At 47.6% G+C, this 230686-nt stretch carries 215 protein-coding genes and 1 other RNA gene (2 of these 216 cut by a window edge); 113 read left to right on the top strand and 103 right to left on the bottom strand.

The window, feature by feature from the left end:
• Positions 1 to 143, bottom strand: the 5' portion of a protein-coding gene (locus tag ACJJIQ_RS02660) for an IS630 family transposase (protein WP_445362554.1). Its footprint begins 883 nt before the window's first position; only the first 143 of its 1026 coding nucleotides appear in the window; it begins with the start codon at positions 141 to 143; its stop codon lies beyond the left edge, outside the window.
• Positions 144 to 307: 164 nt separating this feature from the next.
• The gene (locus tag ACJJIQ_RS02655) at positions 308 to 1333 is read right to left on the bottom strand and encodes an IS630 family transposase (protein WP_445362554.1); all 1026 of its coding nucleotides are present in this window, start codon (positions 1331 to 1333) and stop codon (positions 308 to 310) included.
• 227 nt (positions 1334 to 1560) lie between these two features.
• On the opposite strand from ACJJIQ_RS02655, the gene ACJJIQ_RS02650 reads away from it, so the two are divergent.
• Complete coding sequence (locus ACJJIQ_RS02650; protein ID WP_445362153.1) at positions 1561 to 2502, top strand: IS1595 family transposase; 942 nt, start codon at positions 1561 to 1563, stop codon at positions 2500 to 2502.
• 774 nt (positions 2503 to 3276) lie between these two features.
• Here the strand turns inward: ACJJIQ_RS02650 and csrA (ACJJIQ_RS02645) are convergent.
• Positions 3277 to 3465, bottom strand: a complete 189-nt coding sequence (gene csrA, locus ACJJIQ_RS02645) for a carbon storage regulator CsrA (RefSeq protein WP_445363621.1) — start codon at positions 3463 to 3465, stop codon at positions 3277 to 3279.
• Between the two features lie 1430 nt (positions 3466 to 4895).
• Here csrA (ACJJIQ_RS02645) and ACJJIQ_RS02640 point away from each other — a divergent pair.
• Entirely contained in the window at positions 4896 to 5201 is a 306-nt protein-coding gene (locus ACJJIQ_RS02640) for a hypothetical protein (RefSeq protein WP_445363620.1), read from the top strand.
• A 38-nt stretch (positions 5202 to 5239) separates the two neighbouring features.
• Positions 5240 to 5650, top strand: a complete 411-nt coding sequence (locus ACJJIQ_RS02635; RefSeq protein WP_445363619.1) for a DUF4288 domain-containing protein — start codon at positions 5240 to 5242, stop codon at positions 5648 to 5650.
• Between the two features lie 169 nt (positions 5651 to 5819).
• Here ACJJIQ_RS02635 and ACJJIQ_RS02630 read toward each other — a convergent pair whose 3' ends face one another.
• Entirely contained in the window at positions 5820 to 6863 is a 1044-nt protein-coding gene (locus ACJJIQ_RS02630) for an AraC family transcriptional regulator (RefSeq protein ID WP_445363618.1), read from the bottom strand.
• 178 nt (positions 6864 to 7041) lie between these two features.
• On the opposite strand from ACJJIQ_RS02630, the gene ACJJIQ_RS02625 reads away from it, so the two are divergent.
• The 5 genes from ACJJIQ_RS02625 (at position 7042) to ACJJIQ_RS02605 (ending at position 15618) form a co-directional block, all read left to right on the top strand.
• Entirely contained in the window at positions 7042 to 8958 is a 1917-nt protein-coding gene (locus tag ACJJIQ_RS02625; RefSeq protein WP_445363617.1) for a DUF3604 domain-containing protein, read from the top strand.
• Positions 8959 to 9063: 105 nt separating this feature from the next.
• The gene (locus ACJJIQ_RS02620) at positions 9064 to 9978 is read left to right on the top strand and encodes a peptidylprolyl isomerase (protein ID WP_445363616.1); all 915 of its coding nucleotides are present in this window, start codon (positions 9064 to 9066) and stop codon (positions 9976 to 9978) included.
• Complete coding sequence (locus ACJJIQ_RS02615; protein ID WP_444935308.1) at positions 9968 to 11029, top strand: HupE/UreJ family protein; 1062 nt, start codon at positions 9968 to 9970, stop codon at positions 11027 to 11029. Before ACJJIQ_RS02620 ends, ACJJIQ_RS02615 begins: the two co-directional genes overlap by 11 nt.
• 356 nt (positions 11030 to 11385) lie before the next feature.
• The gene (locus tag ACJJIQ_RS02610) at positions 11386 to 11844 is read left to right on the top strand and encodes a GNAT family N-acetyltransferase (RefSeq protein WP_445363615.1); all 459 of its coding nucleotides are present in this window, start codon (positions 11386 to 11388) and stop codon (positions 11842 to 11844) included.
• 729 nt (positions 11845 to 12573) lie between these two features.
• Positions 12574 to 15618, top strand: coding sequence for a thrombospondin type 3 repeat-containing protein (locus ACJJIQ_RS02605; protein WP_445363614.1), 3045 nt, complete (start codon positions 12574 to 12576; stop codon positions 15616 to 15618).
• A gap of 457 nt (positions 15619 to 16075) precedes the next feature.
• On the opposite strand, the gene ACJJIQ_RS02600 is transcribed toward ACJJIQ_RS02605, so the two are convergent.
• Positions 16076 to 17593 (bottom strand): MFS transporter, encoded by a 1518-nt coding sequence (locus ACJJIQ_RS02600; RefSeq protein WP_445363613.1) that lies wholly within the window; start codon positions 17591 to 17593, stop codon positions 16076 to 16078.
• Between the two features lie 357 nt (positions 17594 to 17950).
• On the opposite strand from ACJJIQ_RS02600, the gene ACJJIQ_RS02595 reads away from it, so the two are divergent.
• Positions 17951 to 18976, top strand: a complete 1026-nt coding sequence (locus ACJJIQ_RS02595; RefSeq protein ID WP_445362554.1) for an IS630 family transposase — start codon at positions 17951 to 17953, stop codon at positions 18974 to 18976.
• 312 nt (positions 18977 to 19288) lie between these two features.
• Here ACJJIQ_RS02595 and ACJJIQ_RS02590 read toward each other — a convergent pair whose 3' ends face one another.
• The 7 genes from ACJJIQ_RS02590 to ACJJIQ_RS02560 all read right to left on the bottom strand — a co-directional run bounded on the left by ACJJIQ_RS02590 (position 19289) and on the right by ACJJIQ_RS02560 (position 27593).
• Positions 19289 to 20101, bottom strand: coding sequence for a NosD domain-containing protein (locus ACJJIQ_RS02590; protein WP_445363612.1), 813 nt, complete (start codon positions 20099 to 20101; stop codon positions 19289 to 19291).
• 340 nt (positions 20102 to 20441) lie between these two features.
• Complete coding sequence (locus ACJJIQ_RS02585) at positions 20442 to 21473, bottom strand: hypothetical protein (RefSeq protein WP_445363611.1); 1032 nt, start codon at positions 21471 to 21473, stop codon at positions 20442 to 20444.
• A gap of 33 nt (positions 21474 to 21506) precedes the next feature.
• The gene (locus ACJJIQ_RS02580; RefSeq protein ID WP_445363610.1) at positions 21507 to 22532 is read right to left on the bottom strand and encodes a hypothetical protein; all 1026 of its coding nucleotides are present in this window, start codon (positions 22530 to 22532) and stop codon (positions 21507 to 21509) included.
• 105 nt (positions 22533 to 22637) lie between these two features.
• Positions 22638 to 23663, bottom strand: coding sequence for a hypothetical protein (locus ACJJIQ_RS02575; protein ID WP_445363609.1), 1026 nt, complete (start codon positions 23661 to 23663; stop codon positions 22638 to 22640).
• Between the two features lie 110 nt (positions 23664 to 23773).
• Positions 23774 to 24862, bottom strand: coding sequence for a hypothetical protein (locus ACJJIQ_RS02570; protein ID WP_445363608.1), 1089 nt, complete (start codon positions 24860 to 24862; stop codon positions 23774 to 23776).
• A gap of 687 nt (positions 24863 to 25549) precedes the next feature.
• On the bottom strand, positions 25550 to 27184 hold the full coding sequence (locus ACJJIQ_RS02565) for a PepSY-associated TM helix domain-containing protein (protein ID WP_445363607.1): 1635 nt from the start codon (positions 27182 to 27184) through the stop codon (positions 25550 to 25552).
• 4 nt (positions 27185 to 27188) lie between these two features.
• Positions 27189 to 27593 (bottom strand): hypothetical protein, encoded by a 405-nt coding sequence (locus tag ACJJIQ_RS02560; RefSeq protein WP_445363606.1) that lies wholly within the window; start codon positions 27591 to 27593, stop codon positions 27189 to 27191.
• Between the two features lie 404 nt (positions 27594 to 27997).
• On the opposite strand from ACJJIQ_RS02560, the gene ACJJIQ_RS02555 reads away from it, so the two are divergent.
• Complete coding sequence (locus ACJJIQ_RS02555; protein WP_445363605.1) at positions 27998 to 30085, top strand: TonB-dependent receptor; 2088 nt, start codon at positions 27998 to 28000, stop codon at positions 30083 to 30085.
• Positions 30086 to 30176: 91 nt separating this feature from the next.
• Here ACJJIQ_RS02555 and ACJJIQ_RS02550 read toward each other — a convergent pair whose 3' ends face one another.
• The 4 genes from ACJJIQ_RS02550 to ACJJIQ_RS02535 all read right to left on the bottom strand — a co-directional run bounded on the left by ACJJIQ_RS02550 (position 30177) and on the right by ACJJIQ_RS02535 (position 33713).
• On the bottom strand, positions 30177 to 31043 hold the full coding sequence (locus ACJJIQ_RS02550) for a hypothetical protein (protein ID WP_445363604.1): 867 nt from the start codon (positions 31041 to 31043) through the stop codon (positions 30177 to 30179).
• 726 nt (positions 31044 to 31769) lie between these two features.
• Positions 31770 to 32897 (bottom strand): ISAs1 family transposase, encoded by a 1128-nt coding sequence (locus ACJJIQ_RS02545; RefSeq protein ID WP_445362101.1) that lies wholly within the window; start codon positions 32895 to 32897, stop codon positions 31770 to 31772.
• A gap of 17 nt (positions 32898 to 32914) precedes the next feature.
• Positions 32915 to 33181, bottom strand: coding sequence for a hypothetical protein (locus tag ACJJIQ_RS02540; protein ID WP_445363603.1), 267 nt, complete (start codon positions 33179 to 33181; stop codon positions 32915 to 32917).
• Positions 33147 to 33713: a right-handed parallel beta-helix repeat-containing protein gene (locus ACJJIQ_RS02535; protein ID WP_445363602.1), complete on the bottom strand. Its 567-nt coding sequence runs from the start codon at positions 33711 to 33713 to the stop codon at positions 33147 to 33149. Before ACJJIQ_RS02535 ends, ACJJIQ_RS02540 begins: the two co-directional genes overlap by 35 nt.
• A gap of 343 nt (positions 33714 to 34056) precedes the next feature.
• Between ACJJIQ_RS02535 and ACJJIQ_RS02530 the strand changes: the two genes are divergently transcribed.
• Positions 34057 to 34872, top strand: coding sequence for a right-handed parallel beta-helix repeat-containing protein (locus ACJJIQ_RS02530; RefSeq protein ID WP_445363601.1), 816 nt, complete (start codon positions 34057 to 34059; stop codon positions 34870 to 34872).
• A 716-nt stretch (positions 34873 to 35588) separates the two neighbouring features.
• Here ACJJIQ_RS02530 and ACJJIQ_RS02525 read toward each other — a convergent pair.
• The 9 genes from ACJJIQ_RS02525 to ACJJIQ_RS02485 form a co-directional block, all read right to left on the bottom strand.
• The gene (locus tag ACJJIQ_RS02525; RefSeq protein WP_445363600.1) at positions 35589 to 36212 is read right to left on the bottom strand and encodes a NosD domain-containing protein; all 624 of its coding nucleotides are present in this window, start codon (positions 36210 to 36212) and stop codon (positions 35589 to 35591) included.
• Between the two features lie 482 nt (positions 36213 to 36694).
• Positions 36695 to 37537, bottom strand: coding sequence for a right-handed parallel beta-helix repeat-containing protein (locus ACJJIQ_RS02520; RefSeq protein WP_445363599.1), 843 nt, complete (start codon positions 37535 to 37537; stop codon positions 36695 to 36697).
• A 22-nt stretch (positions 37538 to 37559) separates the two neighbouring features.
• Entirely contained in the window at positions 37560 to 38585 is a 1026-nt protein-coding gene (locus ACJJIQ_RS02515) for an IS630 family transposase (protein WP_445362554.1), read from the bottom strand.
• 252 nt (positions 38586 to 38837) lie between these two features.
• Positions 38838 to 39659 carry a right-handed parallel beta-helix repeat-containing protein gene (locus ACJJIQ_RS02510; RefSeq protein WP_445363598.1) on the bottom strand — a complete coding sequence of 274 codons (822 nt, stop codon included), beginning with the start codon at positions 39657 to 39659 and terminating at the stop codon, positions 38838 to 38840.
• 250 nt (positions 39660 to 39909) lie between these two features.
• The gene (locus ACJJIQ_RS02505; RefSeq protein ID WP_444912397.1) at positions 39910 to 41133 is read right to left on the bottom strand and encodes a VWA domain-containing protein; all 1224 of its coding nucleotides are present in this window, start codon (positions 41131 to 41133) and stop codon (positions 39910 to 39912) included.
• A complete protein-coding gene (locus tag ACJJIQ_RS02500) occupies positions 41121 to 43424 on the bottom strand; it encodes a DUF5682 family protein (RefSeq protein WP_445363597.1) in 2304 nt (767 codons plus the stop codon). Before ACJJIQ_RS02500 ends, ACJJIQ_RS02505 begins: the two co-directional genes overlap by 13 nt.
• Before the next feature lie 10 nt (positions 43425 to 43434).
• Positions 43435 to 44514: an ATP-binding protein gene (locus tag ACJJIQ_RS02495; RefSeq protein WP_445363596.1), complete on the bottom strand. Its 1080-nt coding sequence runs from the start codon at positions 44512 to 44514 to the stop codon at positions 43435 to 43437.
• 105 nt (positions 44515 to 44619) lie between these two features.
• Positions 44620 to 46119 carry a DUF5691 domain-containing protein gene (locus ACJJIQ_RS02490; RefSeq protein ID WP_445363595.1) on the bottom strand — a complete coding sequence of 500 codons (1500 nt, stop codon included), beginning with the start codon at positions 46117 to 46119 and terminating at the stop codon, positions 44620 to 44622.
• The gene (locus tag ACJJIQ_RS02485) at positions 46113 to 47501 is read right to left on the bottom strand and encodes an SWIM zinc finger family protein (RefSeq protein WP_445363594.1); all 1389 of its coding nucleotides are present in this window, start codon (positions 47499 to 47501) and stop codon (positions 46113 to 46115) included. The genes ACJJIQ_RS02490 and ACJJIQ_RS02485 overlap by 7 nt, the downstream gene beginning before the upstream one ends.
• Before the next feature lie 1299 nt (positions 47502 to 48800).
• On the opposite strand from ACJJIQ_RS02485, the gene ACJJIQ_RS02480 reads away from it, so the two are divergent.
• From ACJJIQ_RS02480 to ACJJIQ_RS02465, 4 genes are all read left to right on the top strand, one after another.
• Positions 48801 to 50219 (top strand): MFS transporter, encoded by a 1419-nt coding sequence (locus ACJJIQ_RS02480; protein ID WP_445363593.1) that lies wholly within the window; start codon positions 48801 to 48803, stop codon positions 50217 to 50219.
• Positions 50220 to 50839: 620 nt separating this feature from the next.
• Complete coding sequence (locus ACJJIQ_RS02475; RefSeq protein ID WP_445363592.1) at positions 50840 to 52261, top strand: MFS transporter; 1422 nt, start codon at positions 50840 to 50842, stop codon at positions 52259 to 52261.
• Between the two features lie 471 nt (positions 52262 to 52732).
• A complete protein-coding gene (locus ACJJIQ_RS02470; protein ID WP_445363591.1) occupies positions 52733 to 54157 on the top strand; it encodes an MFS transporter in 1425 nt (474 codons plus the stop codon).
• 499 nt (positions 54158 to 54656) lie between these two features.
• Positions 54657 to 55523 carry an alpha/beta hydrolase gene (locus ACJJIQ_RS02465; RefSeq protein ID WP_445363590.1) on the top strand — a complete coding sequence of 289 codons (867 nt, stop codon included), beginning with the start codon at positions 54657 to 54659 and terminating at the stop codon, positions 55521 to 55523.
• An 83-nt stretch (positions 55524 to 55606) separates the two neighbouring features.
• On the opposite strand, the gene ACJJIQ_RS02460 is transcribed toward ACJJIQ_RS02465, so the two are convergent.
• The 8 genes from ACJJIQ_RS02460 to ACJJIQ_RS02425 form a co-directional block, all read right to left on the bottom strand.
• Positions 55607 to 55951, bottom strand: a complete 345-nt coding sequence (locus ACJJIQ_RS02460) for a YnfA family protein (RefSeq protein WP_445363589.1) — start codon at positions 55949 to 55951, stop codon at positions 55607 to 55609.
• Positions 55952 to 55965: 14 nt separating this feature from the next.
• On the bottom strand, positions 55966 to 56520 hold the full coding sequence (locus ACJJIQ_RS02455) for a hypothetical protein (RefSeq protein ID WP_444916413.1): 555 nt from the start codon (positions 56518 to 56520) through the stop codon (positions 55966 to 55968).
• A gap of 264 nt (positions 56521 to 56784) precedes the next feature.
• Positions 56785 to 57441: a glutathione S-transferase family protein gene (locus ACJJIQ_RS02450; RefSeq protein WP_445363588.1), complete on the bottom strand. Its 657-nt coding sequence runs from the start codon at positions 57439 to 57441 to the stop codon at positions 56785 to 56787.
• Positions 57442 to 57847: 406 nt separating this feature from the next.
• On the bottom strand, positions 57848 to 58672 hold the full coding sequence (locus ACJJIQ_RS02445) for a right-handed parallel beta-helix repeat-containing protein (protein ID WP_445363587.1): 825 nt from the start codon (positions 58670 to 58672) through the stop codon (positions 57848 to 57850).
• Positions 58673 to 58892: 220 nt separating this feature from the next.
• Positions 58893 to 60614: a DUF8614 domain-containing protein gene (locus tag ACJJIQ_RS02440; RefSeq protein WP_282931726.1), complete on the bottom strand. Its 1722-nt coding sequence runs from the start codon at positions 60612 to 60614 to the stop codon at positions 58893 to 58895.
• Positions 60615 to 60680: 66 nt separating this feature from the next.
• A complete protein-coding gene (locus ACJJIQ_RS02435) occupies positions 60681 to 62498 on the bottom strand; it encodes an ABCB family ABC transporter ATP-binding protein/permease (protein WP_445363586.1) in 1818 nt (605 codons plus the stop codon).
• A 225-nt stretch (positions 62499 to 62723) separates the two neighbouring features.
• Positions 62724 to 63635 carry an alpha/beta hydrolase gene (locus ACJJIQ_RS02430; RefSeq protein WP_445363585.1) on the bottom strand — a complete coding sequence of 304 codons (912 nt, stop codon included), beginning with the start codon at positions 63633 to 63635 and terminating at the stop codon, positions 62724 to 62726.
• An 11-nt stretch (positions 63636 to 63646) separates the two neighbouring features.
• On the bottom strand, positions 63647 to 64024 hold the full coding sequence (locus ACJJIQ_RS02425) for a Cif family virulence factor (RefSeq protein WP_444915837.1): 378 nt from the start codon (positions 64022 to 64024) through the stop codon (positions 63647 to 63649).
• 111 nt (positions 64025 to 64135) lie between these two features.
• Between ACJJIQ_RS02425 and ACJJIQ_RS02420 the strand changes: the two genes are divergently transcribed.
• Complete coding sequence (locus ACJJIQ_RS02420; RefSeq protein ID WP_445363584.1) at positions 64136 to 65014, top strand: LysR family transcriptional regulator; 879 nt, start codon at positions 64136 to 64138, stop codon at positions 65012 to 65014.
• A gap of 302 nt (positions 65015 to 65316) precedes the next feature.
• On the opposite strand, the gene ACJJIQ_RS02415 is transcribed toward ACJJIQ_RS02420, so the two are convergent.
• Positions 65317 to 65670, bottom strand: coding sequence for a hypothetical protein (locus ACJJIQ_RS02415; RefSeq protein WP_445354842.1), 354 nt, complete (start codon positions 65668 to 65670; stop codon positions 65317 to 65319).
• 336 nt (positions 65671 to 66006) lie between these two features.
• On the opposite strand from ACJJIQ_RS02415, the gene ACJJIQ_RS02410 reads away from it, so the two are divergent.
• A complete protein-coding gene (locus ACJJIQ_RS02410; protein ID WP_445363583.1) occupies positions 66007 to 66522 on the top strand; it encodes a nuclear transport factor 2 family protein in 516 nt (171 codons plus the stop codon).
• Between the two features lie 26 nt (positions 66523 to 66548).
• On the opposite strand, the gene ACJJIQ_RS02405 is transcribed toward ACJJIQ_RS02410, so the two are convergent.
• The 3 genes from ACJJIQ_RS02405 to ACJJIQ_RS02395 form a co-directional block, all read right to left on the bottom strand.
• The gene (locus tag ACJJIQ_RS02405) at positions 66549 to 67160 is read right to left on the bottom strand and encodes a CoA pyrophosphatase (protein ID WP_444906063.1); all 612 of its coding nucleotides are present in this window, start codon (positions 67158 to 67160) and stop codon (positions 66549 to 66551) included.
• A gap of 134 nt (positions 67161 to 67294) precedes the next feature.
• Entirely contained in the window at positions 67295 to 70468 is a 3174-nt protein-coding gene (locus ACJJIQ_RS02400) for an efflux RND transporter permease subunit (RefSeq protein ID WP_444912383.1), read from the bottom strand.
• A 12-nt stretch (positions 70469 to 70480) separates the two neighbouring features.
• The gene (locus ACJJIQ_RS02395) at positions 70481 to 71803 is read right to left on the bottom strand and encodes an efflux RND transporter periplasmic adaptor subunit (RefSeq protein ID WP_445363582.1); all 1323 of its coding nucleotides are present in this window, start codon (positions 71801 to 71803) and stop codon (positions 70481 to 70483) included.
• Positions 71804 to 71872: 69 nt separating this feature from the next.
• Between ACJJIQ_RS02395 and ACJJIQ_RS02390 the strand changes: the two genes are divergently transcribed.
• Positions 71873 to 72412: an NUDIX hydrolase gene (locus tag ACJJIQ_RS02390; protein WP_413664813.1), complete on the top strand. Its 540-nt coding sequence runs from the start codon at positions 71873 to 71875 to the stop codon at positions 72410 to 72412.
• A 48-nt stretch (positions 72413 to 72460) separates the two neighbouring features.
• Positions 72461 to 73000 carry a DUF4124 domain-containing protein gene (locus ACJJIQ_RS02385; protein ID WP_445363581.1) on the top strand — a complete coding sequence of 180 codons (540 nt, stop codon included), beginning with the start codon at positions 72461 to 72463 and terminating at the stop codon, positions 72998 to 73000.
• On the opposite strand, the gene ACJJIQ_RS02380 is transcribed toward ACJJIQ_RS02385, so the two are convergent.
• The 5 genes from ACJJIQ_RS02380 to nhaA all read right to left on the bottom strand — a co-directional run bounded on the left by ACJJIQ_RS02380 (position 72997) and on the right by nhaA (position 77655).
• Positions 72997 to 73344, bottom strand: a complete 348-nt coding sequence (locus tag ACJJIQ_RS02380) for a YqfO family protein (protein ID WP_445363580.1) — start codon at positions 73342 to 73344, stop codon at positions 72997 to 72999. The genes ACJJIQ_RS02385 and ACJJIQ_RS02380 overlap by 4 nt on opposite strands.
• Positions 73345 to 73416: 72 nt before the next feature.
• A complete protein-coding gene (trxA, locus tag ACJJIQ_RS02375) occupies positions 73417 to 74271 on the bottom strand; it encodes a thioredoxin (RefSeq protein WP_445363579.1) in 855 nt (284 codons plus the stop codon).
• 45 nt (positions 74272 to 74316) lie between these two features.
• The gene (locus ACJJIQ_RS02370) at positions 74317 to 74697 is read right to left on the bottom strand and encodes an MmcQ/YjbR family DNA-binding protein (protein WP_282931699.1); all 381 of its coding nucleotides are present in this window, start codon (positions 74695 to 74697) and stop codon (positions 74317 to 74319) included.
• Between the two features lie 2 nt (positions 74698 to 74699).
• Positions 74700 to 76076, bottom strand: a complete 1377-nt coding sequence (locus ACJJIQ_RS02365; RefSeq protein WP_445363578.1) for a hypothetical protein — start codon at positions 76074 to 76076, stop codon at positions 74700 to 74702.
• Positions 76077 to 76179: 103 nt separating this feature from the next.
• Positions 76180 to 77655 (bottom strand): Na+/H+ antiporter NhaA, encoded by a 1476-nt coding sequence (gene nhaA, locus ACJJIQ_RS02360; RefSeq protein WP_444906066.1) that lies wholly within the window; start codon positions 77653 to 77655, stop codon positions 76180 to 76182.
• Positions 77656 to 77781: 126 nt separating this feature from the next.
• Between nhaA and ACJJIQ_RS02355 the strand changes: the two genes are divergently transcribed.
• Complete coding sequence (locus tag ACJJIQ_RS02355) at positions 77782 to 78543, top strand: TlyA family RNA methyltransferase (RefSeq protein ID WP_445363577.1); 762 nt, start codon at positions 77782 to 77784, stop codon at positions 78541 to 78543.
• A gap of 149 nt (positions 78544 to 78692) precedes the next feature.
• Here ACJJIQ_RS02355 and ACJJIQ_RS02350 read toward each other — a convergent pair whose 3' ends face one another.
• Positions 78693 to 79595 carry a LysR family transcriptional regulator gene (locus ACJJIQ_RS02350; protein ID WP_445363576.1) on the bottom strand — a complete coding sequence of 301 codons (903 nt, stop codon included), beginning with the start codon at positions 79593 to 79595 and terminating at the stop codon, positions 78693 to 78695.
• Between the two features lie 136 nt (positions 79596 to 79731).
• On the opposite strand from ACJJIQ_RS02350, the gene ACJJIQ_RS02345 reads away from it, so the two are divergent.
• Together ACJJIQ_RS02345 and ACJJIQ_RS02340 are read left to right on the top strand one after the other, a co-directional pair.
• Positions 79732 to 80421 (top strand): pirin family protein, encoded by a 690-nt coding sequence (locus tag ACJJIQ_RS02345; RefSeq protein WP_444916392.1) that lies wholly within the window; start codon positions 79732 to 79734, stop codon positions 80419 to 80421.
• A 469-nt stretch (positions 80422 to 80890) separates the two neighbouring features.
• The gene (locus tag ACJJIQ_RS02340) at positions 80891 to 81394 is read left to right on the top strand and encodes a thermonuclease family protein (protein WP_444916391.1); all 504 of its coding nucleotides are present in this window, start codon (positions 80891 to 80893) and stop codon (positions 81392 to 81394) included.
• 113 nt (positions 81395 to 81507) lie between these two features.
• Here ACJJIQ_RS02340 and ACJJIQ_RS02335 read toward each other — a convergent pair whose 3' ends face one another.
• The 5 genes from ACJJIQ_RS02335 to ACJJIQ_RS02315 all read right to left on the bottom strand — a co-directional run bounded on the left by ACJJIQ_RS02335 (position 81508) and on the right by ACJJIQ_RS02315 (position 85205).
• Positions 81508 to 82695 carry an alpha/beta hydrolase-fold protein gene (locus ACJJIQ_RS02335; protein ID WP_444916390.1) on the bottom strand — a complete coding sequence of 396 codons (1188 nt, stop codon included), beginning with the start codon at positions 82693 to 82695 and terminating at the stop codon, positions 81508 to 81510.
• 204 nt (positions 82696 to 82899) lie between these two features.
• A complete protein-coding gene (locus tag ACJJIQ_RS02330) occupies positions 82900 to 83640 on the bottom strand; it encodes an NUDIX domain-containing protein (RefSeq protein WP_444916389.1) in 741 nt (246 codons plus the stop codon).
• Positions 83641 to 83760: 120 nt separating this feature from the next.
• Positions 83761 to 84156, bottom strand: coding sequence for a GNAT family N-acetyltransferase (locus tag ACJJIQ_RS02325; protein WP_444916388.1), 396 nt, complete (start codon positions 84154 to 84156; stop codon positions 83761 to 83763).
• A gap of 75 nt (positions 84157 to 84231) precedes the next feature.
• Positions 84232 to 84705: an OsmC family protein gene (locus ACJJIQ_RS02320; RefSeq protein ID WP_444894651.1), complete on the bottom strand. Its 474-nt coding sequence runs from the start codon at positions 84703 to 84705 to the stop codon at positions 84232 to 84234.
• 155 nt (positions 84706 to 84860) lie between these two features.
• Positions 84861 to 85205, bottom strand: a complete 345-nt coding sequence (locus ACJJIQ_RS02315; RefSeq protein WP_108732232.1) for a 4a-hydroxytetrahydrobiopterin dehydratase — start codon at positions 85203 to 85205, stop codon at positions 84861 to 84863.
• Between the two features lie 208 nt (positions 85206 to 85413).
• Between ACJJIQ_RS02315 and ACJJIQ_RS02310 the strand changes: the two genes are divergently transcribed.
• Positions 85414 to 87237, top strand: a complete 1824-nt coding sequence (locus tag ACJJIQ_RS02310; RefSeq protein ID WP_444916387.1) for a DUF885 domain-containing protein — start codon at positions 85414 to 85416, stop codon at positions 87235 to 87237.
• 42 nt (positions 87238 to 87279) lie between these two features.
• On the opposite strand, the gene ACJJIQ_RS02305 is transcribed toward ACJJIQ_RS02310, so the two are convergent.
• Positions 87280 to 88788, bottom strand: coding sequence for a fumarate hydratase (locus ACJJIQ_RS02305; protein WP_282931690.1), 1509 nt, complete (start codon positions 88786 to 88788; stop codon positions 87280 to 87282).
• Positions 88789 to 88939: 151 nt separating this feature from the next.
• On the bottom strand, positions 88940 to 89698 hold the full coding sequence (locus ACJJIQ_RS02300; protein ID WP_413664797.1) for a hypothetical protein: 759 nt from the start codon (positions 89696 to 89698) through the stop codon (positions 88940 to 88942).
• A gap of 332 nt (positions 89699 to 90030) precedes the next feature.
• Here ACJJIQ_RS02300 and sodB point away from each other — a divergent pair, with 332 nt between their 5' ends.
• The 3 genes from sodB to ACJJIQ_RS02285 all read left to right on the top strand — a co-directional run bounded on the left by sodB (position 90031) and on the right by ACJJIQ_RS02285 (position 95036).
• Positions 90031 to 90612: a superoxide dismutase [Fe] gene (gene sodB / locus ACJJIQ_RS02295; RefSeq protein WP_108732228.1), complete on the top strand. Its 582-nt coding sequence runs from the start codon at positions 90031 to 90033 to the stop codon at positions 90610 to 90612.
• Positions 90613 to 90846: 234 nt separating this feature from the next.
• Entirely contained in the window at positions 90847 to 92721 is a 1875-nt protein-coding gene (locus ACJJIQ_RS02290; protein WP_445363575.1) for a DUF885 domain-containing protein, read from the top strand.
• Between the two features lie 428 nt (positions 92722 to 93149).
• Positions 93150 to 95036, top strand: coding sequence for a DUF885 domain-containing protein (locus ACJJIQ_RS02285; RefSeq protein WP_445363574.1), 1887 nt, complete (start codon positions 93150 to 93152; stop codon positions 95034 to 95036).
• Positions 95037 to 95260: 224 nt separating this feature from the next.
• Here ACJJIQ_RS02285 and ACJJIQ_RS02280 read toward each other — a convergent pair whose 3' ends face one another.
• The 5 genes from ACJJIQ_RS02280 to ACJJIQ_RS02260 all read right to left on the bottom strand — a co-directional run bounded on the left by ACJJIQ_RS02280 (position 95261) and on the right by ACJJIQ_RS02260 (position 100894).
• On the bottom strand, positions 95261 to 95656 hold the full coding sequence (locus tag ACJJIQ_RS02280; RefSeq protein WP_445363573.1) for a cupin domain-containing protein: 396 nt from the start codon (positions 95654 to 95656) through the stop codon (positions 95261 to 95263).
• Between the two features lie 272 nt (positions 95657 to 95928).
• Entirely contained in the window at positions 95929 to 97746 is a 1818-nt protein-coding gene (locus tag ACJJIQ_RS02275) for a DUF885 domain-containing protein (RefSeq protein ID WP_445363572.1), read from the bottom strand.
• Between the two features lie 127 nt (positions 97747 to 97873).
• Positions 97874 to 98806 carry a universal stress protein gene (locus ACJJIQ_RS02270; protein WP_445363571.1) on the bottom strand — a complete coding sequence of 311 codons (933 nt, stop codon included), beginning with the start codon at positions 98804 to 98806 and terminating at the stop codon, positions 97874 to 97876.
• A gap of 275 nt (positions 98807 to 99081) precedes the next feature.
• Positions 99082 to 99795: a DnaA regulatory inactivator Hda gene (hda, locus tag ACJJIQ_RS02265; RefSeq protein WP_282931683.1), complete on the bottom strand. Its 714-nt coding sequence runs from the start codon at positions 99793 to 99795 to the stop codon at positions 99082 to 99084.
• Position 99796: 1 nt separating this feature from the next.
• The gene (locus ACJJIQ_RS02260) at positions 99797 to 100894 is read right to left on the bottom strand and encodes a DUF2066 domain-containing protein (protein WP_282931682.1); all 1098 of its coding nucleotides are present in this window, start codon (positions 100892 to 100894) and stop codon (positions 99797 to 99799) included.
• A 277-nt stretch (positions 100895 to 101171) separates the two neighbouring features.
• On the opposite strand from ACJJIQ_RS02260, the gene purM reads away from it, so the two are divergent.
• The 6 genes from purM to ACJJIQ_RS02230 all read left to right on the top strand — a co-directional run bounded on the left by purM (position 101172) and on the right by ACJJIQ_RS02230 (position 107930).
• Positions 101172 to 102233, top strand: a complete 1062-nt coding sequence (gene purM / locus ACJJIQ_RS02255; protein WP_282931681.1) for a phosphoribosylformylglycinamidine cyclo-ligase — start codon at positions 101172 to 101174, stop codon at positions 102231 to 102233.
• Entirely contained in the window at positions 102233 to 102877 is a 645-nt protein-coding gene (gene purN / locus ACJJIQ_RS02250; RefSeq protein ID WP_445363570.1) for a phosphoribosylglycinamide formyltransferase, read from the top strand. Before purM ends, purN begins: the two co-directional genes overlap by 1 nt.
• A gap of 101 nt (positions 102878 to 102978) precedes the next feature.
• Complete coding sequence (locus tag ACJJIQ_RS02245) at positions 102979 to 103683, top strand: DUF3108 domain-containing protein (protein WP_282931679.1); 705 nt, start codon at positions 102979 to 102981, stop codon at positions 103681 to 103683.
• Positions 103684 to 103927: 244 nt separating this feature from the next.
• Positions 103928 to 105331: an OmpP1/FadL family transporter gene (locus ACJJIQ_RS02240; RefSeq protein WP_445363569.1), complete on the top strand. Its 1404-nt coding sequence runs from the start codon at positions 103928 to 103930 to the stop codon at positions 105329 to 105331.
• Positions 105332 to 105837: 506 nt separating this feature from the next.
• On the top strand, positions 105838 to 106611 hold the full coding sequence (locus tag ACJJIQ_RS02235; protein WP_444942451.1) for a type IV pili methyl-accepting chemotaxis transducer N-terminal domain-containing protein: 774 nt from the start codon (positions 105838 to 105840) through the stop codon (positions 106609 to 106611).
• A 2-nt stretch (positions 106612 to 106613) separates the two neighbouring features.
• Positions 106614 to 107930 carry a YlbE family protein gene (locus ACJJIQ_RS02230; protein WP_444894813.1) on the top strand — a complete coding sequence of 439 codons (1317 nt, stop codon included), beginning with the start codon at positions 106614 to 106616 and terminating at the stop codon, positions 107928 to 107930.
• 107 nt (positions 107931 to 108037) lie between these two features.
• On the opposite strand, the gene ACJJIQ_RS02225 is transcribed toward ACJJIQ_RS02230, so the two are convergent.
• Both ACJJIQ_RS02225 and ffs read right to left on the bottom strand, forming a co-directional pair.
• Complete coding sequence (locus ACJJIQ_RS02225; RefSeq protein ID WP_444916377.1) at positions 108038 to 109897, bottom strand: M2 family metallopeptidase; 1860 nt, start codon at positions 109895 to 109897, stop codon at positions 108038 to 108040.
• Between the two features lie 251 nt (positions 109898 to 110148).
• Positions 110149 to 110246: signal recognition particle sRNA small type (ffs, locus tag ACJJIQ_RS02220), an RNA gene on the bottom strand.
• A 134-nt stretch (positions 110247 to 110380) separates the two neighbouring features.
• Here ffs and ACJJIQ_RS02215 point away from each other — a divergent pair.
• From ACJJIQ_RS02215 to ACJJIQ_RS02205, 3 genes are all read left to right on the top strand, one after another.
• Entirely contained in the window at positions 110381 to 111241 is an 861-nt protein-coding gene (locus tag ACJJIQ_RS02215) for a 6-carboxytetrahydropterin synthase (RefSeq protein ID WP_445363568.1), read from the top strand.
• A 54-nt stretch (positions 111242 to 111295) separates the two neighbouring features.
• On the top strand, positions 111296 to 112012 hold the full coding sequence (locus ACJJIQ_RS02210; protein ID WP_445363567.1) for a 16S rRNA (uracil(1498)-N(3))-methyltransferase: 717 nt from the start codon (positions 111296 to 111298) through the stop codon (positions 112010 to 112012).
• Between the two features lie 312 nt (positions 112013 to 112324).
• Positions 112325 to 113626: a substrate-binding domain-containing protein gene (locus tag ACJJIQ_RS02205; RefSeq protein ID WP_445364856.1), complete on the top strand. Its 1302-nt coding sequence runs from the start codon at positions 112325 to 112327 to the stop codon at positions 113624 to 113626.
• 291 nt (positions 113627 to 113917) lie between these two features.
• On the opposite strand, the gene ald is transcribed toward ACJJIQ_RS02205, so the two are convergent.
• Complete coding sequence (ald, locus tag ACJJIQ_RS02200) at positions 113918 to 115063, bottom strand: alanine dehydrogenase (RefSeq protein ID WP_444935261.1); 1146 nt, start codon at positions 115061 to 115063, stop codon at positions 113918 to 113920.
• 195 nt (positions 115064 to 115258) lie between these two features.
• On the opposite strand from ald, the gene ACJJIQ_RS02195 reads away from it, so the two are divergent.
• Positions 115259 to 115744 (top strand): Lrp/AsnC ligand binding domain-containing protein, encoded by a 486-nt coding sequence (locus tag ACJJIQ_RS02195; RefSeq protein WP_108732211.1) that lies wholly within the window; start codon positions 115259 to 115261, stop codon positions 115742 to 115744.
• A gap of 50 nt (positions 115745 to 115794) precedes the next feature.
• On the opposite strand, the gene ACJJIQ_RS02190 is transcribed toward ACJJIQ_RS02195, so the two are convergent.
• The 3 genes from ACJJIQ_RS02190 to putP all read right to left on the bottom strand — a co-directional run bounded on the left by ACJJIQ_RS02190 (position 115795) and on the right by putP (position 118498).
• On the bottom strand, positions 115795 to 116259 hold the full coding sequence (locus tag ACJJIQ_RS02190; protein ID WP_108732210.1) for an Mpo1 family 2-hydroxy fatty acid dioxygenase: 465 nt from the start codon (positions 116257 to 116259) through the stop codon (positions 115795 to 115797).
• A 107-nt stretch (positions 116260 to 116366) separates the two neighbouring features.
• A complete protein-coding gene (locus tag ACJJIQ_RS02185) occupies positions 116367 to 116879 on the bottom strand; it encodes an O-acetyl-ADP-ribose deacetylase (protein ID WP_445363566.1) in 513 nt (170 codons plus the stop codon).
• Between the two features lie 152 nt (positions 116880 to 117031).
• A complete protein-coding gene (gene putP / locus ACJJIQ_RS02180) occupies positions 117032 to 118498 on the bottom strand; it encodes a sodium/proline symporter PutP (RefSeq protein WP_445363565.1) in 1467 nt (488 codons plus the stop codon).
• A 114-nt stretch (positions 118499 to 118612) separates the two neighbouring features.
• Here putP and ACJJIQ_RS02175 point away from each other — a divergent pair, with 114 nt between their 5' ends.
• A complete protein-coding gene (locus tag ACJJIQ_RS02175) occupies positions 118613 to 119314 on the top strand; it encodes a hypothetical protein (protein ID WP_444935259.1) in 702 nt (233 codons plus the stop codon).
• Here the strand turns inward: ACJJIQ_RS02175 and ttcA are convergent.
• Positions 119199 to 120116, bottom strand: a complete 918-nt coding sequence (gene ttcA / locus ACJJIQ_RS02170) for a tRNA 2-thiocytidine(32) synthetase TtcA (RefSeq protein WP_444912358.1) — start codon at positions 120114 to 120116, stop codon at positions 119199 to 119201. The two genes, ACJJIQ_RS02175 and ttcA, sit on opposite strands and share 116 nt — an antisense overlap.
• A gap of 120 nt (positions 120117 to 120236) precedes the next feature.
• The gene (locus ACJJIQ_RS02165) at positions 120237 to 120905 is read right to left on the bottom strand and encodes an arylesterase (RefSeq protein ID WP_445363564.1); all 669 of its coding nucleotides are present in this window, start codon (positions 120903 to 120905) and stop codon (positions 120237 to 120239) included.
• A gap of 45 nt (positions 120906 to 120950) precedes the next feature.
• Here ACJJIQ_RS02165 and ACJJIQ_RS02160 point away from each other — a divergent pair, with 45 nt between their 5' ends.
• From ACJJIQ_RS02160 to ACJJIQ_RS02145, 4 genes are all read left to right on the top strand, one after another.
• Complete coding sequence (locus ACJJIQ_RS02160; protein ID WP_444894675.1) at positions 120951 to 121673, top strand: ABC transporter ATP-binding protein; 723 nt, start codon at positions 120951 to 120953, stop codon at positions 121671 to 121673.
• Positions 121673 to 124123, top strand: coding sequence for an ABC transporter permease (locus ACJJIQ_RS02155; RefSeq protein ID WP_445363563.1), 2451 nt, complete (start codon positions 121673 to 121675; stop codon positions 124121 to 124123). The genes ACJJIQ_RS02160 and ACJJIQ_RS02155 overlap by 1 nt, the downstream gene beginning before the upstream one ends.
• A 40-nt stretch (positions 124124 to 124163) precedes the next feature.
• Complete coding sequence (gene bioA, locus ACJJIQ_RS02150; RefSeq protein WP_445363562.1) at positions 124164 to 125435, top strand: adenosylmethionine--8-amino-7-oxononanoate transaminase; 1272 nt, start codon at positions 124164 to 124166, stop codon at positions 125433 to 125435.
• 405 nt (positions 125436 to 125840) lie between these two features.
• Positions 125841 to 126257 (top strand): DUF6746 family protein, encoded by a 417-nt coding sequence (locus ACJJIQ_RS02145; RefSeq protein WP_445363561.1) that lies wholly within the window; start codon positions 125841 to 125843, stop codon positions 126255 to 126257.
• 137 nt (positions 126258 to 126394) lie between these two features.
• Here the strand turns inward: ACJJIQ_RS02145 and csrA (ACJJIQ_RS02140) are convergent, their stop codons facing one another.
• Entirely contained in the window at positions 126395 to 126583 is a 189-nt protein-coding gene (csrA, locus tag ACJJIQ_RS02140) for a carbon storage regulator CsrA (protein ID WP_445363560.1), read from the bottom strand.
• A 939-nt stretch (positions 126584 to 127522) separates the two neighbouring features.
• Between csrA (ACJJIQ_RS02140) and ACJJIQ_RS02135 the strand changes: the two genes are divergently transcribed.
• The 3 genes from ACJJIQ_RS02135 (at position 127523) to ACJJIQ_RS02125 (ending at position 128807) form a co-directional block, all read left to right on the top strand.
• On the top strand, positions 127523 to 127897 hold the full coding sequence (locus tag ACJJIQ_RS02135; protein ID WP_445363559.1) for a hypothetical protein: 375 nt from the start codon (positions 127523 to 127525) through the stop codon (positions 127895 to 127897).
• A gap of 71 nt (positions 127898 to 127968) precedes the next feature.
• Positions 127969 to 128382: a hypothetical protein gene (locus tag ACJJIQ_RS02130; protein ID WP_445363558.1), complete on the top strand. Its 414-nt coding sequence runs from the start codon at positions 127969 to 127971 to the stop codon at positions 128380 to 128382.
• Between the two features lie 137 nt (positions 128383 to 128519).
• Positions 128520 to 128807, top strand: coding sequence for a hypothetical protein (locus tag ACJJIQ_RS02125; protein ID WP_445363557.1), 288 nt, complete (start codon positions 128520 to 128522; stop codon positions 128805 to 128807).
• 72 nt (positions 128808 to 128879) lie between these two features.
• Here ACJJIQ_RS02125 and ltrA (ACJJIQ_RS02120) read toward each other — a convergent pair whose 3' ends face one another.
• Positions 128880 to 130151 (bottom strand): group II intron reverse transcriptase/maturase, encoded by a 1272-nt coding sequence (gene ltrA, locus ACJJIQ_RS02120; RefSeq protein ID WP_445362592.1) that lies wholly within the window; start codon positions 130149 to 130151, stop codon positions 128880 to 128882.
• Between the two features lie 668 nt (positions 130152 to 130819).
• Between ltrA (ACJJIQ_RS02120) and ACJJIQ_RS02115 the strand changes: the two genes are divergently transcribed.
• A complete protein-coding gene (locus ACJJIQ_RS02115) occupies positions 130820 to 131167 on the top strand; it encodes a hypothetical protein (RefSeq protein WP_445363556.1) in 348 nt (115 codons plus the stop codon).
• 80 nt (positions 131168 to 131247) lie between these two features.
• On the opposite strand, the gene ltrA (ACJJIQ_RS02110) is transcribed toward ACJJIQ_RS02115, so the two are convergent.
• Both ltrA (ACJJIQ_RS02110) and ltrA (ACJJIQ_RS02105) read right to left on the bottom strand, forming a co-directional pair.
• Positions 131248 to 132519 (bottom strand): group II intron reverse transcriptase/maturase, encoded by a 1272-nt coding sequence (gene ltrA / locus ACJJIQ_RS02110; RefSeq protein ID WP_445363555.1) that lies wholly within the window; start codon positions 132517 to 132519, stop codon positions 131248 to 131250.
• Between the two features lie 646 nt (positions 132520 to 133165).
• On the bottom strand, positions 133166 to 134437 hold the full coding sequence (gene ltrA, locus ACJJIQ_RS02105; RefSeq protein ID WP_445362209.1) for a group II intron reverse transcriptase/maturase: 1272 nt from the start codon (positions 134435 to 134437) through the stop codon (positions 133166 to 133168).
• A gap of 727 nt (positions 134438 to 135164) precedes the next feature.
• Between ltrA (ACJJIQ_RS02105) and ACJJIQ_RS02100 the strand changes: the two genes are divergently transcribed.
• From ACJJIQ_RS02100 to ACJJIQ_RS02040, 13 genes are all read left to right on the top strand, one after another.
• Positions 135165 to 135473 carry a transposase gene (locus tag ACJJIQ_RS02100; RefSeq protein ID WP_444926030.1) on the top strand — a complete coding sequence of 103 codons (309 nt, stop codon included), beginning with the start codon at positions 135165 to 135167 and terminating at the stop codon, positions 135471 to 135473.
• 8 nt (positions 135474 to 135481) lie between these two features.
• Positions 135482 to 136327 (top strand): IS3 family transposase, encoded by an 846-nt coding sequence (locus tag ACJJIQ_RS02095; RefSeq protein ID WP_445364855.1) that lies wholly within the window; start codon positions 135482 to 135484, stop codon positions 136325 to 136327.
• A 49-nt stretch (positions 136328 to 136376) separates the two neighbouring features.
• Complete coding sequence (locus tag ACJJIQ_RS02090; RefSeq protein ID WP_445363554.1) at positions 136377 to 136568, top strand: hypothetical protein; 192 nt, start codon at positions 136377 to 136379, stop codon at positions 136566 to 136568.
• A 75-nt stretch (positions 136569 to 136643) separates the two neighbouring features.
• Positions 136644 to 137021 carry a DUF7674 family protein gene (locus ACJJIQ_RS02085; protein WP_445363553.1) on the top strand — a complete coding sequence of 126 codons (378 nt, stop codon included), beginning with the start codon at positions 136644 to 136646 and terminating at the stop codon, positions 137019 to 137021.
• 161 nt (positions 137022 to 137182) lie between these two features.
• Positions 137183 to 138208, top strand: coding sequence for an IS630 family transposase (locus tag ACJJIQ_RS02080; RefSeq protein ID WP_445362554.1), 1026 nt, complete (start codon positions 137183 to 137185; stop codon positions 138206 to 138208).
• 87 nt (positions 138209 to 138295) lie between these two features.
• Positions 138296 to 138805: a hypothetical protein gene (locus tag ACJJIQ_RS02075; protein WP_445363552.1), complete on the top strand. Its 510-nt coding sequence runs from the start codon at positions 138296 to 138298 to the stop codon at positions 138803 to 138805.
• Positions 138806 to 138916: 111 nt separating this feature from the next.
• Positions 138917 to 139387, top strand: a complete 471-nt coding sequence (locus ACJJIQ_RS02070; protein WP_445363551.1) for an SMI1/KNR4 family protein — start codon at positions 138917 to 138919, stop codon at positions 139385 to 139387.
• 206 nt (positions 139388 to 139593) lie between these two features.
• The gene (locus ACJJIQ_RS02065) at positions 139594 to 140202 is read left to right on the top strand and encodes a hypothetical protein (RefSeq protein ID WP_445363550.1); all 609 of its coding nucleotides are present in this window, start codon (positions 139594 to 139596) and stop codon (positions 140200 to 140202) included.
• A gap of 100 nt (positions 140203 to 140302) precedes the next feature.
• Positions 140303 to 140458 (top strand): hypothetical protein, encoded by a 156-nt coding sequence (locus tag ACJJIQ_RS02060; RefSeq protein ID WP_445363549.1) that lies wholly within the window; start codon positions 140303 to 140305, stop codon positions 140456 to 140458.
• Positions 140459 to 140524: 66 nt separating this feature from the next.
• Complete coding sequence (locus ACJJIQ_RS02055; RefSeq protein WP_445363548.1) at positions 140525 to 140722, top strand: hypothetical protein; 198 nt, start codon at positions 140525 to 140527, stop codon at positions 140720 to 140722.
• Positions 140719 to 140910, top strand: coding sequence for a hypothetical protein (locus ACJJIQ_RS02050; RefSeq protein ID WP_445363547.1), 192 nt, complete (start codon positions 140719 to 140721; stop codon positions 140908 to 140910). Before ACJJIQ_RS02055 ends, ACJJIQ_RS02050 begins: the two co-directional genes overlap by 4 nt.
• An 84-nt stretch (positions 140911 to 140994) precedes the next feature.
• Positions 140995 to 141411: a hypothetical protein gene (locus ACJJIQ_RS02045; protein ID WP_445363546.1), complete on the top strand. Its 417-nt coding sequence runs from the start codon at positions 140995 to 140997 to the stop codon at positions 141409 to 141411.
• Positions 141412 to 141507: 96 nt separating this feature from the next.
• Complete coding sequence (locus ACJJIQ_RS02040) at positions 141508 to 141840, top strand: hypothetical protein (protein ID WP_445363545.1); 333 nt, start codon at positions 141508 to 141510, stop codon at positions 141838 to 141840.
• A 54-nt stretch (positions 141841 to 141894) separates the two neighbouring features.
• On the opposite strand, the gene ACJJIQ_RS02035 is transcribed toward ACJJIQ_RS02040, so the two are convergent.
• The gene (locus ACJJIQ_RS02035; RefSeq protein ID WP_413662913.1) at positions 141895 to 142836 is read right to left on the bottom strand and encodes an IS110 family RNA-guided transposase; all 942 of its coding nucleotides are present in this window, start codon (positions 142834 to 142836) and stop codon (positions 141895 to 141897) included.
• Between the two features lie 335 nt (positions 142837 to 143171).
• Between ACJJIQ_RS02035 and ACJJIQ_RS02030 the strand changes: the two genes are divergently transcribed.
• The 4 genes from ACJJIQ_RS02030 to ACJJIQ_RS02015 all read left to right on the top strand — a co-directional run bounded on the left by ACJJIQ_RS02030 (position 143172) and on the right by ACJJIQ_RS02015 (position 146336).
• The gene (locus ACJJIQ_RS02030) at positions 143172 to 143495 is read left to right on the top strand and encodes a hypothetical protein (protein ID WP_445363544.1); all 324 of its coding nucleotides are present in this window, start codon (positions 143172 to 143174) and stop codon (positions 143493 to 143495) included.
• 118 nt (positions 143496 to 143613) lie between these two features.
• Complete coding sequence (locus ACJJIQ_RS02025; protein WP_445363543.1) at positions 143614 to 143922, top strand: transposase; 309 nt, start codon at positions 143614 to 143616, stop codon at positions 143920 to 143922.
• A gap of 8 nt (positions 143923 to 143930) precedes the next feature.
• On the top strand, positions 143931 to 144776 hold the full coding sequence (locus ACJJIQ_RS02020) for an IS3 family transposase (protein ID WP_445364809.1): 846 nt from the start codon (positions 143931 to 143933) through the stop codon (positions 144774 to 144776).
• A gap of 18 nt (positions 144777 to 144794) precedes the next feature.
• Entirely contained in the window at positions 144795 to 146336 is a 1542-nt protein-coding gene (locus ACJJIQ_RS02015; protein WP_445363542.1) for a DUF6892 domain-containing protein, read from the top strand.
• A gap of 109 nt (positions 146337 to 146445) precedes the next feature.
• On the opposite strand, the gene ltrA (ACJJIQ_RS02010) is transcribed toward ACJJIQ_RS02015, so the two are convergent.
• Positions 146446 to 147717 (bottom strand): group II intron reverse transcriptase/maturase, encoded by a 1272-nt coding sequence (ltrA, locus tag ACJJIQ_RS02010; RefSeq protein ID WP_445362209.1) that lies wholly within the window; start codon positions 147715 to 147717, stop codon positions 146446 to 146448.
• 648 nt (positions 147718 to 148365) lie between these two features.
• On the opposite strand from ltrA (ACJJIQ_RS02010), the gene ACJJIQ_RS02005 reads away from it, so the two are divergent.
• From ACJJIQ_RS02005 to ACJJIQ_RS01995, 3 genes are all read left to right on the top strand, one after another.
• The gene (locus tag ACJJIQ_RS02005) at positions 148366 to 148647 is read left to right on the top strand and encodes a hypothetical protein (RefSeq protein ID WP_445363541.1); all 282 of its coding nucleotides are present in this window, start codon (positions 148366 to 148368) and stop codon (positions 148645 to 148647) included.
• 613 nt (positions 148648 to 149260) lie between these two features.
• Positions 149261 to 150553, top strand: a complete 1293-nt coding sequence (gene ltrA / locus ACJJIQ_RS02000; RefSeq protein WP_445362204.1) for a group II intron reverse transcriptase/maturase — start codon at positions 149261 to 149263, stop codon at positions 150551 to 150553.
• 28 nt (positions 150554 to 150581) lie between these two features.
• Positions 150582 to 150896, top strand: a complete 315-nt coding sequence (locus ACJJIQ_RS01995) for a hypothetical protein (RefSeq protein WP_445363540.1) — start codon at positions 150582 to 150584, stop codon at positions 150894 to 150896.
• 189 nt (positions 150897 to 151085) lie between these two features.
• On the opposite strand, the gene ACJJIQ_RS01990 is transcribed toward ACJJIQ_RS01995, so the two are convergent.
• The gene (locus ACJJIQ_RS01990) at positions 151086 to 151661 is read right to left on the bottom strand and encodes a hypothetical protein (RefSeq protein WP_445363539.1); all 576 of its coding nucleotides are present in this window, start codon (positions 151659 to 151661) and stop codon (positions 151086 to 151088) included.
• A 150-nt stretch (positions 151662 to 151811) separates the two neighbouring features.
• Here ACJJIQ_RS01990 and ACJJIQ_RS01985 point away from each other — a divergent pair, with 150 nt between their 5' ends.
• The 20 genes from ACJJIQ_RS01985 to ACJJIQ_RS01890 all read left to right on the top strand — a co-directional run bounded on the left by ACJJIQ_RS01985 (position 151812) and on the right by ACJJIQ_RS01890 (position 169245).
• Positions 151812 to 151982, top strand: a complete 171-nt coding sequence (locus ACJJIQ_RS01985) for a hypothetical protein (RefSeq protein ID WP_445363538.1) — start codon at positions 151812 to 151814, stop codon at positions 151980 to 151982.
• A 500-nt stretch (positions 151983 to 152482) separates the two neighbouring features.
• The gene (locus tag ACJJIQ_RS01980) at positions 152483 to 152815 is read left to right on the top strand and encodes a Tse2 family ADP-ribosyltransferase toxin (protein ID WP_445363537.1); all 333 of its coding nucleotides are present in this window, start codon (positions 152483 to 152485) and stop codon (positions 152813 to 152815) included.
• Positions 152816 to 152817: 2 nt separating this feature from the next.
• A complete protein-coding gene (locus tag ACJJIQ_RS01975) occupies positions 152818 to 153063 on the top strand; it encodes a hypothetical protein (RefSeq protein ID WP_445363536.1) in 246 nt (81 codons plus the stop codon).
• A gap of 786 nt (positions 153064 to 153849) precedes the next feature.
• Positions 153850 to 154254 carry an ester cyclase gene (locus tag ACJJIQ_RS01970; RefSeq protein WP_445363535.1) on the top strand — a complete coding sequence of 135 codons (405 nt, stop codon included), beginning with the start codon at positions 153850 to 153852 and terminating at the stop codon, positions 154252 to 154254.
• A gap of 518 nt (positions 154255 to 154772) precedes the next feature.
• A complete protein-coding gene (locus ACJJIQ_RS01965) occupies positions 154773 to 155288 on the top strand; it encodes a hypothetical protein (protein ID WP_445363534.1) in 516 nt (171 codons plus the stop codon).
• A 108-nt stretch (positions 155289 to 155396) separates the two neighbouring features.
• The gene (locus ACJJIQ_RS01960) at positions 155397 to 155732 is read left to right on the top strand and encodes a hypothetical protein (RefSeq protein WP_413664758.1); all 336 of its coding nucleotides are present in this window, start codon (positions 155397 to 155399) and stop codon (positions 155730 to 155732) included.
• An 80-nt stretch (positions 155733 to 155812) separates the two neighbouring features.
• Positions 155813 to 156169 carry a DUF6508 domain-containing protein gene (locus ACJJIQ_RS01955; RefSeq protein WP_445363533.1) on the top strand — a complete coding sequence of 119 codons (357 nt, stop codon included), beginning with the start codon at positions 155813 to 155815 and terminating at the stop codon, positions 156167 to 156169.
• Positions 156170 to 157498: 1329 nt separating this feature from the next.
• The gene (locus tag ACJJIQ_RS01950) at positions 157499 to 157819 is read left to right on the top strand and encodes a hypothetical protein (protein ID WP_444894831.1); all 321 of its coding nucleotides are present in this window, start codon (positions 157499 to 157501) and stop codon (positions 157817 to 157819) included.
• Between the two features lie 751 nt (positions 157820 to 158570).
• Positions 158571 to 158975, top strand: a complete 405-nt coding sequence (locus tag ACJJIQ_RS01945) for an ester cyclase (RefSeq protein WP_445363532.1) — start codon at positions 158571 to 158573, stop codon at positions 158973 to 158975.
• A 64-nt stretch (positions 158976 to 159039) separates the two neighbouring features.
• Positions 159040 to 159372, top strand: coding sequence for a hypothetical protein (locus tag ACJJIQ_RS01940; protein WP_445363531.1), 333 nt, complete (start codon positions 159040 to 159042; stop codon positions 159370 to 159372).
• A 104-nt stretch (positions 159373 to 159476) separates the two neighbouring features.
• Positions 159477 to 159854 carry a hypothetical protein gene (locus ACJJIQ_RS01935; protein WP_445363530.1) on the top strand — a complete coding sequence of 126 codons (378 nt, stop codon included), beginning with the start codon at positions 159477 to 159479 and terminating at the stop codon, positions 159852 to 159854.
• 81 nt (positions 159855 to 159935) lie between these two features.
• Positions 159936 to 160421 (top strand): hypothetical protein, encoded by a 486-nt coding sequence (locus ACJJIQ_RS01930; protein WP_445363529.1) that lies wholly within the window; start codon positions 159936 to 159938, stop codon positions 160419 to 160421.
• Between the two features lie 69 nt (positions 160422 to 160490).
• Positions 160491 to 160886, top strand: a complete 396-nt coding sequence (locus ACJJIQ_RS01925; RefSeq protein ID WP_445363528.1) for a hypothetical protein — start codon at positions 160491 to 160493, stop codon at positions 160884 to 160886.
• Positions 160887 to 161697: 811 nt separating this feature from the next.
• A complete protein-coding gene (locus tag ACJJIQ_RS01920; protein ID WP_445363527.1) occupies positions 161698 to 162312 on the top strand; it encodes a hypothetical protein in 615 nt (204 codons plus the stop codon).
• A gap of 816 nt (positions 162313 to 163128) precedes the next feature.
• On the top strand, positions 163129 to 163698 hold the full coding sequence (locus tag ACJJIQ_RS01915) for a hypothetical protein (protein ID WP_445363526.1): 570 nt from the start codon (positions 163129 to 163131) through the stop codon (positions 163696 to 163698).
• 618 nt (positions 163699 to 164316) lie between these two features.
• Positions 164317 to 164748 (top strand): hypothetical protein, encoded by a 432-nt coding sequence (locus ACJJIQ_RS01910; RefSeq protein ID WP_445363525.1) that lies wholly within the window; start codon positions 164317 to 164319, stop codon positions 164746 to 164748.
• Positions 164749 to 165364: 616 nt separating this feature from the next.
• Complete coding sequence (locus ACJJIQ_RS01905; protein ID WP_445362554.1) at positions 165365 to 166390, top strand: IS630 family transposase; 1026 nt, start codon at positions 165365 to 165367, stop codon at positions 166388 to 166390.
• Between the two features lie 31 nt (positions 166391 to 166421).
• Complete coding sequence (locus ACJJIQ_RS01900; protein ID WP_445363524.1) at positions 166422 to 166892, top strand: DUF4259 domain-containing protein; 471 nt, start codon at positions 166422 to 166424, stop codon at positions 166890 to 166892.
• A gap of 508 nt (positions 166893 to 167400) precedes the next feature.
• Positions 167401 to 168258: a PA4780 family RIO1-like protein kinase gene (locus ACJJIQ_RS01895; protein WP_445363523.1), complete on the top strand. Its 858-nt coding sequence runs from the start codon at positions 167401 to 167403 to the stop codon at positions 168256 to 168258.
• An 816-nt stretch (positions 168259 to 169074) separates the two neighbouring features.
• Positions 169075 to 169245 carry a hypothetical protein gene (locus tag ACJJIQ_RS01890; protein WP_445363522.1) on the top strand — a complete coding sequence of 57 codons (171 nt, stop codon included), beginning with the start codon at positions 169075 to 169077 and terminating at the stop codon, positions 169243 to 169245.
• On the opposite strand, the gene rho is transcribed toward ACJJIQ_RS01890, so the two are convergent.
• The gene (gene rho, locus ACJJIQ_RS01885; protein ID WP_445363521.1) at positions 169242 to 170180 is read right to left on the bottom strand and encodes a transcription termination factor Rho; all 939 of its coding nucleotides are present in this window, start codon (positions 170178 to 170180) and stop codon (positions 169242 to 169244) included. The genes ACJJIQ_RS01890 and rho overlap by 4 nt on opposite strands.
• A 664-nt stretch (positions 170181 to 170844) precedes the next feature.
• Complete coding sequence (locus ACJJIQ_RS01880) at positions 170845 to 171090, bottom strand: hypothetical protein (protein ID WP_445363520.1); 246 nt, start codon at positions 171088 to 171090, stop codon at positions 170845 to 170847.
• 291 nt (positions 171091 to 171381) lie between these two features.
• Between ACJJIQ_RS01880 and ACJJIQ_RS01875 the strand changes: the two genes are divergently transcribed.
• From ACJJIQ_RS01875 to ACJJIQ_RS01860, 4 genes are all read left to right on the top strand, one after another.
• Positions 171382 to 171717 (top strand): hypothetical protein, encoded by a 336-nt coding sequence (locus ACJJIQ_RS01875; protein ID WP_445363519.1) that lies wholly within the window; start codon positions 171382 to 171384, stop codon positions 171715 to 171717.
• 336 nt (positions 171718 to 172053) lie between these two features.
• The gene (locus ACJJIQ_RS01870; protein WP_445354888.1) at positions 172054 to 172599 is read left to right on the top strand and encodes a PIN domain-containing protein; all 546 of its coding nucleotides are present in this window, start codon (positions 172054 to 172056) and stop codon (positions 172597 to 172599) included.
• 659 nt (positions 172600 to 173258) lie between these two features.
• On the top strand, positions 173259 to 173885 hold the full coding sequence (locus ACJJIQ_RS01865) for a LysE family translocator (RefSeq protein WP_445363518.1): 627 nt from the start codon (positions 173259 to 173261) through the stop codon (positions 173883 to 173885).
• A 588-nt stretch (positions 173886 to 174473) separates the two neighbouring features.
• Positions 174474 to 174896, top strand: coding sequence for a GNAT family N-acetyltransferase (locus tag ACJJIQ_RS01860; RefSeq protein ID WP_445363517.1), 423 nt, complete (start codon positions 174474 to 174476; stop codon positions 174894 to 174896).
• 408 nt (positions 174897 to 175304) lie between these two features.
• Here ACJJIQ_RS01860 and ACJJIQ_RS01855 read toward each other — a convergent pair.
• Positions 175305 to 176443, bottom strand: a protein-coding gene (locus ACJJIQ_RS01855) for an IS3 family transposase (protein WP_445354143.1) whose coding sequence is annotated in 2 segments (ribosomal slippage) — positions 175305 to 176194 and positions 176194 to 176443 — 1140 coding nt in all. Because the reading frame shifts where the segments join, the coding sequence is not laid out codon by codon here.
• Between the two features lie 344 nt (positions 176444 to 176787).
• On the opposite strand from ACJJIQ_RS01855, the gene ACJJIQ_RS01850 reads away from it, so the two are divergent.
• The 8 genes from ACJJIQ_RS01850 (at position 176788) to ACJJIQ_RS01815 (ending at position 185521) form a co-directional block, all read left to right on the top strand.
• Positions 176788 to 177555: a hypothetical protein gene (locus ACJJIQ_RS01850; RefSeq protein ID WP_445363516.1), complete on the top strand. Its 768-nt coding sequence runs from the start codon at positions 176788 to 176790 to the stop codon at positions 177553 to 177555.
• A gap of 465 nt (positions 177556 to 178020) precedes the next feature.
• Positions 178021 to 178335 carry a hypothetical protein gene (locus ACJJIQ_RS01845; RefSeq protein ID WP_445363515.1) on the top strand — a complete coding sequence of 105 codons (315 nt, stop codon included), beginning with the start codon at positions 178021 to 178023 and terminating at the stop codon, positions 178333 to 178335.
• 39 nt (positions 178336 to 178374) lie between these two features.
• Positions 178375 to 178563 (top strand): hypothetical protein, encoded by a 189-nt coding sequence (locus ACJJIQ_RS01840; protein WP_445363514.1) that lies wholly within the window; start codon positions 178375 to 178377, stop codon positions 178561 to 178563.
• 10 nt (positions 178564 to 178573) lie between these two features.
• Positions 178574 to 179599 carry an IS630 family transposase gene (locus ACJJIQ_RS01835; RefSeq protein WP_445362554.1) on the top strand — a complete coding sequence of 342 codons (1026 nt, stop codon included), beginning with the start codon at positions 178574 to 178576 and terminating at the stop codon, positions 179597 to 179599.
• A 599-nt stretch (positions 179600 to 180198) separates the two neighbouring features.
• Positions 180199 to 180612: a DUF2314 domain-containing protein gene (locus ACJJIQ_RS01830; protein WP_445363513.1), complete on the top strand. Its 414-nt coding sequence runs from the start codon at positions 180199 to 180201 to the stop codon at positions 180610 to 180612.
• A gap of 637 nt (positions 180613 to 181249) precedes the next feature.
• Positions 181250 to 182134, top strand: coding sequence for a TolB-like translocation protein (locus tag ACJJIQ_RS01825; RefSeq protein WP_445363512.1), 885 nt, complete (start codon positions 181250 to 181252; stop codon positions 182132 to 182134).
• A gap of 1399 nt (positions 182135 to 183533) precedes the next feature.
• Positions 183534 to 183938 carry a putative signal transducing protein gene (locus tag ACJJIQ_RS01820; RefSeq protein ID WP_445363511.1) on the top strand — a complete coding sequence of 135 codons (405 nt, stop codon included), beginning with the start codon at positions 183534 to 183536 and terminating at the stop codon, positions 183936 to 183938.
• Positions 183939 to 184840: 902 nt separating this feature from the next.
• A complete protein-coding gene (locus tag ACJJIQ_RS01815) occupies positions 184841 to 185521 on the top strand; it encodes a DUF6629 family protein (protein ID WP_445363510.1) in 681 nt (226 codons plus the stop codon).
• Positions 185522 to 185899: 378 nt separating this feature from the next.
• Here ACJJIQ_RS01815 and ACJJIQ_RS01810 read toward each other — a convergent pair whose 3' ends face one another.
• Positions 185900 to 186841, bottom strand: coding sequence for an IS1595 family transposase (locus ACJJIQ_RS01810; RefSeq protein WP_445362153.1), 942 nt, complete (start codon positions 186839 to 186841; stop codon positions 185900 to 185902).
• A gap of 671 nt (positions 186842 to 187512) precedes the next feature.
• Between ACJJIQ_RS01810 and ACJJIQ_RS01805 the strand changes: the two genes are divergently transcribed.
• From ACJJIQ_RS01805 to ACJJIQ_RS01780, 6 genes are all read left to right on the top strand, one after another.
• A complete protein-coding gene (locus ACJJIQ_RS01805; protein WP_445363509.1) occupies positions 187513 to 187929 on the top strand; it encodes a hypothetical protein in 417 nt (138 codons plus the stop codon).
• A 94-nt stretch (positions 187930 to 188023) separates the two neighbouring features.
• The gene (locus tag ACJJIQ_RS01800) at positions 188024 to 188422 is read left to right on the top strand and encodes a hypothetical protein (RefSeq protein WP_445363508.1); all 399 of its coding nucleotides are present in this window, start codon (positions 188024 to 188026) and stop codon (positions 188420 to 188422) included.
• A 145-nt stretch (positions 188423 to 188567) separates the two neighbouring features.
• Positions 188568 to 188894: a hypothetical protein gene (locus ACJJIQ_RS01795; protein WP_413664736.1), complete on the top strand. Its 327-nt coding sequence runs from the start codon at positions 188568 to 188570 to the stop codon at positions 188892 to 188894.
• Positions 188895 to 189057: 163 nt separating this feature from the next.
• Positions 189058 to 189369: an outer membrane protein assembly factor BamD gene (locus ACJJIQ_RS01790; protein ID WP_444912313.1), complete on the top strand. Its 312-nt coding sequence runs from the start codon at positions 189058 to 189060 to the stop codon at positions 189367 to 189369.
• A gap of 48 nt (positions 189370 to 189417) precedes the next feature.
• Positions 189418 to 189879: a hypothetical protein gene (locus tag ACJJIQ_RS01785; RefSeq protein WP_444912312.1), complete on the top strand. Its 462-nt coding sequence runs from the start codon at positions 189418 to 189420 to the stop codon at positions 189877 to 189879.
• Positions 189880 to 190006: 127 nt separating this feature from the next.
• Complete coding sequence (locus tag ACJJIQ_RS01780) at positions 190007 to 191050, top strand: ABC transporter ATP-binding protein (protein WP_445363507.1); 1044 nt, start codon at positions 190007 to 190009, stop codon at positions 191048 to 191050.
• 6 nt (positions 191051 to 191056) lie between these two features.
• Here the strand turns inward: ACJJIQ_RS01780 and ACJJIQ_RS01775 are convergent, their stop codons facing one another.
• Complete coding sequence (locus tag ACJJIQ_RS01775) at positions 191057 to 192742, bottom strand: ABC transporter permease (protein ID WP_444894865.1); 1686 nt, start codon at positions 192740 to 192742, stop codon at positions 191057 to 191059.
• Between the two features lie 122 nt (positions 192743 to 192864).
• Positions 192865 to 193896, bottom strand: a complete 1032-nt coding sequence (locus ACJJIQ_RS01770) for a Fe(3+) ABC transporter substrate-binding protein (RefSeq protein WP_445363506.1) — start codon at positions 193894 to 193896, stop codon at positions 192865 to 192867.
• Positions 193897 to 194045: 149 nt separating this feature from the next.
• On the opposite strand from ACJJIQ_RS01770, the gene ACJJIQ_RS01765 reads away from it, so the two are divergent.
• From ACJJIQ_RS01765 to ACJJIQ_RS01750, 4 genes are all read left to right on the top strand, one after another.
• Positions 194046 to 194453, top strand: a complete 408-nt coding sequence (locus ACJJIQ_RS01765) for a hypothetical protein (protein WP_444894867.1) — start codon at positions 194046 to 194048, stop codon at positions 194451 to 194453.
• 130 nt (positions 194454 to 194583) lie between these two features.
• Positions 194584 to 194850: a PepSY domain-containing protein gene (locus tag ACJJIQ_RS01760; protein ID WP_444894868.1), complete on the top strand. Its 267-nt coding sequence runs from the start codon at positions 194584 to 194586 to the stop codon at positions 194848 to 194850.
• Between the two features lie 237 nt (positions 194851 to 195087).
• On the top strand, positions 195088 to 196533 hold the full coding sequence (locus tag ACJJIQ_RS01755) for a coniferyl aldehyde dehydrogenase (RefSeq protein WP_444894869.1): 1446 nt from the start codon (positions 195088 to 195090) through the stop codon (positions 196531 to 196533).
• A gap of 149 nt (positions 196534 to 196682) precedes the next feature.
• Positions 196683 to 196988 (top strand): hypothetical protein, encoded by a 306-nt coding sequence (locus ACJJIQ_RS01750; protein WP_413664728.1) that lies wholly within the window; start codon positions 196683 to 196685, stop codon positions 196986 to 196988.
• 99 nt (positions 196989 to 197087) lie between these two features.
• Here the strand turns inward: ACJJIQ_RS01750 and ACJJIQ_RS01745 are convergent, their stop codons facing one another.
• The 3 genes from ACJJIQ_RS01745 to ACJJIQ_RS01735 form a co-directional block, all read right to left on the bottom strand.
• The gene (locus ACJJIQ_RS01745; protein ID WP_445363505.1) at positions 197088 to 198086 is read right to left on the bottom strand and encodes an AraC family transcriptional regulator; all 999 of its coding nucleotides are present in this window, start codon (positions 198084 to 198086) and stop codon (positions 197088 to 197090) included.
• Positions 198087 to 198104: 18 nt separating this feature from the next.
• The gene (locus ACJJIQ_RS01740) at positions 198105 to 198878 is read right to left on the bottom strand and encodes an SDR family NAD(P)-dependent oxidoreductase (RefSeq protein ID WP_445363504.1); all 774 of its coding nucleotides are present in this window, start codon (positions 198876 to 198878) and stop codon (positions 198105 to 198107) included.
• Positions 198879 to 199010: 132 nt separating this feature from the next.
• Complete coding sequence (locus tag ACJJIQ_RS01735; protein WP_445363503.1) at positions 199011 to 199394, bottom strand: zinc ribbon domain-containing protein; 384 nt, start codon at positions 199392 to 199394, stop codon at positions 199011 to 199013.
• A gap of 34 nt (positions 199395 to 199428) precedes the next feature.
• On the opposite strand from ACJJIQ_RS01735, the gene ACJJIQ_RS01730 reads away from it, so the two are divergent.
• The gene (locus ACJJIQ_RS01730) at positions 199429 to 199710 is read left to right on the top strand and encodes a hypothetical protein (protein ID WP_445363502.1); all 282 of its coding nucleotides are present in this window, start codon (positions 199429 to 199431) and stop codon (positions 199708 to 199710) included.
• 201 nt (positions 199711 to 199911) lie between these two features.
• On the opposite strand, the gene ACJJIQ_RS01725 is transcribed toward ACJJIQ_RS01730, so the two are convergent.
• From ACJJIQ_RS01725 to ACJJIQ_RS01710, 4 genes are all read right to left on the bottom strand, one after another.
• Complete coding sequence (locus ACJJIQ_RS01725) at positions 199912 to 200328, bottom strand: PaaI family thioesterase (protein WP_445359574.1); 417 nt, start codon at positions 200326 to 200328, stop codon at positions 199912 to 199914.
• 241 nt (positions 200329 to 200569) lie between these two features.
• Positions 200570 to 202210, bottom strand: coding sequence for a chaperonin GroEL (groL, locus tag ACJJIQ_RS01720; RefSeq protein ID WP_108732154.1), 1641 nt, complete (start codon positions 202208 to 202210; stop codon positions 200570 to 200572).
• A gap of 48 nt (positions 202211 to 202258) precedes the next feature.
• Positions 202259 to 202552, bottom strand: coding sequence for a co-chaperone GroES (locus ACJJIQ_RS01715; protein WP_020412315.1), 294 nt, complete (start codon positions 202550 to 202552; stop codon positions 202259 to 202261).
• 215 nt (positions 202553 to 202767) lie between these two features.
• Positions 202768 to 203253: an FxsA family protein gene (locus ACJJIQ_RS01710; RefSeq protein ID WP_444894877.1), complete on the bottom strand. Its 486-nt coding sequence runs from the start codon at positions 203251 to 203253 to the stop codon at positions 202768 to 202770.
• Positions 203254 to 203397: 144 nt separating this feature from the next.
• Between ACJJIQ_RS01710 and cfa the strand changes: the two genes are divergently transcribed.
• On the top strand, positions 203398 to 204546 hold the full coding sequence (cfa, locus tag ACJJIQ_RS01705; protein WP_445363501.1) for a cyclopropane fatty acyl phospholipid synthase: 1149 nt from the start codon (positions 203398 to 203400) through the stop codon (positions 204544 to 204546).
• A gap of 90 nt (positions 204547 to 204636) precedes the next feature.
• Here cfa and ACJJIQ_RS01700 read toward each other — a convergent pair whose 3' ends face one another.
• Together ACJJIQ_RS01700 and ACJJIQ_RS01695 are read right to left on the bottom strand one after the other, a co-directional pair.
• Positions 204637 to 205398 (bottom strand): SDR family oxidoreductase, encoded by a 762-nt coding sequence (locus ACJJIQ_RS01700; protein WP_413664719.1) that lies wholly within the window; start codon positions 205396 to 205398, stop codon positions 204637 to 204639.
• Positions 205399 to 205482: 84 nt separating this feature from the next.
• On the bottom strand, positions 205483 to 206514 hold the full coding sequence (locus ACJJIQ_RS01695; RefSeq protein WP_444914470.1) for a DUF481 domain-containing protein: 1032 nt from the start codon (positions 206512 to 206514) through the stop codon (positions 205483 to 205485).
• Positions 206515 to 206755: 241 nt separating this feature from the next.
• On the opposite strand from ACJJIQ_RS01695, the gene ACJJIQ_RS01690 reads away from it, so the two are divergent.
• On the top strand, positions 206756 to 207061 hold the full coding sequence (locus tag ACJJIQ_RS01690; RefSeq protein ID WP_413664717.1) for an MGMT family protein: 306 nt from the start codon (positions 206756 to 206758) through the stop codon (positions 207059 to 207061).
• Between the two features lie 20 nt (positions 207062 to 207081).
• On the opposite strand, the gene ACJJIQ_RS01685 is transcribed toward ACJJIQ_RS01690, so the two are convergent.
• The 8 genes from ACJJIQ_RS01685 to ACJJIQ_RS01650 form a co-directional block, all read right to left on the bottom strand.
• Positions 207082 to 208353, bottom strand: a complete 1272-nt coding sequence (locus tag ACJJIQ_RS01685; RefSeq protein ID WP_444956951.1) for an AmpG family muropeptide MFS transporter — start codon at positions 208351 to 208353, stop codon at positions 207082 to 207084.
• A gap of 236 nt (positions 208354 to 208589) precedes the next feature.
• Positions 208590 to 209963 carry an AmpG family muropeptide MFS transporter gene (locus ACJJIQ_RS01680; protein ID WP_445363500.1) on the bottom strand — a complete coding sequence of 458 codons (1374 nt, stop codon included), beginning with the start codon at positions 209961 to 209963 and terminating at the stop codon, positions 208590 to 208592.
• 71 nt (positions 209964 to 210034) lie between these two features.
• Positions 210035 to 210607: a YbhB/YbcL family Raf kinase inhibitor-like protein gene (locus tag ACJJIQ_RS01675; RefSeq protein WP_413664714.1), complete on the bottom strand. Its 573-nt coding sequence runs from the start codon at positions 210605 to 210607 to the stop codon at positions 210035 to 210037.
• A 15-nt stretch (positions 210608 to 210622) separates the two neighbouring features.
• Complete coding sequence (locus ACJJIQ_RS01670; RefSeq protein WP_445360239.1) at positions 210623 to 211609, bottom strand: threonine ammonia-lyase; 987 nt, start codon at positions 211607 to 211609, stop codon at positions 210623 to 210625.
• Positions 211610 to 211722: 113 nt separating this feature from the next.
• Complete coding sequence (locus ACJJIQ_RS01665; protein WP_445363499.1) at positions 211723 to 213150, bottom strand: aldehyde dehydrogenase family protein; 1428 nt, start codon at positions 213148 to 213150, stop codon at positions 211723 to 211725.
• 238 nt (positions 213151 to 213388) lie between these two features.
• Positions 213389 to 214264, bottom strand: coding sequence for a regulatory signaling modulator protein AmpE (gene ampE, locus ACJJIQ_RS01660; RefSeq protein ID WP_445363498.1), 876 nt, complete (start codon positions 214262 to 214264; stop codon positions 213389 to 213391).
• 89 nt (positions 214265 to 214353) lie between these two features.
• The gene (gene ampD, locus ACJJIQ_RS01655; RefSeq protein WP_413664710.1) at positions 214354 to 214911 is read right to left on the bottom strand and encodes a 1,6-anhydro-N-acetylmuramyl-L-alanine amidase AmpD; all 558 of its coding nucleotides are present in this window, start codon (positions 214909 to 214911) and stop codon (positions 214354 to 214356) included.
• Positions 214912 to 215101: 190 nt separating this feature from the next.
• Complete coding sequence (locus ACJJIQ_RS01650) at positions 215102 to 217588, bottom strand: DUF1631 domain-containing protein (RefSeq protein WP_445363497.1); 2487 nt, start codon at positions 217586 to 217588, stop codon at positions 215102 to 215104.
• A gap of 429 nt (positions 217589 to 218017) precedes the next feature.
• Between ACJJIQ_RS01650 and nadC the strand changes: the two genes are divergently transcribed.
• Entirely contained in the window at positions 218018 to 218872 is an 855-nt protein-coding gene (nadC, locus tag ACJJIQ_RS01645; protein WP_445363496.1) for a carboxylating nicotinate-nucleotide diphosphorylase, read from the top strand.
• Between the two features lie 27 nt (positions 218873 to 218899).
• Here nadC and ACJJIQ_RS01640 read toward each other — a convergent pair whose 3' ends face one another.
• The 10 genes from ACJJIQ_RS01640 to ACJJIQ_RS01595 form a co-directional block, all read right to left on the bottom strand.
• Positions 218900 to 219649 carry a sulfite exporter TauE/SafE family protein gene (locus tag ACJJIQ_RS01640; protein WP_444942515.1) on the bottom strand — a complete coding sequence of 250 codons (750 nt, stop codon included), beginning with the start codon at positions 219647 to 219649 and terminating at the stop codon, positions 218900 to 218902.
• On the bottom strand, positions 219650 to 219835 hold the full coding sequence (ccoS, locus tag ACJJIQ_RS01635; protein ID WP_108732140.1) for a cbb3-type cytochrome oxidase assembly protein CcoS: 186 nt from the start codon (positions 219833 to 219835) through the stop codon (positions 219650 to 219652).
• A 34-nt stretch (positions 219836 to 219869) separates the two neighbouring features.
• Positions 219870 to 222302, bottom strand: a complete 2433-nt coding sequence (locus ACJJIQ_RS01630) for a heavy metal translocating P-type ATPase (RefSeq protein ID WP_445363495.1) — start codon at positions 222300 to 222302, stop codon at positions 219870 to 219872.
• On the bottom strand, positions 222299 to 222823 hold the full coding sequence (locus ACJJIQ_RS01625) for a FixH family protein (RefSeq protein ID WP_444891804.1): 525 nt from the start codon (positions 222821 to 222823) through the stop codon (positions 222299 to 222301). Before ACJJIQ_RS01625 ends, ACJJIQ_RS01630 begins: the two co-directional genes overlap by 4 nt.
• Before the next feature lie 85 nt (positions 222824 to 222908).
• On the bottom strand, positions 222909 to 224327 hold the full coding sequence (gene ccoG / locus ACJJIQ_RS01620) for a cytochrome c oxidase accessory protein CcoG (protein ID WP_444912290.1): 1419 nt from the start codon (positions 224325 to 224327) through the stop codon (positions 222909 to 222911).
• A 139-nt stretch (positions 224328 to 224466) separates the two neighbouring features.
• Positions 224467 to 225375 carry a cytochrome-c oxidase, cbb3-type subunit III gene (gene ccoP, locus ACJJIQ_RS01615; RefSeq protein WP_445363494.1) on the bottom strand — a complete coding sequence of 303 codons (909 nt, stop codon included), beginning with the start codon at positions 225373 to 225375 and terminating at the stop codon, positions 224467 to 224469.
• Positions 225375 to 225608, bottom strand: coding sequence for a cbb3-type cytochrome oxidase subunit 3 (locus tag ACJJIQ_RS01610; protein ID WP_413664702.1), 234 nt, complete (start codon positions 225606 to 225608; stop codon positions 225375 to 225377). The genes ccoP and ACJJIQ_RS01610 overlap by 1 nt, the downstream gene beginning before the upstream one ends.
• 18 nt (positions 225609 to 225626) lie before the next feature.
• Positions 225627 to 226244: a cytochrome-c oxidase, cbb3-type subunit II gene (ccoO, locus tag ACJJIQ_RS01605; RefSeq protein WP_445363493.1), complete on the bottom strand. Its 618-nt coding sequence runs from the start codon at positions 226242 to 226244 to the stop codon at positions 225627 to 225629.
• A gap of 11 nt (positions 226245 to 226255) precedes the next feature.
• On the bottom strand, positions 226256 to 227710 hold the full coding sequence (gene ccoN, locus ACJJIQ_RS01600) for a cytochrome-c oxidase, cbb3-type subunit I (RefSeq protein WP_413664700.1): 1455 nt from the start codon (positions 227708 to 227710) through the stop codon (positions 226256 to 226258).
• Positions 227711 to 227865: 155 nt separating this feature from the next.
• Positions 227866 to 229086 (bottom strand): argininosuccinate synthase, encoded by a 1221-nt coding sequence (locus tag ACJJIQ_RS01595; RefSeq protein ID WP_445363492.1) that lies wholly within the window; start codon positions 229084 to 229086, stop codon positions 227866 to 227868.
• A gap of 319 nt (positions 229087 to 229405) precedes the next feature.
• Between ACJJIQ_RS01595 and pyrC the strand changes: the two genes are divergently transcribed.
• Together pyrC and rnt are read left to right on the top strand one after the other, a co-directional pair.
• Positions 229406 to 230437, top strand: a complete 1032-nt coding sequence (gene pyrC, locus ACJJIQ_RS01590) for a dihydroorotase (protein ID WP_444894895.1) — start codon at positions 229406 to 229408, stop codon at positions 230435 to 230437.
• 130 nt (positions 230438 to 230567) lie between these two features.
• Positions 230568 to 230686: the start of a ribonuclease T gene (gene rnt / locus ACJJIQ_RS01585; protein WP_282931564.1), read on the top strand. Its footprint extends 553 nt past the window's final position; the window shows 119 of its 672 coding nt (coding positions 1-119); its start codon is at positions 230568 to 230570; the stop codon falls past the right edge of the window.

The raw sequence follows: 230686 nt of genomic DNA, 5'->3' as shown, positions 1-230686 counted from the left end.
AACCATGGGAAAATAGTTCTGCTCCCCAGCCCTAAGCTACGACTAACCTCCGCCGCAGATTCTCCATCAAATACTCGCTGAACAGCAATTTTACGTATGAGGTGCTGCTCCTCAGTACTAAGTTTTCTGGCATCGTATTTCATGCAGTTTATATTACCAGGGTGTACTGATTATTTCTGCCCCGCTAGTATCTTCAATGATAATGATAACTTTCGCTTAGGTACAATAACAGTTATGGGAGCCGGATATTCATTATTTGAACAGCAACTATTTGGTTTCGGAATCAAAGAAATATCAAGGTTACTACCTAGGCAGCAGCAAAGAATACAGTCGACTCTTGAAAAAATGATTTCACAAGTTTTCTATTTTTCTTGATGCTCTGCAAATCTGCATTTGCACGACTCAGTAGTGTCTCACCTTTTTTCAGCGGCCTCTTTGAAGTCCCTATATTTCTCATATGATTCCAGACCAACTCATCTGGATTTAGGTTTGGTGCATATGGCGGTAAGAACACCATTTCAAGCTTTCCATCCTGTGAATCGACATACTCCAATACCTTTTTCGATTTGTGTACTGGGTGCCCATCAACAATGAGAATCACTGGTCTTTTCTGACTTCTCTGGAAATTTTTGAAGCATTCTACGCACTTTTCTGCCGTGAACTTTCCACTATAAATATGATACCAGAAGCCACCTCTATTCGATAAAGCTGAGATCGCATTGATTGACTGTCTTTGACCACTCGTTTTTACCACTGGAGTTTTTCCTTTTTCTCCCCATGTCCTTTGGAGTGGATCGTCTGATCTGATACTAGCCTCGTCCAGCCAAAATATTTCTGCACCAGTTTTTTTCGCATAAGATTTAATCTTTGGATAGACTTCCTTTACCCATTTATTCACCGCCTTCTCATCTCTCTCGTAAGCTCTTCGTAGAGGCTTTTGTGGCGTCAGGCCCAGTCGATGTAGAAGTGTGCCGACACTAGAAACGCTAAGTTCAATTTTGAATCTCTCAAAAATCAAATCCGATACGATCTGACGTGTCCACAATCCGAAATCAAAGCCATATTGCCTTGGATCGCCACCAATAATCCATCGTTTGACTTCCTCTTCTTCAATAGCTGACAGTTTTCTACCGCGTCCAGGTCTAATTTTTGGAGATAGCGCTTCAATACCTTTCTCCCGAGCAGTCCTTAACCATGGGAAAATAGTTCTGCTCCCCAGCCCTAAGCTACGACTAACCTCCGCCGCAGATTCTCCATCAAATACTCGCTGAACAGCAATTTTACGTATGAGGTGCTGCTCCTCAGTACTAAGTTTTCTGGCATCGTATTTCATGCAGTTTATATTACCAGGGTGTACTGATTATTTCTGCCCCGCTAGTAATAGCTAAACATACTGGAGAGATAGCAAAACTAGAAGACTGGTCTTCCGAAGGGCTTCCAGATCATAAATGCTTAATTCATGATGGTTTAGGTATAATGTTTCCTAATTACCACTCTTGCTAAGTTATGCGTAACTGTATATAAATACAGCTATCTCGTTGATCTGCAAGGGAATACGCCATGGCTCGCAACAAGGTACAGTTTCAGAAGGGTATTAGTTTGACCCAATTCCTCAAAATGTACGGCAGCGAGGAACAGTGCTTCGATGCACTGTCGCAGTGGCGTTGGCCCAATGGCTTTAGTTGTCCTCACTGCGGGCATGACAAGCATTGCGACCTCGCTTATCGCAAGCTTAAGCAATGTAACCATTGTCGGCGTCAGACATCGATTACCTCTCGTACAATTTTTGACTCCACGAAGCTCCCCCTCACCACCTGGTTTCTCGGTATTTTCCTGATTACTCAGGATAAGAAGGGCATTTCCTCTATGGAGCTATCTCGACATCTAGGTATCTCTTACAACGCAGCATGGCGTATGAAGCAGAAACTCATGCAAGTGATGATGGAGCGAGACCAACGATACAAACTGTCCGGTTTTATTGAACTAGATGATGCCTATCTCGGTGGTGAGCGTACTGGATGCAAGCCCGGGCGCGGAGCCAAGGGTAAAACTCCCTTTGTGGCGGCCGTTGAAACAACCAAGGAGGGACGCCCAACCCGTATTAAGCTCTCAATTATCAAGGGCTTCAAAAGCAGTGAAATTTCAACCTGGAGTAAAAAGTACCTTTGCAGTGGCAGCACAGTCATCTCAGATGGTCTTCCATGCTTCAATGCCATTAAGGAGGCCGGTTGTGTACATGACAAAATTGTTTGTGGTGGTGGCCGAGCTTCTGTTGAAGAGCCTGAGTTCTATTGGGTAAATACAGTACTTGGTAATTTAAAGAGTGCGCTACGTAGCACTTACCATGCTATTAGGCCGAAATATGCACAGCGCTATTTGGCAGAATTTCAATATCGCTTTAATCGGAGGTTTGATTTGTCGGCACTCATTCCAAGATTGATTTACGTCTCTCTTCGGACACCACCGATGCCAGAAAGGTTGCTAAAAATTGGCTTAGCATAAGTGGTAATTAGGTAATGTTTTGGTTTGATTACAATTACCTTGCAGAAATGCAGTGTAGCTATCTATTTGAGCCGGACAACGAGACTGTTATATGGCCAGTAAAGTCATAACAAATTTAGCCAGCATCGGTAAGCCAAAAAAGTAACTGGGCTGGACCTTACTTCGTTCGGCCTATGCTAAAGGCGTTAAGCACCGACAATATACGGATCAATAATGAAGCCTGATGAAAGATGGAAAAAGATTCGATCTAAAGGTTCGTTTCATTTTACTTTAACTAGAGGTCTATTTGGGGGCGGTTGTTTACTATTTATTAATGGGTTTCTATCAAGGCAGATGATCTATAACCAACCCATTCTCACTATGGATACATTTTGGTCAGTAATAGGTATTTTGGCTGTTGGGTTTCTCTTGGCAGGTGTAATCTGGTCTATTAATGAGTCAAGATACAATGGGCCCAGAACCTAGATCACATAGCCGGTAGCTTCTAGCTACCGGCCCCCACACCACCCATCGTGCGGGTTAGAGATGGGCAGCTCCCAATCAGCAATAAAACTCTATTCAAAAATATTGTCGAGCAGCTCTTCATTTGAATTGGAACAATCTTGGGCGCCCATAAATTGGGCACCTATGGCATATTGGTAGGTGAGTTCAACACTAACTCATTGATTACATCCAGCAAATAGGAGGTGCTAGCAAAGGCACCCTATATCAAAACCTCTGCCGCCATGGTTTTGATATGGATGCTTTGGGAAATCTGTAGCCACAGCGGGGCTATCAACGATCGCCTCTTCCAAGTGCCCGCTCCTTTTGTACACGTATATATATTTCTTCACGGTGAACAGGCAGGGATTTGGGAGCAAGTATGCCTATCTTCACTTGATTACCTTTAACTTCCAGTACGGTAATTGAGACATTTGCTCCAATCCTTAAGTTTAGGCCCGTGCGGCGCTTTAAGATCAACATATTTGTTTCCTCTGAGACTCAAACTATTTGTAGCCCTCTTAATGGAAGGCTTTGTAAGTAACTTTTGAGGAAATATGAGGGGGTGCACGAGAACGGTAGGCATAGAAGAAGAAAAGGCGGGCACTACGCTCCCAGAGCTTGGACAACCTCTCCAAACTGCTCAATATGCTCCAGTTTATTGAAGACGAGCGGGTTTCTAGCGTATGATCCATATAGCCATTTTGATAGTTCGGTTATCAATTTGGTTAGCTGGCCCCTGGTGTTCGAGCACCTTGGGTCAGCGCCTTTTACTTGCTTTTACGTCACAATACCGCTCTCCTTTGACGGGCTGATTCTTAGAAAATTATTGACTTGGTTAAACTTCTTTGGTAGCTAGATTTTTAAAAGGCAGCTCAACGCCGACCAATATACCAATAAGTATCCATTGATTTTACGCAGCTTTGACACTAAAACAAACTTAATAAAATCCAATAAGATTATCTTTGTGCCTATATTTTTTAACTTAATGCTTTGAATAATCTGAGTTATGCATAAAATTAATCATTTATGCTAGTGCTTCCATTAAGCTCATTCGAAAGAACTCAGAAGAATAGATCTTCAATACTGCTGCTTACCACAAGTTCCCTTCTGCCTACAGCCAAAATTGTTTAGATATTTTTAATATATTGCAGAAGATTTTAGGTAACCATCCTATTAGGATTAGTGATGGCGTTATTTTATAACCCTTTAGGGATTGGACTTTTTGATGCGACAACCCCTAAGAATTCACTTCACTCAAAGGGTGAAGCTATAAATTCTAAATGTTCGTAGTGTATCTCAGAAAGTGAAACCCAATCGAAATATACGTGTATCGAACCCGTTAGTCGTGCCTTAATAGCCAACATAAAAAACAGGGAAAGGTAATCCGTACTTTCACCTCGGTGCTTGATGCTAAGAAATTAATATCACCACTACAGCGCCTACTGAAGAACCCTCTCCACACCACGATTGGACTCGCTAGGGATGAGATTGTGGAGTAATTGAGGTGTAGCACAACAGTTAGCGAATAGCGTTTTTATCACTTGAGCGCACCAACTCTGGTGCCGCTCATCCAGATGCAGCGAGCCGATATAAATTCCTATGGAATCCCTGGCTTGTCTGTGTAGGGTACGCCTGTCCACGGCTAGCTTCCATTACTACCTCCAAGTGTGTTGTTTAGTGTGGGAATTAGGCTGCAATTGACCCTTTGTTTGGTCTAGAATTGACTCCAAAGATGGGGCCCTACCTATCCCCTCGCGGTGGAGACGTTAAGATCAAGTTCGGATGAGAGCAACCATACAAGCTTGCGAGGACATGCACTACTTTAACAAACCGGTATGCCCCCAAAGAAAAGCCCATCACTGGCAAGTTGCCTTAGTTGTTAGCCCGCACTAATTGGAACATCGTATTTTATGAGCAAGAAGGCATTTGGAATTAATGAATTTATTATCCTAACCACCCTACTGGCAATGCTTGGTTTGCTGGCCATCCGGTTTTTGAATCCTGAGATGCTAAATCTGTACATTTTCAATACTCGGGCAGGCTCCTTTTTACTTGGCTGCGCATTTTGTTACTTCACTCTAAATGAGTTCAAGACGGCCATAGCTAAAGATGAGTGGGGCCCAAACAGAATTGCAGGTATTATTCGTGTACCCCTAAATCTCGCCGCTGCTTTGTTCCTGTTTTACATGAGCGCAAGCGGAGGAATTAATTCATAATAAGCTTCCCCATCACTGGTGAGTACAAGGCAGTTAAAATGAGTAACCAGAGAATTCCTGACAGAAATAAGAGCCCCTACGGCTGGTGGGTCGCAACAATTATAGAGAGGTTTCAATTTGATGATGAGGAACTCGACAATATGCTGCGGCGCTGCCGGGCATTCTCAAATGTTGTGATACTAAAAGCTGATGACAGAGAGCAAGCTTACCAGAAGGCCATTCAGTACGGGAAGTCCGGCATCGAGGACAAAAGTGACTGGACAAATGGTAAAGGGCGTAGTGGTCGCTGGATTTTTGAGGGGTTAAGCAGTCTTATTCCCATCTATGATGAACTTGATCCTGAAGGCACTGAAATCCTATTTGACGATGATAATGGGATTACAGTTGGCAGAGTTAAGTCTTGGGTTCGAAGCAAGGAAGAGCTTGAGGCATTTGATGATGCCGAATGAGAAATTCAAGTACTTTATCAACCCCTTTAAAGATTAGGCTTCCCCTCTTTTCTCTCGATAACTATAGAATAGTCCAACCAAACCTAACTGGTCGGTATGTAATATCCAATAGCCCTAGGAGTAATTAATGCAAACAAGTCGAATCCTCTATTTATAGATAAAGCCGCTCTTAATCCATACAAATTTCTGACGAAATATCTCTACTATGCTTAGTTCGAAACTCTCGTGGTGATTGTCCAGTCCATTTTTTAAAACTTCTCGAAAAACTACTGGTATCACTGAATCCCAGTTTGTAGGCGATTGACGTAATAGGGGTATCGTTTTGCTTAAGGTACTGCACGGCCTGATACTGGCGTATTTCATCTAGCACAGTCTGATAACTGGAACCTCTTTCTTTTAGTTTTCTATGTAAACCACGGCTACTAATACCAAGCTCCTTGGCCACTACCTCTTGTGAAAAATTACCTGAAGACACCAGATCAACAAGCACTCTACTGGTCATGCTAACTATGTCATTCTTCTGCAAACGCTCCAAGTAACCAATTAGGGCTTGCTCGTTGACCCTGACCAGCTCATCGTTTCCCGAAGAGAGCTTTCGATCAACAAACTCTTGTTTAAATCTAATCTCACAAATGTCTGCCGAAAAGTTAATTGGGCACTTATACATCAATTGATGCCGCTCAAGGGTGGCAGGTCTGTGCCTCTCCAGATTAATTGAAATCAAATGATGATACACATCGGGGCATATCTTTCTGATGGACTTTATTAGCAAAGCCATAAAGGCATCTATAGCATGAATACTTGGATCATATGAAAAATTATCAACTTTTTCCCAGGATACTACTACTTGTTTCTGTTCATCATGAACATTGATTCGCATAGCGGTGGTAACCACTTCTGAGAATCGAGCAGACCTCAGTAAGCTCTCCCTGATGGAGCTACTGGCCAAGTGGGCATAGCTTAGAGCGTGAAGATTTGTATGATTAACATACTTAGTGACTTGCAGGCCGATACAATCATCACCTGATATGGATTCAGCGAGCCCCCATAGTTTTTTCATATTCTCTAAAGGAATTCTCTGGTTTGCATCCACTATGCATTTAGGGTCAATTTCTGCACGCTGCAAAATTTCTTGGGTGGAACAGAATGGTTTTAGGGCCTCAATAATAGGTAATACCCAGGTTGCAATGGTCGTGTGTCCATACTCAGCCATCTACAAATGTGTCCTAATTGGTCAAGAGATTGGCTTTATTTGCAAAGAAACCTAAAAGCCAAATGATTAGCATCTAATCAATCACATCCTTATTTACCAAGATTATCCTAACGATCCTGACATGTTAAGAGGATCTAATCGCCTAAAAGATAGCCAGCCGACGCTGGTAATTGGAAATATGAAAAATCCCATAAAAAGAATAGCACGTCTGGTAGGGGTTACATTATCCATCACTCACCTAAGTGTTACTGCTAGTGAGCCCACTCAGGTTTTCTGGGGAGATATGCACCTTCATACCTCCTACTCATTCGATGCCTTCTTAAGCCAAAATTATTCGGCAACTCCGGACACCGCTTATCGGTGGGCCAAGGGGCAGCCGGTTATTCACCCCTACACTCATGCAAAAGTACGTATAGACACCCCGTTGGATTTTCTCGTGGTTTCAGATCACGCTGAAGGGCTGGGAGTTATGAGGGCAGTGGTGAATGAAACAGATGAGCTCGACAGCGATATGTCCTTATACCAGTCGATGATGCGCTGGTTTGCCAAGCAGCATATTAGATATAAAGTCTCAATAAATGAAGGTATGGATATTTTCAATGAGTTACTGCCCAAAAAGGCGCTAGACACAGTAGCTCCCGCTGACCCTGTCCAGGACCCAGCTAACACTCCCCCTGAGCCCGTTCTTGGAGACCTGGATAAGACCCGGACAAGCGCATGGAGTGCAATAGTCGATGCCGCAGAGCGCCATAATAACCCGGGCACTTTTACCAGTTTTATTGGCTGGGAGTGGAGCTCAACACCAACTGGGGCCAACTTACATCGGGTGGTTGTCTCTCCTGATGGGGCGGAAAAAGCTAAGCAGTATCTTCCTTTTGGGTCTGATCAGAGCCAGTACCCAGAAGATTTGTGGCAGTGGTTAGATGAGACATCTAAACGAACTGGCAGTGAATTCATTGCGATCCCCCACAATTCCAATGTGTCCAAAGGTTATATGTTTGCAGAAACCACTCTGCGTGGTGAGCCAATTGATACACAGTATGCGCGTACACGCATGCGCTGGGAGCCCCTGGTTGAAATAACACAAATTAAGGGGGATTCAGAAACCCATTCAACGCTTTCCCCGGACGATCCTTTCGCAGACTTTGAGAATTATCCATTCTACTTGCAAGCTGACCCGGAGTCGTACCGTGTCGCTAAAGGTGATTTCGTCCGATCCGCCTTACGTTCAGGGCTGGAAATACATGAGAAAATTGGTGTAAACCCTTATAAGCTGGGGTTTGTAGGGTCCACAGATTCACATACGGGTATGTCAACTGCTGAGGAGAACAACTTTTGGGGTAAGTTTGCCCATGACTCAGTACCAAGCAGCAAGCGAACTAACACTGTCATTGGCGGAACCAAGGCTACAGGTTGGAACATGTCCGCTTCTGGACTCGCCGCCGCTTGGGCAGAAGAAAATACCAGAGAAAGCCTTTTCGCTGCATTTAAACGCCGTGAAGTATATGCCACTACAGGCCCTCGAATTCAGGTGCGCGTCTTTGCAGGCTGGAATTTTCCTAAGCACGCTATAGATGCTGAAAATATTGCTGAACTGGGTTACTCCCATGGAGTACCTATGGGGGGTGATTTAGTGAAACCACAAGGAACTGACCAACCAATTCAACTACTTATACGCGCGACAAAAGATCCTAAAGGAGCAAATCTGGATCGAGTTCAGGTGGTAAAATCTTGGTTAGACGCAACGGGAAAAAGTCATGAGAAAGTAATTAATGTTGCTTGGTCTGGGGAGCGCACTCTTAATAACCAAGGTCAGTTAAAGCCAGTGGGTGATACCGTTAGTCGAGAAACGGGGCAATACACTAACAATATTGGTTCTATTGAGTTATCGACCTTGTGGCAGGATCCAAGCTTTAATGTGAACGAAAGAGCATTTTACTATGTTCGGGTATTACAAATCCCTACTCCTCGCCATTCACTTTACGATGCAGTGGCCGTAAAAGAAATTAACAACGGAAATATTCAGATACCCTCTGAAGGACCCGCTGTTATCCAGGAGCGCGCTTATACATCCCCAATTTGGTATACCCCCTGATACCGATAGGATACCTCGACGCTACAGCATGCAAATAGCATATCTAAAAAAGTAGCTTGCATACTGACATCAATACTCTCTGCAGGTTTCAATGGAGGAAGCTTCATGCAGCGGAAATTAGAGATTCTGAAAAGGGAGCCTTTGGTACACTTTTCTATTATCGCTTTATTGCTGTTCGTTTTCGCAGAGTTATTAATAGAGGAAAATGGAACCAACTATGAAGATACCTTGCTTATCAGCGAGGACATTCTAATTGAGCACCTACAATTCCAGAAAAAAATATTTAACCAGAGTTTTGCACGACGTTATTGGGAGGGGTTGACTCAGCCAGAGAAGTCCAACCTGATTAATGATTACATTAAAGAAGAAGTACTTTACCGTGAAGCCCTTAATCTAGGCCTGCAGAAGCATGATCAGATTATACGACGACGCCTTATTCAAAAGCTGGACTATGTAAATGGTGGCTTTTCCAGTAACACTGATATTAGTGAAGAAGGTCTGGAAAACTACTTCCAGCTTCATCGCGAAAAATATCGAATTGAAGCATCTATTACCTTTACTCATGTTTTCTTTGATTTTAGGCGGCACTCTACAGAAAAGTTAGAGGAGACTGTCAAAAAGAACTTGAACCACTTAATAAAGCAGTCAGTTCCATTCGAGGATTCCGCCCTCTACGGAGATAGATTTATCTTTCATCGGAATTATGTAGATCGCACTCCCAGTCTAGTAGCCAGCCACTTCGGAGATAATTTGGCAGAAAGTATCTTTCAACTACCATTGAATACCTGGTCCGGTCCATTTGAATCTCCGTATGGTCTACATCTAATTTTGATTAGTGAAAACAAAACAAGCCGTCTACCCAGCTTTAGAGAAGCCTCCCCCTTAGTACTTGAGGATTATCGACGAAATAAAATGGAGGAAAATAAACAACTTAGGATACAAGAGCTGTTGGCAGGCTACAGAATAGAGAGGGATGCCTCGATACCATATGTTCCTGTGGATATCACCTATGCCAACTAAAAATCCCTACAAGATCATCAAAGCCATTCTATTCTTATTGTTACTTACAACAATTAGTAATGTTAGTTTCGCTCATGACGGAAGACCGATATACATTGAGTTAAAAGAAGTCACGGAAAGCAGATATATCCTTCGATGGAAAATTCCGCCTATCATGCAGCCAGGGACTGAACCTGAGATACACTTAATGGGCGAATTCTGCCAAATACAACCAGAGATAACAGGGCCTACCAGACCCAACGTGAAGAGTTACCTATGCAGGAATCTCCACCCAAACAATTTTACAAGGCTATATAACCCCCTAACAATAAGAATCACATACCCCATTGCCAATCCAGCCTTATCGAGTTTAATTCATTTTGAAAAATCAGACGGCGACACTATTAATCTCTTTAATAGCCCCAAGGTCTTAGAGATAAATCTACCTTCCCGCCTAACTATTTGGGATAGTGTCACACAATATATTGAAGCAGGTTTCTTACATATATTAGAGGGCTATGATCACTTACTATTCGTATTATGTTTAGTCTTTATCGCCAGAAAATTTAGAGGCATTTTAATAGCGATTAGCGGATTTACAGTAGGCCACTCTCTCACTCTAGGGCTCGCAAGTTTAGACTTATTCACCATAAGAGTAGATGTTGTTGAAGTGTTGATCCCATTGAGTATTATGCTATTAGCCGCAGAAATTGTATATGCGCATAATAGACAGCGTAAAACGAGTTTAACCCGACGCTATCCTGCGATTGTTGCCACTGGCTTTGGATTACTTCACGGGTTTGGGTTTGCCAGTGCGCTTGCGGAATTAGGCCTTCCTCACAGCCATAAAATCACCGCATTATTTAGCTTTAATATAGGTGTAGAATTGGGGCAAATATTATTTGTCTTGGTTTTGACTTTCTTATCATCTACAGTTCAGCGGATATTCTCGAAGTGGAAAATTACAACTTTATATAACCAGCTTCTGACACATTCAAAATACGCAATTTATCCAGTTGGAATAGCCAGCGGGTATTGGGCAATTGACAGGACTCTGGGGCTAATTTCCTAAACAAGAAAAGTTTGAATCACAAAAGCAACTTCAATACTTACTACTGGGGTAATAGGAAATAATACACCGCACTCGAGACACGCTGAGAATATATCCCTGTAAGCTCCTAATCGGCATCCATGCCTCATAGGGTCCCGAGCGTAGTGTATTATTTTCTTCTCCCTTTTTAGTATAATCTGTTATTCTCACGCAATCACACAGATAATGGCTCACAGTAGTGGGCAGATATATGTATGAGTTGACCATCAAACAATAGGAATTCATCGAGCCTTTTTAGCCCACATCAATGTCATATACAGGCCCTTGTAGAGCTAAAGCAGTTTTCACTACCAAACCTAACACCACTGAAAATTAAGATGTTGAATTTTAGAAAAGCACTTATAGAAGACCTTCCTGATTTACTTAAATTTGAACAATGCCTTATCGAAGCCGAAAGGCCATACAATTCATCCATTAAAGCTGAATCAGCATTCTATTATGATATGGAGAAGTTGATACTATCTGATGACTCCTATCTTCTGGTAGTTGAAAGCGAAGATGAGATCATTGGAAGTGGATATGCCCAAATACGAAACTCAAAGATATCTCTTGATCATGAGCGGCATGCTTATCTGGGTTTTATGTATGTATCACCAGCACACCGAGGAAAGGGCATTAACTCAAAGCTAATAGAGAAATTAATTGCATGGGGAAAACAAAGTGGGGTTCAGGATTTCTACCTTGACGTTTACTCTCAAAATAGCTCAGCAATAAAAGCCTATGAAAAAGTAGGCTTCAAACCATCACTGATGGAAATGAAGTTAAACCTTAAATAGAAAGATCAAAATCTATAAACCCAGGTGATGTCTTTGACTCACCTGGTTTACACCATATGACTTCAAAGAATACTCTTCAAGAAAAGCTTAACCGATATATCTCGATTTAAATACGTAGCTGCAAATTTCATGATCAATCAGAAAAATTATCTTCCACAAAAAACCATCCTGCCACGCTTCTGGCGAGTATGCTTGAGACTAACTCAACGCTTACCTTTATAAAAACTGCGTGAATACTGGGGAAAACTTCCTGCGTTCTCTAGTCCGCATCAGACTTACCACAAGATGAACTTCCCTTATCGCCTTCAGCTATTTGACCACTTGCCCAATTAATAGTGTCGATATAACTCCCGATCCTTACAGCGGTTAAATCAGGCTCAGAATCATTTTCCACTTAACAAATAGTCAAGTCCAATAGCAAAACAAACTGTCAAATTATCTATTCCGATATTTTTAATGGCGTGAATTTATCTTTACTAATTACATGCTTTATCACCCATAAATTATCCCGCCAAAATTTCGCCATTCATCACACTTTTAGTGAGAAAGAACGCATAGTTACCACACTCATAAACGGTTGTGCGCCATAACTTTAGTATTAGAAATACGCACAACCAAAATAATGACATCTATCTAAAAATAAGCCGGAGTCCAAGTGCGCCAGCATAAATGATTTATTGCAGGCGTATTTTTTATAGGTCTACTGCGCTTGTCCGACAGATAACAAAAATGGATTTTGTTCGGGAGATTATGACCATGCGTCTACCTTCGCTTATTGCGATACTATTTTCATTGGTGCTTTTAAGTGCCTGCGGTTCTGATGGAGGCCGGGGCGATGCCGCCGATGACTTGCTCCCGCCCCCTGGCGTCACAGACTCAGATGGTGACGGTATCGATGATGATAATGACAATTGTCCGAGTGTTAGTAATTCAGACCAGGATGATTTAGATGGCGACGGCAGCGGTGATGCCTGTGATACTGATGACGATGGCGACTCCCACCCAGACACTTCAGACAACTGCCCACAAACCCCAAATTCGGACCAAGCCGACAGTGATAGCGACGGCATAGGCAATGCCTGTGACAGTGATCTGGATGGCGACAACGTCCCCAACGATTCTGACAACTGCCCTGCTGATTCAAATAGTGAGCAGGGTGATATCGATGGCGACGGCGTCGGGGATGTGTGCGACAACGACCGCGACGGGGACAACTACACCGACAGCTTGGATAACTGTCCGGACGTAGCCAACCCAGACCAATCAGATCAGGACAATGACGGCATCGGCGACGCCTGTGACGAAGATAGCGATACTGACAATGACGGCCACGACGACGGCCAGGATAACTGCCCAGCCATATCCAACCCAGACCAAGCCGACCTTGACGGAGACGGCATTGGCGATGCTTGTGACAGCGATGACGACGGTGATGGCGTAGACGATCAGGACGACAACTGCCCAACCGCAGCCAACTCCTCACAAACCGACCAGGATGGCGATGGTATAGGTGATGCCTGTGATGACGATGCAGACAGTGACGGCATCGATAACGAAGATGACAACTGCCCATCTACCCACAACCCGAGCCAAGACGATAACGACGGAGATGGCATTGGCGACGCCTGTGACAGCGACGACGACAATGACTCTGTCGAAGATGAGAACGACAACTGCCCCAGCCATAGCAATAGCGACCAAAGTGATATCGACGAAGACGGTGTCGGTGATGCCTGTGATAGCGACCAGGATGGTGACGGTATTGATAACGACGATGACAACTGCCCTGCTACTGCCAATTCAGACCAGAGCGATATCGATGGTGATGGGCAAGGCGATAGCTGTGACAGCGACGATGACGGCGATGGTATAGACGATAGTAATGACAACTGTCCGGCCGTTGCCAACGATGATCAAACCGATACCGACGGCGACGGCACTGGCGATGCCTGCGACAGCGATCGCGATGATGACGGCGTTGAAAATGAAAATGACAACTGCCCGCTGGTACCCAACGCAGATCAAACAGATACAGATGGTGACGGTTACGGAGATGCCTGCGATGACAACACCGATGTCGACGGCGATCAGGTACCTGACAGTGTCGACAACTGCGTATTCGTCCCCAACACGGATCAAATTGACCAGGATGGTGATGGTGAAGGGGACGCCTGCGACAGCGACTTGGATGGAGACGGCACCGATAACGATGCCGACAATTGCCCATCAATACCCAACTCAGACCAACTCGATACTGACGGGGATGGCAGCGGCGATATCTGTGATAGCGACGACGACAACGACGGCGTCGATGACATAGCCGATAACTGCCCCACAGCATCCAATAGTGAGCAAACAGATACCGACGGGGATTCAGTCGGTGATGCCTGCGATCCAGACCTCGATGGAGACGGCATCTTTAATGACGACGATAACTGCCCCTACGTCAGCAATACACTACAGGAAGACAGTGATAACGACGGAATTGGCGATGCCTGTGACGGCGACAACGATAACGACGGAGTAGACAACGCCTACGATAACTGCCCGGATACTGCCAACAGCGATCAGTCCGATATCGATCAGGACGGCATTGGTGATGTCTGTGACAGTGATAAAGATGACGACAATGTGCCCAATACTTCCGATAACTGCCCGTCTATTCCAAATAGCGACCAAGCCGATCAGGATGGCGACGGCATCGGCGATGTCTGTGATGACGATAGTGATACCGACAACGATGGCCACGACGATGGTGAAGATAATTGCCCGACGACCCCTAACCCAGCTCAATCAGACACGGATGGCGATGGTACCGGCGATGAATGTGATAGCGATGCCGATGGAGATGGCATAGACAACACCGATGACAACTGTCCACTAACACCCAACGACCAAACCGATACTGACGGTGACGGTCTTGGGGATGCCTGTGACGAAGACCTGGATGGTGACGGCGCTAATGATGACGTCGACAACTGCCCAATGATTCCGAATCCAGGGCAAGAAGACGGCGATAACGACGGTGCCGGAGATCTCTGCGATAACGACCGCGACGATGACGGTCTTGATGATACCGTCGACAATTGCCCAGCCATTCCAAATCCAAACCAAACCGATACTGATGGTGATGGAGTGGGAGATGTTTGCGATGCAGACCTGGATGGGGACGAGGTAGAAAACGATCTCGATAATTGTCCCCAGACTCACAATCCCAACCAGGAGGATTCTGATAACGATGGTATCGGCGATGCCTGCGACCTCGAATCAGGACTATCCTGTGCAGCGTTTGAAGACCTGGAGATCGTTAACGGTGTAGATGCAGACCTGACTTACGGAATTGAGCAGCCCTGCGATGGATGTTCTATTACTGCAGTAGAAAGGGTATTTAACGGCGTCCTATCGGATGCAGCCAGAATGGAAGTTGTCAGCGGTGCGGGCGGCTCTACCCATATTCAAATCAACCACCACTCGGTTAAAGAGGGACGCCATGTGGTCGGTTTCCTGGTAGAGCACACCACACCACTGCTGGATATCATCTACCTCAACACCATCACAATCAGTACATACTTGGATGGAGTAGCTACTGGAGAGTCCACTAGCGGGTATCGTCTGGCCCCATTTAAAGTCAATGGTGCACGCAATCACCGCCTGCTATTAGTCACCACCAATAGTGACTTTAATCAGGTGAGATTAACGCTGGAAGGATTGAGCTTTACCAATAATCAACTGGATGTTTACTTGGCCTGCTCAAAAGCTGTGGGCCAGCCATAACTAAAAGAAGAAATAAAAAGCCCCGGTACGCCGGGGCTTTTTATTTACAATCAAATTGAAAGGAATAAAGCATATAAGGAAAATTAATTCCAACCTTTAAAAAATAAAGAACGCAAGACAAAGAACTTTTTTACCCCCACCTATCCCCACACACCAAAAATTACAAAATCAAAAACCCTAAAAAATAAAACTTTTTAAAACATTCAAAATAGGGCTGAAAAAATTGACAGCGGCGCGCCTTATAGTTACTAACCAGTAAGTTAACTATATATTATCCGGATTATTTTTAGCCATAATTGACAGTTAAACTTACAGTTACTCGAACGCCTCTCAGAAACCATTCCAGCTGTAATTAGACTTTATAAAATATGGACTTGCCATCATTAATAACATGCAGATTTATCTGTATATTCGGAGGTGAAGTACTTGACGTGGAACTCCATGGCTTTTTTAATGATTAGCCAACGTCATCAAGTGACTTCCCCGTCATTTCTATCCGGTACTTCCAGGTTATCATTGCGCCAATCAAGGAGGTCACCGCTAGTGCACTAAGCAACATACTTGCGCCAATGTCGCTAAGTAAAATTGGAAAAAAAAATGCGATAGCGACACCCCCGAACTTTGAGACGGATGCGGCCAATCCCGCACCAGCACCACGATAGCGGGTCGGGAATACCTCCCCAGCGATTAGATAAGTCTGAGAATTTGGCCCCAGATTATTCATCAAGTTGAACAACATAAACCCCCCGAAAATGAATGGTAACTGTTGGCTAGTATTTAAAGATTCTCCATAGGCGGCAATAAGAAGGCCGAGTGCACAACCAAGGAAGCCAAGAACTTGCAATCGGATACGCCCCACCCTATCCACAAATATAATTGCTAGAATAACGCCAACTACCAGCATTACATCGATTAATGCTGCCCCTTTCGCCGCCTCGACTTTGTTATGGATTAATTCCGAAATGGAGCGTGCATGGGGTGACGCATATCCCAACACATTCGCTAAAATTACTGGCGTGAAGATACCAACGCCATAGGTTCCCAAATCCTGCAAAAACCAGGGAATAGAAGAGAGTTTGATTGCTTTTCGAGAATTCTTATCCTGAAGTAAATGCTTAATACTCGATAGTTCACCTATCTTTTTTTCATTCGTCTCCGCTGTGGCAACATTCTTCAATAAGAATCTGGACGGGTATGGTGGATCTCTTTTCAACAGTTGGCTGATAGATTTCTCCGCCTCAGGCATGCGACCTTTAGCCAGAAGCCACATCGCACTCTCTGGAATATAGAAACGTCCAACCGTGATCAAAATCGCTGGAACAATCGCCGCAGCATACATATACCGCCAAGCTTCCAGGGAGGGATACCAAGAGAGGACCAAAAATGCGAGACCTGTACCCACCAAAATTCCAACAGCCTGAAAACTAAAGGCTCCGAGCACCAGCCTACCCCGCAAGCGCGATGCCATACTTTCAGAGATCATCATGTGAGCAGTGGGATAATCACATCCAAGCGCCAATCCCAGGCCAAATAATGAAATAACAATCACGAGATAAGAATCTGCGAAGGTCAATATCACCAGGAAAAAGATAAACATGATCATCTCAGCGATGAACATTTTCCGCCGGCCATAATGATCGCTGAGCCCTCCTAGGGTTATCGCTCCAACCAGAATTCCAAACAATGTCGCCGATGTCACAAAGCCCATACTAAAGACGGTCAAACCAAATTCTTTAGCAATTAAAATGTGAGATACCCCAGTCATGAAGACGATCATTCCCTCGAAAAATTTACCAGCTGTCGCAAGCCACCAAATTCGCCACTGCATTGGCGTAAAAATATTCTGCGGAATCGAGGTTCCATCACACCAAACGGGAGTTTCGTCAATGTAATAGTCAGCCGAATGGTGTTCGCTGAACCGGGCATTTTCAGTCAATGACGGATTTGGAGTGCCATCGGGCTCATTTCTCTCCATAACTACTTCTTTAAATACCCCAGTGAATTATGGCGAACACTAGCATAAAGTGATGACAACTAAGTGATCGAAATATCAGTATTAAGAAAGATTCGAAAGCATGGTCTGTTACTACATTAGACTAAGGCGGTCGGTGATGCTTTTGTAGGTAAAGACATACCATAAGGCAGCTACTATTATCAGCCCTTGAAGTGTAGTAGTTCAGACTTGACCTGACAGTTACCGATTTTTCAGAAGGTGTTCTGTCAGGTCAAGTCTGAACTACTACAACTAATTATATAGTGGGCATACTATTATTCAGGTAATTAGTTACTAGCGGGGCAGAAATAATCAGTACACCCTGGTAATATAAACTGCATGAAATACGATGCCAGAAAACTTAGTACTGAGGAGCAGCACCTCATACGTAAAATTGCTGTTCAGCGAGTATTTGATGGAGAATCTGCGGCGGAGGTTAGTCGTAGCTTAGGGCTGGGGAGCAGAACTATTTTCCCATGGTTAAGGACTGCTCGGGAGAAAGGTATTGAAGCGCTATCTCCAAAAATTAGACCTGGACGCGGTAGAAAACTGTCAGCTATTGAAGAAGAGGAAGTCAAACGATGGATTATTGGTGGCGATCCAAGGCAATATGGCTTTGATTTCGGATTGTGGACACGTCAGATCGTATCGGATTTGATTTTTGAGAGATTCAAAATTGAACTTAGCGTTTCTAGTGTCGGCACACTTCTACATCGACTGGGCCTGACGCCACAAAAGCCTCTACGAAGAGCTTACGAGAGAGATGAGAAGGCGGTGAATAAATGGGTAAAGGAAGTCTATCCAAAGATTAAATCTTATGCGAAAAAAACTGGTGCAGAAATATTTTGGCTGGACGAGGCTAGTATCAGATCAGACGATCCACTCCAAAGGACATGGGGAGAAAAAGGAAAAACTCCAGTGGTAAAAACGAGTGGTCAAAGACAGTCAATCAATGCGATCTCAGCTTTATCGAATAGAGGTGGCTTCTGGTATCATATTTATAGTGGAAAGTTCACGGCAGAAAAGTGCGTAGAATGCTTCAAAAATTTCCAGAGAAGTCAGAAAAGACCAGTGATTCTCATTGTTGATGGGCACCCAGTACACAAATCGAAAAAGGTATTGGAGTATGTCGATTCACAGGATGGAAAGCTTGAAATGGTGTTCTTACCGCCATATGCACCAAACCTAAATCCAGATGAGTTGGTCTGGAATCATATGAGAAATATAGGGACTTCAAAGAGGCCGCTGAAAAAAGGTGAGACACTACTGAGTCGTGCAAATGCAGATTTGCAGAGCATCAAGAAAAATAGAAAACTTGTGAAATCATTTTTTCAAGAGTCGACTGTATTCTTTGCTGCTGCCTAGGTAGTAACTACGACAAACTACCAACATTAAGGGTTTTAAAACTTTACTAAAATTAGAGGTGGGCACGGTATGGCATCCGCACTGCTCAACTTTTCTTTTGCCTTCACTTCCGCAATTTACAGTTTCACAAGGATACATGGAAATACCTTCAGTGAAATTCGTCCCCATATCAATGACAGTCTCATTTTGTCTTCTCCTGATATTAGCCATGGCGCTAAGACAAAAGAGGTTCTAATCGGAGCTATATAGCTTTGGATGGCATACTTATTGAGCAAGCAACACGCTATTCTCCCACCAATAACAAGAATTCAATTATTCCAAGCAACTTGGGCTAGCTGTATCGAATATGTTACCAAACCAAGTATTACTGGAGAGGCAAGCATCAGGAGTCTCATCTACCAAATCACCTTCACCATTACTACCAGTCACCTGATTTCCAGAAATAATGTAGTTCATTGAAGGTGGATCCACTATATCAAAATCCATCATGATACCGCTATCTGAAGAATTCGATATCACATTCTGTATCACTAACCCATTAACACTTGGAGGCTCTATAATAATTCCAAAAATAGATCCATCAATGGTATTCTGAATAACCTGACTGAAACTACCCGCAATTACAATCCCTGCTATAGCATCACTATTACCACTTAGAGAGTTCCCTGAAATACGACTGAAATCCCCATTGAGTTGAAAACCAATGCTACCAGGACCACCTGAAAGAAACATTGAGCCATTAATAGAATTGTTGTCACTCTCCACTATAAAACCCACCCCTGGACTATCAGAAATCAAACCTTGAACTGAATGAAATCCATCGCCTTCTAAAAAGACAGAAATTCCACAAGTGTCTATGGTACCTCCTACTAATACAGCTCCTAAACCTTCAAGAGAGATCCCTGCGCTATCACTATCTTCACAAGTAAGTACATAACCGTTCATGTCCAGGCTTCCGGAAGGCCCTTCTATTGTGACCTGTGTTTCAAGGTCACAGGAAATATCCTGACTGAGAACTTCTGCAGTCGTTATCGTATCTCCACACTGAACATCTGCCAGAGAGAAAATTGGCTTTGATATAAAGATTGTTAATAATGCCAATGATGCACATACCTTCAGATTCATCTTTTCCTCTAGAATAAATATTTGTCAAAGAGCTTTGATATACGAACAAGAATAGTAGCCTACAAGAAATACTTTAAATGGCTCCGAAGACCAACAATGGAGGATTTTAGTGAAGTGTTAAAGGCCTTCACTTCCTAACAAAATCCTTAAATTGCCAATGTGTACGCTAAAAATTCCTAGCCAAAAGAGTTCTCCGAAAAATTAAGCCAGGTGATGCGCCACTGAGAATCCCCTGGAAGAAAAAAGGCGCATCAGCTGACTAGTTTGATATAGAGCACGCTATTAAACAAAGTTTTTCACAAGCAGAAACCTACCCACCTCTACACATTGAGAGTAAAACTTATTGCAAGCCGAGCACGGTATTATTATCCCCAAACTGGACGGCGGTGGCCAGATTACTAACCGTTGTCTGACTTAATCTCAACTGATTGGTATCACCATCCTGAATGGCTACTGCGGTATTAAAACTCTGTAGCTGTACTATCAAGGAATCATTAAGCAAACCACTTAACTGTAACGTTTCTCCAAAATTAAACTCATTGCTTTGCACAGTTTCCGCAGTATTAATCCCACCGCGCTGTTCAGTTAGCGCAGTATTAAAAGCACCAATCTGCTCATGTATCACCTCAAGGCTGGTACCCCTCTGCAGGATATAGCTGTCATGACCAAGATTCTCCTGAGTAGAATCAATAGAATTAGTATTCCCACTTTGAAGGGCAAACGAACTAGATGCCGAAGCAGAGTCTTGTGTAATCTCCAAACTCATAGAGTTACCTAACTGAATCCCTACAGCAGAATTATCTATTGCCGATCTTTGATTCATCTGGAAAGTTAAGCTTTCTCCAATTTGAAGCACGAACACCTCATTCTCGGAACTATTTTGAACACCGCCCTGATTGACGGCGCCTTGGTTAGCAACACCTAGCTGAGTAACCGTCGCTGAATTCCCAACTCCATTATTCTGCCCTATTGTAATATCGTTACTTATCCCACCCTGGAAAACAAAAGTAGAGCTATCGTCGATATCACCCTGAACTGAAGACGCCGTATTCCCCTCTCCAAACTGATACTGTACAGCTATTGAGTCAATTGCTGCCTCCAGCTGTTCCGCACTAGCGGATTGATTACTGCCCACCTGTCGCTGGATAATAGTGCTGGATTCGGCAAAAGGACCTTGAGATGCGGAGGCCTCATTATTAACACCAATTTGTAGTTGAATAATGGTACTTCCATTTACATCAGGACCACTCTGATCGCCCTGTGCCGTATTACCTTGCCCGATTTGAATGAGCTGGTAGGTATTGTCAGAAGCTATCCCTACTGCACTGGAAATCGAAAACAGAACGCAGGCCATTAGAGAACTGTATTTCATTAGCTGTTACTCCCTTTCATCTGATAATATTGATTACTGAAGTCCTAAAACTGTGTTGTTGTCACCATACTGGGCGGAAGCAGTTAAGTTTCCAGCCGTAGTTTGGCTAAGCCGAGTAGAATTACTAGCCCCGGTTTGTACGGCAGCCGCTGTATTAAATGCCTCCAACTGTACGATTAACGATTCATTTAGCAAGCCACTAAACTGAAGTGTTTCAGCAGAGTTAAACCCTACACCTTGCACAGTTTCAGCGGTATTTATTCCACCAAATTGCTCTGTATATGCAGTATTAAAAGCACCAACCTGTTCATGTACAGTCTCAAGACTGGTTCCATTCTGTAGTATAAAGCTATCATGCCCTAAATCCCCTTGGGTAGATTGAGCAAAGTTGTTATTTCCTCCCGCCTGTATAATGACAGCATTAGATAGTGAAGCTGAATTTTGCTCGATAACCAATTCCAGCAAGTTGCCCGCCTGGAAACCTGTTGCAGTATTCGCTGAGCCCATAAATTGATTAATAAGGTAAGAGAGATTCCCCCCTACCTGAATCATAGCCCCCTGATTGCCAGCACCATCTCTTTGCGCAGTAGAACCATTATTATTAACCCCGATCTGAGTTACACTAGAAGAATCATCAATACTGTTTTGGTGATCCACCATTACTCGGTTAGAAGAACCCACTTGTACAATTGAGCTTGAGCTACCTATAGACTCAAACTGCAACGAAGAGCCAAAATTATTATCCCCAATCAAATTAATTGTCGAAGATGTAAAAATAGTATTCCCTTGAAGAGAAGCTGCTGAGTTTGAATCTCCAATTTCGACTTGAACGATACTACTTGACACTACCAGTCCGCTCCGGATCACCTCTCCATCATTATTATTACCAATTTGCACTTGAATTATCGTACTGTCCACTACGACTGCATCACTATGATCAGCCGAGGCCATATTGTCATCACCGATTTGAATAAGTTCGTAGGTATTATCAGCAGCTACGGAAAACGTGCTTACTATCGTAACAAGTACACCTACCGAGAAAGACTTATATTTAGTCATCACTATATCCCTGTGAGATTAAATTTGGCCAAAATTATTGTTTCTAGACAGCCTCCCCAAATAATAAGGAAGGCTGGATCTATTCACGAACTTAAAATCAACAAGCTACTGAAGGCCCAATACCGTATTGTTATCACCGTACTGAGCAGAACCTGCAAGGTTTCCGGCTGTTGTTTGGCTAAGCCTTGTAGAATTGCTGGCTCCTGTTTGAACAGCAGCCGCTGTATTAAATCCGCCAAACTGCAATATCAAAGATTCATTAAGTAAACCACTAAACTGGAGTGTTTCTGCAGTGTTAAACCCAACGGTCTGTATCGTTATAGCCGTGTTTATTCCACCAAACTGCTCCGTATACGCTGTACTAAATAGCCCCGTTTGCTCAGTTTCGGCTCCAAGGTTGGTTCCATTTTGAAAAATAAAACTATCATGTCCTAAACCTACCTGACTCGAAATCGCAATATTATTATTCCCACCTGCTTGAATCCCTACAGAATTAGATGCTGAGGCAAAATTCTGGCTAAGAGACATTGAGAGTAAGTTACCAGCCTGAAAACCTGTTGCAGTATTCATCGCACCAGCGTTCTGACTCATAAAAAAGCTGAGGTTTTCACCCGTCTGAACCATCACTCCCACATTACCAGATGCATCCGCCTGAGAGCCAAACCCATTATTATTAACCCCTACCTGGTTAATACTAATGGAATTATTAAGACTACTGGCTTGCTCAACGAACATGGTATTACTGGAACCCGCCTGGAAAATATCACTTACATCTCCCTCCGTATCAAACTGCTGGGAATTACCAGTATTACTTTCTCCATATTGAGCAACTGTAGAGGTCGTAGATATCGCACCTTCCTGCAGCACATCTGACATGTTGTCGGTACCAACTTGTCGCTGGATAACTGTACTAGATATAGTCAAGCCTTCCTGTGTTACCTGAGCATTATTAGAATTGCCAATTTGTACCTGAATGACGGTACTGCCAACTACCGTTATCTCACTCTGATCCGCCGACGCGGTATTACCATTACCAATTTGGATAAGCTCATAAGTGTTATCAGCAGCCACTGAAAAAGCGCTAACCATCGCAGCTAAAATACCCACCGAAATAGGCTTAAACGAATTCATCACTAACTCCTTAAAGCAGCAGGCAATTAGGCTTGCCGCCCCTAATTTTTTGCAGAGCCAAAGAATGTGACAGATATGCCCCTTATCACTTCAGCACTCGAACCTATAATTTACTGAGTTAACATACCCACATTACCGTCTCCTACTTGAGTAGTAGACACACTATTATTAGCGTTGGCTTGTGTAAGAGTGATCTGATTTGAGTTTCCTAGCTGGGAAGTGGAGCTGGCATTAAAGCTAGCCAGCTGAGTGACCATTACAGAGTTTCCTGATCCCCCTAGTTGCATAATATCTACACTATTAAAGGCACCTGCCTGATCGATTTCAGCAGTATTGGTACTGCCATGCTGTTCCGTAGAAACAACACTAAATTCTCCACTTTGAGTAATGTCTACGCTATTTGATTCACCAAATTGCTGAGTGTATGCCTCGTTGTAGACACCGGACTGAGAGTGCCAGGCTTCCAGGCCTTCGCCTTCCTGGCGAATTTCACTGTAGTGCCCGATAGATTGCTGCAGAGTATTTGCGCTATTACCTGTGCCATCCTGAACCACAATTGCAGTAGAATCAAAGGCAAGAATATGACTTATATTTAACGTATTGGAACTTCCATATTGCTCAGTGGTAATACTATTCCCTACGCTTGCAGTTTGTGTCACTGCCGCATTCTGCGCACTACCTTCTTGATGCATAGAGATAGAGTTTGCTGCCGAGCCAGTCTGCGATACACTCAGAGCGTTGGTATCTCCCACCTGAACAATACTAATAAATTCATTCACTGTATTTGTTTGAGTAAATGAGGCTTCATGATTATCCCCAATCTGCACTATCAAAATAGTGCTTAACTCGGCAAACTCCTGCGCAGGTGTCGCTGAGTTATTATCCCCAATTTGCTCCACCAAAATGCTTGATAATACAGAGCCGACCTGAGTTGCCTCAATATAGTTACTATCACCCACCTGTGATTGCTGAATCAAACTGAAGGAAGTAAATAGGTTCTGGGTGGCATATACCTCATTATCATCGCCCACCTGAACTTGGATTACTGTATCACCAATAGCAGAAGGGTCACTTTGGTCTGAGTTAGCGGTGTTACCCGATCCTACCTGAAGGACATCATAGGTGTGGTCTGCGGCAAGAGCGGCAGTTCCAATCATTGAAAATAAAACAGTTGCTGCAACAGGTCTGTACATGCTCATCTAATACTCCTTAAAGATGACAGGTCCAGCTCGAAAGCTTTTACGACGATTTTTTCAAGAACGCAGCATCATTGAGTAGAACAAATATTGAGGCTGTGGCGCATAGCATGGGCCACTTAGGGGCGGGTGGTGACAGTTGAATGACTGGCTTCATAAGTCAAACTCATACTACTTCGCATACAAACAACAATATTGCGATACTTCTTGAGTAATAAAACGATGCTGAAGTCAGTATTAATGAAAAAAGATACTTTCTCTATGAGAGATTAGTTGTGAGCGACTGGGAAGAAAGTGCCTGTCTAGTCGCAATTTACGCCTCACTAAATAATGGAAAATAACTAGTTGTCAGGCAGGAGTATTTGCAGAGAGGAAAAGTGTCTCGGTTTTGAGAGCACCAGTAAATGTATTTAACTCCCAAAATGAAGCATACGATAACCATGGAAAACCACCAGGCATTGAGACAGGAGGAATCGCACTGTCAAAGCAACTCGCTCTACAGATAAGTAGGAGTATTATCAGAAATATTCTATCAAATCATTTCACCGCAGATCTTATTGACCACGACAATAATACTTGCTCATCTACCAGCGTACTTTTTAACATAACCATTGATACCACCACTCCCTTTTACCGACAGTAAACCAATAAAAAAGGGCTCTAAATAGAGCCCTTTTTTAGCCAAAATTGTTAACCCGATGCCTGTGGATGGGTATCAGGTAAAGGATCTTGAATACTACTCTCTATCACGGGCTTCTCTACAAACTCAGACCAGACACTGTCTGCTTCGATTTTTGTCTGCCGCTTGCGAAGATGAACCAAAAGTAAAACAAATGATGTACCTATCAGTAACGCAACAAAGTCAACCGCCCATACCTGAGTGGCAGCTCCCAACAAATCACCTTTGATAAGTGAGCTAATTGGTATCAGGAAAATAGTGGCAATACAGAAGGCAAGAAGCTGTCGAGCAGCAGCCATGGGACGACGTATAAATGCCCAGATCAGCGCAAATAAGAACCCTGTGTAATAAGCAGCTCTCTGCCAAAACTCAATATCCACCTGCGCATGAGGCAACCACTTAACTGCCAGCATACTGGCGGCTATGCCCAGAATAGTACCCAGACCAACGCCCACTGTTAGCCTTGCCATTACCATTGATGAGGTTGTTTGTACCGGTAGAGTCCCCTGCCCTCTGCGTTTCTTACGGCGGCTTTCAATCCACAGTATATTGCCGGTGAGGAATATCAGCGCTCCCATAATGCCGAGAATAAAGTACACCCAGCGCACGGCATTTCCACCAAAACTGCCAAAATGCAGCGAGAAAAAACTCATTACTGCGCCACTGTACCCATTCAAGTTGCTGGGTAGAAAGCTGCTATAGGGAATCTCCCTTTGATAGGGATTACCGAGCACATAGCCGTACTCAGCACCGCGCACCACCTCGCCATGCATGATTCCACCTACTCGCATTCGCGGAGCCCGGGTATCCAGATTTAAATAGAGGATTTCTGCCATCTGGAATTTGGGTTCCCCCTTCTGAATCGCAGCTTCCAACTCTGTGACAGGCACCAACTCAGAGAAGCTCTTCACCTCTGCTGGCGCCGGGCGAGTGAACATGGGGGAATCACCGTAGACCGCCACGCGCAGGGCACCATAAAGCGGATCATGGAAGGCAAATACAAAGGCGGTAAAAGCAATAATCAGGTGAAACGGCAGCGAGGTGATGCCCAGTACATTGTGAAAATCCAGCCAGTAGCGCTTGCGGTTCTTACCCTTTCGGAGTACCAATAAATCCTTAAACCAAGTGGGCAGGAAAACAATCAGGCCCGAAATCAGCGCCACAAAATACAGTGCCGCCACAACACCCAATACATAAGTACCAAAAGCATCGTGGCCCTCACCACCGGGAATACCGGCAGTGCGATGTAAATGGTCGACAAATTCGCCAATGGCGGAAACCGTAAAGCTTTGAGTGATTAGCTCCCCTTTCTCATTGAAACTTGCATACCAGAGAGTATGGTCATGGGTTTCTTCATCCTCGATTTCCCAACTCACCGGTGCCGTCTGCAGACCCGCCAGTGGCAATTGGACGGTCATCTGTTTTGCTGCTTCCGGGTGCGCCTGCAGAACCTCGGAAATAAGGCTGTCATACTGATCGATAGAAATACTCGGCAGGGTGGTCCCAGGCTGCAGAGCCCATTGATTGAGGGGCCCTTTAAACATGGTCAGGGCGCCAGCGACAAAAGCGATATACAGAAACAAGCCCGCAAGAATACCGGTCCAGGTATGCACGCTTTTATAAGTTTTAATCAATTCAACGCGCATATTCTTAGACTCCGAATCTCGCTACCCACAACAGGGTAAACAGCACCAAATTTAGCCCCAGGTAGAGAGACAACATACGCCTGACACTAATAAACAGGTAAACCAGACTTACCAAAGTGAGCCAGACAGGTGTGATCAACCACATCACGAATTGACTTTTATCATCGACCACTACATCACCGGGGCCCCACAGAGCAATCAAACCAGCAACGGCAACTGCAATGGGTAATCCCAAGAAAATTGCACATAGGCTTTTTCCCCACCAGTGGGGTTTATAGCCTTCTAACCCTTTTTCAATTCTCTTCTTTTTCTTTACCAAGACTTTGCCTGGCTTATCCAGCACTCCGCTAAAAGGCAGCAGTCCCAGCGCTAACATAAAAGTGCTAAGAAGCGTAAAGGAAGCTGACATTGCCGAAAAATTTTGGTGGAAAAGCCCCCAGGAAATGACAAGGAGCGCGAAGCTGATGAGAAGAGCGGGGTAAAACTGGAGTGGTCTCTGCTCACGCCACTGCTGATTGGGACACCCTAAATAAAAGACAGAAGACGCAAGGAGACAACTCAATAGGCCGAGTCCCGTTAAAACTGAGGAATACATTTCTAGTTTCACTTAAGGGTTAGAAGCACTACCACTAAAGTGGTAGAAAATTGTTTGCCAGGCACTGATTAATCGGTGCAGCTAAGCCGTTGCCAGACCAAATAATAGTGAGAGTTTATTGCGGCAATTCCCTATTTGCAAATAAGAATGATTAGCATTATATTCGCTGCCGATCTTCCTTGTCGTCCTGACTTCTTTACCTTGCTAGGGATTACGCTATGTATAAACGCCACCTGCTCAGCAAAGCCGTTTCACTCACTATTCTCACTTCGATTGGTGCGACTGCGATCGCTGCAGATGAGAAGAAAGAAGAGTATGCGCCGCAGGCAATGGAAAATGTCATTGTTATTGGCGAGAAAACAGAGCGCTCCCTCAAGGAAACCACGTCTTCGGTATCCGTGATTACCGAAGAAACCTTAAATAGCATGCAACACCTGAGCATTACCGATGCGGTGTCTAATATCTCTAACGTGGTGGTACTTTCCGGCGCTACTCCGGATATTCGCGGTGTGTCCGGTAACGGTTCAGCCACCGGCTTTAACTCCTTTACCGGTGGTGCCAAAGCCCGTGTCTCCACGTTAATTGATGGTGTCGCCGAGCCATTTGTCGCAGACCTCACGGGTGATTCCGGTATTTGGGATGTAGAACAAATTGAAGTATTTCGTGGACCCCAGTCCACCAGCAATGGCCGTAACAGCATTGCCGGCTCTGTATTTATCAAAACCAAAGATCCCAGCTTCGACTGGGAAGGTGCAGCTCGCGTAGGTTACCGCGACCAGGATGGCTACATCGATACTTCTGGCATGATTTCCGGCCCGATTGTTGATGATACCCTCGCCTTCCGCCTGACGGCCCAGCAACTCACCGGCGACACTATCAGTAATGCCCAAGAGTATGAGGGCAACCCCGCTGACTTCGACCTGAACACTCTGGAAACCGAGCGACTGAAAGGCAAGCTTCTGTGGACCCCCACTGAAAAGTTAAAGACATTATTTACTGTGTCCACTAACAGTGAAGAGGGAAATACCGGGCGTATGTACTACACACTAACCGGTGTTGATGACTACGAAACTTATTTCTATCGCGACATGGACACTGAATCCACAACTACCAGCGTTAAAGTGGATTATCAAATCAGCGACGATATATCTATTGAAGTCCTGGCAGCTTATATGGATTACCAGTGGGGCTTTGATTCCTATGAAGAAGAAGCCAGCAGTCAACAGTATGTTCGTATGGACGAACAGAACACCACCATCGATGCCAAGCTAAACTTTGGGCTCAACAATGAAACACTGAATGGTTTCATTGGCTTTGCCCACTTCGAAAGAGATCAAGACTTTAACAGCTACAACAGTGTTACTTATTTTGGTGACGACGAAAGTACCTCTACAGCACTTTATGGTGAAGTGACTTACTCACTGACAGACCGTCTGAATCTGATCAGCGGCCTACGTGTGGAAAAAGAAGAACAAGACCGCTACTTTCATTTTACTTCCTACGGCGAACCCACCAGTGACCCTCTAAATACCGATGAAACCATCATTCTCCCTAAAATTGCGCTGCAATACGATCTAACCGAGGAGACTATTGTTTCTGCCAGTGCGCGCAAAGGTTACAATTCTGCTGGCGGCGCCCTTAAGTTGGACCGCGATACAGATAATAACACCATTTATTATTACTACTACTACGATGAAGAAACCGTTAATACCTATGAGTTGGCTTTACGCAGTTCCTTGGCAAACGGCACCGTCAGCCTAAACGGTAGCTTGTTTTTCAATGAATACTCCGGCTATCAGGCACTCAGCTCTACTCGCAAAATTGTTAATATGGATGCAGTAGAGACCTATGGTGTTGAACTCGAAGCTATCGCAATGCTGACTCCGCAATGGGAATTACGTGCCGGAGTTGGACTGCTGGAGACTGAAATCACCGATGCCGGTGCTGATTATGCAGATGCTGACGGCAACGAACTTAATTCCGCGCCGAACGTCACTGCAAACCTAGGCACCAAGTACTGGATTAGTGATGCGCTTAGCGTAAGGCTCTCGGCCAACTATGTAGGAGAGTACTACGGTGATTTCACTAATACTGAAGAGCGGGTTGCCGGCGATTACACTCTCGCCCGCCTGAATGTTAACTATGAAGGTGAAGATTGGAGCATCGCAGCCTATGTTAACAATGCCTTTAATGAAGAAGGATTCCTCACTATTGAACCGGCAGTAGAAGGTGGCCGCTACCCAGATGGCTACGCAGCCATTGTTGAACCCCGCAATATTGGTGTTTCTGCCACCTACCGCTTCTAATTAGCTCCTTTACCAACAGCTAAAAATCCGGCCCCTAGTTGAGTTTATCTCACACAGGGACCGGAATTCCGATATCGTCCTAAACCTCACCCTACTGCACAATTATTACCATATTGCTGTTTCCAATCTGGGAAACATTAGCATTTTGAAAATCGTTAACCTGGCTAACGGTAAACATATTTAAGTTACCCTGCTGTAATGCCGTGGCAACACCATTCGCTCCGCTTTGGATAGTCGAACCCATATTAGTCAAACCGATCTGAGTGGTACTTGCCAAATTAAAGCTGCCAGATTGAGCGTGGATAATAGTGTTAAATTCATTTTGCTGACTAATGGCACTGGTATTATTATTATCTGTTTGATTCACAGTAGCAGTATTACTATTCCCCAGCTGGCTTAATGTGGAAGTGTTAGTGTCGGATACAAATTGCGACACGGTAGCCACATTCAAGTTCCCCTGTTGAGCAGTTACAGCCGAGCTCGTCGTGCTATTGGTTTGAACAACCGTACCGGTGTTGTTGTCACCCACTTGATTAATAACTGCTGTATCAGTAGTACTACTCGACTGTGTAACCGTGGCAAAGTTAACCAGATTGAACTGATTTATAGTTGCAACACTGGTTGTAGATGCCACCTGATTAATTACGCCAATATTAGTATTCCCATTTTGAGTAATAACGGCAGCCACAGTATCAGATGAATTTTGAGCAACAGTGGAAGTATTTAAATTCCCTGTTTGTATCTGATTAACTGTGCTTCCGGTATTTCCGTTTACCTGAGTGGCAGTGGCTGTATTATTGTCTCCAGTCTGGGTTTGGCTGATAAAGTTAAATGTAACGGTTGGATCACTTTGATCCGCTGTCGCGTTATTACCTACTCCATTTTGGTTCTGAACCGCAACATTGTCGGAGGCAAAAACACCCTGGCTTGCAACAGCAAGCAGGACCGCAGCCGCCAACGGGGCACACCTTTTCATATTTATCTCCTTAGAATATGAAATGTCGCTAAATTAAGATTCTTATACTGCATCAACACACAAAATTAATTAGCACCATATGCAACAACATTAAGAGAAAGCAATTTACGATCAGCTGCGCTTAATTTTGCTAAAACAAATACCGGAACTTCAGCATTTATGCTTATAAACTCTTGCTTCTCAAGGACTCAATCCCCAGCTTCCTTCAGGAATCTATGCTTGATGCTGTGTTGAGTCTTATCCCCGATGGCACTTTCAGCAATAGGAGAATAGTGCGGAAAAAATAGGAAGAAAGTTTTCCAAGTAGGTAGAAATACAGGAAATCGAGCACGCTAAAGCAGTAAACGCCGCTTAGGCAGCGTTTACTAAAGAAAAGATAGCTTTTAAGTAAGACATCAATTTAGTCAAGACAAGAAGGGAATGCAGACGTAAAGTCATTTCCTAACCAGGTATTGCTAGGGAGCCTCTGAGTAACTCTGTGATGCCTCTGGCATGCAGAGCGGTTCACAATCAAGGCGCGGCTTCGCAGGAATGACTAGACCTTTCAAGAAGTCGCAACGCGAAGTGTGAATCGCTGACCTTGAAGGCCGCATCTGCTGCGTTGCAGCTCTTGCAAAGGGCTAGGGCCATTCGCAGCGAGCTGCGCCTAACATCTGCAACCTTCAAGACCCCCAGAGGTATTACCAGGGCTGTCCCATATAAATCAGTCTAAATGGTGGCTGTAATTATCTTGTCCAAGGTTTCATTATCCCAGCCAGCCTTTTTCCGAAGCCTTTTAATGCTCATGTCTTTTTTAAAGCTGGGCTTTGCCGCTTGCAACTGATTGAGTGCCGAATGCCTCAAGATCGCCATGTTTTCTGGTGCATTTCCTGATCTGAAGCGACTATCATCCTCACGAAAAACCACATCTAAAATCCAGTGTAACGAGTTTTCAACACCCCAGTGAGAGCGAATAATATGATTGAGTTCTGCTGAGCACGGCTCTAAACTACTGATATAGTAGCGCGTTTCGCAACTAGTTCGCCCATCTACAGTTCGTTTCGCCTGGACTGCGATAACACTTCTTAGACCGTGCCATTGCTCTTTACCTTCGAGCCAATCAATACTGTTAGTAGAGAGACATTTTCTGGATTCTATTCGGCCTCGGCTCACCTCTTCCACACAATCAGTATCGACATGCTTGTGGTGCTGCATATCGAACAAATTATTAAAATGCGTGGTAATTTGCTGGTGCAGTTTGTCCTGGTTGCCCTTCACAGCAATCACATAATCGCCGCCTCGTTCGATAATTTTCTGAGTGATCGTTTTCTGGCAGCCCATGGCGTCAAGCGTAATAATCGCACCATTAAGATCAAGAATCTCCAGTAACTTCGGTATGGCCGTAATCTCATTCGACTTTTCTTCTACCTTTTGCTGAGCAAGGACAAGTCGCGCCTCGGACGCAAAAGCACTCACCATATGTATAGGAGATCGTTTACTGGCCTGATCGAAGCTGCGCCTTAGCGTCTTGCCATCGATCGCAATCACGTTACCGAGTTCTTGCTGAATACCTTGGACCCACTGCAGAAAGCAGCGCTTAAATTGTTCGGGGTCTAAGCTTGAAATAACACGGCTAAAAGTGTTTTTTGAGGGTATTCCGCTATTTAGCGGGGTGAATCGTTTTAGGTAATCTATCTTAGATTCTGCGAAATCGACAAAATCTCTACAGCTTTCAGCACCACAAATAACACCGCAAAACATGATAAGTAAAATATCGGGCAGGGCGTGCAGCTTGTGCCGATCAACTCGAGGATCTTCCATGTCGTCAAAGTGATGTAAAAGGCTAACGCTATCCATTTTGTCTGAAAAACACTCTATTTATCAAAAAAGATAGCTATTCTAGGTCTATTTTGTTCGTTTTTACACCGATTTATATGGGACAGCCCTGGAGGTATTACGTAGTTACTCAGAGGCTCCCTAGATTCACATGCATCCTTATTCTCATCAAGCAAATCCATATCACCGCTATTTGAAACTTGATTGCTGATGATGACATTATTCTCCTGTTCTAGTCCACGAAGAACGATTCCAACGCCTCCCACTTCTTCACCAAAGGTATCTGCCACAATATTTTGTGCCACTCCCCCCCCCTGACGCGCGGCCTATTTCAATGCCCGATAGGAAACTGTGAGAGACGGTATTTTTAATGACTTGAAAACCATCCCCATCAACCTGTATCCCAGAACCTCCACTTTCTGTAATCACACAAGAGCCTACTTTATTGTTGTCACCAATTATCGACACTCCTGTAGCAGAGCTATCCTCCACTTCACAATCAGCAACATTATTGTTACCGCTCAAGACCTGAATACCAATATTACTGGCATCACCAACTTCTATGTCGAAGATGCTATGAAAACCTTTACCGCCAACCAATATTCCAATACTACAATCGTCTATTTGTTCACCCGTGACGAAAGCACCTGTTCCCTCAATAACAATACCAACATTGTTATTGGAGCATTCTATCCCCCCACTTATCATGGTAAGACTGCCAGAGGGGCCGATAACTGTCAGGGCTGGATCTTCAGCGCAAAATAACTCTTTTTCCAGTACTTCTGCTGAGGTAATAACATCACCGCATTCAGGTACCGCATACACTGGTAATGCCATCCCCCCCCTAGAGAGCCAGCCATAAAGACGAATGACTTTAAAATCCTACTTATTGTTCTCTTTCTCATAATCAATTACACCTTAAGCCTTGCAGACAATAAATTTGGTATTGCGGCACTCTATCTACATAAGAATTAAAGCTACTGAAAAACTACAAATTAAAACAAAATCTTTATCTAAAAGAGTGCCACAACTCTGTTACAACCAGAAATCTTGAGTCAAACACAGATTTTATCAATAAGAATATTTAACTAAGAAAATAAGAAAAAGATCTCATCGTTAGTAAACCTCAATAAGCCACACTCCGAAAGTCACAATTCAATCAACAAGCACCAATCATACGATGATGAAAAATAGCTTCTATCCTAAGTCGATAATCGCACTAACAATTGGATTCACCTTTATCACCTCTTCAGGCTTGGTGTCGGCAGTAAGTTGTGGCGATGTTATAACTACAGCAGAAGTACTGGATGCGGATATATCCAACTGTGCTGCTGATCCAGCGATCACAATAATAGGACCAGAGGGGAGCCTGGACCTCAATGGTTACGAAATGTCCTGCGATGGAATGGCGGGTGTTGGAATACTATTGGATGGCAGCTTTGCAAATTTAACCAATAGCCAACCTCAAACGGGAATTATCACCTCCTGTGAGACTGGAATATCAATCGAGGGGAGCGGATTCCACAATATCAGCAGTGTTACCGCAATTGAAAATGCTATTACCGGAGTCAGAATAGTTAGCAATAACAACTTCTTATCCGGGTCCAACTATACGTTTAACTTAAGCATCGGCATCGAAGTCCTCGGAAATGAAAATTTCCTTAATCTTTTAAATGTTACCAGTAACGCCGATGGTGGTATAAACATTTTTGGAGATAACACTCTAATATCACTTAGCAATGCCTCTAACAATGGTGGTGCAGGCATTGACATTAGGGATGTTGATGGATCTCAAATTATTCAAAATAGCGCAAACGCCAATGATCAGTTCGGCATTCGAGTAAGGAACTTCGATCAAGTAAATACGCTAATTACAGGTAATGTTGCACAGACCAATAACAATAATGATCTTGTGGACAACAACAACCCAGCCTGCACTGGCACTACATGGTTTGGCAACCAATTCACTAGCAGCAATAACTCATGTATTGAATGACTTAAGGAGCCTCACGGGTTGTTCGAAAGTAAAGATATGAAATTTTCAACAGCCCTCCTGTAAAAAAACCAAAGAAATTTCGGAAATACCAGCCAAACGAGCTATAACAAGTATCACTTATGGTGTTAACTGTGAAGATGTAATCACCACAACAGAGGTACTAAATACCCACATAACACATTGTGCAATTAGCCCCGTTATTACAGCTATTGGACCAAACGACATCTTAAATACGAACAACTTTAATATCAGTTACAATGGTGGTGCACTATCCGCTTTGAAGGTGATGGTTTTCACTACATGAGCGGCGCAAATGTAACAGACACGTTTATAGTTGGCATCGCCATTCAAAGTGACCATAACTTTCAAACAAATGTCAGCTCTAGTAATACCAATGGCAGTGGTATAAGAATATTCGGTGATGATAATTTTTGTTTATTGTTACAACAGATAGCAACGTACAACAAGGAGTCATCATATACGGCGACTGTGTAAATATATACCAAAGACAATCAAACTCTAATACATCATTCGGCTATTCGGTTGAAGGCTCAGATAATCTAGTGGATATATACATCTTTTGCACTAGGACAATATGGTAGGGAAATAACTTTGGAAGCGCAAACTAGGCCTGCATCGAGTAGAGTTTCTACAACAATGTGCCTACTGACAAACAATAGTTTGGCAACAGGCTCTCTACCCTACAGAAAGAAGCGCTAATTTGATATTATACACTGTCCAGAGGTAGTAGCGTCAGGTGAATTCCCAACCCAGCTATTTAAACAGGGTGAACTATTATTATCCTGCAGATCAAAATCTATATTGCTGAAAACAGTATTCCCAACAATCACATTGCCAGACTGCCCCAAAAGTTCCAGTAAGATTCCAGCGGTATTCGCCCCTCCAATCCCACTCATTGAGACGGTATTTTGGGCAACCGTATTACCATCTGCTTTACCAATTAAGATACCATTTAATGTGCTTCGACTGATCTCATTGCTTACAATAAGATTGTTATTACCCTCTAACTGTATACCATTCTCTAAATTATCTAGGATCGAGCTAGAAGACACATTATTATTATCACCAGCCATAAATATGCCGGTGCCACTGTTTTTAAATATTCCTGACTGAATAACAGAGTTAAAACTACTATTAACAGCGATCCCTGATATATCTGTTCCATCTACTCTGATTGCCTGTATATTGTGGGCTCCAGTTCCATCCAACGATATTCCGATGTCACATAGTGTTATCACACCATTTGATAGGAAAGCCGCAACACCGTCAATCTGGATACCAACAGCAGAGCCATCGCACCTAAGGGTGTACTCTGCCATGTCTAGGCTACCCGTAGGCCCCATTATCGTTAGTGCGGGTTCTGTTGAGCACACAAGGTCCTGATCAAGTACTTCAGGGGTAGTAATTGTGTCACCGCAGTCTACTGCAAAGGCGGAACTACCTAAAGCAAAGTATAAAATACCAGGTACCACAAAGTGCCTAGCGGATCCCCTAAATTCATACACCATACAATCCTCCTTGAATCAACTTAACAATCATATCCCTCAGCCAACCAAAAGGCTGGGCTATCTCACGCAGACAAACTAACTATAGAATATATCCCTTATAGTCTTAGGTAACCTCACCAGCAAAAAATCACACACAATAATAAAATCTATGGGAAATAGAGCTAGACGTAAGACACCTTAAAAAGACTTGCGGCACGTCTCATGAAATTTTTGTAGAGTAAAGACATTAACTCTAGAGATCTGAAGGCAAATAATGAACTGCCTTCAGATCCAAATTTGCAACTAAATTAATGTTACTGTGATGTCACACATTCACCAGAGGTAGTCGCATCAGGAGAATTTCCTACCCAGTTATTCTCACAGGGGGCAGAATTATCATCTTGTAAGTCAAAATCCACATTACCAGAGACAGTATTACCTACGATGTTGTTTCCAGTCTGGCCAAATAGCTCCATTAAGATTCCTGCAGTATTTGACCCTTGAGTGCCATTATTCTCCACCGTATTCTGGCTTATCAGACAGCTACTGGCATTATTAATTTGTATTCCAGTTAAAGTATTATCCGATACCGTATTTGACGAGATTATTGAACTGCTACCATCCACCTGTATACCCGTTATTTCATTTCGATTTATGTCATTAGAAAACAGATTATTTGTTCCCCCTGCGATTATAATACCTGTACCTGTATTATCCGATATATTTGATATGGTTAGCGTATTATTACTACTAACAAACTCAATACCAGAAGAAGTATTACCAGAGGTGTTCAGGCCGAACAAATTATGAATACCGGAACCTTCTACAGAAATACCTGTATTGCAATTAGATACAAAGCCATCCTGTAACACCCCGCCCGATATTATGGCCGCAAAACCATCGACCAAAATTCCCACTGTTGTTCCATCGCAACTCAGCGTATAGCCATTCAAATCCAGATATCCGGTCGGCCCAGTTACAGTCAAAGCCGGAGTAACATTGCAGAGCAAATCTTGATCCAGTATTACCGGACTGGTGATGATATCTCCGCACTCAACGGCACCATTTGCCTGTGAACTCACAGATACAGACAATAAAGAAGCTGCCAAAGAAGTTATCAATGCGTTGTTTATCACACTTCGAGATATAAATCTCACGAGAGACCTCCCAAGTTACTACCTAGGCAGCAGCAAAGAATACAGTCGACTCTTGAAAAAATGATTTCACAAGTTTTCTATTTTTCTTGATGCTCTGCAAATCTGCATTTGCACGACTCAGTAGTGTCTCACCTTTTTTCAGCGGCCTCTTTGAAGTCCCTATATTTCTCATATGATTCCAGACCAACTCATCTGGATTTAGGTTTGGTGCATATGGCGGTAAGAACACCATTTCAAGCTTTCCATCCTGTGAATCGACATACTCCAATACCTTTTTCGATTTGTGTACTGGGTGCCCATCAACAATGAGAATCACTGGTCTTTTCTGACTTCTCTGGAAATTTTTGAAGCATTCTACGCACTTTTCTGCCGTGAACTTTCCACTATAAATATGATACCAGAAGCCACCTCTATTCGATAAAGCTGAGATCGCATTGATTGACTGTCTTTGACCACTCGTTTTTACCACTGGAGTTTTTCCTTTTTCTCCCCATGTCCTTTGGAGTGGATCGTCTGATCTGATACTAGCCTCGTCCAGCCAAAATATTTCTGCACCAGTTTTTTTCGCATAAGATTTAATCTTTGGATAGACTTCCTTTACCCATTTATTCACCGCCTTCTCATCTCTCTCGTAAGCTCTTCGTAGAGGCTTTTGTGGCGTCAGGCCCAGTCGATGTAGAAGTGTGCCGACACTAGAAACGCTAAGTTCAATTTTGAATCTCTCAAAAATCAAATCCGATACGATCTGACGTGTCCACAATCCGAAATCAAAGCCATATTGCCTTGGATCGCCACCAATAATCCATCGTTTGACTTCCTCTTCTTCAATAGCTGACAGTTTTCTACCGCGTCCAGGTCTAATTTTTGGAGATAGCGCTTCAATACCTTTCTCCCGAGCAGTCCTTAACCATGGGAAAATAGTTCTGCTCCCCAGCCCTAAGCTACGACTAACCTCCGCCGCAGATTCTCCATCAAATACTCGCTGAACAGCAATTTTACGTATGAGGTGCTGCTCCTCAGTACTAAGTTTTCTGGCATCGTATTTCATGCAGTTTATATTACCAGGGTGTACTGATTATTTCTGCCCCGCTAGTAAGCTCAAATACAGAAAAGATATGTCATGCTGATTTTGAGCCAAAAACTGGAAACAGCCATGGGAAATTTGTCCGCAAAATTTAGTAAAATAGTTTAAGCAGAGAATGGAGTATATTGATATACAAGCTACAGGAATATAAATTGAAAAAGATAACACCACTACCTAAGCCACCATAGTGGCACTATCTTTTTATATCCGTATATTTCAATCCAGGCAGCTAGGATCTACAGTGTCAAAAGTATTGTTTCGCCATAAACTGGTACCATTGCAGGGATCACTGTTTAAGTCTTGCGCATCGAAATCTTCATTGAGAATCCCCACATTTAAAATGATCAAGTTATATTGCTGATCAAAGTCATTCATTAAGATTCCTGCCGTTCCCGCACCTGAAGTACCGTTATTTTCAGATGCATTTTCAACGATCCAGCTATTATTGGAATCATTAATCTCTATCCCTGAGCCCATATTCTCAAAACAGAAATTCTCTGTTATATATGACCGATCACCATCTATCTGAATGCCACTCAAGGTATTTTCTTCAAAGGTATTCTGGAAGACGTTATTCCTCTCTCCAGTAACAATCAGTCCAACCCCCGTATTTGTTTGAGCGGTACAGGCTGTCATATAGTTGCTATTGCTCACTAACTGAAATCCGGCGCTGGCATTTGCCGTGGTCGATACCGCTTGAATATTATGGAATCCATCTCCATTCGCTAAAACACCCACCTCACAATCTGCAACCTGCCCTCCTCGAAGTAGCGCAGCACGCCCCTCTAACAGCACTCCAACTTCACTACCATCACATTGAACCTCGTACCCGGTCATATTTAGGCGTCCATCAGGGCCTATCACAGTTAAAGCGGGGCTGACATCACAAGTGAGATCCTCATCCAAAGTAACAGAGGTGGTAATCGTATCCCCACATTCAACATCATCGGCAATTGCTGGCTTAGAAATGGAAATGTTGGATATCCCGAACATTGAGACAATGGCGATTTTATAGAGACTTGAACGAGGGAGTTTCATCAAATTTATCCTTAGCGCTGTGTTCGTTATTCATAGTCCAGGGTCCTGCCTAGGAGATTTTGATCCAGCACTAAGAAAGAGCCATGAGAAATTATTCCTAATAAAATAGGAATTTAGTTTGGGTTTTATTTTTAATACGCGCCAACACGACTACGAATTTATAGATTTTATTAAAGAAAGGAGAGTTAGAGAGATGACCAAATGATGGAGTAGGCGTCGCCCCCTGCTCCATCATTTAGCGGATAAGAATTTAGGCTTTTGGCCGAACGGCTTTGATATCCTGATCTGCAGCCCAGTTAAGAACGTCTTCCCGACGCAGCGCCGTTGCCATCAGGTCCGGGAATTGATCCGGTGTACAGGCAAAAACCGGAGAGCCTATCGCAGCAAACTCTTCCGCCAGCGACTGGTCATAAGATGGACGCCCATCATCACTGAGTGCCAGTAAGGTAATCACATTTACATCCTGGCGAACAAGGTTAGCAACCCGTGCTTTTAACTCCTCTTCATTCCCCCCTTCATACAGGTCGGTAATCAGGATTAAATGTGTCTTGCCAGGCCGCTCAATTTTATCCTCACAATAAGCCACCGCCTGGTTAATGTCTGTGCCACCTCCCAGTTGTACGCCAAACAAAACGCTGACCGGGTCTTCCAAGTCCTCAGTGAGATCGACAATTGCGGTATCAAAGCAGACCAGTTTGGTTTTCACTGCCGGTATTGAAGCCATTACCGCTGCAAAGATTGAGCTGTATACCACCGATGTCGCCATGGAACCGGACTGATCGACACATAGAATGACTTCATCCAGGTCCGCAAGCCGGCGGCTTTGTCGCATAAAGCCAATCAACTTCTCAGGCACCACTGTGTGGTAGTCATGCTGGTAGTGCCTGAGGTTTTGCTGGATGGTTCTATGCCAGTCGATATCAGCAAAGCGCGGCCTGAAACTGCGTTTTGATTTATTGACAGCTCCCCTAACCGCTTCTGTGGTCTTTCGCTCCAAGCGCTCCATCAGCTCGTCGACCACTTTCTTGATGACCTGGCGAGCAGTCTCAATAGTCTTTTCAGGCATCACTGAACGCAGACTGACCAAGTCTGCGACCAGGTGAACATCCGCTTCAATCGCCGACAAAAACTCGGGCTCCATGAGCATCTGCTTGAGGCCAAGGCGCTCAAACGCATCACGCTGGACAACTTGTACTACCGAAGTCGGAAAGAACTCGCGGATATCACCCAGCCAACGGGAAACTTGTGGCGACGAGCGAGACAAACCACCTCGACCTTTTTTACCAGACTCCGAGTCTCCGCTGCCATAAAGCGCACTTAACGCTTGGGACAAACGCATATCCCGCTCAGAAAGCCCAGACTCACCTTCATCAGCCCCTAGCACCAAACGCCAACGGCGTTCCTTTTGCTGGTCTTTATCGACCGTTATCTCATCGGGTTGTTGCTCTTCAGACACTTCGTTTACTGCGCCCATGTCTTGTCCTTCTGGATTAATTTGCCGATACGCAATAGATGCTCTGACCACAACGGCAAAACTTCGGGATTAATGGCTTTGGATACCGAGTGGTTAGACCGGGCACCGAGTACCAGCTCCATCATGCGCCGACGCTCCATCGCATCGAGACTGGAAAATACGCGTCGGAACAAAGGCAAATACTCGATAAATATTTCTTCGTCCAGGTGCAGCAACCAGCGCTGTACTGCCCCCATCAATACCGGGTCGTACAGCAGACGCTCAACCGCTTCAGCAAAAAAGCCCTCGAAAAATCGTGCTGCATCAGCGGCAGCTACCGCTGGAGACAGTGATTTTTCCAGTAATTGCTGTAACCGATGCCCATCAATTCTCTCGGCCTGATACAAAAGACGCGCACAAAGGCCGCTAACTTGCAAACTGGAAAGAGAGCTATCTACCAGTTGCTCGAAGGCTTGCCACCAGTCCTCCATAACTTCATCACCCAACTCTGCCAATTGCAGTGCCTGGTGAGCGCTGTGAATACTGTTTCGCAGCCGTAGGGACTCTTCATCGTTAAGATTGCGACAGGCGTACGGCAGGGCCAAGGCAGATTGCATGGCTAATCGTTCTACCAGGCCGGCAACTTGCTCCAACGCTAATTCTCGCGCGGTACCATAGCGCTGAACCTGGATTAACGCCGGCAGGCTGTCGAGAAGCTCGATACCGTCACTGGCCAGAGCCGCTCTCTCGGCCAATCGCTTCAGCCCCGCTTCAGAAGCCCGGTGCAACTGAGATTCGAGGGACAGCAAAACCACTTCTGCTAATTTGCCCAAATGACTCTCAGCGGTAATCGCCTCGATAAGTTTATTGTTAGCCGCTTGCTCAATGGTGGAACCGTAAACTAAGTTTTCCACCAACTTAACTGCATACTCCGGCTGCCAGCTGAGCACCCAGTTTTCCCGAAAAGTACCGCGACTTTTTCCGGTATGGGAGGGTTTACCCCAAGGCACTTCCAGCACAGCAAGACGGTGCAGTAACGTAGATTTATTCAGGCCGATATCACTGCGTAAATCCAGGGAAACTTCTTTATCCAGAGCCGTGGGCTTTAGCTTGGTCTTTTTCTGCCAGCGCTGTAGATCCTCCAGCAGGGGCACCAGCGGGGCATCCTCGGGGATGGAGCCAACTTGTTCACCCAGTAGCAACTCTCTTTCTACCTGTTGCCAAATAAGGCGCTCGCCAAAACAGAGGCAAGCCACAGCGGCTTCAATAATTTCTTCAAACCCCGGAGCTGGACGATTTCTAACGGCTGCCAAACTGCGACTCAGACGCACGGCTTCAATAACCGAAGCCGTAGAGACCACTTGTCCACTTTCGCGCAATGCGCGCACCAGCCGCCCAAACCAAAGCTCCAGCCACTGCTCGCCGGTGCCCTCGCGCCAAATATGCTGATACCACATAGGTGCAGCAACCCCAGCCCCGTAACCGGAGGCCATCGCCAATCGCGGCGATGTCCAGGGAATCCAGGTGGTTTTCACTTTGCTCTTGGGCAATTTCGCCGGCAGCTGTTTAATCAGTGCGCGGTCATCTTTTGCTGTGTGCTTTTCACGAAATGCCGGTAAGTGCCAGGCCCCACAGACTACAGCAACCTCACCTTCCACCCCTTTCTTTTCTTTGGCAATTTCCAGGCGCATATAGGCTTCGCGCAGTAAATCCCTTTGCGATAACGGCGCGGTTTCAGTTATTTCTCCGCGCAGCACGGTCATCGCCGACTCTACCCGGGCAAATATCTCCGCACTGTCATCGTTATTCTGCTCGATCAGGTCATTCCACCAGGCCTCACCATCCTCATAGCCCGCCAGCTTCGCCAAAAGGCCGATAGGGTCGGAAGTATCAGATGGTGGCTCTGACTCGCCTGCCACCGCGGGGGAATCAGACTCTCCGCCGTCTTGCTCCGCTTCAAGGCCCTGGGCATCAGATTGGAGTAACTGCGCCAACTGGATATTAATGGGCAGATCAATGAATTTTACTTCTACTCCCTGCTGTACAGCCCATAAACAGGCCTGGTACTCAGGAGAATATTCTACAAAAGGGTAGTAAAGGCTGGAGCCGGGCGACTCTGCGGCATAGCCAAGCAGCGCTACCGGCGGCTGCATCTGTGCGCTAGCCAGCAGAGGCAGTAGTTCACTGCAATCAGCAGGGCCCTCTATCAATACTTTTTTTGGTTTCAGCTGATCCAACGCGGCGACAAGTCGCCGCGCAGAACCGGGCCCGTGGTGCCGAATACCAAAATAATGACAATCCACCTTGGACACGGGATATCCCTTACAGTACTTCGTTCATGGTGTGGTAATAACCGGCAAAGCCTCGGCGCTTTTTCAGGACCATTTCCAAATACTCCTCCAATACAGCTTTATCCTGCACTGGATCTTTGACAATGGCGCCCACCAAATTACTGGAAAGCTCTTCTGCACTGAATTTACCATCGCCAAACCAGTTCGCCTGGCTCAATCCACCCACCATTACCGCAATTGCCTCAGCCGTAGACAAGTTACCGGACGGTGTTTTCAGGGTTATTTTTCCATCCAGTGTTTCACCACCGCGCAGCTCGCGGAAAATGGTCACTATTTTCTCGATCTCTTCGCCGGCATTTGCCGGCACTGGCAACTCCAGGCTCTCACCCATTTCTGCCACGCGGCGAGAAATAATGCTGACCTCTTCATTCATATCATCGGGCAGCGGCAATACCACAACATTGAAACGACGTTTTAATGCGGAGGATAATTCATTAACGCCCTTATCGCGGTTATTGGCTGTTGCAATTACATTAAAACCGCGCTGCGCATAAACCGCATCATTCAACTCGGGGATCGGCAGCATTTTCTCTGACAACACGGTAATCAATGTATCCTGAACATCAGAACCCATACGAGTCAGCTCTTCCAAGCGACACAAAGTACCCTGCTCCATAGCGCGATATAAAGGCGTTGGCACCAGGGCTTCTTTGCTGGGGCCCTTTGCCAGCAGCTGAGCGTAGTTCCAGCCATATCGAATCTGGTTTTCATCGGTACCCGCCGTACACTGGATCACACGGGTACTGTTGCCACAGATCGCCGCAGACAGGTGTTCAGACACCCAGGACTTTGCCGTACCCGGCACACCGAGTAACAGCAGTGCACGATCGGTGGCGAGGGTGGCAACAGCAGTTTCAATCAAGCGGCGGTTGCCGATATATTTTGCACTGATCTCAGCACCTTCAGCCGTTTTGCCGCCCATCAAGTACTTCACGACTGCCTGCGGAGACAGGCTCCAGTTCTCTGGTTTTTTTCCGGTGTCTTCTGCTTTTAAGGCATCCAGTTCTGATTGATAGGTAATTTCAGCGGGTTGACGAAGTACGTCACTCATGGGGAATCCTTTTGTTTTACCTGCCCGGAAATTCACTGCTTATTTTATGAATTTTGCCGGGCAACGATCGGTCTTAAAATTAAATCTGTGTTGGGTGTGTATGGACTAAAGGCCATCCACGCCGGCAAGCTCGCTATTAAATCGAAGACAGTCAGTTGCGGGGTCTGCCCGTAGCACGCCCTGCTCAAAAAGCGCTTCCAGTAACTGCCGAGCGGTCTCTCTGGGTAACATCAAGCCCAACGCAGTCAACTCCCTCTGTAGATAAATAGACTGCAAATAACCACTCTCACTTAATTCCTCGACTACGAGCTTTAACAGCGCCTTCCAGGGTGACGTTTTTTTCAAATCATCCCAGGAAAGCTCCGTTAACGGTTCGGGCAAAAACTTGAGTAGACCCTGAAAATCAACCTTGGCCTTTTTATTACGCAAAAGTCCAAACATCAATTCGGCACGGCGGGACTGTTCCAGGCGCGGCAATAAACTGTGCAGGAGAGACATACCGGCCTCACCGGTATCCAGGTAGCTCTCAATATTTGTGACCAACAGGGCAATAGCCTTATCTGGCAAAGTATCTACCGCATTGGTAACAAAACTGTGGTTATCATAATCACGATTTTTATCGAGCTGCCAAGCCCCAGCTAAGTCAGTCACGGTGATACCCAGTGCTTCCGCAAGGCTTTGTAGAGATACCTTCTGCAAAAATTCCGAGCGAATGGCTTGCTGTTTTTTGCTCTTGAGCTTGCGGGGCAATAGTTGCAACTGCTTCTTTACCAAGCCCACTTTTTTTAATTCGTAAAACTCAGCCAATTCCTGCGCAGAAGACTCTTCTTGAGTATTGGATTCAAGTTCCGATGACAATCCCAATCGGGATAAATACTGATTGGCAAGACGCGCCACCTTTTGTGAACGATCTTTAAGCAGGGACTGTAAATATTCCCCATCGGACTCACTCAGCCGGATAGCAAGAACTCGCACGATCCTTAAACGTTTATCAGCGGGTTCACGCCCGGCGCAGGTCTGGATCAAATTTAAAGCGGCGGCGGGTTTACTGAAGCGCAACTCCCTGAGCTTTGCCAGGCGACTGGCAGGATACCAATCATCCCAGTTTTCCTCAGTTAACACTTCAGTATTATCAATACTACCCCGCTCATTCGCGGCCCATTGTGACCAGGGAAGATATACTTCCGGCAAGCCTTCATCATTACTTGAGGGAAGCCAGTCCGCAGGATGGGCAATAAATCCCCGCTGTAACAGCAACTTCAGGAGCAATCCGGTTTGCTCCATAGAGCGGGACTGAACGCTTTCAGTGACACGACGAAAATGGGCCCGCATTGGGTAGGGAAGCACGGGCTTATTCAACTCGGGCAACAAGGGAAATTCGCGTAATTCTGCTGGAGCCTGGGGCTGGTAGAGTGCGCTTTGATGCTGGCTGAGAAGCGCTACCGCCGCTGATGCCAAGCGCTCCTCTTCCAGGCCTTCAAACAATGGACGCCAGGACTCAGGTAGGGCGTCGAGCTCTAAGGGCAAATCACTGCCCACCATCCAACGCTGCTGTAGGCGCTCTACCAACAACTGCTCTTCCTGGATTTTCTCAGGCGTTAGCATGCGATTGTCCCCCACTCATCTGTCCGCGCGCTGTGCAGTTCAGCACTGCTTCCATCCCACAAAATAAACGCCGCCTGTAATTTTGAACCCAGTAATAGAGAAGGAATCTGTTCATTGTTGAGCGGTAGCGTTTGCTGACCACTCGAGCAGCGCCACCAGTAATGGCCGTTGGCACAGCGCAGTAGACGCCCCCCTTCAAGAAGGTGCGGTACCTGCTCTATCCAGGGTTGCTGAGACAGCTGCTTTTGGTAGTGGGAGAACACGCTCTCTTGCTGGGCTGGCCATCTCTGATTCACACCATCCTGCACGACTTTAAACTCCACAGGGAAAGCTCTCAGGGGCATGCGACCGGGATAAAAAACCAACTCCCCTTCTACACTGGCGCCGATACCAATTCCCACCTCCCGGCGCCCCGCAGAAGCCGGATAGTGATCCAACAACAGGGCAAATACTGGGGTATTACTATCAAGCTTGAGCAACCAGGAAGCGTGGCTCACCAAACCATCGCGGCGGGTGCTCACTTTCTCTCCTACATTCTGCCAAATGCCCCTTTGCCTGAGGCTGGCTGGGTTTTCCAAGACCTGGTCACGGTTCTCGGCAACGGCAATAGCTCTGCGAGCATCCACATCTTCCTCATCGGTTAGCCAAGCACTGCTGAGTAACATTAATTGCCCCAGCTCCTTGAATACCACTTCCGCCTGTTTCTGTGGTCCAAGCCCCAGGGCCTTGGCTGGAAGCTCATCAACCCTGGATGCCAGGCCGGCAGCTTTGGCATCCACTAAGCGCGCAGAGATATAGCGGCAGCGCTGGCGAAGTTCCTTGAGAAATCCCACCATGCCAGTACGCAATTGATCCTCAACCCACTGCTGGAATTCACCTAGCCCAGTGGCGATACTCTTGTTGGTTTTAGCGCGTGTCTGCGCTGCCCGCTTAGCCCTGGCCGCTTCCTTTTTTTCTTGCTCCTCTTTACTTTCCGAGGTTTCCTCAGAAATACCGTGAATGTTTTTATTGGTAGAAACTTTTGTCTCAGCTTGGGCTTCAGGCTTACTCTTACGCCGCCGCCCCAACCACTCCACTACCCACTCCGGTGTTTCAGCCTCAATAAAGTCATCCGGGCCGTCGGCGAATTGCCACAGAAGGGCTAGAACATGCTTGCAGGGAAACTTACGTGAGGGGCAGGTACATTTGTAACCGTGATCTACTGTATCTGCCATGGTGTAATAGGGATTGGCCCCCGATCCTTGGCATTGCCCCCATATACAATTTACAGAAGCCGCTTTACCGCGCAAAGGCCATTTGGCCGGCTTCAACAGTTTTTTGGCTGCGTTTAAAGAAGCCTGGTCTGGGGCCAGTTCTTGCACAACCTCTAGGGAAATATTCATCTCTTGCCTTATACAGCTAAATACTGTACATAAATACAGCAATCATATCTATGTAGCTATAGTGGCGCATAAAGTATCACGCAGCCCACAGAGATTAAAATCTAATTTCTCAAATTTTGATTTTGCCGTCACTCTTATTGATTTAGGACGAAAAGTACACTCGGCGAGCATTTATTTGGCACGATCGAACAAGCTCTGAAGGAGCAATGAATTCTCTCCTGCCAGTATTGGAGGGATTTCGCTTAGCTTCTCTTAACGAGAAGCCATTTTCAGGAACAGGCCATATTGGCACCAATTCCAGCCAAACCTAATCGCAACAAGATATCCTTCTCTATACGATTAGATCCATTGGATATCAACGGCCAGTGAAAAATGCGATTAAACTAAATACGATATTTGCTGTCATTAACACATGCTTTAGCATGTCCACCTTCTCTCAGAGAATTGCCAAACTTATTGAAAAATCTGAAAGCTTTCCTTTCAATGAGACAATAACCCCAGAACAAATTACAATACTTCGGACAGTTTTAGCCAAGTAATTCCGGGGGCTGCAGCTCTATAAGGTATTTATTGGCAGCTCTGGGCTACCTTAGACTTGCGGGAAAGTAGCCTCTCCGCGGCTCAAAGCTAATAAGTTCAGGGCTCAAGCCCTCTAAAACTGTCCGGAGTATTGATACTTTTATCTTTAACTATTAAAAATAGTTAAGCTCTGTGGTGTGTCTAATCCCAAATATTTGGCAATTTTTTTGTATAAAGGAACTACCGATCAGCTCTTTATAGTTATTTTCAAAGTGCTGGTTCATATACACGGAATCAATTTGGGAAACCTATAGATTGGGAGGTGGCTACCTTAAAGGCGGTGGTGCACTGTTTTCGTCCAGTACCTGAATCCAGTTTGGGGGTTCTAGGGAGCCTCTGATAATGCAGGCTTGGGGTACCATTCCCTTTGCCCCCAGCCCAGAGAACAGAGAACAGAGAACAGAGAACAGAGAACAGAGAACAGAGAACAGAGAACAGAGAACAGAGAACAGAGAACAGAGAACAGAGAACAGAGAACAGAGAACAGAGAACAGAGAACAGAACTGTAACGCAACTCCAAAAACAACCAATGCTCAGTGTGAACGGCGCTTTTCCCTGGTTTTTTGTCTGAGTGTAGGGCTTGTATGTACTAGCCTGTCCGCTTAAATTCCCCATCGCCTGCTAAGACTCCAGCAGTATCCCCCTTGAACTCTCCTAAGTCCTCGACTCGATATCGGGCCCCGAGGTGTCTATGCAAAAAATGTGTATTGGAAGAACGTAATGGATATCGCCAATAAACCGCGAGATTTACCCCCCGCTACCGGGAATGCTCCGAATCTAAAACCATCATTCGCTCCCGGCGAACCCGCGGTATGGCGGAGTCTCTGGATAACTTTACCGGCCATCCTCGGCGCCCTGATGCTGTGGTGGACCTGGAACGATATGTCATGGCAACGGCTGGATGCTGATTACCCTTTAACGCTCGTCAATCAGCTGGCTTATTTGGCCGAGGTGGGCTTTCTGACGGGGGTGTTGTGGCTGTCCAGCAGTTTTTTTGTGCAGCGATTTGGTTGGCGCAATAGTCTGATCTTCGCCTTACTGGTCTGTTGTGCGCTCGCGATCTATCTCTACCGCATGCGCATTTATACCCAGCGCGTGGAATGGTTGGGGCTTTTGTTGGCGACTTACGGGAACTGCCTGTTTGTCTATCTTTGCTTTGGACCGGGCCGCTTTGTTAAAAATACTGTGGAGCAGGAAAAAACCGGGCTGTTTGGGGCTCTTTTTAAAATGGGGGCGCTGCTGTGGCTGGGGCTACTAGTCGCCTTGTCAGTACTAATTGTTCTTGCACATGCGGACGGTATAACTCACTGGCTACAGGCCCCCTGGCATCAGCTTGAGGCGCAGGCGGTGTCTGCTGAGTGGTCGCAGTCGGAACTAAGCTTCAGGGGGGTACAGGCCCTTGCGTTGCCACTGGCTGGGCCCTATTTTATTGTGGTCTGGCGCTTACTGGCAAAAAAAGGCCGTTTATATCGGCCGTACATTAGTGAGATGCCCATTACGGTCAGACGTGAAGCCTGGTTGATAGGGACAATATACGGGATTATTTTTAGCAGCCTTATCGGGCTTTTGAGCGTCTCGGGAATACTGTATCAGGCGCTATACCTAGAGGTCGATTCCAGCGCTGGCGATTGGATTATTTTTGAGGTTGGGGAGCTAGCTTTTATTTGGAATGCCTTGCTGATGCTACCGGCTGCACTAGTGGGCCGCGCGCTGGGTGGCTGGCTGGCGAAGCGTTTCGGCGGCAGCTGGATTACGCTCGCCTGTCTCGGGTTAATGGGGTGGGCGGTTTATGCCGGCGGGAACCTTTGCAAGCTGCTCTATTATACCGAGGATACCCAGTTGATCCTGCCTCTGACATTGCGCATTGCACTCTTGTCTATGGCGCTCGGCGGCGCTAGTGGGGGCTTGGTACACAGTCTATTGGGCACCTTCTCCCCTTTGCAATTCCGCTCTATTTGTACCTGGAGCATGGCTATAGGGGCTTTCGGTGCTTTTTACATGCCACTATTATTTGCCACGCCGTTTAGTGCCTATCATCCCGCAAGGATTTTCAATGGGCTGGCTGCCTTATATGGGCTGTGCTTTGTAGTTTATGCCATTTATTGTCTGCGCAAGCGCGCGCTATCGCACCGCTCTTAGGGCGCGAATCGCTTAAAGCTTTGACCGCTTTGGTTTTCAATATTGGTGAGGCGGGTGCCTGCTGTACATTAGCGAAGGTTTGTTCACCAGCAGGACAACCCCAACCCGGACTACCTGCGTGAAGACTCCACTGACAAAGGTAACGCCTCTCTGTTTTGGAGGATTCTCTGTGATACTTGGGCGCCTACCCTATCGAGCAATCTTGGGCAGCCATAGATTGCTCGACGGCCTAAATATCTTACGGCCTTTGAAGATATTTCTATAAGTTTCTGTAACCGCCCTATTGATAATACTGCTTTCAACTTTTATTTAGGATCAGTGCTACTCGGTACGATAGCTCCCATTTACGGGTTGCCTAATCAAGGACCTTTATAAAGCACTCGGTTATTGATGTTTAATAGTTTGCGAAACTAAAGATACAGGCGGGGCCTGGCTCTGAGTAAAAGGCGCTTTTCCACGGCTTTTTGGCTGGAAGCAGAGCTTGTATGTATTAGCTTGTCGGCTTAAATTCCCCAGCGCCTGCTAAGACTCCAGCAGTATCCCCCTTGAACTCTCTTAAGTCCTCGACTCGAAATCGAGCCCCGAGGTGTCTATGCAAAAAAGTGTATTGGTAAAACGTAATGGATGTCGTCAACAAATCGCGAACTTTATCTCCTGGCGCCGGCCACGCTCAGCCCCAGAAACCATCGTCCGCCTCCGACGAGCCAAGGGTATGGCGCAGTCTCTGGATAACTTTACCGGCACTCTTCGGCGCCCTGGTGGTGTGGCTGATTTGGAGCCTGATGTCACAGCAGGGGCTGTCGGGCGATTATCGCTTTGAGCTTGTCTATCAGTTTGCCTATTTAGCTGATGTGGGCTTCCTGGCTGCGGTATTGTGGCTACCCAGCAGCTATTTTTTACAGCGATTTGGTTGGCGCAATACCCTGATCTTCGCCCTGCTGGTGTGTGGTGCGCTCGCGACCTACCTCTACCGCATTCGCTTTTATACCCATCGCTTGGAGTGGTGGGGACTTTTGCTGGCGGCTTACGGGAACTGCCTGTTTGCCTATCTGTGCTTTGGACCGGGCCGCATTGTTAAAACCACTGTGGGGCAAAAAAAGATAGGGCTATTTTGGGCCCTTTACAAAATGGGAGCACTGCTGTGGCTGGGGCTGCTACTCGCCTTTTCGGTGGGCATTATTTTTCTTGCGCAAGAAGGCGGCCTAACTGACTGGTTGCGGGCACCCTTACACTGGCTTGAGGCGCAGGTGAAGTCTGCTGAGTGGCGGCAGTCGGCAATCAGTTTTGGGGTGATTCAGGCCCTTGGGCTACTAATCGCAGGGCCCTACTTCGTTGCGGTCTGGCGTTTAGTGGTAAAGGGACGCAGCCAATATAGCCGCTACGATAGCGGGAGGTCTGACACTGTCAGCCGTGAAGCCTGGTTGATGGGGGCACTTTATGGGATTATTTTTGCCAGCTTTACCGGGCTTTTGAGCGTCTCGGCGATGCTATTTAAGGCGCTATTTGAGTATCAACATTACTTCCTTGGTGACATCAGACGTGGCCACGCGATGAATTCGGAAGTTAATAGTCTGTCGATCTTTTTGATTGCCTTGTTGGGGCTCCCAGCTGCACTGCTGGCACGCGCGTTGGGTGGCTGGCTGGCGAAGCGCTTCGGCGGCAGCTGGGTTACGCTCGTCTGCCTCATTGTAATGGGATGGGCAGCCTTTTCCGGCGGGAATCTTGTCCAGGTAGCCTTTGATGCCGAGAATCCCCAGGTGGTTTTGTCGCCGTTAACGTGGCGTATGGTCCTCTTATTTATGGCGCTCGGCGGCGCCAGCGGGGGCTTGGTACACAGCCTGCTGGGCGCCTTTTCCCCACTACAATTACGCTCTCTTTGGACCTGGGGAACGGCTTTGGGTGCTTTCGGTGCTTTTTATATGCCACTGTTATTTGCCCTACAGTTTAGTGCCAACGATCCCGCATGGGCTATGTATGGCCTGGCTATTTTATATGGGCTGTGCTTTGTGGTTTATGCCATTTTTTGTCTACGCCGCTCTTAGGCACGAATTGCTTAAAGCTTTGACCGCTTTGGTTTTCAATATTGGTGGGGCGGGTGCCTGCTGTACATTAACGAATGTTTGCTCACCAGCAGGACAACCCCAACCCGGACTACCTGCGTGAAGACTCCACTGACAAAGGTAACGCCTCTCTGTTTTGGAGGATTCCCTGTCAGACATGGGCATCTACCCTATCGAGCAATCTTGGGCAGCCATAGATTGCTCGACGGCCTAAATATCTTACGGGCTTTGAAGCTATTTCTATAAGATTCTGTAACCGCCCTATTGATAATACTGCTTTCAACTTTTATTTAGGATCAGTGCTACTCGGTACGATAGCTCCCATTTACGGGTTGCCTAATCAAGGATATTTATAAATCAATCAGTTGCAGTATCCCCATGAACTCTCCTAAGCCCTCGACTCGAAATCGAGCCCCGAGGTGTCTATGCAAAAAAGTGTATTGGTGAAACATAATGGATGTCGTCAACAAATCGCGAACTTTATCTCCTGGCACTGGGCACGTTCAGCCACCGAATCCATCGTCCACCTCCGACGAACCAAGGGTATGGCGCAGTCTCTGGATCACTTTACCGGCATTCTTCGGCGCTCTGGTGGTATGGCTGATTTGGATCGAGATGTCACGGCAGGGGCTGTCGCGCGATTATCGTTTTGAGCTTGTCTCTCAGTTTGCCTATTTAGCTGAGGTGGGCTTTCTGGCTGCGGTATTGTGGCTACCCAGCAGCTATTTTTTACAGCGATTTGGTTGGCGCAATACCCTGATCTTCGCCCTGCTGGTGTGTGCTGCGCTCGCGATCTACCTCTACCGCATTCGCTTTTATACCCATCGAGTGGAGTGGTGGGGACTTTTGCTGGCGGCTTACGGGAACTGCCTGTTTGCCTACCTGTGCTTTGGACCGGGCCGCTTTGTTAAAACTACCGAGGGGCAAGAAAAAATTGGGCTGTTTAGGGCTCTTTTTAAAATGGTAGGACTGCTGTGGCTGGGGCTGCTACTCGCCTTTTCGGTGGGCATTTTTTTTGTTGCGCAAGAAGGCGGCCTATCAGCCTGGTTGCGGGCACCCTTACACTGGCTTGAGGCGCAGGTGAAGCATCCTGATTTTATATTGGGGCCAGTACTAAGTTTCGGGTGGATGCAGGCCCTTGGGCTGCTAATCGCAGGGCCCTACTTCGTCGCGGTCTGGCGTTTAGTGGTAAAGCGACGCAGCCAATATAGACCCTACGATAGCGGGAGTTCTGGCACTGTCAGCCGTGAAGCCTGGTTGATGGGGGCACTTTACGGGATTATTTTTGCCAGTTTTACCGGGCTTTTGAGCGTCTCGGCAATGCTGTTTATGGCACTATTTGAGTATAAGCATTTTTTCGATGTGCTCCCTCGCCATTCAACTAATTATGAGGTTCATACGGCGTTTTATGTCTTGCCGATGCTACCAGCTGCACTGCTGGCACGCGCGTTGGGTGGCTGGCTGGCAAAGCGCTTCGGCGGCAGCTGGGTTACGCTCGTCTGCCTCATTGTTATGGGATGGATGGCATTTTCCAGCGGGAACCTTATCAAATTTGCCTTTACCGCGTCTCCCGAGGTGGTCTTAGCCCCGATGACATGGCGCATTGCGCTCTTGTTTATCGCACTCGGCGGCGCCAGCGGGGGCTTGGTACACAGCCTGCTGGGCAGCTTTTCCCCACTGCAATTGCGCTCTCTTTGGACCTGGGGCACGGCTTTGGGTGCTTTCGGAGCTTTTTATATACCGCTATTTTTTGCTATCCAGTTTAATGGTCTTGGACCTTCAAAGGTTTTTTATGGGCTGGCTGCCTTATATGGGCTGTGCTTTGTGGTTTATGCCATTTTTTGTCTGCGCAAGCGCGCGCTACTGCGCCGTGCTTAGGGCACGAATTGTTTAAGGCTTTAACCATTTCAAGCTTTAGATATTGAGGGCGCGGTGCTTGCAGCACTTTGGCGGGGTTTATTCATGAGCCGGGTAATTCCAACCCTGTCTACTTGCATGAAGGCCCCACTGATAAAGGTGACGCCCCTCTGTGCTGGAAGATTCTCTGTAAAATTTGGGTGGCTACGCTATTGGCTATGGTGGCTTTGTTTCAGTTAGTCCTTAAGCCCAGGGCTACCCGGTATGATAGCCCTTGTTTGCGAATATGCTGATCCAGAAGGTCTATAAAGCGCTCTGGTTTAGCTGATGGTTTTGGGCAGATATCCTCTATCTCATTTTCTTGTTCTTTTTTCTTATACGGCAATACTCCGGACAGTTTTAGAGGGCTTGAGCCCTGAACTTATTAGCTTTGAGCCGCGGAGAGGCTACTTTCCCGCAAGTCTAAGGTAGCCCAGAGTTGCCAATAAATACCTTATAGAGCTGCAGCCCCCGGAATTACTTGGCTAAAACTGTCCGAAGTATTGAAATTAAAAACTTAGGGTTTAAAAAAGGCAGCTATGATATAGAAAAAAGCAAAGAATACATCAGGTATTATTACGCTCCTGCTTCATCTAAAGACGGTATTCATTACTCCGTCAAATATGACACCGACGGCAAAGAAAGCACCGTTAAACTTGATTTACCAAAAGATTCCCTGAAAGAAAAATATTCTGGAACAGTGATTTTATTACATGGATTCCGATCATCGAAAGAGTTCATGTTATATTCTGCTCAATACTTTCGTTTTCTTGGATTTCAAGTTGTAGCTCCGGACCTTCTTGGTCACGGGGAATCAAATAGCACCAAAAAATATGGCGTAGGAGATAGTGAACTCATCAATAAACTTATTGATGCACTCATCAGTAAAGGGGACATCAAGGGCAAGCCTTTGTATATCGTAGGAAACTCCATGGGAGCCTTAACGGCTCTCTATATCTCAGCCATGAGATCTGACTTAAGTGGCATTATTTTACTTGCCCCAATGGTCCCTTTTGATCAAGCCGTGTATAACTACGGTAGGCTCAATCACCCCATACTTAGCCGGATTATTCCTGAAAATAAAATTCTAAAAGGGGCAAATCTGGCTCTGGAACAGTCCGGTATTGAACCGAGTGATACCAATATACTCCCCCTTCTCTGTTCATCCAGGCTCCCCATACTGTTAATATCCTCCCCCTCGGATCTAATTGCCCCTTATGACAATTATATAGGTTTAGATCAATCAAATATTAATTTGGTGAAAATTCCCAACAGAAGCCACCCAAGCATATCGACCATTGGAAATATTGAACACGAAGCAATTATCAGCTGGCTTAATAAACTGTAAGATATTTACGCGATCCAAGAATTTCTCAGCTTTAAGGATAAATCACAAAGTCACCCTTAAATAAGGGCGTAGATTTATCAAATCTAATTGATCATCTGCCTCGGTGAAAACATGATAATAGCCATACCCAGCATTGCTACAGCGGCACCGCTCACATCCCAAACGGTGGGCTTAACACCGTTAACCAGCCATAACCACATTATTGAGGAAAAAATATAAATTCCCCCATAGGCGGCATACACCCGGCCCGCTGGAGCCGGATGCAATGTCAATAACCAAGCAAATATCGCCAAACTTATACCGCCAGGTACTAGAAGCCAAATACTTTTGTCCTGCTTTAACCACAAGTAAGCCGTGTAGCAGCCTATTATCTCTGCAAGCGCCGTAGCCAGGAACAAAGCTATAGTTTTTATTTCAAACAGTAGCATGAACGTCTAGGTGTTTAGCTATTTACCGGACAAACATTTTCAAGACGCATTGTGAAGGCTCTTTTCATATATGAAAATTGTTCAATGGTCTCCATATGCTTACTCAGGGAGTTTCTTGCACGTGTGAATTTTCTCTTTTCCGCCGCATTCATTCCCTCGTTAAACATATATAAACTTTGCAGTGGCGCCATGGCAGTTTTCTCTGTGCGATAAAAAACATCATCAGACATCGCCAAATCAACCTTATCCCGTATGGAGCCATCCGGCATAATTTGCACCGATACGCTGGGAACGTAATTCGCAATAGGGCCTTCAAAGTTAAGAACGGTGGATTCCTTCTCACTCAATTTCTTCGCCACATAAACCTTAAGCTTGTTATTGCGCACTTCCAATTTTACAAATGGTTTAATTATTTTAAACTTCTCCTTATCCTCCTCAAATAGTTTCACGGATGCTTCAAGCATTACCAAGCTTTGAGTATTGATAAAGCGTTCATATTCTTCTAAGTGGCACGATGCCTGCACCCCACTACTCAACAAGAAACATAGACTAAAGGCTAATCTTTTCATTGATCTAAATATTATCCTTAATATTTGATAAATTGATCGCCTCAAACATCAACTGGCGCACTGGTTAACCCAGCACAGTTTAGACCTCATTGGCATCACTATTAGCCAGTGATTGCGCTTGAAACTTTCTTACGATAAAAAATACGTACCCTGCTTCTTTTTCCGATTAATTTACGCCACTAATAGTAAAAAAGGTGAAGCTGGTTCAGCTTCACCTAACGGGTTTAGTCACTAAAAAATCCTGATCTCTGCGGAAGTTAGTTCCTACCGATAATCCGACAGTACTACCGGCGGCAGTTCAGTGGCCTCTGACATCCACTCTTTCACGCTGTCACGCCCCAGCAACCGGTCTATCCACTGTTTAGTAAGCGGCCAGGGCTGCAAATTTGGGGCGTGGGAGAAAATTCTTATCACTGTTGGCACAAAGGCTAAATCTGCCAGGGACAAAGCACCCATCAAGTAAGGGCCAGCATTTTGCTCAAGCTCTCCTTCCCAGGCGGCAAATAAGCGCTCCGCATCCATCTCTTCTTCGGGGGTCATTAGACGTTTATCTGGATAAAATGCACTTTCAAAGGACAGACGTGGACACAACCCGGACAACCCAGAATGTTGCCAGCTAAGCATGGCCCGGGCTCGGGCCCGCATCAATGGGTCTTGAGGTAGCAGTTCACCAGAGCCAATGTCATTGGCATATTCCATAATGGCCAAGGAATCAAAAATAATTATATCCCCCTCTTCCAGTACGGGTACTGATCTCGCAGGGGATAGCTCTCCTATACGCTGTAAGTTCTGGAATCGCTGTGGCCGGCGAATATCTACAACCACTTCCTCAAATTGAACTTCCTGTTCACGCAATGCCAACCAAGCCCTAAAGGCCCAAGTGGATGCATTTTTAGTACCCGAGTACAGAACACGAGACATAATTAATCCATTGTTATAGTTGAATTATATTGATCAATTGGGAGCTTCAATTATACCGCTTAACCGCCAAACAATTAGAATATAGCATCAAATTTATTGTGCATTAACAACACTACGGTTCATAGCCATCAATGCCTCATCACAAACAGCTATTTTTTGAATCGCCTCACAAACTTAAAGAAAACCAAAAGGCGACTCAAGTTTAGGCTAACTCTCACTATTCAATTGAATCGCCTAATAGACACAACTTACTACTGGGGTGGAAGGAAAGACTACACCGCACTCGAGACACGCAGTGAATACATCCCTGTAAGCTCCTAATCGGCATCCATGCCTCATAGGGTCCCGAGCGCGGTGTAGTCTTTCCTTCTCCCTTTTTAGTAAGTTTCGCAAATCGCGAAAAAATTCAATCCAGGCAGCTTGGACTTTTAGTAATGGCATCATTAGCGTACCAAATGTTGGTGCCACTACAATCGGGATCAACCGTATCATATAAATCAAAGGAAAGATTAAGTTCAGAGAAATTTCCAGTTATGACATTATTAGTTGAATTCGTGAATTCCAAAACGATACCTCCACCATCATTACTTGATATTAAATTTTGGGAGATTATATTACTGGATGAGCCCTCGATTAGAATTCCTGCTCCACCATTGAATGTAGATATATTATTGAACACATTTGAAAAGCTATCATCTACCTGAATTCCATCAGAGACACTGAGCGATACAACACAAGAAGAGAGAGTATTAAAATCATCATCCATATCAACACCTACCCGACCACTATCAGTGATTATGCATCCACTAATATTGTTAAAGATACTGTCAATATCAATACCATCGTCAACACTACCAACTAGCTCAGTTCCGACGACCGTGTGATAACCCACACCGTCTATAAAAATATTGTCAAAACAATCATTAATGGCACCGCCAGTCAATACCGCACCTTGGCCCAGGATACGTATTCCAGCACCGCCAAATCCCGCACCTGTAGCACAGGTCACAGAAAAATCTCCCATACTCAAACTGCCTTCAGGACCAACTATCGTAAGGGCATCAGGCTCAGCGGCAGTAAGGTCACAGAGTAAATCCTGTGTAAGCACTTCGGCGGTTGTAATAACATCACCACAGGATACCTGAGCGGATACTACAAAAGAGTATGACGCTGTAAATAGCCCCATTACGCCTAATATTAATAACTTAATAACTGACTGCTTAATATCCATGTAAAACCTCTGTCAATATTGTATAAGAGTTGGAATTCCTAGCCTGGGATACAGACTGCCTCCTTAGTTTGGACGTGACTATTAATTCCGCCATAAGAAAAAGTACCTAAAGCGCTAAGCTGCAATCGGCGGGGAAAATTACAAATCGAAGGGGGATAAGCTTTAAGGGCACAAAAAAACCCGGCAGGTACCGGGTTTTTTAAACTAAAAGATAAGGAAATTACTTCAAGCCAAGTACTTCTTTACCCTGGATAAAGGTAACGTCAACAGGAATATTGGCTTCGGCCAAGCGATCCAAATCAGCCTGCAGTTCAGGACCAATTACGCCTTTGGTCTCCAGCAATGATTTGGCTTTCTCGTAATCGCCATCACCCTGAATAGTAATGATTAAACGAGACAAGTTGGTCATCGCCTGTTGCATCTTTTCAAAATCAACACTGTATTGACCAGTCTTGGGATCGCGAGTGAAGGCACCCTGCTCCTTAAAGTAGTTAAAGCGCATCATGTTGGCTTTACCGTGAGCACTAGCCGCACCAAAACGTACGCTGCGGAAGATACCCGCCAGGAAAGTCACATAGTTATCCATCAACTGGCCTTCTTCCAGCTCACCTTTTTCATGTAAGCGGGTAACCATGTACAGACCGAGGATATCAGCCTTACCTTCTTCCAGGGCGGAAGAGGTTTCCTTCAAAGCCTGGCGAACATTATTTCCGCCCTCTACGGTCTTTTTAATTCCCAAACCGTGGGCCACTTCGTGGAACATGGTGTTGGCAAAGAAAGCCGGGAAGGTAATATTCTTGCGCTGATCTTCTGCAATCAATACATCGCTGATCGGCACCAGGATCTTGTCAAACTTGGCCTGCATTGCATTCTTCAGCTGCAAACGGCGAGTGCCTTTGGCCAGCTGTACTTCCTCATCATTGGGAAGGTTAATGGCAATAGTCTTGGAGCCCGCGTTACTGTGGCCAGCGTAGAAGAGTACATCGTAGGCATTCAAGTCTGAATCAGTACCGGGCTCTTCAGATTTGTATTTTTCCTCAACCGGCAAACCCTTCTGCAGCTCGGGCAGCAGAGCGGCAAACTTGGCCAGTTTTTTACTCCACTCTTTGTCTTTCAGCAGGACGTAGGACTCATAAGCGGTACGATAGGCAAACAGCTGGTCTTCATAGTTTTCAATAGGACCAATAACCACATCGATATCATTCTCCTTCATATCCATCCAGGCCATATCGCTGGGGCGAAAATTATCGGAGAGAAGTGCATCGGCACGCATAGTGAGGTAGTTAGCAAATTCCTTGCTCTCAGCCAATTCAGCTGCCTGGCGCAGAATGCTGGCCGCCTTATTCAGGTCGGCATTGTAGGCTTCGTTGTAAGGCACCAGTTCGAGACTGCCAGACTCATTGCGGCGCACCAGGGAGTACAAGCCGTCTTTTCCTGCCTGGTCCCATTTCTCGAACTCTTCGCGGGTCATATCCGCTGGGTAGAAGTTAGCACCCAGGGGCTTATCTCCATAACCAACAATAAACGGCTTATTGTCGTTAAGGCGATCCCAGGGGCCATAGTTGATATCGGCAAACTTACGAGCGCGGTTGTCTTCAATATCCGGCAGCAATTCCTCAGCTGGGCCGTAGGATTGCAACCAGAACAGGCGATCCATAATCTGGCTGGCATCAATCAGCAGGCCAATCATTTTGCGCTGGTTGTCGGAGAGACCGCTTAGATTTGCAGTGAGCTCAACCGGTACATAGATATCAAAACGCTTATCCGCATCTTCTACCTTTTGGCCTGAGGGCACAGGTACCGTCTTGGACTCTACAATCTGAGCCTCAGCTTCCGCTTTGGCAACTTCTTCGGGCTGCTGCTCTTTTTTGGAACAAGCGCCAACAAGGGCCAGTGCCAACACTGCTGCCGCTATCTTGGTAGCCTGAAAAGGAATGGTCATATCGCTCTGCCTATCATTTTTTTGTATCGGCGCCACATTAGTCTGGCTGTAGGGATTTATCAACCGTCATGGCGTAGGCACCTCGGCTGCTTGGGTCTCAGTTCCACGCTCCTGTTGCTGCATACGCCAGAGGGCCGCGTAGTGTCCGTCAGCCTGCATCAATTCCCGGTGGGCTCCCTGCTCGACTATTCCGCCCTGATCCATTACCAGAATGCAGTCTGCATCCACAATTGTGGAGAGGCGGTGAGCGATCACTAACGATGTCTGCTCGCGGGCAATATCCTGCAGGGATGCCACTATGCCCTGCTCTGAGTGGCTGTCGAGAGATGAGGTCGCTTCGTCAAAGATCATAATCGGAGGCTTTTTCAACAGGGCCCGAGCGATAGCAACCCGCTGCTTTTCCCCTCCGGACAATTTGAGACCCCGCTCCCCCACCAGGGTATCGGCTCCCTCTGGCAGCTGCTGAACAAAGCCTTCCAGCTGAGCGTGACGGATCGCCTCATCCACCTCAGTATCTGAGGCATCTACACGTCCGTAACGCACGTTCTCCCGGATCGACTGGTTGAACAACACTGCATCCTGAGGCACAACACCAATAGCCCTGCGCAGCGACTCCTGGGAAACACTGCGAATATCCTGGCCATCAATGGAAATGGAACCGCTGTTAGCGTCATAAAAACGAAACAGGAGCTTAAAGAGGGTGGACTTACCTGCACCGCTAGCGCCAACAATTGCCACTTTTTGCCGTGGTTCCACAGCAAAGCTGATACCTTTGAGGATCTGGCGATTATCTTTATAGCCAAACTGGACGTTATCAAACTCAATTCGGCCCTCCATCACAGTGAGGGGAGCCGCCTGGGGAAGATCTTCCACAGCAGGTTTTACCGCCAGTAAAGAGAACATCTTCTCAATATTTGCCAGTGCCCCTTTCATCTCCCGGTACACAAAGCCGAGGAAATTTAGCGGTATAAAGATCTGCATCATAAAGGCATTCACCAATACGAAGTCACCGATGGTCATAGTGCCTTTGGTGACTCCTACTGCGGCAAGAACCATCGCTGCACACATTGCGCTGGAAATAATCAGCGCCTGGCCACTATTTAGGCCAAACAGGGACAGCCTGTTCTTACGCCGGGCCTTCTCCCAACTGGCCAGCTCCCGGTCATAGTGACCGGATTCATGTCGCTCATTGGCAAAGTACTTAACGGTCTCATAGTTGAGCAGACTATCAACTGCACGGCTGCTGGCCTGTGACTCCGCCTCATTCAACTCCCTGACAAAGCGCGTACGCCATTCAGTGGCTACCACTGAAAAGCCGATATAAATAATCACTGCGGCCAGCACTAATAGCGCAAATAAGCCGCTGTAATTCCACCAGAGCAACCCCGCCACCATAGCTATCTCTACCAGCGTGGGTACGATATTGAAGACCATAAACCGCATCAGGAATCCGATGCCGCTATTGCCCCGCTCAATATCCCGAGAGAGCCCGCCGGTACGGCGGTTCAGGTGAAAATCCAGGTCCAGTTTGTGCAAATGCTGGAACACTTCCAACCCGATCCGGCGCTGGGCCCGCTCAGTGACACGGCCAAAAATCGTGTCTCGCAGTTCGCCAAACAGAGTGCTGGAAAGGCGCACAGCCCCATAGGCCAACAGCAGCCCCAAAGGTAATGCCACTGCCTGGGCCAGGCCCCCAGCACTATCCAGGTCATCGACAATATGTTTGAGCAAAAATGGCAGGGTAACACCCGCAACCTTGGCGCCAATCAAGCAGAGGATCGCCAAGACTACGGCGCGGCGGAATTCCAATAGGTAAGGGAAGAGGGTTTTGAGTGCACCCCAGTGCACCTCATCCAAAGAGACAGTGGATTTGGGTCTCGGCATAATCTATCCAGGAGGAGAAAACAGGCGCCCATTATAATTTGTCGATAGAACTTATATAGACGCTTGCCTTTAAAGCGCCGCCCCAAAGTAATACCTTGAAGCACCTATCCTCACACCCCTCTGGCAGGCCGTGACACTGATGATTTCGTCAAGGCTACAGCTTAAGCCACCAAATCACAAAACATCATTGCAGACCTGCCTAAGACACAAAGCAATAAATCGTTGTTAGTCTTTCATATACTCCAGCATATAAGTTAAAACTTCGTCACGGTCATCGACCAACCTTTCTATCAGGTCAAGATGATCCCGATTATTCGCTAACTTGAAATAACAGGGATTATCCATTTTTAGCATTTTCTCCTGATACTCTTTGGTCTGCCGAAAAAACTCTGGCGTATCAAATTCAGGCACAATTAAATGTAGCGGGCATTCGGTTGTGTCAATACCAGGCTCTAGCAGCTGGGGGCTTACCTTTTCGGCAGATTCCATCGACATATTAATGGCGCCATTGACAAAACTATTGACCAGTGGCCGAATGTCAAATAGTCCTGCCAGGGAAAATGCACCTTTAAACTTACTTTGAGCAGATGCCGGTACACCAAATTGACTCCAATCCGTTTGATGCAACAGTGCTACCAGTTGGCCACCTGCCGAATGCCCCACAAGATACACAGATGGAGCCCCTCTTTCTTCAGCCTCTTTCAGTATGGTAGCCATTGCCCACTGCATCTGTAAGACAATAGACTCCATTGGAGTATCATTTTCCCAATCCGGGGCCATACGGTAACCCGGCATATAGACCGCAAATCCCTCTTTATTGAAAGGCTCGGCCAGAAAAGAAAATTGCTCTTTTGAAAACCACTGCCACCAGCCACCGTGAATATAAATTACGACCGGTGCATCCTCAGCAACTTCGTCTGAACTGAAAGCATCCATCGAGCCAGCTAAATCACCTTCCCCAAAATTGACTGTTTGCAAACCGCCCTTAATCGCGTTGCGATATGCCGAGCTACGACTGCCAGTAAACTCAGCATGAGAAGGCAGCAGCAGATCGGTTGGAAGGCGGCGGGTCCACAACGTAGGGTTATATTGCTCGTCCGTTTTCTCACGGGTAAAGCTATTCCAAAATTCACTCACGGCTAGCACCCTTACTTTTCGCTAGGATTTATAGCTTCGAACTGGTCATCACGCAGTAGCATAGTTCCGTCCTCCTGAAGGACCCAGAGTTCACGAGTAATGACACCTTCTGCGTTGTTCATTTTCCAATTACTTGAGAGTACGGTTGAGACTTCATCCACTACTTCAATTTTTGCGCCAATATAGGTCACATCTGCAAAACCCTGATCTACCAGATTTTGCCAGAAAGCTTGTATATTCTTTCGACCTTCGAACAGACCAAAGGGTTTGGCAGTCATTTGAGCCCGCTCTTCATACATGGATGCACACCCAGCTGCATTGCCACTATTGAAGTAAGACTTCCACTGTTCACTGGCAGCTTTTGTTTTCTCAATCAGAATGTCGCTCATATCAAAATCCTCTTCTGTAATAGGTAACGACCTTGTGCCTATAGATTGCCCCATGGCCATGGTTGTGATAAACATCCATTAATTGATATTAGTGTTTAGGAAAATTAAACAATGAAGCCAAGCCTGGAGGATATGCAGGTATTCCTAGCTGTTGTAGAGGCGCGCAGCTTCACACTGGCAGCCGACCGCCTGGAGCGCACCAAATCGGCAGTAAGCCAAGCAGTTACCCGGTTGGAGTCTGATATCGGCACCCGCTTGCTTTACCGCAGTACCCGCTCCCTATCTCTCACTGAGGCCGGCTCAGAGTTCTACGCCCATTGCCGGGAGATCAAAGATATTTATAACTCAGCATTAACGGGCCTTAGGAATAGCGGTGATAAATTGGCGGGTTCCCTATCAGTAACAGCGCCTCACGCACTGTGCGAACCAGTAATTATTCCTGCAATCATTAAGCTGGCCGAACAGCACCCGCAACTAAGAATCAGGCTGTTAGCCAATGACTCACCCATGGATTTGATTGAATCGCAGGTAGACCTGGCCATTCGCGTGGGCAGTCTTGCACTTCAATCGGCAAAAGTTTCAAAGTTGGGATTGTTAGGAGAAAGTCTCTACGCCAGCCCGCAGCTTATTGAAAAGCTATGTGGCATTCCCTCAGACCTTACTGAACTACAAAATTGGCCGCATATCGCTAATGATTGGCAGGGCATGCCATTAAAGTATGAATTGAAAAGTGGGATTCAGGTAAAAGCCACGCCTAAGGTTCGCTGTAACTCCCTACACGATATAGTACAGTTAACCGAAGCCGGAATTGGGATTGCCAGGTTGCCCGATATTATCGCCCGAAAAAAAGTGGCTACCGGCACACTTTGCTCAATAACATCTGTTGCCGCTGCGCCCATCCATTATATGCATCTATTTTCCAAAAGGCCGCCAACAAAAGTTCAGACTTTTATTAAGGCTATTAAATCCCAATTACAGACCTATAGTTAAAATTAATGGTAGAAACAAGCTTGGTCTATTTAAAACCATCAAGCTAACCTCATAGCAGCCCAAATAGACCTGCATTTGAAACTTTAGAAATGACGAAACTGTCACCCTACAGGAAGCTACCTGCAGCCTGATAACTCAATAGGTACAAAGGGGGGGGGTATTCATTTCACAAAGAAATGCAAAGAAGAATTTGTGGCGTGGACCGAGTAGATATATTAACAAGCAACTCCATATTTAAATGACCAGAGCTGCAAGCTCTAGTCATTTAAACAACTGAGTTCTAACCCAGCCTTCAAAGCCAATCAATTGCAGCGGAAATACTTAAACGTAGAATCCTGGGTATAACGCACCAGTACCTTTCCGCCAGATGTCAGAGAGTACACCTCCTCTGACTTCCAAGCTTCTCCTTCACCCTGCATATTGAAAACCAGATGAAGATTGCCATCACTCTGGCTAGCAGACATCAACTGGCCTGAAGACTCCGTAAATTGAATACGACTATCCGCCAGAGTCATCGAGTCGGCCGATGAAGAAGCGTTACAGGATTCCTCGGTTCCAGCCCATTGTCCCTGATACTTAGGAGGTACAGTGGACATTGCACAAGCCTGGATTAATCCGATTCCCAGCAACACACAGAAAAAAGAGAGAGATCTCATTCAAGCAATCCAATAACGTATATAATAAGAAAAATTAAGGATATAAGAACCTTACAGTATATCTAGTACTTACGTCTCAAATAAATCCCACCATTAGCTAAAACCGTGAAATAGTCACCAAACGACAAAGGATTTTAGGGCTTGGTATTGCTTCACTTTACACAAACAAACACTTCCCGATTTTATTAATAATTCTCTCAAGGTTACTTACAGGATTCCGGGTTAGATAACGGGTTTTGATTAATACTCAATTAATATCCTAGGTGCGCCCCCAAAAACCATCTCTAGAAACTATCCTCTTCAATAGCTACTGGCGATAAAGGTCAAGGTGAAGAAATGGATGAGATTCAACAGCTAAAAGATCGACTAGCGATTAGTGATCTACTCGCCCGTTATACATTAACTATCGACAGTAATGATGCCCGAGGCTGGGCCTCATTATTTACACCCAATGGCCGATTTGAGCATGGCAATATTATGATTCGGGGAAGAGAAAAACTGGAGCGCTACGCAGCGGTTCACAGCAAGTTGGGAAGCCGACATATTACAAGCTCTCCCCTACATTTCATTTCTGAAGATGGGCAATCCGCTTCAGGGAAAGCAACGACCGTAGAAATCATAGCAACGCGATCCGGCTATCGTATTTCTGCTGTTGGAGAGTACCGGGACAAACTAGTCAAAATCGATAACAACTGGTTAATCGAATGCCGACGAGGAGAAGAAGTTAAACTTCCTGAAGCCCCTGATTTCCCAATCCTCAGCGCCGACCCTGATGCAGGCAAAATAATGAAAATATTAATCGATGCTTGGGATGACTTGGGTGAGCCAATACCTGAACCTCCCCAAAAATAAAAATAAATCCTATTTAGTAAGCCGAGCTAATTAAGTGCACGCAGCGGCACATCATCGCGGCGCCCTATTGATGCCCCTAATATTTTCACTAAAAATTCGGTTAATACCCCTGCAGTAAAGCCCCAGATTTCATAATTTTCATACATATACGCCGGAAGGTATATTTCCTGGTTATCAATAATAATACGATCAGTACGAATGCGCGGGTCTGCAAGAAAGAAAGACAGGGGAACTCGAAAAACTGCATCCAATTCACCTGGATTTGGGAACAATTGGATATCCGGTGAAATTATCCCTACCCAAGGGGTCACATGCACCTGCCAGCGGGTAGTCCGCGGCCAAAGGGGGCCGAGTACGCGCACGTCATCCATAGGTAGGCTGACTTCTTCTTCCGCCTCACGCAAGGCGGTAAATTGAAGCGATGGGTCCGTGGCATCCCAGCGCCCCCCAGGGAGAGAAACTTCACCGGAATGTGTGGAGAGATTTGCAGAGCGCTTAGTTAGAATTACTTGAGGGTCCGGCTCTTCTGTCAGGGCAATCAGTACTGCGGCATGGCCTTGCAGGTCAGGCCCTGCCGGAACCCTTGCTTCCAAGTCCTCAATTTGCCCTACGATTTTCTGTTCAATAATCTCTAGCATAAATCTGTGCCCTGCCCCGATCGCTGCGGGGGCTCCATAACATTCATCATACCGGTTTTCAGCGGTAACACTGAGCGATATGCCACAATATCCATTTGTGACTTACCACCCTACCACACAATCAACAGCTTGGCTCAGGTGGATTCAGACCCACCATTCGCGGTCTTATCCTCATCAATTTTGGGGGTATAGCCCCCTTTCAGCTTTTCCCGCACCGTTTGCACCAAGGCGTAATACACAGGCACTAGCAAAGTGGCGAAGAGACTCGCAGCCAACATGCCGCCAAAGACCACCAGCCCCAGGGAAACCCGGCTTACTGCGCCAGCACCGGTGGCGACCAGTAGTGGAATTACCCCTAAAATAAAGGACATGGCCGTCATTAAAACCGCGCGGAATCGCAGGCGCGTGGCCGACAGAGCCGCATCCGCAATAGACCGACCCTTATCGCGCTCCACGCAGGCAAACTCTACTATCAGAATCGCACTCTTTGCTGCCATCCCAATCAGTAATACCAAGCCGATCTGCGTATAGAGATTGTTGATAGACCCCGCGATAAATACCGTAAACATAGCGCCACCAATCGCAATGGGGACGCACAACATCACTGCAAAGGGGATAGTCCAGCTCTCATATTGGGCGACCAAAAACAAGTAGACAAATATAACGGCCAAAGAGAACAGGATTGGGGCCAGATTACCCGCAGTCACCTCCTGTAAGCTGATGCCCGTCCACTCGTATCCATAACCTTCAGGCAACTTTGATGCCAAGTCTTCCATCGCATCCATTGCCTGGCCACTGGAATACCCCGGTGCCGGTGATCCATTGATAGTGACGCTGTTATATAAGTTGTAACGGGTTATTGTTTGGGGCGCGACCACCGGAGTAATAGTTGAGATCGAAGTCAGCGGTACCAAACCGCCACTATTGGCACGAACATAAAAGCCAGCCAGATTTTCCTCTTTATCGCGAAATTGTGCATCGGCCTGAGCGATTACCCGAAAGACCTTTCCATATAAATTAAAGTCATTGATGTAATAGCCACCCAAAAAGGTTTGCAAGGTTAAATATACATCCGGCAGGGGGACCCCAAGCACATGCGATTTCTCTTTATCTACTTTTAATTCAAGCTGCGGTGTAGCGGCCTGAAAACTGGTAAAGGCCTGGGAGATTTCACTGCGCTGATTGGCATTGCCCAGCAGGTCAAACAAGACCTGTGACAACTCAGTAATACTGCGCCCCTGTAGATCTTCGAGTACAAATTCAAATCCACCAACAGTGCCAATACCCGGAAGTGGTGGAATGACAAACGGCAGCACTTGCGCATCGGGAATTGCAGATAATTTTTTCTGTACCCGATCCATAATGGCAAACTGGCTATCTTCTCTATTCGTGCGGTCATCCCAGGGTTTTAGCACAGCAAACATCATTGCCGTATTGGAAGAAACACTGCTGGTAAGCAGGTTGTAACCGGGCACACCAACCACATGAGCCATACCTGGCTCTTCCATTAGAACATCGGTCACTTGATTGACAATGGGTCCGGTTCGCTCCAGGGAAGAACCATCTGGCAACTGCACGTGCAACATAAACGTGCCCTGATCTTCATCGGGAATAAAACCGGTGGGGATTCGGGTAAAGAGTAAATAACAGAATAGTAAAATCAGAATAATTGAGGCAATACCGATGAGCGGTATTTTGATACAAGCCCTCACCATTCCCACATAAAAACCTGTAGAAATATGCAGAGCTTTATTAAAGAAACCAAAAATACCGGTCTCTTTAATACCGGCTACTTCCCCGTCTTTGCTCGGCTTTAACAAGCTGGCACAGAGAGCCGGACTTAGTGTCAGTGCATTCAGGGAGGAAATGGCCACCGCCATTGAAATGGTGACAGCAAACTGCTGATACATTTTTCCCGTAATTCCCGGCATCAACATTACCGGGACAAAAACTGCAAACAAAACAAGGGTCGTAGCAATAACGGGGCCGGTAACTTCACGCATGGATTCCAGCGCGGCTTCCTTTGGCGGGAGGCCATCAGCCATTAACCGCTGGGTGTTTTCCACCACGATAATCGCATCATCTACCACTATGCCGATCGCAAGGATTAAGGCAAACAATGTGATGGTGTTAATCGTCATCCCAAATGCCAGCATTAAGGCAAAGGTGCCTATCAGGGATACGGGAATAGCAATGGCTGGTACCAGCGTAGAGCGCCAATCCTGCAGAAACAAAAAAACCACCAGTATTACCAGTATCAGGGCAATAATCAGTGTTTCCACAACCTCTTTAATTGAGGCCTCTACAAATAATGTGGTGTCGTAGAGAATCTCCGCTTCCAATCCATCGGGAAAACGCTTCGACAACTCAGCAACCTTGGCCTTAATACCATCAGCTACTTCAATCGCATTTGCCTCGGGCAGCTGGTACACCCCTATCACTGCTGAAGCCTGGTTATCCAATTGCCCATAGGAAGAGTAAGATTCACTTCCCAGCTCCACCCTCGCCACATCCTTGACTTTTACCATGGCACCATCGGGCTTGGCGCGGATGGTGATGTCCTCAAACTCGCTGGGAGATACCAAGCGCCCCTGCACCAAAATATTGTATTGGAACTGCTGATCTTGGCGGATCGGTGGCGCCCCGATCTGACCGGCAGCTACCTCTACGTTCTGTGCCTGCACAGCAGAGATAACATCCTGGGCGGTGACATCTAACGAGGCCATCCGGTTGGGGTCGAGCCAGAGGCGCATGGCGTAATTGCGCGAGCCAAAAATAACAACACTGCTCACCCCCAGCACCCGCGCCAATTCATCTTTTAAATAAATCTCGGCGTAATTTGCCAGAAATAATTCATCAAACTTTTCATCTGGGGAAAACAAATTGACTACTAGTAACAGCGTGGTGCTCTGCTTGGAAACTACCACCCCATCCCTTTTCACATCCTCAGGTAGCTGGGGAGTGGCCTGCTCCACCCGGTTCTGAACATTAACCTGGGCGATGTCATCGTCGTAGCCAGGCTTGAATGTCACTGTGAGACTGTAGGAGCCATCATTGCCACTGGTGGAAGACATATAATCCATGCCCTCCACACCATTAACTTGCGACTCAATCGGCACAGCCACACTATCGCGTACTACTTCGGCGCTGGCACCGGCAAACGTGGCGGCGACATTGATGGTCGGTGGCGTTATTTCAGGGAATTGCGACACTGGCAATTGTGGCAAGGAGAGTATCCCAGCGAGGGTGATCAGTATGGAAATAACAAAGGCGAATCGTGGCCGCCGGATACAAAAGGCGCTAATCATGGGCAGCGACAGCTATTTGTAGTCATCGTCATGCCCCTCAGATTCAGGGCTTGCTGGTGCCGCTTCCCCATCAGTTACCGGTAGCTCTCTCTCCCCTTGACTGTCAGTAGAGCCAGATTTCGCCGCAGAACTACTACTTTGCACGGCGGGAGGGGCTGGTGGCGCTTCAACATCGTAGGGGTTTCTAGGGGTGTTTTGCGGCGTCACCGGCTTTCCTGCGACAACCCTCTGCAAACCATTAACGATTACAGATTCACCGGCGACAAGCCCGCGATCTACAGCCCACAACTCCCCTTCCCTCTGCCCCAGGGTCAGGTAGCGCTTCTCCGCAATATTATCTTTGCCCAAAACAAAGACATAACGGCCCTGCATATCCTCCATGACCGCTGACTGGGGTACCAACGGCCTCAGCGCGTCATTGCCGGTGTAGACGCTTATGGAAACTCGGGCAAACTGGCCCTGCACTAATAGTTGGCCTGGATTGGGAAACAGGGAGCGCACCGCTACCGATCCGGTATTGGGATCGATCTGATTATCGATAAATACGATTTTGCCCTTATGGGGGTAGTAATTGCCGTCGGGTAACTCAATGCGAACATCCAGGCGAGTGGGATTTAAACCCTCTCGCTGTCGCCTCTGGGAATCCACCTGCACCGCATAAAGTTGCTCTTCTGGCACTTCAAAGAGCACATAAATGGGATCCATTTTTACGATAGTGGCCAGGGGATCGGTGCTTGGCCCTACCAGGGAACCCACTGGAAATTCTGTACGCCCGATTCTTCCAGTGAGTGGCGCGTAAACTTTGGTATAAGAAAGGTCCAGCTCAGCGCTTTGCACTTTGGCGCGATTGGCATCGACTTGGGATTCCGCTTCCTCAAAATTACCTTCAAGCTCATCCATCTGTACCTGGCTGATAGCCCCAGTGGCCACCAAACGGCGGCCACGGTGGAAGTTCCGCTCAGCAACTCTCAGGGAGGCTTGGGATTGTTCCAGAGTAGCGCGCTGATTCGCCAGTTCGGCAATAAAAGGGCGCGGGTCAATTTCAAACAGTAACTGCCCTTTCTGGACGGTTTCCCCCTCGGTAAAATTGCGGCTCTGGATATACCCTTGTACTCGTGGGCGGACTTGATACTCATCAGTTGCCTCTACCCGCCCGACAAATTCAAAGCGGGGGATAACAGGCTCTTCCCTAACAACCAGTACTTCTACTGGCGGGGGAGGTGGCGCCTTTTCCTCTTCGCCTTTACCGCCACAGGCGCAAAGGGCAAGGAGCACTAGTCCGAGCAGAAAAAAATGCGCCATCGCAGGGTAGATACCGCCTTTATACTTCAACATCACTAACAACTATAGGCGTCAACCGGTCCGGAAGCTGGCGCTCAAATCTCGCATGGGTATACTGACGCCATGAAATTTTGCAGCCAATGCGGCAGTAACGCCGTAACACTTTCCATTCCCAAGGGCGATGACCGCCCCCGCCACATCTGTGGCAGTTGCGGCGCCATTTACTACATCAACCCCCGTGTTATTGTCGGAGTTGTCCCTTACGTTGGCGACAAGGTGATGCTGTGCAAGCGCGCCATACAGCCGCGCCTGGGGCTCTGGACTCTGCCTGCCGGGTTTATGGAGAGTGGCGAAACTAGCGAAGAGGGCGCTTTACGGGAGTCCTGGGAGGAAGCCCGGGCCAGTATCCGCGTGGACGAACTCTACTCCGTCTACGATATTCCCCATATCAATCAGGTCTACATGATGTACCGGGGTGAATTGACCGATATGAATTTCGGACCCGGGCCTGAATCGCTCGAAGTTGAGCTATTTCGCGAAGACGAAATTCCCTGGAGGGAGATTGCATTTCCCATTATGCACCGCACTTTGGAGCACTATTTCGAAGATACCCGTATCGGGCAATACCAGTTACACCGCGGTGTCATCAATCGAAAGCTGTAAACCACTTTACTTAGTTAGTTAATGACCCTGCATTAAAAGGATGTTTGCATGAAATACTTTCCAATGCTCGGTGCCTTGTTACTGGTAGGCATTGTCCTGCCTATGATTTTACCGGGCCCAGATGGCAAACCCATCATGTCACCCTCCGACTGGCTGCCGCAAAAACCGGATATTTCAGCGATTCGCGAAACCGGTGAGCGAGCTATGCAAAGTGTGCGCGAAACCACCCAGGAATCAGTGTCAAAAATTGAAGAGTTGGCAACTTCCAGCGGGCTCGTATCTCAAGGGGATTCTGACAAGCAAACATCTGAGGTTTTTACCTGGAAAGATAAAGATGGGAACTGGCACTTCTCAGACACCGTGCCGGAGGGGTTGGATTCACACGTGCGTATTCACCGCGTCAAGCCTCTAAATACAGTCACTGCCAATGACCCTATTGAGTTGAGATCCGACTCGATCGTTGAAGACAGTAGCCCCGCCAAAAATAAACTGCCGACCCATCACACCAGCGTTTCAAAATTACTGGAAGATGCGAAAGCGATCGAGCAAAAAAGCCACGAACGACAAAAGGTACTCGATAGCCTTTAAGAGACCCCTGCTTTATTTAAGCCGGCACTACTGCAGCGATCATCCAATCGCCAGAGGTCAAACGCCGGTTCTTCATAGGGGTGGGCTGCTCGCAATGCATCGAGAGCAGCATCCACCAGCTCATTGGCACAGACCATCTCCACGCGGTATTCCATCACAGTCTCGACCTGGCCCGACTGACCAATAAATGGCTGACTCCCATCCAGCGGCCTGAACTGCCCCTCTCCCAGAACTTGCCAACAACAACTATCGTAGTCGCCAATACGTCCTGCACCCACGGAAAATAGCGCTTGCTTTACCGCTTCCAAGTGAGACTCGGGAATATAAACACAAAGTTTATACATAAATAATCGTCCTTCTCTTCCCCAAAAAACAAAGAGGCCTCTTGGGCCCCTTTGTTTACCGGCAGAGTATTTTTAAAACATCATAGTCATTAACTTGCGCTGGAACTGAGTGGCAACAGGGTCGCCAGCACCCAAACTTTTTACAATATCCAGGAACGTCTGCTTGGCAGCACCATCGGCAAAGCCCATGTCTTTACGCAAAATATCCAGCAATAATTGCAGTGCTTCTTCATGGCGGTTGGCTTGGCTGTACTGCACGGCCAATTGATAAGCAGAATCGCTATCCGCAGGGTTTTCTTCCAGCGCCTTTTGCAGAGCCTGAATTTCTGGAGTTTCCGCTGCCTGTTGCTTCAGCTCCAATTGAGCCATCAGCTGCTGGTATTCCGCATCCTGATCTGCCAGCAGAATTTTACTGAGCACAGCCTCTGCTTCCTGGGCACGGTTTTGGTCGAGCAGGATAGCAGCCAGTTGTTTGGCGATATCAGTGCGTTCAGACGATTCCGTATAAGCCTGGCGCAACAGAGGCAGGGCTTCCGCCACTTTATCTTCACCGATTAACGCCTGTGCCTGCTGCAACTTTATGTCCCAGGGTTTTGGCAGATACTTATCCAGCATCTCACGAATCTGTGTCTCTGGCTGCACACCGGCAAAGCCATCTACCGGCTGGCCATCTTTTAAAACCATTACCGTGGGCAAGCTCCGTACACCCAGCTGACCCGCCAGCATTTGCTCAGTATCTGCATTGACCTTGGCCAATAAAAACTGACCGCTATACTCATTGGCCAGTTTTTCCAACACTGGCATCAACTGCTTGCACGGCTCACACCAATCGGCCCAAAAGTCCACCACTACCGGGCGCTTCATGGACTCTTCAATCAGAATTTGCTGGGCGTTCTCTGCCGTTACATCGACAATAAATTCGTTCACATCCTCTCCTAGACTAAATCTGGGTATTTCTATTCTCAGGGGCCTCTAACGGTAGAGCAGCTCCGCTCCATAGGCCAGTTCCAGGGACTCCCGCTCAAGCTTGCGAAGCCCCTTAACCACCAGGCCATATGAGCGATCTACCATTCGCTCAATCTCATAATCGGGCACTGTGCCATCCAACAACACCGTATTCCAGTGTTTCTTGTTCATATGGTAACCCGGGATAACACCGGAAAAGATGTCCCTTAAGGCCTGGGCTTCATCGGGATCGCACTTGAGATTACTGGCGTCCACCCCGCGGTAACAGCTTAAGGTAGCAAACATACGTCCCTTAATCTTAAATACCGCTACATCCGGGCCAAAAGGAAAATCCTCGATAGCTTCCGGTCGCGATAGTAAATACTCTCTCAAAGTGCCTTTCTGCATGATTACCAATCCAGGGATGACGGCAGGCGCGGCGAGGATAACAAACGGGTAAAGCGCTGCCAGCGCTCTTCATTATTTTGACTGCCCCGCTCTACATAATCAGCAACCAGTGTCTTACCCCAATTGTAATTAATTACGTAGGCACCGTAGGCATCTACAAAATCCTTCCGCTGTGCCGCCTTGGCGGGGCTCATCAAGGTATATTTCTCAAACAACGCAGGTACCTGCGCGCCCTCAATTTCCCCGTCGATATACTGGCGGGCAATCTCATTGCCGGCAAAGCCCAACTTATCTACCAGGGCCATTACCAGCTCATACTTTTCCGCCGTTTTCGGATCCAGGCCAGCTAGGGGGTAAAGAACTTCCATTTCAAAACGGGTTTTCTCTTCACCGGGGAAAGTCAGCTCAATCCCGTAATTTGCACTTCCCTCGGCAATCAGTGACTGTGGACTGAAAAGCGGGTAAACGCTGTACTCTGCCCAACCCCGTTCCTTGACCAGAGTTTGCTCCAACAGCGCGTTATAGGTGTGATGCCCCGGATACCCCTCGTGACAGCCCAGGTCAATAGCCCTATCTATCGTAATTGGCAGGCCATTGTTCACCTGTATAAGACTGTGCGAACGCCCCTTATACCAGTTGTAGCCACTCCAGGGTTTGTCGCTGACATACTCCAGAACAAAACTCTCATCCGCTGGGAGAGAAACATACTGCTTAGTGCGCGCACGGCATTCTTTAATGGCGGCATCAAATACGGCCTGAAGGCGATCGGCAGGAATTTCATGAGCTTTGCGGAAGCTGGCTACCCTCTCACTCAAGGGCTGCTCACCTGGGAGTAATGCTTCCAACTCCTCTAGCATGGGGTCAAAACTTTCCAAATCCTGCTGTGGGGGCTCGGTGTCGTAGAGGGTTCGAGCTTCATTGGCGAAGCTTCTCGGGCTCTCTCCTGCCAGACTACGAGCATGGAACACCAGGGCCCGCAACTGTGTCTTCAGATAATGCATACGCAGGTTTTCGATAGAACCATCGCCGTCGATTACCGCTGGCAGCTCTGCCAGTAAAGACTCACCGCGCCGGGCGACATCTGCAGCGCTCGCCTTACTCTTGGTGGCAGTTTCACGCAATTCAGCCGGACCGTAATAGGCATCGACATAGCTATCGTCATGATTTCCCAGTTCAAGTACTAGAAGGACATAAGCCTGGGCCAGACTATCCATCGCACTATCTCCACTATCGGATTTGGGGTTGGTTGTAGTCGATTGATTATCAACCCCGACTTCAAAATCGGCTTTTTTATTAGCTGTAGTTTGGCCATCACAAGCCCCAAGCAGTAGGGAAATAGCCAGCACTGGTAGCCCCTGTGCCAGTGTTCTCAAATGCATAATTCTTATTTCTCTCACGTACATTAACAATGGGAACTGGAGACTAATGGAATCAGGCCCCTCCAGGACCGAGACGCAGTGACATCAGGAACGCTAAAACAACTTAACCCTGGCGACTGGGCTGCTGTTCTACGTCTTCCCCTTCCCCAAGGCTATCGCTGCCACCTTCATCCAGGGGCTCCCCCTCCCCATGAACTTCAAACTCATCGGCCACCGGAGCTTTGCGCAAAACCAGGAACCCCGCCACCCCAGCAATTACTGATGCCAGTAGGATACCCGCTTTAGCTTGGATCAACAGCTCATATTCAGAGCTAAAGGCCAGCTCGGCAATGAAGATCGACATAGTGAAGCCAATCCCGCCAAGGAGTGCAACACCGACAATATGTTGGAAATTGGCGGACTTAGGCAACTTGCCCCAGCCAAGCTTCCAGCCAATCCAGGTGGCGCCAACGATACCTACCAGCTTGCCCACAACCAAGCCGGAAATGACCCCAAGGGTGACAGGGTTTATCACTGCCGAAGAACTGGTAAAACTACTAAAGGGAATACCGGCGTTAGCCAATGCAAAAATAGGGATTATTACGAAGCCCACCGGTGTGTGCAGGCGGGTTTCCATGCGCTGTAGCGGTGATTGCGCCAGGTTGACACCATTTCCCAGCGCCATCACTCGGGCGCGCAACGCATCGTTAGCAATAATCTTATCGCCTGGCCGGAAACAGCGGTCAAAGCTGCGAATAATATCCTTAACAAAGGTACTAAAGGCCACCGGGTCATATTTGGGTTTGGCCGGCAGTGCCATTGCCGTAATCACCCCCGCAATAGTCGCATGTACCCCCGCCAGGTAGAACTCATACCAGAGCAGCACACCGACAAATACATAGGCCGGAGAACTGCGAACCCCCGCCGCTTTTAGCAGCCACATAATCACTACCAGGCAACCCGCCGCAATCAGCGCGGTGATATTCACCTGTTCGGTATACCAGATTGCAATCACTAAAATTGCGCCCAAATCATCCACAATGGCTAACGCAACCAGGAAAGTAACCACCGCACGAGGCACCCGATTCCCCAAAAGGGCAATACAGCCGACAGCAAATGCTATATCCGTGGCCATGGGAATGCCCCAGCCGCGTTCTGCACCACTATCCGCATTAAAAGAAGCGTAAATAAGTGCCGGCACCACCATTCCGCCAATTGCCGCCATCACCGGAAGTACAGCCTGGCGAAGGTCGGACAGCTCTCCCACCATAAATTCGCGCTTTAATTCCAATCCCACCAGAAAGAAAAAGATCGCCATCAAGCCATCGTTGATCCAGTGGTGTAAGGAGAGAGAGAATTCCCAGTTTCCCGCGCTGAGGCTGATGGGCATGTGCAACAGGTGCTTGTAAGCCTCCTGCAAAGGGGAGTTGGCAATAACCAACGCCGCCAGAGCAGATAGCATCAACAAAATACCACTGCTGCTTTGGCGATGGATAAATTCTTCAAAGGGAGTAACCAAGCGCCCAAAGGCGCCCTCAAGTGGCGCCTCAAAGACCTTTCCCTTGCGAATTTTGAACTTATCCAGAACGCTTTTTGCCATCAGCTAACCTCCTCCTTACTAAAGATTAGTCCCACAATTTGCGGAGCCGCACTTCTACCTGCTGGAGCCAGAGGTTAGCATGGGCCCTGAATTCTCAATTATGTAACCAGGATTGCACCGCGAAACATGACCCGATTGGATCAACTGCTTGTACAGAGAGAGCTGGCAAACTCCCGCACCCATGCAAAGAAACTGATTGATGCCGGAAGGGTCATGGTATCCGATGGCGGTACCCTCCAGCCCGCGCGCAAGGCCGGGCAGAGCATTCCGGAAGATTGCGCCCTTGAAGTCACCCCCCTACCGGAAGACCAGTATGTTTCCCGAGCGGGCCTGAAATTGGCCGCCATCCTCGACCAGACAGGACTAAACCCCTCTGGGTGGCACGCACTGGATGTTGGCTGTTCTACTGGCGGTTTTAGCGACTGCCTACTTCAACGGGGAGCAGCATCAGTTGTCGGTGTTGATGTTGGGCGAGATCAGTTGGCGCAGAAGTTACTGGATGACCCCCGTATGCACCTATTTGAAGGGGTAAATGCACGCCACCTGGAAGCCTCCCAAATCTCCCCCCACGGAGACGCAGGTTTTGATGCCATCGTTATGGATGTCTCTTTTATTTCCCAAGTACTCATTCTGCCGCAGTTACCGGCCTTGCTTAAACCTTCGGGACAACTCTTAAGTCTGGTTAAACCGCAATTTGAAGTGGGCCCGGAGGGGATTGGCAAGGGTGGTCTGGTGCGTGATGCCAAATACTACCCGGAGGTGCACGAGCGCATCACTGCCTTATGCGAAGATTTGGGACTTGAGGTGAAAGAGTATATTGACAGTCCAATAAAGGGCGGCGATGGCAACCGGGAGTTTTTACTTTGGGCCACTCGGCATCCACGCTAACCTGAATTTCTTCAGTTGAATTAAACCTTACAGAAAAAACCTTTGCTAAAGTTTCGATAGCCCTAACGGATAAGGGCTATCTACCGAGTTAATTTTAAAATACATATTTAGTTAGCTTGATTTGCACTTGAAAAGGTTTTTTAACGCGTTCAGCCCAGTCGATTTATACACACCAGCTGAACAAAGGCCAAAAAAGAGCTCACCTTTGGCAATTTTTGTCGATGTTGTGGGTAGAGCGCATACAGCTCCACCGGTGGCATCTCCCACTCAGGAAATACTGGCACCAATAAATCCGCAGCTACTTCTTGTTGGCACATATAGTCGGGTAGAATTGCGATTCCACAACCATCAACCAGCATCTGCTTTAGCATCAAGAAGTCATCGACTCTCACTCTCGGCTCGATCATTATCTCTCGAACATCAGTGCCATTCGTTAAATTCAACCTGCCGCCATACTGTGCACTGCTCATAATTAGAAACTCGCAATCGGCCAAAGATTCTAACTCGGCATTCAGATTCTGCCGCTCTATGTAATTTGGGCTAGTGTATAAACGGCGCCTAATTTTCCCTAATTTCTTGGCTATCAACCGAGAATCAACCAACTCTCCCACGCGGATAACCAGATCGTAGCCCTCCTCAATCAAATCCACTCTTTTGTTAGATAGAGTTAACTCCAATTCAATATCAGGATGGGCCTGTAGAAACTCACCCAGCACATCTTTCAATATCGCATGGCCTACACCAACAGAGACGCCCACCCGTAACTTACCGCACGCCTTGCTCACTAAACTGCCGACTTTGCTTTCTGCTAGATCGACTTCATGCTGTATTCGTCGGCAGTGTTGCAAGTAGGTACTGCCGGCTTCAGTCAAGCTTTGTGTGCGGGTGGTTCGCTCTAGCAAAGTGACTCCCAGAGCATGTTCCAGCCTGGCAATTTTTCGGCTGAGATTTGCCTTAGGCAAATTAAGCCGTTCCGCAGCTGAGGTAAAACTACCTGCATCCACTACTGCCATAAAAAGCAGCATGTCGTTCAAATCAACGTTACGGCCCATCCTATGAAACCTGCAAAGCTCTATTGTTGTTAAAAATGGAATAATGATTACAAAAAATAACTATATATCAAACAAAAAGGGATATCTAGAATGACTCCATCGACTACAGCAACAGACAAACCACCCGGAGAAAAAAATGGAAATTTTAGCTCGAGACACACTAGAGTTAGGCGGCTTCGCAGGTATTACTGAACATCGACTGGTGACTGATAGCCGCGTATTTGGTGCTCGCAAAAAAGCAGAGGCTTTTGAAGGACTGGGCAATATGGTGTATTTGGCTGATGCGCGCTATTTACCCCAGGGCTCATCGGGTATGCATCCGCACAGTGAAATCGATGTTATCTCTATCATTGTCGAGGGTCGGGTCAGCCATGAGGGATCTTTAGAACACGGCAAGGATTTAGCCGCAGGTGAAGTTCAGGTACAACGTGCAGGGGGAGAGGGTTTCTCTCACAATGAAATTAATCCAGACAAACAGCAAAACAGAATGCTGCAAGTCTGGGCGCTGCCAGAGAAAGCTGGCCAGCCTGCGGGGTATAAAACCTACAAACCGGCATTAGATGGCACCACTCGTATTTATGGAGGTATTGACGAGAAAGGCAGTACTTTTGATAGCAGCACTTTAATGGACATTGCACACTTAAAAACAGATGAACAATTATCTTTAAATGAAACTCATTTAATCTATGTGATTAGTGGAAATGCAAAAGTAACCTCAGAACACATCACAGAGCAGGTGAAGGAGGGCGACTTAATCCGAGGGGACAACTTAACTCTCACCAGTACAGCGGCGCTGCACTTGCTTCTTGTGAGCCATAACAATTAGATCCTCAGTTACAAAAACATCATTCAGAACTATATGGCCGACCAAGCAACAACTCTACCATTAGCTAGAATGTGAGCTACATCCATTTTGATGAAGGCGCCCAAATCAAAACCAAGCCTCCACAAAACCCTTTTGAAAGGAACTAAACCTAGACCTAAAAACAGTAAACTTAATTTAATGAAAGCATCTCACATCAACACCCAGTAGCTCTTGAGATTAAGAGCTACTGAATCCAAAAAAAATCAAATAAATAGACCCACAATAAGACACATCTACCCACCCCTATTTTCGATTCAATAAAGCTAAATATAGCCTTTAGCAGGCTGCAAGGATATACCTCCCTATTTTCAACAGCCTGACCTCACCATACATTTAATAAAAATCCATTTTTTATCTCGCTATTTCTACACAGCACCGTAACAACCCCCACCTATGCTACGCCATGCAATTTTTATCTAGGAAAATCATAATGAAAAAACTACTTATCATGACGACCCTATCCACTTCGATTCAGGCTGCTCAGCTAACAAACTATCAAGTTATTGATGGCGATACAGTTCACGGTTACGTCGACAATGAGTATATAAAAATACGCTTGAATTGCATTGATGCCCCTGAGACCAACCCCAGCAACCAATCGTACGGCCCCGAAGCCACTCAAATCCTAAGCGACCTATTGTCATTTGGTTCAGTTGATTTTGAATCTACAGGGAAAGACATCTATGGTCGGGAAACTGGGTACCTGTATGTGAATGGGTACAATATCAATCAAGAAATGGTAATACAGGGAGCTGCCTGGAATTATGAATACTATTGTGGCAGCGAGTTTGAACTCGAGCAGGAATTTGCTTACTACTACGGCCTTGGGTTGTGGTCGAACACTGATGCTATAGACCCCTACTGTTTTCGCAAGAACTTGGACTACGATTACTGCTACTACAATCCAGAGAACAACTTAATTTTAGATAACTAGATCAAACGCAATAGAAATCAGAAAAATACAGCATAAAATAACTTGGCGATCTGACTTTAGGGCAACGGCAGCACTTCAGATCACCAGGTTAAGCATAACTACTGAAAATAAATCTAATCGACCTCAAGTTGAGCCATTCTATTTCTTGCTGTTTCATTATCAGGATTTATTAACAATGACTTTCTATAGCAATCTATAGCAAGCTCTTCCTCCCCCTTTACCATATAAGCTTCAGCCAAACTATCCCAGGTCTTATATGAACCTGGATAAAACTGTGTATTCAATTCGAAAAATTCTATTGCCTTATCAACATCTATGCCAAACTGATCATTATAGAGACGATCATAGCCAAAGAAACGAATAACATCTTCCCTCAACATAAACGTCCCTCCGAGCTTTCTTGAGAACTGTTCGAAGTGATTTTTAACATTCACTGCGGTGCGAAATCTAGCTTGATCATCGATCATATAACCATCAAAAATTGATCGAAGCCCTCTATAAAAGCTAATAACGGGCATGGTATGATGATTTTCTTCTGCCCCATAGGTTACTGAATCTACGTACAACCCTTTTTTGGGCTCCTCATTTAGCAGCCTAATAAATTCTGCAACATAGTTTTCTTCAGGATATACACCTTCTACTCTCTCTGAAGTAGCGATAAACAGCCTGCGCTTTTCAGTTGATTTACTTTGTAGGAATTCAGAATACCGCTTTAACATAATTTGCTCATCCCACCACATACTTGGATCAATAGCGATATACGCATTAAAATCTTCAGGCGATGAATATAAGCTATGAATAACAGGTAGACCTGTAAATGAGTAACCTGCAAGAATTTGATACCCAGATGTCGGATATTCCGCGTTTATCTCTGGGATAAGCTCCTCTCTTAAGAACTCAAGGAATTGATCAGCGCCCCCTGTATTGGAAAGCGCCTGATTTTTACGCCCGCCATATTCAATTAGCGATCTAGTAGGTGAGCTATCTCTAACACGTTCTTGGCTTACGATACCTACGACAATCATTTCAGGAATTACTGGAGTGGCATCAGAACTCAGCTGCCGAACCATACCCGTGAAGACATGAAAGAAACTATTAAAATCTGCATCAAGTAAATAAAGAACCGGATAATTTTTATATCCACCTTCTTTAAAGGATGTGGGAAGAGAAATCCAATACTCCCTTCTCTCTTCGAGAGTTTGCGAGACAATAACCTTGCGCTCACCAATAGTTAACTCATTGGATTGAGCAGTCAAACTCCAAACTGCGGCAATTAAAATTGCTATAAATTTGCCTTTCATAGGAACACTCCATCTTTCCACCAGCTAACCATTTAACCCACTAATAATTTAATAATCATAAGAGAAAGAAAAGCATACACCGCATTCTGGGCTCAATGAGAATGAAAAATTCACGATGTGTTTAGAATGCAGCTTAGTCTTTCCCTCTGCCCAAAAAGTAAGTAGTTAAACTGCGATATATACTCAACTAATCATTTGGATCTTTTAGGCATTAGTCCAAAATATTTCCTGTTTTGCGAAGGGATCCTTGTAAGAGTCTTGGCTGACCTGGGTTAAACCAAGCCTCTGCAAGGACATTTCAGCAACATGTCTATTAAATGCTGAGATATGCCCTCCATTTAAGTAGTGGTCAATATCCACCCAGGAAGCATGCTTAATTTCTTCCGTATCTGTTATTGAAATATCCCGATTTAAGGCACTCAATTCACATACGAAGTAGATATCCGTGTAGCCTAAATTTGTAGGAAATCGGGTGGCAAATCCGAGTACTGAGGAAAACTCGCAGGACACACCGGTCTCCTCATAAACCTCACGAATCACCGCATCGGCTATCTTTTCACCCAGGTCAACGGTTCCTCCAGGCAGCTTCGGGCTCGATGCTGCACTGTGGCCCTGGACACAGAGCAGTTGCCCATCAAGATGTACGAATCCCCCAACTCCCACCGTATGGGTTGGGTAGAAGGGAACATATGCATCTTCCTGAAGCTTAAGAACCAGCCTTGTAGCAGAATCCCGACAGCTATGAAATGTAAAACCATGCTTTAGGCATATCGGGATAAACCGGGTAAGTGCATCTCGGAGATCTATCCATATCAACTTTCGTCTGTTAACTCTGGATACTTCTATAATGGCTACCAGTTCAACCAAGAACTGATTTTCCGTACCAGAAAAATTCTCGAGATCCAAAGTAACGCAATTAAAGGAATCAACTGTATGATGAAACACAAGCAACCTATTCAACACCTAAATGATTTCAATACCATAAACGATATAGCCAACACTGAATCAATCATTCGTTCATTGATGTAAAGCCAACTTCGAATCCAAAATAATAGCTCTGTGCCATTATTTGATAAGATACATCCCTTCAGTATCTGGACGGCTCAATTCAAATCCAAATTTTCTATAAAGCTCGGGAACATCTGCCATCAACGTAATATATGCTGAAGGAAGGGCTTCTCGATCCAGGTAAGCCATAATGTGCTCCATGATCTGACGCCCCAGGCCAACACCTTGGAATTTGGGATCGACAGCAACATCCACTATCTCAAAATTAAGTGCGCCATCCCCCACTACCCGCCCCATAGCGACAGTTTCAGATTGTCTTTTTATATGGATACCATACAAACTATTTGGAAGGCCTTTTTCCGCTGCTTCACGGCTTCTGGGGGTTAAGCCAGTTATCTCTCGCAGCTTGAGGAAATCCTCAGTAGGAGCTACTTTCTCAATAACTGTGTACATATCTTGCCGGAAAAAATAAATAAATGAATAGTGCCGCCAAGTCTACCTAGCACCTAGCGACAACCAAACTGCTATTTAAACTGGAGCTTCCTGGATCTCTGTCACCACTTCAGCTTTCACGGAGTTCGCAATAAAACACTGTTTGTGGGAAAGGTGGTGTATTTTTTCTAACTGCTCGCGACTGGGTTGTTTTTCACCGGAGAAGCGCACTGAAGGACGCAGGGTAACTTTAGTCATAGCAATTCGGCCATCCTTATCGGCCCCCATAATTCCTATAGCTTCATCGCAATATTCATCAACCACAAATCCTCGCTTGGCTGCAATCGATAGAAAAAACAACATGTGGCAGCTGGACAGAGCCGCTACAAAAGCTTCTTCTGGATCAACGTTTTCAACTACTGAATAGGGAATGGGTACAACATGGGGGGAAGAGGAGGCTGGGATAGATGCCCCACCATCAAATTGCCAGGTGTGGGCTCGACTGTATTGATTATCGGTGAAAATCTGCTCGTCGCGTTTCCAGGTCACCGTTGATGTATACTCTGACAAGACTTATCTCCCTTTAGACGACACCCCTAGTCTTGGGGGAAAAGGGGCTAAATTGGGATGCTCACCAGCCCTAAGATTACCAAGAACCGGTGAGTGCTATTTCAAATGGTCCATCGCCTCCCGAAGCCGGATATAGGCGCCACAAGAAATACTAGTTAAGCGGCATCCACCTGCTCATCGGTGCGAGCAGCCATGATAAAGTCATTTTTGTGCAGGCCCTTAGCCTCGTGACTCCACCAGGTAACCGTAACCTTACCCCATTCAGTCAGCAGTGCGGGGTGATGCCCCACCTCTTCAGCAATCGCGCCGACACGGTTGGTAAACGCCAGAGCCTGCTTGAAGTTACGAAACTTAAACACGCGTTCCAGCTGCATAATTCCGTCACGGGTCATCGGCGTCCAGTCAGGGATCTGCCGCAGCAGTCCTGGCAGTTCGTCATCACTCACCAGCGGCGCATCGGCACGACAGGCTTCACATTGTTGTTGAGCTAGTTCGGTCATGAATCGGTCCTCAAAACCTTGTTTATTATCGGCTCAATTGGGCCGGCCTCACTCTACCCGCCCCCCCTTAACGAAACAAGTACAGGGCTCAAAAACGCATTTTATCCGGTTTTACCATCACAAAATGGAACCGCATGCTAAAAATATTGGACGATCTATAGCCACCGCAGCCTTGGGTCGACATCGGCAGATTAACGTGAGGATTGTCATGAAAGCACACCTCAGTCTCTTATTACTTCTAGTATCTCTAGGAGCCTGTGAGCGCCAGCAAGTGGATAGAGAGCGCCTTCCTCCACCAGAGAAGGTTATCCTGGAGGAAATGCGCTCCGAGACAAACCTGGCATTCGAGCAGCTCTGTCAGCAATTTATACACGGCCTATGGAATCTATTCCCATCCTGGGCGCTCAGTGAAGGCTACTATGAAGTAGCCAAAGAGCTTCAGGTGCCCGATAAGAGTTATCGTGAATTTGTATTGGATTTTGCTCAAATCTATGAACGCAAATTTGCAGCCTTGGATAAAAGCCAGCTCAATATCAATTCACGCAGTAATCTCGCTCTTATAGAAAATTTTCTGCAGCGACTGCAATGGCAATATACCAGCTTTAAGTCATACCAATGGGACCCATCCATCTATAATGTTTCCCATTCTTTTGCCCTGATCCTAAACACCGACTATGCGCCACTTCTAAAGCGCCTACATACCGTTAGCACTCGTATGCTGCAAGTGCCCGAGTACTATCAGGCCGCTAAGGCAGCTATCTATCGTCCGGCAGCGCCACAGCTTGAATTAGCAATTCAACAGAGTACAGGCTCACTGGAAGTCTTTGGTGAAGAGCTGGAAAAAACGGTTAAAGAAAGTCAGATGCCTGCGGACGCAAAGGAGATTTTCTTACGGCGAATGCAGGATTCTCGCTTAGCGATACAAAGCTATATCCACTTCCTACAAAACCTGCAAAAGAAATTGACTAAATCCGGAAAATTCCGTGATTTTCGTATCGGTGAAAAACTCTACGAAGAAAAATTCCAGTTTGATATCAATATTGGAATGAGCGCTGCTGAACTATACCAGCGCGCCATCATAGAGAAGCAGGTAACCCACGATAAAATGACCAAGCTTGCCGATCAACTCTGGCCAAAATACTTTCCTTCTGATTCCCCACCCAACGAGCCACTGGCAAAAATTGAAAAGCTGCTGAACAAGCTTTCCCAATATCATGCCACCAAAGAAACTTTCAAGAAAAAAGTAGAGCAACAGATCCCGGAGCTGGCAGAGTTTGTGACCGAAAAAAACCTGTTAAGCCTGGACAAGGAAAAGCCACTGGTAGTTCGAACAACTCCAGCCTATATGCAAGGCTTTGCTGTAGCTTCCATTAATGCGCCTGGCCCCTACCATAAAAGTGCAAATACCTATTATAACGTGATGCCCATAGAGACCTACTCCGATCAACGGGCGGAGAGCTTACTGCGAGAATACAACGACTATATCCTGCAGATACTCAATATCCATGAAGCGATCCCCGGGCACTACACTCAACTGGTCTACGCCAATCAGTCACCCAGTATCCTGAAAACTATTCTCGGCAATACTGCCATGATCGAAGGCTGGGCCGTCTATGCGGAACGCATGATGCTGGATGCGGGTTACGGTAATTTTTCCCCCGAGCTGTGGCTGATGTACTACAAGTGGAACTTGCGCACTATCACTAATACCATTTTGGATTATGAGGTACAGGTAAAGGGTATCAGCCAAGCAGAGGCGATGAAGTTAATGGTCAGGGATGCCTTTCAACAACAGGCTGAAGCAGAGGGTAAATGGCGCAGGGCGACCTTAAGCCAAGTGCAGCTCACCAGCTATTTTGCTGGCTTTACAGATATTTTGGCCCTGCGCGAAGAAATCAAAAAGAAAATGGGCAACAACTTTAGTCTCAAGGGGTTCCACGAGATGTTCCTGAGCTATGGCAGTGCACCTATACCAATTATTCGCGAACTGATGCTGGCGGACTTAGCTGAGCAAGGCAATAAATTCCAATAAAAAAGGCCCCTGTTGGGGCCTTTTCTTTAAATGGCGGAAGCGTTACACCTCACCTTCGGCAATCTTGGCTTTCCAGATCAGCGGGCCAGTAGTGTGTACTGACTCACCCTGACTGTCGACAGCCACAGTTACCGGCATATCTTCTACTTCGAACTCGTAAATCGCTTCCATTCCCAGCTCGGGGAAGGCGATAACTTCGGAGCCTTTAATCGCCTGGGCAACCAGATAAGCAGCGCCACCGACGGCCATAAGGTATACCGCTTTATTATCGCGGATCGCCTCAATTGCCATTGGGCCGCGCTCCGCCTTACCGATCATCCCCGCCAAGCCAGTTTCTTCCAGCATAGTGCGAGTGAATTTATCCATACGGGTAGCGGTGGTTGGACCAGCGGGACCAACAACCTCATCGCGCACCGGATCTACCGGGCCTACGTAGTAGATAAAGCGGCCGGTGAGATCCACAGGCAACTTCTCGCCTTTAGCGAGGATATCTACCATTTTCTTGTGCGCCGCATCGCGACCAGTCAGCATCTTACCGTTCAGCAGCAGGGTCTCACCGGGCTGCCAGTTTTGGATATCTTCTGCGGTAATGGTATCCAGGTTTACCCGACGGGTATTGCTGCCCGCTTCGCGGGTAATTTCCGGCCAGTCTTCCAGCTTAGGCGGAGTCTGGCGAGCAGGCCCGGAGCCATCCAGGGTAAAGTGCGTGTGACGGGTAGCTGCGCAGTTGGGGATGATCGCCACAGCCTTGTTGGCAGCGTGGGTAGGATAATCCTTGATCTTCACATCCAACACAGTGGTCAGTCCGCCCAGGCCCTGGGCACCGATGCCCAGTTTATTGACGGAATCATAGAGTTCCAGACGCAGCTCTTCAGCGCGGTTAGAGGCTCCGCGCTCTTGCAGCTCCTGAATGTCGATGGGGTCGAGCAGGGATTCTTTGGCCAACAGCATCGCTTTCTCAGCGGTACCGCCAATACCAATACCCAGCATGCCGGGAGGACACCAGCCGGCACCCATCTGCGGAACCATCTTCAGCACCCAGTCAACCACCGAGTCAGATGGGTTCAGCATGGCAAACTTGGTTTTGGCTTCGCTGCCGCCGCCTTTAGCTGCCACATAAACTTCTACGGTATCACCGGGAACGATTTCATAGTGAATCACCGCCGGAGTATTGTCTCCGGTATTCTTACGAGCACCATCTGGATCTTCCAGAATAGAGGCACGCAGCACGTTGCTGGCATTTTGATAGGCCCGGCGAACACCTTCGTTAACCATATCGGTAACGCTCATATCCGCTTCCCAACGCACATTCATGCCCACTTTCAACTTCACGGTGACAATGCCGGTATCCTGACAGATTGGGCGGTGGCCCTCGGCACACATGCGTGAGTTGATCAGGATCTGGGCCATGGCGTCCTTGGCCGCCGGGTTGACCTCTTTCTCATAAGCCTTGTTCAGGGCCTGAATGAAGTCCTGTGGGTGGTAGTAAGAAATAAATTGCAGCGCATCGGCCACGCTGCCGATCAGATCATCCTGGCGGATAGTGGTCATTGCCAACTCCGATTAACGTCTCGAGGCCGGCGATTCTACACGAAATGTAGGGTTATTGACCCAGATATTCTTAGAAATCCCATTCACCTAAAGGGAAAACGGAATAAAAAAGGCGGACATCAGGTCCGCCTTTTTTTACTCAACCGGAAAACTACATGGATGAAGCTGTGGAATCACCGCTGGACTGCAGGGAGCGAATCGCATCGCGAAGCTGCACCAGATCCTTATTCACAGAACGGCGGTAAGCATCGATAGACTCTACAGCCTCTTCATTCGCACCGACACGCATAGTCAGGTCACTGCGCACAGAAGCCAGCTGGCGCTCCAGGCGTGCAAGCTTATCGGTCATCTCACGCTGGGAATCTGTATTGCCCTTGCGCAACTCTGCCAGCGAAGCCTCTACAGCAGCGATTTTCTTCACGCTGGACTCAAGGCCGCTGAGCTTGGTACTGAGCGCGGCGACTTGCTTTTTGTTAGCCGCAACTGCTGTTTTGTTGGCGGAGATACTCTTGCGGTTGGTGTCATAAGCAACACCCCACAATTTGCGGATCTCCGAGGAGTTTTCCTTCGCTTTTGCATTCAGAACTTCAACCGATGCCGTAGATTCCTCATCGGAGAGGCTAAAGCGCTTCTCCAGTTCAGCAATACGGTTTTCCGCATCGGCAATACGAGTCTCTGCATCATTCAACAAGGTCCGGCTGTCCTGCCATTGCTGGTACAGGAAACCCGAGGCACCCAGGCCACCCATCGCCATAATCAGGGCACATAGACCCAAGAAAGAGAAACCACCTCGGCGCTCCTCCACGATCACCTGGGGCTCTGGTGAATCACTCCTTTCTTCGCTGGTAGTGAGATCCAGTGACGGTTCAAGAGCGGCGCTGCCGCCCAGTGTGGGCTCTTTGCGTTGCATGGTTCGATACACCCGATAACTGTGCTGATGAGTCCGGTACCCGCCAGTTCTATGCTGCTCTTTCCGGTACCGTATTTTCAGAAATATATGACAATAGAATCCATTCAGATTCGTCGAATTCTGCGGCAGTTATACCAAAAATTGACGAAAAAGTAAGCGGTCGTCAGTAATAATAGACGACAGTCGAATAGAGCTGACAGCAAAAGCTTCCCCCCTTGTGTTTGAGGAAATCGTCCCAAACTTCCCTAATCCATCGCGCCGGCTTAATTCTGAGATGCGGCACGTGTAGAATGCCCTCACCAATAACCCTCAGACAAAGGAAGGAAAACACCATGGCTTTCGAATTGCCTGAACTCCCCTACGCTAAGAACGCCCTGGCACCGCATATCTCCGAAGAGACTTTGGAGTACCACTACGGCAAACATCATAAAACCTACGTAGACAAGCTGAACGGCCTGCTGGAAGGCACTGCTGACGCTGACAAGTCCCTGGAAGACGTGATCAAGTCCTCTTCCGGTGGTGTGTTCAACAACGCAGCCCAGGTTTGGAACCACACTTTCTACTGGAACTGCCTGAGCCCTAACGGTGGCGGCGAAGCCACTGGCGCGATTGCCGAGGCTATCAACGCAGCCTTCGGTAGCTTCGACCAGTTCAAAGAAGCATTTACCACCAGTGCTGTAAACAACTTCGGCTCCGGCTGGACCTGGCTGGTAAAAAATGCTGACGGCTCAGTCGCCATTGTAAACACTTCCAACGCAGCAACCCCGCTGACTGAAGAAGGCGTTACTCCCCTGCTGACCTGCGATGTTTGGGAACACGCTTACTATATCGACTACCGCAACCTGCGCCCGAAGTACATGGAAGCTTTCTGGGCCCTGGTGAACTGGGAGTTTGTAAACCAGAACTTCGCTTAATCCCGAAGTCACCAGAAAAAGCGGGCCATGTGCCCGCTTTTTTATTTCCTGAATACCCTCCCCTCAATCAAATTCTCCCCACTACTGGCCAAATGCTGCTCCAGTCAGCACAATACCTGCTGATCTGCACTACACATCCCGCATAAAGTGTGGGGGGTTTAGGCAGGCAACCTAAAGAATGCCACTGGAGTGGCACAAATTAGCAACGAAGAACCGAACACTGGGAATATGCTCATGAAGTTGAAACCAACCCTGATCGCAGCCGCCATAAGCGCGCTGGTAATCAGCGGCTGTGACCGCGCCCCGAACACAGCCGAGCAGAGTGCAACCGCCACAGCCACGGAAAGCACGGCGACTCAAGAAGTCGCAGGAAAAGTGGACCCAGCCGCAGTCAAACGCGTAAACCAGATGTTCGAGGACTTCTTCCAGGAGCACCTCGCCCGCAGTCCTGAGACCAAAACTTTCCTGGGTAAAAAAGAAGACTACGATAAGTGGGATAACCTCTCCCCAGAATTTGCCAAGGAAACCCTGGAGCTCGACAAGCGTCAGCTGGCGGAACTGAATAAAATTGATCCTTCCACCTTGGATGACGCTACCCGCCTGAGCCTGCGCCTGGCAAAGCGCAACTGGCAACAGGATATCGATGGCTACAAGTGGCGCAATCACGGCTACCCCGTCAACCAGATGTATGCCACCCATACCAGCGCCGCCACACTGCTAATCAGCCAGCACCGTATTGATGATGTCAGTGACGCAGAGGCCTATATCGCCCGCTTGAATGGCATGCCCACGTATTTCTCCCAGCTGGAAGAACAACTTAAAGCTAACGCTACAGCCGGCACGATAGTACCTAAGTTCGTGTTCCCTTACGTTATTAGCGATTCTCGCAATCTGATCACCGGTGCACCTTTTAACGGTGAAAAAGACAGCCCACTGTTTGCAGACTTTAAAGACAAAGTAGAAAAGCTGGAAATCAGTGAAGATCAAAAGAAATCACTGGTCGATAAAGCCAGCCAGGCCCTGACTGAAAGCGCCGGCCCCGCTTACGAAAAATTGATCAGCTACCTGCAAGAGCTTGAGAAAAAAGCCAACACTGACGACGGCGCCTGGAAACTGGCAGACGGCGAAGAGTTCTATAAATTCCGCCTCGGTGTTTACACCACTACGGATATGACTGCCGATGAGATCCACCAAACCGGTCTTAAGGAAGTTGCCCGTATTCACGACGAAATGCGCGAGATTATGCGCAAGGTGAAGTTCGAAGGTAACTTGCAGGAATTCTTCGAATTCATGCGTACCGACAAGCAGTTCTATTACCCCACCACTGAGGAAGGTAAAGCGGAGTACCTGGAAAAGGCCACCGCAATTATCGACACCATGAAGGGCCGCCTGGATGAACTGTTTATCACCAAGCCCAAAGCCGATCTCGATGTAAGAGCCGTAGAGGCCTTCCGCGAAAAATCTGCAGGTAAGGCCTTCTACCAGCGCCCGGCCCCCGATGGTTCGCGCCCAGGTATCTACTACGCCAACCTGTACAATATGAACGATATGCCGTCTTACCAGATGGAAGCATTGGCCTACCACGAAGGTATCCCCGGCCACCATATGCAGCTTTCGATCGCTCAGGAATTACAGGATATTCCCAAGTTCCGTAAATACGGTGGTTACACTGCTTATACCGAAGGCTGGGGCCTCTACTCCGAACTGGTGCCCAAAGAGTTGGGCTTCTATGAAGACCCCTACTCTGACTTTGGACGCCTGGCTATGGAACTGTGGCGCGCTGGCCGATTGGTGGTAGACACCGGCCTTCACGCCAAGAAATGGACCCGCGAGCAAGCGATCGACTACCTCGTAGAGAACACCCCGAACCCGAAAGGCGACGTGGTTAAAGCGATCGAGCGCTATATTGTGATGCCTGGCCAAGCGACCGCATACAAAATTGGTATGCTGAAAATTGTCGAGCTGCGTGAAAAAGCCAAAACAGAACTGAGTGATCAGTTTGATGTTCGCGGCTTCCACGACACTATCCTGGCCAGTGGCCCAGTCCCCTTGGATGTACTGGAAGAACTGGTTAATGAGTGGGTTGCAAAAGTAAAAACCCAACAATAAATAATAGAAGCGACAGATAAGTACCTGATAACTACTTGTCTGTCTTTTTCTTATCGTCAGTAGAGCATTGCAGAAGTAAAAATTCTGTATAGTTTTTACAATACGGCATTTATTGTTTTACAGGGAAGTCCGGAATGACACTCCGGACTTCTTATTAAGCAATCACCAGCTCCCAGCATGAATGGCACTGTGGTCTTATTTCAACCCCCCCTATTTTCAGCTCACCTTAGCCGCCACTGTCGTATAAAAGCACCAAAATAAAACATACCCAGTATTCCCCATACCAAAAAAGTGCACCGCTCTTATTTTCTGCTGAATTTATATCCACAAAACCAAATAATGGGATGCTTTTACATAAAAAAGTCCATTAACTGCAAAAATAATGATAAAAAAGTAAGAGCTACTCTTTGAACGCAAGGATTGTACTCATGAAGTTAAAAGTAACTCTGATTGCAGCGGCAGTAAGCTCACTCATCCTCACGGGCTGCAACGATAGTACCAACAATGCGGATACACATAATGTTGCCCCCTTAGAGGAAAGTGCACTTAATCGGTCACCTCCCCCGAAAGTCAGCAAAGAAATGAGTGAGGCCAGCAAGAAGGTCAATTTGCTATTCGATAAGTTCTTCCAGGAGCATCTAGACCGCAGCCCTGAATTCAAAACATTCTTGGGTCTGAAAGAGGAGTACGGCAAATGGAATGATCTAACTCCTGAGTTTGCGCAAGAAACCCATGAAATTAATAAGCGTCAATTATCCGAGCTGAATAAAATTGATCCCGCTATACTGGATCGACCTACCCAACTTAATCTTCGACTGGCAAAACGCACTTTGCAACAAGAGATCGAAGCCTATAAGTGGCGAAATCATAATTATCCAGTCAACCAAATGTTCGCCACCCATACCGGCGCCGCTTCAACACTTATCAGCCAGCACCGTATCGATAACATCAGGGATGCCGAAGCTTATATTTCCCGCTTAAATAGAATTCCCCAGTATTTCGCACAGCTGCAAGACCAACTGGAGGAAAACGCCAAAGCTGGCACCACTATTCCAAAATTCGTTTTCCCCTATGTTATTGGAGATGCACAAAACCTAATTACTGGTGCTCCTTTTGACAGAAAAAAGGACAGCCCTCTATTTGCTGACTTTAAGGGAAAAGTAGAAAATCTCGATATCAGTAAAGAGCAGAAAAAGTCCTTAATAGATAAAGCTAAAACAGCACTAAAAGACAACACTGGCCCCGCCTATAAAACCCTAATCGACTACCTGCAAGAGCTTGAGATACGCGCAACTACTGATGATGGCGCCTGGAAACTGGCAGATGGCAGTGACTTTTATAATTTTCGTCTCGGCTTTTACACTTCTACCGATATGACAGCCGAAGAAATTCATAGGATTGGCCTTGAAGAAGTGACTCGCATCCATGATGAGATGCGTGAAATTATGCGTAAAGTAAAATTCGAAGGTAAATTGAAAAACTTCTTCGAATTTATGCGCACCGACCAGCAATTTTATTACCCGACCACAGAACAGGGGAAAGCTGCATATCTTGAGAAGGCTACTACCATTATCGATACCATGAAGGGTAGGCTGAACGAGTTATTTATCACCAAACCTAGAGCGGACCTCGATGTGAGAGCGGTCGAACCATTCCGGGAGAAATCTGCCGGTAAAGCTTTTTACCTGCAACCTGCTGCCGACGGCTCACGCCCAGGCATCTACTACGCCAACCTCTACAATATGGACGATATGCCCAGTTACCAGATGGAAGCACTGGCATACCACGAGGGCATCCCCGGCCACCATATGCAGCTCTCTATCACCCAGGAATTACAGGATATCCCTAAATTCCGTAAATATGGTCACTATACCGCCTATACGGAGGGTTGGGGCCTTTACTCTGAAATGGTGCCAAAAGAGATGGGACTCTACCAAGACCCCTACTCAGATTTTGGGCGCCTCGCCATGGAATTGTGGCGAGCAGGACGCCTTGTAGTCGATACAGGGATCCACACCAAGAAGTGGACCCGAGAACAAGCCATACAATACCTGATGGAAAACACCCCTAATCCTGAGGGGGATGTTATTAAAGCTGTCGAGCGCTATATCGTATTACCCGGCCAGGCAACAGCCTACAAAATTGGCATGCTCAAAATTTTACAGCTTCGTGAGAAAGCCAAAAAAGAACTGGGAGAGAAGTTTGATATTCGTCAATTCCACAATGCAGTTCTGGCCAACGGCCCAGTACCACTGGATGCCCTGGAGGAAATTATTGACGAGTGGATAGCAAACACCAGAACTCCAAAAGTATAACTAAAAGGTTAAAACAGAATTAAAAAAGGCCACTATCTGTGGCCTTTCTTGTTTGAGCTATTAGCGAACACCTAACAATTCAAGGGCCAAATATACACGAAGACAAGCGACATACTTATTTACCTGCATCTTTATAACCCTATAGCTCAAGCTTGAAGGCCCCAGCTAACAGCACGCACTCTTGTGCTGCAAAACGCTACCAGCATGTAGAATGATCTTATTTCTTAAGTATCGTATGGCTTAGCGATACTGTGCTCAGTTGGCTGCGGGGTGATAGTCATAACTTTTACTTCGCTAGGCGTTTCAAATCGGTGCCAGACACCTTTTGGTATAACCAATATTTGTCCAGCTGATAACTCGTTCCGCTTCTCTTCACCATTTACGAGAAGAATTAGAGCTGTTTCCCCATCTATAACTTGAACAAACTCATCTCCATTGGTGTGCCTTTCCCACTCGCTATTCCCTGAATAGTGGGCTACGTATATTCCACCATCCCTATACTCGGACAATAAGGCAAATGCATCTTTAGCTTCCTCATCCGTTGTTTCGGGAGTTCTTCCTTTTAGAAATTTAACTCTAGAAAACCCATCATCTACCGTAATAGCTTTTGACTTCGGCACTTACCAACTCCTTACAAGTACTATTCTTACTACTGGGGTGGAAGGGAAGAATACACCGCTCTCGAGACACGCTGTGAATACATCCCTGTAAGCTCCTAATCGGCATCCATGCCTCATAGGGTCCCAAGCGCGGTGTATTCTTCCCTTCTTCCTTTTTAGTAACTAAAACCACATAATCCAAGCACCTTCACCCTTTCTAACGGTAAAGATACTCAAACTTTTAAGTTACTCTTTTGACGATCCTACAGCCGAATACTCTACAAAAATGAATCCTAACTCTTGTTGGTTGCTATCCACTGATCTACCTGCTGCTCCAACACTGCCAATGGCAAAGCGCCATTGGTGAGAACTACATTGTGGAACTGGCGGATATCAAACTGGCTACCAAGCGCTTCTTTAGCGCGTTCACGCAACTCAAGAATCTTCAGCATACCGGTTTTGTAGGCCAGTGCCTGACCGGGCCAAACCATATATCGCTCGATCTCGGTGGTGACTTCAGACTCAGTCATACCGGTCTTTTCCAGCATATACTCAATCGCTTGCTCGCGACTCCAGCGCTTATAGTGCATTCCAGTATCCACGACCAACCGCACAGCCCGGAACATTTCCGCCTGCAACCGACCCAAATCATCATAGGGGTTTTCCTGGAAACCGGCTTCTTTAGCAAGCTTCTCGGAGTACAGTGCCCACCCTTCCGAGTAAGCATTAAACAACCCCATTTTACGGAAAGTCGGCACACCTTTTAGCTCTTGTGCAATTGCCAACTGGAAGTGATGCCCAGGTACCGCTTCATGGTAAGCCAAGGTGCGCATTCCAAACTTTTTGGTTTCATGAACATCCCGCAAGTTTGCATAAAATACGCCGGGGCGAGACCCGTCCATTGCTGGAGGGTTGTAGTAGGCTCCCGCCGAACCTTGCTCTTTAAACTCTGGGACTCGGCGCACCTCAACACCCATTTTGGGTTTTAAATCAAAATAGTCACCCAGGCCTGCATCAATTTCATCAATCATTACCTGGTAATCGGCAATAATTTTCTCCCGCCCTAAATCTGAATCCTCATAAAGAAACTGGGGATCATTATTCAGTGCAGAGAAACGTTCGCTAATAGTGCCACTGGTTCTACCAACGGATGAAAAAATTTCATTCATTTCCGTTTCAATTCTTGCAACCTCTTCCAACCCAATACGATGGAGTTCCTCCGGTGCAATATCTGTACTGGTAAAGTTGCGTACTTGATAGGCATAGTAGGCATCCCCATCCGGCAATGCCCAAACACCATTGTTCTCTCCAACTTTTAACCGGAGAGTACTGGAATAATCGATTAGCCCTTGATACGCGGCGTAAACTTCTGTACCAATCAGCAACTCAGCTTGGCTGAGAATACGTTCCCGCTCCTGTTTATCCAGCTTTTCAATTTTGTTAAGTCGCTCCAGTAATGAGGTATAAAGTATATTTTCTTTTACCGGCGCGGCGATAAAACCCTGCATTTCCTCTAAAACACTATCGACAACAAAGCGCGGGGGCAGGATATCTTTCTCTTCCCTTATCTTCAGACCATCCAGCAATTGATCAAACTTACGTCCGACCTCTCCCAGACGAGACAAGTAATAATCAGCTTCTTTTACATTGTTGATCTGATGTACTTCAGCGAGAAACTCCGGCAACCTATTCTGCTCACCCGACATTTGGTTAAGCGGGTAATCATGGTGCCTCCAGCGTTCAACTTCCGCCTTTATACCGAGAAGATGCTCTAACACATCATAGGAAATGGCCTGCTGCCCTTCCAAACTTTCGCGATCATAGCTGCGCAATACCGCCAGCTCGCTCTTCATCATTTCAATAACACGCAACTGCTCTTCTTCAGACAAATCATCGAGATGCGCATTGTGTCCATCAATTCCAAATTGTTCCAAAATTCTAATTTGTGAAAGGATTTCCGGACTGCTACTGCCGATTTTTATAAAGACACGTTCAAAAAATACATCTATAGACCAAGGCTTGAAATAAACTGCATTAATAGCAAAAGCAGAAACTGCCAAAACCCCCACAAAAAATAAGCCGCCAAACCATTTGGCAATAGTCTTAATCATTATATTTCTCCCGAATTCTTAGCTGTAATTTTGTCCCGGTATCAGGGTCACCTCAACTCCCGCAGCAGAGAATTCCGATAGAGCGATCAGCGCAGGGGCCAAGCTGAATTAGACCCATAATTCACAACTATTTTATCGGCGATACAAAGTCACTGGGCTTTAGAGCCAGCAGGGAGCAACTGACCTTCTGCAATATATTCTCTGCAGTATTCCCCATAATGAAACCGGGAATACCCGCCCGTCCAACAGTGCCCATAACCAGCAAGTCAAGACCTTCTTCATCAATCAGCAATGGAATAAAGTTATCTGGATGGGCAACCACATGGTGAATACGTATTTCCCCCTCAATCCCGGATGCACGTATCAATACATCGAGCTTTGATCGGTGCTGGGCCCGCGCTGATTCAGTGGCCTCATCCAACTCTTCCTCAGAAGCGCTCAGGGGAAAATGGCGCCGCAAGTATTCATCGATATCGAAGTCCCAACAGGAAATAACATTCAACACCCCACTGCAACTGTCAGCGAGTACTCTCGACCAGCGCAGCAACCGGATCGCCAAGTCATAAGTGCTGCCATCCTCGCATTCAGGGTCGAGAGCTACAGCCACCTGAATCTTGTTGCGATGCTCCTTGATTGGGCGGCACAGCCATACCGGGCAGGGACACTTTCGCAGCAGATCCATATCCATTGCCTTGAAACCCTTAAGCTGACTGCGACCCTCAACGTTCTTGATCACCAGGTCATAGCCCTCAGCCAATACCCGGCGGATCACCCGCTCGGCAGGTCGGGCACCACAATCTGACTCAATCTCCAAATTGGTCCTTTCCGCCGATAACTCCATATGTACGCGGGCCAACTCAATTTCACTCCTGACCCTATCAAGCATTGTCCTCACACAGAGCCGACTAAACTCCTCAAACCCTTCCGGCACCTTCGGACAGACCAGTAAAACCTTTATCTCCGCCTGATGATTGCGCGCCACTGCAAAAGCCTGCATGAGTCCACTGCTTTCATCCTCAGCAGCATGGCTGACATACAGGATTTTATGAATGTTTGGCATAACGCTGCCCTCAACCAGAGACATTTGGGAGCAAACAGGGGCAAGACTCACCATAAACCCACTCGCTGCCTCAAATTGGTATCGTGAGCAGAGCAGATTTCACACGGAAATACACAGGTGAAGGAGATGGAGCAGGAGTAGATAGGGGGAGGTGAAGTGAGTAAACACCAACCATAATAGGCGGAAAAAGCGTCTAGTGCCGCTAAAACACAAGACAGAGGAGCCCAAATGAGCTCAGGGAGCTAAAGCAGGTCGGCCAGGACCCAATTCTGGGGTCAGATATCCAAAACCTGCTTAACAAAAGGAATGGTGATTTTACGCTTAGCCATAAGTGAAGCCCGGTCCAGCTCCTCCAGACACAGAAAGAGTGCTCGAGTATCCCTCGGGGCGCGGTGCAATATGTACTGGGCCACATCTTCCGGCAGGTCAAAACCGCGCAGACGGCTGCGACGGCGCAGGGCGGCAACTTTATCGCTGTCATTCAGGGTTTTGAGCTGGAACACCAGGGACCAGTGTAGGCGTGACTGCAAATCAGCCAGGGCAATATCCATACCGCGGGGTGACTTGCGAGCCCCCATCAATAACTGCCTGCCGCCATCCTTAACTCGGTTATAGAGATGGAAAATAGCGGTCTGCCACTCGGGCTGCCCCTCCAACAAATGAACGTCATCTATACAGACAAGGTCCAGGCGTTCGAGTCCGTCGAGAATAACAGCCGGGTCCATGTTCATTAGGTCTGCGAGAGGGAGATAATGGAAAGAGCGACCATTGGCCTCTGCGCACTGACAAGCAGACTGAAGCAAGTGGCTAATACCACTACCCGCCTCACCCCAAATGTAAATTACAGACTCGGGATTCTCGCCACTGGCAAAAGACTGCAGCAGGGCAACTACCTGTCGATTTGGATCTGAATCCGACAGGTAGAAGTTATCAAAAGTGGCGTCATCCCGCAGGGATACCCCCAGCGGCAATTGTTGCGGAATACTCATCTCAATCCCAGTGATAGCGCAACGGATTCTCAGCGCTGCCCAAGGGTGAACGGTATCCATTCAGGTTAATGGCGTCTCCGTCCGCTTGTGCTCGCAATTTATGGTTTAGAGCCAGGGTATCACGCAAATTGCTCAACCCTGCTGAAGTGACCAGTGCTAGGCGCATTCGGTCCCCTTCAACAGAGAGCAGGTTAGCACTGCTGACCTGTGCCAACCCCTGTAGATAACCAGATGCCTTGGCATAATCAGCAAAACTGTCGATACCAGACAACTCAACAATCACCGCGCCCAACTGATTGTCCTGGCCATTCGGGGACACTGCATAGCGCTGAGCGAGAATATTGGCCAGTTGGTTAACGCCGCGCAGAGCGACCTCTTCCAGCGAACCTCCGGCAGTATCGAAGGCATAGCTGCGACCGCCGTGAATTAGCAACCAATCTGCCTGCCAGCGATGGCCCGAAGCTTGAAGCACCCGGCCCATCAAAGTGGCATCGGGGCTATAGCGAAAGCCCGCCTTCTCAGCTGCCTGCTCATCCTGGGCCCAGAGAGCTCCCAAAGGCATATTGCGCTGATCATTGAGATCCATTACCGGGAAATCCAGGGGGACACCGCGCTCGATAGCCATTGCCTCGAGTACAGAGAAGAGCTCCGGGGTCGCCTCTTCACTCAAAGCGCTGCGGCCCTCTTGCAGGGTATCTACTGCAAGCCACACCAAAGTGCCGGGGCGATTGTTAGGCCACATGGGCAAGTTCATTTGATTAACTTGCCGGGAGATCGCTTGAGGATCAAAGGAAAGGTGCAAGTAGAGCTGATTGTCCTCGCGGGTATAGCGATACCCCTGAACAAACTGCTGTGCATTCTTTAATATCGGCTGCACATTTGGGTTACTACCGACAGCGGCATCTCCCGTAACACGTACGAACACCCGTTCCAGGCCGCGACTTCCGGCTGCTGCACGATCCGTGGCTCCGCGACTCGACACAGCCTCGACAACTTCGTACAAATCCGAGATGACTCGAGCTTGGACCGGTAGGGCTAGAACACTGATGATCAGAGCCAGCAACTGCAACACCAATCCCTGCCGGAGCAGCTTGTGCATAGGACTTCTCTCCAAACCTCTTATTTTCCGCCCCTGAGCTTGCAGAAATTATTATCGATGTGCAAGACGCCAGATTTTAGGGCGGACTAAAAATTGCGGCTATTGTATCAGCGTCAGACGTTTCTCTCAGCCCCGAGTTCTCACTATCGGAGTGATTTCACAGTTCAAATGGTGAGAAAATGCCGAAATCCCCCTTCGAGATGCCGTCTGGGCGTGGCTCCCGAGGCAAGACCCAGATAGAATACGCGCCCTTCGAATACCCACCGCAGGAAGAATCATGAGCGATTCCAAGCCGCAATCTACGCAAACATCCCTCTCTTATAAAGATGCCGGTGTCGATATCGACGCAGGTAATGCACTGGTAGAGCGCATCAAAAATGTCGCCAAACGCACATCCCGCCCCGAGGTAATGGGCGGACTGGGCGGATTCGGCGCCCTGTGTGAACTTCCAAGCGGCTATAAAGAGCCGGTTTTGGTTTCCGGCACCGACGGTGTAGGTACCAAGTTACGCCTGGCAATGGACTTGGGCATTCACGACAGCATCGGTATCGATCTTGTCGCCATGTGTGTGAATGACTTGATCGTAGCAGGAGCTGAACCCCTCTTCTTCCTCGACTATTACGCAACCGGCAAACTCAATGTCGATATTGCTGCAGAAGTAGTTACCGGCATTGGCAAAGGCTGTGAGCTGTCAGGCTGCGCACTGGTCGGCGGCGAGACCGCCGAAATGCCCGGCATGTACGAAGGCGACGATTATGACCTGGCAGGCTTCTGCACCGGTGTCGTAGAAAAATCTGAAATCATCGACGGCAGCAAAGTTAAAGCTGGCGACGTATTGATCGGCCTGGCCTCCAGTGGCCCCCACTCCAATGGCTACTCCCTGATCCGCAAGGTTCTAGAAGTCAGCGGTGCCGATCTCCAGCAGGACATCGGCGGTGAAACCCTGGCCAAAGCGTTGATGGCCCCGACCCGTATTTACGTTAAAAACCTGCTGCAATTAATGAAGACCTTCCAGGTGAATGCGCTAAGCCATATCACTGGCGGCGGCTTACTGGAAAACCTGCCCCGCGTACTGCCCGAAGGCTGCAGCGCGCGTATTGATGTCACCAGCTGGGAAATGCCTCCTGTATTTAATTGGCTGCGTGATGCAGGCAATATCGATAGCCGCGAAATGTACCGCACGTTTAACTGCGGTGTTGGCATGGTTATTTGCGTGCCTGCAGAGCAATCCGAGTCGGCACTATCCGCTCTCAAGCAAATGGGCGAAGACGCCTTTGTCGTTGGCACTATCGAAGATGCCAAAGAAGGGGCGGAAGCAGTAGAGCTGGCGGGGCTGTAATGTCTTGTAGAGTTGCCGTATTAATCTCCGGTAGTGGCAGCAACCTGCAGGCTCTGCTGGATGCCGCCGCACAAGAGGGCGCGCCTTTTTCCGTGACTGCAGTTGTCAGCAATAAGGCAGATGCCTATGGTCTGACTCGCGCAGAACAGGCAGGCGTTCCCACCTCTGTGGTGGATCACCGGGATTTCTCCAGCAGAGAAACCTTCGATCACGCCTTGATCGAAGAGATCGACAAGTGCAAACCAGATTTGGTTGTACTGGCTGGGTTTATGCGTATTTTGACACCCGACTTTGTGCGCCACTACAACGGCCGCCTAATCAACATTCACCCCTCCTTACTGCCGAAGTACCAGGGCCTGCATACCCATAAGCGGGCACTGGAAGCCGAGGATAAAGAACACGGCGTAACCGTGCATTTTGTCACCGAGGAACTCGATGGCGGGCCACCTATCGTCCAGGCCATTGTTCCTATTAAGGAGGGAGACACTCCTGAGCTACTGGCAAAGCGAGTGCAGGTTCAAGAGCACATCATTTACCCCATGGCGGTTACCTGGTTTGCTCAACAGCGCCTGCAAATGGCGGATGATCGAGTTCAGCTGGATGGTGAATTACTACCTCCCCACGGGGTTCAGGTTTCCGCATAAAACCAGCCCTTGATAGCTGGCGGGGTAAAAGTCCTTCAATGTACTTTGCGCGCCTCGCCAGCTAGTATTCAAAAGGGTTCAGTTTTTTGTGGGATATCACAGTGCGCCTTTTTGCTACCTCTCTGTTTCTTTTTTTAATTACCGGCCAGGCAATTGCTGCTGAGCTGGAACCTTTCAAAGCCACCTACGCCGCCCGATTTAATGGGATCAGCATTACCGCCACTCGGGAATTGTCCGGACAGGACGGCAACTGGCGCCTGGACTTCGATAGCAGCGCCCTTTTTGCCAGCATTAAAGAGTACTCTCGCTTTACCAGCCAGGATGGCCATATCACCCCCCAACATTACGAATATCGCCGCAAAGGCCTTGGTCGAAATCGCGCCACGGTGCTTAATTTCGAACCGTCAAAAGGTATGATCTTTAACGTCCATAATCCGGAGCGGGATCTCAAAGACGCCCCACCCAATATTCTTGACAAGGTGAGCTATCAAATCCAACTGGCACTCGATGTCGCCGCTGGAAAAACAGACCTTCAATACAAAGTTGCCGACGGCAAAAAAATTCGCGATTACAAATTCAGTCAAGTTGGCACTGAAACCCTAAAAACACCTCTAGGTCCGGTGGAGACAATTAAAGTCGCTCGAGTGAGAGATAAAGACTCAGGAAGAGAGACAACTGTCTGGATCGCACCGCAATGGAACTACGCTTTGGTGAAACTTATCCAAAGAGAAGAAAATGGCAAAAGATATCAAATCAACCTGACAAATTTATCCATCAACGGCGAAAAAGTCGCTGCCAGCCAATAAATGGCCACATTTTCGACTGATGAAAAAAAATCCGTCGACTTGGATAGATTTTTGTCCCCATTGTCTTTATAAAGTCACTCCTCTCCCTCACTAGGGCAATGACGTATTGCTAGACTTTTTAGTAAGGGATTTGCTACGGAAGTGGAAGGTACTTATATAAGTCTAAAGGCCTTCCTGCCATGGCAGAGTTTATTCCAACCTGTTTATGGCTTTCAGTAATCAGCAGACTTAGAGATGGGTTCTCATGAATAAAAAATACCTGCGACACGCAGTTCTGGCCGCAGCTATCAGCTCCGTTTCCCAAGGCGCTATGGCTGCAGGTTTCTACTTGCAGGAAACCAGTGCAACAGGCCTTGGCCGCGCATTTGCTGCCGAAAACACTATCGGCGACAACGCTGCGATTCTGGCGCGCAACCCAGCCGGTTCAGCTCTATTCAATACTTACACCATTTCTCTTGGTGCGACTTACGTTGATCCCGAAATCGATGTTGATGGTGATGTCACCTACTACGTCGGCAGTGAGGAAACTGGCTACCTGGGATTCGAAACTCCCGCGAGCGCCAAAGACTACGCCACCAGCGCGGTAATCCCCAACGGCTACCTGGCCGCCCCCATCAATGATGAGTGGTCCTGGGGCCTTGCCATGTACACCGACTTTGGCCTGGAAACTGATTTCCCGGATAACTTCCCTGCAACTACAATCGCCAACAAAACCTCTCTGCTGACCGTAAACATCCAGCCATCTGTTGCTTACGATTTTAACGATCAATTCAGCATTGGCCTGGCAGCGAATATTTTCTACGTTGATGCAGAACTGAACACCACCTTCCCCGATGACTTCCTGATCGGTGACGTTGTAGAACCCGTCTTAGGATTTAACCCCGCCGGCGCCACCGTGTTGGACGTAAAAGGGGATGCCTGGGACCTGAGCTGGACCATCGGCGGCCTGTGGCGCATCAGCGACAACACTCGCGCAGGTATTTCTTACCACGCTAAGTACGACCCCAAAATTAAGGGTGAAGTAAGCTCCGACATCGCTCCGAGCCCGCTGGATTCATTTGACGATACTTCCGGCAACCTGACCCTGAACCTGCCTGACACCCTGGAGCTGGGCTTCTACCACCGCTTCAACAATAACTGGGGTGTGGCGGTAGGCTACATGTGGACCAACTGGGACCGTTTCGAGCGCCTCGAAGCCTTTATCCCCTCCGCTGGTGAAGAGTACAACCCGCTTCTGCTGAAAGAAGAAAACTTCCAGAGCGGTTCTCGCTTCAGCATCGGTGGTGAATACTACCGCAATGACGAGTGGACCTTCCGCTTTGGTTACGCTTACGACCAAGGCGCAGCCCGTGACGGCTTAAACCGCGAAGAAACTGAAGAGCTCTCAGAGCTGGTAGATGAAGATCTCCCGATTACCTGGCGTACCCTGTCTATTCCTGACACTGATCGCCAGTGGCTGACTGTTGGCGGTACCTACTCACTGACTGACAAACTTACCGTTGATGGTGCTTTCGCCTACGTCTGGGGTGATGACGAAGTTATCCAGGAAGCTAACAACATCAGCGACACCCTGATTACCTACTTCGATGGTGGCACCACCAAGACCGAAGCTTACCTGTTCAGCTTGGCTCTGAATTACCAGTTCTAAGTCACCTTAGATCTGATGAGAAGAAGGCTCTACCCTTGGTAGGGCCTTTTTTATTTCCAGCTATTATCCTCCTCACCTAAGCCTCCATTAACCCCACAACAATCCACTCACCAGAAAACTCCCCCTCACCCCCAATCCAAATACCACCAAAGCGTTAACACCGAAAAAAAGGGTTAGATATCTCCATCCTTAAATTTGATATAAGGAACGTCAAATCCTAAAACCAGATGAGTTTGCAAAATCATATTTCCTAACAACGTATTTAAATTATTTATTTTTGCTCAATCAATGGAATTTGGAGCTTATTTGTTTAACTTATCAATATTGTTCAAAATCGCCTTATTCAGAAAGCAGCCCCTATAAGCTCACATCACTGTTACTCAAGGATCTCTGAATAACTCCGTAATACCCCTGCAACCTCTCATTAACCGAGAGGGCTCACGCATGCATTGCAAACATAAAACCCACTTAAATTGTGAAGTAAGTCAAACTACAAGAGTAAAATCATGAAGTTGTCAGCAGTATTTATCTTGTTAATTTTAAGCCTGGATGTCGCAGCCTTCTCTATGGGAGACGCCATCAATACGGCTGGTCGACAAAGAATGCTATCCCAACGCATCACCCAGACTTACATCTTGCGCGGGATTCAACCGGATGCAGAGCGCCACGAAAAGGTATTTGCCCGATCAATTCACGAATTTAAAAAGAATCACGAGAAACTAAATAATTTTCATGGCGCAGAAAAGATCAGGGATCAACTTGTTAAAGTTGAAAGAGAATGGAAAGCGTTTGAGTCTGTCGCCTTACAACCCGTCAATAAACAAAGCGCCAGCGAATTATTTCAGCGCAGCAACTCCCTTCTTTCTGCTGCTCACACCTATGTGGTCCAACTCCAACAAGTCGCCAATCACAACAGCGCCGAACTCATTAATATCGCCGGCCGCCAGCGTATGCTCTCCCAGAGAATCGCCAAGAACTACGCTGCTAAACTTTGGGAAGTATCCTTGGATGATGCCGAAACCGGATTGCAAGAAGATCTCTCCGAATACTCCAACCGACTGAATCAGCTATTGGAGAGCCCCCTCAATACGCCAGAGATCAATGACAACCTACGAAAGGCAAAAGACCATCTGAGTTACGCCAGCCGGGGGTTTGAGGGAAATATGAAAATATCTGAAAAGCGCCAAATTCAGGTAATTACCGGCACCACGGATCTAATGCTACGCAATATGAACATCATTACTGAACAATATGCTGAATTGCTAAATTCAGGGGAGTAGGGATGAGAACGGATATTGAATTCAGGCCCAGCACCGAGGAAATCCTCCATAAACTGGCAACCCCTGAATTCCAAGCACTTAATCAGCAAGCTAATGACGAATCCATTAAACGTATGAAGCAAGCTGTGCCGATTTTGATCGGAATAGGTAAAGCTAGCGACAACATTCCCGGAATGCGGAAGAATTTAATTTTGCATGCCGGCCCCCCAATAACCTGGCAGCGGGCATCAGGTCCGTTAAAGGGCGCAATAATTGCCGGTCTAATTTATGAGGGGTTCGCTAAAGATAAAGCCGAAGCCGAACAGGTTATGGAGGAAGGCCAAGTTGATCTTGAGCCCTGCCACAACCACAATGCCGTCGGGCCAATGGCAGGTATTATTACCTATTCAATGTCTGTGTATATTGTCGAAGATAAGCTATCTGGTAATCGCGCTTACTCCAATCTCAGTGATGATCGTGCCGATTACCGCGGCAGCTCTATCCGCTTTGGTGTCTACGATAAATCAGCAATCAATTACCTTCGCTGGATAGAGGACGAAATTGCTCCCGTATTAAATCAAGCAATTCTAGATGAAGGCGGGATTGATTTTATACCGATCATTGGCCGCAGCCTCCTTATGGGGGACGACTGTCATGTCATGACTAATGCCGCAACACTGATTTTCTCCAGAATTTTAATGCCGGGAGTTATTCGGGCCAGTAAAAAGCGAAAAGATATTGAAAAGATTGCGAACCAAATTTACAAGGATGAGACATTCCCGTTGAACCCAATCATGGCCACCTGCAAACTTGTTTCCGATGCAGGCAGCGGTATTCCTCACAGCAGTATTATCACAACCATGGCTCGTAATGGGACGGAATTTGGTATTCAAGTTTCAGGGTTGGACAAGGCCTGGTTTACCGGTTTGGCTGGGGTTGGCCATGGATTATTAATGCCGGGCATCACTCCTGCAGATGTCAATCGAGATATGGGAGACAGCGCCATCACAGAGACTATGGGTTTTGGCGGCACCCACAAAATATTCTCAGGAACATACCAAGATAACATCGACAACATACTGAAAATGTACGATATCTGTCACTCGGAAAGTGACTTTGTCGTTACTCCGGGCATCGAGGGGAGAGGCGCCCCTCTTGGATTCGACCTACTTAAAATTATCAGGACCGGTACAACACCAACAATTAATTCTGGCTTGGCCCACAAAAGCATGAACCGTTATCAAGTCGGTACTGGGTCTCTCCACCCCCCGCTGGAAGCATTTTTAAATGCTGCTGCCAGCTTTCTAAATTCTGAGGAAGAGCAACCCCCTGTCCACTAATAACTGAGTCTCACAACTAATTCCTAAGATTCATATTTCACGTGCGCATAAAACAGAAAAAGGGGCAAAGCCCCTTTTTCTAATACCGACAAAATTGAAAGCTCAGATTACCAACCGCACTGACGCCCTTGGTTCTGCTCTTCCAGGTATGCCATCAGCGGCTGGAAGTAATCGATAATGGCGGAAGCATCCAGGTCGCGCTGACCGGTGAGCGCTTCCATAGCATCCGGCCAGGGCTTGCTTGCACCCATTGCCAACATAGCGCGCAGCTTCTTACCAGCCTCATCATTCTGGTAGATGGAGCAGCGGTGCAGCGGTCCGGTTTCACCAGCGGCTTCACACAGCGCACGGTGGAATTGAAACTGCTGGATACGCGCCAGGAAGTAGCGAGCGTAAGGTGTATTACCGGGGATATGGTACTTGGCACCCGGATCGAAGTTTTCTTCGGAGCGCTCTACCGGAGCGGCAATGCCCTGGTAATCTTCACGCAGTTTCCACCAAGCTTTGTTGTAGTCTTCCGGCTTCACCTCACCGTTAAATACCTGCCAGCGCCACTTATCAACGAGCAGACCAAATGGCAGGAAGGCGATCTTATCCAGCGCCTGCTGCATCAGGTAACCGATATCTTTACTCTCATCCGGCACCTCATTCATCAAACCGATTTCCTTCAGGTACTTCGGTGTGATGGAAAGCGCGATGGTATCGCCAACAGCTTCGTGGAAACCGTCGTTAGCGCCATTTTTATAGAGGAAAGGCTGATCTTTATAGATGCGCTGGTAGAAGTTGTGGCCCAACTCGTGGTGGATGGTAACCAGGTCTTCACCCGTTTTATTGATACACATCTTGATGCGAAGGTCGTCCTGCCCGTCCATATTCCAGGCGCTGGCATGACAAACCACATCGCGATCGCGAGGCTGGGTGAACTGGGAGCGCTCCCAGAAAGTTTCCGGTAGAGGCTTAAAGCCCAGGGAGGTGAAGAACTTCTCCCCGACTTTAACCATGTCTTTTTCACTCATGCCGGAATCAACCACCAGCTGAGTCAGATCATAGGGGGCCTGCATGTCGTCGTCTTTGACTATGTCATAGACGTTACCCCACTCCTGGGCCCACATATTACCCAGCAAGTGTGCAGGAATCTTACCCTGAGCCGGCACTACGTCATCGCCATAATGCTCATTCAACTTGGCGCGAACATGGCAGTGCAAAGCTTCGTACAACGGCTTCACTTTACCCCACTGGGTATCCATATCCTCAGCAAAGGCATCCGGGGCCATATCATATTTGGAGCGCCAGAAAACACTCAGGTTGTCATAACCCAGCTCTTTGGTACCCGCATTACCGATCTCCACCTGGCGCTCATACAGAGGCTTCATAGGAGGAGAAACTTTACGCCATCCAACCCACAGATCCTTGAGTAATTCAGGATCGCGATTGGTTGCCATCACCTGCCCCATCTCGGTCAGGGTGTAGCACTTTTCTTCACCGCCATCTTCGCGGCAGTATTTACCGGCACCGTACATGCCCTGCATTTTTGAGCCAATTTGCGCCAACTCAGAAGTTAGTGCCGGATCTTTCGGCGCCGGGAATACCAACCCCTGCTTCAACATGGTCAACTGGCGACGGGTATCCGGGTCCAGGTCCAAGTCGTTAAATTTGGCGGCCTCTGAAGCCAGCTCCACGGCCAGGGTGGTGTATCGCTCTGAAGCCAAAGCTTCTACGTATTGGGAATCAATATTGATATAGGTAGAAGCAAGCCAAGCGGCATGGCTTGCCTCTTGTCCCATTTTTTCCATGCGAGCCTGGGCGTCTTTTAAGAAAGCTTGCGCATCTTTGGCTGTCAGCTGGGAATTATCAGCTGGACTTTCCGCCGTCGCCTGGGCCACACCAACCGGTTTTACCGCTTGCTGCCCACTGTCACAGGCAGACAGTGCAACGGCAACCGCTATCGAGAGAGCAACTTTTTTCATTTTCTCCTCAAGAATCATTTTTAGATCTGCTTATAGTTGACGCCGTTTATAGCATAAGCCCCACACGATCAGCGACGGCAAGGCCGAAGATCGAGCCAGATCGACACAAAATCCCCTTTTATATCGTCTTTGCGGGAAAAAATTTGGTGAGGAAAAGAGTAAAAACCCAGGACACGGTCGAGCAAAACACTCTCAACGGAAATTTTTCAGGGAATGATTTTTGAAACAAAGAAGGGAGAGATTGGAGGCAGCCCAACCAGCAACACCCTCGGCACATGATACCACTGCTACCGTTGCTCCCTTCCGGGCCTGGCGGAGTTCACAGCTGCTCATTGCGAGGGGACCGGGAGGGCCGCCACAACGATCTTCGGTGTCAGTGCATCCGAAGAGGGCGCGATTATAGAGGCATAAACGAATAAGATCCAGCCCTATTAACAGGTTATAATAAACGACTACTATCTCACCCCCTGCAAAGAGTTACTCATGCACTTGTTTGTCGATAATTTAACCAACGTTGACTTCAGCTACCTCGACTCAAAACGAGGCATCGTAGGCGAGACCTGGCTGGCAAACGCAGCCCTCGATGGCGCCTTGGATGAACAGGGGATGGTTTGCGACTTTGGCATAGTGAAAAAGACCCTGAGGCATTGGCTGGATGATCAAGTCGACCACCGCCTCCTGGTACCAACCCGCTCACCCCAACTGACCCTGGAGCACAATGGAGACCAGGTTAACCTGACCTGGCTATTGGAAAACGGGGCATCTATTAAAGTCTCAGGTCCGGAACAAGCTTTTGCCTTAGTGGACGCCGAGGTAATTACCCCTGAGAGCGTCGCCGTCTGGTGTGTCCAGCAGCTGGCCAGCCACTTCCCCGACAGCGTGGAGAAGCTCAAGCTCAGCTTCCACTGTGAAGTGATTGAAGATGCCTTCTACCACTACAGCCATGGCCTGAAAAAACACCTTGGTAACTGCCAACGTATCGCCCATGGACACCGTTCACGCATTCAGGTCATGACGGGTGGCCAACGCGATACAGAGCTGGAAAAGTACTGGGCTGAGCGCTGGGAAGATATCTACCTGGGCACTCGCGAGGATCTGGTTTCAACAACTGCCGATGATCGCGGTGAGGAAATCCATAACTTTGCTTACAGTGCGCAACAGGGAAACTTCACCCTGTCCATCCCTGCCAAAGTTTGTGAAATTCTTGACTGTGATACCACGGTGGAGCAGTTGGCCCAATATATCGCCAACACCCTGGCGGCAAGAGAACCGGGGAAAGCGATTACCGTAAGAGCCTACGAAGGTATTGGCAAAGGCGCGATTGCTTCAGCTCAAACCAGCTAATCCAGCCCCATAGCATCGACACCATTATAAATTGAAGTACCAAGGCGCCCGACTTTGAACCTGATTGTTTTACAAAAGCACGACTTTATTAGTCCCAATCGCGTCCGCCTTAGTGGACGCCAGCTGGAGCATATCACCAAGGTTCACAGAGCAGCACCGGGACAACAACTTCGTGTCGGAATGCTCGACGGGCAAATAGGTAGTGGCGAGATTGTTACGCTCGACAAGAAGTGCGTTGAACTTGAAGTGGCATTCGCAATTGATCCGCCCCAGCCATTACCTCTCACACTTATTTTGGCCCTGCCTCGCCCCAAAATGCTCAAGCGGGTTATCCAGCACCTGACTGCGCTCGGGGTCAAAAAACTGGTTTTAATTAATAGTTACCGGGTCGAAAAGTCTTACTGGCAAACTCCCTGGTTGCAGGAAGACAAACTCTTTGAGCAATGCCTGCTCGGACTAGAGCAGGCTGTCGATACGCAAATGCCGGAAATTCTGTTGCGCAAACGCTTCAAACCGTTTGTCGAAGACGAACTCCCTTCCCTCTCCAGTGACTCTCGTAAACTGGTGGCTCATCCAGTAGGGGGAACGGCTTGCCCTGTGGACATAAAGCAACCGACCACTTTAGCCATTGGCCCTGAAGGCGGCTTTATCAGCTATGAAGTCGAGAAGCTCCAGGAAGCAGGCTTTCAATCCGTTCACCTGGGGCCACGTATTTTACGGGTAGAAACTGCACTACCAGTACTAATTAGCCGGTTATTTCCCGCTTTTTAAATTACTCAAATTTTTGAGGCTCTAACTCACTTTCACGGGGCCTCTAAACACCTGTTTGATCTATTGTGTTTTAAAACATAGAGCAAGCTTTTACGAAAGCTTAACCACCCATACTTCAATTGTTCAAATAAACCCCGCTAAAGTTACCTACCTCTCACGATGAGACAATTGCGTAATTTAGCAATCAATATTTCATCAATTTGTCACAATTAAGTCATATTTTGCGCCCTCGTTTTACCACCTTACGGTCGAATTACTATGAGCGTATTCTTAAGCCGGCTAAAGCAAACCCTTTCCCTCCTTCTTCTTGGGGTGGCCTTGGCTGCTGCAACTTCCACAGCCCAAACCCGCTTCCCTCCCGACACATCGGGCCTGCTTTTTACTTTACATGGCTCCAACACTGTCGGCGCAAAGCTGGCGCCCAACCTGGTGAGCGATTACCTCGAAGCCCGTGGTGGCAGTAATCTGGAGATTATCCCTTTAGGGAAAGAAAATGAGGTTCGAGTGCAAGGGGATCTCGGTGGCAAAAAAATATATGTCGATATTGCGGCACACGGTTCGAGCACCGGATTTAAAGGCCTTGAACGTTCCCAGGCCAATATCGCCATGGCTTCGCGACCAATAAAAGATACTGAGCACGCAGCCCTGAGTCGCTTTGGGGATATGCGCGGCCAAAGTGCAGAACATGTTATTGCCATCGACGGCCTGGCAATTATTGTTCACCCTCAAAACCCCATCAGCCAATTAACCCTGCAACAAATAGCAGCAATATTTTCCGGAAAAATTACCGACTGGGCTGAAGTGGGCGGGCAGAAAGGTCGCATCAAAGTATTGGCGAGAGATAATCAGTCCGGTACCTGGGATACGTTTAAAAGCTTGGTACTTGGAAAAAAGCACTCCCTTATTGCCAATGCAAAACGCTTCGAATCGAATGATCAATTGTCGGACCGTGTTTCGGCAAACCCCAATAGTATTGGATTTGTCGGCTTGGCATCTATTCGACGGGCCAAGGCAGTGTCAGTATCCGACCAGAACACCCAACCACAAGCTCCAGAACATCTGACAATTTCAACTGAAGACTACCCCCTCTCCCGCCGCCTTTTTCTCTATACCGCTGCTTACGGTTTAAAACCCGCCGCCGAAGAGTTCCTGCACTTTGTACAGAGTGAGCAGGGGCAGGAGCAGGTAAAGGCCACTGGGTTTGTCGCGCAGACGCCGATCGGTGTAAAACCTGAAGCCAACCGGGAAGGCCCCAGCGAGTACCTGAAATTAACGGAAAATGCAGAGCGCCTGAGCATTAACTTCCGTTTCTCTGAAGGCAGTGCCTCTTTAGATAACAAGGCAAAACAGGATATACAGCGACTTGTCCGCTTTATGCAAAAGCCTGAGAACAGTCACAAGCAACTGCTATTGATCGGGTTTGGCGATGAAAAGGTCAGTGAGGGGCGCTCAATCGTTTTATCAAAACTGCGCGCAGTTACCGTTCGCTCCGCACTCAGGGATCACCAGATTAATACAGCACCGGTTCAGGGCTTTGGCGCCTATCTGCCGGTTGCCTCCAACAGCTCCAGCTCAAAGATAAAAAATCGCCGGGTAGAAATCTGGGTTATTTAACCCTAGCCCTAAACCCCTCTCCCCCGTGAGGCGACAAGGAAGTCCCTCAGCATCCTTTTTTCTTTTCCTCCTCCCCTTCCCCAGTTTTTCCCTAAACAACAAGTCCAGCTTTCTCCAAAACATAAATAACGCGCATAAAAAAGCCGCGTAAATACGCGGCTATCAATTAGTGGCTATGCCACCAGGTCTCACAGAGAGGAACGCAAAGAGCGCTCCGGGGGAAACTTCCCAACAACAAGCGCGTTACCGCTTATTTACAATGCAGCCGCCCGCAGGCGGCCACCGGGACAATTAAGCTACAGCGTCTTCCGCTACTGCTTGTTTTTGCAGAGCCAATTTGGGATCTACAAACTCGTAACCCAATACATCGGCTACGGCTTGGTAGGTCACCATGCCAGCGTGAACATTCAGGCCTTCCAGCAAGTTGGAATCGTCCAACAGTGCCTGCTTGGCGCCTTTGTTTGCCAGGGCTACCGCGTAAGGCAGGGTGGCATTGTTCAGGGCCATAGTAGAGGTGCGAGCTACACCGCCGGGCATGTTGGCAACACAGTAGTGAACCACACCATCAACTACGTAAGTAGGCTCTTGGTGAGTAGTCGCCTTGGAAGTCTCGAAACAACCGCCCTGGTCAATAGCAACGTCAGCTACAACTGCGCCTTTCTTCATGCGGCTGATAATGTCGCGGGTCAGCAGTTTGGGGGCTGCCGCGCCAGGAATCAGAACCGCACCAACAACCAGGTCAGCTTCCAGTGCGTGCTTTTCAATAGCATCGTTAGTGGAGTACTCAGTGCGAACCGCACCACCGAAAATATCGTCCAGCTGACGCAGACGCGGCAGGGAGCGGTCGAGGATAGTAACGTCAGCACCCATACCCAGGGCCATCTTCGCTGCGTTAGTACCAACAACACCACCACCGATAATCAGGACTTTAGCGGGAGCTACACCGGGAACACCGCCGAGCAGTACGCCGAGACCACCCTGGGCTTTTTCCAGGTGGTGGGCACCGCACTGTACAGACATACGACCGGCAACTTCAGACATAGGCGCCAGCAGAGGCAGGCCACCGAAGCGGTCAGTTACGGTTTCATAAGCGATGCAGGTGGCGCCGGATTTCACCAGCAGCTCAGTTTGTTTGGGGTCTGGAGCCAGGTGCAGATAGGTGTACAGAACCTGCCCAGGGCGCAGCATTTCGCACTCGTGGGGCTGGGGCTCTTTTACCTTGACGATCATATCGGCAGTGGCAAAAATCTCTTCCGGAGTATCGATAATCTTGGCGCCGGCTTGAACGTACATCTCATCGGGGAAACCAATAGCGGCACCACCATCCTTCTGTACGATCACTTGGTGGCCGTGGCCAACCAGTTCGCGAACACTCGACGGCGTCAGGCCAATACGATACTCGTGGTTCTTAATCTCTTTAGGGACGCCAATCAACATTTTCCTTCTCCTCGCTCTGTGCGCTCGGTACTGCCTTAATCAAATAGGAGTACCTAATTTCTATGTTTTCCCCAGTATAAGAACAGATAAGAAGTGGATATTTAGTAGATTTTTGATAAAACTAGTGGAATCCACTAATAACCCTGTCGGCAAGTCTATTTTTTGACCATGTCGACCAATTCGGAGTCAGCAGTTATGCGCAAACGTGCGGGAGAGCTAAGTACCATCGACCGGAACATATTGCGTGTTCTACAAAAGAATGGGAGAACCAGCTATGCCGAGCTGGCCCGACAGGTGGGATTGACCGCGACCCCCTGCGTCGAACGGGTCAAGCGCCTGGAAAATGACAATGTTATTCAGGGTTATACCGCCTTGATTAATCCGGAATACCTAGATGCTGCCCTGGTGGTTTTCGTGCAGATCAGACTGAATCGATCCGCACAGGACGCCTTTGAGGAATTTCGCAACGCCGTAGCCGCCCTGCCGGAAGTTCAGGAGTGTTACCTGGTATCGGGGAATTTTGATTACCTGATTAAAGCCCGGGTGGCGGATATGAGTGCCTACCGCAAGTTCTACGGCGAAACGCTTTTAACGCTGCCGGAGGTGCAGGAGTGCACCAGCTATGTGGTGATGGAAGAAGTTAAAGAGACACTGGAAGTACCGGTTCACTACAACCGATAGCGGGATAGGTCGATGAGTGGCCGCAGCCACTCATCTGCATAAACCGGCAATCAGTATTGAATGCCCAGTTTCCGGTAAATAAACCCGATCACCCAGGCAGGGCCAATCAACAGGAATTGTAAGTCCTTAAAGAAAGAGGGTTTCTTGCCTTCGATATGGTGGCCAATAAATTGGAACACCCACATGATGACGAATAGGGCCAGTGCCGTCTGCCAGATAGGCACCCCCAGCCGCTCCAATACCGACCAAGCCCACAAACACAGAACCGTTAATCCCGTCATTCCCAGGGCAATGGGAAACGACATCGCGAAATAAAACAGAAGAATCGGGATTGTCACCACGACAGCCCAATTCAGCCAGGGAATTGTCGCCATAAATTCCGGCTGCGGAACTGCCCACAAAAGTCCGGCCACAGTTGCATAAATTACGGGAACAGCAATCCAATGAATGGATTTGTTGATTGGATTCTGATGACTCTCACCATACTCGGAAAACCACTGCTGGGCACTGCGCATGACAATCTCCTCATTCTTATATTGTTATTGTCAGAGCAATAATAATCCCCAACCCATGGATATCAATCAATGGCCGAAAATACCACGAGGCCTACAAAACGTGGCTTTTAGCGCCTAACGTAAGCATCTAACTGGGATAGATAGAGATCCGCCATCGATTTATCGAAACAACAGAATACAACCTGCTGCGGCGCCCCCTCCTTCTCCTGAAATTGCTGCACCTGCTCTACAGCCACCTCTACGGCCAGCTCCGGGGGGTAGTCGTAAACGCCACAACTGATCGCCGGAAAAGCAATCGAGCGCATATTTTCGCGCCGGGCCAATGCCAGGCAATGCCGATAACAGCTGGAGAGCAACTCGGGCTCACCCAAACTGCCGCCGCGCCAAACTGGCCCAACCGTGTGGTAGATACGTTTTACGGGAATGGAATAAGCGCCAGTGGCGCGCACTTCACCAACAGGACAGCCGCCCAGACTGCGGCAGGCTTCCAGTAGATTGGGCCCCGCTGCACGGTGTATGGCCCCATCGACACCACCGCCTCCCAAGAGACGGCTGTTGGCAGCATTGACGATTACATCGACCTGCAATCGAGTGATATCACCGAGATGAACTTTGATCACTCAGCATCTCCAACCGCTATTTGAATAATTGCTGCGGATGGAAATCCATTTCACTTCACAACAGTCGCACCTTTGCCAGAGGTGCGTCCCTAGCGCGGCTGGTCTGTCTCGGCCCGAGCGAGTCGCTCGGGCTCAAGTCCTGCCCTACCCCCTCAACCAAGCAACTTGCGGTGCTGTGAGGCAACGGCTTCCGGGCACTTCGTCAGCGCGCTCACTAACACGATAGCAGCTGAAGAGAAAACAAAACCCGGCAACAGCTCATAAACATCAAAAATGCCACCGGAGAGTTGCTCCCACACTACAACGGTGAGGCCGCCAACGATAACACCGGCAATAGCGCCACTGCCCGTCATACGGGACCAGTAGAGACTGATCAACAACGTCGGGCCAAAGGCAGCGCCCAGACCAGCCCAGGCGTAACTCACCTCACCCAGAACCTTGGAGTTCGGGTCCATCGCAATCCACACAGCGACCAGTGATAAAGCAACCACCGCCCAGCGCCCCACTTTCACCATGGCTTCCGGGGTGGTCTCACGCCCAAACCAAACGTGGTAAATATCCTCTGCCAGTGCAGCCGAAGACACCAACAGCTGGGAATCTGCCGTACTCATAATGGCAGATAGAATCGCCGCCAAAAGAACACCGGCAACTAGTGGGTGGAACAGCACCTGCACCATCTCCATAAAGACGGTCTCGCCATCCGGCAGGCTCTGCTGGATTTCCAAGTGAGCAAACAGGCCCACTGCCATGGCACCCAAGAAGCCGGCCAGGGACCAAACCGCCGCTACTGTCGCCGCAACCGGAATATCGTTAGGGCTACGCACCGCCATAAATCGCGCCAAGATGTGCGGCTGGCCGAAATACCCCAGTCCCCAGGCCAGGGAACTGAGTATCGCCACCAGGCTTAAGGTTTGCCCGGTGTTATCGGTCATCCAGTGGGTCAGCTGTGGCATCTCCGCTTGCAGGCGAGTCCAGCTAGCGGAAAAACCGCCCTGGTCAGAAATAACAACGAGAGGCACCGCAATCAGCGCCGCACTCATCAGCAGTCCCTGGAACACATCGGTCCAGGACACCGCCAAAAACCCGCCAAACAGGGTGTAAGAAATAACGGCAACCGCACCGATAATCACCGCCCAGCGATAATCCCAGCCAAAAACCGTTTCAAACAATTTGCCGCCGGCAATCAGGCCCGAAGCCACATAGAAAAGGAAAAATAACAGAATGAATATCGCGCAGACGGTGCGCAGATAGGGGTGCCCCATCTTAAACCGACGATCCAGATAAGCTGGCACTGTCAGGGAGTCGTCCAGCTCATAGGTGTAGATACGCAGGCGCCGGCCCATTGTCACCCAGCTCAGAACGATGCCGGAGAAAAGACCGATTGCGATCCAACCGGCAGAGAGCCCCGCCGCATAGGCCGCGCCAGGCAACCCCAGAAGCAGCCAGCCACTCATATCCGAGGCTCCGGCAGACAGGGCCGCCACAGCCGGCGGCAGGGAACGGCCACCGAGGAAATAGTCGCTGGCATTTTTCGTACGCATGTAGGCGTAAATACCGATAACAACAATCAACGCCAAATAGGCGACAAAAGTAAGGGCGATCAGCCACTCGGCGGCCATAAGGGATTCCTTCTGATCAAAGTGGGGTGGTACTTGGCGCGGGAATAGTCTGCGTTTTCCTGCTCAATTTTTCAGCGCATTGAGCTATGGAAAGAGCACCACCTAAAAATTGTTATGTTTATTGCGCGTAAATCTACCCATAAGGTGGCGCCGACTCAATCAGCAAACTACATATATGTTGGATACAACTACAGAAAAAAAGACAACACTATGGGCATTTGTCTGGACGAGCTCCGACTCCAGGTTATCCGTCCAACCCTCAAGCACTTGAGAGCCTGGAGCCAGGGCATGGAGAACCTCCTTCTGGGAACCGCCGCCCAGGAGTCGCAATTGGGCTTCCACCTCAAACAGGGACGGCGCCACGGGCTGGGTATTTACCAAATCCAGCCCCACACCCACCGGGAAATCTGGGATCAATACCTGATCGATCACCCAAGCCTCGCCTCAAAGGTGCGAGGGCTGGCGAGCCAGCGGGATTTTCTCGATCACCCCCACAGCGAACTGACCACCAACCTGCGCTATGCCACAGCCATTGCCTGGCTGATTTACCGGTCGGCCGAAGTCCACAAGATCCAGGAGGAGGAAACCTCAGACGTGGCCAATATGGCGCGCCTCTGGCATCAGCATTTTCACCATGGACCCAGTGCCAGCCCCCGGGACTTTGAATGCAGTTACGCGCAACTGGTCAGCGGTGCAGATCCTACAGATTCAGCGCCTCGATATACTGGGGCTCCACTTCCTGAGCATCCTCAGGCTCCCAAGAATTCACCTGGCGCTGGATTGAATGGTCAGGACGCTCGACAGCCGACGGCGTAGAGCGATCCAGTTCCAGACTCTCAAAATCGTAGAGGTCCCTGTCCGCCAATTGTGACGGGGACACCCGGGTAATCGCGGCGAAAATATTCTCGCTGCGGCCTGGGAATTTCTTATCCCACTCCCGCACCATCTGCTTGATCGCCTGGCGCTGAAGGTTCTCCTGGCTGCCGCACAGGTTGCAGGGAATAATCGGGAACTGCTTGTACTCGGCGTACTGGGCGATGTCCTCTTCGCGGCAATAGGCGAGCGGACGGATCACGATATTGCGGCCATCGTCGGCGCGCAGTTTGGGCGGCATCGCCTTGAGGCGACCACCGTAAAACATATTCAGGAAAAGGGTCTCGACGATATCGTCTTTGTGATGGCCCAGTGCCACCTTAGTGGCGCCAATTTCTTCAGCAAAGCCATACAGGGTGCCACGGCGCAGACGGGAGCAGAGCCCGCAGGTGGTCTTGCCCTCAGGCACCACTTCCTTCACTACCGAGTAGGTATCTTTCTCGACAATATGGTGGGGAACACCCAGGGATTGCAGGTATTCCGGCAGGATATGCTCGGGGAAGCCCGGCTGTTTCTGGTCCATATTGACCGCCACCAGTTCAAAGTTAACCGGCGCTGTCCTCTGCAAATTCAGCAGAACGTCCAGCATGGCATAGGAATCCTTACCGCCGGACAAACAGACCATAATCTTGTCGCCCTCTTCAATCATGTTGAAGTCGGCGATGGCGCGGCCCACATGGCGGCGCAGGCGCTTTTGCAGCTTATTAAACTCGAGCCGCTCGCGGCGGTTTTCCAATTCGGGCATGGTGTCTCTCTAACTCATTCGCGACCAGTGACCGGGCCCAGAGTACCGGCACAAAACCTTAAACTTTGGGACCAGAGCCAGGCTTTCCTGTTCCTGGGGGCGCGATTGTACGCATTTCGATCACGGAGTACACGACTCACCAGCCGCCTTCTCCCCCAACAGGGACTTCACGCAGGGCCAGACATGATCCAGCAGGGCCGGCTGCGCCTTGGCGGTGGGGTGGATACCGTCGGATTGCATAGCGCCCTGCTCCAGGGCCACGGTTTCCAACAGGAAAGGCACCAGAGCGACCTCTTCGGCCTTGGCCACTTTGGGGAATACAGCGGCAAAAGCCTCGGTATAGGCGCGGCCGTAGTTCGGTGGGATACGCATCCCCAACAGCAGGACTTCGGCCCCGGAATCTTTAGCCAGCTTGACCATCTGCTGCAAATTGCGCTGCAAACTCTGGGGTGGGTAGCCGCGCAAACCGTCGTTACCCCCCAACTCGACAATCAGCCACTGGGGATTGTGCTCTTCCATCAAACGCGGCAGCCGGGTCAGGCCGCCTGCGGAGGTCTCCCCACTGATGCTGGCATTGACCACCTTCACCAGGCGCCCCTTCTCCTGCAAGCGCTCTTGCAACAGATTGACCCAGCCCAGCTCCTCATCGATACCGTAGGCCGCACTTATGCTATCCCCTAATACGAGCAGAGTGCCGGGCTTGTTGGCACTCAGTGCCAGATTGGGGACCGACAGCATCAGCACCAAGCCGAACCGAGTCAGTAACTGCCGAAAAAAGGCTGTTGTCATGTCATACTCTCCAAAAATCTCGCGTATCCGCAAAGGGAATACAGTATGTCCGCCATTCTCACGGCAGAAAACCTCTATCACAGGGTCTCCACCAGCGAAGGGCCACTGACCCTATTAAACAATATCTCCCTGAAAGTCGCCCGTGGCGAGAGCCTCGCTGTGACAGGGGCCTCAGGTTCCGGCAAGTCCACCCTGCTCGGCCTGCTGGCGGGATTGGACAAACCCACCGAGGGCAAGATCTGGCTGGCGGGCGACGAGATCACCGCCATGGACGAAGAGCAGCGCGCAGCAGTTCGCGCCCGCTGCGTGGGCTTTGTATTCCAGACGTTCCAACTGCTACCCGGCCTTACCGCCCTGGAAAATGTGATGCTACCGAGCGAATTGCGCGGTGAGCGGGGCGCTGCCAAGCGGGCGGAAGAGTTCCTCGCCCGGGTGGGCCTGGAACAGCGACTGCGCCACTATCCGCGCCAGTTATCCGGCGGTGAGCAACAGCGGGTGGCCATTGCCCGGGCCTTTGCCAGCTTTAGCAGCAAAGATGCCATCCTCTTTGCCGACGAACCCACCGGCAGCCTCGACGCCGGCAACGGCGCCAAAATTATCGACCTGCTGTTTAAACTCAACGAAGAGTCTGATACCACCCTGGTGCTGGTGACTCACGAACAGCGACTGGCAGAGCGCTGTGCCTCCCACCTGCATATGTCGGCCGGTGCCGTAGATACCTACGCTCCCCTTATCGACGGGGACAACCTGTCGGAGGTGTCCGCCTGATGCTGCCACTCAGACTGCTGTTCAGGGACTGGCGCGGTGGCGAGCTGGCGCTAATTGCCTCGGCCCTGGTTTTGGCTGTTACCTGTGTCACTGCTATCGCCCATTTCACCGACCGCCTTACCCGCGCCATGGAGCAGCAATCCCTCACCTTCCTGGCCGCAGAACGGGTACTGCGCAGCAGCAAACCCGTGGATAGCGCATGGCTGGAGGAAGCCGACAAAAAGGGATTGGAACAGGGCCAGATAGTCCAGTTTTCATCCATGATCTCCGCCAACGACCAGTTCCAGTTTGTCTCGGTCAAAGCCGTCGATAAAGGCTATCCATTGGTGGGGCAACTGGAAATCAGCAAATCCCCGGAAGGCCCAGGGGAAGTGGCACCGCATGGACCTCCCCCGGGAGAAGCCTGGGTGGAGTCCCGCCTTCTACCTTTGATGGGAATCCAGCTCGGCGATCCCATCGCCCTCGGCGACACCCAGTTAAAAGTGACAGCCATACTGGAGCGGGAACCCGACCGGGGTACCAGCCTGTTTGATATGGGGGCGCGAGTATTAGCCAATACCGCCGACCTGCCCGCCTCAGGTGTAATCCAGCCCGGCAGCCGTGTGCGCTACCGCTACCTGTTTGCCGGTGATGACCAAGTCCTGAAGGACTACTTTGACTGGCTCAAACCTCAGCTCACTGAACACCAGCGGATCTTGGACCTGCGCGAAGGCCAGCCCCGGGTTGCCTCTGCTCTGGATAGAGCCGAGTCATTCCTGTTTCTCGCCGCCAGCCTGGCCGTACTTCTCGCCAGCGTCGCCGTCGGCCTGGCAGCCAGACGCTACGGACTACGCCACGGCGCTTACGTAGCCGTAATGAAAAGCCTCGGCGCCGGGCGTAACAAAATTCTCGGCATCTACCTGGGACAGCTGGCCGCTCTCACCCTGATTGCCACCGCTATCGGGCTGGCACTGGGCACCTTTATCCAGAGCCAGGCAGTCAACCTGATGGAAGGGTTCTTCCCGGTTCAGCCTCCAGCCACCAGCTGGAGCCCATTGCTGATCGGGCTTGCTACCGGCCTCGCCTGCGCCCTTGGCTTTGCCCTGCCGCCACTTTTCCGTTTGGCCCGCACAGACCCGATGCAAACCTTGCGACACGACTGGAGTAACCCGGACAGACGCGAATGGCTCGGGCTGATTCTCGGCCCCAGCGCCATGCTGCTGCTGATCTGGTGGCTTTCCGGCAGCTTGCTCATGACGCTCGCGCTGTTTGTCGGCATGCTCCTGTTGGTAGCGGGCAGCGCCCTGGTTAACCGACTCCTGGTGCGCGGCAAGCTGGCTTCCCTGGGCGGCGCCTGGCGTATTGCCCTGGGCAGCCTGCAACGCCGCGCCGCGTTCAACACCCTCCTGATTGCCGCTTTTGGCACCGGATTATTGGCCATGCTGGCCATGGTGTTTGCTCGCACCGCCCTGGTGGATGAATGGCGGATGCAATTGCCGGAAAAAGCCCCCAACCACTTCCTTCTGAATATCGCCCCCCACGACGTTCCAACCATGGAAAATATGCTGGCAGAGGGCGAGGTAAGCAGCACCGAGTTTTACCCCATGGTGCGCGGCCGTTTGGTGGCAATTAACGGCGTCTCCATTAAAGAGAGAAAAGATCGTCCCGGTGGTGTTCGCCGGGAATTAAACCTGAGCTACACCGACACCCTGGCGCCGGACAACCGTATTTTGGAAGGCGAGTGGTGGGACAAGGCCAGCGAAGGAGTATCAGTGGAAGTGGAGCTGGCAGCCCAGCTGGAGCTGTCACTGGGAGATCAGTTGCGCTTTTCCATCGGCGGACTGGAAGTAGAAGCCCCGGTAGCCAGCTTCCGCTCGCTGGACTGGAACAGCATGCGCCCCAACTTCTATATGATATTTGCACCGGGCACTATCGATGATTTCCCGGCTACCTATATCACCAGTTTTTACCTCCCTCCAGAGGACAAGTTGCTGGTCAACGACCTGGTTCGCGCCTTTCCCAGCGTCAGCGTGATAGAGCTGGATAAGATCATCCAGCGTATCCGCGACACCATTAACCAGGTGTCCTTTGCTATCGAATCGGTTATGGCCCTGATGCTGGTTGCCGGGGTCCTGGTATTAATTGCCGGGGTGCGCGCCAGTATCGCCGAGCGATTGCAGGAAGCGGCAATTATCCGCACACTGGGAGGCCGCAGGCGCTTGTTGCTGAGAAGCCTGATACTGGAATTTGGCCTGCTGGGTTTTGCCGCCGGTTTGCTCGCGGCTATCGGAGCTGAAGCCACCTTGGCAGTGCTGTCTTATTGGGTCTTTGAACTGCCGGTGATATTGCACCCAGTCCTTTGGCTAACCGGGCCACTCACCGGTGCAGTACTGGTTGGCACCGCCGGTACCCTGGCCTGTTACAGCTCGATCAGCCAGCCCCCGCTCAGAGTACTGCGCGAACTGGCCTAACTGATGATTATCGGCTCTTGAAAATAAAGATTTAGTTTTTATGGACCTGGATTTCGATCGCAAACATATTTGGCACCCCTACTCCTCCCTGATCGACCCGCCGCCGGTATACCCTGTAGCGCGGGCCGAAGGGGTACGTATTTACCTGGAAGACGGGCGCGGCCTGATCGACGGTATGTCCTCCTGGTGGAGTGCCCTGCACGGCTACAATGTGCCCGAGCTAAACCAGGCCATGCGCGATCAGATGGACAAAATGTCCCATGTGATGTTCGGAGGGTTAACTCACGAGCCCGCAATCGAGCTGTGCAAGAAATTAGTGGAAATCACTCCACCCGGCCTCAACCGGGTATTTCTGGCTGACTCCGGTTCAGTGTCTGTGGAAGTGGCCATCAAGATGGCCATTCAATACTGGCACTCCCAGGGAAAGTCCCAGAAGAGCAAACTGCTCGCCCTGCGCAACGGTTACCACGGCGATACATTCGGAGCCATGGCCACCTGTGACCCGATCACCGGAATGCATCACCTGTTTGCAGGGCAGCTGAGCCAGCATCTGTTCGCCCCCGCTCCGCAGGTTCCCTTTGGCAACACCTGTAGTGACAGTGATATCGCCGAACTGCGCCAGCAAGTGGAAGCAAACCGCGATCAACTGGCCGCGATTATTTTAGAGCCGATCGTCCAGGGCGCTGGCGGCATGCGATTTTATTCTGCCGATTATTTGCGCCGTGTACGTGAACTCTGTGACGAGCACGACCTGCTATTAATCGCCGATGAAATCGCCACCGGCTTTGGCCGCAGCGGCAAGTTATTTGCCTGTGAACACGCCGATATCACCCCGGATATCCTCACACTGGGCAAAGCCCTCACCGGCGGCACCATGACCCTGGCCGCCACCCTCTGTACCGATAAAGTGGCCGAAGGTATTTGCCGAGGGGAAGCCGGTGTGTTTATGCACGGCCCCACTTTTATGGGCAACCCCCTGGCTTGTGCCGTGGCCGATGCCAGTATTCAACTGCTACTCAGCGGACCCTGGCAGGAACGAGTAACCGCAATCGAGCAGCAGCTGACCGAACAGCTAGCCCCATTAAAATCCGCACCGGGTGTCGCCGATGTTCGAGCCCTTGGAGCGATTGGCGTGGTGGAAATGCGCGAGCCGGTAAATACGGCCAAAGTGCAGGAAGCCCTAATCGAACGCGGAGTTTGGCTGCGCCCCTTCGGCAAGCTGGTCTACGCCATGCCGCCCTATGTGATTTCGAAAGAAGACCTCAGCCAATTAACTTCGGCGATGGTTGATGTACTGGGAGAGATTTCCTAGCCTCCGTACCAATTAATTTGTGAAGCCAGTCTCAATAATCCCGAACTAACCGGCTCTTTCTGTAAATAACTCTCTCTTTGTTACCGCGAAGAGAGGGTTAACAGATCAAATTCCATAACACGGGGGCGCCTCTTCCTGGCTAAAAACCTCTGTTGCCCCCTCCCCTGCGCATCCTTTCCAAATTCAATTTTCTTATTCCTTACAAATTTCGATCAGCTTGATCGCAATTTTTACGACAAATGTTTTGAGCACCTAAAAATTCCTGTATCATGAATGTTAATGATAGTTATCCTCATTTACGATAGCGATCAAAGTGGTCAAAATGATCACTGATAAATGTTAGGCATTCACCTCGCCCGATCAATGCCTTACCAACCCTTAAAGTTTGGGCGTTAGAGAGGAAAGATGAGAACTTTAATTGCATTACTTTTTGCTGTTACTTTTGCCACCACTGCTCAAGCTAGCCCTGCATCAGGCGAAAAGCCCATCCAGCACTTTAAGGTAGCGAAAGTTACTTCCTTGAAGGATGCGAGAAAGATCTTTGTTGAAACAACAGAAGAAATTAAGGGCAAGAAAAAGCTTAACCCTGCTGAGCTTCACGAGATTCATGTCATCACCTACAGACTCGAAAAAAGTGTTGAGTATTTCGCTGAGAACCTGAAAGGGGAAAGACAGAAGCTGGCAAAAGACATCGCTGTTGTTGTGGAAAACATCCACATTAACTCCGAAAACAACCGCCCAGAAAAAACCCGCAAGGATCTGAATCAGTACTTTAAATTAGCAGACAAATTTGCTGCTGAATTTAAGCATAAGCATCACTAATACAGATCACTCCCGAGCTTAACCTGTAGCTCTATCCGCAGCGAAAGGCTCGAATGAAAGCGCTAACTATCAGTAGTTAGCGCTTTCATAGCAACACCACCCACTTATGGCTAAACGCCACAATCCTGATCAGATCCTCAACGATTTCCACTGCCCATATTTCCTTCCCTTTTGATCCGCCTATAAATCTCCTCGCAGTGTACGGGCAGGGATTTGGGAGCAAGTATCCCCACCTTTACCTGATTGCCCTTAACTTCCAATACGGTGATTGAGACATTCGCTCCAATCCGTAAGTTTTCACCTGTGCGGCGCTTTAAGATCAACATATTTGTTTCCTACTGACACTCAAACCATGGATAGACCTTCCACAAAGGGAAAGTTTGGATAGAAATGTTTTGAGTAACTACGAGGAGGTGCGCGAGAACGGTAGGCATAAAATAAAAAAAGGCAGACGCAACACCCCCAGGGCTTGGGGAATCTCTTTTTGTTGCTCACGCATTGAAAATTTCGGTTGCATATAAAAATGGCCGTTTAGATTAATATACCCACCGCTCCCACGCTGGAACTCAGACAACAATAGATCATCAATGCTTCGACTTAATACGTACTCCACATATCTACAGAAAAGATCTCTCCATAGACCAAATTAACTTTCAGAATATTACTGCGAGATTTAGGAGCCTATGAAGAACCCAGTGATGCCTCAACTTACAGAGTGGCTTCAATAAGAGCGCAGCTTCACAGGAATGACTAGACCTTAGAAGAAGTCTCAACACGGTGCATGAATCATTATGGAAGCCCTCAGGCCAATCCTTGAAGGCCACATCTGCTGCGTTGCAACGATTGCAAAGGGCTACGTCCATTCTCAGCGAACTGCATCTAACATCTTTAGGCTTCAAGATCCGCAGAGACATTACAGAGTGATTCAGAGGAACCCCGGATACCTTAACCACTCCCCACTAATACCAGCCTGTAAAAGTTGGCGAGTGCTAGCTTAGGGATTTACGATCATATTGACCGTGATATTAGGGAACAAGAAGATAAACCCAAAAACAATCATAAAATCAATGGGTTACGGGCTAGCGTTAAAATTGGGATAGTAGTCAAAGTGATCGTTTTTCTAGTTTGTACGGATGTATCAGGATGCTTTAAGTCTATGGTTTTAAATAAAAATTTAGGCCTTGGCGCAGAAATTGATTCTGAGATAACAATCAGGATAATAGTGGTCAGAATGATTACTATATAGCTGTTAGTGTTCAATGATCATGAAGAGAATAGTTGAAGAAAATACAGAAGACTTTCTTGATAGCGTTTTCCGGTTAGAAGGGGGTAATGTCGAGAAGGTCGATATTCGTCTAGAGGAAGATTGCATCTTCTTAGAAGCGTATCCTGAGGGAGGCTCTGTAAGATGCTCAATGAAGTTGGTTGGTGTTCAGGAGTTTAGAGTTATCAATCCTACTGGTGTAGAGTTTTTTGGGCTATCTGGTTATCCGAATAGTCTTGAAGTGGTCTGGCAAGGCTCAAGTGTTTTGGTGGCTATTGGTGCAAATGAGTCTAGTCAAGATTTCGATGCCTTGAAAAATTGTAACTTTTACGTCCATGCCAGTGAGTTGTATGCAGATGTTCAACTCCAACACTAACAAGCGCAATCACACGGACCCGTTTTCCGCTGCGCTCCAAACGGCCCGGTGTTGCGGGCGTTAAGTGCAATATGATTGAAGAATTTACCATACATAAATCCCCGGAAGAGTGGGCATCTATACATTCGAAAATGATTGATAGCGGATGGGATGATTTTACATTAGAGCGGCAAGGGGATCTTACCGTCTGGTTAACTCATCATCAAAAAGATGAATATCGTGATAATTGGAACAGATTGGCTGGGGAGTATAGGCCGAAGGTAAAGGCTTATGTTTCAGTGTTGGCAAAAGAACAGGGAATAAATGCTGATTTAGCTTCTTATTTGGAGTGGGATCTGTTGCATCTATATATAGAAAGCTATTTTCAAAAATTTGATGGAGCTCCTCTTTTTTATATAAAGCATACTGCCAAGTTGTATTCGAAAAATGAAATACCATGTGGTTGGGAGGGGGTATATCCCAATGGTCAAATTGTGTGCCAGTGAGGCACTTAACCAGGCGGTGCATCAGACGCTAACCAGCTGCTTTTTTATGTGCATTGCGCTACGCTTCATTTTCACACATAAAAAACCATCAGCTCAGCGCTGATGACCTGGGCGTTAAGCACTCAAAATGAATAACTATGTTTGAATCACTTGAAAAATGCATCCTTACTCAATACCAATTCTTGGTAGATGAGTTCCAGAAAGAGAATGATGCACAGGAGATCGCAATGTTTTTTAGAAATTATTGCGATGGATGTATAGCAATGTTTCAGGAAATGAACCCTGAATCAGATTTCATTTCGATTCGCCCATTTTTCCCAGAGATAGATAATCCAACGCCTCTAAAATCACTAAATGAAGCATATCATTGGGTGTCCATGTTGGCGTTTCGGTTACAAAATGAGCTAGAGGCTAAAAATGCTTAAATCGGGTAGCCGGTAGTTTTTAGCTACCGGCCCCCACACCACCCATCATGCGGGTCCGCAATGGGCGGTTCCCTATCCGTAATGAATCTCTACCCAACGATCTCGCATTGAAATCAAACCCATCTCTTCGAAGAACTCATTATTGAGCGCAATATGAATACCCTCAGTTTTTGCGCTTCGCCAGTAACTTTTACCGGACGAGCCGCAGGTAACTGCCAGCGATTCACTCACACCCATACGCAGTAAATTTCGAACTTTCGTTCTCACTCTGCGCCAATTCTTCCAATAGCTCATTCTTAATCGCCGCCGTATCCAGCAGTCTAGATCTATACATTTTTGATAGCCTTGCGCTATTCCAAAATAGTTGATCCAACCACGGAGGTATACGGTAAGTTCTTTCAGTTTCTTTTCCATAGAGATACCACGAGATCGCCCTGTAATCTGGCGGACGCAGTATTTAAATTGGAGCAGGGACTTATCATGCCAGACAAGCTTTGCCCCCCGAAAAGAGAAACCTAGGAACTTACAACGGCTGACAGGAACCACTTGGCTTTTAGTATCGTTAACTTTGAGCTTAAGCTTGCGCTCAACAAAGCGTTTAATACTCGCCATAACCCGCTCACCCGCGCGCTTAGAGGAAACCACAATCACAAAATCGTCCGCATAACGGACGAAATTGTGTCGGCGTTTTTCCAGCTCTTTGTCGAGCAAGTCGAGTACAATATTAGACAGCAGCGGCGATAAAGGGCCACCTTGTGGCAGCCCCTCATGACAGGCTTTCCAGCATCCATCTTCTACTCTTCCTGCACGCAAGTAGCTTGCGATCAGTTTGAGTAAGCGCTTATCGCTGATTCTTTGGCCAAGTAAACTCATGAGGAAATCATGATTTACCCGATCGAAGAATTTAGATAAATCGACATCCACTGCTATTCGTTTCCCTCCCTCGATATACTTTCGCAGCTTTTTTACCGCATGATGCTGCGATCGCTTTGGGCGGAACCCATAGCTGAACTCCGAAAAGGTTTTATCGAAACTGGGACCGATGATTTGGGCGATAGCCTGCTGAATAATACGATCAAAGATCGTAGGTATCCCGAGACCACGCTGGCCACCATCTCGCTTGCGAATGTAGACCCGCCTGACGGGAAGCGGCTGGTAATGACCCTGTCGAATGGTCTCGATGAGGTCGTCGCCAACTGCCTTAAAGTGCTGCACAAAATTATCGACAGTAATCCCGTCAATGCCTGCGGCACCTTTGTTGCTTCGCACATGTTTCCATGCAGCATTAAGATTTTCTTTGCTGAGGATGGCTTCAAGCAGATTTTCATTTGAGTTGAGTGTCATGGCAGTGCGCTACGTCAATTTTATATCCGGCTGGCAACATATCAGTAGGCTAGCCCTGTCTTTTAACTCATGGATTTTGGGTTCAGGCCTTCACCGTATCCAAGGTATTAATCTTGGCATTTGGCTACTATGCCGTCTGCTGACTTCTGTTCAATCACCTTGGCCATTACTGGCCGAGGCGCCGCTGTGTTCCACCACTTTTTTTTTACCCCCGCGATGGTGGCTAGCGGGCTGGGCCTACTTATGAGTCAGTGGCCACGCTGACAGCTTCACAGCGGCAAGTTAAACAGATCTCCCCAGATAAGAACGTGAACTTTCACTACACAGCTGCATCATTTACTCTACCCGTTAGATCACATGGCTTCGGTGTCCTTGGCCACCTCGCCTCCAGGCTAAGCCTTATATGATGTTTCTGTCCGTCAGCTCGTAGTTTTGCTAGCGGCTTCCTCCCCACAAGACCTCACGGTATTGCAGTTGCCATTCGCTAGTAGTTAGCATTTAATGAAGTCCATTAAACGGTGATCTTCCTACAGGGGACTTTCACCCCATTAGTTCACGCCCATGCTGGGCGTACCAAGTTTAGGCAGCATCGCCCCTTCGGGGCTGGACCTCCGCTTCGGCGCTTCGCGCCTACACTGCGGCCGCTGCTAAAGGCGTTAAATCCAAAGATGAAAATCACAATATCAGCCAAAACTAGTACCGATAATATCGAGGCCGTTAAACTAGTGCGCTCTGTAACGGGGTGTGCGCTATCGACTGCGAAAAAGCAGTTAAGCCTAGGAAAGGGTGGTTTTTTCTATACTACCGAGTTTTTCATGAATGACTTCCCTGAGCGAGCACAAGAGGTAGTCGAACTAGTAAACGGGTTTTCTGATCTTGGGCTAGAACTTTTTATAATCGAAATTGGCTACAATGAAAGCTGGAGTGATGTGGATATAAATAATCTTGATAAGTATGAAGTTAGTGCCGAGGTGGTTTTAAATACTATTGAGAGTAGTGTGGGTGATTATGAGTAAAGATTTAAATCGGGTAGCCGGTAGTTTCTAACTACCGGCCCCCACACCACCCATCGTGCGGGTCCGCAATGGGCGGTTCCCTATCCGTAATGAATCTCTACCCAACGATCTCGCAATGAGATCAAACCCATCTCTTCGAAGAACTCATTATTGAGCGCAATATGAATACCCTCAATTTTTGCGCTTCGCCAGTAACTTTTACCGGACGAGCCGCAGGTAACTGCCAGCGACTCACTCACACCCATACGCAGTAAATTTCGAACTTTCGTTCTCACTCTGCGCCAATTCTTCCAATAGCTCATTCTTAATCGCCGCCGTATCCAGCAGTCTAGATCTATACATTTTTGATAGCCTTGCGCTATTCCAAAATAGTTGATCCAACCACGGAGGTATACGGTAAGTTCTTTCAGTTTCTTTTCCATAGAGATACCACGAGATCGCCCTGTAATCTGTCGGACGCGGTATTTAAATTGGAGCAGGGACTTATCATGCCAGACAAGCTTTGCCCCCCGAAAAGAGAAGCCTAGGAACTTACAACGGCTGACAGGAACCACTTGGCTTTTAGTATCGTTAACTTTGAGCTTAAGCTTGCGCTCAACAAAGCGTTTAATACTCGCCATAACCCGCTCACCCGCGCGCTTAGAGGAAACCACAATCACAAAATCGTCCGCATAACGGACGAAATTGTGTCGGCGTTTTTCCAGCTCTTTGTCGAGCAAGTCGAGTACAATATTAGACAGCAGCGGCGATAAAGGGCCACCTTGTGGCAGCCCCTCATGACAGGCTTTCCAGCATCCATCTTCTACTCTTCCTGCACGCAAGTAGCTTGCGATCAGTTTGAGTAAGCGCTTATCGCTGATTCTTTGGCCAAGTAAACTCATGAGGAAATCATGATTTACCCGATCGAAGAATTTAGATAAATCGACATCCACTGCTATTCGTTTCCCTCCCTCGATATACTTTCGCAGCTTTTTTACCGCATGATGCTGCGATCGCTTTGGGCGGAACCCATAGCTGAACTCCGAAAAGGTTTTATCGAAACTGGGACCGATGATTTGGGCGATAGCCTGCTGAATAATACGATCAAAGATCGTAGGTATCCCGAGACCACGCTGGCCACCATCTCGCTTGCGAATGTAGACCCGCCTGACGGGAAGCGGCTGGTAATGACCCTGTCGAATGGTCTCGATGAGGTCGTCGCCAACTGCCTTAAAGTGCTGCACAAAATTATCGACAGTAATCCCGTCAATGCCTGCGGCACCTTTGTTGCTTCGCACGTGTTTCCATGCAGCATTAAGATTTTCTTTGCTGAGGATGACTTCAAGCAGATTTTCATTTGAGTTGAGTGTCATGGCAGTGCGCTACGTCAATTTTATATCCGGCTGGCAACACATCGGTAGGCTAGCCCTGTCTTTTAACTCGTGGATTTTGGGTTCAAGCCTTCACCGTATCCAAGGTATTAATCTTGGCATTAGGCTACTATGCCGTCGGCTGACTTCTGTTCAATCACCTTGGCCATTACTGGCCGAGGCGCCGCTGTGTTCCACCAATTTTGTTTACCCCCCTCGATGGTGGCTAGCGGGCTGGGCCTACTTATGAGTCAGCGGCCACGCTGACAGCTTTACAGCAGCAGGTTGAACAGATCTCCCCAGATAAGAACGTGAACTTTCACTACACAACTGCATCATTGACTCTACCCGCTAGATCACCCGGCTTCAGTGTCCTTGGCCACCTCGCCTCCAGGCTAAGCCTTATATGATGTTTCTGTCCGTCAGCTCGTAGCTTTGCTAGCGGCTTCCTCTCCACAAGACCTCACGGTGTTGCAGTTGCCATTCGCTAGTAGTTAGCATTTAATGGAATCCATTAAACGGTGATCCTCCTACAGGGGACTTTCACCCCATTAGTTCACGCCCATGCTGGGCGTACATCGGGTAGCCGGTAGTTTTTAGCTACCGGCCCCCACACCACCCATCATGCGGGTCCGCAATGGGCGGTTCCCTATCCGTAATGAATCTCTACCCAACGATCTCGCATTGAAATCAAACCCATCTCTTCGAAGAACTCATTATTGAGCGCAATATGAATACCCTCAGTTTTTGCGCTTCGCCAGTAACTTTTACCGGACGAGCCGCAGGTAACTGCCAGCGATTCACTCACACCCATACGCAGTAAATTTCGAACTTTCGTTCTCACTCTGCGCCAATTCTTCCAATAGCTCATTCTTAATCGCCGCCGTATCCAGCAGTCTAGATCTATACATTTTTGATAGCCTTGCGCTATTCCAAAATAGTTGATCCAACCACGGAGGTATACGGTAAGTTCTTTCAGTTTCTTTTCCATAGAGATACCACGAGATCGCCCTGTAATCTGGCGGACGCAGTATTTAAATTGGAGCAGGGACTTATCATGCCAGACAAGCTTTGCCCCCCGAAAAGAGAAACCTAGGAACTTACAACGGCTGACAGGAACCACTTGGCTTTTAGTATCGTTAACTTTGAGCTTAAGCTTGCGCTCAACAAAGCGTTTAATACTCACCATAACCCGCTCACCCGCGCGTTTAGAGGAAACCACAATCACAAAATCGTCCGCATAACGGACGAAATTGTGTCGGCGTTTTTCCAGCTCTTTGTCGAGCAAATCGAGTACAATGTTGGACAGCAGCGGCGATAAAGGGCCACCTTGTGGTACCCCCTCATAACACGCTTTCCAGCATCCATCTTCTACTCTTCCTGCACGCAAGTAGCTTGCGATCAGTTTGAGTAAGCGCTTATCGCTGATTCTTTGGCCAAGTAAACTCATGAGGAAATCATGATTTACCCGATCGAAGAATTTAGATAAATCGACATCCACTGCTATTCGTTTCCCTCCCTCGATATACTTTCGCAGCTTTTTTACCGCATGATGCTGCGATCGCTTTGGGCGGAACCCATAGCTGAACTCCGAAAAGGTTTTATCGAAACTGGGACCGATGATTTGGGCGATAGCCTGCTGAATAACACGATCAAAGATCGTAGGTATCCCGAGACCACGCTGGCCACCATCTGGCTTGTGAATGTAGACGCGCCTGACGGGAAGCGGCCGGTAATGACCCTGTCGAATGGTCTCGATGAGGTCGTCGCCAACTGCCTTAAAGTGCTGCACAAAATTATCGACAGTAATCCCGTCAATGCCTGCGGCACCTTTGTTGCTTCGCACATGTTTCCATGCAGCATTAAGATTTTCTTTGCTGAGGATGACTTCAAGCAGATTTTCATTTGAGTTGAGTGTCATGGCAGTGCGCTACGTCAATTTTATATCCGGCTGGCAACATATCAGTAGGCTAGCCCTGTCTTTTAACTCATGGATTTTGGGTTCAGGCCTTCACCGTATCCAAGGTATTAATCTTGGTATTAGGCTACTATGCCGTCGGCTGACTTCTGTTTAATCACCTTGATCATTACTGACCAAGGCGCCGCTGTGTTCCACCATTTTTGTCTACCCCACGATGGTGGCTAGCGGGCTGGGCCTACTTATGAGTCAGCGGCCACGCTGACAGCTTCACAGCAGCAAGCTAAACAGATCTCCCCAGATAAGAACGTGAACTTTCACTACACAACTGCATCATTTACTCTACCCGTTAGACCACATGGCTTTGGTATCCTTGGCTACCTCGCCTCCAGGCTAAGCCTTATATGATGTTTCTGTTCGTCAGCTCGTAGTTTTGCTAGCGGCTTCCTCCCCACAAGACCTCACGGTATTGCAGTTGCCATTCGCTAGTAGTTGGCATTTAATGAAGTCCATTAAACGGTGATCTTTCTACAGGGGACTTTCACCCCATTAGTTCACGCCCATGCTGGGCGTACCAAGTGCAGCCAGCATCGCCCCTTCGGGGCTGGACCTACATTTCGCGGCTTCGCCGCTACATTTCGGCCGCTGCTGCAAGCGTTAATGTTAAGACTTACCCACGTTTAGTAGACACCCTGTATAGTTAGGTTTAGGCCTAACACGGAGGTGTATCATGGGTAAGAAAAGAACTCAGGCGTATACGGAGGAGTTCCGTAGAGAAGCAGTTAAGAGAGCGGAAAAGCCTGGAGTAACAACGGCTTCTGTGGCAAGAGAACTAGGCGTCAGCGCACAGCAGATCTACAACTGGCGTCGTCAATTTAATCGACTGTCTGATAAGCAGTTCAATAGTTTAGACGGTGTCGACTATTCCAAACAGGAAAGCGCTGAAGTTCGCAAGCTCAAGAAGGAGCTGCATGAAGCTCGTCAGGAGGTTGAGTTTCTAAAAAAGGCAGCTGCGTACTTTGCGAACCACCAAGAGTAAAGTACGCGCTGATACAAGAGCATGTAGGGTCATTCCCGGTTAGCTTGATGTGCCGGTGCTTAGATGTCTCAAGATCGGGCTATTATCGATGGCGGGGGCGATTGCCATCTGCTCGCACGATTAGAAAGATACGAACAATCGAGAAAATCCGAGAGACGTTTTCTGAGTTTAAAGGTCGTTATGGGGCGCCTAGAATCGCTTGCGAGCTTCAAGAATTAGGCGAGTCATGCTCGCGGAACTACGTCGCTAAGCTTATGCAACAGGAGCATATTAAAGCGAGAAACGGCAAAGGCTTTCGATATAGTCAGCCAGTAGAGAGGAATATCAATGTCGCCGCCAACCTACTTAAGCGTTGCTTCGATGTGGATCGACCAAATTGCCGCTGGACCAGTGACATTACGTATATCTGGGTTCTGGAGCGGTGGTTGTACCTCGCGGTAGTTATGGATCTGTACTCTCGACGTATTGTAGGTTGGGCATTTGACTCCCAGATGACCGATGAGTTGACACATCGAGCGTTGAAAATGGCCCTAGAGCGACGACAAATAAAGCCTGGACTAATAGTTCACTCCGACAGGGGTGTGCAATATCGATCGCAGAAATATCAGGATCTCTTGTCTGAAAGTAAGTGCAAGCCGAGTATGAGTCGCCAGGCTAACTGTTGGGATAATGCGGCAATGGAATCATTCTTTAGCAGGCTAAAAGTCGAGATGGTCTATGCCAGAGCATTCGAAAGCGAAGAGCAAGCAAAATCTGCAGTGTTTGAATACATTGAGATTTTCTACAATAGGGTTCGTAGGCACTCTGCATTGGGCTATGTAAGTCCAGCAGAGTATGAGCGAAAATACGCATAGCTAGAGTGTCTACTTTTTGTGGGCAAGACCAACGAATTAGAGAATAAAGATGATATTTTGGATAGTAATTGTAATTTTCGGAATTCCTCTCATCTACATACTATTAGATATCAAGAATAAAAAGCAGCCCCAAGATAAAGAGCTAAAGAAAATACAAGACCGTCTGGCCGCCAAGCAAAAAGAGGCAATTCCTGCCAAACGAAAAGCAATAGAAGAAAAACATAAGAATATTAATAGCTAAAGCCACAAAAAACCCGTATAACAAGGCGCTCAAGCCGGACATATTTTAGCTGCTTAGCAAGGCGTTAAGTGTTATATGAGTCAGATCGACTTTATAAATGCACTCCTTAGTTCCTGTGACGATATAGAAGATGATTGGCAGGAACATCTAGATTTCTGGGAAGGAGATATACCAGAGTTTTATAATGATATTTCTGTTATTGTTCATTACATAACAAATAGGTATGTATCGAACCAGTATACGGATTTCGATAAACTATTTAGTGTTGTAGAGAAAGGTGTAATATCTAACGATGAGGAAACTTCGGAGTTGGCAACAATTGGTTTTCTTGAAGGGATACTGTTAGTGGGCTCTCACAGTGGCATAAAGCCGGTACAATTTGAGAAATGGCTTGGTAAAAAATCTAGAGAGTCGATTTATGAACTCAGAGAATTTTTCTCTAAAAACACTTAACAAGCGCATGAATTTCGCTCCAGCCCTACGGGCTTCCACCGGACAGGCAATGCTGCGTATCGCCTGCCCGATTATGCGGGCGTTAGCCACCACTTTAAGGAGATTAACCGTTGCTACTAGCGGGGCAGAAATAATCAGTACACCCTGGTAATATAAACTGCATGAAATACGATGCCAGAAAACTTAGTACTGAGGAGCAGCACCTCATACGTAAAATTGCTGTTCAGCGAGTATTTGATGGAGAATCTGCGGCGGAGGTTAGTCGTAGCTTAGGGCTGGGGAGCAGAACTATTTTCCCATGGTTAAGGACTGCTCGGGAGAAAGGTATTGAAGCGCTATCTCCAAAAATTAGACCTGGACGCGGTAGAAAACTGTCAGCTATTGAAGAAGAGGAAGTCAAACGATGGATTATTGGTGGCGATCCAAGGCAATATGGCTTTGATTTCGGATTGTGGACACGTCAGATCGTATCGGATTTGATTTTTGAGAGATTCAAAATTGAACTTAGCGTTTCTAGTGTCGGCACACTTCTACATCGACTGGGCCTGACGCCACAAAAGCCTCTACGAAGAGCTTACGAGAGAGATGAGAAGGCGGTGAATAAATGGGTAAAGGAAGTCTATCCAAAGATTAAATCTTATGCGAAAAAAACTGGTGCAGAAATATTTTGGCTGGACGAGGCTAGTATCAGATCAGACGATCCACTCCAAAGGACATGGGGAGAAAAAGGAAAAACTCCAGTGGTAAAAACGAGTGGTCAAAGACAGTCAATCAATGCGATCTCAGCTTTATCGAATAGAGGTGGCTTCTGGTATCATATTTATAGTGGAAAGTTCACGGCAGAAAAGTGCGTAGAATGCTTCAAAAATTTCCAGAGAAGTCAGAAAAGACCAGTGATTCTCATTGTTGATGGGCACCCAGTACACAAATCGAAAAAGGTATTGGAGTATGTCGATTCACAGGATGGAAAGCTTGAAATGGTGTTCTTACCGCCATATGCACCAAACCTAAATCCAGATGAGTTGGTCTGGAATCATATGAGAAATATAGGGACTTCAAAGAGGCCGCTGAAAAAAGGTGAGACACTACTGAGTCGTGCAAATGCAGATTTGCAGAGCATCAAGAAAAATAGAAAACTTGTGAAATCATTTTTTCAAGAGTCGACTGTATTCTTTGCTGCTGCCTAGGTAGTAAGTCTATTTAAAAAGAAAGAAAAGAAGGAGGAGGTCGAGCCTCAATTTATTGTGGTCACTGTAAATGCTCGACTTCAGCCTATGCACCGAGGCGAAATATACGAAGATCCGCTTGATGAAATACTTGCAAAAAATGCAGTAGGTGAGGTTTCTGGCGGGGGAACTCTTCAATCCCAGTCGGGTGAAATTGAGTATTGTGATATTGAAATTCAAGTTAGAGATTCTAGTGATGAAACCGTTGAATTAATTAAATCATCACTAAATAAATTGGGTGTGCCAAAGGGTTCTAAAATTAGAATAGAATCCACAGATTCAGACATTGAGTTTGGCACATTAGAAGGATTGGCCATTTATCTAAATGGTACAGACTTGGACGATGAGGTTTATGCTAAAAGCGACTCTAACCATGTCTATAGTGAACTAGACAGATTAACTCAGGGTGTGGGAAAAGTGTTTAGTTATTGGCAAGGGCCAACCGAAACAGCTTTATATTTGTACGGCACGTCGTTTTCTCAGATGAAGTCTCAAATTGCTGAGCTTGTGAATAATTACCCTTTATGTCAAAAGTGCAGAATTGAGCAGATCGCGTAAATATGGCTAACAAGTTGATACTGTTCGTTCCGGCAACTGCGTTGCCTCCACCGGACCTCCGCTTCGCTGCGGCCGCAGATCAATGCGTTATGGTTTTAAAAGAAATGAACAATGATTAAGAAAATTTTCGAGCAACTAGATTCTTCCTTTAAAGAAAATTTCAAGGATGTTTTTGATTCCCTTCAGTCAGGAGCGTCCGAAGAAGATCTAAAAGAGCTTCAAGAAAAATGCTTCAAAGATAAAGATTTGCCACCTGATTTGGAACTTCTTTACAAATGGCATAATGGCCAAACTGGATATGGCTCACTGAATCAAAATGATAATCGGACATTTCTACCGATTGACGAAGTTATTGATGCATGGGAATTTTTAAATGGATCTATAACAGATATACAGGGGCTAATGTCAAAGTCTTGGATTCCAATTGCTTACAATGGTGGTGGAGACTACTTGGTCTATGAATCAGAGGGCGAAAATGCCGGAATGGTAATTGCGTACTGGCATGACAATGACAGTCGTGAAATAGAATATCGTGGGCTTCAAGAATGGCTCACAGCAGCATTAGAGGCATCAAGATCATAACAAGCGCATGTTGTACGCCTCTATCGCGGCCGGACGGCTTACGCTACGCTCCAGCCACCGCAAATACGAACGTTCAGCGCAAAACATCGTAAACCTCACACTCAGTTGTCCCAACATTCCGTTAGTAATATTTCTAATGAGGAACCTTGCAGCCTTACTGCACCTGCTAGAACTCTCAGTAAAATAGGAGCAATTAAGAACTCACCATGGCATTTGATATCGACAAACTTACCTTTTTTTGCGAAAACACCCTTGAAGGGTTTACCAAAGAACACCCTGAAGAAAAGATTTGTGGCTTCGGCATTGATGAAAGTTATATCTATATAAACAGTCTTAGTACCTTTGCAGCTACGATTCAAAAATACAGCGATGACTGGGCACACTCTACTCGCGCCGTAACGTCACTTACAGATCTGTCTGATTCAGAATTAAGCGATGCTCAATTTGCTTATGACCTCATCAATAGAAATCTAAAAAATCAGGGCAAATACCCTGTACCTTTAGACTGGATCAGCAAGGCACGAACAATAGAAAGGGAGAAAGGAAACCCTTATAAAAAACCGGACAAAATCGATGAGATCTACCGAGAGTCTGCATCTTGGGGTTATCCAGAGGTCGCCTGTTTTAGGGAAGAAGACGGTTTTGATTATGATGCCCTAGAAACTTACGATATGCTTGACGTTGACGACCAACCTGCCAGTGAATTTGCACAGGCCATGAATCAACTGATGATCCGACTAAAACACAGTCCAATTTTTAACCAGCTAAAAGGCACTGATAACTTTGTTCTTTGCTGGGCAGGTCATAATCACTAATCAATGACAGGCACGTTGTCACTACACGTCGTGTACGGCAGCAAGCTGCCTGGGACGTCTACGGCGCCCCACACACAGGCGTTATGTTTAAGGGGCAGAAATGAGTTTTGATATAGAAAGGCTATATGACTTTTCAGTTAAGAAGATTCGTCAGTTCTCAGAAGAGCACAAAGATGAAACATTCTATGCCTTTGCGATAGATGCTAGCTTGCTATATCTAAATTCAGTAGAGAAAGCGGATGAGAGAGTTAAGTAGTATCAAAGCAATTGGGAAAGGCAATGTCGACTATTTACCACATGGGAAGAGATAGATAGCCAGGATTTGGAAGATGTTCAATGGCTGTTAGAGCTTGAAAGTGAAGAAGGTGATTTAGATTTAAACGACAAAGTTGCTTGTTTAGCATTTGTGAATGAAGAAAGAAAGGATTATAGAGCGCAGTTTGATGGAAATCCCTATTTAAAATTAAAGAACTGTTGGCGAATACCGGAGATTGGGAATGTCAAGGTTTCGCAGAAATGACAAAGGAAGATGGATTTGATAATGAACTATATGATGTTCACTATGAGTTAAGTGATGAAGAGCAAAAAACAAGTGAGTATGGACTAGCTATGGATCAACTTGTGGAAAAGCTGCGAGAATCAGACGTCTTTCAAAAAATGAGCCTGACAAAGGATTTTTATACTTCTAGGGTTGAGCACAATTACTAGTGGAGCGTCAAAAACATAACAAATTAATCAACGTGCCCCCTGGCGGGGCACGTCACTAAGGCGTTAACCGTCAGAACACAACTCATGACCAATGTAGATAAAATAGAGCAATTAATCCAACGAGCTAAGTTGGCCCATATGAGCAATGCTAAGTGGAGAAAACTATTTAAAATATGTGGGGAATATTCTCAAAGTATTGGCGGAATAATGTGGAAGTTTGTTGGCTGTGATACTCTGATTAATTGCACAATTTGTGTAACCGACTGCTTGTTAGATGAAGAGAGGTTTGCGGATTATTTCCCTAACCCTTATGCAAAACTTAATGAAATTGAGTGGATATTCATACCCTATAAATACAGCGATCCAAATTCAGATCCAAAAAGACCGCTGCCTCTTTTAGAAAATAATCTTACTGCCTTAATAGAACACCTTGAAAAATATTGCAAATTTCCTATTACAAACACTGAAAATGGCATTAAAATTATTGGGTACGAGTGGTGAAACGGTTAACCAGTCAAGGCAACGGACGCAGCAAAGCTGCGCCCACTGCTTGAGGCGTTAAGTTTCAGATATTAATTAGGTTAGGATTTTGAATTTATGATTAAGGAATTACAAAAAAACACAGTGTACGAAGTCATTGATCTAGCACCGAAAGATTGGATAAATATTTCCGTAAATATCGAAATAGATGAAATAGATGGCGAGATTGTTTTGAGTCCAAGTGGGTCAGTTTTGGTCCCAGACGGAGATAAGGAATTGGACTTGGGTATTGATGCAACAGATTGTTTTGAAGAGTTAAGGCAGTCAATGGCTGATGTTGATTCTGGTAATCGAGCTTGGACGATCTGTGATCTCAATATTTCTAACGATGGGGAATTTGAATTTGGCTTCGCATACAGTACGCCTCCTAGATTGTCGATGCTAAAGTAGGTCGGCAACGAGAATGGAAAACTTAACAAGTGACTATGGTTACTCGTCAAGTTTTTAAGCCATACTTTCATCCCAGTAGGTGTTGTTTTTCACCATTGTATTCAGGATCGTAATCTGCTTTCTCATGCAGGCAACCAGAGCAACCTTTTTAGGTTTGCCAGCGTCGACTAATCGCTTATACATGGGCTTTAGTTTGGGATGATGTTGTATGGCCGACATGATGGAAACAAAAAGAACCGTGCGTACGCGATGCCTTCCACCTCGAATATATCGTTTGCCCTGGAAGTTGCCGCTATCACGGTTCATCGGGGCGATACCGACAAGTGCAGCGATTTCTTTACGGTTCAATTGTCCTAGCTCAGGAAGTTCACTCATTAACGTATAGGCCAATACATTTCCGACCCCTTTGGCACTCAACAATAGGTCACGCCTTTGCCGCCACTCAGACACACTGTTAACCAGTTTATCCAGTTGCTTGTCGATACCTTGTAGCTCTTTCTTGATGGTGTTTAGAATGGTCTGTATAGGTTTGTGTACTGATTTCGGCATTCTCTGAAGCCGATTCTTTTGCATTGTACTCATCTCTAAACACTGACTTCTTACCGCCAGTAAGTCACTGATCTCCCTAAGCTTTTCTGGTTTTAGCACCGACAGCCCTGGCTTCATGGCCTCACCAAAATGTGCAATATCCATTGCATCTAGCTTGTCAGTTTTGGCGAGGCGCCCTGCGGATTTAGCGAAGCTCCTTATCTGCGAAGGATTGCAAACAACAATAGGTAATCCGGCTTTGTCGGCGGCGCAAACAAACTCTAACTCGAGCCTTCCCGTAGACTCTATTAATACTCTTTGAGGTTTAAGAGGTTGTAGTTGTTTAATGGCATCTTTAATGCCATTTTTATCATTGGCAACACTAAAGAACTGGCCAGTAGGTCTCACATAAATATCGAGTTGTTTACTGCTGGTATCGATACCGACATTGATCTCTTGAGGTTCCATAAGATAAGCTATCTCCGCCTTGCTATTCGGGCTCGAGGCCCACATGACTATCCGAGTTATGCCTAGTGAGTGCTTATCACGTTCATACTTGTTATCGGTCTTTTACGAACCAGCCAAGCAGCGAACTGTGATAAACAAGGCCTTCGGTGGCCGCCGAAGGTGGGTCTCAATTTACCCGTTAACGAAAAGGATTTTCAACATCAGAATCGGGCAAGAACAACCATACAAGGCCAAGCATCGACTGCGGCAAAGCGTCATTTTTTGTGCAAAAAACCGCACAAAAACCGCCGCTTTGCCTCCGCTGTGTTGGCGGCGTTATGCGCAAGAGATAAATCATGAATGAGCAAGCGGATCAACTGATTCAAGAGATCGGTAATATCTTGAAAATTGAGGCATCAAATATCGATCCAAATTGGGTTAATGCCTATGCGAGAATTCAATTTATGGAGGGAGCAACCAAAGATACATATTCATATATAGCTAATGACGAAGAACAAAGGTATTTCTTTCCTGAAAATGATTTTGAATTAGAGGATTTATTTTCTTCGTTACGTAAAGCAACTGATGCTTGGAAAGTGTGCTTAGTTTCGTTGACAAGTGAGAGTAATATTAATATCGATTTTGAGTATCAAGATGAAAGTCGTTGGTCTGCAATATAAGCCGCATAACAAGGCCAAACAACAAGTCTGCCGCTGTTGGCAGCGTTAGATGGAAGACTTACCCACGTTTAGTAGACACCCTGTATAGTTAGGTTTAGGCCTAACACGGAGGTGTATCATGGGTAAGAAAAGAACTCAGGCGTATACGGAGGAGTTCCGTAGAGAAGCAGTTAAGAGAGCGGAAAAGCCTGGAGTAACAACGGCTTCTGTGGCAAGAGAACTAGGCGTCAGCGCACAGCAGATCTACAACTGGCGTCGTCAATTTAATCGACTGTCTGATAAGCAGTTCAATAGTTTAGACCGTGTCGACTATTCCAAACAGGAAAGCGCTGAAGTTCGCAAGCTCAAGAAGGAGCTGCATGAAGCTCGTCAGGAGGTTGAGTTTCTAAAAAAGGCAGCTGCGTACTTTGCGAACCACCAAGAGTAAAGTACGCGCTGATACAAGAGCATGTAGGGTCATTCCCGGTTAGCTTGATGTGTCGGTGTTTAGAAGTCTCAAGATCGGGTTATTATCGATGGCGGGGACGGTTGCCATCTGCTCGCACGATTAGAAAGATACGAACAATCGAGAAAATCCGAGAGACGTTTTCTGAGTTTAAAGGTCGTTATGGAGCGCCTAGAATCGCTTGCGAGCTTCAAGAATTAGGCGAGTCATGCTCGCGGAACTACGTCGCTAAGCTTATGCAACAGGAGCATATTAAAGCGAGAAACGGCAAAGGCTTTCGATATAGTCAGCCAGTAGAGAGGAATATCAATGTCGCCGCCAACCTACTTAAGCGTTGCTTCGATGTGGATCGACCAAATTGCCGCTGGACCAGTGACATTACGTATATCTGGGTTCTGGAGCGGTGGTTGTACCTCGCGGTAGTTATGGATCTGTACTCTCGACGTATTGTAGGTTGGGCATTTGACTCCCAGATGACCGATGAGTTGACACATCGAGCGTTGAAAATGGCCCTAGAGCGACGACAAATAAAGCCTGGACTAATAGTTCACTCCGACAGGGGTGTGCAATATCGATCGCAGAAATACCAGGATCTCTTGTCTGAAAGTAAGTGCAAGCCGAGTATGAGTCGCCAGGCTAACTGTTGGGATAATGCGGCAATGGAATCATTCTTTAGCAGGCTAAAAGTCGAGATGGTCTATGCCAGAGCATTCGAAAGCGAAGAGCAAGCAAAATCTGCAGTGTTTGAATACATTGAGATTTTCTACAATAGGGTTCGTAGGCACTCTGCATTGGGCTATGTAAGTCCAGCAGAGTATGAGCGAAAATACGCATAGTTAGAGTGTCTACTTTTTGTGGGCAAGACCAATGGAAACGAGGAATTACATTTGTTCGGATTTAGGAAGAAAAACAAAGAACCGATTAAACCACCAAAGGAAAATGATGCTAAAAACTTTGATGAGTTTTTAGCACCAATTGATGGGCCTAATAAAGATTTAAATTTTGCCATCAAGTCTGGTAAGAAGAAGATCGCCGGGGTTATCAATAAACTCACGTTAGACTTTCAGCTTGTATCATCTGCTGACGCTGAAGATATCACTAAACAGTTGTTTTTGTTAGCTGCTAATGTTGATCTCAATGAAAAGAAAAGCAATCAATTGCTTGCAGCCATTGGCAAATTTATTTTAAAAGTAAGTAGTTCAACATCTGGGGCAAATTTCGTTTTTAGGGCATGGTCTGAAAGACTTATTAGCACAGACTTCTCTGAAAGATCCCAATCTCAAATCGCATTTCAATGGATCATGCTTTTGAATCAGAAAGACGGATCTGCCATTTCACCGCAATGTCTAAGGCAAGTCTTCGATGAGTCTCAAGCCATACTTGTTAATATATATAACAAAATATTACTGACATTTGATTCTCAAGCCGCCTATAAAGATAGCATAGGAGAGCAGCCCGGATATAAGCTCCTAGAAAAATTCGCTTGCACATATTTTTACCACTCTAACAAATCTTACGAACATTACGAGTCATGGATATTAGATTCGGTTTCTCGAAACATTTTATTTGGAAATGGACTAATCCTAAGTGTACTTCAACGCTCCGAAAACCATCCTCAAGTAATGGTAGAACTTCTAGATCTCTATGTTTGTTCTTCAATTGATAAAAATCATGATGGCATGGCGTGGACATTATTTTTGGATCTGTTCGATGTGGAAACAACTAAACCTAAAGACCTTAGTGCTATAGTCGAGAAAATGGAGCCCAAAATTGATTCTTGGAGTGCAGATCAAAGAAGCTTTGCTATTGAATGGCTATTTCTAGGCAGAGATACCCAGAAGTGCAAGCGTCTTCTGGTGAAATCAAAAGGTGCAAGGCAGTTAGCCTCGATTTTGACCCAAGAAGGTAACACTAACTATGTAAATGAATTGAAAGCCTTATTAAACGAAAAGCTTGAACCTAATTACACCCTTCCATCTGGGGGCGAAGATCAATTTATTGATATAAACATCAAACTAATGGTTATCAACGAATTGATGTACATAAGAAAAACTTTAACTCCAGCTTTCAATATCTATGAATTTGCAAAGGCATATGATCACAGAGAAATCTCTGTAACTGGTTACGAAATTATACCAGAGGCTCTCGATTATATGAGGGGTATCAGTATTCCCCAAGATCTTCTATCTACCATTAAAGAGCTAAGATATGATGCTAGCGACGAAATATATGGAAATTTATCTCCATTCTGGGACGGCGAAGATGATATTTTTGAAGCGAACTCACTTAGTGATTTAGAAAAGCTCAATAATTTGGAGAGCATTGATGGATTCAATGAGAAGTTAGTCGATCAATTTTCTAGCCTATTAGAAAAACATAATATTCAGGTTCAATGAAAACGGCTTTTTATAAGGTTAACCAAAGAACATCTAAATCGGGTAGCCGGTAGTTTTTAGCTACCGGCCCCCACACCACCCATCATGCGGGTCCGCAATGGGCGGTTCCCTATCCGTAATGAATCTCTACCCAACGATCTCGCATTGAAATCAAACCCATCTCTTCGAAGAACTCATTATTGAGCGCAATATGAATACCCTCAGTTTTTGCGCTTCGCCAGTAACTTTTACCGGACGAGCCGCAGGTAACTGCCAGCGATTCACTCACACCCATACGCAGTAAATTTCGAACTTTCGTTCTCACTCTGCGCCAATTCTTCCAATAGCTCATTCTTAATCGCCGCCGTATCCAGCAGTCTAGATCTATACATTTTTGATAGCCTTGCGCTATTCCAAAATAGTTGATCCAACCACGGAGGTATACGGTAAGTTCTTTCAGTTTCTTTTCCATAGAGATACCACGAGATCGCCCTGTAATCTGGCGGACGCAGTATTTAAATTGGAGCAGGGACTTATCATGCCAGACAAGCTTTGCCCCCCGAAAAGAGAAACCTAGGAACTTACAACGGCTGACAGGAACCACTTGGCTTTTAGTATCGTTAACTTTGAGCTTAAGCTTGCGCTCAACAAAGCGTTTAATACTCACCATAACCCGCTCACCCGCGCGTTTAGAGGAAACCACAATCACAAAATCGTCCGCATAACGGACGAAATTGTGTCGGCGTTTTTCCAGCTCTTTGTCGAGCAAATCGAGTACAATGTTGGACAGCAGCGGCGATAAAGGGCCACCTTGTGGTACCCCCTCATAACACGCTTTCCAGCATCCATCTTCTACTCTTCCTGCACGCAAGTAGCTTGCGATCAGTTTGAGTAAGCGCTTATCGCTGATTCTTTGGCCAAGTAAACTCATGAGGAAATCATGATTTACCCGATCGAAGAATTTAGATAAATCGACATCCACTGCTATTCGTTTCCCTCCCTCGATATACTTTCGCAGCTTTTTTACCGCATGATGCTGCGATCGCTTTGGGCGGAACCCATAGCTGAACTCCGAAAAGGTTTTATCGAAACTGGGACCGATGATTTGGGCGATAGCCTGCTGAATAACACGATCAAAGATCGTAGGTATCCCGAGACCACGCTGGCCACCATCTGGCTTGTGAATGTAGACGCGCCTGACGGGAAGCGGCCGGTAATGACCCTGTCGAATGGTCTCGATGAGGTCGTCGCCAACTGCCTTAAAGTGCTGCACAAAATTATCGACAGTAATCCCGTCAATGCCTGCGGCACCTTTGTTGCTTCGCACATGTTTCCATGCAGCATTAAGATTTTCTTTGCTGAGGATGACTTCAAGCAGATTTTCATTTGAGTTGAGTGTCATGGCAGTGCGCTACGTCAATTTTATATCCGGCTGGCAACATATCAGTAGGCTAGCCCTGTCTTTTAACTCATGGATTTTGGGTTCAGGCCTTCACCGTATCCAAGGTATTAATCTTGGTATTAGGCTACTATGCCGTCGGCTGACTTCTGTTTAATCACCTTGATCATTACTGACCAAGGCGCCGCTGTGTTCCACCATTTTTGTCTACCCCACGATGGTGGCTAGCGGGCTGGGCCTACTTATGAGTCAGCGGCCACGCTGACAGCTTCACAGCAGCAAGCTAAACAGATCTCCCCAGATAAGAACGTGAACTTTCACTACACAACTGCATCATTTACTCTACCCGTTAGACCACATGGCTTTGGTATCCTTGGCTACCTCGCCTCCAGGCTAAGCCTTATATGATGTTTCTGTTCGTCAGCTCGTAGTTTTGCTAGCGGCTTCCTCCCCACAAGACCTCACGGTATTGCAGTTGCCATTCGCTAGTAGTTGGCATTTAATGAAGTCCATTAAACGGTGATCTTTCTACAGGGGACTTTCACCCCATTAGTTCACGCCCATGCTGGGCGTACCAAGGCTTGACACGTGAGCACCAACTCGCGTACGCAAGTTGGCACCACATGCAAGCGGCGTATGCGTAATTGAACGATGTACGAAGAAACTATTACGAAACTGGAAGAACTAGCTAAAACCAATGCTGATGCTTCAAAAAGCATCGGTGAAGCTATAGCCTTGTTGAAGTTCTGCCAGAAACACAATATCTCGAGAAAAGATAATGTCGTTGAATTACCAGAAACTGAGGAAGCGTTCGGTTTCTTTGCTGTGAAGGAATGCGATGAGAATGGGAAAGTACTGAGATCTATCGATGACGAACAAAGTAATCCGGTAGAAATTATTTCACAGTCAATCATCATCGAAAGAAAAAGCTAAATGTACAGAGCGCATAACCATTTTGGGCAGTGCGGCTGCTTCGCAGCCCAGACGCACTTCGTGCGCTGCTGCCAAAGGCGTGTGTGCCAGGCATGGCATTTAACTAGAGAGGTGAAAGTCCTCTTACCAGGTATTCGTGGAGCCGAAGGTTAGCGAAAGGGCAAGGTTAATATCGCGAGGTATTGGCTGGAGGAAGCCCAACGCAAATTCACGGGGTGATGAACAAGAACTGGATATGAGGTGTGACGTAGGCGGAGCCAGTGGGCACGTGACCATAAAGCTCTCCATCCACAATTGGCCTACGTTTTTATAAATCCAGCATCTACGTGAAGAAAGTTAAATGTCTTACCCTGGGAGGTCTATGGGTTGTTAATGGAGTAACTGAAAACTGAGAGATTGGTTTTGACCGATCCATAGAAGTCAGCAGAGGGCATAGTAGGTAGACTTCGTGCTACTGAAGGCCTGAACAATTCTGGACAGTATTATTAATGCAGAGCTTGATGACTGCATCTGACAAGTAACTGAGTTGCCAGGAAAAAAAAATATTTTTTTTTCTGGGTGAACATCAAACTGGAAACTTAATCATACATTGTCCAATTTCCCATCTCTTTTAATGCAGCGAATTCTAGATAGGAATAATCTGTTTCGAGCATTACAACAAGTTTCTCGTAACCAGGGTGCGCCAGGTCTCGATGGTATGACGGTAAAACAGTTGCCGGAACATCTTAAGCAGACTTGGATTGCTACCCGACAAAAGGTGTTAAGTAGTATCTATCGTCCTCAACCGGTGAAACGCGTCTTTATACCAAAAGGCAATGGAGGCCTGCGTCCATTGGGTATACCCACTGTGCAAGATAGGTTGATCCAACAAGCTATCGCACAGATACTCAGTGAGCAATGGGAGCCGAAGTTTCATGCTCTTAGTTTTGGTTTTAGACCAAATCGATCGGCACACCAGGCGATTAGACAGGTCCAAAACTTTGTCCGGCAAGGAAAGCGCTGGACGATCGATATGGACTTGAAATCCTTCTTTGATGAAGTGAATCATGACAGGCTCATGCTAACACTGAAGCAAAGCGGAATACCGGCTGATGTGCTGGGGTTGATAAACCGATACCTAAAAGCGCCAACGGTAGTCGATGGCAAGGTAATAGCTACAACAAAAGGCGTCCCGCAAGGTGGGCCGTTATCTCCGCTTCTAGCGAATATTGTGCTTAATGAACTGGACTGGGAGCTGCACAAGCGGCAACTCAGTTTTGTACGATATGCCGATGATTTTCAAATACTGGTGGGAAGTCATCGGTCTGCAGAGCGGATAAAAGTAAGCCTTACGCACTTCATCAAATGTAAGCTGAAGCTCACAGTAAATACTGAGAAGAGTGCAGAGGATCACTTCTGGAAGCGGAGCTTTCTAGGATTTAGATTGCTGAAGAAGGATGCCCGGATAAAGGTATCAGAATCATCGATTAATAAATTGAAGGCAAAGATCAGAATGATCACCCGCCGAACACGAGGCCGCAAGTTTACTCAGATCATAGAAGAGTTAAAGAAGACCCTGCTTGGTTGGAAAGCGTACTTTGACATCAGTGAAGTACTGAGCCCTCTGAAAGATCTGGACAAGTGGATAAGGCGGAAGTTGCGATGTTATTTATGGAAGCAATGGGGACGTAGTGGTTACCGCAGATTAAGAAGGCTGGGTGTTGATCGCTTTTTAGCGTGGAACACGGCCAAATCAGCACATGGACCATGGAGGCTAAGCAAAAGTCCTGCCCTTTACAGAGCATTGCCAAATAGATACTTTAGGAGCTTGGGGCTGCCGGAATTGGCAGATAGGAAGGGGAATAGAATTGAACCGCCATGGTACGTGATCCGTATGCCTGGTGGTGTGGGAGGAGAGGCATCGTGAGGTGCCTCCCTATCCCGATTAAATGCCTATGAGTATTGAAATCGTCAAGCTGGAAAAACAAGAAGAGAGCTTTTTAATTTGGATCGATGAAGACCAGTCTTTCAAATCTAGTCAGTTCAATGCACTATTAAGCCCTCCAGGGATAAAGGGCGAGAAAATAGTTCATAGCTCAGTTGGTCCGGCTGAATACATAGAAGAAATTACAACAAATGAGGGTGCTTTCTTCCTATCAGAAGAGTTTGATGAGTGGGCTGGAGCAACAATCTATTCGGACGATACAGAACTAATGAATAAAATATTGAGTTTAATGCTCAGCTCTGGCTTGTACCATGCTCGCCAGTAATAGAGCAACATCAGGACACCCACAGATTGAAAGATGACACCGGAAGTAGTACGGGCCTTCCACTTTAACGGCCATTTCTCCTGCCTGGAGCTGGAAGAGGTTAAATACAGAAAAATTATGTTTGAGCTTTAAAATTTTGTGATTTTGGCCAAAAACCAGAAGGAATAGTATTGAAAGGTTGGGCGGGAATTAGTGGGGCGTTGCAGAAAGGAAACGTTGGCAATCGCCTATGCCATGTACCCAGCGTTTATTGAGCCGAATACAGGCCTGCCGTACGACCTCTGTTGATCCCACCAGGCCTTTAAAGAGGCTTTCAAAGTTCCGAATAAGATAGAGCCAGTGTTTTGCTGAGATTTCCAGCCACTCAAGGATAGGGGGAGCATTTTGAGAAATGGCACCGCGCTTTTTGGGGTCTAAATGCCGGCCGCTCCAGTCCACTAACGCCAAATAGTGATCCAATTGAAAGCGCAACCCTCTCGACATATTAAGGCGCTCGCCACCCACAAACGGTAGTAGCTCTTTAGGCTGCTCACCTGAGATCACAGCGCGAATACGCTGCTGAATGGACGTGTGATCGGAGTCCTCCGGGGTCTTTGCAATATCGGCACGGATAGGATTGAGACCGACATAGGCCATGCAGGCCGCCAAAGCTCTTTCATCCAATAGCGCCTGAGACTTGAAACGGCCCTCCCAGAAGCGGCCAGTACAGCAGTCTTCTGCGTTGGCTTGGCGAGCAATAGATTCGTTTAGGCGCGCATAAACCAACTAATATCCATTAATCGCTCTCGCCACAGCTCAATCAGCTCTTTAAGCTTGTTCTATTCACTGCAGTCCAGTTAGGCCTGAATGAAGCGCTGAGCCACATTATTAGCGGAAGAAGCAGAAAGGTTTAGATCAAGATTTTAGGAGGGTTTTATGCAAGAAATCGAATGGAAGGGCGGAAACCCTTCACTAGAAGGTTTATATTTTTTAGCGGTTAAAATGGGAGCGGGATGTTATAATTTCGCAAACTGGAACGGTGTGTCTTGGGAAAAGAGTATTGAAGGAAGTGTAATCACTTTTTGTGACGCCGGCAGTTTTATATAACAAATTTCAATTAAATTGCCTTTTGCTGATAATGTGGTAATAGATACTAAACCGATACCTGGCGGGGAGTCAGAGTTTGAAGAAGTATAGCTAAATCGGATAGCAGGTATTTCCTAGCTACCGCCCCCAAAAACCTCATGATGTTTAAGTTGTCATTCGCTAATAGTTAGCATTTAATAGGGTCCATTAAATGGTGATCTTCCTGCAGGAGACTTTAACCTCGTGAGTTCACACTCATACTGGGCGTACCAAGTTAAGGCATGTTCAGCTTCGGCTGGTTCTCCGTCTCAGCACTTTGTGCCAACGCTGCGTACCCATACTTACCGCGTTAGAATAAAACCAATTTCAAATATTCAATGGAGTGAATTTATGAAAAAAACAAGAAGGAAGAAGAGTTCTTTATTAAAAAGAGGGAACTTGGTAAACTTTTTGACTCCGAATTTAATTTAGACGTAAATTTGTAGAGAGGGCAGCGTAAAGCTGATCGAGGATCGCCTGTTTTGTATCCTATACTAAAGTCTTTTAGGCTTTCTAACGGAAAAATTAGAAATCCTGATATAGACACATACTGGAGCAATGGTGAGTGGTGGGTAGACTGTACTTCAGGGGGTGTTTCATTATTTGATGTGCTGGGGGTACCAGTTTCTCGTTGGGATTACTATAGGCTATCACCAAACATTGTAATCCCTCATGGCCTAGTTATAACGAAGGATTCATATAATCGAAGTTATGATGCTACACATTACTCAATCCGGCCTCATTGGGATATGCCAGTCGCTAAGTTTTGTATACTCTTAGATGAACTTACTAAAGAAATAGTCTTCGAGAATTAATTATGGAACTAAGCCTTTCACATTTGTCACTCATGATCGAGCTAACTGAGTCAGAAATATATCGAATGAAATTGATAATAGATAGTCCCTCTTCAACAGAAGAGGAAGTGGATGCCAGTGGAGAGCATTCCATGCAACTATTATCTCTTTCGACAACACTTGCGGAATTGTATAAGCATAAGTGGAGCGATAACTGTAATTATCCTAGTTATGAAGATTTAGTTTCTTCAATCCAACTGGAGAATTGAACTCTAAATCGGGTAGCCGGCAATTTCTAGCTACCGGCCCCTACACTACCCATCGTGTGGGCCCGCAATTGACGGCTCCCTACCCGTACTGATTTTCTGTTCAATGATAGTCTTGAGTAGATCTTCAGTTGAACTGAGTGTTATGGCAGTACGCTACCGCAACTTTACCTGGCTGGAAACATATCGGTAGGCTAGCCCTGTCTTTTAACTCTTGGAGTTTGGGTTCAGGCCTTCACCCTATCCAAGGTATTAATCTTGGCATTTGGCTACTATGCCGTCGGCTGACTTCTGTGTAATCACCTTGTTCATTGCTGACCGAGGCGCTGCTGTGTCCCACCACTCTTGTCTACCCCTCGATGGTGGCTAGTGGGTTAGGCCTACTTATGAGTCAGCGACATGCTGACAGCCTCACAGCAGCAAGCTAAACAGATCTCCCCAGGATAAGGATGTGAACTTTCACTACACAACTGCATCATTTACTCCACCCGTTAGATCACATGGCTTCGGTATCCTTGGCCACCCCGCCTCCAGGCTGATCCTTATAAGATGTTTCTGTTCGTCAGCTCGCAGTTTTACTGGCGGCTTCTCTCTGCAAGACCTCGCGATGCTACAGTTGCCATTCGTTAGTAGTTAGCATTTAATGGGACCCATTAAATGGTGATCTCCCTACAGGGGACTTTCACCCCATTAGTCCATACCTAGGCTGGGCGTACCAAGTCAATTAACTACGCGCCTTTAGCGCCCGACAGTTTACACGCCGCTTCGTTATGTTTCTGAGGATGACTAGTGCATAAAGATCAAGTTCGAAGATTTTATGAGGTTCTTTGGGATGCCCACGATAAAAAAGCTATGCCATCGATCCTGCATGAGAGCTTCTCCTTTAGAGGATCATTGGGGCAGGAAAAGCGAGGTCACAAAGGTTTCGCTGAATATGTCGATATGGTTCACAAAGCGCTGGGTGACTACAAATGCATTATTGAAGATCTCGTAGAAGAGGGAAACAAGGTTTTTGCAAAGATGTCCTTTACCGGATTTCATAGAGATGAGTTTATGGGCTTTTTACCATCACATAAACGCGTAACTTGGAATGGGTGCGCCTTGTTTACCTTTGAAGGTGATCGAATCTCTGATGTATGGGTGCTGGGTGATTTAAAGAGCCTTGAAAACCAGCTCAAGAAAAACGAAATATAACAGACGCAGTCAGCAGGGCCGTCGATACGCGCCGACCTCTGCTGTAAGGCGTTAAATCTAAGCACCATGAAACTAATATATTCCTACTATTCTATTTATTCAGTTCCATTTCTGACGCGGTAGGCATTGAGAATCCGGCAAAAATTATCAACGCAAAGATTGTAACCAATCAATTAGATCGCTATATTTCACTAAGCTGTCAGAAAGGTCAGAACACAGAAGTGTTCGCCCTTACTGATCACCCTAAAGGCTATGAACTCTCTATTCCTAAGGGTTCAATTTCGGGATGCCTGCAAAGTGAATACTTAGTTATTGAAGGAGACAATAGACTTCTATTATTCATTGGACCCAACCCTCGGCCCGTATATAGAACCAAGTAAACTAACCAAGATTTAACAAATTTCTGCATCTGACCGCCTACATTCCGCTCGCTTTGTACTGTACGCTTACGCTAGCACAAAGCGGCTCCGTTCCGGCGGCAACTGAGCAAGGCGTTAGTTTTCATCAGGCTTCAATCAATGAAAGTTATATATCTAACCTTATTAATCATCCTTTATTCTCAGCGAGCCATTTCGTTTGAATATGATCATAAGGATTTAAGCTTTGATTTGAATAATGCCACTGACATTGTTATTGCCAAGAAAATCTCAGGCCGCATCGCGTACGCAGATCTGACACATGAAATTAGCTCATATAACGCAAAGCCTATTGAGTGGCGTGACTCTCCAGCGTGGGAGAGATTGCAAGATCTGAATCGAGGTATCGACTCAACTTTTTTGGTATTGAATTCAATCAAGGGTACTTTTGAAACAGGGGATCGATTTACATTTAATGACTCATGGATACCTGTTGAATTGGCTTCAGTTCAACTGTATTTTCTTTATCAGAAAAACGATCAAATACAGTCTAATCCGTGTCATCGAATACCAATCGGCGATAACAAACAATCAATCGTCGAGCTTTCTTCAGATCCTAATGGGATTATTGATTTGGTTTTACGTGACAAGCTATCATTTTGCGATTCAAAAAACTGACAAAGCAATGCACTGGACCTCCTGTGCACTGCTTTATTTTGTACTTTAATAGCATAAAATCAACCAACTACTTTCCGGCTAGTGCTTGGGACGTTATGACTTCCAAATATGAAAGAGATTAAAGAAAGAATTATAAACGCGGGATTAGGTGAAAAAGGGTTGCCGGTATTGGCCAGAATGGGTGAAGATCCAGGAAAAGAATATATAGAACAACTGCTGTCTGACTTGCATTCACTATTTCAAAACCTAAAAAGTTCAAGCAGTTTGAGCAAAGAGTTGTCGTACGCCTTGTACTGTATAGGCCACTATCCATATATTGAGTACTCAGCGTGGATTGATAAAGGTGCAACATTTAGAGGCGACCTGATTGACCCCCAGATATTTCAGTTAGAAATGGCCGTTGAAAGTATATTTTGTAATGAATGGTTGGAGTATGTTAATTAATAAAAGTAAAATAATAACAAAAAGCTCTTACGGAAAACCTACGGATTGCTTCGGCGTCCGTAAAGCTTTGTGTTATGCACATGAGAACTGAAGCATTGAATATTGAAGATATAGAGAAGTTAATATCATGCTATCAGTTGGCGATTTTGGCGCTTCCAAAAGTAACTCGTCATGAAGGATATCCTTATTATCCAGATGAGATCTCTGATTTTATGAATCTTTTAGAGCGCCCGCCTTGGGTAGCATATGAGTATCAGCCAAAGAAAATTAGAAATATTTTAGATTCGATTGATCGAGCTACATTTGAAGAAGTCAGGTGGGCTTTAACTACAGCAGCTAGAGCAGAAAGGTTTTGTGAAGGTTCCTGGGAGCTAACACTCAGAAATAGGCTTCTAGATCCAGTCCTTAAGCGACTTCAAGACCTACATCATACATAACAAAGCCGCAACAATAGGACACCCACAGTTTGAAAGATGGCTCTGGAAATAGTTCAGGCCTTCCACTTTGACGACCATTTCTCCTGGTCTGGTGTACGGCAAAGTGAAATACTGAAAATTATGCCTGAGGTTTGAAAATTGCGTGATTTTGGCCAAACCGGAAGGAATAGTATCGAAAGATTGGGAGAGAATTGGTGGGGCTTTACAAAAAGGAAACGTTGGCAGTCGCCTATACCATGTACCCAGCGGTTATTGCGCTGAATACAAGCTTGCCGTACAGCCTCTGCTGATCCCACCAGGCCTTTAAAGCGGCTTTCAAAGTTCCGATTGAGATAGAACCAGTGTTTTCTGAGATGCCCAGCCGCTCAAGGATACGGGGCGTCTTTTGAAAAATGGCACCGATTGGCTTGAGACCTACATAAGCTATAAAGTGGGCTTCCTAATAGGCCTAATTAATGACTTAGCGGCCAAGCAGACAGCAGCTAGCTAAACAGATCTCTCCAGATAAAAACGTGACCTTGCAATACACGACTACATCATTAGCCCGGCCCATTAGCCACATAGCTTCGGCATACTTGGCCACCTCGGCTCCAAAGATGTTTCTGTTCGTCAGCTCGCAGTTTTACTAGCGGCTTCTCTCCGCAAGACCTCGTGATGTTGTAGTTGCCATTCGCTAGTAGTTAGCATTTAATGGAGCCCATTAAATGGTGATCCTCCTACAGGGGACTTTCTCCCCATTAGTTCACGCCCATGCTGGGCGTACCAAGTAAAGGCACGCCGACAAAATTGGCGCTGCGCTTCTATTTTGCTCGAGCTACGAGCGTTAAGTTTACTGAGTATGAATGAGTATTCGAGCAAGAGAGCACTAAACAGAACCATACGAAAGGTCGAAAATCAATTTGCCACCAATCTAGCTAAGTCAAAGTGGCAAAGAAGGCAGCTTGAGAATGATTTAGAGTGGTTTGTAACTTGGAAGATTAAGCAAGTAACCCAACCGAAGACCTTCTGGTGTGACGGAGCTACAGACTTGCATCTGGACAGAGTTTCCAAAAAACAGCTCCGTATAAAGGCTTTGATTCGTATTGGGCCAGAAAGCAACGTAAACTGCATCAAGGAAGCAATACTACAGGGGACAATTTTCTTAAGCTCGCACGGTAAAAGACTAAAGAACTATAAGCTCGTCATTGAGAGCGGTGAGTCAAAATATGTGCTATCGAAAAAAACTTAACAAGGCGTTTAACTACACTCCGGCCTCAAGCGGCCTCCGTCGGACAGCCAAAATCGTACTTCGCGCCGGCTGCCGGTTAGCTTATCGTTAGGTTTACATTGATGAAGTACTTCGGTTTTCTTATTGCCGTACTCTCTATAAGTGGTTGTGTCATTCAACCAAAGAAATGTTCGATGGCGCAGCCTTCAGAAGGCTGGGTGTATATTAAAAAGCCGCCTGCAGAGGTGACGGAAGCAGCGGCAATACAGATTGAGAGCGGAGCGCACCATCTATGGTTAAAGAATAAAGATGGCCGTTATGGATTTTGTAGTCGGCCTAGAGGTCACGTTGATTGTTCATATCATTTCGAAGAAATAGATATAGTCAATAATAATTATGAGCAAGTTACTTTAACAATATCTACGTGTGGTAGCCCCTATTAATGAATAGGCCGCAAAACCTAAATCTGGTAGCCGGTAGTTTTAGCTACCGGCCCCCGGAGCTCCCATCGTGCGGGTCCGCAATGAGCGGTTCCCTATCCGTACAACGGTAGTGTCGAGCAGATCTTCATTTGAATTGAGTGTCATGGCAGTGTGCTAACTCAACTTATCCGATTGGAAACATATCGGTAGGCTAGCCCTGTCTTTTAACCCACGGATTTCAGGTTCAGGCCTTGACCTTACCCAAGGTATTAATCTTGGTATTAGTCTACTATGCCATCGGCTGACTTCTGTTTAATCATCCTGACCAAGACGCTGCTGTATTCCACCACCTTTTTATGTCCCTGCGATAGTGCTAGCGGGTTGGGCCTACTTATGAGCCTGAGGCCACGCTGACAGCTTCACCCTAGTAAACTAAACAGATTCGCCAGATAAGAACGTGAACGCTCACTATACCACTGCATCATTGACTCTATCTGTTAGGTGTCCTTGGCCATCCCGCCTCCAGGCTAAGCCTTATATGATGCTCCTGTTCGTCAGCTCGCATTTGCTAGCAGCTTACTCCCTACAAGACCTCACGGTATTGCAGTTGCCATTAGCTAGTAGTTAGCATTTAATGGAACCCATTAGTTCACGCTCATGCTGGGCGTACCAAGCCAATTAACTACACGTCTTTGGCACCCGATAGCTTACACGTCGCTTCGCTATGTTTCAGCTACGGGTTATTGAGGCGTTATGTTTCTGAGGATGACTGGTGCATAAAGATCAAGTTCGAAAATTTTATGAGGTTCTTTGGGATGCACACGATAAGAAAGTAATGCCATCGATCCTGCATGAGAGCTTCTCCTTTAGAGGATCATTGGGGCAAGAAAAGCGAGGTCACAAAGGTTTCGCTGAATATGTCGATATGGTTCACAAAGCACTGGGTGATTACAAATGCATTATTGAAGATCTCCTAGAAGAGGGAGACAAGGTTTTTGCAAAGATGTCCTTTACCGGATTTCATAGAGATGAGTTTATGGGCTTTTTACCATCACATAAACGCGTAACTTGGAATGGGTGCGCCTTGTTTACCTTTGAAGGTGATCGAATCTCTGATGTATGGGTGCTGGGTGATTTAAAGAGCCTTGAAAATCAGCTCAAGAAAAACGAAACATAACAATCTCAGTCAGCAGGACCGTCGCTACGTGCCGACTTCTACTGCAAGGACTTATGTGTAAAAAATGAAAGAACACCAAATACAAAAAGTAATAGACGAGCTTCCTGATGATAAGAAGATTCAGCTGTTGTGTAATTACGGCCATCAATTAACAATTCATGCCCGTGGTGGCTATGAATTTCAAGGGTCGGGTGTTACCGATCCAAGACTACTGAGAGACTGCAACGAAATTCAACACCGCGTTTTTCAAGCAGTTCGCGAAGTGGCTAGAGATTCAGACAATCAATTTTGTCTCAATAACGTTGGCCGCTGGATATCAGCCGAAGAAAGAAATGAAACAATATGTGCAGCTAGTGTTCATGCTTTTCAAACAGCACTGGCTAAACTCAACACATAACCAGGAGCGCAATGCTCGGCCAATGGAACCTTAGACTGGGCTGTCACTGCTTCGTAACGCCGGCCCATTCGCTTGGCATTTAGCCTACAAAGGGATATCAATCATTGAGTAAACACGTTAGCTGTATTATTAATGAACTTGAAGAATCAGAGATAGCTGATGATGATTTTAGTTTGTTTATGATTTTATTAAAAATTGATGATTCTGGAGAGGTGACATCAACTGAATCTATAGAGCCAATCGGTAAAATTGGTGTCGACATCGATAATGAAGAGTGCTTGTTTCATATAGCTACTTACGGCAAGCCTTTAAAAATATCTGAGGCATATGCAGAAATAGAAACTATTGATTCTAGGTTTTCTCTTGTCTCTGTAATAGAGAAAGAATTCGATGATTCATCATGGGTAAGAATGGATAATCCAGTAATTGGCTTTGGGGAAAATGTAAATGAAAAACGGTTTTTTATCGTATGCAGGGCTTAATAAAGGTAGGCAACTTCGCCCGCTAAAGGCGCGGGCTAGACTCGCTAACTCTCGCCTTTGCTACCGACGTTAGGCTCTCATATGAACGAAGCTCTAGTACTTGAATATTTAACCGATAGTGATGGTAGTACTAGGGATATTACGTTTACTCCAGCCACTTTGGCTTGTGTCGAAAAATTCATAAAGCTATTTCTCGAGGAATTCAGCGATGGCGAGCTTCAAGATCAAAACGGTGAAGTAGTTGAAATGTCTTCGGAAAGTGTAGTGTCTTACATCACACAACGTGAAGAAGGTTGTATTCATGGACAGCTGAAATCTAGAGATAGCTTTGTAAGACAAGTTCATCTGTTTCTCGATTGGCCTGAAGGTGAAAAAATAGCTGTTGAAATATCGTATTTTCCAAACGATCTTTGCAGTGATTTTACTACATCGATCTTTTTCGAAGCATTGAATAGTTGGTGGGATACTCTACAGACTAATGATGTATTCGTTAGGTATGAAAATGCTAGCTGGGAGTTTTATGATCCCGAGGGGCTGGGAGTCTTTTATCATGCTGTCAAGTCCTAGCTAGCACATGTTGTCGGACTGGTTTTCTGCTGTGCGCCAAACCAGCCGTAAATGCGGACGATATGAACGATGAAGACTCGGGCCACATTTGTTTTTTTTCTATTGTTAGTTGTCAGCTGTACGAAGCAATATGATATTTCGCTAATAGTCAATGAAGCTATAGGCTTCAAGCCTAAAGAGGATTTCGTAGTTGTCGAGCGGGAGAAGGCTTCTGATATTGCAAAATATTTCGATGACTATAACGAAATCTTCTATATAGAGATGTCAGAGCATGATCATGCTTCATTCATGAAGATCGTTGAGGAGGGTGGCTCCTGGAAGCTTCAGCCTAAATCTAGCCTTCCGGGCAGTAGTAACTTTCCGGAATGGGAAAAAATCATGTACTTCAAACAATATGGTCTTTTGACAATATTCAGAGTACGTGGCGACAGACCTGCGATTACTATTCAGGTCTACGAGCAGTGAGGCTCATAAATCGGGTAGCCGGTAGTTTTTAGCTACCGGCCCCAACACCACCCATCGTGCGGGTCGCAATGGGCGGTTCCCTATCCGTATGAATCTCTACCCAACAATAGCGTCGAGCAGCTCTTCATTTGAGCTGAGTGTCATGGCAGTGCGCTACCTCAACTTATCCGAATGGAAACATATCAGTAGGCTAACCCTATCTTTTAACTCGCGGATTTTTGGTTCAGGCCTTCACCCTGTCCAAGGTATTAATCTTAGCATTAGGCTACTATGCCGTCGGCTGACTTCTGTTCAATCACCTTGGCCATTACTGGCCCAGGCACCGCTGTGTTCCACCGCTCTTGTCTACCCCACGATGGAGGCTAGTGGGTTGGGCCTACTTATGAGTCAGCGGCCACGCTGACAGCTTCATAGCAGCAAGCTAAACAGGTCCCCCCAGATAAGAAGGTGAACTTTCACTACACAACTGCATTATTTACTTTACCCGTTAGATCACCCGGCTTCGGTGTCCTTGACCGCCTCACTTTCAGGCTAAGCCTTATAGGATGTTTCTGTCCGTCAGATCGTAGTTTTGCTAGCAACTTCCTCCCCACAAGACCTCGCGATGCTCCAGTTGCCATTCGTTAGTAGTTAGCATTTAATGGAGTCCATTAAATGGTGATCCTCCTACAGGGGACTTTCACCCCATTAGTTCACGCCCATGCTGGGCGTATCAAGTAAAGGCACTCGACGCCAAAACCTTCCATTTCCTATGGTTTTGACAGAGGTGCGTTATGCATCAATCTCTACACCAAACAATAGGTATGTCTATATGAACCAAATAGCAACGCAGGATGTAGTTCGCATATCAGATAGTCTTTCTAAGGGAATGGATAAACTATATAAGACTGGGGGGTTCGCATTAGCCTTTGGGTTTGCTGGCATTTTATCTATGGTATTGGCTAACATACCTGGACTAACTTTACCGTCTGAGTTATTTGTTGTTGGAGCGATATTGACTATCGGGTGCTTTTTATTTTTCGTGTATACCCATTTCCAAGGAGCACGAAAAGCACTTGCTGAAATCAATGAAAATAAGCCTCTGATTGATGCCGTACAAGATGTTTCTTTACAGGTCACAGAATTGACATCTGTTATTCAAGCGTACAGCTTTAAGAACCTAAGTAAAATACATAATACTTTAGAGGTTGCATGCCCTATTATTGAAGGTCTTCCCCTGGTTGGAGATAAAGCCAAAGAATGGGGATTAAATGATGCCTCAAGGATTTCAGGCATAATTGTGGATACTACTGAAAACACAAAAAACTTGGTAACGGAAGTTAAAGAAGCTCTTATCAAAGGTGATTTAAAGAAACTAAAAAGTTACTCCAAGGATCTTCAGCAAGCTGTGGACACAACCAAAGAGGCCCTAAAAACTAATTCTTAAATCGGGTAGTCGGTAGTTTCTAATTACAGGACCCCACACCACTCACCGGGTGGGCCCGCAATGGGCGGCTCCCTATCTATAATGAATCTCTACCCAACAATAGCGTCGAGCAGCTCTTCATTTGAGCTGAGTGTCATGGCAGTGCGATACCTCAACTTTATCCGACTGGAAATATATCCACAGGCTAGCCCTATCTTTTAAATCGTGGATTTTGGGTTCAGGCCTTCTCCCTGTCCAAGGTATTAATCTTGACACTTGGCTACTATGCCGTCGACTAACTTCTGTTTAATTACCTTGATCATTACTGACCAAGGCGCCGCTGTGTCCCACCATTTTTGTCTACCCCTCAATGGTGGCTAGTGGGTTGGGCCTATTTATGAGTCAGAAGCCGTGCTGACAGTTTCCCAGCAGCAGGCTAAACAGACCTCTCCAGATAAGAACGTGAACTTTCACTATATAACTGCATCATTTACTCTACCCGTTAGATCACATGGCTTCGGTGTCCTTGGCCGCCTCGCCTTCAGGCTAAGCCTCATAGGATGTTTCCGTTCATCAGCTCCTAGTTTTGCTAGCGACTTCCTCCCCACAAGACCTCGCGATGCTGCAGTTGCCATTCGTTAGTAGTTAGCATTTAATGGAACCCATTAAATGGTGATCCTCCTACAGGGGACATTCGCCCCATTAGTTTACGCCCATGCTGGGCGTACCAAGTTTGTCAATGATCGCCCTTAGGGCTGGACAGCTTTAAACGTGGCTTTGCCACAAAGCTGCCCATTACAAATGGCGTTATATTTTTACTGAACTATGGAGTAGTAAATGAAAAGACCTACATGGGCGACAATAATTGGAGTGTTGGCAATTATCTTCGGGATATTTGGGGTTCTTGGTGGCGCTCAGGAAGTAGTCATGCCCTCGATGCTCGAAATGCAGAAAGAAATGATGACTGAATTCAGTAAAGGGAAGACTCCTGATGGAAAGGATATACCCCAATTGACACTAGAAATTGAAGAGGAAGGTGACCCCAAACGAATTGAGTTTTCTCAAGTGATGGAGTCTATGCAAGAACAGTTTAAGGTCCCAGAGTGGTATGAATCTTGGTCAATTGTTTTTGGTATAGTATCTATGGTCGTAGCAGGTCTGTATCTTATATCTGGAATATTTCTAATGATGACCAAAGATTTCGCGATAAAGCTTTTCTATATAGCTATCGCTGCGTCTGTTATTTGGGCCATTATTAAAACAGTAATTAGCTCGCAGTCAGATAGTGGGTTCTTGATGGCTCAAATACCTGGCTCAATCACTAGCATTGTCATCGATATAATACTTCTTATTGTGGTTCTCGTTGGCAGTAAAGAGGCTTTTGTTGCTCAACAAGAAGAAATATAAATCGGGTAGCCGGCAGTTTCTAACTACCGGCCACCACACCACCCATCATGCGGGTCCACAATGGGCGGTTCCCTATCCATAATGAATCTCTACCCAACGATAGTGTCGGGCAACCCTTCATTTGAGCTGTGTGTCATGGCAGTGCGCTACGTCAATTTTATATCCTGCTGGCAACATATCGGTAGGCTAGCCCTGTCATTAACTTGTGGATTTTGGGTTGGACCTACTTATGAGTCAGCGGCCACGCTGACAACCTCACTGCAGCAAGCTAAACCGATCTCCCCAGATAAGTACGTGAACTTTCACTACACAACTGTATTATATACTCTACCCGTTAGATCACATGGCTTAGGTGTCCTTCGCCACCTTGCCTCCAGGCTAAGCTCGATAGGATGTTTCTGTCCGTCAGCTCGTAGTTTTGCTAACGGCTTCCTCCCCACAAGACCTCGCGGTGTTGCAGTTGCCATTCGCTAGTAGTTAGCATTTAATGGAGTCCATTAAATGGTGATCTCTCTACAGGAGACTTTCACCCCATTAGTTCACGCCCATGCTGGGCGTACCAAGGTGCAGCAACGGACTTCCGGCAATTGTGCACGACGTTAGGACTGTAAACCTAAAATGAAATTATTAGTAACCCTTATCCTTGTTTTTATCGCTCAGGATACACTTGCATGTCAGGGGCTAAATTGGACGCCAGGACAGTGGGCTGAAAATGCGAAAGAAGTTTATATTGGTAGAGTGTCTAGCATATCTATTCCTGAGTTGGAACATCGAGTGTTAAGCAAAGAGCAAGAAGGTTATTTAGTTCGTGGAGCGGAAAGAGTAATCCGAATAAAGGTATATGAAACACTGAAGGGCAGCCGAGAAAATCTTGTTCAGGTGAAATTAGGTTGGTGTCGTGGCGGTAAAGCGGATCTTGGAGAAATGGTAGTTCTTTATAGTCTTGGTAAGGAGTGGCACGCAAAGAAAGCTAGTAGTGCGATTGCCAAAACTAGAGCAGCCCTAACAAATAAAGACACCGGACGTGGTAAAGCTACGTCGGTGCTTTAAACGTAAAACGTAGGGGAGTTTCGGTGTCGTTTCTCAGAAATATTTTCACCAAGAACAAAGCGAAAACTATGCGACTTGATAGTCTCGGTGAGTTTTCGTATGTCAACGATGGTAGAGACGAATATTGGAAGGTGGAAAAACCTGTAGGCCTATTACCGTCTAGATTTGATTTTGGTGCTGTTAGCGGGAGCCTAGAAGGTCCATATCCAGTAGCGCTTGACGCTTTCGGTTCTATGCAGAAAGACCAGAAAATTTGCACTCCTACCTAAATGATCTCTTTTATTCCAAACTTAAAGAGAAATATGGAGATCTCACTATAAAAGGCATTCAATCAAATTTTTACCTTAAGTCTCTTACATGTGAATCCAAAGAAGAATTTGAGTTTGGATTTCACTCAAACAGTGATGACGTATTTGTAGAGCTATTTTGCAGAGCTGGTTCGGTAACGGAAGTACATATTGATGAAGGCTGCTGTGAATACGTATAACCAATTAATCCACTATGCGCCTACGGCGCCGGACAGCCTACTCGCCGCTACACGGCACTCCGGCTGCAGGTTATTGAGGCGTTACTAGCGGGGCAGAAATAATCAGTACACCCTGGTAATATAAACTGCATGAAATACGATGCCAGAAAACTTAGTACTGAGGAGCAGCACCTCATACGTAAAATTGCTGTTCAGCGAGTATTTGATGGAGAATCTGCGGCGGAGGTTAGTCGTAGCTTAGGGCTGGGGAGCAGAACTATTTTCCCATGGTTAAGGACTGCTCGGGAGAAAGGTATTGAAGCGCTATCTCCAAAAATTAGACCTGGACGCGGTAGAAAACTGTCAGCTATTGAAGAAGAGGAAGTCAAACGATGGATTATTGGTGGCGATCCAAGGCAATATGGCTTTGATTTCGGATTGTGGACACGTCAGATCGTATCGGATTTGATTTTTGAGAGATTCAAAATTGAACTTAGCGTTTCTAGTGTCGGCACACTTCTACATCGACTGGGCCTGACGCCACAAAAGCCTCTACGAAGAGCTTACGAGAGAGATGAGAAGGCGGTGAATAAATGGGTAAAGGAAGTCTATCCAAAGATTAAATCTTATGCGAAAAAAACTGGTGCAGAAATATTTTGGCTGGACGAGGCTAGTATCAGATCAGACGATCCACTCCAAAGGACATGGGGAGAAAAAGGAAAAACTCCAGTGGTAAAAACGAGTGGTCAAAGACAGTCAATCAATGCGATCTCAGCTTTATCGAATAGAGGTGGCTTCTGGTATCATATTTATAGTGGAAAGTTCACGGCAGAAAAGTGCGTAGAATGCTTCAAAAATTTCCAGAGAAGTCAGAAAAGACCAGTGATTCTCATTGTTGATGGGCACCCAGTACACAAATCGAAAAAGGTATTGGAGTATGTCGATTCACAGGATGGAAAGCTTGAAATGGTGTTCTTACCGCCATATGCACCAAACCTAAATCCAGATGAGTTGGTCTGGAATCATATGAGAAATATAGGGACTTCAAAGAGGCCGCTGAAAAAAGGTGAGACACTACTGAGTCGTGCAAATGCAGATTTGCAGAGCATCAAGAAAAATAGAAAACTTGTGAAATCATTTTTTCAAGAGTCGACTGTATTCTTTGCTGCTGCCTAGGTAGTAAGTGCAACCGTTAATAGAGTGCTGTATGTATAAATTAGTATTTCTAGTAGGCCTGATATTTTTTCCATTCCAAGCTGCAGCAGGCGTATGGGGAGTCGGTGCATTTGAGAACGATACTGCTCTAGATTGGGTGAGTGAAGTATCCGGCTCAGATAATTCGCTAGTACTTTTTAAAAGTGCAATCGATGCGCCCTCTAGAGGTGGATATATTGATGCTGACATTTGTTTCAATGCTATTGCAGCATCAGAAGTAGTAGCAATCATATTCAATGTACCGAGCGGGAAATATAATGAAGATATATTGAGCCTCGCAAAATCTCTCAAGCCACAATTGAGCGAAGAGGCAGTGCCAAGAGCAGAGAAGGCTGTGGTAATTTGTAGTAGTGAGCCAGGCTCGGAATTAAAACAGCTGTGGAATGAATCGAAAGAATGGAGTTTCTATGTTAGTGGGTTACAGCTTCGTCTGAAATCCGCACTTAAATCGGGTAGCCGGTAGTTTTTAGCTACCGCTCCCATGCCCACCCAGCGTACAGGTCATGAATGCTAACCGGTTGGACCTACTTACCAGCCAATAGCCACGCTGGCAGAATCACTGAAAAAAATTACACAGATTCCCCAAGATAAGAGTATAAAATTTCACAAATCAGCTGCATCATTAACCCTATCCATTAGATCACGTGGCTTTGGCACCCTTGGCCTACAGACTAAGCCATATAGGATGTTTCTGTTCGCCAACTCATAGTTTTGCTTGCGGCTTCCTCCCCACAAAACCTTATAGTATTGCTATTCGCTAGTAGTTAGAGGTCATTAAACGGTGATCTTCCTACTGGGGGCTTTCACATGTCAAGTGCAACTCTTATTGCCCTCATCCTTTACGCGGGCAATACAGGGCCTCATAATTGCTGTTTATCCGTAAGCAGGATTCGATTTCTTGTATCAAATACACATAGAAATATGTCAATAGCATATATGATTAATTGCCAAACACTCAAAGCTGGTATCTAGTGAAAACTCCCAAACGTCTACAGCCTCTTATCGATGATGGCTTAATCGATGAAGTTATCAGCCGCCTAATGAGCGGCAAAGAAGCCGATATATTTATTGTCCGTTGTCGTGACGAAATTCGTTGCGCCAAAGTCTATAAAGACGCGAATAAGCGTAGTTTTAAAAAGGCCGCACAGTACCAAGAAGGGCGTAAAGTTCACAGTGGTCGTCAAGCACGTGCCATGCAAAAACGGTCAAATTATGGCCGCCAACAGCAGGAAGAGATTTGGCAAAATGCCGAAGTTGATGCTTTATCCCGTTTAGCACGCGCTCATGTACGAGTTCCCAAGACTTTTGGTTGTGTTGACGGTGTATTATTGATGGAGTTAATCACTGACGAAGCAGGCAATGTCGCACCACGGCTTGGCGATGTGACAATGTCAGAAGAGCAAGCAATTCAAGATCATGCATTAATGATTCATTACATCATGCTCATGCTTCACGAGGGAATTGTACATGGCGATTTATCCGAATTTAACGTCCTAGTGGATGATTCCGGCCCTGTGATTATCGATTTACCCCAAGCTGTTAATGCCGCTGCCAATAACAGTGCACAAGAAATGTTCACTCGCGACGTCGACAATATGCGTCGTTATTATGGCAGATTTGCCCCCTCTTTATTACAGACTCAATACGCCAAGGAAATGTGGGCACTGTTTGAAGAGGGTAACTTAACGACTAGCTCAACGCTCAGCGGCAAGTTTGATGATGATGATGACAGCGCTGATGTCGACGCCGTGCTGGAAGAAATCAAAGCGGTGATGCAAGAGGAACTGGAACGAAAAGAGCGTATACGTGAATCTTCAGAAGATGCATAAATTTAGATGAAAGCACCCGGTTTAGTAACCTTGCTGGTTGCTGCGGGTATTGCTTATTACCCTATTGCACAAATTAGTGCACACACACATTAGGACACCCAAAGGCTGGAGGATGCTGTAGCAAGCTCCCTTTCTGGGGGCTCTTACCCTTTGATTTATAGGTAAGAGAGATTAAGTTCTGGGAATTGATATGCAGATTTTTGGAAATGCTATTTTGGATAAAAGAGTGGTAATCGTGTTATAGAGTATTTGGGGTAGAAGTAGATTAGCAGGGTGTGGCTAAGAGGAAACGCCGGCAATCCCTATTCGGTGTATCCAGCGTTTATCGAGTTGGATGCAAACTTGCTTTACCGTCTCCACTGATCCCACCAAACCTTTAAAGCGGCCTTCAAAGTTCTAACTGAGATAGAGCCAGTGTTTTGCTGAGATGCCCAGCCGCTCAAGGATAAGGAGCGCTTTTGGGGGGGCTAAATGCCGGCCACTCCAGTCTACTAACGCCAAATAGTGATCCAGCTGAAAGGGCACCCCTTTCGGTATATTAAGGCCACATTTTCCACTAAGCTCCTCATTGAGCAACCTCTTGTTAAAACACACCAGAGAATTGAAGTGTAAAGCCCTCGACTAAATAACGGCTATCCTAGTAAGGACTCAGTCGCTAAGTAACTAACTCCAAAAACGCTAAGCGGCTAAATACTACCCTTAAACTTAAGGAGCCTCTGAATAACTCCGTGATACCTCTGGCATGCAGAGCGGTTCACAATCAAGGCGCGGCTTCGCAGGAATGTCTAGACCTTTCAAGAAGTCGCAACGCGGAGTGTGAATCGCTCTGCAAGCCCCGAAGGGCGGGCCTTGAAGGCCACAGCTGCTGCGTTGCAGCTCTTGCAAAGGGCTACGGCCATTCGCGGCGAGCTGCGCCTAACATCTGCAGCCTTCAAGACCCGCAGAGGCATTACGGAGTTATTCAGAGGCTCCTTAACTAAAAATTAATGGTCAAGTAACTCCGCATTAGTCGGGTACTTTTCAAGGAGTTCAATAAGCTTTTTAGTGCCATCTACAGGCTTTAGGCTAGCAAGCGTTCTTCGTAAAGCTCTTATCGTTGCAATATCTTTCGAGTTGAACAGGATTTCTTCACGGCGAGTACTGCTTTTAGCAATATCCAAGGCAGGGAAAATTCGCTGTCTCGCAACCTCCTTTGACAATACTACCTCCATATTTCCCGTACCCTTAAACTCCTCAAATATCACCTGGTCCATTCGACTTCCGGTATCCACGAGTATTGTTGCCAGAATCGTAAGTGAGCCACTACCTTCAATCTTCCTAGCAGCGCCAAACAGCTTTCTGGGTATCTCCATAGCCCTGGCATCTATCCCGCCAGACATCGTACGCCCCCTACCACTCTGCTGCGCATTATGTACCCGTGAAAGTCTTGTCAACGAGTCAACCACGATCATTACATCCTGGCCTTCACCGGCTTCCTTACAGGCCCTATCATGGAGTTCATTAGCTACTCTCACATGCTCTTCATAGCTATGATCAGAAGAGGACGCATAAACTTCGACCGGTACACTTCGCTTAAAGTCAGTAACCTCCTCTGGCCTTTCATCAATAAGCAAAGCGTACAGCTTTATTTCGGGGTAAGCCTCCCCCACTGCTTGGCAGATATGTTTCAGGATAGTGGTTTTGCCACAGCCCGGTGGAGCCACAATCAAGCCACGCTGCCCCTTACCAATTGGCGTAATCAAATCCATCGCCCTTACCGTAAGTTGCTGAGAACCAGACTCAAGGCGAATAAGCTCAGATGGATTAATAGCTACTCCATTTAAGAAGCGTTTCTTTGGATCAGAAGTATCCTCTTGCTTTTCATCAGCCTTCTTAGGCTCCCTATTTCTCTTTACCTTTAAGGATAATATTTTTCTGGACATAATATGCTCTTTACAAATCAATCGAGACCGGGAGGATTATTATTGATTGTCGATGGACGGACAAAAGAATAGTACCCCCCAAAACTGGATACTATAGTCAGAACTTGCGGCTAGGCGATTACCTTTCCGAACCTCAGGCAGACAAATAATCCTATTTATATCCAAGAACACTAGTTAACGCCAGCCGTAGCCATTGAAATACCAATCAGAAGGTTGAAAAAAACGAAGAATCGTTTCTGATTGAGGGTTCACTCCAGGACACCCACAGATTGTAAGATGACACCGGAAATAGTACAGGCTTTCCTCCTTAACGGCCATTTCACCTGGTCTGGCTCGGACGAAGTGAAATGCTTAAAAAATATACTTTAGGTTTGAAAATTACGTAACTTTGGTCAAATAGGCCTTTGGATTGCTCACCTGAGGTCGCGGCACGAATACGCTACTGAATGGATATGTGGTCAGAGCCCTCTAGGGTTTTTGCAGTATCGGCACGGATAGAATTGAGATCAACATAGGCCATGCAGGCAGCCAAGGCTCTTTCATTCAATAGGTCCTGAGACTTGAAATGGCCCTCCCAGGAGCGGCCTGCACAGTGAGCTTCTGTGTTGGCTTGGTTGGTAATAGATTCGTTTAGGCAGCTTATAAACTAGCTAATATCCATTAATCACTCTCGCCATAGCTCGATCAACTCTTTAAGTTTGCTATCTTCACTGCGGTCCAGTGAGGTGCCCTGATTGAAGCACTGTGCCAAATTAGAAGCTTTAAATAGTTCCTGCCAGCGGAGAATGGCCTCAGTAATAGACCAAATATTGGCCGTTTTAGCATCGATATAGGGCACCACATGATATTGATTACTCATTACCGCATAGACGGCGATATCCAGCGCAAAGATAGCAGCCAGCTTTTCCATTCCAGTCTAAATCCAATCGTGCCGGTACTCATTATCCCTCCCCTCTTCCACAAAGGAATGCTCTGGGTACACAGCGGGAGACGCAGTAATAGTTTGGAGTCGCATCAAGAGAGATTTGTGAGCGGCGAGGCTGGGTGATGGGGTATGGGCTTAACTCTTGATTTTCGTATTGTGTCAATGGTTGTGAAGCCTTAAGCTCTACCTTTGATAGGTGTAAAGAAACGGCCTTCTAAGATAACATAAACCGGCTCATTTCTGTGGCGGCTGAGTAAAACGTTACGTGAAATCGATATGAACAAAGTAGAGCTTGCTCGAAAATATATGGACATATTCTATGAAACAAAGGACTTTGATTCATTAGACCTAATACTATATGAAAAGCTGGATTTTGAAGGGCCATTGTTTAAGTGTAAATCGGCCAAAGAATATATAGAATCTCTGAAAGCTTCGCCTCCAGTTGATATATCGTATGAGATGGTAGAAGAGTTTCACAATCCGAATTCAACATGTTACATATATAAATTCACTAAAAATTGTAGAAGTACATTAATGGCTCAAACGTTTCATTATAAGGTGGATCGCATTAGCAAAATTCGTCTTGTTTTTAATCCAGAGGAAATCTCATAAACCGGGTAGTCGATAGATTCTAGCTACCTGCCGCACATCATCCACCGTGCGGGTCCGCAATGGGCATCTCTCTATCCGTAATGAATATCTACCCATTGGATCACATGGCTTCGATGCCCTTGGGCTCCTCCCTACAAAACCTTACGAATTTGCAGTTGCCATTCGCTAGTAGTTAGCATTTAATGAAGTCTATTGAACATTAATCTCCCCACAAGGGACTTTCCCGATGCTAATACGCTTATCCAGAGGTACTAAGAGGTTCTAGTCAACACCCGATGTGTAGGAAAGCTATATACAAAATACAGGCAACACGATAACACAACAAGGAGCTCTACAATGAAGTGGGCATTTATCGACTACGAAAACGTCGGTGGCATGGAAAAAATAGACCTTTCGCAATATGAAAAAGTGATCGTATTTCTTGGGGCAAAACAACCAAAGCTAGATTTTGGGGCATCAAAATATGATTCGCCAATCAACTTTATCATCATTCAAATAAAGGCTACTCAAGCAAATAATCTAGATTTTCATCTTGCCTACTATTTGGGTAAGTTTGATCATGAAGCAGGAAAAGATATCACGTTTGAGGTTATTACAAATGATAACGGATTTACGCCATTGATCTCTCATTTGAAGTCAAATGGCAGAACATGCAAGCACATTAAGCATGTTACTGTAGCCGCTACTACTCAAAAACTATTGAGCTCACTTACAAGATCGCCTAAGGAAAAACGTCCCAAAACCGCTTCGTCATTAAAAAATCATATTGCGGCGCACTTGAAGCTACAAGGTAATGACATCGCGGTTCAAGGCCAATTAAATAAGCTGGTGCAAGAGAAAAAAGTAGTACTAAATGACGAGTCTGTAGAGTACCAGTTTTAAATTAGATAGTCGGTAATTCTAGCTATCGACCCACAGTATCCATCGTAAGATCCGCAATGGGCAGCTCTCTATCTGTAACCCACCGATAGTCTCTAGCATGTCTTCACGATGTCCGAGGTACTAGTATTAGGCTACTATGCCGCCAGCTGAATTTTGTTTAACCCCCGAGGTCATTACTAATCGAGTCAATATTGTATTCCAGCATTTTTTTATCCGTGCGTTGGTGGCTAGCAATTTGGGGATACCTACGAATCAGTATCCATACTGACAGCTTTATATCAGTAAATTAAACAGATCAGTGCGTGAAATTTCACTACATAAATACATCATTAACCTTACCCATTAGGTCATCCCCGCTTCGGTGCCCTTGGCCACCCCACCTCCAGGCTACGCCTTATATGATGCTTCTGTTCGTCATCCTGCAGATTCGCGAACAGCTTCCTCTTCATAAGACCTCACGCTGTTGCCATTCGCTAGCAGTTAGCATTTAATGAAACGATTAAACGGTGATCTTCCTACAGAGGGCTTCCACCCTATTAGTCCACGCCCATACTGGGCGTACCAAATAAAGGCACCCGATCGACATAGAACCCATCGCTTTGGTTTTCAACTGGACCCTTCAAGCGTAATATCACGAATTGTTAATATTGAGGAAAAAAATGGATTTAAGTTCTCTACCTTTATTTGTTGTCGCTTGCTTAGCAATCAATATGATACCTGGCCCAGACGTAATCTACATCGTATCGAATACAATGAAAGGTCAAATGGCAAGCGGTATAAAAGCTGCTATTGGGCTAGGCGTTGGATATTTTGTCCACACACTAGCAGCTTGTTTGGGTTTATCGGCGATAATCCTAAGTTCTGCCATGGCTTTTAGCATAGTGAAGTGGTTGGGTGCAGCCTACTTGGTATACTTGGGTGCCCAGTCTTTACTTTCCATGTGGCGAGGAAGTAATAAAATTGTTGTTGAAGAAAGTACTGATACAAATAAAAACATATTTATTCAAGGTCTCATTGTTAGCGTTTTGAACCCGAAAGTAGCATTGTTTTTTCTCTCATTCTTACCTCAGTTCATCGATACTTCGACCGATTTAGTATCGTTACAAATATTGATACTGGGTTTACTCTTTAGTACTTTAGCTACAGTATGTAATGTTCTATATGCTTCAGCTGGAACTTGGTTATTTAGCAAATCAAATTCTAAGCAATTCTCTCGAGCACTCGAAGGCGTATCTGGAGTTCTACTCATCGGGCTGGCTGGAAAAATTGCCTTCACTGAACGTTAGTAGTATCAACTGGGTAACCGGTAGTTTCTAGCTACCAGCCCCTCCCACATAGTGCGGATCGGCATAGGACGGTTCAGCAGCTGTGGTAAATTTTTCACAACGTTAGTGTCAAACGGCTCATTTATTTGAATTGAATGACATGGCAGAAAACTACCTCAAATTAATAGCAGTATGCTAAACAGATCCCCCCAGATATGGACTTAAACAATCACAACTCATTTACTCTATTTGTTAAATCATATCGTTCCGCTGCCCTTGAATGCCTACACTCCAAAATAAACCTTACGTGATGATTCTGCGGTTTCTTCACCAAAAGAATACTGTGTTATAGTTACCATTCGCTAGTAGTTAGTATTTATGGATCTTATTGATGGGTGAGCTTCCTACAGAGGGCTTTTACCCCATTCAGACAATACTCATACTGGATGTACCAAGTACCAGCAATCCAACATTTATCCTAACACTTGTTTTCTGTTCGCTGCACCTATAAGCCTACTCCCTGGATGCTGTTGCAGTAAGAGTTAGAGAGCCCACGAATTTTAGACTAGGCTTAATATGATAATAAAACTTGACAATTTTAGTGAAGATATGGCAGGTCAGATTTTCACAATATTTCAACGCTCCTATAAGGTTGAAGCTCAATTGATAGGCGCCGCTGACTTTCCTCCACTATCGCGAAGTGCGCAAGATATAGAGAAATCCAAATCGCAATTTTATGGATTTATTGACAATAAATGTCTAGCCGCAACTATCGAGATTGCTATAGAAGATAGGCGATTAGAAATTAATAGTTTAACTGTTGACCCAGATTATTTTAGGAAAGGAATAGCAGGTAAATTGCTAAGCTACATTCTAGATGAATTTGAATTTATAGAAGCAATTGTAGAAACAGCTGCTGTAAATGAGCCCGCAATTAATTTATATAAAAAGTATGGTTTTGTTGAGTTTAAACAATGGATTCCGCCTCATGGCATTAAAAAGGTGGCATTATCATTAAAAAATGCGCTATAAAAAGAATAGCCGGTAGTTTCTAGCTACTGGCTACCCACACCATCCATCATAGAGTCCGCAATAAATTTCTATCCGGTGACAGCATCAAGCAGGCCTTAACCATCTCCAGGGTAATAGTCTCGGTATTAGGCTATTAGACGAATAGCTGACATCTGTTTAATCACCTTGATTATTACGCGGTATTGTTCCACCACTTTTTTCTATTCCTGTGATCGCGGCTAGTTGATTGTGCCTATTTATATAATTAGGAGTGACAGTGACAACTTAATAGCAACAAGCTAAGAATAGCTTCCTAGATAAGAGCGTGAACTTTCACTACACAACTACATCATTTACTCTACCCATTTTATCACTTACTTTCGTTGCCTTTGGTTGTTGTGTTGTGGTCAACTCCAACCGGACACTTCTTCAAGCACATTTCTCAAATTCGATAGGGGCTAGGTCTCCCAGTGTTGTGTGTATTCTGCGTGAGTTGTAATAAGCAATATAGGCTCTTACATCCGCTACCGCATCCTCCCTTGTCGGATAAAGGTTTCCTGTTACCCACTCCCGCTTCAGGCTGCTGAAGAAACGTTCAGTCGGTGCGTTGTCCCAACAATTTCCCTTACGGCTCATTGAACACACCATCCCATGCTGACTCAATAACGTTTGGTAGGTATGGCTGGCATACTGACTGCCACGATCAGAGTGATGCAGGAGACCTTTTGGGGGCGAACGCAAATTGACAGCCATCATCAACGCACGAGTTACCAGGGCCGTTTCCATCTTCCGATCTAGATGCCAACCAATAATCCGGCGCGAATAGAGATCAATCACTACCGCCAAGTACAACCAGCCCTGCGAAGTCCAAATATATGTAATATCAGTCGTCCAAACTTGATTTTTAGCACTCGGTGAGAACTCCCTATTCAGAAGGTTCTCTGCGACCGGTAGGTGATGTTTACTATCTGTCGTTATTGTAAATCGCTTCTTACGCTTTACTGCCAAGCCTAGCTTTTTCATGAGCTTGCGGACTCGATAGCGCCCGACTTCAAAACCTTCTTTACGTAACAGCTTCATTAACCGACGACTTCCGAGGCTCTGTCTAGATTCTGCAAATAGGGCCTTCAAACGATGGCATAGTTGCCATGTTTGAGCATCTATTGAGCTATTACCACGGCAACACCAATCGTAATAGCCAGTCTTACTTACCTGCATTACCCGGCAGAGCACCCTAACAGGAAAGCTGCCTTGCTGTTTTTCAATAAAGCTGTACTTTATTTCATTTCTTTCGCAAAGAAGGCGCTGGCCTTTTTTAGGATTTCTTTCTCCATCCGCAACTGCTTATTTTCACGTCGTAATCGCTCTAATTCTGCGCGCTCACCTACATCCAACCTTACACCGTCTTCTTCCTGCTTCAGTTCCTTTATCCAGCGTCGCAGGTTATTGGCTGTTGTTCCTACAGCCTCTGCTGCTTTAGAAATTGAATACCCTTGCTCAGAGACTAGCGCTACGGCGTCTTTCTTAAATTCCGGCTTGAAATACCGGCGTGTACCTTTTGTTGTCATACTTCACCTCGCTTGGTAGTTTTACCATCTTAGCGAAGTGTCCGGAAGGATTAGACCACTACAGGTTGCCTCCCCTCACGGCTAAGCTCTGTATGACATTCTCTTTTGTCACTTCATAACTTTTCTAGAAGCTTCCATCCCATAAGACCTCACGGTGTTTCAGTTGCCATTCGCTATAAGTTGGCATTTAATACCCTCCTTAAATGGTGATCTTTCTACAGCGGACTTTCACCTCATTAGTCCGTACCCATACGGCAGTACCAAGACAGCATACTGTGTGCCCTCGGCCCCGGACAGCTTACGCTTTGCTACGGGTTACTAAGGCGTTAAATGCTAAGGAAACTGTGAATATTACATTACGCTCAACCGGGTTATTTGGAATTCTATTTTTTGGAATTCTATTCTCTATTACATTCTTGTCGCCTGAGAGCATAGAAGAATCAGCAAAAGGATTTGTAAAATACCAAATAGAGAAGGAGGTTCGAGAAAAACAGCATCTTGTAAGCGAATCTACAGTTGCAAATCAAGCGCTGGGCATTGCTAATAGACTTGGACTGGAATCGGAAAAAATTAAAGAAGACTTAGATAACAATCTACCGCAAAAAATAGCAAGTGTAATTGCCTCTATGTGTGGTTTTGACTGTGAAAGACAAAAGGCTTTGGCTCAGTCTATCACAGCAGGCTACCTCGATCGCCTTAAGAGCATTAAAGTTGCGCAACATACACTCGGCGATCTTATTAAGGGAAAGTACCTTGAGATAGTGGGAAATTTAAAACTTGACCTTCGTATATTCCTTGGGTCAAATTTTCTAATGTTTCTTATCCTCTTGGCCGTATCTTTCGTCATACCAAAAGCAATAGCTCACTTGTTCTTACCTGCAGTTCTTTTGTTCGTTGCTACCATCATATCTTCCGCCATATACACATATGGTCAAGATTGGTTTTATACCATCTTGTATAATGACTATATGGGTTTTGGATACCTGGCCTATATCTCAGTCATTTTTGGCTTGCTGGTTGACATCGCACTTAATAAGGCACGAGTGGCAACTGAGCTAATAAATGGTATAGCAAACGCCTTGGGCTCGGCACTTTCGGTACTTCCGTGCTAAAAATGTATTGAAATCGGGCAGCCGGCAGCTTCCGGCTGCCACGCTATCCATTATTCAGGTCTGTAATGTGCAATTCTCTATCCATAATGAATTCCGACTCGCAGACAATTATCTGTTTTGAGGCAAATAGGCATCCCCCCCGAGAAAACCATACATCGATGCGTTTGTCCAACTCAGAACAGACTAAAAGTTTGAAATGGCTTTCAGAATTTATGATTTAGGTAGAGCTAAAGAATATATACCTAATCTGCTTGAACGTTTTTTTGATAAAAGACTAAAAGGCCTGAAAAGCTTTTATATCACTGAGTGTTTAGAGGCCGCTCATGCACAAGGAATAGTAACCAAATCGCTGTGATCGCACTTAACACCATCGCTACAATTTAGATATAACCCACTGATTCTTAATGGTTTTTGAGTGCTTTTATGGTAGATTGATCCCTGAATAGTATAAAGCGGTAGTAAAATATGAAAAGTAAATTTTTGCTTTGTGGTTTAGCTGTTTTAGCTTTGCCTTTTGTTTTTCATCAGAAAATAATTGAATTTACCTTTGTAAATCCATATGCAGAGTGGGCTGAAAAAATTGATACTGAAGGCCTCCAGGTTGGTCACCCTCTAGATCAGAAGCACCTTGATATTGCGAAAGAGATAGGCATTAAGAACCCTGAAAAAATAAGACTGGTTTATGTGGATGAAGTGCCATTTCCACGTGAGAATTCACTTCTAAAGTTTATTGGCGAGACAGCCGGACTTATAGGCGACGGAGTTGTGAATAATGCATAAGTATTTGGTTATTCTATATACATAAGAAAGGGATTCCAGATGGATACTCCGAAGTTGGCACATGAGCTTGTTCATGTTTTGCAAGTAGAGCGAGCTAGTTTTAAGGACGTCCTTTCTGGCCATTTGTTAGGTGTGTTAGAGCATGGGTATGAGGATTCCCCTATTGAAGCCGAAGCATTTAAAGCAAATGTTACTAGCGGGGCAGAAATAATCAGTACACCCTGGTAATATAAACTGCATGAAATACGATGCCAGAAAACTTAGTACTGAGGAGCAGCACCTCATACGTAAAATTGCTGTTCAGCGAGTATTTGATGGAGAATCTGCGGCGGAGGTTAGTCGTAGCTTAGGGCTGGGGAGCAGAACTATTTTCCCATGGTTAAGGACTGCTCGGGAGAAAGGTATTGAAGCGCTATCTCCAAAAATTAGACCTGGACGCGGTAGAAAACTGTCAGCTATTGAAGAAGAGGAAGTCAAACGATGGATTATTGGTGGCGATCCAAGGCAATATGGCTTTGATTTCGGATTGTGGACACGTCAGATCGTATCGGATTTGATTTTTGAGAGATTCAAAATTGAACTTAGCGTTTCTAGTGTCGGCACACTTCTACATCGACTGGGCCTGACGCCACAAAAGCCTCTACGAAGAGCTTACGAGAGAGATGAGAAGGCGGTGAATAAATGGGTAAAGGAAGTCTATCCAAAGATTAAATCTTATGCGAAAAAAACTGGTGCAGAAATATTTTGGCTGGACGAGGCTAGTATCAGATCAGACGATCCACTCCAAAGGACATGGGGAGAAAAAGGAAAAACTCCAGTGGTAAAAACGAGTGGTCAAAGACAGTCAATCAATGCGATCTCAGCTTTATCGAATAGAGGTGGCTTCTGGTATCATATTTATAGTGGAAAGTTCACGGCAGAAAAGTGCGTAGAATGCTTCAAAAATTTCCAGAGAAGTCAGAAAAGACCAGTGATTCTCATTGTTGATGGGCACCCAGTACACAAATCGAAAAAGGTATTGGAGTATGTCGATTCACAGGATGGAAAGCTTGAAATGGTGTTCTTACCGCCATATGCACCAAACCTAAATCCAGATGAGTTGGTCTGGAATCATATGAGAAATATAGGGACTTCAAAGAGGCCGCTGAAAAAAGGTGAGACACTACTGAGTCGTGCAAATGCAGATTTGCAGAGCATCAAGAAAAATAGAAAACTTGTGAAATCATTTTTTCAAGAGTCGACTGTATTCTTTGCTGCTGCCTAGGTAGTAAATACAGAGAATACTAGTAAGAAATTATAGTTAATTAATCCAGTGGATGCTTTGAGGTCCGCTTTATTTTGGGCGGGAATTTCTAGCGTAGCCAAAACTACGCTACCGTCCAATGAGCCGCTAAGCAATGCATTTTACGTATCAACAAGGAAGGTAATTATGGATGAGTTAATTGGAGAGATAGGTAGAGGATTTCTCCGAGGTATAGGTTATATCTTAGCAGAAATATTCTTCGGCACCATCTGCTACTGGATTGGCTGGCCCATCTGTAAACTAATCACTCTCGGCCGCTAACCTTCACCAAAACAAACTTTCTATCTAGATAGTTATAACGGCAATAGTCATGGTTTTTGGTGTAGTGCCACCGGCCTTGTTGCAATAGTTATAGCGGGCTTATTTGCTGCCAGACAGTTTTAATATGTACAAAATATATAACAAACAATAGCTCGTACACTCTTAAAAAACACTGAGTCGGACTGCCTACGTACTACTTCGCCCTGTTTTGGTCGCTGATATACTGGGCGCTAGCAGACAAGGAAAAATCGATAATGATCGAACCGTTATTCAGAAACACGCATAATTAAGATCAAGAAATGCTTAAGGCATTCGCTCAAGCATCGAACACTATTACTGATTTCATCGATCTTGTGAAATCCAGTCCTAAAGCCATTTACGCAGCAAAGCTAAGGTTTAGATATCCAGATTTATCTGAAAAGCTTGGAGAAGACCGGTTTCTATACCTCTGGCTGTCAAATGTATATTTCCATGCCGAAGAAAACTTCCTTTCAGGAGTATTCTTCGAAGTCCCAGAAGAGCTTACAAAGTGGCATCAAGTAGGTGAGCGACTTGGTTTCGGTCCAGAAGATGTATTTGATTGGATGGTGATTGAAAATGGGCATGTAAAAGGTGCTTACACCTTGCGGGTAACAAGAGAGCAGCTTGGTTCGGAAAAAGAAAAACAGGAATATGACTCATATATTGGAATTTCATCATATGAGCCAATTTAGAAGGAAAGTGCCTAACTAGCGAATGTCGTTCGTTGCTATCGCGACCAGACAGCTTACTTCACACTTCAGCCACAGCAAATTCGAACTTCATATCGACCACCCAGCAATGAATCGTTGAACAACTATCCGTTTTCACACACCTCCAAGCCATATTCGCCCAACGATTTCTCAGACCTGATTTTTTTAGCTGGTGGTCGATTTACACCGATATGGCAGAGTTGAGTTTGGTGTGTTTAAAGCTTCGTGCTGGCGCTGCAACATCCTTAGTGGGTACTCTCGGCACAGCAGCGAAAGGCGACTTTATTGCCTCGGTAGAAGCACTAAGCGATGGCCTAGACTGAAGACTTCTGTCCAGTAAGCGCTTCCATCTAGTATCCTTCTTTCAAGGACAGCTGATTGGTACGGATTCCCATGACCTTCCTGCCCTAGATATTTGAAAGCTGTCCAGTCTACAGTACCCAGCTGCCGGCCTTTACTTTTGCCAAGTGTATCGGTTTTTGTGCACTTTAGGTTTAAAAGTTTGGTGCCGTCAGCTCAAAATCATTTAAAAATCATAAGTACTTCAGGTGTTTTGATATCGAACTGATTAAATAGCCCGCAGTTCATTTATTCGTTGATGTAAAAACAAGGACAAGCTGTGAAGCATTTTTGTAGTTCTATCATACTCCTGATCTCTCTTCTTGCGGTGAGTAGCCACGGTTGTAGCCAAGAAGCACTTCCCCTGCTGGAAGGCCCCTACCTTGGGCAAACACCACCGGGACTAACACCCAAAATATTCGCGCCGGGCTATGTCGCAACCCGGCATCGTGACTATAGCGGCTCTTTCACACCAGATATGACCGAGTTTTACTTTAGCCGAATGGATGTCGACACTGAAAAGTGGTTGCTCATTCGTTTCAAGCAGATAGGTAACCAGTGGCACGAATCCGTTGTTGGCCCAAGGGTCGGCCGCCCTCTACTTGCCCCGGATGGCAAAACCATGCACTTGGGGAACAAGTACATGGTGCGTACCGAATCAGGCTGGTCAGATATTAAAAGTATGGGGACGATGTTCGACCGCAAAGATTGGGGCATCATGCGTCTGACGTCTTCAGCTGATGGCACCATAGTATTTGACGACTACAAAAGCGATGACGTGCTACGTATTTCAACCGTTAGCAACGGCAAGCGGCAGCCACCTGTATTATTGGGGCCGCATATAAACTCTGGTAACTGGACAGCCCACCCCTTCATTGCCGCCGATGGCTCTTACCTCATCTGGGACAGCGAAAAAGGCGACGGTTACGGCGATAAAGATCTCTACATCAGTTTCCGCCAACAAGATGGTTCCTGGGGTAAGGCAATAAACCTGGGAGATACCATAAACGCCGCCGGTAATGAGGCCAGCGCGTATGTGTCACCAGACGGTAAGTATCTGTTCTTCAATCACAACCCCATTAAGAGAGAAGACGGTGTCGATCCTGAGGGCGATATCTATTGGGTAGATGCGCAAATCATCGAAAAACACAGACCCAAATTCTAATCCGCGCAATACAAAGATACAGCCAGCCTAAATCGGGTAGCCGATAGTTTCAAACTACCGGCTCCAACACTACTCTCTTATGAGTCAGCGGCCACACTGATAGCTTTATAGTAGCTCGCTATATAAGAATATGAAATTTCATAATACAACCTCCGCATTCACGATCATGTAGTTTTGGTGTCCCTGACGACCTCACCTACAGGTCAAGCCTTATATCGTTTTCTGTTCGTCAGCTCGTAACTTTTCCAGGGTGTATTTCCCTCAGAATCTCGCTGTCTTGTAGTTGCCATTCGTTAGTAGTTGGCATTTAATGGAAGCCATAAACGGCGATCTTGCTATAGGGGCTTTCATTCCAGTAATCCAAGCTCAGCCAGAGGAAATTCCACTTCTCTGCGGCCACTGCTGGCGGGTATTATTCCGTTCTGTGGAGTATCCGATTTTGAAGAGAAGATATTGCTTACTAGTTACCGCTGTATTGCTGATTATTGGTGTTAGATAGGCTTCTTTGGGGTGATGCCGAATGTGATGATCAAGAACCAAAGTGGAATATAGGTAGACTCGGCAGTTGTTCAGCTTCCAAGCAATAGACTTAGGTTTGGTGCTGTAGCACCAGATGAGTCCCGGACAATTTACCGGTCATTGAGCAAAATAATGGAAGCTACAAATACACAATTGCTTTGAACTCTGGTGTGGATTTGTCTGGGGAATATGGTTACTTCACTGCGAGTGAGTTTTTCACCAACTTCGTAATTGTTGTTGGGGGGGCAAACGATGTGTCCTGTTCAAGCTGAGCGGCATTACAATCAAATGAACCAGGCATTCGTTGCTACGGTCCTTACGGTGGCAGGTGCGATAAAGCTCTGGAGCCGCTGCACTTGCCCATTATATAGACATTATGCTTCATCATAATTGGAACTAATTTTTATGCTCTTTAAGGGATCGTGTAAATGTCACCGTTGGCATATTGAAGTTCAGTTAGCAAAGCCGCTCGAAGCTTTGAATCCGCGCATTTGCGATTGCAGTTATTGCCAAGCCAATCCTTACCCAATTATAAGTGACCCAACTATGTCTACGGTTTTCATTGGCGATGGAATTTCAACTAATCAAAATGGAGATCAGCTAGCAGTTTTCTACCATTGCAAAGGTTGTAATCAACTGCTAGCCGTAGGCTGCAATATAAATAACCAGCTTCGTGGAGCAGTAAATCTCAACTTATTGAAAGGTGTAGATCAACTTGGCGACCCTATTCAAGTTCAGCCGAGGCTATTGAGCGCTGATCAAAAGCTAGAACGCTGGGGTAAGTTGTGGGGTTTCCTTAGTGGGCTATAAAAACATAACACGTCTAAGTTTTCAGACACTTCGTCCCGCAGCTCAAGACGTTAAGCGCTAAGGTGATCACTTGCTAGTAACCGTTGCTAGATTCTCATTTCCATATGAAGCGCAGATTGCAAAAGCACGACTTGAGTCTGAAGGAATACACGCTTTCATTGCAGATGAGCACACAGTCAATATGCAGTGGCTATATTCCAATGCTATGGGTGGAGTCAGGCTTCAAGTGTCGGAAAGCGACCTAGATGAAGCCAATGAAATACTGAATCAAGACCGTTCCAATCTTGTAGACCAAGAATTGGGGCATGATGAAGATAGGGTCTGCGAGTCCTGCTCATCACGAAATGTCGAGTCGTTTACCAAGGGGAAAAAGCCTGCATTTTTGGTTTTCCTACTTTTGGGTATGCCTCTATTTTTCTATCAACATGGAGTTAAGTGCAAAGACTGCGGCCACTTTCAAAAGCTTGACAAATAGAGATCATAAAATATTGCCCCTTTAATGTTGAACGCGGCGCCAATACCCCCACCCATACTCTTTGTTAAAAGCCTATTGATTTGAATATGAGTTTTAGACTAAACAAATAAGGTATATCCATTCACCAAGCTGCTGGATTAAACCTTAATTGCCTCATTTACAATCACCGCGAACAAGACAACGCCATTTTAAACACCCCAATCATTATTATATGGCCAATCATCTGGAAAAATAGGGGGTCGAATGGACGTGATTGCCAGCCCTAATCGCAATGCCCAAAGTGAATCGTAAAGTATGGCAAGGATACCGAGGGCTATGGGATTGAAAACCTATGACTGTCAGTTCTCATTTACGGTAGATAGGCTTATTTGTGACACGCACATCTGAAATCTACGATATCTTGAGTAAAAGGAAATTACTCTGATATCAACGACTTATTAGCGCTCTCTGATAAATGTGTTCATCGTAAATGACCGGTGAGTATCGCTAGGATTAATACCCCCAATGTATTTAATTTAACGGACGTATTAAGACTGTTAAGCGTAAAAGCCAATCCCACACCCAAGAGACAAAACTGAGACCCACTTTGATTAATGAAATAGATAATGCAACCACCACAGTAACATTACACTGACTTGTTTAACCCTCTCGGCATAGATTTCACTTATGTAGGTATCGGCCTACATAAGTAAACTCAATATAGCCTTATTAGGCTTTTCAGCTTAACTCATTATATGAATTGAAAACGTTGAAGTAGACTTAGTCATCACAGACTAATTCATAAGCTTAGTACAAATTAGCAAAGTCAACTTATTTTCTAGGTTATAGATATTGTTATGGTGTATATCAAATTATATGGCTTTGGCTTAAGTTAGAATATCTAACATATAGAGAAAATCATTATGTGCTTTTCAGCCACGGCATCGTTCGGATCAGCAGCTCTGCTTATTGTCGGTGGTGCTTTGTGTACAACACATGCTATAAAAAATGATAAAACCTATTTATTACTCGCAGTTACCCCTCTCTTGTTTGCGTTACAGCAAGCAAGTGAAGGGGTAGTATGGATTGGATACAACCAAAATTTAGTGTCACTGACTGCAGCGTCTTCTATTTTTTACTTATTTTTTGCTCTATTTTTTTGGCTTGTCTGGATACCAACCGTTGCCTTTAGTCTTGAGACAAAAAAATGGAAAAGAACTTTCTTTATTATATTAATAATCATAGGTTTTATTTTTGGCTTATATCTTTGGATACCCATCCTATTAGAAACAGGACCAAGACACTTAATAAAAACGAGCTTGTGCGGCCATAGCTTATGCTATATCACATCCGATTACAGCTTATTCGCCATTACAACTGGACATATTATTTACTCTTTACTTGGATTTTTATTTTTATTATCGAGCAATAGAATTTTTAGGAAGTTTTGGGCACTTGTCATGGCACTCGGTGTTATCGTCTACTTTACCCAGCGTGAAACATGGGTATCAACTTGGTGTTTCTTTGCTGCAATATCGACTTTATGGATATATTTTCTATTGCTAAATAATCATAAAGCAAACATGAAAAAACAAGCCTCATGATTACCACTTCAAAGCTAATATTAATCACGACATCAGGAGAAATATAATTTCTCCCATAGTTAGCAGTTATTATTGAATATATTCAATATGAATATCTATAAATCAAAATTTAAGAATCAATTTAAGTTTTCTTCTCAGAGAGCAATCTACCCAAACTCTAAACTAGCACTAATTCCAACGGACAAACATCAACTATCTATTTTCAGACTGCCTACCAAATCCCTGTCCGCTTTTGGCACACTTAACTTCTGGGTCTTCAATAGCTCCACAGGGATTGGAGATGCTGATTAATCTATAGTCACCCTCTGCCGTTATTCAAACGTCCGCGTAGGAATATGGGAAAATAATCTGCAGGTGAAAGAGTTTCCTAATTACCACTTATGCTAAGCCAATTTTTAGCAACCTTTCTGGCATCGGTGGTGTCCGAAGAGAGACGTAAATCAATCTTGGAATGAGTGCCGACAAATCAAACCTCCGATTAAAGCGATATTGAAATTCTGCCAAATAGCGCTGTGCATATTTCGGCCTAATAGCATGGTAAGTGCTACGTAGCGCACTCTTTAAATTACCAAGTACTGTATTTACCCAATAGAACTCAGGCTCTTCAACAGAAGCTCGGCCACCACCACAAACAATTTTGTCATGTACACAACCGGCCTCCTTAATGGCATTGAAGCATGGAAGACCATCTGAGATGACTGTGCTGCCACTGCAAAGGTACTTTTTACTCCAGGTTGAAATTTCACTGCTTTTGAAGCCCTTGATAATTGAGAGCTTAATACGGGTTGGGCGTCCCTCCTTGGTTGTTTCAACGGCCGCCACAAAGGGAGTTTTACCCTTGGCTCCGCGCCCGGGCTTGCATCCAGTACGCTCACCACCGAGATAGGCATCATCTAGTTCAATAAAACCGGACAGTTTGTATCGTTGGTCTCGCTCCATCATCACTTGCATGAGTTTCTGCTTCATACGCCATGCTGCGTTGTAAGAGATACCTAGATGTCGAGATAGCTCCATAGAGGAAATGCCCTTCTTATCCTGAGTAATCAGGAAAATACCGAGAAACCAGGTGGTGAGGGGGAGCTTCGTGGAGTCAAAAATTGTACGAGAGGTAATCGATGTCTGACGCCGACAATGGTTACATTGCTTAAGCTTGCGATAAGCGAGGTCGCAATGCTTGTCATGCCCGCAGTGAGGACAACTAAAGCCATTGGGCCAACGCCACTGCGACAGTGCATCGAAGCACTGTTCCTCGCTGCCGTACATTTTGAGGAATTGGGTCAAACTAATACCCTTCTGAAACTGTACCTTGTTGCGAGCCATGGCGTATTCCCTTGCAGATCAACGAGATAGCTGTATTTATATACAGTTACGCATAACTTAGCAAGAGTGGTAATTAGGAAGAGTTATAGTTTGATATAGAAAATGGGATAGCAGCCAAACTGATAGTTATTATATTCTTTACAACCGAGCTAGATAAATTAATCTCTATTACTTTAAAACAATGTTTTTGTTTAGCAGAGCGATTACTCCTGAGGTAGCAATTAAGATAATAGTGGTATCGTAAGGACAATCTTTTTATCGGAGATAAATTAGCTCCTTCGAGATCAATAATGGCACTCTTGTGACATTCTGTGAGACCCAAAGGTTGGTAGTAGCGAGTACACAAACTAAGTTTTCTCTTTGTTCCGAGATAAATCATTGACTAATGACAATCTATCCGCTCAGCAACCTGAGAACTTGAAATATTTTATTTTCTTATCACAGAAAGGAGATATTTTTTCTCCCTTGTGATCCGATAACATTTCATGTACGCAATCACTCCTGAATGAAAGCAAAAACATCTGAAATTAAGAGAAACCTCTTTATTTTTGGAGCATGTCACATTTGGTTTGTGAATTTTGAAGATGAAATAGGCTATAATTTTCACCACTTTGTAGCAGAATACTCCTACTGCTTCAAATATGGATATGTTCTTAGTTAGGATAGATAAATTGAAAGCAGCATTTAAAAGTTTAGTTGGTATATTCGTTGGATTTATTGTTGCGCTAGTTACAATAATGGTTCTCTCATTCTTTAGTATTTTTATATTCTCTTACCTTGTTGTTGACAAGGCCCCAATGGATATACTGATGACCTCAGTTGAGCCTTTGGTATATTCATTGTTCACAATATTTGTTGGTATTGTTATTGGTATTTACTTGTCGGCTCAAATATCGGGAAGTCCAAATATAGTAAATGCGATATTAGTCGCAGCCATGTATGGTGGTTTTATGTACTATATTGGCCAATCTCCATCGAATCTAGATAAAGAGTACCCCATTTGGTATGAAATAGCATCGAATATAGTTTTGGTACCTTCGTTCATAGCAGGGTACTTTCTTACTCTAAAAGCAAAATCAAATACCTGATGAGGCGGGTTATGCCCAACCAATTCACTTCCTTGCCGCCCTGTACGTTAGTACGTCCTCGTATTAGTGCACTCGTACTATTTTGTGCATCGAAATGAAATATCGAAAAGCTGAAATAGAAAGACTCAACTTAAGTGTTCGATGGCTTAATTCTAAGAATGCCAAAAATGCTTATGATTTTACAGCCAAATACTGTGCGACCGACTTCTATGGGCTAAATAGTGAAGTCGTTGAATCAATTTTTAGACTTAAGATTGAGAGTAATACCATTACAGACGCTTGGCTAAAGAGTAATTTCAACACTGAGGGAACAGTTCAGGTGGTATTTAGCGAGAATGAAGTTTTTATTCTAGCAACCAGTATCTTCCTTGATGCTTGGCAGGATATATTTATGCCTACCAGAGATGATGCAATAGTTCTGCACAATGATTCAAACAAAATTTTATTCTATTCTCATGAGCAAGTACTTGAGATAGGACAAAGGAAAATATAATAGAAAGCTATATTGCAGCACCTAGTCACTTCGCGTTAAATATTTGGTCAAGTTTAATGCTGTATATAATTAGGCGGGGAACCAACCTCAAGGCCATATAAATCAAACCTGAAAACTGGAAACCTTAAACTAAAAGGAGTATAAAATGAAGAAAATTGTACTAGCAATTATTATTGCTTCAACTTCACAAGTTACCAATGCCTACGAGGCAAATGAACTTAATGGTGCTTGGTGCTTTTACGAACAAGAAGCAGCAGGAAATGTCGCCGCTGAAAATGTCACAATTACTTTCAAGAAAGATGGCTCCTATAAGTGGGTCGATAGTTTTTGGAAGCAGGATGGCACTTGGTCTGTTGAAGACGACAAGCTGATAATGTCAAATGTTGGGACACATAAACTTTTATCAGTTACCCCAAGCAAAGTTGAAATGGTTCGCGGAAGTACAATGAGAATGCGTAAAGGTCCATGCTAATAGAAAATCCATAGGGTCGCATTATAGCTAGCACACGGATTTTAAATGCGGTCAGCGTGCCAACTACACTGGGCTTTGATTATCAGAAGCCCAGCATTTAGCTCGCTACTATGGTATATTGCTGGTAATCCTATACAGGCCAACACCTACCAGTAATAATTTTATGAAACTCGAATTTATTTTACCGAACATGAAGAGTTTATTTTTTATACTGTCCGTTTTATTTATTTCCGGGTGTGCCTCAACCCCAAACATATATGAAAGAAACGCGAAAGCTAACGAACTTGAAGCTCAAGCAGAGGAAGCTAGGGTCCGCAATAACTATTCTATGGCTACACAACTAGACAGAAAGGCCGAGAACCTAAGAGAAAAAGACATTATCAACAAAGAGGATATCGTTGCAGATATTTTCTCCGGGCTTTTTCGGCGATTGCTGGGGGGAAGTTCCAAGAGTGACAAAAATGCTTGGCAATAAAGCAACGCACTAGTACATATCGTTGTCAGTAAGCGCTAGGCAGTTCACTTGATAAAGTACCTACCTGTATTAATTTTTGCTATTTCACCTGCTATAGCGTATACAACTCAAGATCTCTATGCCGAGATTCTAAACACAAGAGTAAGCGGAAGTTTAATTAGCCCCTTCAAAGAATTTTCGCTGCAAATTTCCCTCACACCAGATGATGATTCCGTTAGTTATATCGACCTCAGTATTGATGAACGACCCGTGAAGATATCCCTCCCTGAAAAATTTAATGTAAGAAATGTATCGTTATCTTCTCTCGAGATCACTCATAGTCCGATACATGCACCAAATGCGGGGGCTGATGGTATAATCGGAGTTGGGCCGGCTTATCTTAAAATCAAATATCGTTACTATTCAGCTGAGCACTGTGAATCTGGAACAGGCGAGATTTCAATATCCACGAGAATGGATACCTTAGTATACGAGGTTGATGGCGAGTGTTTAGATAATTCACTCGTCTAAAAAACATCCAACACTACTGCACAGCTAAAAGTATACTTCACTCTGGACTGGCTACCGGTTAGTGTAGTGATAACTATGAACCCGAAAGCTGCCCTAATCGTTTACAGGCCAAACTACCGGAAGACCCGTGCTCCCTATACTCTCTATAGAAAACCTGCAGTGCCGCTACGGTGAACAGGTAGTTATCGAATCGGTTTCCTTTGCTTTACAGGCGGGAGAAATTGCCTGTTTATTGGGCCCCAGCGGTTGTGGTAAGACAACGCTACTGCACGCCATCGCTGGTTTTCAGCCGGTCGCAGCGGGGAGTATCCAGCTATCCGGGGAAGTGATTTCCTCCCGTGAGAAACAGATTCCCGCAGAGCAACGGAAAATTGGGGTGGTATTTCAGGACTACGCCCTCTTCCCACACCTTACCGTTGAACAGAATATTGCCTTCGGTATCCAGTCAATGCCGAAAAGCAAGCGGCAATCCCGCACCCAGTCTTTGCTAAAGTTAGTGCGTCTGGAAGGCTTTGGGCAACAGTACCCACATCAGCTCTCTGGCGGTCAGCAGCAGCGTGTCGCTCTGGCTCGGGCACTGGCACCGCGCCCCAAGCTGTTACTCCTGGATGAACCCTTCTCCAACCTGGATACCGAGTTGCGCCGCAGTCTCGCCGCCGAAGTCCGCCATATACTGCGCGAAGAGAAGATCCCTGCAATTATTGTTACCCACGACCGCCATGAGGCTTTTATTGCCGGAGATAAGCTGGGAGTACTCAGCCAAGGCCAATTACAGCAGTGGGACAGCCCTCAAGACACTTATCAAACACCTAGAAACTTGGCAGTTGCAAGGATTGTTAGTGAAGGGAATATCATTTCCGGTACTGTTGTGGGCAATGGCCTGATCAGTACCCCTCTGGGGGAAGTGAAGGTGCCAACAGCTGCATACGAAAGTGGAGATCAGCTCGAACTGTTTGTGCGCAGTGAGGATATTGCCACAGGCGAACATCCCGGTGCTGTGATGGCTCAGGTTGTGGAAAAGAATTTTCTCGGCAACCAGGTGAGCTATCGCTTTCAGCTAGCCGCAGGGGAAACTGTCGAGGCCGCTTTGAATGCAGATGTTCAAGCGGCTCCCGGTGATAAACTTCCCCTGCACCTTTCCTCTGCTCTGGTGTTTGACCAGGCCCGATAAAAGCTATCAGGACAGGGCGGGCGCTTCTGAGTCCGCCACGGCTGTGCGCTCCTCACCTCTGCGCCAACCAATGGAACGGCTTAGTAAAATCACCGGTATCAACCCCACCAGGACAATCAATAAAGCCCCCAGGGCCGAGCGCTCCAGCATCTCATCGGAAGCGAACTGATAAACATAAGTCGCCAGGGTGTCAAAGCCAAAGGGGCGCAGTAACAAAGTCGCCGGCAGTTCTTTCATACAATCCACAAAGACCACCAAGCCACCCGTTAGTAGACCTGTACGCACCAAAGGTAGATGTACAGCCCACAGGGTTTGCCAGCTATTGCGTCCTAGGGAGCGGGCAGCGCGATCCATTGAAGGGGTTACTTTCTCCAGGCTGGATTCTATGGCCCCTGTGGACACTGCCAGGAAGCGCACCGTGTAGGCAAAAATAATGGCGAAAATACTGCCGCTTAACAGCAGCCCTATGGAGATATCAAAGTGTTCACGTAAAAAACCATCCACCGCATTATCAAAAGCGGCCAGGGGAATAAGGACACCAATCGCCAGTACTGCCCCGGGCATTGCATAACCCAGCTTGGAAAAGCCGACCAAGACCCGTACGGATCTTTTGGGTTGCAGTCGCTTACCGTAAGCCAACAGCAGGCCCAGCAGTACAGAGACCAGTGCCGCTGCAATTGACAGCAACAAGCTATTGCTGGCGATCTGTATAAAATCTTCGCTCCAATAACTGGAGAAGTTGCTGAGTGCGTAACCTCCCAGAACCAGCAGGGGAATAATAAAACCGGCCACCAACAGTAACCCGCAGAACAATAGGGCTACACCGGATCGCCAGCCGCGCAAATCATAGCGTTCACGCTGGGAATTTGGCGATTGTACAAAGTGCTTCTGTCTCGCCCGCCCCATTCGCTCCAGCGTAATTAACAGAACAACAAAAATCAGGGTGCTACAGGCAATTTGCGCCGCGCCTCCTAAATTGCCGTGGCTCAACCAGGTATCGTAAATTCCGACACTCAAGGTGCGTACGGCAAAGAAGTCCACGGTGCCGAAATCATTCAGGGTTTCCATCAGCACCAGTGATAAACCCACCGCAATTGCCGGGCGTGCCATTGGCAGGGATACGCGTAAGAAGCTCTGCCAAGGCGTACAGCCCAATGACCGGCTCGCGGCACGTATACTGCCGCACTGTTCGATAAAGGCTGCTCGCGCGAGCATATAGACATAGGGGAAGAGCACCAGTGACAGCATGGCAATCGCCCCACCCATACTGCGGATCTCCGGGAACCAGTAATCCCTGGCTGTCTGCCAACCAAACCAGGCGCGCAGGGACTTTTGCACAGGGCCCGCATATTCCAGCAAGTCCGTGTAAACGTAGGCAATCACATAGGCGGGAACAGCAAACGGCAATAACAGCCCCCACTCAAACAAACGACGCCCGGGGAACTGGCACATGCTCACCAGCCAGGCACTGCCCACGCCTGTTATCAGTGTTACCAAACCGACACCGCCAGCCAGAATCAATGTGGAGGACACATAGTGAAACAACACCGTGTCCACCAGGTGCGGCCAGATATTTTCTTCAGGGAAAAATGCCAACCAAAAAATGGATAGCACTGGCAGAGCTACCAGTAGGGAAATAGTAGCTACCAGTAGCAGCCAGCGGGAAGCTGATAAGTTGGCTCGGTTTAGCATGGATTAAGGAATCAAAAGCTCATTATAAAAGAACGGCCCTGGTCTCTCGACAGGGCCGTTCGAATAAGGCTGAGATAGTGCTGCCAGTTTATTCTGCAGCAATTCCCATTCAGTTAACCATTCTAAAAGTCAAAGCGTACTTCATCAACCATACGGGAAGCCGCTGGAACGTAGGAACCGATCTCCGTGAGACTCAGATCGTCTTCCTTAAACTCACCCATATACTCCTTAATCAACTCAGAGCGGGCAGTGCCAGGGCGTACCGGGAACTCAAAGTTTTTCTCAGCGTAAGAGTATTGAGCATCGGCGCCGCTGAGGAATTCCAGCAGCTTAACGGCATTTTCACGGTTGGGGGCGTGCTTGGTCAGCGCCGCACCGGAAATAAACATATGGGTACCGCGATCTTTCTGGTTAGGGAAGACCAGGTTTACAGACTTGGCCCAATCCACCTGCTCCGGCTGCTCCTTATTGGTAATCATTTTACCGAAGTAGTAGCTGTTACCCAGGGAAAGGTCGCAGACACCTTCGCTAATAGCTTTAACCTGAGCGCGGTCATTACCCTGGGGCTTACGCGCCAGATTTGCTTTCACACCTTGCAGCCACTCTTTGGTTTCTACTTCACCGTGATGGGCGATCATGGAGGCGATCAGGGACAGGGTATAGGGGTGCTTACCGCTACGAGTACAAATTCGGCCCTTCCACTTAGGGTCTACCAACTCTTCGTAGCGAGTAATTTCACCGGGCTTAACGCGGTCTTTGGAGGCGTAAATCAAGCGCGCCCGGGTGGTCAGGCCGAACCAGTTGCCGGCCTTATCGCGAAATTGTGATGGGATATTGTCTTCCAGGATTTCACTGCTTACCGGTTGGGTCAGCTGCTTATTAAGCAGATCCATCAGGCTGCTGGTATTGGAAGTCAGGACCAGATCAGCGGGGCTATTGCGCCCTTCCCTTTGCAAACGCTCGTTCAAGCCTTTGCTGGCGTAGACCACTTTGGCCTCAATACCGGTTTTCTCGGTGAACTCCTTTAAGATCGGCTCTATAAGGAAAGGCTGTCGGTAGGAGTAGATATTTACCTGCTCGGCCGCACTGGCACCCACAGCACCCAACAAGCCGGCTACAGCCAGCACTTTTTGAAATAGAGCTCTGGTAGACATTATCGTAGATCACCCTTGGATTAAACGAGAAACATTCTCATTTGATTTAATGGCAATGTCAATAAAAATACATATGACCTAAGGCGATAAGGCAAAGTCGTCAATTTCCTCCTATGCTTAGGCTTGATACCGCCACCTATAGAGGTCCTATGTACCGCTTTGGCCCTTTAATAGCACTGATCTTTGTTCTCTGCAGCTGTGGGGGCCCGAAGGACTCCAAGTCACCTGCAACCCCTCCTGCAGATGAGTCGGCTACCAGCGCCATGAAGGAGCCCATTGCCCCACAGGGCAATGGAGCGGAAGCGGAAAAGAAAGCTGCAGCTATATGCACCCCGGAATGGTTTACCTGGGTTCAACAGCAAGTGCTTGCCCAGCAAAATGGCGATATGGCGAAACTATACCCATCCGGTATGCCAACTACCGGTAGTGAGGAGTGGTTCACAGCCATCACCCAGCTCAGCGGAGCCAATACCAACGGTCTCAAACCCGGAGGCATGGAGTGGTGCGAGGCTATCCAGAAGCATCTTACCGAGGGCAGTCCACAAAACCCGTTGTAAGTGCCTGGAGACCAAACGCAGACGCATCAATTTTTATTTTACAGTTTGGAAATACCGATCGCTCGGTTAAGGGAAGATTTGATTCATAGGATACTGCGATTTAGCAAATAGACAGCGAGGTAATAGCACCATGCAGCTTATCAGCAAGTTGTTGCTGGCCTTTATCGCCGCAACAGCACTACCCTATGCACTCGCCAAAGAAAAGCCCCCACCCGGCGCTATGGCCCTTTCCACCGTATTGACCAAATTGGAACAGCAGGGCTACACCCCAATTGTTGAGGTCGATCTGGACAAGGGTAAGTGGAAGATTGAGGCCTACAAGGGTGACCAGAAGTACGACTTGCACGTAGACCCCAACTCTGCGGAAGTTTTGTCGGAAAAACCGGACAACGATTAAGGATTACTGTCCTCATTCCGAGCTATCCTGCCAGGGCCGGCTGCCAAAGCCGGCCCTAACCTATTCTGCTTGAACATAGTGATGCAATCCGCGCCATAAATTGCGATGGCAAAACAAACTTGGCCATACCCCGGATAAAATTTGTTATCCGATCATCAAAGGAATTTACCGGATTGGTCAATCACTCCGATTCAATTTCGTTTAGTCTTTCTGAGATCAACGCCACAGGATAATAAAATGACAACACAAACCCTGACCCGGCAGGATGCAGACAAAGCGGTACTGCAAAACTATCTGGACAAACAGCGCAGTGCCTACCTGGCCAACCCGGCTCCCAGCTATCAGCAACGTGTGCAGGATCTTAGAACCCTTGCCCAGCTCCTGCGTGAACAGCAGGAACCCATTATCCAGGCGATCAGTAACGACTACGGCAATCGAGCCCGGGAAGAGATACTGCTCTACGATATCTACCCAGCGCTCTCCGGCATTAAAGAGACTATCAAGCGCTTAAAGAAGTGGATGAAACCCAGAGGGCGCCATACAGATTTTAAATCCTATCCCCTCTCTAAAAATCGTGTGGTCCCACAACCTCTGGGGGTAATTGGCGTCATAGTGCCGTGGAACTTCCCAATAAACTTGAGCTTTTCACCACTGACCAATATTTTCGCCGCAGGCAATCAGGCGATGGTCAAGATGTCCACCAACTCCAAGCACCTTGCAGAATTACTCAGTAAAGTCTGTGAACAATACTTCCCGGAAGAAAAGCTGGTTTTTATTCCCGATGCCGATGAAATAGGCCCGGTATTTTCCAGCCTTAAATTCGATCACTTAATCTTTACCGGCTCCAGTAATACCGGCCGTGCAGTAATGCGTTCCGCCGCAGAAAACCTAACTCCAGTCACATTGGAGCTTGGTGGTAAATCACCGGCAATTGTTGGCCCGGATTACCCGGTTAAGAAAGCCGCCGAGCAACTAATTTACTGGAAGCTGGTAAACGCCGGGCAGATCTGTGTCAACGTGGATTATCTTTTCTTGCCGGAGGAGCATCTCGAAGAGTTTATCGAGCACGCAAAACATTATGTTCAGAAGCGCTACCCCGACTTAGATGGCCAGGATTACACTTCTATTATCGACGACACATCTTACCAGCGAATCTGGGCAACCCTGGATGACGCCAAGGCTAAGGGTGCTAATGCCATAGATTTAAGTGCTGGCAAATTGGATAGGGACAATAAACTGCGAAAATTCCCTCCGCATATCCTGACCAACGTAGACGGCGAGATGCTGGCAATGCAGCGTGAGATTTTTGGCCCGCTATTGCCGATTATCACTTACTCCAAGCCAGAGGAAGTTATTGATTATATTAATGCTCGCCCCAGACCCCTGGCGATTTACCCTTACACTCACGACAAAACCTTACAAGATTTATATATCAACAAAGTAATGTCTGGGGGCGTATCGGTAAATAATTGTGTACTGCACGTTGGCCAGCACGATATTCCATTTGGCGGCGTTGGTGAAAGCGGTATGGGTCACTACCATGGCTACGAGGGATTTTTGACCTTCTCTAAACTTCGTCCCATCTTCTATCAGGGCCCAATCGATCTATTAAAATTACTGCGGCCTCCCTATGGCAAACTCTCTACTCGTGTTATCGACTTTATGCTAAAACTTACCCGCTAGTATTTTTATGGCCCGGCTACATCCTGTAGCCGGGCCATCCACTGCTATAATCGCGCTCAGGTAAGATCGAAATCACTATAGCCCGCTGGCACTGCGATAATCCCTAGTCCAAACTAATACTATGGCTTGTTAGCAGTATGGAGCCGTAGATGATTTTTCTTACCGCCATAGCTTTGGTTGGCAATCTCACTAACCCAATCCCCCCCGGCCTCGATCCCAATAAACCCGCCCCCATCTACGACAGCCCCGACCTTTACGGAGCGGAACCCTCGGTCATTGCCTTGGACTTATCCACCATTAAAGCGAAACTGCATGGTCTTGGGTTTAATCCCATCACGCATATCGAATTTGTAGGCGGAAGATGGAAAATCCAGGCGGTCTACGGAGGAGAATTGAGGGCTTTGGAAGTGAATCCGGACAACGGAATAATTATTGCTGACCGACCAGCCAATTAATGGCTGTTTAAATGTTAAAACTATGGAGCCTCTAGGTCCAAACTGGTCACAAAAATATACAGTGATATGCAAACATTGGCTTTTTACTAACGGATCTATTCAGTGAATAGAGTCCCGGTATTGCAATGGTGTCATTCCTTTCCAGCCCCGGTAGGCCCGAATAAATGAATTGGGTTCTTTAAATCCCAACATAAAAGAAATCTCGCCCAGATGAAGGCTGGATTTGGCGAGGTAGTGATCAGCCAAACTTGATCTAACTCCCTGTAATACTGTCTGGAAGGATTGATTTTCCTCACCCAGTTTCCGCTGCAAAGTCCTTTTACTGATAGCCAAGCGTTCAGACACTGCTTCGACAGAACTCTCTCCAGCCGGTAGTAACTCTATCAATACTGAACCTACCCGCTCTCCCATTGTGGCTTCGCTATCCAGATCCTTGAGCTGTTGGCTCAATTTACCCTCAAAGAAATCCCACATAGGGGCATTGGCAGTCAGAAATGGCTTTTGTGCATCTTGCGCTGAGAAACAAATTATCACCCGGTCTGACTGCTTAATTGAACAACCAAAAAACTCCCGATAAGGCGTTTGATCTTCAGGCAGCTGCGGTAGTGCCAATTCCAATGGTTGAATTTCCTCCCGGGTTCCCAACCGAGCCAGGCGGATATAGAAAATTAATTCGCTCAGGCCCAAAGCTTCAGGGATATTCCCATCACTTCCATAGCACTCTAAATTGAGCTTGGTGTACTCATCAGTAATATCCAAGTGCAATTCCATGGGACCAATCAATGGTTTGTATTGCTGTATCCGCAGTAGAGCTTGATTCAGATTTGCACTGCACAGGCTCGCAAATATGGGAGGGTCAAACGACTCAGCCGAAAGGTGCTCCGCCAGTAAAAGCGGTAGTGGCCGATCCTTCGAGGCCTGATCAATACCACACCAGAAACGGAAATATTCCACCGGAGTGAGTGTCACAGCCTCCCGCTGTAACAGATCCGCAGGTAACCCGGCATAGGCAAGAGCCAGCGCTGTATCGATATTCATATCGTGTAATATCAACTTCCAGCTGGGAGGTACCAGGAATTTCGCTGCACGTTTGATCATTACCGGACCTGACTGCAATTAAGACTTTTCCATCGTCTGACGGGAAAACTTCAGTACCATTTTACGGGGCAGTAAAGGCATTATCCAATTCAGAAACAACTTGAGCCGTGTCTCATTAAAAGCAACCAGATCTCCCTGCTCCATTGCCTGATAGCCACATCTGGCAACAGACTCAGCCGAGCGGGCATTTTTCCAAATATCGACACCCTGAAGATCACCAGCGGCCACAAACCCTGTTGCAACAGCACCGGGGCACAAAGCCGTTACTGTAACACCTGTGCCTTTCAACTCTTCCGCCAGTGCCTGGCTAAATGAAGTTACATAGGCTTTAGTTGCGTAGTAAACCGCCTGTAAAGGGCCGGGAATAAAAGAGGCTGTAGATGAAACATTAAGAATATGTCCACTATTGCGGCCAACCATCCCCTTTAAATACAGGTGGGTGAGATTGGTAAGGGAAACCATATTCACCTGCATCATACCCTGCTCAGCTTCCAAATCCCTCTGATGGAAAAGACCATGACCACCAAAACCCGCATTGTTAATTAGAGTGCCAATCTCCACACCCTCACTTTGGGTTCGCTCAAAAATTCTCTGCGCGGACATGGGGTCAGAAAGGTCCTCGGCAATAACCATTGCCTGGATACCAAACTCCTTCTCCAGCTGCTGTTTGAGTGCTGAAAGCTTCCCTTCAGACCGGGCAACCAGAACCAAGTTGCCACCCTTAGATGCATGTATCCTGGCCAGTTCAAGGCCGATGCCACCAGAGGCCCCAGTAATAAGTGCCGTTTCCATCTACCTGTCTCCCAAGCGTTAATCTTGAAATCAGTATATGATCAGAAGGCGCCAACTAAGAATCCGATGATGCCAAGTGACTATCCAAGTATGCCAAAAACCATATTGGTAGCTCTTCCATCAAATGGGAAATTAATCAGTCCGCTTTGAGTCCATAAACGGGCTGGATAAAGTCAGCTCTGTTCCACACCAGTAACAATTGGCCCTTTGCTTTCTCACCTTATGACCACAAGAAGGGCACTCTTTCAGGTTACCAGTGGATATTTTTCCATCGCGCTTACCATCTCGCAGATCAATCTGCCCCATTTTTTCAATAAGTTCGGCCTCGGTTACCCCTAATCTTTCCGATAAAAGCTCCCACATAGCCTGATTCGCCAACACTAATGTATCTATACGTCCCTGAATATCACCGACTTCCAGTTCCAGGTTAGCGGCCATCTGCTTTGCATTTTGAGATCGATATCTCGCATCATCGATTTCTCGCTGCTGAAAATAATCCCAAATAGTGTCTAACATTTATTTCACTTCACTTAACAAATCAGAATAAAAAATGGATCAAATCTGCATTTACGATTTTCGTTTAATCAAAATTATTAACAGATATATCAAACCAAATAATGTCCCAAACGGAAAAGAGCCAATCCAAATCAGTGAGAGTATTAAAGAATACCAGAATAACCACTTAGCTCGAAAAGACGATATAAACAAAGCAGTACAGGAAATCAACAAGCCTGGAGCAGACAATAGACCTCCTATAACAAAATTAGAGAGGGATTGGCTCATCATGCCTGCCATTACTTCAGGGGATGTATCAAGTGATTGGGCGATCTGAGAAGTTTCCCAAAAACTCAACATCCCCAAATAAAAGAACACAATAATCGGGGTTTGAAGAGCAGTACCCAATATAGAAAGAACGCTCCCCAACCTAACCCGCTTATTTCCCTCCGGGCAAAGCTCACTTTCCGGGGAGCTATATATGCCTTGTTCAAAACTCATTTTTACCTCAGAAAACATCACATCCTTCATCAAGGATTTATAAATTTTGTCCCTTTATTAAAGCGGTAGCGGTTGCCCTAGCAATTAGTTTCCCCTCTTGAAGAAGCTCTCCTTCCAGAAAGCAGACAGTTCCACCTCTAGATACAACTCTGCCAACACCCTCAACTGGCCCCACTTTAGCTGGGCGAACAAGTTGAGTCTTTAGCTCTAGTGTCGGAGCAAACTGACCAATATTCAGTGAAAATACAAGTGCAGGACCCATTACGTCGTCGAGCATTGCACATAGAAACCCACCCTGTATTGTTCCCGCAGGGTTTAAGAATGACTCCCTGGCAAAAAATCGGGCTTTCATCTCCATTTTTTCACGTGAATAGCTTATTAACTCAAATCCCAGAGTTTTCGCACACTCAGGTGCTGGCAGATCTCCCGACTCGACCATTTCGTAGATGTCCATATTTCCGCACCGATTCCATTCTATGTTTGTTATTTCAACTTAAGTCAGATTCACCATCACTTACCAGCCCTGCTTCACTCGATTTTGCTACTGCCCTGTATCGCACCAAGCTCCAGCAGTTAAGTGCTCTCATCTACACCAATTCACACCTTGGAGAAATCTGCCCCCAGTAAACCACTTTCCACAAGGCAAAAAAAAGCCCCGCAATTGCGGGGCTTTTTAGATAGGCTTTAAGGCCGGCTTACATCATGCCGCCCATACCGCCCATGCCACCCATACCGCTCATGTCAGGAGCAGCGGGCTTGTCTTCCGGAATTTCTGCAACCATGGCTTCGGTGGTGATCATCAGGCCAGCGATAGAAGCTGCCGCTTGCAGAGCAGAGCGGGTTACTTTAGCTGGGTCCAGGATACCCATTTCCAGCATATCGCCGTACTCACCAGTAGCAGCGTTGTAACCAAAGTTGCCTTCGCCTTGCTTGATCTTGTCAACAACTACGGAAGCTTCGTCACCAGCGTTGGAAACGATTTGACGCAGAGGCATTTCCATAGCGCGCAGGGCTGCTGCGATGCCGTGGTTCTGGTCTTCGTTGTCGCCAGTTACAGAGATAACCTGGGTAGCGCGAACCAGAGCGGTACCACCGCCAGGTACTACGCCTTCCTCTACTGCGGCGCGGGTAGCGTGCAGCGCGTCTTCAACGCGGGCTTTCTTCTCTTTCATTTCCACTTCAGTAGCGGCGCCTACTTTGATTACCGCAACACCGCCAGCCAGCTTGGCTACGCGCTCTTGCAGCTTCTCTTTGTCGTAGTCGGAAGAGGACTCTTCGATCTGTGCACGGATCTGGCTAACGCGAGCTTCGATGTCTTTAACATTGCCAGCGCCGTCAACGATTACAGTGTTTTCTTTGGACAGGGTTACGCGCTTAGCAGTACCCAGGTGCTCCAGAGTGGTACCTTCCAGCTCCAGGCCAACTTCTTCAGAAATCACGGTGCCGCCAGTCAGGATAGCGATGTCCTGCAGCATGGCTTTACGACGGTCGCCGAAACCAGGTGCTTTAACAGCAGCAACTTTAACGATGCCGCGCATGCTGTTAACAACCAGAGTTGCCAGTGCTTCGCCTTCTACGTCTTCAGCGATGATCAGCAGCGGCTTGGAAGCTTTAGCTACTTGCTCCAGCAGGGGCAGCAGGTCGCGGATGTTGGAGATTTTCTTGTCTACCAGCAGGATGAACGGATTGTCCAGCTCGGCAGTCATGTTCTCTTGGTTGGTGATGAAGTAAGGAGACAGGTAGCCGCGGTCGAACTGCATGCCTTCTACTACGTCCAGCTCGTTTTCCAGGCCGGAACCTTCTTCAACAGTGATAACGCCTTCTTTGCCAACTTTTTCCATGGCTTCAGCGATGATGGTACCAACGCTCTCGTCGCTGTTAGCGGAGATAGTACCTACCTGAGCGATAGACTTGGTGTCAGCGCAAGGAGTGGACAGGCCAGCAATGTGGTCAACAGCTGCGGTTACCGCTTTGTCGATACCGCGCTTCAGGTCCATTGGGTTGAAGCCAGCGGCTACGGATTTCAGGCCTTCAGTTACGATAGCCTGGGCCAGAACGGTAGCGGTGGTGGTGCCGTCACCAGCGGTGTCAGAAGCTTTGGAAGCAACTTCTTTAACCATCTGTGCGCCCATGTTTTCGAACTTGTCGCTCAGCTCGATTTCTTTCGCTACGGAAACACCGTCTTTGGTTACGGTAGGAGCGCCGAAGGACTTGTCCAGAACTACGTTGCGGCCTTTAGGACCCAGGGTAGTTTTTACAGCGTCTGCCAGGATGTTTACGCCTTTCAGCATTTTCTGACGAGCGTCGTCACCGAAAATTACGTCTTTAGCTGCCATGATTCTTATTCCTCAAATTCTTTTTGCGAGTAAAGTTAAAGGCTGGCCTTAGCCTTCCAACACGCCGTAGATGTCACCTTCGCTCATGATGATCAGCTCTTCGCCTTCCACCTTGAGGGTATTGCTGTCGGCATAGCGACCGAAAACAACAGTGTCACCTACCTTCACAGACAGTGCGCGAACATCGCCATTGTCCAGCTGCTTGCCCTCACCCACGGCTACCACTTCACCTTGGTTCGGCTTTTCTTTGGCAGCGCCTGGCAGCACGATACCGCCAGCTGACATCGCTTCTTCTTCCTTACGGCGTACTACGACGCGGTCGTGTAAAGGACGAATTTTCATGGATAAGTTCTCCATTGAGTCGTTTTAATGGTTTCCAACATGGGCGGCACTGGCCCTTTGGGCCGGTAACCTCACCCCTCTCTGATCCTCAGAGGTGGGGCTTAATTCTCAGTTGAACCCTATCTATGGGCGGGAATAAGGATTTCAACACCATCAGGTGAAAAAACTGCAAAGCAAATTCTCACGACGGGCATTTTGTCCACTTTTTGATCTAATTAAGGCTTGGGACGCTTGTCTTCAACGGAGTGTTGATTCTCTCCGGGGCGCTTCTCATCTTTCGAATACTCCCCCTCGATAATGTCATCGCCACGCTTGTGATTTGGCGACTGGTTAAAATTCTGCGGAGGAACCACTTTGACGTGGCGAAGGATAAAACCGAGCAACAGGTTCCTGAGCCCCGGTATCAGGCAGATAAAGCCGAAGAAATCAGTGATAAAGCCTGGGGTGAGCAACAGCACACCACCCACCGCGAGGAATATCCCTTCAACCATCTCTTTGGCGGGAATATTTCCAGCCTGCATCTTCTCCTGGGCCCGCATCAGGGTAGAGATCCCCTGGCGGCGAAGCAGTGTCACTCCTACCACTGCGGTCAAAATGACCAGGCCGATCGTTGGCAGGGCGCCAATTTCACTCCCTACGGCAATCAACACCCACATTTCGAGTACAGGTAGGGCTATAAATAGAAGTAATAATGGGCGCATTGCGGAAATTCCTAGTTAACCAGCTTCGCTGAGAGCCGGGACGATCACGGTTTTTTCAATATGCTGTAGTAAATGGAGTGGGGAGGCAAATTATTCAAGGGCGCCTTATTCCACCCCACAGTAACTGGAGAGAGGAAGGATTGAATGGCAAGCGAGCAACAGGATGCTATAGAAGTGCCAGCCATCGGACGCAGTCGCCACTTAGTGGACGATATATTGGCGAAAGCGGACATTCAAATTAACGGGGAAAGACCCTGGGACCTGCAACTTCATCGGGAAGCAGCCCTTGATGAGGTCATCGCCCGGCACAGCTTGGGCCTGGGTGAGTCCTATATGCGCGGCGATTGGGATGTCCAAGACCTGGATCAATTCTTCCACCGGTTACTCAGTGCTGAGATTCATCACAGTATCAAGAACTGGCGCTATTTTTGGCGCGCCACACGCAGCTATCTGGTGAATCTACAAAGCAAAAACCGCTCGTTTAATGTGGGAGAGCAACACTACGACCTGGGCAACGAATTCTATAGTGCCATGCTCGATAATCGGCTTACGTACAGCTGCGGCTATTGGAAAGAGGCTGAAACCCTCGACCAAGCCCAGGAAGCCAAGCTAGACCTGATTTGCCGCAAGCTGGAATTGAAACCCGGGATGCGCTTGCTGGATATTGGCTGTGGCTGGGGCAGCCTGGTTAGTTATGCCGCGCAAAAGTATCAAGTGGAGTGTGTAGGGATTACGATTTCCCGAGAGCAAAAAGCCTATGTGACAGAGCGCTATGGTGAACTGCCAATTACTGTTCGCCTTCAGGACTATCGAGAACTCAAAGAACCCTTCGACCGCATTGCCAGCGTAGGGATGTTTGAGCATGTCGGCCGCAAGAACTACCGAATATTTATGGAAACAGCAGCGCGCTGTCTGAACAAAGATGGGTTGATGATGTTACATACGATCGGCAACAACCAGCGCACCGCATCTACGGACTTGTGGACAGAAAAATATATATTCCCAGGTGGTGAGCTACCTTCCGTAGGACAGCTGGGCGACGCGACCGATCGCTTGCTAGTGTGCGAAGACCTGCACAACTTTGGATACTACTACGATAAAACCCTAATGGCCTGGCATGAAAACTTTGAGAAAAACTGGCCGCGCTTTGCCGATCGCTACGGCCAGCGCTTCTACAGGATGTGGCGCTACTATCTACTATCTTACGCCGGTGCATTCCGGGGGCGCACACTTCAGCTATGGCAGCTAATGTATTCGAAGTTCCGCGCCGATGGTGTTACACGTTTGAGTTAAAGAACTATTTGCTGTAGATCCAGAAACTAATTACAGAATCAAAAAAGGGTGAACTCAGTTCACCCTTTTTTTGCTGGGGAAGAGGGAAGCTTACAAGCGCGCTCCGCCATCAATATCTATCACTCGACCGGTGACATAGTCGTTCTCCAGAATAAACGCTACTGTCGAGGCGATCTCATCCTGCTCACCCAACCTGCGCAGGGGCACTTGTTTTACCAGGCTCTCAAGAATTTCAGGGCGCATTTGCGCAACCATATCGGTACCGATAAAGCCCGGGGCAATCCCGGCAACACGCACGCCGTAGCGCGCCAGTTCGCGTGCCCAGGATACCGTCATCGCTGCAACACCCGCTTTACTGGCGGAGTAGTTGGTCTGCCCCATGTTGCCCGCACGGGACAAACTTGAGATATTGACCATCACCCCACCCTTGCCGCTTTCCGCCATAATGCCCGCAGCAGCACGGCCACAAAGGAATACACCGGTAAGATTCACATCGATCACAGACTGCCACTGTGCCAGGGACATGCGATCTGTCACTTTGCCGTCTTTACACTTGAGCAACATGCCATCGCGCATAATGCCGGCGTTATTAACCAAAACCTGGAGTCCGCCAAAGTCTGCTGCGATTTTCGCAAAACCGGAGTCCACCGCTTCCTCATCGGCAACATTGATCAAGTAACTGCGAGCCTCAGCACCGAGCTTTTCACAAGCTGCAACGCTGTCTTTCAGGCCTTCCTCATTAACATCGATCAGGGCCAGGCGGGCGCCCCGCGCAGCCAGATACTCGGCCATGGCTCGGCCCAACCCCTGGCCCGCACCGGTAATCGCAACAATACTGTCAGCGATTTGCATATTGAACTCCTCGTCGTCGCTCGTTTTTTAGATTTATCGTTTATGACTGCCTTCGAACCTGCCCTATGCTGGCTCGAGGGGGAATTACCATTCGTAACCGACACCAACGGTCACTTTGGTATCTTCTTTTTCACTTTCCAGGGAGGGCGTATTGTCGTACTGCCACTCGTAACCGATCTCCATCAGCACGCCTTCAACCAGCGGTGTGCGCACCCCCAGCTTGGCGTTAGCTTCGTAGTCGTTACTGTGATCAAAGGATTGTAAGGTTTCCTGGTCGAAATAAATTTCCGGTCCAAGGGAAAACTTGTAGCGGTAGTTAAGTGCAATTCGGCCGGCGACATAGCGCTCATCCTGGTCTTCGCTCAACTCTTCGTCGATAAAACTCTCGTGCAGGCTACTCAAGCCACCTTCTAGGGAAAAAGTGGTTTTACTGGTATCGTAAAACAGATAACCCATACCGAGACCGAGCGTAGTTCCCAGGTCTAAGTTCTGGGCCTCTTCCCTTTCCAACTCACTGTTAGCAGCGGCAAACCATTTCTCAGCAAAGATCCAGCGCAGGTCATAGTTGAGCTGGTATTTTTCCAGGTCACCATCTTCTTCACTTTCCTGGTTCTGGTAAACCGCCCCAATCAGGTGGTTAAAATCTCCATGGCGGATATCCAAGTTGATATTGGCATCGAGGTCTTCACGCTCACGGTTACCGCTCTCGAATACGCCTCCGGCGGTAACATCACCGCTGAATAACACCGGACTGGTGGTAAATGTGCTGTAGGGTTCTGCCCGCTCAATACCGGGGAAGTCGATCAACCAACCGCGCCCTTCATCGCAGTACACTTCCCAGCGCTCCTGGCGGTGGCCAGCCAAGGTGCAAGGTTCATCCCTGCCGGCAATTTTGATATCGGTATCGATATCCATCGACACCACTTTGGATTTGTCGACTTTAACTTCACCAAAAGTCTCTGACTTCCAAGTGACCTGATCCTTCTCTACCAGCACCAACTCGCCCTGAATACGATCGCCATTTTCCAGGGTCAGCACACCGGCATGGGCCTGGAAGGGCACAAGAAACAAGAGAGTTCGAGCAAAGAGCTTGGGAAGTCGTGTCGATAAAACCACTAAGAAACCTTGGACTTTTTAGGTGTATGAACGGTGCAAACAGCCTCAACAATCGCACCATGATGCCATAACTAGAATCATGTGGCACGCCGTCACAGCGGAGGCCTTCGCGCCCTGGGGACTGTGACCTTGCGAGCTGGTAAAGTATCCATAAATGGCGAATAAAAATCTCATTTTCAGGAGATTACAAAGTAAAAAATTGCGCCCAGTTGGCGTACTTCGCCGATATTTAGAGCTTTTTATGGAAAAACAGAACTCCCTGGAAAGAATATGTCAGGCCTTGGCGGCGATCCCCAAAGGGCGGGTTGTCACCTACGGGGACCTGGCTGAGATGGCCGGCTACCCACGCGCTGCGAGACTTGCAGGTCAGACCCTGCGTAAATTACCCCGGGGTACCAAGCTACCCTGGCACCGGGTGATCAACGCCCAGGGGCGCATCTCCCTGCCGGAACCCGGCGCCAGCCGCCAGCGTGAAAGACTGGAAAGAGAGGGGGTCATACTGCTGAAAGGGCGAGTGGATATGGGCAAATACCGCTGGAAACCTTAGCCCCAATCGCATATAGAAAACTACGCTACCTCATCAGCCCCCCAGGGCGCGACCCAAAATAACAGGATCATTCCAGGCACCGCCAGAACGGCACACAGGAGAAAGAAATGTGTCCACCCCATTCCCTCCACCAAATAGCCGGTGGAGGCATTGGCGAAGGTGCGCGGGAGCGAAGTCAACGCTGTAAACAAGGCAAATTGAGTCGCGGTGTGCAACTTGCTGGTAGTTCGGGCGATAAATGCAATAAACACCGCTGTCCCCAACCCCACCCCGAGATACTCAAAGGCAATTACTATCGCCAATAGCCAGAGGCTCGGATTGAAATCTGGAGTACCCACCAGCTCGCCATTCACTTCAGACAAAATCATAAATCCGAAAATTGAAACCAGCTGTACCACCCCGAAAATCCATAGGCACTTATTAATCCCGATTTTTACAATTAATAAGCCGCCAAAGAAACCGCCAATTACCGCAGGCCACAAACCGGCATTCTTTGCCACTATGCCGATATCCGTATTGGAATATCCCATATCCAGGTAATAGGGCGTCGCCAGTGCCGTAGCCATGCTATCGCCAAGCTTGTACAAAAACATAAAGGCCAGTACGAGCACCGCCTGTTTTACGCCATTGCGATTAAAGAATTCGACAAAGGGTAAAACAATGGCCTCGCGCAAAGATTTAGGACGACCTGCTGGATGGTCTGGCTCAGCCACCATCAAGGTCATAAAGACGGCGATCAACATAAAAGCCGCAGTAATCATAAACACCTGATCCCAGGCCAGGTGGTCCGACAGGATCAAGCTGAGGGATCCCGGAATCAAGCCGGAAATACGATAGGCGTTGGCGTGAAAGGAATTGCCCAGACCCAACTCCTGGTCCGGCAGAATCTCGCGTCGGAAAGCATCCAGGACTATATCCTGGCTGGCGCTGAAAAAAGCCACGGCAAAGCAAATTGCGGCAATTGACCAGATATCAAACTGGGGACTGAACATCCCCAGGACGCCAATGGAAATAATCAGTAACAGCTGCATTACCAGCATCCAGCCCCGCCGGCGGCCGAGCATCGGGAATGCGTAGCGCTCCATCAACGGAGACCAGATAAATTTCCACGTATAGGGCAATCCGAGCAATGCAAAAATACCGATAGTGGCCAAATCCACGCCTTCGGTACGCAGCCAAGCGGGCACCAACTGTATCAATACAAAAAGAGGCATCCCCGAAGAGAAACCGGTGCCAATACAAATCAGCATACGCCGATTAAACACCGCCTCCCGGATGGTTTCGTGGGCCATAGTTTGTCGCTTTTATTCGCTGAGCATCGTCTACCAGTGATACCCGACCCGACAGGCAACAGACACACAATCAAACATAAGGGCGAGTCTATGGAGGGGTGGGTTTCACCTTTACAACCACCATAGACACAAGCCGGGCAGAATGCCCGGCGAAGAGTTTTGATATGACATAGGGATTTAGAAAAGAGCTGAATTCAGGATGTACTCTTAGAGAGGAAATAGCATCCCTGAAAACCTTAGGTAGTGCCCGCTCCCGACTGCACTTCTTCTCCCGGCCAGTCGCGCTGCTCGCGGCGCCAAAAATAAATGGACAGCAGAATGGCTGGAATTCCCATAAGCGCTGCATAAATAAAGAAGTAGGCATAACCCTGAGCATCCACCACTATGCCGGAAAAACCACTGATAAATTTCCCCGGCAAGGTCATCAGGGAGCTAAACAAAGCATATTGAGTGGCGGTATAAGCTTTATTGGCAAGACTGGAGAGAAACGCGATCAGTATCGCATTGGCAATTCCTCCACTGATGTTGTCCGCACTAATTACCAGCGCCAGCCAAGCTTTATCGGGACCGATCACAGCGAGTTGGGCAAATAGCAGGTTTGTGCAGGCGACCATAACCGAGCCCAGTATCAACGGGCGCACAACACCGTAACGCACCACTAACAGCCCGCCTAGAAAAGAACCGATAATGGTACAGAAGAAGCCAAACAGCTTACTGATTTCAGCGATTTCCGTTTTGGTAAAGCCCAGATCCAAATAGAAGGGATTGGCCATCACCCCCATCGCAAGATCACTTAAACGGAAGATACTGATAAATAACAGCAGAATGATTGCGAAGCGGCCATTGCGCTGAAAAAACTCGATAAAGGGGCAGGCCACGGCGCGAATAAACCACTGCTTCAAGCGACCGTGTTCCCCCTTGCCCAACAGACGCTGGGCCCACTCGCTTTGCAGCTCATCGGCTTCTTTGTTTACCTTGCTGTGATCGGGCTCGGCAATAATCAGAGTGGTAATCAGGCCCACGCCCATCAATCCAGCCATCGCAAGATAAGCACCAGACCAGCTAAAGATATCCGCAATAAACAGGGCGCCCGCTCCCGCAACCAGCATTGCCACCCGATAGCCAAATACATAATTGGTAGCCATAGCGCCCTGATAGTCGTCATCCATGGCCTCAATTCGATAGGCATCAATCGCCACATCTTGAGAGGCCGAACAGAAAGCGACCCACAAGGCCAGCAGGGCCACGTGCATCAGGGAGAGCTGGGGATTTACACTGGCCATACCTATCAGGCCAATCGCTATCCCGATTTGGGATGCCAGCATCCAGCCCCGACGCTTGCCCAATTTGTCCGTGAAAAAAGGCAGACGCAGCTGATCGACAATAGGGGCCCAGAGAACTTTGATCGAAAAGGTAATCCCCACCCAGGCAAAAAACCCGATGGCAGTACGGCTGACACCGTAATCCCGCAGCCAGGCAGTCAAGGTAGCGAAGACCAGCAGAAATGGGAGGCCGGCAGAAAAGCCGAGGAAAAACATGGTGAGTACACGGGGCTTCAAATAAGCGGCCAGCGCTTGCCCCCATGTCATTTGTTTTTGTGAGTTGGTCAAGCGCGGGCCTCCAGAGCCTGAGCCGCCGCAACAGCGATCACCGTGCAGCGGGATTAGATTAATTTATTTACTCAGTGGCCCCACAAAACTTCCAGCTCCGCTTCGGCCAACTTATTGGCATTGATATTGAAGCCAACTTTAGCAGGAGAAGTGTTTTCATCCAGCGGCAGGGATTCCACTTTCAAGGCATAGACACGAAAACGATAGCGATGATCCCCATGCCCTTTGGGCGGGCAGGCACCACCGTAACCGGAATTACCATAATCATTGCGCCCCTGCACGGCTTCTGGAATCAGGCCGTTTTTCAGGTCACCGGCCCCTTCCGGCAGATTGGTCGTATCCACTGGGATATTAAATACCACCCAGTGCCACCAACCGCTGCCGGTGGGCGCGTCGGGATCGTAAGCGGTAATAGCAAAACTCTTTGTGCCCTCCGGTGCCCCACTCCAGCTCAATTGGGGAGACAGGTTCTCACCGCCGCAGCTGCCATAAACATGAGCCATGGGCATTTTCTTTCCAGCTTGTAGGGAGCTGGATGACAGTGTCAGCTTCTCAGCAATCGCGTTGGTTCCAGTCAGTGACAGCGCAGCAGCACAAAGCAGCCCTGCCAAACCCCGGCCGCCCTTTTTCAATAAATGGCTCATATCCCAGTTCCCCTTTTAGTTTTCTTCACTGGACAGCAGTGGGCCCACTTTGTCCAGATCCATATTTCCGCCGGTCAGAACAACCACGACATTCTTATTGCGAAAGCGCGCGCTGTGCTCAATGATCGCAGCGAGACCCACCGCAGCCGACGGTTCTACCAGCTGTTTGGTTCGCGTCCACAATAGCCGCATCGCATTGACGATACCAGCTTCGCTGACTGTCACAATATCCCGCACCGTGCGCTCAATAACGGCGTAATTTTTGCCGCCCAATGTTGTGCGCAGACCATCGGCGATCGTATCGGGTTGTTGTGTGGTGATATGAACGCCACCGCGCAGTGAACGCTGGGCATCATCCGCTCCGGCGGGTTCCGCACCAATTACCAGGATATCGGGGGCAAGCGCAGCCATAGCCAATCCCACGCCGGACAAAAGTCCACCGCCTCCCACTGGCGCCACAATAACGTCTGGAGCAAAGCCCTGTTCGCGGCTCTGCTTGAGCACTTCCATGGCTACAGTGCCCTGCCCTGCAATAATGCGCTTATCGTCATAGGGCGGGACTTCGTGCGCACCGGTTTCTTCAAGTACCTTTGCCAAAGTGGATTCGCGATCAGCCAGGCTGGGGCCCGAAGTCACCACTTTGGCACTGTACCCCTCAACCGCCATGCGTTTCGTCTTGGGAGCCGTTTCGGGCATCACCACCGTGCAGGCCAATCCCCGCTGGGCTGCTGCCCAGGCGAGCGCCGCACCGTGATTACCGGACGAATGGGTGGCAACTTCCTCGACCCCGTCTGGGAGCAGCGAAAGCGCATTAGCCGCGCCCCGCGCTTTAAAGGCACCCACTTTCTGCAAGTGCTCACACTTAAACCACAAATTGGCGCCCGTCAGCTCGTTCAGCTGCCGAGAGCTGAGCAGAGGGGTCTCGTGTACCATGCCTGCAATATTTTGTGCGGCACTAAATACATCCTCACTGGCAGGTATCTCGTTGCGATCCAGGGGCATAACACTGTGTATCCTTTTCGACTACATGGGAATAATCCAGCTTATCCACCGCCGATAACATCCAGTGTTCTACGGAGCAAGCACAGTGGAAAACCGTGCCTGTCGATAAGGAATTATTTGCTGAGCATACGCAGGAATTTCATTTTCCTGTCGTTGAAGGGTGCATATCGTATATCGATATCGAGGATATTTCTGCGCCGCATTACGGCCTTGTAATGACTGAAAGTGCGGAAGCCATGCTCTCCATGGTAGGACCCCATACCGCTGGCACCGACGCCTCCAAAAGGCAGGTCCTGGGCCAGCATAAACATCATGCAGTCATTCACGCAGGCGTTGCCGGAGCTGCAACGGGATAGAAGCCGATCCGCCAATGCTTCATCCTGGGTAAATACATACAGGGCCAGGGGCTTCTCTCGCTCATTGACAAACTCCTCCGCTTTGGAGAAATCATCCAGTTCAATAATGGGGAGTATCGGGCCAAAGATCTCCTCCTGCATAACTCCCGCAGAGAGATTGACGTTGCGCATTATGGTGGGCGCCATATAGCAGTCATCCACATCGACTTCACCGCCAAATACCACCTCTCCATCCCCCAGGTAATCCGACAGGCGAAGGGTGTGCTGGCTGTTAATAATGCGCCCATAGTCGGCAGATTCCCGCGGATGCTCCCCATACATTTCCCAGAGAACCCGCTGCAACATGGGGGTGAACCGATCGGCTGTCTGCCGACTACAGAGAACATAATCCGGGGCGATACAAGTCTGCCCCGCGTTGGTAAATTTACCCCAGGCAATTCGCCGTGCAGCCACTTCCAGGTTGGCATCGTCGGCAACAATACAAGGGCTCTTTCCGCCGAGTTCCAGGGTTACCGGAGTCAGGTATTTAGCCGCCGCACTCATTATGATTTTGCCGACCCGGCCACCGCCGGTGTACATAATATGGTCCCAGCGCTGCTCCAGCAGCGCCGTGGTTTCTGCCACACCACCTTCGACACACGCAAAGGCATCGTTGTCGAGATAACGCGGTAATAATTCTGCGATTAACCGGGAGGTTGCTGGCGATAACTCAGAGGGCTTTACCACCGCACAATTGCCGGCGGCAATCGCCGGTACCAGCGGCGATAACAATAATTGCAGCGGATAATTCCAGGCACCGATAATCAGTACTACACCCAGCGGCTCCGGTTGCACATAGCTCTTGGCCGGCTGGGTCATCATCGGCGATTGGACCTTGCGCGGGCGCACCCATTTCTTCAGGGACTTCAGGGTGTGATCGATATCGTTGTAGAGAAATGAAATTTCAGTGAGGTAGCTTTCCTGGGGAGCTTTGCGCAAATCATCGTGAAGGGCTTGGACAAAATGTGCCTCGTTCTCGGAGATCATCTTGCGCAGCTGAGACAGTTGCTTGCGCCGCCAACTCAATTCAGTGGTGCTACCGCTGCGAAAATAGGTTCGCAAGCCCGCCACTAATGTGGCTGCGTTCCAATCGTTTACCCTAGCCAGATCTGACAACATTTGCGGTTCCAATACCGAAACTTCCAAACCCTACTTCCTCCAATGAGTATAAGCCGTCGCAGGCAATGACTAGCTTCGCTTTATTGATATGGCAAAGCACCGAAGTCCGGCCGCTGGGGCGCGCAATTTCGTAGGAAGGGGGGGATAAGTCAAGATAGGAAGGAGAGAAAATTTTGAAAATGGCGACAAATTCAACAATCGCCCCAGCAGACAAAAGTAGCTCTGGGGCGATGGTACAGGCATTGTGGGATTATTCAGAGGCTCCTTAGATAAATAGAACCAGAAGGGCCAAACCAGTGATCCACAGTAGCAAGGTTCTGGATAGCAGCGCTTGCAGCCCTTCAATCTCCGCACCACTTTGGCGCTGCATCTGAGACAGATCGGAACCACCACTGCACTCACTGGCGTCAATACCGCCGAGAGCTCCTTCCAGGTAAGCCTCGAGAACCTGATCGGTATGGCTCTCACGACACATCAACACTCGGCGCCAGGCGCGGTAACAACCGGCAAAGTTACCCACAATGGCAAAGCTCAGCCCCATCACACGGACCGGCAGCCATTCCAACAACCACAACCAACGCGCCGCCGTCGCCTGTTCGGAGGAGCCCCGGGTATTTTCTGCGTACAAAGCACTCAAGCGGAAGAGAACTGCCCCGGGAATACCCAGCAAAATAAACCAGAACAGCACGGCGAAGAGTCTCTCAAAGGCGCAGTAGGCAGCGCCGCGAAATACCTGCTCATGCAGACAAGTGTCATCGGAGGGCGCTTCGTGTAACTCGCGTAAAATGGGCGCCGCCGCTTTGGTGGCACCTTCCAGGTCTCCGCTATACCAGTGGCGCAGGTAGTTTGCGACGATATCGTTGAAGTTGCCGCGACCGAGACAATAGAGCAGCAGTGGCACCCCCAACAGCAAGTAGCCCAGACCGCCCGCAGCGCCCTCTGCCAGCGTCATCGCAATTGCAGAGATCAATACTGGAACCAGGATAGTGACACCAAGCAGCAGACCACTATTGCCATTAATACTGGGCAACGCCTGTAAATACTGGCCCCAGCGACTGAACCAACCATCGCGATGTAACGGAGCCCCTGAGCCCCAGATTTGCACCAGGGCAACGGTGATCAGAACAATTAACAGAGTCATAAGTAATCCGAGACTGTTTCAGTTATCAAAATCGTGCTGCGGCTCCTGATACAGAAACCCTTCCCACTTTTAAGGTCCGCTACTGGGTATCAGACGATTTCTTTCAGCTTGTTGAGGTAGCGCTCCCAGTCAAACCCCGGACCCGGGTCCAATTTCCTTCCGGGAGCAATATCCGAATGACTGGCAATTCTATCGATATCAATAGCGGGATAAGCTTGCATAATCGCAGCACTCACCTCGGCAAGTGCGTGATATTGGGAGTCGGTGTAAATATCGGTATCCAAGCCTTCCAGCTCAATACCAATGGAAAAATCATTGCAGTTAGTGCGACCTTTAAATTCGGACTTGCCCGCGTGCCAGGCACGACGATCAAGGGGCACGTATTGGGTTACCAGGCCATCGCGGTCGATCAAAATATGCGCAGACACCTGTAACGCAGCAATATCGGCAAAATAGGGGTGCGCATCGATGTCCAACTGCCCCAGGAAAAAGGCATCAATGTAGGGGCCGCCATACTGTCCGGGCGGCAAGCTGATACTGTGAATCACCAATAGATCCACCGCACAGTCTTCCGGGCGGCTATTGCAATGAGGACTCGGAACCCGGCGCGCGCCCGCCAACCAGCCAGACTCCACTTGATATTTCAATCTGCGATCTCCGCTGCAACCTATTGATAGCCCCGGTATCGCCCGGGGCTTCAGCAGTTACCATTCTATGGAAGCGTTGATCGATATGCCAATCTGATCGGAGCAGTATCGCGACATAACTTGCGGAAAACTACTGGCCACTGAGTATCCCTGCTAAATACTCAACGTCCTCTCGTTAAATTCCTGAAAATTAGCGCTGCTCACTGCGCTTCTTGCGCACATTGCCAATTACGGACTGCAGCGCCCGCTCAAACAACATGCCGTCATCCAGCGGCAGCAGTTGTGCCGAACGCAGCGCATGGGCCAGCTCTAGTCGGGCGAATTCGGCGACTTTGGCGCCATTGCGATTAACGAAGATAAACTGGTCGATATCGCGAATTACCGCCGCCAGACGACAACGGAACTGCTCGTCCTCAGAGCGCTTCAGCTCGAACCAACTGCCCTGTGCCAGGCGGAAGGTCATCTGCCAGTGGGGATCATCTTCGTCAAGGGGGGCCAGTCCATCCTGCTCCGGTGCAGCCACCTCTGCTTCAGCAACTGCCTGCTCAAGCTCTTCCATCTGCGGCACAGCCACTTCCTGGGGTTCGGCTTGGACAGCTTCAACAGTAACTTCAGCTGGCTCATCTGGAAGTTGGTCTTCGGCAGTGTCTGAAATCACTTCTTGGGCAACCACGGCTTCTGCAATAACCGCTTCAGTCACTGCAATTTCATCAACCGTAGCTTCAGTAACATCAGCGGGTCCGGCATCAGCAGCAGTTTCCTGCGCCACAACAGGGGCAACAGGCTTGTCAGCAACATTATCAGCAACAACAGGCGCGGGCTCAGTAGATTTCGCTGCGCGCACTTCGCGGGCAACCTGCTCTGCCACTTCACGTTCACGCTGCTCAGCCAATTGCTGGGCCAGGGCAAAGCGCTCGCGATAAACTTCTTTGAGGCCGGTGAAAAGGGTACGCGCTTCGAAAGCGTTATAGGAAAGCGCTTCAATTCCCTCGCGCAATCTCTCCTGCAAAACAGGTAGTAAGCTCAATAACTGTTTGCGGGAATCCGGCATTGGGGCCTGCACACTCCACACGAGATCTCTCGCTGTGCGCACGTCGCGGTTCCAGGCGTCGCTCTCTGTACCCTCTTTGACGCAAGTCAGGAACAGCACGTTGTTCCAAACTTTGTTCAACCAATCCTGCACCACCTGTGGCAGATCCCGCTCTGCAACCAAGGCATCCATGACTGCGGCAACCCGTGCGCGGGCAGCTTGGGTTTTAGCCCGACCATCCGCCTCATCGACTACGCGGCGCTCCAACATCTCGGCACGCTTGCGCTCGCGGACGATAAATTCGCGCAGGGATTCCAGCAAAACGGCAAAGATGTTGATGTCCCGATCAAACTCATTAAGCACGCGCTCAACAATTTCGGATATCTCTTTGTACAGGGGATCGGATTCGTAGTTATCCCCCGCCTGCCATCCGGTAGCGGCATCGGCCAACTCGTTCAGCAATTTGCGCGCAGGGTGGCCGCCTTTACTGAAAAATGACTTGTCTGCAATGGCTACTTTCAACAGCGGCAGTTGCAGGCGGCCCAGAAGTGATTTGATTTGGGTGGCAAGGCTGCGGTCCTCCAGGATAAAGGAAAACAACATCTCTACCAGCTTGATCACATCGCTATCGACTTTTGCCAGCGAAGCGGCCTGATTGGAATCCACCAAGCGCTGCTGTAGCAATTCGCCCACATTCAAAAGCTGTACCGCACTTCCACCTTGATAGTGGCTGCCACTTTGCAGTGCACCCAAGTGGGAAAGCAGATCCCCTGCAGGCATTGGAGTAACACCGGTTGCAGCGGACACTAGCCCAGGGGGAAAGTGTCCCGTAGTTGCTACGCCACCTTGCGTCGATGGGTTGCCGGCCACCACGCCACTACCCCCCCCAGTGGGTGCAATGGGAACACTGGGGGAATTGGAGGTACTGTTGTAAGCAGGCGCCTGCCTGGCTGCACGCTGCTGCTCCTGTAGCGATGGCAGCACGCCCTGCTCTATGAGCAGTTGATTACAGAATTCATAGAAGTCGCGCAGCTGCAACATGACCATCTGCTCGAACTTCTTCAGCAGAGTAAGGCGGGCACGAATATGGAGATTCAGTTCTTGAATCGAGTCTACAAAGGCATCACAAATGACATCAGGGCCCAAGGGGTTGTTCTTGTCATAGACTTTGACCGCATAGAGCGTATCGAGCCTCATGCATAATGCAGTGAGGGGCTCGGCAAAATCGCGCTTAGCCGTGGCCACCATGGTATCAGCAGCGACCAATTGCTCTAGGTCATCATTGTGAACTAGCGATAAATTATCGGAAGCGAAATTGCTTTCAGCCTTTTCTTCCTGGCGAACAAGGAAAGCGTGAGAGATATTCTGGACAAAGTGCTCAGCAATATTGCGGCGCTCAACGCGCAACAGTCGCAAGGCCTGGAAAAGCCCATCCTGTTCCTCCTGGCCGTGGGCTCGCTCAGCCATGGCAAACAGGGAATCATCCACTTTGCCAAACAGTGTTTTAATTCGCTCCAGTAACTGATCCGTCGCTTTTTCTTTCAGCATTGTTACTGCGGCGGGCAGAACAGCGGGCTTACCAGATGCAGAAATATTGCGCGCTCCACTTTTCTCTGAGAGGGAAACTACCTTGCTGGATTCACTCATTTCCAAGAGGTCCTTCGAATACCGTCCGACTTAAAACGCTGTGGCTAATAGCAAAATTGGTGAGTGGGAAAGTGGCTTTCCAAGCGACTACGGGGACTTGTACCCCCGTAAATCGGATCTCCAAACCGCCGATCTCCGGGCGCGATCATCTGTGAAAAATCTGCCGAAGCTCTTGATTTCACTCAAGTTTTGAACGCGAAGGGGCAACGATTCCCAGCCCTGTCCGAGAACAGTTCAGATTGCGATCAAACCTAGCTCTTTGGCATTCTACTAGCGTTTCTGGGCTGTTTTACACAGTTCCGCGACATATTTGAGACACCTATCACAGCTATTCGTCGAGCCAACTGCTATTTGCCGGTGATTGAGTTGAGCAATCAAAACCCCGAGTGTTTTGGTAAACTGCGTCGGCGTTAATTTCGAGGTTTCCCAATGCGACCACAAGACACGGCTATTCCCAATATCACTGCCGACCTGCAACGCGCAGTTCAGGTGGCCTTGGAAGAAGATATTGGTAGTGGCGATATCACCGCCCAGCTGATCCCAGAGGACCGCAATGCGCGGGCCCGGGTAATCACCCGCGAAGATTGCACTCTGAGTGGTCGCGCCTGGGTAGAGGCTGTATTCCACGCCCTGGACCCGGAACTCGTCCTCACCTGGCACTTCGAGGATGGCGACCGCATCAGCGCCAACGCTGTTATTTTTGAGCTGGAAGGCAATGCCCGCGCTATCCTCACCGGCGAGCGCGCCGCACTGAATTTCCTGCAAACCTTATCCGGTACTGCCACAACCGCTGCGGAGTTCGCCGCGCGAGCTGAAGGCACTGAGGTGAAGATTCTCGACACCCGCAAGACCATTCCCGGTCTGCGCAGCGCACAGAAGTACGCCGTACTTTGCGGTGGCTGCCACAATCACCGCATCGGTCTTTACGACGCCTTCCTGATCAAAGAGAACCATATCTTCGCTGCCGGTGGCATTGAACACGCCGTCGCCCAAGCGCGAGTGATCAAGCCGGAAGCCCTGATTGAAGTCGAAGTGGAAAATATTGAAGAGTTGGAGCAGGCGCTCGCCGCCGGAGTGGACGTTATTATGCTCGACGAATTCAATGATGAAGACACTAAAACTGCCCTGAAATTGGCCAAAGGCAAAGCCAAAATTGAGCTTTCCGGCAGTGTCGACCGGGATCGCATCGCCCAGTTAGCTGAACTGGAAGTGGACTATATCTCTTCTGGTAGCCTGACCAAGCACCTGCGCGCTATCGACCTATCCCTGCGAATCGATCTCTAGCGCCCACAGGACCCATCATCACTGCGCTTAGTGATGGTGATGATGGTGTCCCTGCTCTTCCGTGTCTTCTGCGGGAGCTTCCATCCCGCTCATCTGCCCGTGGTTGGCGTGGTCTCCGTGTCCACCGTGGCCCATAGCCCCCCAAATGGTCCAGATACCAAACAGCAAAATCGCTGCGGCGAAACCATAGCGAACCCCCGGCTTTTGCACTAAGCCACGCACCTGTGCCGCCGCAGCACCAGTAGCCAGCATGGCGGGCACAGTGCCCAGACCAAAAGCAAACATCGCCAGGGCAGACCGCTCAGCACTGCCCTGGGCCAGGGCGAAAGTCAGCGCGCTGTAAACCAAACCACAGGGCAACCAGCCCCACAGGGAGCCCAGTGCCAGTGCCTGCCCCGCAGAGCGAACCGGCAGTAATTTGGCCGATAGTGGCTGCACATAGCGCCAAAGGTAGCGGCCCCCTTTTTCAATCCAAGCCAATCCCTGCCAGATACCGCCGATGTACAGCGCCATCAGGATCAACATGATCCCGGCAGCAAATCGCAGCGGAGTTAGTGCCGGCAGTATCGCCGCACCGAGGGCACCGGCTAGCGCTCCCATCAGCGCATAGCTACCCAGGCGACCCAATTGGTAAGAACCCAGCTGCACCCAAGCAGTCTTTTTCCCCGGTACCGCCATACCCAGCGCTCCGGAGATTCCCCCACACATACCGATGCAGTGACTGCTACCCAAAAAACCGATAGCCAGAGCCGCCGCTAAAAAACCCCAGTCCCCCACTTACTTCTCCTGCTTCCTTTCCGCGTCAGATTTGTCCTGCTGAACATCATCGTCATCAAACAAAATGCGACGACCTTCCGTTTCCAGGTCATCGTACTGTCCGTTATTCACGGCCCAAAAAAAGAGCTTCACCGCAAAGCCAACCAAAATCACCGCAATGGGAATCAGGAAATACAGACTTTCCATCAGTTACACCTCCTCTCTTTCTGTGAGCACGGGATTAAGCCGCGGCGCTCACAGGGTTTTCGTCGACTTCCTGTCCACGGGACAGACGCAACGCATTTAGCACTACGATCAGAGAACTCAGGGACATACCGATTGCCGCAGCCCAGGGCGGCACCAGACCGCAAAATGCCAGCGGCAGGGCAATCACGTTGTAACCCAGAGCCCATGCCAGGTTTTGCCGCACAATTCGGCGGCATTTGTGCGCCAGCTCTATAGCTTTGGGCAGCACTTCAAGATCTCCGTTCAGCAAAATGGCATCGGCGCGGGACTGGGCCAGATCCGCCGCTGACATCATCGCCACAGAGGCATCGGCACCGGAGAGCACTGGCACATCATTGATGCCATCCCCCACCATCAACACCTTCTCACCATCGCTTTGCAGCTGCTTCATATGGCTGAGCTTGTCCTCTGGCGAGGCTCCGGCGCGGTAGTTGCTGATACCCGCTCGCCCCGCCAGTCGCTCAACTTCCGCAGACTGGTCACCACTGAGCAGTTCCACTGAAAGACCTTGCTCAGTCAAACCCTCAACAGCGGTGGTTGCCGAATCCCGTAACTTATCCCCCAACGCAATCCAGGCAATAGGACCCAGGGAGTCGCCGAGCAGCAGCCACTGCCCCTCCCCTTCGGGTGTAGAAACATCCTCACTGGAGACAAAGCTCGCCTTACCCAGCCGGTAACTGTCCCCCTCGATCTGCCCTTCCAGACCAGCCCCGGTATGAACTTTCAGATCAGTGGCGATGAGATTGCCACGCCAGGCGCGGAAGGCCCTGGCCAGGGGGTGATTGGTCTGGGATTCCAGGGCAGCCGCAACATCCTTAACCCGCTGCTCGCTCCAGTTGGCCCGCAGCAAATCAATATGCAGGATTCTCGGCTCACCGCGCGTCAGGGTACCGGTCTTGTCGAACAGCACCCGGCCGATACGCGGCAGCGTTTCCAGTAGGCTGCCTCCAGCCACAAGAAGTCCCAACTGCTGTAAACGCAGGGTGGCGGAGGCCAGGGCAGCAGGGGTTGCCAGCGACAGTGCACAGGGGCAAGTCACCACCAGCACAGACAGGGATACCCAAAAAGCGCGACTGGGGTCGATTTGCCACCAGACAACAAACGCCGCTAGTGCCGCGAATAGAACGACACCGACAAAAATACCCGCGACCCGATCTGCCAGGGCCACTTGGTTGGGTTTATCTAATTGCGCCCGCTCTACCAGGCGCTCAATAGCGGACAAGCGAGTCGACTGCCCCGCTGCCGTAATTCGAATAGTCAGGGTGGAATCGCCGTTGACACTACCGGCATAAACCGGGCTGCCTGCAGACTTCTGTTGCAGTGCCGATTCACCGCTGAGCAGGGATTCATCCACACCACTAACGCCCTCCAGCACCTCCCCATCGGCGGGGATAGTGTCTCCCGGACGCAATAAGACTTTATCCCCAGCGGCCAATGCGGCCACCGGTACATGGACAATATCGTCCCCTTGGTATTTGGCCGCCGTCATCGGCAACAACTGGGCCAGACCACCGCTGGCTAAGCCCGCCCGGTGGCGGGCACGCATCTCCACCGTTCGTCCCAACAACAGGAAGAAGGTGAACATGGAGATAGATTCGAAGTACACCTCACCGGTGCCGAATACCGTGGCGTAAAAGCTGGCGACATAGGCCATACCAATCGCCAGGGACACCGGCACATCCATACTCAGGTGTCGGGCGCGCAGACTGCGCAAAGCGGCACTGAAAAATGGACGCGCCGCATAAAAAACCACTGGCGTTGCCACCAGCAGAGAAACCCAGCGGAAGTAGCGCTCAAACTCGCCGACGCCCTCTTCCGCTGCAGCACCAAAATACAGGGCGATGGCAAACATCATCACCTGCATGGTGCCGAGTCCAGCGACACCCAGGCGGCGCAGGGCGGCGCGGTGCTCGCTCTGGATCACACTTTCCTGGTTGGCCGCAGTAGCCGGGGCCGGCCGGTAGCCAATCCGTTCCAGTTCGCCAAACAGCTCACTGGGTTTGATCTTGTCGGGATTAAAACCGATCTGGGCACGCTGGGTACTGGCGTTGACAGAGACCTTCTCAATCCCGTCCAACTGCCCCAGGTGCTTTTCTATCAACCACACACAGGCCGCACAGGTAATACCGCTAATCAACAGCGAGGCAATCTTGTTGCCGTTATCCCAATCGTGGACAAACTGCTGCTGCACTTCCGGCAAATCGTATGCCGCCCAGCGGTCCTGGGGTTGAGCTTCCCCCGGCCTGTCGCTCTCCTTCTCCCGGAAGCGATAAAAGCCATCCAGACCACCGGAAACGATAGCGCTGGCTACCGCCTCACAGCCTGGACAACACATATCCCGGGCAGCCCCGTCGATAACCACCGAGTGGTTGCTGCCGGGAGGGACTGGTAGTCCGCAGTGATAACAGGAGGAGGAAGACGAAGTCATTGAGTTACTGCGTTCAGTGGCGCGGCATTGCCGAGATCGAAGTTGATTTCACCTTTCAGGCGCCAGTTGGCGTCCTGATGTGCATCGGGATCGAGTTCCGGCATCAAGCGGAGATACCAGCGATTCCCAACGCCTTCAGGCAAGGTGCCCTGGTAGCGACCCACGGAGAGCTGGGAGAGCTCGATATGCTTGTCGAGGTCAGACTCCACCGGGTGGCTCAATGTGAGCAGTAGGGCCTTGGGGTAGTCGAGGTCGCCATTCAGCTCCACGACAACCGATTTTTCAGACGGCTGAAACTGGACCAAAGCGGCCAGACCCAGCTCTTTCGCGCGCAAGTCCTGCTCGGCGCTGAAGTGATACATGCGGCTGTCTTTGTAGTAAGTATCACTGACTTTATCGTCAGCAAAGCGCACCGCTATCGAGACTGTAATTGTGGAGACAACCACCACTGTAATCAGTGGGGCCAGTACCATCCACGCCCAAGGTTCCCGGTACCAGGGTTTGGGGGTTGGTTCATTCATCGCGTTACCAAAAAGTTACCGTTTGTGCACAAAAGTCGAGCCCGCCTGGGCGGGCCCGTACTTTGCGACGGGATTGGCGTCCCGTCTACTGCTTTGGACCAATAAACACCGTTCGGTGCTTATCAATCAGCTCAGGATTGTCGACTGCCTGGACAACAATCTCGATATCGTGCTTGGTATCCTTCAGCTGGTCTCTGGGAACGCTTACCCGAATGGGAACGGAGAACATCTCTCCAGGCACCAGGTAAATCGTCTTCGGCTTGCGAATGGAGTAATCGTATTCAGGCTTACCTTCCACCTTGATGGTGAATTCGTGGGGAGCCTGATCCATATTGTTGATTTTTACCGTGTAGACATTTTGCACCTGTCCCTGGGACTCACGGAACATACGAGCACCGCGGTCGCGAGTGATTTCTGCCTCGATTGGGCTTCGAGTCATCACTTGCTGTGCAAACAGGCCGGTCATCGCAACCAGTATCAATGCGTAGCCAAATAGGCGCGGGCGCAGGAAGCGGGTCTTTCCACCCTGCAATTCGTCCTCAGAGGTGAAGCGAATCAAGCCCTGCTCATAGCCCATCTTGTCCATCACGCTGTTACACGCATCGACACAGAGGCCACAGTTGATACATTCGTACTGCATGCCGTCGCGGATATCGATATCCACCGGACACACCTGAACACACCAGTAGCAGTCGATACAGTCGCCCATACCTTCCGCCTTGTAATCCACGTTCTTCTTGCGCGGACCACGGGTCTCACCCCGCTTGGCATCGTAGTAAACCGCCAGCGTATCCTCGTCGTACATCACCGACTGGAAACGGGCATAGGGGCACATGTATTTACACACCTGCTCACGCAGGAAGCCGGCGTTCATATAGGTGGCAAAAGTGAAGAAAGCGACCCAGAAAACACCCTGCGGGTGCGCGTTAAACGTCGCCAGATCCACGACCAGCTCGCGCACACCGTAGAAATACCCCACAAAGGCCAGTGCAGTTGCCAGCGAGATCAACAGCCAGATGGTATGTGTGCCACCCTTGCGCAGAACCTTTTCCAGGTTCCAGGGGGCCTTGTCGAGCTTCATTCGCTTGTTGCGATCGCCTTCACAAACCCTTTCTGCCCAGATAAACATCATGGTCCAGACGGTCTGCGGACAGGTGAAGCCACACCACACCCTGCCCAGCAAAGTGGTGACCGCAAACAGCGCGAAGGCGGCAATGATCAGAAGCCAACCTAGAAGGAAGCCGTCCTGGGGGCCGAAAGTAGTCCAGAAAATATGGAATTGGCGGGTGGGGAGATCAAAGAAGACCGACTGGCGCCCGTCGATATTGATCCAGGGTAGAAAGAAGAAAGCCAGCAGCAAAGGCAGGCCAGTATATTTGCGAACACGGGTGAAAACACCCTTGATATGTCGGATGTAGACTTTGTCTTCCGACTCATACAGCATGCGATAGCGAACTTCGCCATCACCTTCCTGTTCCTCACGGGTTGGAATTAAATCACTCACACAAACCTCACTCTCGCACGGGCACATCTTGTACGTGGGCCAGGTAGCCCCTTATTTTGAGGCTTTTTTCTCCGTCCCTGCGGCGCCCGGAGTCCCTTGATAAAACAAGGCCCAGCAAATGCCGGGCCTCAATAGTTAATTACTGCTTTTCTTCTTCCTGCTGGGACAGGCTGTAGACATAGGCCGCTACGAGGCGGATTTTGTCTTCACGCAGTTTGTCTTTTTGCGCGGGCATCATATTTGTACGACCACCGCGAATAGTGTGTTGGATCTGTTCGCGATTGCTACCGTACAGCCAGATGTCGTCGGTCAAGTTCGGCGCACCCAGCATTTGGTTGCCTTTGGCATCCATACCGTGACAAGCCATACACACGGTGTTGAATACCTTCTGACCTTCAGCGGCCATAGCGGTGTCATGCTCCAGGCCGTTCAGGGAGAGAACATACTCTGTCGCATTTCTAACACCTTCTTCACCGATCACCGGCCCCTGAGGAGGCATCATGCCCTGACGGCCGTTGTACAGGGTTTCCAGGATTTTCTCCGGAGTGCCGCCGTACAGCCAGGCGTTATCAGTCAAGTTCGGAAAGCCAAAGTTACCACCGGCATCTGCACCGTGACATACCGCACAATTGTTAGCGAAGATCCGGGAACCCATCTTGATGGCTTCGGGGCTCTGCGCAATCTGCTCGATCGGCATATTTTCGTACTTACCAAAGGTCTCGTGGAATCTCTCCTGAGCCTTGGCCTGGGAAGCTTCCAATGCACCGACAGAAGTCCAGTTGCCGACACCTTTGAAGTTACCCAGACCTGGGTAAACCACCAGATATCCCGCAGAGAACACCAGGGTGGCGACGAACAACATGAACCACCACTTGGGCAGCGGGTTGTCGTATTCCTCGATGCCATCGTAAACGTGGCCCGTGGTTTTGTTTTCCGGTTCAGCCTGGTCATCCACTGCCACCTTTCGGTTGGCGAACAGCACCCAGGTAATCAACGCCAGATTGGCGAGGGTGAGCACAATTACCCACACACTCCAGAATGTACTCATTACTTATCCTGCCCCTGTTTTCGATTGGCTCCGGGTTTATCCCCGGAATTGGATTCGTCCTGCTGAGCGGCCGACTTGTCCTTGTCGGCTTGTCGCTCTTCATCGGCAAATGGCAAATTGGCATCTTCTTCGAAGCGCTTCTTGCGCTTCGGAGAGAAGGCCCACCAGCAGATAGCCAGAAAAGCCACAGAGCCCAGAACCAGACCGATTTCCCGCAAAGTTTCAATAGTCACGAGTTTCCTTCCTCGCTATTAGCGTTTTTGGGTAACCAGGGTACCCAGCTGTTGCAAGTAAGCGACCAGCGCGTCAATTTCCTTGACCTTGCCACCTTTGAAAGGCTCAGCGGCGTTGGCGATGTCGTCATCGGTGTAGGGCACACCGACGAAGCGCAGCGCTTCCATCTTACGTGCGGTGTATTCGCCAGTTACCACATTGTCGAACAACCAGGGGTAAGCAGGCATGATTGACTCAGGCACAACGCTACGCGGGTTGTACAAGTGCGCGCGCTGCCATTTATCAGAGTAGCGTCCACCTACGCGCGCCAGGTCTGGACCGGTACGCTTGGAGCCCCACAGGAAGGGGTGCTCGTAAATGGATTCCTGAGCCATGGAGTAGTGGCCGTAACGCTCAACTTCCGCACGCAGAGGACGAATCATCTGAGTGTGGCAAACGTGGCAGCCTTCGCGAATGTAGATATCGCGACCTTCCAGCTCCATTGCTGTCAGCGGCTTCTGCCCCGGCAGCGGCGTGTAGTTATCCTTGGTAAAGAACTGCGGAACGATCTCAACCAGGGCGCCGAAACTGATGGCGATAATGGTGAAAAAGATCATCCAGCCGATGTTTTTTTCTACGAGGTCATGATTCTTCACGATCTAAACTCCTATGCCGCAGGCACTGCTCGAACGGTGTTATCGGCTTCGGCATCGTTTACCTTCTCGGTAATCGTGCGGTAAACGTTGTAAGCCATCAGCAGCATACCCACCAGGAACATGGCGCCGCCCAACCAGCGAACTACATAGCCCGGATGGCTGGCTACAACACTCTCTACGAAGCTGTAAGTCAGGGTGCCGTCGGCGTTAAATGCACGCCACATCAGGCCCTGGGTAATACCGTTAACCCACATAGCGGCGATGTACAGAACAGTACCTACAGTGGCCAGCCAGAAGTGCGCGTTGATCAGCTTGGAGCTGTACATTTCGCGGCGTTTCCACAGAACCGGAACCAGGTGATACAGAGCACCGATAGAGATCATGGCAACCCAGCCCAAAGCGCCGGAGTGTACGTGGCCAACGGTCCAGTCAGTGTTGTGGGACAGGGCGTTTACAGTCTTGATGGACATCATCGGACCTTCGAAGGTAGACATACCGTAGAAGGACAGGGATACCACCAGGAAGCGCAGGGTCGGGTCGGTGCGCAGCTTATGCCATGCGCCGGACAGGGTCATGATGCCGTTGATCATACCGCCCCAGGAAGGTGCCAGCAGAATCAGGGACATAACCATCGCCAGGCTCTGAGCCCAGTCGGGCAGCGCTGAGTAGTGCAGGTGGTGACCACCAGCCCATACGTACAGGGAGATCAGTGCCCAGAAGTGAACGATAGACAGCTGGTAAGAATAAACCGGACGACCAGCTTGCTTAGGTACGAAGTAGTACATGATGCCGAGGAAGGCAGCAGTCAGGAAGAACCCTACTGCGTTGTGGCCATACCACCACTGGATCATTGCGTCCTTAGTGCCCGAATAGATAGAGTAGGACTTGAACGGGCCAACAGGAATCTCCAGGTTATTAACGATATGGAGAACAGCAATAGTTACGATGTAAGCACCGAAGAACCAGTTCGCCACGTAGATGTGAGAAGTCTTACGCTTCATGATGGTGCCGAAGAACACCAGCGCGTAAGCAACCCAAACCAGGGCAATCAGGATATCGATAGGCCACTCGAGCTCAGCGTATTCCTTGGTGGAAGTGAAGCCCATCGGCAGGGTAATTGCTGCGGCGACAATAACGGCCTGCCATCCCCAGAAGGTGAAGGGGATCAGCCAGCCACCCCAAAGGCGGACCTGACAGGTACGCTGTACCACATAGTAAGAAGTGGCAAAGAGAACACTACCACCAAAGGCGAAAATTACCGCGTTGGTGTGCAGGGGCCTCAAGCGCCCGAAGTGCGAGAAGGGCTGCCAAAAGTCGTTGAGTTCAGGCCAGGCTAGCTGGGCTGCGATCAATACGCCCATGCCCATACCAAAAATGCCCCAGACCACGGACATGATGGTGAACTGGCGCACGATATTGTAGTCATAGTCCGGCACAGGGCCGGTCTTTGCCACCGTTGTCGTCATGTTTTTACTTCCGTTGCTTTTAAGATTCGGTTCCACTGTGCGGGACTGGCCCACCACAGAAGGTGTGTAACCACAATGTGTGAGGCACTGTGGTTACTATTGGCCGGATAAGGATTTAAGCGCATCCTTGCCCGGTGATTGCTGATCTATATCAACTAAATCAATTTTCTTCCTTTACCTGCGGCAATGCGCAGACGCAGGGCGTTGAGCTTGATAAAGCCCTCCGCGTCCTTCTGGTCGTAAGCGCCAGCATCGTCTTCGAAGGTAGCGATACGCTCATCGAAGAGGCTGTCCGCAGAGCGACGGCCCACAGCACTCACGCTGCCTTTGTACAGTTTCAGGCGAACTTCGCCGTTAACCACATCCTGGGACTCATCGATCGCGGCCTGGAGCATGCTGCGCTCCGGGGACCACCAGTAACCGTTGTAAACCAGCTCGGCGTAGCGCGGCATCAGGGAATCCTTCATGTGCGCAACTTCGCGATCCAGGGTAATGGACTCAATGGCGCGGTGCGCCTTCATCAAAATGGTGCCGCCCGGTGTTTCGTAGCAGCCGCGGGACTTCATGCCCACGTAGCGGTTTTCCACGATATCCAGACGACCGATACCGTTGGCTCCGCCCAACTTGTTCAGCTTCTCAAGCAAAGTAGCAGGGCTTAAGCGCTCACCGTCGATAGAAACAGGATCGCCCTTCTCAAAACCCAAAGTAATGTAGGTGGGTTCTTCCGGAGCCGCCTCGGGGCTCACACTCCAGCGCCACATATCCTCTTCAGCTTCCGCCCAGGGATCTTCGAGGTTGCCGCCCTCGTAAGAGATGTGCAGCAGGTTGGCATCCATGGAGTAAGGGGATTTCTTCTTGCTGGAAGAGAAGTCCACCGGAATATTGTGCTGCTCACAGTACTGCATCAGCTTTTCGCGGGAGTTCAGGTCCCACTCGCGCCAGGGGGCGATTACCTGGATGCCCGGCTTCAGCGCGTAAGCGCCCAGTTCGAAGCGCACCTGGTCATTACCTTTACCGGTAGCACCGTGGGAAATGGCATCGGCGCCAGTCTCGTTGGCAATCTCAATCAGGCGCTTGGCAATCAGCGGACGCGCAATAGAGGTACCCAGCAGGTACTCCCCTTCATAAATGGCATTGGCGCGGAACATCGGGAAAACGAAATCGCGCACATACTCTTCGCGCAGGTCGTCGATATATATCTCTTTAACCCCGAGGGCCTCGGCCTTGGCACGGGCCGGTTCCACCTCTTCTCCCTGGCCGATATCTGCAGTGAAGGTCACCACTTCGCAGTTATAAGTATCCTGCAACCATCGCACGATTACTGACGTATCCAATCCACCGGAGTATGCCAGTACCACCTTTTCGATTTTGCTCATTGCTGTCCTCTGCTGCCGGAAATACGCCGCCGCGACAAAAACGCGGAGACGGGGAATGCCACTACGCGAAACTAGTGTCGGTCTGGGGGAGTTATTCTTGGAGATATGCCCAGGATCGGTAAATTGCGGGCACAACAATACCCACACTCTTTGTCGGGGCGCGATTGTAGCGCCTAAGCTCGCGATCGACTAGCGCCAAGGCGCGAGTAAGCACAATTGATTGATTTTTAACCTTTTCGTGCATCGCAATTTTGTACAGCTTCGGGTAGCATTCGCGCCGCACAACGACTCACTACGCTAAGAAGCTTTACGGAGTACCATGACGGAGCAAATTACCCTTCGCGCCCCCGACGACTGGCACATTCACCTGCGCGACGGCGCCGCTCTCGGGCGCACCGTGCCCGATGCCGCAAAACAATTCCGCCGCGTGATTGTAATGCCCAACCTGGTACCCCCTGTGACCGATGCCGAAAGTGCAGTGGCATATAAGGAACGTATCAACGCCAATGTTCCCGCCGACACTCCTTTCGAACCCTTGATGGTGATCTACCTCACCGACAAGACCGACGCCGCCGTTATTCGCAAGGCCCACGAAGCCGGTGTTATCGCCGCCAAACTGTACCCAGCGGGCGCGACCACCAACTCCGATTCCGGCGTTACCGATATCGCCAACATCTACCCGGCCCTGGAAGAGATGCAGGCCTGCGGTATGAAGCTGCTGGTACACGGTGAAGTGACCACCAGCGATATCGATATCTTCGACCGCGAGCAGGCTTTTATCGAGAAAACCCTGTCCCGCCTGGTAGATGATTTCCCCACGCTGAAAGTGGTGTTTGAACATATCACCACCGCCCAAGCAGTAGAGTTTGTACAAGGCGCCCGCGAAGGCGTTGCCGCAACCATTACCGCACACCACCTGCTGTACAACCGCAACCATATGCTGGTTGGTGGTATCCAGCCGCATTTTTACTGCCTGCCAATCCTCAAGCGCGGCTACCATCAAAATGCACTGATCGAAGCGGCCACCAGCGGTAACCCGAAGTTTTTCCTCGGCACCGACTCAGCCCCCCACGCCCACCACAAAAAAGAACACTCCTGTGGTTGCGCCGGCTGCTATACCGCCTACTCCGCTATTGAGCTCTACGCCGAAGTATTCGAGCGCGCGGGCAAACTGGACAAGCTGGAAGGCTTTGCCAGTGAGTTCGGCCCCGACTTCTACGAGCTGCCGCGCAACGAGGGCACCATCACCCTGGTCAAGAGCCCCTGGACCCTGCCGGAAAAACTGGATATGGGTGGTGAAAATCTGATTCCCCTCGCAGCCGGTGAAACCTTAAACTGGCAACTTGCGTAATCAGCGAATGGCCTGATTACAGCGCCTGCGGGGAGAACACTCCCGGCAGGCGCCGCAATTCGAATACAATACCCTGCCCCACCAGCGCCAAATGCTGCTGGCCTGAAGACAAGATTTACAAGGAACCACCGTGACACCCGCCGAAGAACCCACAGGACCAAAAAGCTCTCTCGCCCAGCGATTCCGAGGCTTTCTGCCCGTGGTCATCGACCTTGAAACCGGCGGCTTTAACGCCCGCACCGATGCACT

It is taken from the genome of Microbulbifer maximicatervae (SeqCode) (genome assembly GCF_052468295.1).
This window is presented reverse-complemented; position numbering and strand designations above follow the sequence as displayed.

Bases quoted from the DNA above. Each gene is read 5' to 3' on its own strand.
- ACJJIQ_RS02655 (WP_445362554.1), bottom strand. From the start codon at position 1,333: ATGAAATACGATGCCAGAAAACTTAGTACTGAGGAGCAGCACCTCATA.
- ACJJIQ_RS02650 (WP_445362153.1), top strand. From the start codon at position 1,561: ATGGCTCGCAACAAGGTACAGTTTCAGAAGGGTATTAGTTTGACCCAA.
- csrA (WP_445363621.1), bottom strand. From the start codon at position 3,465: ATGTTGATCTTAAAGCGCCGCACGGGCCTAAACTTAAGGATTGGAGCA.
- ACJJIQ_RS02640 (WP_445363620.1), top strand. From the start codon at position 4,896: ATGAGCAAGAAGGCATTTGGAATTAATGAATTTATTATCCTAACCACC.
- ACJJIQ_RS02635 (WP_445363619.1), top strand. From the start codon at position 5,240: ATGAGTAACCAGAGAATTCCTGACAGAAATAAGAGCCCCTACGGCTGG.
- ACJJIQ_RS02630 (WP_445363618.1), bottom strand. From the start codon at position 6,863: ATGGCTGAGTATGGACACACGACCATTGCAACCTGGGTATTACCTATT.
- ACJJIQ_RS02625 (WP_445363617.1), top strand. From the start codon at position 7,042: ATGAAAAATCCCATAAAAAGAATAGCACGTCTGGTAGGGGTTACATTA.
- ACJJIQ_RS02620 (WP_445363616.1), top strand. From the start codon at position 9,064: ATGCAGCGGAAATTAGAGATTCTGAAAAGGGAGCCTTTGGTACACTTT.
- ACJJIQ_RS02615 (WP_444935308.1), top strand. From the start codon at position 9,968: ATGCCAACTAAAAATCCCTACAAGATCATCAAAGCCATTCTATTCTTA.
- ACJJIQ_RS02610 (WP_445363615.1), top strand. From the start codon at position 11,386: ATGTTGAATTTTAGAAAAGCACTTATAGAAGACCTTCCTGATTTACTT.
- ACJJIQ_RS02605 (WP_445363614.1), top strand. From the start codon at position 12,574: ATGGATTTTGTTCGGGAGATTATGACCATGCGTCTACCTTCGCTTATT.
- ACJJIQ_RS02600 (WP_445363613.1), bottom strand. From the start codon at position 17,593: ATGGAGAGAAATGAGCCCGATGGCACTCCAAATCCGTCATTGACTGAA.
- ACJJIQ_RS02595 (WP_445362554.1), top strand. From the start codon at position 17,951: ATGAAATACGATGCCAGAAAACTTAGTACTGAGGAGCAGCACCTCATA.
- ACJJIQ_RS02590 (WP_445363612.1), bottom strand. From the start codon at position 20,101: ATGAATCTGAAGGTATGTGCATCATTGGCATTATTAACAATCTTTATA.
- ACJJIQ_RS02585 (WP_445363611.1), bottom strand. From the start codon at position 21,473: ATGAAATACAGTTCTCTAATGGCCTGCGTTCTGTTTTCGATTTCCAGT.
- ACJJIQ_RS02580 (WP_445363610.1), bottom strand. From the start codon at position 22,532: ATGACTAAATATAAGTCTTTCTCGGTAGGTGTACTTGTTACGATAGTA.
- ACJJIQ_RS02575 (WP_445363609.1), bottom strand. From the start codon at position 23,663: ATGAATTCGTTTAAGCCTATTTCGGTGGGTATTTTAGCTGCGATGGTT.
- ACJJIQ_RS02570 (WP_445363608.1), bottom strand. From the start codon at position 24,862: ATGAGCATGTACAGACCTGTTGCAGCAACTGTTTTATTTTCAATGATT.
- ACJJIQ_RS02565 (WP_445363607.1), bottom strand. From the start codon at position 27,184: ATGCGCGTTGAATTGATTAAAACTTATAAAAGCGTGCATACCTGGACC.
- ACJJIQ_RS02560 (WP_445363606.1), bottom strand. From the start codon at position 27,593: ATGTCAGCTTCCTTTACGCTTCTTAGCACTTTTATGTTAGCGCTGGGA.
- ACJJIQ_RS02555 (WP_445363605.1), top strand. From the start codon at position 27,998: ATGTATAAACGCCACCTGCTCAGCAAAGCCGTTTCACTCACTATTCTC.
- ACJJIQ_RS02545 (WP_445362101.1), bottom strand. From the start codon at position 32,897: ATGGATAGCGTTAGCCTTTTACATCACTTTGACGACATGGAAGATCCT.
- ACJJIQ_RS02535 (WP_445363602.1), bottom strand. From the start codon at position 33,713: ATGGCATTACCAGTGTATGCGGTACCTGAATGCGGTGATGTTATTACC.
- ACJJIQ_RS02530 (WP_445363601.1), top strand. From the start codon at position 34,057: ATGATGAAAAATAGCTTCTATCCTAAGTCGATAATCGCACTAACAATT.
- ACJJIQ_RS02525 (WP_445363600.1), bottom strand. From the start codon at position 36,212: ATGGCAGAGTACACCCTTAGGTGCGATGGCTCTGCTGTTGGTATCCAG.
- ACJJIQ_RS02515 (WP_445362554.1), bottom strand. From the start codon at position 38,585: ATGAAATACGATGCCAGAAAACTTAGTACTGAGGAGCAGCACCTCATA.
- ACJJIQ_RS02510 (WP_445363598.1), bottom strand. From the start codon at position 39,659: ATGAAACTCCCTCGTTCAAGTCTCTATAAAATCGCCATTGTCTCAATG.
- ACJJIQ_RS02505 (WP_444912397.1), bottom strand. From the start codon at position 41,133: ATGGGCGCAGTAAACGAAGTGTCTGAAGAGCAACAACCCGATGAGATA.
- ACJJIQ_RS02495 (WP_445363596.1), bottom strand. From the start codon at position 44,514: ATGAGTGACGTACTTCGTCAACCCGCTGAAATTACCTATCAATCAGAA.
- ACJJIQ_RS02490 (WP_445363595.1), bottom strand. From the start codon at position 46,119: ATGCTAACGCCTGAGAAAATCCAGGAAGAGCAGTTGTTGGTAGAGCGC.
- ACJJIQ_RS02485 (WP_445363594.1), bottom strand. From the start codon at position 47,501: ATGAATATTTCCCTAGAGGTTGTGCAAGAACTGGCCCCAGACCAGGCT.
- ACJJIQ_RS02480 (WP_445363593.1), top strand. From the start codon at position 48,801: ATGGATATCGCCAATAAACCGCGAGATTTACCCCCCGCTACCGGGAAT.
- ACJJIQ_RS02475 (WP_445363592.1), top strand. From the start codon at position 50,840: ATGGATGTCGTCAACAAATCGCGAACTTTATCTCCTGGCGCCGGCCAC.
- ACJJIQ_RS02470 (WP_445363591.1), top strand. From the start codon at position 52,733: ATGGATGTCGTCAACAAATCGCGAACTTTATCTCCTGGCACTGGGCAC.
- ACJJIQ_RS02460 (WP_445363589.1), bottom strand. From the start codon at position 55,951: ATGCTACTGTTTGAAATAAAAACTATAGCTTTGTTCCTGGCTACGGCG.
- ACJJIQ_RS02455 (WP_444916413.1), bottom strand. From the start codon at position 56,520: ATGAAAAGATTAGCCTTTAGTCTATGTTTCTTGTTGAGTAGTGGGGTG.
- ACJJIQ_RS02450 (WP_445363588.1), bottom strand. From the start codon at position 57,441: ATGTCTCGTGTTCTGTACTCGGGTACTAAAAATGCATCCACTTGGGCC.
- ACJJIQ_RS02445 (WP_445363587.1), bottom strand. From the start codon at position 58,672: ATGGATATTAAGCAGTCAGTTATTAAGTTATTAATATTAGGCGTAATG.
- ACJJIQ_RS02440 (WP_282931726.1), bottom strand. From the start codon at position 60,614: ATGACCATTCCTTTTCAGGCTACCAAGATAGCGGCAGCAGTGTTGGCA.
- ACJJIQ_RS02435 (WP_445363586.1), bottom strand. From the start codon at position 62,498: ATGCCGAGACCCAAATCCACTGTCTCTTTGGATGAGGTGCACTGGGGT.
- ACJJIQ_RS02425 (WP_444915837.1), bottom strand. From the start codon at position 64,024: ATGAGCGACATTCTGATTGAGAAAACAAAAGCTGCCAGTGAACAGTGG.
- ACJJIQ_RS02420 (WP_445363584.1), top strand. From the start codon at position 64,136: ATGAAGCCAAGCCTGGAGGATATGCAGGTATTCCTAGCTGTTGTAGAG.
- ACJJIQ_RS02415 (WP_445354842.1), bottom strand. From the start codon at position 65,670: ATGAGATCTCTCTCTTTTTTCTGTGTGTTGCTGGGAATCGGATTAATC.
- ACJJIQ_RS02410 (WP_445363583.1), top strand. From the start codon at position 66,007: ATGGATGAGATTCAACAGCTAAAAGATCGACTAGCGATTAGTGATCTA.
- ACJJIQ_RS02405 (WP_444906063.1), bottom strand. From the start codon at position 67,160: ATGCTAGAGATTATTGAACAGAAAATCGTAGGGCAAATTGAGGACTTG.
- ACJJIQ_RS02400 (WP_444912383.1), bottom strand. From the start codon at position 70,468: ATGATTAGCGCCTTTTGTATCCGGCGGCCACGATTCGCCTTTGTTATT.
- ACJJIQ_RS02395 (WP_445363582.1), bottom strand. From the start codon at position 71,803: ATGTTGAAGTATAAAGGCGGTATCTACCCTGCGATGGCGCATTTTTTT.
- ACJJIQ_RS02390 (WP_413664813.1), top strand. From the start codon at position 71,873: ATGAAATTTTGCAGCCAATGCGGCAGTAACGCCGTAACACTTTCCATT.
- ACJJIQ_RS02385 (WP_445363581.1), top strand. From the start codon at position 72,461: ATGAAATACTTTCCAATGCTCGGTGCCTTGTTACTGGTAGGCATTGTC.
- ACJJIQ_RS02380 (WP_445363580.1), bottom strand. From the start codon at position 73,344: ATGTATAAACTTTGTGTTTATATTCCCGAGTCTCACTTGGAAGCGGTA.
- ACJJIQ_RS02370 (WP_282931699.1), bottom strand. From the start codon at position 74,697: ATGCAGAAAGGCACTTTGAGAGAGTATTTACTATCGCGACCGGAAGCT.
- ACJJIQ_RS02365 (WP_445363578.1), bottom strand. From the start codon at position 76,076: ATGCATTTGAGAACACTGGCACAGGGGCTACCAGTGCTGGCTATTTCC.
- nhaA (WP_444906066.1), bottom strand. From the start codon at position 77,655: ATGGCAAAAAGCGTTCTGGATAAGTTCAAAATTCGCAAGGGAAAGGTC.
- ACJJIQ_RS02355 (WP_445363577.1), top strand. From the start codon at position 77,782: ATGACCCGATTGGATCAACTGCTTGTACAGAGAGAGCTGGCAAACTCC.
- ACJJIQ_RS02350 (WP_445363576.1), bottom strand. From the start codon at position 79,595: ATGGGCCGTAACGTTGATTTGAACGACATGCTGCTTTTTATGGCAGTA.
- ACJJIQ_RS02345 (WP_444916392.1), top strand. From the start codon at position 79,732: ATGGAAATTTTAGCTCGAGACACACTAGAGTTAGGCGGCTTCGCAGGT.
- ACJJIQ_RS02340 (WP_444916391.1), top strand. From the start codon at position 80,891: ATGAAAAAACTACTTATCATGACGACCCTATCCACTTCGATTCAGGCT.
- ACJJIQ_RS02335 (WP_444916390.1), bottom strand. From the start codon at position 82,695: ATGAAAGGCAAATTTATAGCAATTTTAATTGCCGCAGTTTGGAGTTTG.
- ACJJIQ_RS02325 (WP_444916388.1), bottom strand. From the start codon at position 84,156: ATGTACACAGTTATTGAGAAAGTAGCTCCTACTGAGGATTTCCTCAAG.
- ACJJIQ_RS02315 (WP_108732232.1), bottom strand. From the start codon at position 85,205: ATGACCGAACTAGCTCAACAACAATGTGAAGCCTGTCGTGCCGATGCG.
- ACJJIQ_RS02310 (WP_444916387.1), top strand. From the start codon at position 85,414: ATGAAAGCACACCTCAGTCTCTTATTACTTCTAGTATCTCTAGGAGCC.
- ACJJIQ_RS02305 (WP_282931690.1), bottom strand. From the start codon at position 88,788: ATGACCACTATCCGCCAGGATGATCTGATCGGCAGCGTGGCCGATGCG.
- ACJJIQ_RS02300 (WP_413664797.1), bottom strand. From the start codon at position 89,698: ATGCAACGCAAAGAGCCCACACTGGGCGGCAGCGCCGCTCTTGAACCG.
- sodB (WP_108732228.1), top strand. From the start codon at position 90,031: ATGGCTTTCGAATTGCCTGAACTCCCCTACGCTAAGAACGCCCTGGCA.
- ACJJIQ_RS02290 (WP_445363575.1), top strand. From the start codon at position 90,847: ATGAAGTTGAAACCAACCCTGATCGCAGCCGCCATAAGCGCGCTGGTA.
- ACJJIQ_RS02285 (WP_445363574.1), top strand. From the start codon at position 93,150: ATGAAGTTAAAAGTAACTCTGATTGCAGCGGCAGTAAGCTCACTCATC.
- ACJJIQ_RS02275 (WP_445363572.1), bottom strand. From the start codon at position 97,746: ATGATTAAGACTATTGCCAAATGGTTTGGCGGCTTATTTTTTGTGGGG.
- ACJJIQ_RS02270 (WP_445363571.1), bottom strand. From the start codon at position 98,806: ATGCCAAACATTCATAAAATCCTGTATGTCAGCCATGCTGCTGAGGAT.
- hda (WP_282931683.1), bottom strand. From the start codon at position 99,795: ATGAGTATTCCGCAACAATTGCCGCTGGGGGTATCCCTGCGGGATGAC.
- ACJJIQ_RS02260 (WP_282931682.1), bottom strand. From the start codon at position 100,894: ATGCACAAGCTGCTCCGGCAGGGATTGGTGTTGCAGTTGCTGGCTCTG.
- purM (WP_282931681.1), top strand. From the start codon at position 101,172: ATGAGCGATTCCAAGCCGCAATCTACGCAAACATCCCTCTCTTATAAA.
- purN (WP_445363570.1), top strand. From the start codon at position 102,233: ATGTCTTGTAGAGTTGCCGTATTAATCTCCGGTAGTGGCAGCAACCTG.
- ACJJIQ_RS02240 (WP_445363569.1), top strand. From the start codon at position 103,928: ATGAATAAAAAATACCTGCGACACGCAGTTCTGGCCGCAGCTATCAGC.
- ACJJIQ_RS02235 (WP_444942451.1), top strand. From the start codon at position 105,838: ATGAAGTTGTCAGCAGTATTTATCTTGTTAATTTTAAGCCTGGATGTC.
- ACJJIQ_RS02230 (WP_444894813.1), top strand. From the start codon at position 106,614: ATGAGAACGGATATTGAATTCAGGCCCAGCACCGAGGAAATCCTCCAT.
- ACJJIQ_RS02225 (WP_444916377.1), bottom strand. From the start codon at position 109,897: ATGAAAAAAGTTGCTCTCTCGATAGCGGTTGCCGTTGCACTGTCTGCC.
- ACJJIQ_RS02215 (WP_445363568.1), top strand. From the start codon at position 110,381: ATGCACTTGTTTGTCGATAATTTAACCAACGTTGACTTCAGCTACCTC.
- ald (WP_444935261.1), bottom strand. From the start codon at position 115,063: ATGTTGATTGGCGTCCCTAAAGAGATTAAGAACCACGAGTATCGTATT.
- ACJJIQ_RS02195 (WP_108732211.1), top strand. From the start codon at position 115,259: ATGCGCAAACGTGCGGGAGAGCTAAGTACCATCGACCGGAACATATTG.
- ACJJIQ_RS02190 (WP_108732210.1), bottom strand. From the start codon at position 116,259: ATGCGCAGTGCCCAGCAGTGGTTTTCCGAGTATGGTGAGAGTCATCAG.
- putP (WP_445363565.1), bottom strand. From the start codon at position 118,498: ATGGCCGCCGAGTGGCTGATCGCCCTTACTTTTGTCGCCTATTTGGCG.
- ACJJIQ_RS02175 (WP_444935259.1), top strand. From the start codon at position 118,613: ATGTTTATTGCGCGTAAATCTACCCATAAGGTGGCGCCGACTCAATCA.
- ttcA (WP_444912358.1), bottom strand. From the start codon at position 120,116: ATGCCCGAATTGGAAAACCGCCGCGAGCGGCTCGAGTTTAATAAGCTG.
- ACJJIQ_RS02165 (WP_445363564.1), bottom strand. From the start codon at position 120,905: ATGACAACAGCCTTTTTTCGGCAGTTACTGACTCGGTTCGGCTTGGTG.
- ACJJIQ_RS02160 (WP_444894675.1), top strand. From the start codon at position 120,951: ATGTCCGCCATTCTCACGGCAGAAAACCTCTATCACAGGGTCTCCACC.
- ACJJIQ_RS02155 (WP_445363563.1), top strand. From the start codon at position 121,673: ATGCTGCCACTCAGACTGCTGTTCAGGGACTGGCGCGGTGGCGAGCTG.
- bioA (WP_445363562.1), top strand. From the start codon at position 124,164: ATGGACCTGGATTTCGATCGCAAACATATTTGGCACCCCTACTCCTCC.
- ACJJIQ_RS02145 (WP_445363561.1), top strand. From the start codon at position 125,841: ATGAGAACTTTAATTGCATTACTTTTTGCTGTTACTTTTGCCACCACT.
- csrA (WP_445363560.1), bottom strand. From the start codon at position 126,583: ATGTTGATCTTAAAGCGCCGCACAGGTGAAAACTTACGGATTGGAGCG.
- ACJJIQ_RS02135 (WP_445363559.1), top strand. From the start codon at position 127,523: ATGAAGAGAATAGTTGAAGAAAATACAGAAGACTTTCTTGATAGCGTT.
- ACJJIQ_RS02130 (WP_445363558.1), top strand. From the start codon at position 127,969: ATGATTGAAGAATTTACCATACATAAATCCCCGGAAGAGTGGGCATCT.
- ACJJIQ_RS02125 (WP_445363557.1), top strand. From the start codon at position 128,520: ATGTTTGAATCACTTGAAAAATGCATCCTTACTCAATACCAATTCTTG.
- ltrA (WP_445362592.1), bottom strand. From the start codon at position 130,151: ATGACACTCAACTCAAATGAAAATCTGCTTGAAGCCATCCTCAGCAAA.
- ACJJIQ_RS02115 (WP_445363556.1), top strand. From the start codon at position 130,820: ATGAAAATCACAATATCAGCCAAAACTAGTACCGATAATATCGAGGCC.
- ltrA (WP_445363555.1), bottom strand. From the start codon at position 132,519: ATGACACTCAACTCAAATGAAAATCTGCTTGAAGTCATCCTCAGCAAA.
- ltrA (WP_445362209.1), bottom strand. From the start codon at position 134,437: ATGACACTCAACTCAAATGAAAATCTGCTTGAAGTCATCCTCAGCAAA.
- ACJJIQ_RS02100 (WP_444926030.1), top strand. From the start codon at position 135,165: ATGGGTAAGAAAAGAACTCAGGCGTATACGGAGGAGTTCCGTAGAGAA.
- ACJJIQ_RS02090 (WP_445363554.1), top strand. From the start codon at position 136,377: ATGATATTTTGGATAGTAATTGTAATTTTCGGAATTCCTCTCATCTAC.
- ACJJIQ_RS02085 (WP_445363553.1), top strand. From the start codon at position 136,644: ATGAGTCAGATCGACTTTATAAATGCACTCCTTAGTTCCTGTGACGAT.
- ACJJIQ_RS02080 (WP_445362554.1), top strand. From the start codon at position 137,183: ATGAAATACGATGCCAGAAAACTTAGTACTGAGGAGCAGCACCTCATA.
- ACJJIQ_RS02075 (WP_445363552.1), top strand. From the start codon at position 138,296: ATGCACCGAGGCGAAATATACGAAGATCCGCTTGATGAAATACTTGCA.
- ACJJIQ_RS02070 (WP_445363551.1), top strand. From the start codon at position 138,917: ATGATTAAGAAAATTTTCGAGCAACTAGATTCTTCCTTTAAAGAAAAT.
- ACJJIQ_RS02065 (WP_445363550.1), top strand. From the start codon at position 139,594: ATGGCATTTGATATCGACAAACTTACCTTTTTTTGCGAAAACACCCTT.
- ACJJIQ_RS02060 (WP_445363549.1), top strand. From the start codon at position 140,303: ATGAGTTTTGATATAGAAAGGCTATATGACTTTTCAGTTAAGAAGATT.
- ACJJIQ_RS02050 (WP_445363547.1), top strand. From the start codon at position 140,719: ATGACAAAGGAAGATGGATTTGATAATGAACTATATGATGTTCACTAT.
- ACJJIQ_RS02045 (WP_445363546.1), top strand. From the start codon at position 140,995: ATGACCAATGTAGATAAAATAGAGCAATTAATCCAACGAGCTAAGTTG.
- ACJJIQ_RS02040 (WP_445363545.1), top strand. From the start codon at position 141,508: ATGATTAAGGAATTACAAAAAAACACAGTGTACGAAGTCATTGATCTA.
- ACJJIQ_RS02035 (WP_413662913.1), bottom strand. From the start codon at position 142,836: ATGGAACCTCAAGAGATCAATGTCGGTATCGATACCAGCAGTAAACAA.
- ACJJIQ_RS02030 (WP_445363544.1), top strand. From the start codon at position 143,172: ATGAATGAGCAAGCGGATCAACTGATTCAAGAGATCGGTAATATCTTG.
- ACJJIQ_RS02025 (WP_445363543.1), top strand. From the start codon at position 143,614: ATGGGTAAGAAAAGAACTCAGGCGTATACGGAGGAGTTCCGTAGAGAA.
- ltrA (WP_445362209.1), bottom strand. From the start codon at position 147,717: ATGACACTCAACTCAAATGAAAATCTGCTTGAAGTCATCCTCAGCAAA.
- ACJJIQ_RS02005 (WP_445363541.1), top strand. From the start codon at position 148,366: ATGTACGAAGAAACTATTACGAAACTGGAAGAACTAGCTAAAACCAAT.
- ltrA (WP_445362204.1), top strand. From the start codon at position 149,261: ATGCAGCGAATTCTAGATAGGAATAATCTGTTTCGAGCATTACAACAA.
- ACJJIQ_RS01995 (WP_445363540.1), top strand. From the start codon at position 150,582: ATGAGTATTGAAATCGTCAAGCTGGAAAAACAAGAAGAGAGCTTTTTA.
- ACJJIQ_RS01985 (WP_445363538.1), top strand. From the start codon at position 151,812: ATGCAAGAAATCGAATGGAAGGGCGGAAACCCTTCACTAGAAGGTTTA.
- ACJJIQ_RS01975 (WP_445363536.1), top strand. From the start codon at position 152,818: ATGGAACTAAGCCTTTCACATTTGTCACTCATGATCGAGCTAACTGAG.
- ACJJIQ_RS01965 (WP_445363534.1), top strand. From the start codon at position 154,773: ATGAAAGTTATATATCTAACCTTATTAATCATCCTTTATTCTCAGCGA.
- ACJJIQ_RS01960 (WP_413664758.1), top strand. From the start codon at position 155,397: ATGAAAGAGATTAAAGAAAGAATTATAAACGCGGGATTAGGTGAAAAA.
- ACJJIQ_RS01955 (WP_445363533.1), top strand. From the start codon at position 155,813: ATGAGAACTGAAGCATTGAATATTGAAGATATAGAGAAGTTAATATCA.
- ACJJIQ_RS01950 (WP_444894831.1), top strand. From the start codon at position 157,499: ATGAAGTACTTCGGTTTTCTTATTGCCGTACTCTCTATAAGTGGTTGT.
- ACJJIQ_RS01940 (WP_445363531.1), top strand. From the start codon at position 159,040: ATGAAAGAACACCAAATACAAAAAGTAATAGACGAGCTTCCTGATGAT.
- ACJJIQ_RS01930 (WP_445363529.1), top strand. From the start codon at position 159,936: ATGAACGAAGCTCTAGTACTTGAATATTTAACCGATAGTGATGGTAGT.
- ACJJIQ_RS01925 (WP_445363528.1), top strand. From the start codon at position 160,491: ATGAAGACTCGGGCCACATTTGTTTTTTTTCTATTGTTAGTTGTCAGC.
- ACJJIQ_RS01920 (WP_445363527.1), top strand. From the start codon at position 161,698: ATGAACCAAATAGCAACGCAGGATGTAGTTCGCATATCAGATAGTCTT.
- ACJJIQ_RS01915 (WP_445363526.1), top strand. From the start codon at position 163,129: ATGAAAAGACCTACATGGGCGACAATAATTGGAGTGTTGGCAATTATC.
- ACJJIQ_RS01910 (WP_445363525.1), top strand. From the start codon at position 164,317: ATGAAATTATTAGTAACCCTTATCCTTGTTTTTATCGCTCAGGATACA.
- ACJJIQ_RS01905 (WP_445362554.1), top strand. From the start codon at position 165,365: ATGAAATACGATGCCAGAAAACTTAGTACTGAGGAGCAGCACCTCATA.
- ACJJIQ_RS01900 (WP_445363524.1), top strand. From the start codon at position 166,422: ATGTATAAATTAGTATTTCTAGTAGGCCTGATATTTTTTCCATTCCAA.
- rho (WP_445363521.1), bottom strand. From the start codon at position 170,180: ATGTCCAGAAAAATATTATCCTTAAAGGTAAAGAGAAATAGGGAGCCT.
- ACJJIQ_RS01880 (WP_445363520.1), bottom strand. From the start codon at position 171,090: ATGGAAAAGCTGGCTGCTATCTTTGCGCTGGATATCGCCGTCTATGCG.
- ACJJIQ_RS01875 (WP_445363519.1), top strand. From the start codon at position 171,382: ATGAACAAAGTAGAGCTTGCTCGAAAATATATGGACATATTCTATGAA.
- ACJJIQ_RS01870 (WP_445354888.1), top strand. From the start codon at position 172,054: ATGAAGTGGGCATTTATCGACTACGAAAACGTCGGTGGCATGGAAAAA.
- ACJJIQ_RS01865 (WP_445363518.1), top strand. From the start codon at position 173,259: ATGGATTTAAGTTCTCTACCTTTATTTGTTGTCGCTTGCTTAGCAATC.
- ACJJIQ_RS01860 (WP_445363517.1), top strand. From the start codon at position 174,474: ATGGCAGGTCAGATTTTCACAATATTTCAACGCTCCTATAAGGTTGAA.
- ACJJIQ_RS01845 (WP_445363515.1), top strand. From the start codon at position 178,021: ATGAAAAGTAAATTTTTGCTTTGTGGTTTAGCTGTTTTAGCTTTGCCT.
- ACJJIQ_RS01840 (WP_445363514.1), top strand. From the start codon at position 178,375: ATGGATACTCCGAAGTTGGCACATGAGCTTGTTCATGTTTTGCAAGTA.
- ACJJIQ_RS01835 (WP_445362554.1), top strand. From the start codon at position 178,574: ATGAAATACGATGCCAGAAAACTTAGTACTGAGGAGCAGCACCTCATA.
- ACJJIQ_RS01830 (WP_445363513.1), top strand. From the start codon at position 180,199: ATGCTTAAGGCATTCGCTCAAGCATCGAACACTATTACTGATTTCATC.
- ACJJIQ_RS01815 (WP_445363510.1), top strand. From the start codon at position 184,841: ATGTGCTTTTCAGCCACGGCATCGTTCGGATCAGCAGCTCTGCTTATT.
- ACJJIQ_RS01810 (WP_445362153.1), bottom strand. From the start codon at position 186,841: ATGGCTCGCAACAAGGTACAGTTTCAGAAGGGTATTAGTTTGACCCAA.
- ACJJIQ_RS01800 (WP_445363508.1), top strand. From the start codon at position 188,024: ATGAAATATCGAAAAGCTGAAATAGAAAGACTCAACTTAAGTGTTCGA.
- ACJJIQ_RS01795 (WP_413664736.1), top strand. From the start codon at position 188,568: ATGAAGAAAATTGTACTAGCAATTATTATTGCTTCAACTTCACAAGTT.
- ACJJIQ_RS01790 (WP_444912313.1), top strand. From the start codon at position 189,058: ATGAAACTCGAATTTATTTTACCGAACATGAAGAGTTTATTTTTTATA.
- ACJJIQ_RS01775 (WP_444894865.1), bottom strand. From the start codon at position 192,742: ATGCTAAACCGAGCCAACTTATCAGCTTCCCGCTGGCTGCTACTGGTA.
- ACJJIQ_RS01770 (WP_445363506.1), bottom strand. From the start codon at position 193,896: ATGTCTACCAGAGCTCTATTTCAAAAAGTGCTGGCTGTAGCCGGCTTG.
- ACJJIQ_RS01765 (WP_444894867.1), top strand. From the start codon at position 194,046: ATGTACCGCTTTGGCCCTTTAATAGCACTGATCTTTGTTCTCTGCAGC.
- ACJJIQ_RS01760 (WP_444894868.1), top strand. From the start codon at position 194,584: ATGCAGCTTATCAGCAAGTTGTTGCTGGCCTTTATCGCCGCAACAGCA.
- ACJJIQ_RS01755 (WP_444894869.1), top strand. From the start codon at position 195,088: ATGACAACACAAACCCTGACCCGGCAGGATGCAGACAAAGCGGTACTG.
- ACJJIQ_RS01750 (WP_413664728.1), top strand. From the start codon at position 196,683: ATGATTTTTCTTACCGCCATAGCTTTGGTTGGCAATCTCACTAACCCA.
- ACJJIQ_RS01745 (WP_445363505.1), bottom strand. From the start codon at position 198,086: ATGATCAAACGTGCAGCGAAATTCCTGGTACCTCCCAGCTGGAAGTTG.
- ACJJIQ_RS01740 (WP_445363504.1), bottom strand. From the start codon at position 198,878: ATGGAAACGGCACTTATTACTGGGGCCTCTGGTGGCATCGGCCTTGAA.
- ACJJIQ_RS01735 (WP_445363503.1), bottom strand. From the start codon at position 199,394: ATGTTAGACACTATTTGGGATTATTTTCAGCAGCGAGAAATCGATGAT.
- ACJJIQ_RS01730 (WP_445363502.1), top strand. From the start codon at position 199,429: ATGGATCAAATCTGCATTTACGATTTTCGTTTAATCAAAATTATTAAC.
- ACJJIQ_RS01725 (WP_445359574.1), bottom strand. From the start codon at position 200,328: ATGGACATCTACGAAATGGTCGAGTCGGGAGATCTGCCAGCACCTGAG.
- groL (WP_108732154.1), bottom strand. From the start codon at position 202,210: ATGGCAGCTAAAGACGTAATTTTCGGTGACGACGCTCGTCAGAAAATG.
- ACJJIQ_RS01715 (WP_020412315.1), bottom strand. From the start codon at position 202,552: ATGAAAATTCGTCCTTTACACGACCGCGTCGTAGTACGCCGTAAGGAA.
- ACJJIQ_RS01710 (WP_444894877.1), bottom strand. From the start codon at position 203,253: ATGCGCCCATTATTACTTCTATTTATAGCCCTACCTGTACTCGAAATG.
- cfa (WP_445363501.1), top strand. From the start codon at position 203,398: ATGGCAAGCGAGCAACAGGATGCTATAGAAGTGCCAGCCATCGGACGC.
- ACJJIQ_RS01700 (WP_413664719.1), bottom strand. From the start codon at position 205,398: ATGCAAATCGCTGACAGTATTGTTGCGATTACCGGTGCGGGCCAGGGG.
- ACJJIQ_RS01690 (WP_413664717.1), top strand. From the start codon at position 206,756: ATGGAAAAACAGAACTCCCTGGAAAGAATATGTCAGGCCTTGGCGGCG.
- ACJJIQ_RS01685 (WP_444956951.1), bottom strand. From the start codon at position 208,353: ATGGCCCACGAAACCATCCGGGAGGCGGTGTTTAATCGGCGTATGCTG.
- ACJJIQ_RS01675 (WP_413664714.1), bottom strand. From the start codon at position 210,607: ATGAGCCATTTATTGAAAAAGGGCGGCCGGGGTTTGGCAGGGCTGCTT.
- ACJJIQ_RS01670 (WP_445360239.1), bottom strand. From the start codon at position 211,609: ATGCCCCTGGATCGCAACGAGATACCTGCCAGTGAGGATGTATTTAGT.
- ampE (WP_445363498.1), bottom strand. From the start codon at position 214,264: ATGACTCTGTTAATTGTTCTGATCACCGTTGCCCTGGTGCAAATCTGG.
- ACJJIQ_RS01650 (WP_445363497.1), bottom strand. From the start codon at position 217,588: ATGAGTGAATCCAGCAAGGTAGTTTCCCTCTCAGAGAAAAGTGGAGCG.
- nadC (WP_445363496.1), top strand. From the start codon at position 218,018: ATGCGACCACAAGACACGGCTATTCCCAATATCACTGCCGACCTGCAA.
- ccoS (WP_108732140.1), bottom strand. From the start codon at position 219,835: ATGGAAAGTCTGTATTTCCTGATTCCCATTGCGGTGATTTTGGTTGGC.
- ACJJIQ_RS01630 (WP_445363495.1), bottom strand. From the start codon at position 222,302: ATGACTTCGTCTTCCTCCTCCTGTTATCACTGCGGACTACCAGTCCCT.
- ACJJIQ_RS01625 (WP_444891804.1), bottom strand. From the start codon at position 222,823: ATGAATGAACCAACCCCCAAACCCTGGTACCGGGAACCTTGGGCGTGG.
- ccoP (WP_445363494.1), bottom strand. From the start codon at position 225,375: ATGAGTACATTCTGGAGTGTGTGGGTAATTGTGCTCACCCTCGCCAAT.
- ccoN (WP_413664700.1), bottom strand. From the start codon at position 227,710: ATGACGACAACGGTGGCAAAGACCGGCCCTGTGCCGGACTATGACTAC.
- ACJJIQ_RS01595 (WP_445363492.1), bottom strand. From the start codon at position 229,086: ATGAGCAAAATCGAAAAGGTGGTACTGGCATACTCCGGTGGATTGGAT.
- pyrC (WP_444894895.1), top strand. From the start codon at position 229,406: ATGACGGAGCAAATTACCCTTCGCGCCCCCGACGACTGGCACATTCAC.